Origin of the sequence: Vibrio sp. ABG19 (assembly GCF_029962385.1) — a bacterium.
Classification (GTDB): domain Bacteria; phylum Pseudomonadota; class Gammaproteobacteria; order Enterobacterales; family Vibrionaceae; genus Vibrio; species Vibrio ostreae.
This window is the reverse complement of sequence record NZ_CP071708.1, coordinates 173,014-403,699: the sequence shown is the minus strand read 5'-3', so window position 1 is coordinate 403,699 and position 230,686 is coordinate 173,014. Positions and strand designations below refer to the sequence as shown.

The 230,686-nt window shown below is 49.7% G+C and carries 211 protein-coding genes, 2 tRNA genes, 1 other RNA gene and 4 pseudogenes (1 of these 218 cut by a window edge); 154 read left to right on the top strand and 64 right to left on the bottom strand.

What is annotated here, in order from left to right:
• From J0X00_RS07940 to flhB, 18 genes are all read left to right on the top strand, one after another.
• Positions 1-94: the final stretch of a sigma-54 dependent transcriptional regulator gene (locus tag J0X00_RS07940; protein ID WP_282477869.1), read on the top strand. It extends 1,373 nt beyond the left edge of the window; the window shows 94 of its 1,467 coding nt (coding positions 1,374-1,467); its start codon lies off the left edge, out of view; it ends in the stop codon at positions 92-94.
• A 115-nt stretch (positions 95-209) separates the two neighbouring features.
• Positions 210-1,262: an ATP-binding protein gene (locus tag J0X00_RS07935; RefSeq protein ID WP_282477868.1), complete on the top strand. Its 1,053-nt coding sequence runs from the start codon at positions 210-212 to the stop codon at positions 1,260-1,262.
• Positions 1,263-1,264: 2 nt separating this feature from the next.
• On the top strand, positions 1,265-2,671 hold the full coding sequence (locus tag J0X00_RS07930) for a sigma-54 dependent transcriptional regulator (protein WP_282477867.1): 1,407 nt from the start codon (positions 1,265-1,267) through the stop codon (positions 2,669-2,671).
• Positions 2,672-2,766: 95 nt separating this feature from the next.
• On the top strand, positions 2,767-3,078 hold the full coding sequence (gene fliE / locus J0X00_RS07925; protein WP_136482472.1) for a flagellar hook-basal body complex protein FliE: 312 nt from the start codon (positions 2,767-2,769) through the stop codon (positions 3,076-3,078).
• 16 nt (positions 3,079-3,094) lie between these two features.
• Complete coding sequence (fliF, locus tag J0X00_RS07920; protein WP_136482474.1) at positions 3,095-4,840, top strand: flagellar basal-body MS-ring/collar protein FliF; 1,746 nt, start codon at positions 3,095-3,097, stop codon at positions 4,838-4,840.
• The gene (gene fliG, locus J0X00_RS07915; protein WP_136482476.1) at positions 4,833-5,888 is read left to right on the top strand and encodes a flagellar motor switch protein FliG; all 1,056 of its coding nucleotides are present in this window, start codon (positions 4,833-4,835) and stop codon (positions 5,886-5,888) included. The genes fliF and fliG overlap by 8 nt, the downstream gene beginning before the upstream one ends.
• A 96-nt stretch (positions 5,889-5,984) precedes the next feature.
• Entirely contained in the window at positions 5,985-6,794 is an 810-nt protein-coding gene (gene fliH, locus J0X00_RS07910; RefSeq protein ID WP_282477866.1) for a flagellar assembly protein FliH, read from the top strand.
• Entirely contained in the window at positions 6,794-8,116 is a 1,323-nt protein-coding gene (gene fliI, locus J0X00_RS07905; protein ID WP_218562819.1) for a flagellar protein export ATPase FliI, read from the top strand. The genes fliH and fliI overlap by 1 nt, the downstream gene beginning before the upstream one ends.
• Positions 8,117-8,120: 4 nt before the next feature.
• Positions 8,121-8,573 (top strand): flagellar export protein FliJ, encoded by a 453-nt coding sequence (gene fliJ, locus J0X00_RS07900; RefSeq protein ID WP_136482482.1) that lies wholly within the window; start codon positions 8,121-8,123, stop codon positions 8,571-8,573.
• Between the two features lie 196 nt (positions 8,574-8,769).
• Positions 8,770-10,788 (top strand): flagellar hook-length control protein FliK, encoded by a 2,019-nt coding sequence (locus tag J0X00_RS07895; protein WP_282477865.1) that lies wholly within the window; start codon positions 8,770-8,772, stop codon positions 10,786-10,788.
• Between the two features lie 32 nt (positions 10,789-10,820).
• The gene (gene fliL / locus J0X00_RS07890) at positions 10,821-11,318 is read left to right on the top strand and encodes a flagellar basal body-associated protein FliL (RefSeq protein ID WP_136482486.1); all 498 of its coding nucleotides are present in this window, start codon (positions 10,821-10,823) and stop codon (positions 11,316-11,318) included.
• 7 nt (positions 11,319-11,325) lie between these two features.
• Positions 11,326-12,393: a flagellar motor switch protein FliM gene (fliM, locus tag J0X00_RS07885; protein WP_136482487.1), complete on the top strand. Its 1,068-nt coding sequence runs from the start codon at positions 11,326-11,328 to the stop codon at positions 12,391-12,393.
• A gap of 5 nt (positions 12,394-12,398) precedes the next feature.
• Positions 12,399-12,809: a flagellar motor switch protein FliN gene (gene fliN / locus J0X00_RS07880; protein ID WP_136482489.1), complete on the top strand. Its 411-nt coding sequence runs from the start codon at positions 12,399-12,401 to the stop codon at positions 12,807-12,809.
• Positions 12,810-12,812: 3 nt separating this feature from the next.
• Positions 12,813-13,202 (top strand): flagellar biosynthetic protein FliO, encoded by a 390-nt coding sequence (fliO, locus tag J0X00_RS07875; RefSeq protein WP_136482491.1) that lies wholly within the window; start codon positions 12,813-12,815, stop codon positions 13,200-13,202.
• 37 nt (positions 13,203-13,239) lie between these two features.
• The gene (gene fliP / locus J0X00_RS07870; protein ID WP_136482493.1) at positions 13,240-14,079 is read left to right on the top strand and encodes a flagellar type III secretion system pore protein FliP; all 840 of its coding nucleotides are present in this window, start codon (positions 13,240-13,242) and stop codon (positions 14,077-14,079) included.
• Between the two features lie 12 nt (positions 14,080-14,091).
• The gene (gene fliQ / locus J0X00_RS07865) at positions 14,092-14,361 is read left to right on the top strand and encodes a flagellar biosynthesis protein FliQ (RefSeq protein WP_136482495.1); all 270 of its coding nucleotides are present in this window, start codon (positions 14,092-14,094) and stop codon (positions 14,359-14,361) included.
• A gap of 8 nt (positions 14,362-14,369) precedes the next feature.
• Positions 14,370-15,152, top strand: coding sequence for a flagellar biosynthetic protein FliR (gene fliR / locus J0X00_RS07860; RefSeq protein ID WP_136482497.1), 783 nt, complete (start codon positions 14,370-14,372; stop codon positions 15,150-15,152).
• A 24-nt stretch (positions 15,153-15,176) separates the two neighbouring features.
• Positions 15,177-16,307, top strand: a complete 1,131-nt coding sequence (flhB, locus tag J0X00_RS07855) for a flagellar biosynthesis protein FlhB (RefSeq protein WP_136482499.1) — start codon at positions 15,177-15,179, stop codon at positions 16,305-16,307.
• A gap of 67 nt (positions 16,308-16,374) precedes the next feature.
• Here the strand turns inward: flhB and smrB are convergent, their stop codons facing one another.
• A complete protein-coding gene (gene smrB / locus J0X00_RS07850) occupies positions 16,375-16,929 on the bottom strand; it encodes an endonuclease SmrB (RefSeq protein ID WP_136482502.1) in 555 nt (184 codons plus the stop codon).
• A gap of 64 nt (positions 16,930-16,993) precedes the next feature.
• On the opposite strand from smrB, the gene prmB reads away from it, so the two are divergent.
• From prmB to J0X00_RS07825, 5 genes are all read left to right on the top strand, one after another.
• On the top strand, positions 16,994-17,926 hold the full coding sequence (prmB, locus tag J0X00_RS07845) for a 50S ribosomal protein L3 N(5)-glutamine methyltransferase (RefSeq protein WP_218562823.1): 933 nt from the start codon (positions 16,994-16,996) through the stop codon (positions 17,924-17,926).
• 266 nt (positions 17,927-18,192) lie between these two features.
• Positions 18,193-19,278, top strand: a complete 1,086-nt coding sequence (aroC, locus tag J0X00_RS07840; protein WP_136482506.1) for a chorismate synthase — start codon at positions 18,193-18,195, stop codon at positions 19,276-19,278.
• 151 nt (positions 19,279-19,429) lie between these two features.
• Positions 19,430-19,960 (top strand): elongation factor P hydroxylase, encoded by a 531-nt coding sequence (locus tag J0X00_RS07835; protein WP_136482508.1) that lies wholly within the window; start codon positions 19,430-19,432, stop codon positions 19,958-19,960.
• Positions 19,961-19,970: 10 nt separating this feature from the next.
• The gene (locus J0X00_RS07830) at positions 19,971-20,234 is read left to right on the top strand and encodes a YfcL family protein (RefSeq protein ID WP_136482510.1); all 264 of its coding nucleotides are present in this window, start codon (positions 19,971-19,973) and stop codon (positions 20,232-20,234) included.
• A gap of 117 nt (positions 20,235-20,351) precedes the next feature.
• The gene (locus J0X00_RS07825; RefSeq protein ID WP_282477864.1) at positions 20,352-20,876 is read left to right on the top strand and encodes an NADPH-dependent FMN reductase; all 525 of its coding nucleotides are present in this window, start codon (positions 20,352-20,354) and stop codon (positions 20,874-20,876) included.
• A 193-nt stretch (positions 20,877-21,069) separates the two neighbouring features.
• Here the strand turns inward: J0X00_RS07825 and mnmC are convergent, their stop codons facing one another.
• Positions 21,070-23,103: a bifunctional tRNA (5-methylaminomethyl-2-thiouridine)(34)-methyltransferase MnmD/FAD-dependent 5-carboxymethylaminomethyl-2-thiouridine(34) oxidoreductase MnmC gene (gene mnmC, locus J0X00_RS07820; RefSeq protein ID WP_282477863.1), complete on the bottom strand. Its 2,034-nt coding sequence runs from the start codon at positions 23,101-23,103 to the stop codon at positions 21,070-21,072.
• Between the two features lie 128 nt (positions 23,104-23,231).
• Between mnmC and fabB the strand changes: the two genes are divergently transcribed.
• From fabB to J0X00_RS07805, 3 genes are all read left to right on the top strand, one after another.
• Positions 23,232-24,443 carry a beta-ketoacyl-ACP synthase I gene (gene fabB, locus J0X00_RS07815; protein ID WP_136482516.1) on the top strand — a complete coding sequence of 404 codons (1,212 nt, stop codon included), beginning with the start codon at positions 23,232-23,234 and terminating at the stop codon, positions 24,441-24,443.
• 250 nt (positions 24,444-24,693) lie between these two features.
• Positions 24,694-25,839, top strand: a complete 1,146-nt coding sequence (locus J0X00_RS07810) for a 4-phosphoerythronate dehydrogenase (RefSeq protein ID WP_136482519.1) — start codon at positions 24,694-24,696, stop codon at positions 25,837-25,839.
• Entirely contained in the window at positions 25,823-26,836 is a 1,014-nt protein-coding gene (locus J0X00_RS07805; protein WP_136482521.1) for an aspartate-semialdehyde dehydrogenase, read from the top strand. Before J0X00_RS07810 ends, J0X00_RS07805 begins: the two co-directional genes overlap by 17 nt.
• A gap of 51 nt (positions 26,837-26,887) precedes the next feature.
• On the opposite strand, the gene fcrX is transcribed toward J0X00_RS07805, so the two are convergent.
• The gene (gene fcrX / locus J0X00_RS07800; RefSeq protein WP_136482523.1) at positions 26,888-27,337 is read right to left on the bottom strand and encodes a ferric iron uptake transcriptional regulator FcrX; all 450 of its coding nucleotides are present in this window, start codon (positions 27,335-27,337) and stop codon (positions 26,888-26,890) included.
• A 262-nt stretch (positions 27,338-27,599) separates the two neighbouring features.
• Here fcrX and J0X00_RS07795 point away from each other — a divergent pair.
• Positions 27,600-28,076: pseudogene (locus tag J0X00_RS07795) on the top strand (DUF4442 domain-containing protein); the annotation flags it as partial.
• Between the two features lie 152 nt (positions 28,077-28,228).
• Here J0X00_RS07795 and J0X00_RS07790 read toward each other — a convergent pair.
• Positions 28,229-29,116 (bottom strand): LysR family transcriptional regulator, encoded by an 888-nt coding sequence (locus tag J0X00_RS07790; protein WP_282477862.1) that lies wholly within the window; start codon positions 29,114-29,116, stop codon positions 28,229-28,231.
• Positions 29,117-29,236: 120 nt separating this feature from the next.
• On the opposite strand from J0X00_RS07790, the gene J0X00_RS07785 reads away from it, so the two are divergent.
• Together J0X00_RS07785 and J0X00_RS07780 are read left to right on the top strand one after the other, a co-directional pair.
• The gene (locus tag J0X00_RS07785) at positions 29,237-29,644 is read left to right on the top strand and encodes a CidA/LrgA family protein (RefSeq protein WP_206208361.1); all 408 of its coding nucleotides are present in this window, start codon (positions 29,237-29,239) and stop codon (positions 29,642-29,644) included.
• A 2-nt stretch (positions 29,645-29,646) separates the two neighbouring features.
• On the top strand, positions 29,647-30,342 hold the full coding sequence (locus J0X00_RS07780; RefSeq protein WP_282478277.1) for an LrgB family protein: 696 nt from the start codon (positions 29,647-29,649) through the stop codon (positions 30,340-30,342).
• A 70-nt stretch (positions 30,343-30,412) separates the two neighbouring features.
• Here J0X00_RS07780 and fldA read toward each other — a convergent pair whose 3' ends face one another.
• From fldA to J0X00_RS07765, 3 genes are all read right to left on the bottom strand, one after another.
• Positions 30,413-30,940, bottom strand: a complete 528-nt coding sequence (gene fldA / locus J0X00_RS07775; RefSeq protein ID WP_136482527.1) for a flavodoxin FldA — start codon at positions 30,938-30,940, stop codon at positions 30,413-30,415.
• 53 nt (positions 30,941-30,993) lie between these two features.
• Complete coding sequence (locus J0X00_RS07770; RefSeq protein WP_136482529.1) at positions 30,994-31,215, bottom strand: DUF2788 domain-containing protein; 222 nt, start codon at positions 31,213-31,215, stop codon at positions 30,994-30,996.
• Between the two features lie 135 nt (positions 31,216-31,350).
• Positions 31,351-32,115 carry an alpha/beta fold hydrolase gene (locus J0X00_RS07765; RefSeq protein WP_282477861.1) on the bottom strand — a complete coding sequence of 255 codons (765 nt, stop codon included), beginning with the start codon at positions 32,113-32,115 and terminating at the stop codon, positions 31,351-31,353.
• A 92-nt stretch (positions 32,116-32,207) separates the two neighbouring features.
• Between J0X00_RS07765 and seqA the strand changes: the two genes are divergently transcribed.
• Together seqA and pgm are read left to right on the top strand one after the other, a co-directional pair.
• Positions 32,208-32,747 (top strand): replication initiation negative regulator SeqA, encoded by a 540-nt coding sequence (seqA, locus tag J0X00_RS07760; RefSeq protein WP_136482533.1) that lies wholly within the window; start codon positions 32,208-32,210, stop codon positions 32,745-32,747.
• A 107-nt stretch (positions 32,748-32,854) separates the two neighbouring features.
• Complete coding sequence (pgm, locus tag J0X00_RS07755; RefSeq protein ID WP_136482535.1) at positions 32,855-34,501, top strand: phosphoglucomutase (alpha-D-glucose-1,6-bisphosphate-dependent); 1,647 nt, start codon at positions 32,855-32,857, stop codon at positions 34,499-34,501.
• 119 nt (positions 34,502-34,620) lie between these two features.
• Here the strand turns inward: pgm and J0X00_RS07750 are convergent, their stop codons facing one another.
• Positions 34,621-35,379, bottom strand: a complete 759-nt coding sequence (locus J0X00_RS07750) for a DUF1853 family protein (RefSeq protein ID WP_282477860.1) — start codon at positions 35,377-35,379, stop codon at positions 34,621-34,623.
• Positions 35,380-35,507: 128 nt separating this feature from the next.
• On the opposite strand from J0X00_RS07750, the gene J0X00_RS07745 reads away from it, so the two are divergent.
• Positions 35,508-36,266, top strand: a complete 759-nt coding sequence (locus tag J0X00_RS07745) for a Nif3-like dinuclear metal center hexameric protein (protein WP_168796940.1) — start codon at positions 35,508-35,510, stop codon at positions 36,264-36,266.
• Positions 36,267-36,353: 87 nt separating this feature from the next.
• On the opposite strand, the gene J0X00_RS07740 is transcribed toward J0X00_RS07745, so the two are convergent.
• Positions 36,354-37,643: a citrate synthase gene (locus J0X00_RS07740; RefSeq protein ID WP_136482541.1), complete on the bottom strand. Its 1,290-nt coding sequence runs from the start codon at positions 37,641-37,643 to the stop codon at positions 36,354-36,356.
• 394 nt (positions 37,644-38,037) lie between these two features.
• Between J0X00_RS07740 and sdhC the strand changes: the two genes are divergently transcribed.
• The 8 genes from sdhC (at position 38,038) to sucD (ending at position 47,631) form a co-directional block, all read left to right on the top strand.
• A complete protein-coding gene (gene sdhC / locus J0X00_RS07735; protein WP_136482543.1) occupies positions 38,038-38,430 on the top strand; it encodes a succinate dehydrogenase cytochrome b556 subunit in 393 nt (130 codons plus the stop codon).
• Positions 38,424-38,768: a succinate dehydrogenase, hydrophobic membrane anchor protein gene (gene sdhD, locus J0X00_RS07730; protein ID WP_136482545.1), complete on the top strand. Its 345-nt coding sequence runs from the start codon at positions 38,424-38,426 to the stop codon at positions 38,766-38,768. The genes sdhC and sdhD overlap by 7 nt, the downstream gene beginning before the upstream one ends.
• On the top strand, positions 38,769-40,535 hold the full coding sequence (sdhA, locus tag J0X00_RS07725; protein ID WP_218562831.1) for a succinate dehydrogenase flavoprotein subunit: 1,767 nt from the start codon (positions 38,769-38,771) through the stop codon (positions 40,533-40,535).
• A gap of 15 nt (positions 40,536-40,550) precedes the next feature.
• The gene (locus J0X00_RS07720; RefSeq protein ID WP_136482550.1) at positions 40,551-41,261 is read left to right on the top strand and encodes a succinate dehydrogenase iron-sulfur subunit; all 711 of its coding nucleotides are present in this window, start codon (positions 40,551-40,553) and stop codon (positions 41,259-41,261) included.
• Between the two features lie 86 nt (positions 41,262-41,347).
• Positions 41,348-44,158, top strand: a complete 2,811-nt coding sequence (gene sucA / locus J0X00_RS07715) for a 2-oxoglutarate dehydrogenase E1 component (RefSeq protein WP_282477859.1) — start codon at positions 41,348-41,350, stop codon at positions 44,156-44,158.
• 30 nt (positions 44,159-44,188) lie between these two features.
• On the top strand, positions 44,189-45,397 hold the full coding sequence (gene odhB, locus J0X00_RS07710; RefSeq protein ID WP_136482555.1) for a 2-oxoglutarate dehydrogenase complex dihydrolipoyllysine-residue succinyltransferase: 1,209 nt from the start codon (positions 44,189-44,191) through the stop codon (positions 45,395-45,397).
• 195 nt (positions 45,398-45,592) lie between these two features.
• The gene (gene sucC, locus J0X00_RS07705; protein WP_136482557.1) at positions 45,593-46,759 is read left to right on the top strand and encodes an ADP-forming succinate--CoA ligase subunit beta; all 1,167 of its coding nucleotides are present in this window, start codon (positions 45,593-45,595) and stop codon (positions 46,757-46,759) included.
• On the top strand, positions 46,759-47,631 hold the full coding sequence (gene sucD / locus J0X00_RS07700) for a succinate--CoA ligase subunit alpha (RefSeq protein ID WP_136482559.1): 873 nt from the start codon (positions 46,759-46,761) through the stop codon (positions 47,629-47,631). The genes sucC and sucD overlap by 1 nt, the downstream gene beginning before the upstream one ends.
• 179 nt (positions 47,632-47,810) lie before the next feature.
• Here the strand turns inward: sucD and znuB are convergent, their stop codons facing one another.
• Both znuB and znuC read right to left on the bottom strand, forming a co-directional pair.
• The gene (znuB, locus tag J0X00_RS07695) at positions 47,811-48,593 is read right to left on the bottom strand and encodes a zinc ABC transporter permease subunit ZnuB (RefSeq protein WP_282477858.1); all 783 of its coding nucleotides are present in this window, start codon (positions 48,591-48,593) and stop codon (positions 47,811-47,813) included.
• The gene (gene znuC, locus J0X00_RS07690) at positions 48,586-49,374 is read right to left on the bottom strand and encodes a zinc ABC transporter ATP-binding protein ZnuC (protein ID WP_218562832.1); all 789 of its coding nucleotides are present in this window, start codon (positions 49,372-49,374) and stop codon (positions 48,586-48,588) included. The genes znuB and znuC overlap by 8 nt, the downstream gene beginning before the upstream one ends.
• Positions 49,375-49,459: 85 nt before the next feature.
• Here znuC and J0X00_RS07685 point away from each other — a divergent pair, with 85 nt between their 5' ends.
• The 5 genes from J0X00_RS07685 to J0X00_RS07665 all read left to right on the top strand — a co-directional run bounded on the left by J0X00_RS07685 (position 49,460) and on the right by J0X00_RS07665 (position 55,056).
• Positions 49,460-50,473, top strand: coding sequence for a zinc ABC transporter substrate-binding protein (locus tag J0X00_RS07685; RefSeq protein WP_136482566.1), 1,014 nt, complete (start codon positions 49,460-49,462; stop codon positions 50,471-50,473).
• A 194-nt stretch (positions 50,474-50,667) separates the two neighbouring features.
• Positions 50,668-51,807 carry a helix-turn-helix transcriptional regulator gene (locus J0X00_RS07680; RefSeq protein WP_282477857.1) on the top strand — a complete coding sequence of 380 codons (1,140 nt, stop codon included), beginning with the start codon at positions 50,668-50,670 and terminating at the stop codon, positions 51,805-51,807.
• A 524-nt stretch (positions 51,808-52,331) separates the two neighbouring features.
• Complete coding sequence (locus tag J0X00_RS07675) at positions 52,332-52,562, top strand: FeoA family protein (protein ID WP_136482570.1); 231 nt, start codon at positions 52,332-52,334, stop codon at positions 52,560-52,562.
• A complete protein-coding gene (gene feoB / locus J0X00_RS07670) occupies positions 52,559-54,829 on the top strand; it encodes a Fe(2+) transporter permease subunit FeoB (protein ID WP_282477856.1) in 2,271 nt (756 codons plus the stop codon). The genes J0X00_RS07675 and feoB overlap by 4 nt, the downstream gene beginning before the upstream one ends.
• The gene (locus J0X00_RS07665; RefSeq protein WP_282477855.1) at positions 54,826-55,056 is read left to right on the top strand and encodes a FeoC-like transcriptional regulator; all 231 of its coding nucleotides are present in this window, start codon (positions 54,826-54,828) and stop codon (positions 55,054-55,056) included. The genes feoB and J0X00_RS07665 overlap by 4 nt, the downstream gene beginning before the upstream one ends.
• Positions 55,057-55,226: 170 nt before the next feature.
• Here the strand turns inward: J0X00_RS07665 and J0X00_RS07660 are convergent, their stop codons facing one another.
• Both J0X00_RS07660 and argS read right to left on the bottom strand, forming a co-directional pair.
• Entirely contained in the window at positions 55,227-55,655 is a 429-nt protein-coding gene (locus J0X00_RS07660; RefSeq protein WP_136482576.1) for an HIT domain-containing protein, read from the bottom strand.
• 355 nt (positions 55,656-56,010) lie between these two features.
• Positions 56,011-57,744 (bottom strand): arginine--tRNA ligase, encoded by a 1,734-nt coding sequence (gene argS, locus J0X00_RS07655; protein ID WP_282477854.1) that lies wholly within the window; start codon positions 57,742-57,744, stop codon positions 56,011-56,013.
• Between the two features lie 205 nt (positions 57,745-57,949).
• On the opposite strand from argS, the gene J0X00_RS07650 reads away from it, so the two are divergent.
• Positions 57,950-58,567 (top strand): VOC family protein, encoded by a 618-nt coding sequence (locus tag J0X00_RS07650; RefSeq protein ID WP_282477853.1) that lies wholly within the window; start codon positions 57,950-57,952, stop codon positions 58,565-58,567.
• 1 nt (position 58,568) lies between these two features.
• Here the strand turns inward: J0X00_RS07650 and J0X00_RS07645 are convergent, their stop codons facing one another.
• Positions 58,569-61,346 (bottom strand): insulinase family protein, encoded by a 2,778-nt coding sequence (locus J0X00_RS07645; protein ID WP_282477852.1) that lies wholly within the window; start codon positions 61,344-61,346, stop codon positions 58,569-58,571.
• A 214-nt stretch (positions 61,347-61,560) separates the two neighbouring features.
• On the opposite strand from J0X00_RS07645, the gene sixA reads away from it, so the two are divergent.
• From sixA to J0X00_RS07530, 23 genes are all read left to right on the top strand, one after another.
• Positions 61,561-62,028 (top strand): phosphohistidine phosphatase SixA, encoded by a 468-nt coding sequence (sixA, locus tag J0X00_RS07640; protein ID WP_136482584.1) that lies wholly within the window; start codon positions 61,561-61,563, stop codon positions 62,026-62,028.
• 355 nt (positions 62,029-62,383) lie between these two features.
• A complete protein-coding gene (gene flhA / locus J0X00_RS07635; RefSeq protein WP_282477851.1) occupies positions 62,384-64,477 on the top strand; it encodes a flagellar biosynthesis protein FlhA in 2,094 nt (697 codons plus the stop codon).
• A gap of 78 nt (positions 64,478-64,555) precedes the next feature.
• On the top strand, positions 64,556-66,049 hold the full coding sequence (gene flhF, locus J0X00_RS07630; RefSeq protein ID WP_282477850.1) for a flagellar biosynthesis protein FlhF: 1,494 nt from the start codon (positions 64,556-64,558) through the stop codon (positions 66,047-66,049).
• Positions 66,050-66,062: 13 nt separating this feature from the next.
• Positions 66,063-66,950: a MinD/ParA family protein gene (locus J0X00_RS07625; protein WP_168796923.1), complete on the top strand. Its 888-nt coding sequence runs from the start codon at positions 66,063-66,065 to the stop codon at positions 66,948-66,950.
• Entirely contained in the window at positions 66,943-67,677 is a 735-nt protein-coding gene (locus J0X00_RS07620; RefSeq protein WP_136482593.1) for an RNA polymerase sigma factor FliA, read from the top strand. The genes J0X00_RS07625 and J0X00_RS07620 overlap by 8 nt, the downstream gene beginning before the upstream one ends.
• 45 nt (positions 67,678-67,722) lie before the next feature.
• On the top strand, positions 67,723-68,091 hold the full coding sequence (gene cheY, locus J0X00_RS07615) for a chemotaxis response regulator CheY (protein ID WP_168796924.1): 369 nt from the start codon (positions 67,723-67,725) through the stop codon (positions 68,089-68,091).
• A 57-nt stretch (positions 68,092-68,148) separates the two neighbouring features.
• Complete coding sequence (locus J0X00_RS07610) at positions 68,149-68,865, top strand: protein phosphatase CheZ (protein WP_136482597.1); 717 nt, start codon at positions 68,149-68,151, stop codon at positions 68,863-68,865.
• 9 nt (positions 68,866-68,874) lie between these two features.
• Positions 68,875-71,148 (top strand): chemotaxis protein CheA, encoded by a 2,274-nt coding sequence (locus tag J0X00_RS07605; protein ID WP_282477849.1) that lies wholly within the window; start codon positions 68,875-68,877, stop codon positions 71,146-71,148.
• Between the two features lie 25 nt (positions 71,149-71,173).
• Entirely contained in the window at positions 71,174-72,307 is a 1,134-nt protein-coding gene (locus tag J0X00_RS07600) for a chemotaxis response regulator protein-glutamate methylesterase (RefSeq protein WP_282477848.1), read from the top strand.
• A gap of 9 nt (positions 72,308-72,316) precedes the next feature.
• Positions 72,317-73,093: a ParA family protein gene (locus J0X00_RS07595; RefSeq protein ID WP_136482602.1), complete on the top strand. Its 777-nt coding sequence runs from the start codon at positions 72,317-72,319 to the stop codon at positions 73,091-73,093.
• Positions 73,086-74,105 carry a chemotaxis protein CheW gene (locus J0X00_RS07590; RefSeq protein WP_282477847.1) on the top strand — a complete coding sequence of 340 codons (1,020 nt, stop codon included), beginning with the start codon at positions 73,086-73,088 and terminating at the stop codon, positions 74,103-74,105. The genes J0X00_RS07595 and J0X00_RS07590 overlap by 8 nt, the downstream gene beginning before the upstream one ends.
• A gap of 37 nt (positions 74,106-74,142) precedes the next feature.
• Positions 74,143-74,637, top strand: a complete 495-nt coding sequence (locus J0X00_RS07585; RefSeq protein ID WP_218562837.1) for a chemotaxis protein CheW — start codon at positions 74,143-74,145, stop codon at positions 74,635-74,637.
• Entirely contained in the window at positions 74,637-75,149 is a 513-nt protein-coding gene (locus J0X00_RS07580; protein ID WP_282477846.1) for a DUF2802 domain-containing protein, read from the top strand. The genes J0X00_RS07585 and J0X00_RS07580 overlap by 1 nt, the downstream gene beginning before the upstream one ends.
• 258 nt (positions 75,150-75,407) lie before the next feature.
• Entirely contained in the window at positions 75,408-76,028 is a 621-nt protein-coding gene (gene ccmA / locus J0X00_RS07575) for a cytochrome c biogenesis heme-transporting ATPase CcmA (protein ID WP_282477845.1), read from the top strand.
• Positions 76,028-76,696 (top strand): heme exporter protein CcmB, encoded by a 669-nt coding sequence (gene ccmB / locus J0X00_RS07570; RefSeq protein WP_136482610.1) that lies wholly within the window; start codon positions 76,028-76,030, stop codon positions 76,694-76,696. Before ccmA ends, ccmB begins: the two co-directional genes overlap by 1 nt.
• Positions 76,697-76,779: 83 nt before the next feature.
• The gene (locus J0X00_RS07565) at positions 76,780-77,532 is read left to right on the top strand and encodes a heme ABC transporter permease (RefSeq protein WP_282477844.1); all 753 of its coding nucleotides are present in this window, start codon (positions 76,780-76,782) and stop codon (positions 77,530-77,532) included.
• 1 nt (position 77,533) lies between these two features.
• A complete protein-coding gene (ccmD, locus tag J0X00_RS07560; protein WP_136482613.1) occupies positions 77,534-77,740 on the top strand; it encodes a heme exporter protein CcmD in 207 nt (68 codons plus the stop codon).
• On the top strand, positions 77,737-78,219 hold the full coding sequence (ccmE, locus tag J0X00_RS07555; protein WP_136482615.1) for a cytochrome c maturation protein CcmE: 483 nt from the start codon (positions 77,737-77,739) through the stop codon (positions 78,217-78,219). Before ccmD ends, ccmE begins: the two co-directional genes overlap by 4 nt.
• Positions 78,216-80,171 carry a heme lyase CcmF/NrfE family subunit gene (locus tag J0X00_RS07550; RefSeq protein WP_282477843.1) on the top strand — a complete coding sequence of 652 codons (1,956 nt, stop codon included), beginning with the start codon at positions 78,216-78,218 and terminating at the stop codon, positions 80,169-80,171. The genes ccmE and J0X00_RS07550 overlap by 4 nt, the downstream gene beginning before the upstream one ends.
• A 3-nt stretch (positions 80,172-80,174) precedes the next feature.
• Positions 80,175-80,729: a DsbE family thiol:disulfide interchange protein gene (locus J0X00_RS07545; RefSeq protein ID WP_282477842.1), complete on the top strand. Its 555-nt coding sequence runs from the start codon at positions 80,175-80,177 to the stop codon at positions 80,727-80,729.
• The gene (locus J0X00_RS07540) at positions 80,726-81,205 is read left to right on the top strand and encodes a cytochrome c-type biogenesis protein (protein WP_136482622.1); all 480 of its coding nucleotides are present in this window, start codon (positions 80,726-80,728) and stop codon (positions 81,203-81,205) included. Before J0X00_RS07545 ends, J0X00_RS07540 begins: the two co-directional genes overlap by 4 nt.
• Entirely contained in the window at positions 81,202-82,428 is a 1,227-nt protein-coding gene (gene ccmI / locus J0X00_RS07535) for a c-type cytochrome biogenesis protein CcmI (RefSeq protein ID WP_136482625.1), read from the top strand. The genes J0X00_RS07540 and ccmI overlap by 4 nt, the downstream gene beginning before the upstream one ends.
• A gap of 102 nt (positions 82,429-82,530) precedes the next feature.
• Positions 82,531-83,286, top strand: a complete 756-nt coding sequence (locus tag J0X00_RS07530; RefSeq protein WP_282477841.1) for a VacJ family lipoprotein — start codon at positions 82,531-82,533, stop codon at positions 83,284-83,286.
• 89 nt (positions 83,287-83,375) lie between these two features.
• Here the strand turns inward: J0X00_RS07530 and J0X00_RS07525 are convergent, their stop codons facing one another.
• From J0X00_RS07525 to sodB, 3 genes are all read right to left on the bottom strand, one after another.
• Positions 83,376-84,044 (bottom strand): SDR family oxidoreductase, encoded by a 669-nt coding sequence (locus J0X00_RS07525; protein ID WP_136482629.1) that lies wholly within the window; start codon positions 84,042-84,044, stop codon positions 83,376-83,378.
• 262 nt (positions 84,045-84,306) lie between these two features.
• Positions 84,307-84,810, bottom strand: coding sequence for a VC2046/SO_2500 family protein (locus J0X00_RS07520; protein WP_136482631.1), 504 nt, complete (start codon positions 84,808-84,810; stop codon positions 84,307-84,309).
• 153 nt (positions 84,811-84,963) lie between these two features.
• Positions 84,964-85,548, bottom strand: coding sequence for a superoxide dismutase [Fe] (gene sodB, locus J0X00_RS07515; protein WP_136482633.1), 585 nt, complete (start codon positions 85,546-85,548; stop codon positions 84,964-84,966).
• A 377-nt stretch (positions 85,549-85,925) separates the two neighbouring features.
• Between sodB and J0X00_RS07510 the strand changes: the two genes are divergently transcribed.
• Positions 85,926-86,261: a Grx4 family monothiol glutaredoxin gene (locus tag J0X00_RS07510; RefSeq protein ID WP_136482635.1), complete on the top strand. Its 336-nt coding sequence runs from the start codon at positions 85,926-85,928 to the stop codon at positions 86,259-86,261.
• Between the two features lie 99 nt (positions 86,262-86,360).
• Positions 86,361-88,301 carry a DNA topoisomerase III gene (locus J0X00_RS07505; protein ID WP_282477840.1) on the top strand — a complete coding sequence of 647 codons (1,941 nt, stop codon included), beginning with the start codon at positions 86,361-86,363 and terminating at the stop codon, positions 88,299-88,301.
• Positions 88,302-88,424: 123 nt separating this feature from the next.
• Here J0X00_RS07505 and pobA read toward each other — a convergent pair whose 3' ends face one another.
• The 8 genes from pobA to J0X00_RS07465 all read right to left on the bottom strand — a co-directional run bounded on the left by pobA (position 88,425) and on the right by J0X00_RS07465 (position 96,706).
• Positions 88,425-89,675 (bottom strand): 4-hydroxybenzoate 3-monooxygenase, encoded by a 1,251-nt coding sequence (gene pobA, locus J0X00_RS07500; RefSeq protein WP_136482639.1) that lies wholly within the window; start codon positions 89,673-89,675, stop codon positions 88,425-88,427.
• Between the two features lie 17 nt (positions 89,676-89,692).
• Entirely contained in the window at positions 89,693-90,979 is a 1,287-nt protein-coding gene (locus J0X00_RS07495) for a TRAP transporter large permease (RefSeq protein WP_136482640.1), read from the bottom strand.
• Complete coding sequence (locus tag J0X00_RS07490; RefSeq protein ID WP_240798099.1) at positions 90,979-91,554, bottom strand: TRAP transporter small permease; 576 nt, start codon at positions 91,552-91,554, stop codon at positions 90,979-90,981. The genes J0X00_RS07495 and J0X00_RS07490 overlap by 1 nt, the downstream gene beginning before the upstream one ends.
• Before the next feature lie 24 nt (positions 91,555-91,578).
• On the bottom strand, positions 91,579-92,613 hold the full coding sequence (locus J0X00_RS07485) for a TRAP transporter substrate-binding protein (protein WP_282477839.1): 1,035 nt from the start codon (positions 92,611-92,613) through the stop codon (positions 91,579-91,581).
• A 125-nt stretch (positions 92,614-92,738) separates the two neighbouring features.
• Positions 92,739-93,740, bottom strand: coding sequence for an aldo/keto reductase (locus J0X00_RS07480; RefSeq protein ID WP_136482642.1), 1,002 nt, complete (start codon positions 93,738-93,740; stop codon positions 92,739-92,741).
• A gap of 4 nt (positions 93,741-93,744) precedes the next feature.
• Positions 93,745-94,698 (bottom strand): Gfo/Idh/MocA family oxidoreductase, encoded by a 954-nt coding sequence (locus J0X00_RS07475; RefSeq protein ID WP_282477838.1) that lies wholly within the window; start codon positions 94,696-94,698, stop codon positions 93,745-93,747.
• 132 nt (positions 94,699-94,830) lie between these two features.
• Positions 94,831-95,325, bottom strand: a complete 495-nt coding sequence (locus J0X00_RS07470; RefSeq protein ID WP_282477837.1) for an NAD(P)-binding domain-containing protein — start codon at positions 95,323-95,325, stop codon at positions 94,831-94,833.
• Positions 95,326-95,488: 163 nt separating this feature from the next.
• Positions 95,489-96,706, bottom strand: a complete 1,218-nt coding sequence (locus J0X00_RS07465) for a LysR family transcriptional regulator (protein ID WP_282477836.1) — start codon at positions 96,704-96,706, stop codon at positions 95,489-95,491.
• 156 nt (positions 96,707-96,862) lie between these two features.
• Between J0X00_RS07465 and J0X00_RS07460 the strand changes: the two genes are divergently transcribed.
• From J0X00_RS07460 to J0X00_RS07395, 14 genes are all read left to right on the top strand, one after another.
• Positions 96,863-97,888, top strand: coding sequence for an amidohydrolase family protein (locus J0X00_RS07460; RefSeq protein WP_218562841.1), 1,026 nt, complete (start codon positions 96,863-96,865; stop codon positions 97,886-97,888).
• Between the two features lie 14 nt (positions 97,889-97,902).
• Entirely contained in the window at positions 97,903-98,580 is a 678-nt protein-coding gene (locus J0X00_RS07455; RefSeq protein ID WP_218562842.1) for a 4-carboxy-4-hydroxy-2-oxoadipate aldolase/oxaloacetate decarboxylase, read from the top strand.
• A complete protein-coding gene (locus J0X00_RS07450; RefSeq protein WP_282477835.1) occupies positions 98,573-99,637 on the top strand; it encodes a 4-oxalomesaconate tautomerase in 1,065 nt (354 codons plus the stop codon). The genes J0X00_RS07455 and J0X00_RS07450 overlap by 8 nt, the downstream gene beginning before the upstream one ends.
• 53 nt (positions 99,638-99,690) lie before the next feature.
• Positions 99,691-100,560: an amidohydrolase family protein gene (locus J0X00_RS07445; protein ID WP_136482654.1), complete on the top strand. Its 870-nt coding sequence runs from the start codon at positions 99,691-99,693 to the stop codon at positions 100,558-100,560.
• A 13-nt stretch (positions 100,561-100,573) separates the two neighbouring features.
• Complete coding sequence (locus J0X00_RS07440) at positions 100,574-100,927, top strand: protocatechuate 4,5-dioxygenase subunit alpha (RefSeq protein WP_282477834.1); 354 nt, start codon at positions 100,574-100,576, stop codon at positions 100,925-100,927.
• Positions 100,928-100,931: 4 nt separating this feature from the next.
• On the top strand, positions 100,932-101,765 hold the full coding sequence (locus J0X00_RS07435) for a class III extradiol dioxygenase family protein (RefSeq protein WP_136482658.1): 834 nt from the start codon (positions 100,932-100,934) through the stop codon (positions 101,763-101,765).
• Between the two features lie 42 nt (positions 101,766-101,807).
• On the top strand, positions 101,808-102,815 hold the full coding sequence (locus J0X00_RS07430; RefSeq protein ID WP_282477833.1) for a tripartite tricarboxylate transporter substrate binding protein: 1,008 nt from the start codon (positions 101,808-101,810) through the stop codon (positions 102,813-102,815).
• Between the two features lie 77 nt (positions 102,816-102,892).
• Complete coding sequence (locus J0X00_RS07425) at positions 102,893-103,408, top strand: tripartite tricarboxylate transporter TctB family protein (RefSeq protein ID WP_136482662.1); 516 nt, start codon at positions 102,893-102,895, stop codon at positions 103,406-103,408.
• A gap of 1 nt (position 103,409) precedes the next feature.
• Entirely contained in the window at positions 103,410-104,930 is a 1,521-nt protein-coding gene (locus J0X00_RS07420; RefSeq protein ID WP_218562846.1) for a tripartite tricarboxylate transporter permease, read from the top strand.
• Positions 104,931-105,023: 93 nt separating this feature from the next.
• A complete protein-coding gene (locus tag J0X00_RS07415) occupies positions 105,024-105,848 on the top strand; it encodes a quinate dehydrogenase (RefSeq protein ID WP_136482666.1) in 825 nt (274 codons plus the stop codon).
• 46 nt (positions 105,849-105,894) lie between these two features.
• Positions 105,895-107,736 carry a sugar phosphate isomerase/epimerase and 4-hydroxyphenylpyruvate domain-containing protein gene (locus J0X00_RS07410; RefSeq protein ID WP_136482668.1) on the top strand — a complete coding sequence of 614 codons (1,842 nt, stop codon included), beginning with the start codon at positions 105,895-105,897 and terminating at the stop codon, positions 107,734-107,736.
• A 96-nt stretch (positions 107,737-107,832) separates the two neighbouring features.
• Entirely contained in the window at positions 107,833-108,777 is a 945-nt protein-coding gene (locus J0X00_RS07405; RefSeq protein ID WP_240798117.1) for an AEC family transporter, read from the top strand.
• Between the two features lie 78 nt (positions 108,778-108,855).
• The gene (locus J0X00_RS07400) at positions 108,856-109,770 is read left to right on the top strand and encodes a histone deacetylase (protein WP_136482672.1); all 915 of its coding nucleotides are present in this window, start codon (positions 108,856-108,858) and stop codon (positions 109,768-109,770) included.
• Between the two features lie 2 nt (positions 109,771-109,772).
• Positions 109,773-110,255, top strand: a complete 483-nt coding sequence (locus J0X00_RS07395) for an NUDIX domain-containing protein (RefSeq protein ID WP_136482674.1) — start codon at positions 109,773-109,775, stop codon at positions 110,253-110,255.
• 367 nt (positions 110,256-110,622) lie between these two features.
• Here the strand turns inward: J0X00_RS07395 and J0X00_RS07390 are convergent, their stop codons facing one another.
• From J0X00_RS07390 to J0X00_RS07380, 3 genes are all read right to left on the bottom strand, one after another.
• Positions 110,623-111,819 carry an amino acid aminotransferase gene (locus J0X00_RS07390; protein ID WP_136482676.1) on the bottom strand — a complete coding sequence of 399 codons (1,197 nt, stop codon included), beginning with the start codon at positions 111,817-111,819 and terminating at the stop codon, positions 110,623-110,625.
• 18 nt (positions 111,820-111,837) lie between these two features.
• Positions 111,838-112,449 carry a YitT family protein gene (locus J0X00_RS07385; protein WP_136482678.1) on the bottom strand — a complete coding sequence of 204 codons (612 nt, stop codon included), beginning with the start codon at positions 112,447-112,449 and terminating at the stop codon, positions 111,838-111,840.
• A 168-nt stretch (positions 112,450-112,617) separates the two neighbouring features.
• Complete coding sequence (locus J0X00_RS07380) at positions 112,618-113,082, bottom strand: Lrp/AsnC family transcriptional regulator (protein ID WP_136482680.1); 465 nt, start codon at positions 113,080-113,082, stop codon at positions 112,618-112,620.
• A gap of 434 nt (positions 113,083-113,516) precedes the next feature.
• Here J0X00_RS07380 and J0X00_RS07375 point away from each other — a divergent pair.
• From J0X00_RS07375 to J0X00_RS07365, 3 genes and pseudogenes are all read left to right on the top strand, one after another.
• Positions 113,517-114,026: pseudogene (locus J0X00_RS07375) on the top strand (FAD-binding domain-containing protein); the annotation flags it as partial.
• Positions 114,027-115,571 (top strand): cryptochrome/photolyase family protein, encoded by a 1,545-nt coding sequence (locus J0X00_RS07370; RefSeq protein ID WP_282477832.1) that lies wholly within the window; start codon positions 114,027-114,029, stop codon positions 115,569-115,571.
• Positions 115,571-116,278, top strand: a complete 708-nt coding sequence (locus tag J0X00_RS07365; protein ID WP_282477831.1) for an SDR family oxidoreductase — start codon at positions 115,571-115,573, stop codon at positions 116,276-116,278. The genes J0X00_RS07370 and J0X00_RS07365 overlap by 1 nt, the downstream gene beginning before the upstream one ends.
• Before the next feature lie 114 nt (positions 116,279-116,392).
• On the opposite strand, the gene J0X00_RS07360 is transcribed toward J0X00_RS07365, so the two are convergent.
• A tRNA-Ser gene (locus J0X00_RS07360) sits at positions 116,393-116,483 on the bottom strand.
• 598 nt (positions 116,484-117,081) lie between these two features.
• Here J0X00_RS07360 and J0X00_RS07355 point away from each other — a divergent pair.
• A complete protein-coding gene (locus tag J0X00_RS07355) occupies positions 117,082-117,648 on the top strand; it encodes a porin family protein (RefSeq protein ID WP_136482690.1) in 567 nt (188 codons plus the stop codon).
• Between the two features lie 132 nt (positions 117,649-117,780).
• On the opposite strand, the gene J0X00_RS07350 is transcribed toward J0X00_RS07355, so the two are convergent.
• The 4 genes from J0X00_RS07350 to J0X00_RS07335 form a co-directional block, all read right to left on the bottom strand.
• On the bottom strand, positions 117,781-118,755 hold the full coding sequence (locus J0X00_RS07350) for a transposase (protein WP_282477830.1): 975 nt from the start codon (positions 118,753-118,755) through the stop codon (positions 117,781-117,783).
• A gap of 552 nt (positions 118,756-119,307) precedes the next feature.
• Positions 119,308-119,384 (bottom strand) — tRNA-Pro (locus J0X00_RS07345).
• Between the two features lie 62 nt (positions 119,385-119,446).
• The gene (locus J0X00_RS07340) at positions 119,447-121,255 is read right to left on the bottom strand and encodes a DUF3413 domain-containing protein (RefSeq protein ID WP_282477829.1); all 1,809 of its coding nucleotides are present in this window, start codon (positions 121,253-121,255) and stop codon (positions 119,447-119,449) included.
• A 33-nt stretch (positions 121,256-121,288) separates the two neighbouring features.
• Positions 121,289-121,504 (bottom strand): YejL family protein, encoded by a 216-nt coding sequence (locus tag J0X00_RS07335; protein WP_136482696.1) that lies wholly within the window; start codon positions 121,502-121,504, stop codon positions 121,289-121,291.
• Positions 121,505-121,588: 84 nt separating this feature from the next.
• Here J0X00_RS07335 and yejK point away from each other — a divergent pair, with 84 nt between their 5' ends.
• From yejK to asd, 3 genes are all read left to right on the top strand, one after another.
• A complete protein-coding gene (gene yejK, locus J0X00_RS07330; protein ID WP_282477828.1) occupies positions 121,589-122,593 on the top strand; it encodes a nucleoid-associated protein YejK in 1,005 nt (334 codons plus the stop codon).
• Between the two features lie 199 nt (positions 122,594-122,792).
• Entirely contained in the window at positions 122,793-124,016 is a 1,224-nt protein-coding gene (locus J0X00_RS07325; RefSeq protein WP_282477827.1) for an Hpt domain-containing protein, read from the top strand.
• Positions 124,017-124,583: 567 nt separating this feature from the next.
• Positions 124,584-125,696 (top strand): aspartate-semialdehyde dehydrogenase, encoded by a 1,113-nt coding sequence (asd, locus tag J0X00_RS07320; RefSeq protein ID WP_136482701.1) that lies wholly within the window; start codon positions 124,584-124,586, stop codon positions 125,694-125,696.
• 178 nt (positions 125,697-125,874) lie between these two features.
• On the opposite strand, the gene J0X00_RS07315 is transcribed toward asd, so the two are convergent.
• Positions 125,875-126,771 (bottom strand): ion transporter, encoded by an 897-nt coding sequence (locus J0X00_RS07315; protein ID WP_282477826.1) that lies wholly within the window; start codon positions 126,769-126,771, stop codon positions 125,875-125,877.
• Positions 126,772-126,843: 72 nt separating this feature from the next.
• Positions 126,844-127,479, bottom strand: a complete 636-nt coding sequence (locus J0X00_RS07310; RefSeq protein WP_136482705.1) for a YchE family NAAT transporter — start codon at positions 127,477-127,479, stop codon at positions 126,844-126,846.
• A 631-nt stretch (positions 127,480-128,110) separates the two neighbouring features.
• Here J0X00_RS07310 and adhE point away from each other — a divergent pair.
• Positions 128,111-130,828, top strand: a complete 2,718-nt coding sequence (gene adhE / locus J0X00_RS07305; protein ID WP_136482707.1) for a bifunctional acetaldehyde-CoA/alcohol dehydrogenase — start codon at positions 128,111-128,113, stop codon at positions 130,826-130,828.
• Positions 130,829-131,079: 251 nt separating this feature from the next.
• Positions 131,080-131,958: a DMT family transporter gene (locus tag J0X00_RS07300; RefSeq protein WP_136482709.1), complete on the top strand. Its 879-nt coding sequence runs from the start codon at positions 131,080-131,082 to the stop codon at positions 131,956-131,958.
• Between the two features lie 103 nt (positions 131,959-132,061).
• Here the strand turns inward: J0X00_RS07300 and J0X00_RS07295 are convergent, their stop codons facing one another.
• On the bottom strand, positions 132,062-133,621 hold the full coding sequence (locus J0X00_RS07295) for a SulP family inorganic anion transporter (RefSeq protein WP_218562852.1): 1,560 nt from the start codon (positions 133,619-133,621) through the stop codon (positions 132,062-132,064).
• Positions 133,622-134,111: 490 nt separating this feature from the next.
• Here J0X00_RS07295 and J0X00_RS07290 point away from each other — a divergent pair, with 490 nt between their 5' ends.
• The gene (locus tag J0X00_RS07290) at positions 134,112-134,882 is read left to right on the top strand and encodes a DUF481 domain-containing protein (RefSeq protein WP_282477825.1); all 771 of its coding nucleotides are present in this window, start codon (positions 134,112-134,114) and stop codon (positions 134,880-134,882) included.
• 145 nt (positions 134,883-135,027) lie between these two features.
• On the opposite strand, the gene rne is transcribed toward J0X00_RS07290, so the two are convergent.
• Positions 135,028-138,204, bottom strand: a complete 3,177-nt coding sequence (rne, locus tag J0X00_RS07285) for a ribonuclease E (RefSeq protein WP_282477824.1) — start codon at positions 138,202-138,204, stop codon at positions 135,028-135,030.
• Positions 138,205-138,820: 616 nt separating this feature from the next.
• On the opposite strand from rne, the gene rluC reads away from it, so the two are divergent.
• Complete coding sequence (gene rluC / locus J0X00_RS07280; protein WP_282477823.1) at positions 138,821-139,771, top strand: 23S rRNA pseudouridine(955/2504/2580) synthase RluC; 951 nt, start codon at positions 138,821-138,823, stop codon at positions 139,769-139,771.
• Positions 139,772-139,891: 120 nt separating this feature from the next.
• Here rluC and J0X00_RS07275 read toward each other — a convergent pair whose 3' ends face one another.
• Positions 139,892-140,473 carry a nucleoside triphosphate pyrophosphatase gene (locus J0X00_RS07275; protein WP_136482720.1) on the bottom strand — a complete coding sequence of 194 codons (582 nt, stop codon included), beginning with the start codon at positions 140,471-140,473 and terminating at the stop codon, positions 139,892-139,894.
• Between the two features lie 160 nt (positions 140,474-140,633).
• Here J0X00_RS07275 and yceD point away from each other — a divergent pair, with 160 nt between their 5' ends.
• From yceD to J0X00_RS07190, 17 genes are all read left to right on the top strand, one after another.
• Complete coding sequence (yceD, locus tag J0X00_RS07270) at positions 140,634-141,158, top strand: 23S rRNA accumulation protein YceD (RefSeq protein WP_282477822.1); 525 nt, start codon at positions 140,634-140,636, stop codon at positions 141,156-141,158.
• Positions 141,159-141,189: 31 nt separating this feature from the next.
• Positions 141,190-141,360: a 50S ribosomal protein L32 gene (gene rpmF, locus J0X00_RS07265; RefSeq protein ID WP_039429829.1), complete on the top strand. Its 171-nt coding sequence runs from the start codon at positions 141,190-141,192 to the stop codon at positions 141,358-141,360.
• 9 nt (positions 141,361-141,369) lie between these two features.
• Positions 141,370-142,395, top strand: coding sequence for a phosphate acyltransferase PlsX (gene plsX, locus J0X00_RS07260; RefSeq protein ID WP_282477821.1), 1,026 nt, complete (start codon positions 141,370-141,372; stop codon positions 142,393-142,395).
• A gap of 5 nt (positions 142,396-142,400) precedes the next feature.
• Positions 142,401-143,351: a beta-ketoacyl-ACP synthase III gene (locus J0X00_RS07255; RefSeq protein WP_136482727.1), complete on the top strand. Its 951-nt coding sequence runs from the start codon at positions 142,401-142,403 to the stop codon at positions 143,349-143,351.
• Positions 143,352-143,454: 103 nt separating this feature from the next.
• Positions 143,455-144,378 carry an ACP S-malonyltransferase gene (gene fabD, locus J0X00_RS07250; RefSeq protein WP_282477820.1) on the top strand — a complete coding sequence of 308 codons (924 nt, stop codon included), beginning with the start codon at positions 143,455-143,457 and terminating at the stop codon, positions 144,376-144,378.
• Between the two features lie 27 nt (positions 144,379-144,405).
• Positions 144,406-145,140 (top strand): 3-oxoacyl-ACP reductase FabG, encoded by a 735-nt coding sequence (fabG, locus tag J0X00_RS07245; protein WP_136483179.1) that lies wholly within the window; start codon positions 144,406-144,408, stop codon positions 145,138-145,140.
• 234 nt (positions 145,141-145,374) lie between these two features.
• Positions 145,375-145,608, top strand: coding sequence for an acyl carrier protein (gene acpP / locus J0X00_RS07240; RefSeq protein WP_014204679.1), 234 nt, complete (start codon positions 145,375-145,377; stop codon positions 145,606-145,608).
• An 89-nt stretch (positions 145,609-145,697) separates the two neighbouring features.
• A complete protein-coding gene (fabF, locus tag J0X00_RS07235) occupies positions 145,698-146,942 on the top strand; it encodes a beta-ketoacyl-ACP synthase II (protein ID WP_136483180.1) in 1,245 nt (414 codons plus the stop codon).
• Positions 146,943-147,031: 89 nt separating this feature from the next.
• Positions 147,032-147,835: an aminodeoxychorismate lyase gene (gene pabC / locus J0X00_RS07230; protein ID WP_282477819.1), complete on the top strand. Its 804-nt coding sequence runs from the start codon at positions 147,032-147,034 to the stop codon at positions 147,833-147,835.
• Positions 147,832-148,845 (top strand): endolytic transglycosylase MltG, encoded by a 1,014-nt coding sequence (mltG, locus tag J0X00_RS07225; RefSeq protein ID WP_136482733.1) that lies wholly within the window; start codon positions 147,832-147,834, stop codon positions 148,843-148,845. Before pabC ends, mltG begins: the two co-directional genes overlap by 4 nt.
• A 27-nt stretch (positions 148,846-148,872) precedes the next feature.
• Positions 148,873-149,502 carry a dTMP kinase gene (tmk, locus tag J0X00_RS07220; RefSeq protein ID WP_136482735.1) on the top strand — a complete coding sequence of 210 codons (630 nt, stop codon included), beginning with the start codon at positions 148,873-148,875 and terminating at the stop codon, positions 149,500-149,502.
• A gap of 3 nt (positions 149,503-149,505) precedes the next feature.
• Positions 149,506-150,471 (top strand): DNA polymerase III subunit delta', encoded by a 966-nt coding sequence (gene holB / locus J0X00_RS07215; protein WP_282477818.1) that lies wholly within the window; start codon positions 149,506-149,508, stop codon positions 150,469-150,471.
• Positions 150,462-151,229, top strand: coding sequence for a YchF/TatD family DNA exonuclease (locus J0X00_RS07210; protein ID WP_282477817.1), 768 nt, complete (start codon positions 150,462-150,464; stop codon positions 151,227-151,229). Before holB ends, J0X00_RS07210 begins: the two co-directional genes overlap by 10 nt.
• 446 nt (positions 151,230-151,675) lie before the next feature.
• The gene (locus J0X00_RS07205) at positions 151,676-153,295 is read left to right on the top strand and encodes a PTS transporter subunit EIIC (protein WP_136482741.1); all 1,620 of its coding nucleotides are present in this window, start codon (positions 151,676-151,678) and stop codon (positions 153,293-153,295) included.
• Positions 153,296-153,357: 62 nt separating this feature from the next.
• Positions 153,358-153,750 carry a hypothetical protein gene (locus J0X00_RS07200; protein ID WP_282477816.1) on the top strand — a complete coding sequence of 131 codons (393 nt, stop codon included), beginning with the start codon at positions 153,358-153,360 and terminating at the stop codon, positions 153,748-153,750.
• 360 nt (positions 153,751-154,110) lie between these two features.
• A complete protein-coding gene (ptsG, locus tag J0X00_RS07195) occupies positions 154,111-155,541 on the top strand; it encodes a PTS glucose transporter subunit IIBC (protein WP_282477815.1) in 1,431 nt (476 codons plus the stop codon).
• A gap of 328 nt (positions 155,542-155,869) precedes the next feature.
• Complete coding sequence (locus J0X00_RS07190) at positions 155,870-156,274, top strand: hypothetical protein (protein WP_282477814.1); 405 nt, start codon at positions 155,870-155,872, stop codon at positions 156,272-156,274.
• A 141-nt stretch (positions 156,275-156,415) separates the two neighbouring features.
• On the opposite strand, the gene J0X00_RS07185 is transcribed toward J0X00_RS07190, so the two are convergent.
• The 3 genes from J0X00_RS07185 to J0X00_RS07175 all read right to left on the bottom strand — a co-directional run bounded on the left by J0X00_RS07185 (position 156,416) and on the right by J0X00_RS07175 (position 159,040).
• Positions 156,416-156,514 carry a MetS family NSS transporter small subunit gene (locus tag J0X00_RS07185; protein ID WP_136482749.1) on the bottom strand — a complete coding sequence of 33 codons (99 nt, stop codon included), beginning with the start codon at positions 156,512-156,514 and terminating at the stop codon, positions 156,416-156,418.
• A complete protein-coding gene (locus J0X00_RS07180; RefSeq protein ID WP_136482751.1) occupies positions 156,511-157,974 on the bottom strand; it encodes a sodium-dependent transporter in 1,464 nt (487 codons plus the stop codon). Before J0X00_RS07180 ends, J0X00_RS07185 begins: the two co-directional genes overlap by 4 nt.
• 481 nt (positions 157,975-158,455) lie before the next feature.
• Positions 158,456-159,040: a porin family protein gene (locus J0X00_RS07175; protein ID WP_282477813.1), complete on the bottom strand. Its 585-nt coding sequence runs from the start codon at positions 159,038-159,040 to the stop codon at positions 158,456-158,458.
• A gap of 220 nt (positions 159,041-159,260) precedes the next feature.
• Here J0X00_RS07175 and J0X00_RS07170 point away from each other — a divergent pair, with 220 nt between their 5' ends.
• Positions 159,261-159,350, top strand: coding sequence for a YnhF family membrane protein (locus J0X00_RS07170; RefSeq protein WP_136482755.1), 90 nt, complete (start codon positions 159,261-159,263; stop codon positions 159,348-159,350).
• 17 nt (positions 159,351-159,367) lie between these two features.
• Positions 159,368-160,555, top strand: coding sequence for a patatin-like phospholipase family protein (locus tag J0X00_RS07165; protein WP_282477812.1), 1,188 nt, complete (start codon positions 159,368-159,370; stop codon positions 160,553-160,555).
• 94 nt (positions 160,556-160,649) lie between these two features.
• Here J0X00_RS07165 and pyk read toward each other — a convergent pair whose 3' ends face one another.
• The gene (pyk, locus tag J0X00_RS07160) at positions 160,650-162,095 is read right to left on the bottom strand and encodes a pyruvate kinase (protein WP_282477811.1); all 1,446 of its coding nucleotides are present in this window, start codon (positions 162,093-162,095) and stop codon (positions 160,650-160,652) included.
• A gap of 397 nt (positions 162,096-162,492) precedes the next feature.
• Between pyk and J0X00_RS07155 the strand changes: the two genes are divergently transcribed.
• Positions 162,493-163,710, top strand: coding sequence for an ROK family protein (locus J0X00_RS07155; protein WP_136482761.1), 1,218 nt, complete (start codon positions 162,493-162,495; stop codon positions 163,708-163,710).
• 116 nt (positions 163,711-163,826) lie between these two features.
• Complete coding sequence (locus J0X00_RS07150; RefSeq protein WP_136482763.1) at positions 163,827-164,768, top strand: chemotaxis protein CheV; 942 nt, start codon at positions 163,827-163,829, stop codon at positions 164,766-164,768.
• A 64-nt stretch (positions 164,769-164,832) separates the two neighbouring features.
• Here the strand turns inward: J0X00_RS07150 and J0X00_RS07145 are convergent, their stop codons facing one another.
• The 4 genes from J0X00_RS07145 to J0X00_RS07130 all read right to left on the bottom strand — a co-directional run bounded on the left by J0X00_RS07145 (position 164,833) and on the right by J0X00_RS07130 (position 171,022).
• Positions 164,833-167,904, bottom strand: a complete 3,072-nt coding sequence (locus J0X00_RS07145; RefSeq protein ID WP_282477810.1) for an error-prone DNA polymerase — start codon at positions 167,902-167,904, stop codon at positions 164,833-164,835.
• A gap of 31 nt (positions 167,905-167,935) precedes the next feature.
• A complete protein-coding gene (locus tag J0X00_RS07140; protein ID WP_282477809.1) occupies positions 167,936-169,474 on the bottom strand; it encodes a DNA polymerase Y family protein in 1,539 nt (512 codons plus the stop codon).
• 2 nt (positions 169,475-169,476) lie between these two features.
• Positions 169,477-170,151 carry a translesion DNA synthesis-associated protein ImuA gene (imuA, locus tag J0X00_RS07135; protein ID WP_282477808.1) on the bottom strand — a complete coding sequence of 225 codons (675 nt, stop codon included), beginning with the start codon at positions 170,149-170,151 and terminating at the stop codon, positions 169,477-169,479.
• 127 nt (positions 170,152-170,278) lie between these two features.
• Positions 170,279-171,022: a YciK family oxidoreductase gene (locus J0X00_RS07130; RefSeq protein ID WP_136482771.1), complete on the bottom strand. Its 744-nt coding sequence runs from the start codon at positions 171,020-171,022 to the stop codon at positions 170,279-170,281.
• Positions 171,023-171,111: 89 nt separating this feature from the next.
• Between J0X00_RS07130 and sohB the strand changes: the two genes are divergently transcribed.
• Complete coding sequence (sohB, locus tag J0X00_RS07125; protein ID WP_136482773.1) at positions 171,112-172,173, top strand: protease SohB; 1,062 nt, start codon at positions 171,112-171,114, stop codon at positions 172,171-172,173.
• Positions 172,174-172,360: 187 nt separating this feature from the next.
• Here sohB and J0X00_RS07120 read toward each other — a convergent pair whose 3' ends face one another.
• Entirely contained in the window at positions 172,361-173,308 is a 948-nt protein-coding gene (locus J0X00_RS07120; protein WP_282477807.1) for a LysR family transcriptional regulator, read from the bottom strand.
• A gap of 125 nt (positions 173,309-173,433) precedes the next feature.
• Between J0X00_RS07120 and J0X00_RS07115 the strand changes: the two genes are divergently transcribed.
• Entirely contained in the window at positions 173,434-173,907 is a 474-nt protein-coding gene (locus J0X00_RS07115) for a GNAT family N-acetyltransferase (protein ID WP_282477806.1), read from the top strand.
• A gap of 119 nt (positions 173,908-174,026) precedes the next feature.
• On the opposite strand, the gene J0X00_RS07110 is transcribed toward J0X00_RS07115, so the two are convergent.
• A complete protein-coding gene (locus tag J0X00_RS07110; protein WP_282478276.1) occupies positions 174,027-174,419 on the bottom strand; it encodes an EamA family transporter in 393 nt (130 codons plus the stop codon).
• A gap of 31 nt (positions 174,420-174,450) precedes the next feature.
• Here J0X00_RS07110 and J0X00_RS07105 point away from each other — a divergent pair.
• A pseudogene (locus J0X00_RS07105) lies at positions 174,451-174,600 on the top strand (redox-sensitive transcriptional activator SoxR); the annotation flags it as partial.
• Positions 174,601-174,774: 174 nt separating this feature from the next.
• Here J0X00_RS07105 and J0X00_RS07100 read toward each other — a convergent pair.
• Positions 174,775-175,971, bottom strand: a complete 1,197-nt coding sequence (locus J0X00_RS07100) for an MFS transporter (protein WP_282477805.1) — start codon at positions 175,969-175,971, stop codon at positions 174,775-174,777.
• 192 nt (positions 175,972-176,163) lie between these two features.
• On the opposite strand from J0X00_RS07100, the gene J0X00_RS07095 reads away from it, so the two are divergent.
• Positions 176,164-177,057, top strand: a complete 894-nt coding sequence (locus J0X00_RS07095) for a LysR substrate-binding domain-containing protein (RefSeq protein ID WP_218562867.1) — start codon at positions 176,164-176,166, stop codon at positions 177,055-177,057.
• A gap of 34 nt (positions 177,058-177,091) precedes the next feature.
• Here the strand turns inward: J0X00_RS07095 and rrtA are convergent, their stop codons facing one another.
• Positions 177,092-177,643, bottom strand: a complete 552-nt coding sequence (gene rrtA, locus J0X00_RS07090) for a rhombosortase (protein WP_282477804.1) — start codon at positions 177,641-177,643, stop codon at positions 177,092-177,094.
• Positions 177,644-177,646: 3 nt separating this feature from the next.
• On the opposite strand from rrtA, the gene J0X00_RS07085 reads away from it, so the two are divergent.
• On the top strand, positions 177,647-178,258 hold the full coding sequence (locus J0X00_RS07085) for a DTW domain-containing protein (protein WP_136482791.1): 612 nt from the start codon (positions 177,647-177,649) through the stop codon (positions 178,256-178,258).
• 38 nt (positions 178,259-178,296) lie between these two features.
• On the opposite strand, the gene J0X00_RS07080 is transcribed toward J0X00_RS07085, so the two are convergent.
• The 3 genes from J0X00_RS07080 to J0X00_RS07070 all read right to left on the bottom strand — a co-directional run bounded on the left by J0X00_RS07080 (position 178,297) and on the right by J0X00_RS07070 (position 181,576).
• The gene (locus J0X00_RS07080) at positions 178,297-179,625 is read right to left on the bottom strand and encodes an anti-phage deoxyguanosine triphosphatase (protein ID WP_282477803.1); all 1,329 of its coding nucleotides are present in this window, start codon (positions 179,623-179,625) and stop codon (positions 178,297-178,299) included.
• A gap of 45 nt (positions 179,626-179,670) precedes the next feature.
• On the bottom strand, positions 179,671-180,255 hold the full coding sequence (yfbR, locus tag J0X00_RS07075; RefSeq protein WP_136482795.1) for a 5'-deoxynucleotidase: 585 nt from the start codon (positions 180,253-180,255) through the stop codon (positions 179,671-179,673).
• 106 nt (positions 180,256-180,361) lie between these two features.
• Positions 180,362-181,576, bottom strand: coding sequence for a pyridoxal phosphate-dependent aminotransferase (locus J0X00_RS07070; RefSeq protein WP_136482797.1), 1,215 nt, complete (start codon positions 181,574-181,576; stop codon positions 180,362-180,364).
• A 314-nt stretch (positions 181,577-181,890) separates the two neighbouring features.
• Between J0X00_RS07070 and J0X00_RS07065 the strand changes: the two genes are divergently transcribed.
• The 7 genes from J0X00_RS07065 (at position 181,891) to J0X00_RS07035 (ending at position 189,442) form a co-directional block, all read left to right on the top strand.
• On the top strand, positions 181,891-183,198 hold the full coding sequence (locus tag J0X00_RS07065; RefSeq protein WP_282477802.1) for an isochorismate synthase MenF: 1,308 nt from the start codon (positions 181,891-181,893) through the stop codon (positions 183,196-183,198).
• Positions 183,195-184,943, top strand: coding sequence for a 2-succinyl-5-enolpyruvyl-6-hydroxy-3-cyclohexene-1-carboxylic-acid synthase (gene menD, locus J0X00_RS07060; RefSeq protein ID WP_282477801.1), 1,749 nt, complete (start codon positions 183,195-183,197; stop codon positions 184,941-184,943). Before J0X00_RS07065 ends, menD begins: the two co-directional genes overlap by 4 nt.
• Positions 184,933-185,766 (top strand): 2-succinyl-6-hydroxy-2,4-cyclohexadiene-1-carboxylate synthase, encoded by an 834-nt coding sequence (gene menH / locus J0X00_RS07055; protein WP_282477800.1) that lies wholly within the window; start codon positions 184,933-184,935, stop codon positions 185,764-185,766. Before menD ends, menH begins: the two co-directional genes overlap by 11 nt.
• Complete coding sequence (gene menB, locus J0X00_RS07050; protein ID WP_218562873.1) at positions 185,759-186,625, top strand: 1,4-dihydroxy-2-naphthoyl-CoA synthase; 867 nt, start codon at positions 185,759-185,761, stop codon at positions 186,623-186,625. The genes menH and menB overlap by 8 nt, the downstream gene beginning before the upstream one ends.
• A 131-nt stretch (positions 186,626-186,756) precedes the next feature.
• The gene (gene menC, locus J0X00_RS07045) at positions 186,757-187,752 is read left to right on the top strand and encodes an o-succinylbenzoate synthase (protein WP_136482807.1); all 996 of its coding nucleotides are present in this window, start codon (positions 186,757-186,759) and stop codon (positions 187,750-187,752) included.
• Positions 187,749-189,173, top strand: coding sequence for an o-succinylbenzoate--CoA ligase (gene menE / locus J0X00_RS07040; RefSeq protein WP_282478275.1), 1,425 nt, complete (start codon positions 187,749-187,751; stop codon positions 189,171-189,173). Before menC ends, menE begins: the two co-directional genes overlap by 4 nt.
• A gap of 56 nt (positions 189,174-189,229) precedes the next feature.
• Positions 189,230-189,442: a hypothetical protein gene (locus J0X00_RS07035; RefSeq protein ID WP_240798104.1), complete on the top strand. Its 213-nt coding sequence runs from the start codon at positions 189,230-189,232 to the stop codon at positions 189,440-189,442.
• Here J0X00_RS07035 and J0X00_RS07030 read toward each other — a convergent pair.
• The 3 genes from J0X00_RS07030 to J0X00_RS07020 all read right to left on the bottom strand — a co-directional run bounded on the left by J0X00_RS07030 (position 189,393) and on the right by J0X00_RS07020 (position 192,961).
• A complete protein-coding gene (locus tag J0X00_RS07030; RefSeq protein WP_282477799.1) occupies positions 189,393-190,340 on the bottom strand; it encodes a putative sulfate exporter family transporter in 948 nt (315 codons plus the stop codon). The genes J0X00_RS07035 and J0X00_RS07030 overlap by 50 nt on opposite strands.
• Before the next feature lie 142 nt (positions 190,341-190,482).
• Entirely contained in the window at positions 190,483-192,354 is a 1,872-nt protein-coding gene (locus tag J0X00_RS07025; protein ID WP_282477798.1) for an MFS transporter, read from the bottom strand.
• A 16-nt stretch (positions 192,355-192,370) separates the two neighbouring features.
• Positions 192,371-192,961: a TetR-like C-terminal domain-containing protein gene (locus J0X00_RS07020; protein WP_136482812.1), complete on the bottom strand. Its 591-nt coding sequence runs from the start codon at positions 192,959-192,961 to the stop codon at positions 192,371-192,373.
• 406 nt (positions 192,962-193,367) lie between these two features.
• On the opposite strand from J0X00_RS07020, the gene J0X00_RS07015 reads away from it, so the two are divergent.
• Positions 193,368-194,243, top strand: a complete 876-nt coding sequence (locus J0X00_RS07015; protein WP_218562874.1) for a Tim44 domain-containing protein — start codon at positions 193,368-193,370, stop codon at positions 194,241-194,243.
• Between the two features lie 204 nt (positions 194,244-194,447).
• Positions 194,448-194,765: a DUF1244 domain-containing protein gene (locus J0X00_RS07010; RefSeq protein WP_168796926.1), complete on the top strand. Its 318-nt coding sequence runs from the start codon at positions 194,448-194,450 to the stop codon at positions 194,763-194,765.
• A 54-nt stretch (positions 194,766-194,819) separates the two neighbouring features.
• Here J0X00_RS07010 and J0X00_RS07005 read toward each other — a convergent pair whose 3' ends face one another.
• Positions 194,820-195,332: a copper resistance protein NlpE gene (locus J0X00_RS07005; protein ID WP_282477797.1), complete on the bottom strand. Its 513-nt coding sequence runs from the start codon at positions 195,330-195,332 to the stop codon at positions 194,820-194,822.
• Positions 195,333-195,532: 200 nt separating this feature from the next.
• Positions 195,533-196,600, bottom strand: a complete 1,068-nt coding sequence (locus J0X00_RS07000; RefSeq protein ID WP_282477796.1) for a PLP-dependent cysteine synthase family protein — start codon at positions 196,598-196,600, stop codon at positions 195,533-195,535.
• 120 nt (positions 196,601-196,720) lie between these two features.
• Between J0X00_RS07000 and J0X00_RS06995 the strand changes: the two genes are divergently transcribed.
• Positions 196,721-197,182: an Lrp/AsnC family transcriptional regulator gene (locus J0X00_RS06995; protein WP_136482896.1), complete on the top strand. Its 462-nt coding sequence runs from the start codon at positions 196,721-196,723 to the stop codon at positions 197,180-197,182.
• 221 nt (positions 197,183-197,403) lie between these two features.
• Here J0X00_RS06995 and tesB read toward each other — a convergent pair whose 3' ends face one another.
• Positions 197,404-198,267, bottom strand: coding sequence for an acyl-CoA thioesterase II (gene tesB, locus J0X00_RS06990; protein ID WP_136482898.1), 864 nt, complete (start codon positions 198,265-198,267; stop codon positions 197,404-197,406).
• Between the two features lie 133 nt (positions 198,268-198,400).
• Between tesB and J0X00_RS06985 the strand changes: the two genes are divergently transcribed.
• Positions 198,401-198,895: a YbaY family lipoprotein gene (locus J0X00_RS06985; RefSeq protein ID WP_282477795.1), complete on the top strand. Its 495-nt coding sequence runs from the start codon at positions 198,401-198,403 to the stop codon at positions 198,893-198,895.
• An 83-nt stretch (positions 198,896-198,978) separates the two neighbouring features.
• Here the strand turns inward: J0X00_RS06985 and J0X00_RS06980 are convergent, their stop codons facing one another.
• Positions 198,979-199,284: an MGMT family protein gene (locus J0X00_RS06980; protein ID WP_136482903.1), complete on the bottom strand. Its 306-nt coding sequence runs from the start codon at positions 199,282-199,284 to the stop codon at positions 198,979-198,981.
• Between the two features lie 61 nt (positions 199,285-199,345).
• Here J0X00_RS06980 and J0X00_RS06975 point away from each other — a divergent pair, with 61 nt between their 5' ends.
• The 6 genes from J0X00_RS06975 (at position 199,346) to J0X00_RS06950 (ending at position 206,147) form a co-directional block, all read left to right on the top strand.
• Positions 199,346-200,083: a hypothetical protein gene (locus J0X00_RS06975; RefSeq protein ID WP_168796929.1), complete on the top strand. Its 738-nt coding sequence runs from the start codon at positions 199,346-199,348 to the stop codon at positions 200,081-200,083.
• Positions 200,084-200,210: 127 nt separating this feature from the next.
• The gene (locus J0X00_RS06970) at positions 200,211-202,223 is read left to right on the top strand and encodes a GGDEF domain-containing protein (protein ID WP_282477794.1); all 2,013 of its coding nucleotides are present in this window, start codon (positions 200,211-200,213) and stop codon (positions 202,221-202,223) included.
• A 139-nt stretch (positions 202,224-202,362) separates the two neighbouring features.
• Positions 202,363-202,459, top strand: an RNA gene (gene ffs, locus J0X00_RS06965) — signal recognition particle sRNA small type.
• Between the two features lie 118 nt (positions 202,460-202,577).
• Complete coding sequence (locus J0X00_RS06960; RefSeq protein ID WP_282477793.1) at positions 202,578-203,072, top strand: TnsA endonuclease N-terminal domain-containing protein; 495 nt, start codon at positions 202,578-202,580, stop codon at positions 203,070-203,072.
• Between the two features lie 116 nt (positions 203,073-203,188).
• Entirely contained in the window at positions 203,189-205,087 is a 1,899-nt protein-coding gene (locus J0X00_RS06955; RefSeq protein ID WP_282477792.1) for a Mu transposase C-terminal domain-containing protein, read from the top strand.
• Positions 205,077-206,147, top strand: coding sequence for a TniB family NTP-binding protein (locus J0X00_RS06950; protein WP_282477791.1), 1,071 nt, complete (start codon positions 205,077-205,079; stop codon positions 206,145-206,147). The genes J0X00_RS06955 and J0X00_RS06950 overlap by 11 nt, the downstream gene beginning before the upstream one ends.
• Here the strand turns inward: J0X00_RS06950 and J0X00_RS06945 are convergent.
• On the bottom strand, positions 206,136-206,447 hold the full coding sequence (locus J0X00_RS06945) for a helix-turn-helix transcriptional regulator (RefSeq protein ID WP_282477790.1): 312 nt from the start codon (positions 206,445-206,447) through the stop codon (positions 206,136-206,138). The genes J0X00_RS06950 and J0X00_RS06945 overlap by 12 nt on opposite strands.
• A 102-nt stretch (positions 206,448-206,549) precedes the next feature.
• Here J0X00_RS06945 and J0X00_RS06940 point away from each other — a divergent pair, with 102 nt between their 5' ends.
• Together J0X00_RS06940 and J0X00_RS06935 are read left to right on the top strand one after the other, a co-directional pair.
• Positions 206,550-207,107, top strand: a complete 558-nt coding sequence (locus tag J0X00_RS06940; protein WP_282477789.1) for a hypothetical protein — start codon at positions 206,550-206,552, stop codon at positions 207,105-207,107.
• Complete coding sequence (locus J0X00_RS06935; RefSeq protein ID WP_282477788.1) at positions 207,101-208,477, top strand: DEAD/DEAH box helicase family protein; 1,377 nt, start codon at positions 207,101-207,103, stop codon at positions 208,475-208,477. Before J0X00_RS06940 ends, J0X00_RS06935 begins: the two co-directional genes overlap by 7 nt.
• 241 nt (positions 208,478-208,718) lie before the next feature.
• Here J0X00_RS06935 and J0X00_RS06930 read toward each other — a convergent pair whose 3' ends face one another.
• A complete protein-coding gene (locus J0X00_RS06930) occupies positions 208,719-210,566 on the bottom strand; it encodes an NACHT domain-containing protein (RefSeq protein ID WP_282477787.1) in 1,848 nt (615 codons plus the stop codon).
• A 334-nt stretch (positions 210,567-210,900) separates the two neighbouring features.
• Positions 210,901-211,383 (bottom strand): GNAT family N-acetyltransferase, encoded by a 483-nt coding sequence (locus tag J0X00_RS06925; RefSeq protein ID WP_282478274.1) that lies wholly within the window; start codon positions 211,381-211,383, stop codon positions 210,901-210,903.
• Positions 211,384-211,932: 549 nt separating this feature from the next.
• On the opposite strand from J0X00_RS06925, the gene J0X00_RS06920 reads away from it, so the two are divergent.
• The 4 genes from J0X00_RS06920 to cas6f are packed head-to-tail and all read left to right on the top strand — an operon-like array spanning position 211,933 to position 216,875.
• The gene (locus J0X00_RS06920) at positions 211,933-213,144 is read left to right on the top strand and encodes a TniQ family protein (protein WP_282477786.1); all 1,212 of its coding nucleotides are present in this window, start codon (positions 211,933-211,935) and stop codon (positions 213,142-213,144) included.
• A gap of 3 nt (positions 213,145-213,147) precedes the next feature.
• Entirely contained in the window at positions 213,148-215,232 is a 2,085-nt protein-coding gene (locus J0X00_RS06915) for a type I-F CRISPR-associated protein Csy2 (protein WP_282477785.1), read from the top strand.
• Between the two features lie 5 nt (positions 215,233-215,237).
• A complete protein-coding gene (csy3, locus tag J0X00_RS06910; protein WP_282477784.1) occupies positions 215,238-216,284 on the top strand; it encodes a type I-F CRISPR-associated protein Csy3 in 1,047 nt (348 codons plus the stop codon).
• Between the two features lie 3 nt (positions 216,285-216,287).
• On the top strand, positions 216,288-216,875 hold the full coding sequence (gene cas6f, locus J0X00_RS06905) for a type I-F CRISPR-associated endoribonuclease Cas6/Csy4 (protein WP_282477783.1): 588 nt from the start codon (positions 216,288-216,290) through the stop codon (positions 216,873-216,875).
• On the opposite strand, the gene J0X00_RS06900 is transcribed toward cas6f, so the two are convergent.
• Positions 216,778-217,980 (bottom strand): IS256 family transposase, encoded by a 1,203-nt coding sequence (locus J0X00_RS06900; protein ID WP_282476358.1) that lies wholly within the window; start codon positions 217,978-217,980, stop codon positions 216,778-216,780. The genes cas6f and J0X00_RS06900 overlap by 98 nt on opposite strands.
• Before the next feature lie 606 nt (positions 217,981-218,586).
• Between J0X00_RS06900 and J0X00_RS06895 the strand changes: the two genes are divergently transcribed.
• The 9 genes and pseudogenes from J0X00_RS06895 (at position 218,587) to J0X00_RS06855 (ending at position 230,076) form a co-directional block, all read left to right on the top strand.
• Complete coding sequence (locus tag J0X00_RS06895; protein WP_282477782.1) at positions 218,587-218,847, top strand: hypothetical protein; 261 nt, start codon at positions 218,587-218,589, stop codon at positions 218,845-218,847.
• A 104-nt stretch (positions 218,848-218,951) separates the two neighbouring features.
• Positions 218,952-219,203 (top strand): hypothetical protein, encoded by a 252-nt coding sequence (locus J0X00_RS06890; RefSeq protein ID WP_167411365.1) that lies wholly within the window; start codon positions 218,952-218,954, stop codon positions 219,201-219,203.
• 309 nt (positions 219,204-219,512) lie between these two features.
• Positions 219,513-219,684, top strand: a pseudogene (locus J0X00_RS06885) (hypothetical protein).
• A gap of 253 nt (positions 219,685-219,937) precedes the next feature.
• Positions 219,938-220,906 (top strand): hypothetical protein, encoded by a 969-nt coding sequence (locus tag J0X00_RS06880; RefSeq protein ID WP_282477781.1) that lies wholly within the window; start codon positions 219,938-219,940, stop codon positions 220,904-220,906.
• Between the two features lie 597 nt (positions 220,907-221,503).
• Entirely contained in the window at positions 221,504-222,136 is a 633-nt protein-coding gene (locus J0X00_RS06875) for a hypothetical protein (RefSeq protein ID WP_282477780.1), read from the top strand.
• Positions 222,137-222,222: 86 nt separating this feature from the next.
• Positions 222,223-224,778, top strand: a complete 2,556-nt coding sequence (locus J0X00_RS06870; protein ID WP_282477779.1) for a TIR domain-containing protein — start codon at positions 222,223-222,225, stop codon at positions 224,776-224,778.
• 666 nt (positions 224,779-225,444) lie between these two features.
• On the top strand, positions 225,445-227,286 hold the full coding sequence (locus J0X00_RS06865; protein ID WP_282477778.1) for an SIR2 family protein: 1,842 nt from the start codon (positions 225,445-225,447) through the stop codon (positions 227,284-227,286).
• A 2-nt stretch (positions 227,287-227,288) separates the two neighbouring features.
• Positions 227,289-227,912 (top strand): hypothetical protein, encoded by a 624-nt coding sequence (locus tag J0X00_RS06860; protein ID WP_282477777.1) that lies wholly within the window; start codon positions 227,289-227,291, stop codon positions 227,910-227,912.
• Complete coding sequence (locus J0X00_RS06855) at positions 227,905-230,076, top strand: AAA family ATPase (RefSeq protein WP_282477776.1); 2,172 nt, start codon at positions 227,905-227,907, stop codon at positions 230,074-230,076. Before J0X00_RS06860 ends, J0X00_RS06855 begins: the two co-directional genes overlap by 8 nt.
• The last annotated feature ends 610 nt before the right edge of the window (positions 230,077-230,686 follow it).

The window sequence follows — 230,686 nt, the reverse complement described above, 5'->3', positions numbered from 1 at the left end:
TCAGGGTGGCGTTGTGGCTCGTGCCGCTGATATGCTGGGTATGCGCCGCACGACTTTGGTTGAGAAAATGCGCAAATACAACATGCAGCGCTGATTTTCGCTGAGTCAATTTATTGTCATAGCATTAACCTGCTGAAAAGTAATGTAAATAGCCTGGCACGCATCTTGCGTTACAGGCTATTGTTGTATTTAGAGGCAGATTTCCGACGATGGACCACGCAGCGCAAGAACAGCATTCTCATTTAGACTCCCTTGAGCATCAGGTGGAGCGCTACAAACAAGTACTGGATGTTATGCCAGCTGGAGTGATTTTGCTCGATACCCAGGGCATAGTGCGTGAAGCCAACCCTGAAGCTCAGCGTCTGCTTGACGTGCCGCTGCTGGGTGAGCGCTGGTATACCATTATTCAGGCCGCTTTTGCACCGCGCGAAGATGACGGCCACGAGATCTCGCTGCGTAACGGACGTAAGGTTCGTTTGGCTATCTCGGCATCGGCGACCGGACAACTGATTCTTATCACGGATCTGACGGAAACCCGGCTGTTACAGTCGCGGGTCAGCGATCTGCAACGTTTGTCATCGCTGGGCCGCATGGTGGCGTCATTGGCGCATCAGGTCAGAACACCGTTGTCGAGCGCAATGCTGTATGCCTCCAACCTGTCAGCGCCTAATCTGCCTCAGCCCACTCGCGAACGTTTCCAAAGCAAACTGATGGATCGCTTGCATGACCTGGAAAAACAAGTTAACGACATGCTGCTGTTCGCCAAAGGTGGTGATAACAAAGTGATTCAGCCTTTTACGGTGGCCGATCTGGTGAATGAATTTTTGCCGATGATCGAAACCGCAGTAAAAAATAATCAGATTGATTACGGCCAGGAAGTGGAGCAGCAAGAGACCCAACTGATGGGTAACGTTAATGCGATCGCTTCTGCGTTAAGTAATCTGGTGATGAATGCGATTCAAATCGTCGGTAAAGGTGCTCAAATCGATGTCTTTTTCCGACCGGTGAATGGGGTATTAAAAATTTCTGTGCAGGACAATGGGCCAGGTGTGGCGAAAGAGCTACAACAAAAAATTATGGAGCCTTTCTTTACCACCCGTTCACAAGGCACCGGCCTTGGTCTTGCGGTTGTACAAATGGTGTGTCGTGCACACGACGGCCAACTTGAGTTGATTTCTGAACCGGGGGATGGTGCCTGTTTTACCATGTGTTTGCCTCTGGAGCGTCAACCACACACGTCTCACTCAGACTCGGGAGAATGATGATGGCTCAAAGTAAAGTCTTAATCGTTGAAGATGATGAAGGTCTACGCGAAGCACTGGTAGACACTCTGGCATTAGCGGGCTACGAATGGCTTGAAGCCGATTGTGCCGAGGATGCGTTGTTGAAACTGAAAACCTATCCGGTTGATATTGTGGTCTCTGACGTGCAAATGGCCGGAATGGGCGGCCTGGCCCTGCTGCGTAACATCAAACAGCATTGGCCGAATCTTCCGGTGCTGCTGATGACCGCGTATGCCAATATTGAAGATGCAGTGTCGGCGATGAAGGAAGGGGCGATTGATTATATGGCCAAACCTTTCGCACCTGAGGTGTTGCTTAACATGGTCAGCCGTTACGCTCCGGTGAAATCGGATGACAACGGTGATGCTGTGGTCGCGGACGAAAAAAGCCTTAAGTTGCTGAGCCTGGCAGAAAAAGTCGCGAAAACCGACGCGAATGTCATGGTTCTGGGGCCAAGTGGTTCCGGTAAAGAAGTGATGTCCCGTTATATCCATAATGCGTCACCGCGTAAAGCCGGCCCGTTTGTTGCCATCAACTGTGCTGCGATTCCGGATAACATGCTGGAAGCAACCCTGTTTGGTTACGAGAAAGGGGCATTTACCGGTGCGGTTCAGGCTTGTCCGGGCAAATTTGAGCAGGCTCAGGGCGGTACTATTTTGCTCGATGAGATCAGCGAAATGGATCTTAACCTGCAGGCCAAACTACTGCGTGTGCTGCAGGAGCGTGAAGTGGAACGGCTGGGCAGCCGCAAGAGCATTAAACTGGATGTGCGTGTACTGGCAACCAGTAACCGTGATCTTAAAGCTTACGTGCAAGAGAAAAAATTCCGCGAAGACCTTTATTATCGTCTCAATGTTTTCCCAATCGCCTGGCCGGCGCTGTGTGAGCGGAAAGGGGATATTGAACCACTGGCCAGCCATCTGGTTGAGCGTCACTGTAAAAAGCTTGGTCTGGCGGTTCCGGCAGTTTCTGAAAGTGCAATCAATAAGTTGCTGAGCTATAACTGGCCGGGTAACGTGCGCGAGCTGGATAACGTGATTCAGCGCGCTCTGATTCTGAGTGACCAGGACAGCATTGATCAGCAGCATATTTTGCTGGAAGGCCTCGACTGGCAGGATGCAAGCAGCTTGCAGAGTGCGGTGGAAAGCGGAGACGTGGCCGCGGTAGAGATTAAGCCGGTTGCCGAGGCCGACTTTGCCAAATCAATCAGCGCGAGCAGCGGTTTAGGCGGCGAACTACGCGATCAGGAGTACGCCATCATCATGGATACCCTGGTGGAATGTGAAGGACGACGTAAAGAGATGGCCGAGAAGCTTGGTATCAGCCCGCGCACTTTGCGCTACAAACTGGCCAAAATGCGTGATGCCGGAATCGATATTCCGGGCTGAGTGAGCGTTGCGGTGCATGGCACATAACTTGCTGGATCTGACTAAAAGGTGATTCACAACGGGCATGAGTCAAACAATTGGCATCTGAGGTAATAATGAGATTAGACGGCTTACAAAGCGAAATGCAGGCGATGATGATCGAAGCGGGTAACAGCCGCCCTGCAGCAACAGGACAAAAAGTTGGCGCTGATTTTGGCGATATGCTCGCTCAGGCCATCAATAATGTGAACGCTCTGCAAAAATCATCCGGTAATTTACAAACCCGTTTTGACCGTGGTGACGAGGGGGTTTCTCTGTCGGATGTGATGATCGCCCGCAACAAATCGAGTGTGGCTTTTGATGCCACGATCCAGGTACGCAATAAGTTGGTTGAAGCGTACAAAGAACTGATGAACATGCCAGTGTAATTGTAGGATTTGAACTGTGGCTGAAGATAAGCAAACAACTGATTTGGCACTGTCCGGCTCTGGCGGAGATCAGGCCCTGCTTGCCGGCGCGGATCTTGACGGCGTGGCGCAGAATCCCGATCTGGATGAGAAAAGCTCATCCAAGATGGATTTTGCTATGGGTGATCTGGATCTGCTGCGTCAGATCGTGCTGGTTCTGTCCATTTCGATTTGTGTTGCTTTGATCGTGATGCTGTTTTTCTGGGTCAAAGAGCCGGAAATGCGGCCGCTTGGCGCCTATGAAACGGAAGAGTTGATTCCGGTGCTGGATTACCTGGATCAGCAAAAACAAGATTACAAACTGGATGGCAACACCATTTTGGTGCCGAACAGTGACTACAACAGCCTCAAACTGAACATGGTGCGCGCCGGCCTGAATCAATCCCGGGAAGCCGGTGATGATATCCTGTTGCAGGATATGGGGTTTGGGGTTTCCCAGCGTCTCGAGCAGGAACGTTTAAAACTGAGCCGGGAACGCCAGCTGGCCAAAGCGATCGAAGAGATGCGTCAGGTGAATAAAGCGCGTGTTCTGCTGGCACTGCCGAAACAAAGCGTATTCGTGCGTCATAACCAGGAAGCGTCCGCCTCAGTATTTTTGACCCTGCGTACCGGCTCCGACCTGAAACAAGAAGAAGTGGATTCGATTGTCGATATGGTCGCCAGTGCGGTACCGGGGATGAAACCGACCCGGGTCACGGTCACGGATCAACACGGTCGTCTGCTCAGCTCCGGTTCACAGGATCCGGTCTCTGCGGCACGCCGCAAAGAGCAGGAGCAGGAGCGCAAGCAGGAAGACAACCTGCGTGAGAAAATTGACTCGGTGCTGATCCCGATCCTTGGCCTGGGTAACTACACCGCTCAGGTGGATGTGGAACTGGATTTCAGCGCGATTGAACAAACGCGCAAAAGCTTTGACCCGAACACGCCATCGACCCGCAGTGAATATACACTGGAAGATTACAACAACAGTAATACGGTCGCGGGGGTTCCCGGCGCTCTAAGTAACCAGCCGCCGGCGGATGCCTCGATTCCGCAGGATGTCGCGCAAATGAAAGACGGCTCGCTGATGGGACAGGGTTCGGTGCATAAAGAAGCCACCCGCAACTTTGAGCTCGATACGACCATCAGCCATGAGCGTAAGCAGACGGGCGTAATTAACCGCCAAACCGTGGCCGTTGCGGTGAAAAACCGTGCCAGTGTTAATCCGGAGACCGGCGAAGTGACCTACACTCCGCTGAGTGAAAGTGAGCTAAACTCTATCCGACAGATTCTGATTGGTGCGGTGGGCTTCAGTGAAAATCGCGGTGACCTGCTCAATGTATTGAGTATGCAGTTTGCCGAGCCTGAAATAGAGCCGCTGGCCGATGTGCCAATTTGGGAAAACCCGAATTTCAGTGACTGGATTCGCTGGCTGGCGAGTGCACTGGTTATCATCGTTGTGGTGCTGGTGCTGGTTCGCCCGGCGATGAAAAAACTGCTCAACCCTGTAGCAGAAGACGACGAACAACTGTATGGCCCGGATGGCCTGCCTATCGGAGCGGATGGTGAAACCAGCCTGATTGGCAGCGACATTGAAGGCGGAGAACTGTTTGAGTTTGGTTCGGGGATTGACTTGCCGAATCTGCATAAGGATGAGGACGTGCTGAAAGCCGTACGTGCTCTGGTGGCCAACGAGCCGGAACTGGCGGCTCAAGTAGTGAAGAACTGGATGCAAAATGCCTGACGAAATCGTACCACGTAATGCCGGCGGTGAAGTGGCTGAAACCAAAATTGATATTGCCTCAATACCGGGTGATGAACGTGCAGCAATCCTGTTGCTGAGCCTGAATGAAGAAGATGCGGCCGGGATTATCCGCCATCTGGAACCCAAGCAAGTTCAGCGGGTCGGTAGTGCGATGGCGCGGGCTAAAGATCTGAGCCAGGATAAAGTCAGTGCGGTGCACCGTGCATTTCTGGAAGACATCCAGAAATACACCAATATCGGTATGGGTAGCGAAGACTTTATGCGTAATGCTCTGGTGGCAGCACTGGGAGCGGACAAGGCCAACAATCTGGTTGACCAGATTCTGCTCGGTACTGGTTCGAAAGGTCTCGATTCACTCAAATGGATGGATCCGCGTCAGGTTGCCAGCATTATTGTTAACGAGCACCCGCAGATCCAGACCATTGTCTTGTCTTACCTTGAGCCGGATCAGTCGGCGGAGATACTGGCCCAGTTCTCCGAACGTGACCGTCTCGATTTGATGATGCGAATTGCCAACCTGGAAGAAGTTCAGCCATCCGCACTGGCGGAGCTGAACGAGATCATGGAGAAACAGTTTGCTGGTCAGGCTGGTGCGCAAGCGGCTAAGATTGGCGGCCTGAAAGCAGCGGCCGATATCATGAACTACCTCGACAATAACATCGAGGGAGCTCTGATGGATCAGATGCGCGACCAGGACGAAGATCTGGCTACTCAGATCCAGGATCTGATGTTTGTGTTCGAGAATCTGGTCGAAGTCGACGATCAGGGGATTCAGAAACTACTGCGCGATGTTCCGCAGGATGTGCTGCAACGTGCGCTTAAAGGTGCCGATGACGCGCTACGTGACAAGATCTTCAAGAACATGTCCAAGCGTGCTGCTGAACTGATGCGCGATGACCTGGAAGCGATGCCGCCGATTAAAGTGTCGGATGTCGAAGCGGCCCAGAAAGAGATTCTGGCCATCGCTCGTCGTATGGCGGATAACGGTGAACTGATGTTGTCCGGCGGCGCCGACGAGTTCCTGTAACACAATCTATTTTGTCAGGGGCTGTTGACCTGATGACAGCAGCAGACCCGGGCCGGCTGATTCAGCGGGCCCTTTTTTATCTTGGGTAGGGATGGTATGTCTGGAGAAAGAAAACGCGGTTTTATTCGTTTAGGCTCAGAATCAGAAGTGGCCGCCGAACCGCCAAAAAAATGGGGTCTGCCTGATTACAGTGCTGAACAGCATAAAACGGCTCGGGAAACGGCGATGAACTACGACCCGAGCTGGATGCCGAATTTTGATGAGCCGGAAGAAGAAGAACCGGTGCAACTGACCGAGCAGGATATCGAGCTGATTAAGCAGGCCGCTTACCAGGAAGGTCTGGAACAGGGTAAAGCGGAAGGCTATCAGCAAGGTTTCGAGCAGAGCAAAGAAGCGGGCTATAACGCCGGCCATGAAGAAGGCTTAGTTGCGGGGCAGGCCGAAGGCATAGAAGCCGGGCAGGCGGTGATAGAAGAACACGTGAATACCTTTATTGGTCTTGCCAATCAGTTTGCCCAGCCGCTGGAGTTGATGAACGCCCAGGTTGAAAAGCAGCTGGTGGATATGGTGCTCACTTTGGTCAAAGAGGTGGTGCACGTAGAAGCGCAGACCAACCCGCAAGTGATACTGGATACAGTCAAAGGTTCGGTGGAGGCGCTGCCGGTTTCCGGCCACGCCATTACGTTAAAACTCAACCCGCAAGACTGCGAGATTATCGAACAGGCTTATGGTGAACAACAGTTGCAATTACGTAACTGGACGCTGGTGAGTGAACCGGCTCTCAATCGCGGCGATGTGCAGATTGAAGCCGGCGAATCGAGCGTCAACTATCGGATGGAAGAGCGCATCCGATCTGTATTGCAGAGTTTTTGTGGTACCAACCGTCATCAGCAAGGTAATGAATAATGTTAGCGTTGGCAGAACGTCTTGCACAGTATAAAACCCAGGGGTTGACTAGTCGTCCGATTGCCTCTGGCAAACTGGTACGTGTGGTCGGACTCACCCTCGAAGCGACCGGCTGCCGCGCGCCAATTGGCAGCTTGTGCCGGGTCGAGACCATGTCCGGCGAGATGGAAGCCGAAGTGGTTGGTTTTTCCGGCGACAGTTTGTTTTTGATGCCAAGTGAACAAATAACCGGGGTTCTGCCCGGGGCAAAAGTGACCCCACTGACGGAAGAGACCGGACTGGCGGTCGGCATGGAACTGCTTGGCCGGGTGATTGATGGTGTGGGCAATCCGCTCGACGGACTTGGCCCGATTTATACCGACCAACGCGCCTCTTTCAACGCTCAGCCGATTAACCCGCTGGCACGCAAACCGATCAGTGAGCCGCTTGATGTGGGCATCAAGGCCATCAATGGCCTGCTCACGGTCGGTAAAGGACAGCGTATCGGTCTGTTTGCCGGTTCAGGTGTCGGTAAATCGGTCACGCTGGGCATGATGACCCGGGGCACGACAGCGCAGGTGGTCGTGGTCGGTCTGATTGGTGAACGGGGCCGCGAGGTTAAAGAATTTATTGAAGAGATCCTCGGGGTGGACGGACGCCAGCGTTCTGTGGTAGTCGCCGCGCCAGCGGACTCCTCTCCACTGATGCGGCTCAAGGGATGTCAGACGGCGCTCACGATTGCTGAATACTTTCGTGATCAGGGTCTGGATGTCCTGCTGCTGATGGACTCACTGACCCGTTTTGCTCAGGCGCAGCGGGAAATCGCGCTCTCGGTTGGTGAACCGCCAGCGACCAAGGGTTACCCGCCATCGGTGTTTGCCAAGCTGCCCGCGCTGGTGGAACGGGCCGGTAACGGCGGTCCGCAGCAAGGCTCGATTACCGCATTCTTTACTGTGCTGACCGAAGGCGATGATTTGCAGGACCCGATCGCCGATGCGTCCCGGGCAATTCTGGATGGCCATATCGTGCTGTCACGGGAAATGGCCGATGCCGGCCATTATCCGGCGATCGACGTTGAGAAATCCGTCAGCCGGGTCATGCCACAAATTACGACAGATGAGCACGTGCTGATGTCCAAGGCGGTACGTCAGGTATTGTCTATTTGCCGTAAAAATCAGGATCTGGTGTCGATTGGTGCCTATAAGCCGGGCACTGACAAAGCGATCGACAGTGCCTTTACTCTCAAGCCGCGCCTGGATCTCTATCTGCAGCAAGCGATGAAAGAATCCGTCCCTTACGAGATGTGTGTCAGCATGCTGAAAAATGTGCTGAGCATGGAGTAACATCATGGATAACGCATTACAGTTTTTGCTGGAGCAGGCCAAAGATAACGAAGATAAAGCTGTCCTGGCGCTCAACAAGGCGCGCACTGAGCTGGAAGGTTATTATCAGCAAATCCGTCAGATTGAGCAGTATCGTCTGGAATACTGCCAGCAACTGGTTGAGCGTGGTCAGTCCGGGCTGACGGCCAGTCAATATGGTCACCTCAACCGCTTTCTTACTCAGTTGGATGAAACTCTGGCCAAGCAGCGCGATGCAGAACACCACTTTAAAAATCAGGTCGTCAATTGTGAGCAGCATTGGATGGCGGTACATAAACAGCGCCGATCTTACCAATGGCTGATCGATAAGAAGCAGACCGAAAAACAGCGCGCAGAAAATAAGCGTGAGCAGAAGCTGATGGATGAGTTTTCGACCCTCAGCTTTAACCGACGTCGTTCCGGTTCCAGTTTGAGCTGAGTTTATTGGGCCATTGACGTGCTTGGCGTAGATTTTGCAGCAGATTTTGTAGAGTAGTAATGTGCAGAGTAGTAACAGATATCCGTGAGTCTCATCTCTGCAGATTAAGTACAAAGTGCTGTCCGACGCAGTTGTGCACGTGACAGTGGATTCGCTGCCGTTTAGGTGTGCAGCCTGAAATACGAGCTAAGTAATTATGAACGTCAACTCAACCTCATCTGCTGTTGATAATAGCAAAGCCACCAATGTGGCTAAGTCTGCAGGACAACAGGTCCAGCAGGATGAAAGCGGGGAAAATTCCGGCTTTTTGAGCAAATTATCGGCTCTGCTGTTTGGCGCCTCTGAACAGAGCGAATCCAGTGATGTCAAAAAAGCGGCCGGGCAGTCACAAGCTGCATTAGTTTCTGCGCAAGATAAGCTTTCTACGCAAGATAAGCTGTCTGCGCAAGACCAGCAGTCTGCAGCGGATGGCAAGCTTATTAGTGTTGATAGCGGACAAGATGCGGCTGAGGGACTGCTCGAACAAGGTGACGGTGATGAGCAGACTCCGTCAGCCAAAGGGCAGCCAGCGGAGACGCAGCCTGATATCCCTAAGAATTTACAACGCTTTATTGCTGACGAAAGTGACAGCAAGCAAGGCGTGAATGCCACAACCCAGCAAGTCATGAGTGACGGCGATGCGCTGATAGGCCGCTTAAAAGACGCCAATCAGGCACTGGCTGCCAGTAACGGCAACATTTTGCCTCCGCTCCCTGCTCAGCCTGCAAGCCGAGGTCAGAGTGCAGATGATCTGTCATTGCGCGCCGCGTCGGAATCCGTTCAGGTCGTTCGTCCGATGAGTGCAAAGGGGGGGCTTAGCAGTGCTATAACCGACAACGCTCAGCTAACCGCACCCGGTACTCCGCTCAGTGCTGCACAGGGGGCAGAGATCACCCAGTTGCTGGCCGAGCAGTTAACCAGGTTAGGATTGGATGATCAGATGAGCACCGAAGAACTGCAAGAGCTGACACCGCAGCAGGCAGCGGCTATCCTTGCTGCTTTGAAGGCCGAGTCGGCTCAGCCTGCGTCTGCGGATCCTGAACTCAGCTCTGCCAACAAGTCGGGAGAAGTTAAGATTCAATCTGCTGCTGCCGATAGCCAGAGCTTAGCGCAGCTTGCGCAAGGAGTTATGCATGATAAAGGTGACGCTACACCTGGCGTTGTCGCAGTGACGGCGGATTCAGCACGACTCGCGAACTCGCGGGCAGAGAGTCAGGTTTCTGCAGACAATGCGCCGCACTTAACCGCTGTGGCACAAGGTGTTGCAGCCGCAGCAGGTTCGGAGCTCGCCAGCGCTCAGACGACGTTGGGCTTTTCTGAGCAAGCAGACAAAATTAAGTCGGGAGTACACCATAATCCGGCTGGTGCAGCGCAGCAGCTTATCAACCAGTGGCAAACTGCTCAGCAACAATCTACTCAGCAAGCCGGCGCGTCAACCCATAACGTACCGGTCCAGGATGCCACTAATAGCGCGACTGTCACCACCAACGCCGCCAATCCGGCTGGCGTTAATCCGGCGCTTAATCCTGCAATGCTGGCCCATACTGAAAGTCTCAGCCCGGCAGCATTAAAAGCTGCACTCGCAGGTAGCGGGATAGGTAAGCTGACCAACAGTAAAACAGGCCAGCCTGGTCAGGACCCGGCTTTTGCTAGCCAGGTGGCAACGGCTGCTGGTCAGCAGGGTATGAATGCCACGTCGTCCAACCTGCGTGCAGAACCAACCCAGGCTCAGCCGCAGATGCCGCTGCATCTGAGTAAGGAAATGGATGTGGATGATATGGCACAACGGGTCCAGATGATGATGTCTAAAAACCTCAAGCAGATTGATATTCGTCTCGACCCGCCTGAGCTGGGCCGTCTCCATATCCGCATGAACATGCATGGCGACGGAGCCAGCGTACAGTTCACCGTGGCCAACAACCAGGCGCGTGATGCGCTGGAACACTCTATGCCCCGCCTGAGAGAAATGTTGTCTCAACAAGGCGTTCAGCTTGGAGATACTTCGGTACAACAACAGAATTCAGGCCAGCAACAGCGTTATGCGGCAGGGGGGGGCGGTCAATCCGGTCATTCCTCAGGCAGCGAGCGTTTTGCTGGTGAAGAAAATCTTGATACAGACGTCAAACTTGATTTGAATGTGGCTGCAAAGCGTGATGGAATCAGTTATTACGCTTAAACTAAATACAAAATAACGACATAGAGTAAGTTATGGCTGTTGAAGAATTACCTGATGGTGCCCCGAAAAGTAAAAAGAAACTGATGATCATCATCATTGCTGCTGTCGTATTGCTACTGGGCGGCGGCGGTGCGGCTTTCTTCCTGATGGGCTCAGATGGCAGCGAGCAGGCTCAGGAAGAAAGCGCTGAGAAAGTTGAAACTGTCGCTGAGCCGGTCTCTTACGTCAACATTGCCCAGCCGTTTGTGTTTAATGTCAGCGGTGATGCGCGTGAGCGTATGGTGCAAATTAAAGTGCAGCTTATGGTGCGTGGGACTGAAAACGAAGATCAGGCCCGTTACCATTCGCCGTTAGTTGAAAGCACGCTATTAAGTACCTTTGCTTCCGCTACGGTTGAGCAACTGCGCAGCGCCACTGGCCGTATTGACCTGCGCGACCAGGCGACAGACGATATCAAAGCAGCCATGACCAAAGTCGTCGGTAAGCCTGTGATTGAGCGGGTTCTGTTCACTGACTTTGTTATGCAGTAGGTGACGTGTGACTGATCTATTAAGCCAGGACGAAATCGATGCTCTGCTCCACGGTGTGGACAGTGTCGATGACGTTGAAGAAGAGTTAGATAGCTCCGATACCAGTGCGGTATCTTTCGATTTCTCCTCACAGGATCGGATTGTGCGCGGCCGAATGCCGACCCTGGAGCTGATCAACGAACGCTTTGCCCGTCACCTGCGTATCAGCCTGTTTAATATGCTACGCAAGACCGCAGAAGTGTCGATTAACGGCGTACAGATGATGAAGTTCGGAGAGTATCAGAACACCCTGTACGTACCGACCAGCCTGAATATGGTGCGTTTTCGCCCTTTGAAAGGCACAGCGCTGGTCACCATGGAGGCACGCCTGGTATTTATCCTGGTGGAAAACTTCTTTGGTGGCGATGGCCGCTACCACGCGCGGATTGAAGGTCGCGAGTTCACCCCGACCGAACGCCGTGTTATCCAGCTTCTGCTTAAAATTGTATTTGCTGATTACAAAGATGCCTGGGCGCCTGTGATGGGGGTGGAATTCGAGTATCTCGATTCGGAAGTGAACCCGAGCATGGCCAACATCGTCAGCCCGACCGAAGTGATTGTGGTCAGTTCGTTTCATATTGAAGTGGATGGCGGCGGCGGTGATTTTCACATAGTGATGCCGTACTCCATGGTGGAACCGATTCGGGAACTGCTGGATGCCGGTGTGCAGTCAGACAAGATGGAAACCGACGTACGCTGGAGCTCGGCACTGCGTGAAGAAATTATGGATGTCCCGGTCAATTTCCGCGTCAACCTGCTGGAGCAGGATCTGGCGCTGCGTGACCTGATGGAACTGCAGGTCGGCGATATTATCCCGATCAATATGCCCAAACATGCCACCATGTTTGTCGAAGAGTTGCCGACCTACCGGGTTAAGATGGGACGCTCGGGCGATAAACTGGCAGTGCAGGTATCGGAAAAAATTAAACGCCCGGATGTGGTAAAGACCGATCTCGCTTTCTTTGGTAAGGACATTATTGCCGAGCTGGAAGATGACGAGGAGGATGATGAAATGACGCTGGACAAGAATAGGTAACAAAGATGTCAAAATCAGAAGATCAAAAGCTTGCAGACGAGTGGGCTGCGGCACTGGGGGAAGACCCGAATGCGCCAGACGTTGATGTCGATGAGATTCTGGCGGCGCCACTGGATGAGTTGAAAGATAGTGCTCAGCCTATTTCAGATGATGAGCGGCGCAAACTGGATACCATTATGGATATCCCGGTCACCATTTCGATGGAAGTGGGGCGCTCTAAGATCAGTATCCGAAACCTGCTGCAACTTAACCAGGGCTCGGTCGTCGAGCTGGATCGCATCGCCGGTGAATCGCTGGATGTGATGGTAAACGGCACTCTGATAGCCCATGGCGAGGTGGTGGTCGTGAATGATAAGTTTGGTATCCGTCTGACCGATGTGATCAGCCAGACTGAACGCATTAAGAAACTGAGATAGCTTATGAAAAAGCTCATAAGCCTGGCGCTGTTTTCGACCCCGGCATTGGCGGTGGAGAATAATCAACTGGACCTGGCGACCACGCTGGGTTCTTTGATTTTTGTCATCGCGCTGATTCTGGCCATGGCCTGGATGCTCAAGCGTATGCGGGTCCCCGCGTTTGGTCAGCAGAAAGGACTGAGTGTGATCAGGCAACTGGCCGTCGGAACCAAAGAGCGGGTGATGATAGTACAGGCGGGGGAAGAGCAGTTCCTGATAGGGGTAACCGCGCAATCTGTTCAACTGATCTCAAAACTGGACAAGCCACTCCAGCCACAGGAGACGGAAGCGGCTTCTTTTACTAATCAACTGACCCAGCTACTGAAAAAACATGATAATAAACCCTCTGTTTAAGCGCTTGCCCGACCGGCTGTCCTGGATAGCTGTGCTTATGTGGTTGTCTGCACTGCTGTTTGCGCCGTTGGCCAGTGCACAGCAGGAACTGGAAACCCCCATCCCTGCCACCGCCGCCGGCGCTGAAAATGTGACGGTTTCGGCGATGGAACGCGAGCAGGGGGCGGCCCGGACGATGGCGCTGGGCTCAAGCAGTGGCGGCGGGGGCATTCCTGCCTTTACCATGACGACAACTGCCGATGGCGGCGAGGAATACTCGGTCAATCTGCAGATCCTGGCCCTGATGACCATGCTCGGCTTCTTGCCGGCCATGGTCATTCTGATGACCTCGTTTACCCGTATCGTCGTGGTAATGTCGATTCTGCGTCAGGCGATGGGGCTGCAGCAGACGCCGTCCAACCAGGTGATTATCGGCATTGCTGTGTTTCTGACCTTTTTTATCATGTCACCGGTTCTCAACCGCATTAATGACCAGGCCGTACAGCCTTACCTCAATGAACAGATCACCGCCCGGCAGGCTTTTGATTTGGCTCAGGAGCCGATGAAAGATTTTATGCTCAAGCAGACCCGGGTGAAAGATCTCGAGACCTTCGTCAATATTTCAGGATCTGAGGCGCAGAATCCTGAGGATGTCTCTATGGCCGTGCTGATCCCGGCTTTCATTACTTCTGAACTTAAAACGGCTTTCCAAATCGGCTTTATGCTGTTTTTGCCGTTCTTAATCATCGATTTGGTCGTTGCTTCGGTACTGATGGCGATGGGTATGATGATGTTGTCGCCGATGATTGTTTCGTTACCGTTTAAACTGATGCTGTTTGTGCTGGTGGATGGATGGAATCTGATTCTGTCAACCCTAGCGGGCAGTTTTGCCTTATAGCAGGAGCATTGAATGACACCAGAAGTCTTTGTCGAGCTGTTTCGTGATGCGCTGTGGATGGTCCTGATTATGGTCTGTGCCATCATAGTGCCGAGTCTGCTGATTGGTCTGGTGGTGGCGATATTTCAGGCCGCAACCTCCATTAACGAACAGACGCTGAGTTTTTTGCCGCGTCTTATCGTGACTTTGCTGGCGCTGATGGCGTTTGCGCACTGGATGACGCAAATGCTGATGGAATACTTTTATTCCATCGTTGAGCGCCTGCCTCAGGTGCTGTATTAGGCTGGCGTATGGAATATCCTGCCAGCGTCGTCCTCGATTTTATCGCCAACTATTTTTGGCCCTATACCCGCATTTCAGCCATGCTGATGGTGATGAGTGTCACCGGGGCGCGATTTGTTTCCACTCGTATCCGGCTTTATCTCGGTCTGGCGATTACCTTTGCCGTTATGCCCGCTATCCCAGCCGTTCCTGCTGATCTGCAACTGCTCTCTTTTCAGGGTTTTATGACCACGCTGGAGCAGTTGATCATCGGAGTGGCGATGGGTATGGTGACCCAGTTTATGGTACAGACCTTTGTGATGCTGGGCCAAATTCTCGGCATGCAGGCGAGTTTGGGTTTTGCTTCCATGGTCGATCCTGCCAACGGTCAGAATACGCCGCTGCTCGGTCAGCTGTTTATGTTTCTCGTCACCCTGTTTTTTCTTGCCACCGATGGGCATCTGAAAATGATCCAGCTGCTGGTGATGAGTTTTAAAAGTCTGCCGATTGGCTCTGGCTCGCTCACCGCGGTTGATTTTCGCGAGCTGGCGTTGTGGCTCGGGACCATGTTTAAAGTGGCCCTTAGTATGTCACTGTCAGGCATCATCGCTCTGCTGACGGTCAACTTATCCTTCGGGGTGATGACCCGCGCTGCGCCGCAGCTGAATATCTTTTCACTCGGTTTTGCCTTTGCGCTGATGGTCGGCTTGCTGCTGTGCTGGTATATCATCAGCGGGCTCTATACTCATTATGATCTGTACTGGAATCAGGGCGAACAGCAGGTGTGCAGCCTGATCCGGTTAACATGTTAATTCACGGCGTGTCAGGAGGCTGAATTGGCAGAATCAGACGGACAAGAAAGGACCGAAGACGCCACCCCCCGACGGTTGCAACAGGCGCGAGAAAAAGGCCAGGTTGCCCGGTCGAAGGAGCTGGCGTCTGTGTCGGTACTGGTGGTCGGCGCTTTATCTCTGATGTGGTTCGGAAAGTCGATGGCCAGCGGTTTGCTGACTGCGATGGGGCGGCTTTTTAACCTCAGCCGGGAAGAGATTTTTGACGTCAACAAACTGTTCGACATCATTTCCGGTGTGCTGGTGCAGCTGCTGATGCCGCTGCTGCTTATTCTGGTGACGTTATTTATTGCGGCGCTGATTGGTGCAGCCGGCGTCGGCGGGATCAGTTTCTCAGCCGAAGCTGCGATGCCAAAATTATCCAAGATGAATCCGCTCAGTGGTATCAAGCGCATGTTTGGCATGCAGAGCTGGGTTGAGCTGATTAAATCGATTCTCAAAGTACTGCTGGTGGCCGGGATGGCGTTTTATCTGATTGAAGCGTCGAAACAAGATCTGTTTCAGCTCAGTCTGGATGTCTTTCCGCAAAATATTTTTCATGCCCTGGATATTCTGCTTAATTTTGTCTTGCTGATCAGCTGTTCACTGCTGGTGGTGGTGGCGATCGATATTCCGTTTCAGATCTGGCAACACGCCAATCAGTTGAAAATGACCAAGCAGGAAGTCAAAGACGAATACAAAGACACCGAAGGTAAACCTGAGGTGAAAGGACGGATTCGGATGCTGCAACGCGAGGCTGCGCAGCGGCGTATGATGGCTGATGTACCGCAGGCGGATGTTATTATTACCAACCCGGATCACTTCTCGGTTGCGCTGCGTTATACACAAAACCGCGACCGGGCGCCGGTGGTGATAGCGAAAGGGGTTGATCACCTCGCCCTGAAAATTCGTGAAGTGGCACGGGAGCATGACATTATGATCGTGCCGGCTCCGCCCTTAGCGCGGGCTTTGTATCATACCACTGAACTGGAACAGGAAATTCCTGACGGATTGTTTGTTGCTGTGGCCCAGGTACTGGCTTATGTGTTCCAACTGAAACAATATCGGCGTAAAGGTGGCGAACGACCTAAACTGAAAGAAGAGAATATGCCGATACCGGATGAGATGAGGTACTAAAGGGCTATGACTCACAGGTTAAGCCATAGCTACTCATAGCTATTCAGAATTATTTTTTGCTGACTGACTATTTTTCTGGGACTGACAGCAGAACCAGTAGTGCACCGGCACCGCCAAATTCCAGCGGCGCCTGGTGGAAAGCCATCACATCCGGATGCTGGGCCAGCCACAATGGCACCTTCTGTTTGAGAATGTGTTTACCAATGCCGTGTTGGACGCAGGCACAGTGGGTACCTTCTTTGATGCAGTAGGCGATCATGGCGCCAAGCTCACGTTTGGCTTCCTGTTGCGTCATGCCATGCATGTCGAGGAAAACATCCGGCACATAGACTCCGCGTCGCAGACGTTTGACCTCGTATTTGGACACATCGCTGCGCGCGTAACGAGTCGGCCCCTCTTCACTGAGCAGGGGGACGAACTCATCGGAAAAGTAGAAATCGTTGTCGCGGGCTTCGCGCGCGGTACGACGGGTTTCTTTTTGTTTAGGATTTCTGTTTGGCTCCTGGATTATGGTATCCTGCGCCAACTTTTTAACGCCCTTTACTGCATCCTGAAATAAAGCGAAATCGTCATCGGTGTCGACTTCATAGTTGTCGTTGAATTCGGTCTCTTTTTTGCTCATTTGGGATTAGATAATCTGTTATAAATCGAAATTGGCAGTATTGTAGCGCTTTTCGGAGGCAAGTTTGGATAAGATTTTTGTAGAAGAGGCGGTTTCAGAGCTGCATACGCTTCAAGATATGATTCGTTGGACGGTGAGTCGCTTTAACGCTGCGAACTTATTTTATGGTCACGGTACCGACAATGCGTGGGATGAAGCGGTTCAACTGATCCTGCCAACCCTTTATTTACCGATTGATGTGCCTCCTCATGTGTTGAACTCACGTCTGACGACCAGCGAGCGTTTGCGTGTGGTTGAGCGTGTGGTGATGCGGATTAAAGATCGCACCCCGGTGGCTTACCTGACCAATAAAGCCTGGTTCTGCGGCCTGGAATTTTTTGTTGATGAGCGGGTGCTGGTGCCACGTTCACCGATTGGTGAGCTGATTCAGGCTCAGTTTGAACCTTGGCTGGTAGAAGAGCCGCAACGTATCATGGATATGTGTACCGGCAGTGGCTGTATCGCAATTGCCTGTGCACACGCATTCCCTGATGCAGAAGTGGATGCGATTGATATTTCGGCGGCAGCGCTGGAAGTGGCTGAGCAAAATATCCAGGACCACGGACTGGAACAGCAAGTGTACCCGATTCGTTCTGACCTGTTCCGCGATCTACCAAAAGAGCAGTACGATGTGATTGTCACCAACCCACCATATGTGGATGAAGAAGACATGAACAGTCTGCCGGATGAGTTCCGTCACGAGCCTGAACTGGGTCTGGCGGCCGGAACCGACGGCCTTAAGCTGGTGCGCCGTATTCTGGCGAATGCCCCGAATTACCTGACTGAGAAAGGTATTTTGATCTGTGAAGTGGGTAACTCGATGATTCACATGATGGAGCAGTACCCGGAGATCCCATTTACCTGGATCGAGTTTGAAAATGGTGGTCACGGCGTATTCATGCTGACCCGCGATCAGCTGCTGGCGTGTGCCGATGAGTTTGCACTCTATCTGGATTAACCAGCACTGAGCTGTATACATAGTTAAGACAGTTGTCTAGAACACCGGCTTTGCAGCCGGTGTTTTTTTATCTTTTTAATGGCTGATCGTATGTAAATCAGTGGATTGGAAAGGTGATGCCCATTTTAGGGAGAAAGATTGCACAAATTGTGCAAGCTTAGGCTTTACATCAAATCGTAATAAAGCGACTATGATTCCACGAAGAATAGTAATGAGTGCTGCGGGCGTCGCGTTCAACGTGCGCAGCAAGCTAATTTGAGGACATAATGGCAGGAAACAGTATCGGACAACATTTCCGGGTAACGACATTCGGAGAAAGTCACGGTATCGCACTGGGATGTATCGTAGACGGTTGCCCTCCGGGGTTAGAAATCAGTGAAGCAGATCTGCAGGTCGACTTAGATCGTCGTCGTCCGGGCACATCGCGTTATACTACGCAGCGCCGCGAAGCGGATGAAGTAAAGATTTTGTCGGGTGTGTTTGAAGGTAAAACGACCGGCACTTCGATTGGTCTGCTGATTGAAAATACCGATCAACGTTCCAAAGATTATTCCGACATTAAAGATAAGTTCCGTCCGGGACACGCTGACTATACCTACCATCAGAAATATGGGGTGCGTGATTATCGTGGCGGTGGCCGCTCATCGGCTCGCGAAACCGCGATGCGTGTTGCCGCCGGTGGTATTGCCAAGAAATACCTCAAACAGGAATTTGGCATCGAGATCCGAGCTTATCTGGCACAGATGGGCGATGTTGCGATCGATAAAGTGGACTGGAACGAAATCGATAACAATGCGTTCTTTTGTCCTGATGTTGATAAAGTGGAGGCTTTTGACCAACTGATTCGCGATCTGAAAAAAGAAGGCGATTCGATTGGTGCCAAAATTCAGGTCGTCGCTACCAATGTACCGGTTGGTCTTGGTGAGCCGGTATTTGACCGTCTGGATGCAGACATTGCGCATGCACTGATGAGCATCAATGCGGTCAAAGGGGTGGAAATCGGCGATGGTTTTGATGTAGTGCAGCAAAAGGGCAGTGAGCATCGTGATCCACTGACTCCGCAGGGGTTCAGCTCTAACCATGCCGGCGGTATTCTGGGCGGTATCTCAACCGGCCAGGACTTAGTGGCGAATATCGCGCTGAAACCGACCTCGAGCATTACGGTTCCGGGCGATACCATTACCCGTACCGGTGAGCCAACTCAGCTGATCACTAAAGGTCGTCACGATCCTTGTGTCGGTATCCGTGCGGTACCGATTGCCGAAGCGATGCTGGCGATTGTGGTTCTTGACCATCTGCTGCGTCATCGCGGGCAGAATTTTGGTGTCACCACTGACACACCGGTTATCTGATAATCCGAGCTCTTCACCCCAAAAACGCCCTCATGTGAGGGCGTTTTTGTTGGTGCAGAGCCCAGGTTGTCACACGCTGGCTGATTGCACTTTACCCGCCGCGAAAAAATCGCCAAAATGCGCGCTGTCGATGACTGTTAACCTTAATCTTATGTCCCACCAATATTCCGATTTGATCGCTATTTTCGATCAAACCTTTTTTGCTGATTTTAACACCCGTCTGGTGCGCGGTGATGACGAGCCGGTTTATCTGCCTGCTGATGACAGCACGCCTTACCACAGGATCATTTTTGCCCGCGGTTTTTATGCCTCGGCGTTACATGAAATATCTCACTGGTGTGTAGCGGGTCCTGAGCGCCGTTTGCTGGAGGATTTTGGCTACTGGTACGAACCAGACGGACGAACGGAAGCGGTTCAGGCCCGGTTTGAGCAGGTAGAGGTGCGCCCTCAGGCGTATGAGTGGATCTTCTCGTTGAGTGCAGGCTTTCCTTTTACGGTCAGTTGTGACAACCTTAACGGCGATTTTGAGCCGGACCGGCTGGCTTTTATGCACAAAGTGCAACAAGAAGTACGGTCGATTCTGGCCAGCGGATTACCAACCCGAGTGAACATGCTGTCGCAAGCGCTGCGCGCGTTTTACCACACGCCGCCGCTCAGTCCAGACCAATTTATTGTGAAGTAACGAGATAACTATGATTATTGAATTTGAAGAAAAACTCCTTGAGCTGATTGATACCCGTATCGCGACGGCGTCGGACGATGAGCTGTTTGCCGGTGGTTATCTGCGTGGTCATATTTCGTTATCCGCGGCAGCGTGTGAAGAAGAGGGCATTAATGATCTGAACGAGTTTAAAAGCCGTATCGAGAATAGCCTGGAACAGGCTCGTTCAGAGCTGACCCCGGCTGACCGCATCATTGTTGCCGATCTTTGGCAGGAATTGGCTGCTCAGGCCTGATGGCCGCATTATCGATCGTTCAAATTATTCGAATGAATCCATAAAAGTTTTATAGTTGTTGTTGAGCGGTCGAATGATTACTCTATCATCATCAACCGAACAGATAGGATTACCGACATGAAAGTTATCGCATTCGGAGCTAGTACTAGCTCAACATCAATTAACAAAGCATTAGCGACTTACACCGCTGGTCTTGTTGATGGCGCAGACGTTAAAGTTCTGAACATCAGCGACTACAGCGTGCCTATGTTCAGCGAAGATCTGGAAAAAGAGATCGGCCAGGCTGAAGGTGCACAAGCGTTCCTGCGTGATTTGGCTGATGCTGACGCCCTGGTGATTTCGTACGCAGAGCACAACGGCCATTACCCGGCTGCCTTTAAAAACCTGTTTGACTGGGCAACTCGTATCGATCGCGAAGTGTTTAAGAACAAACCAGCGGTTTACCTGTCTACATCACCTGGCCCTGGCGGCGCGCAATCTGTTCTGGCTGCTGCAGTCGGTTCTGCACCTTTCTTTGCTGGTAACGTGAAAGCATCACTGTCTGTACCAAACTTCTACGATGTGTTTGATCTGGAAGCGGGTCAGGTGAAAGACGACGCGGTCAACGCTCAACTGAAAGAAGCGGTTGCTAAACTGGCTTAATGAGCTGACAACAGGTCGATGCTGACTGTTGTCAGCCAATGAATCTAAAAACGCCTCGCAAAATTGCGAGGCGTTTTGTTTTTTGCCGTGGCGGACGGAACGGTTGTGCCATCTTGCCGACGAATTTGCCGAAGGTTAGTTCACGCAATGCGGTTATTATCTATTCGGCGCGATTATTATCTATTCGGCGTGATTATTGTTCACTGATGGCTTTACCTTTACGCAGGCGGCGCACCCACATCCGGCTCGGGTGCAGGCTTTCCATCACATCGACCGGCAGCGGCAGCGGATCACCACAGATGATGGATGCCAGAACTTCGGCCAGAAGAGGGGCCGAACTTAGGCCACGCGAACCGAGACCAAGCAAGCCATACAGTTGCGGGTACTGAGCCACACGTGGCGCTTCATCCTGTGCCATGTGCACCAACTGTTGGTACTGCTCGAGAATTTCCGCCATCTGACCGATACCGCCGACAAAAGGCAGGTGATCACGGCTGACGCAGCGGATGGCCTGACGTGAGTCGTTACCTGAGGTGTCGACCTGAGCCGGCCAGCTTTGTGTACTGACACATTTGGCCAGACGTGCGCCATTTTCGGTTTGTGCCTGCGCGTCAAATTCACGGTCGATGTGTTCGCGGTCATAACTCGCCCCGATGCAATGGGTGGCTGTGTCTGGGTTGGCCGGGGTCATGTAACCGTCGTAACACAAAACCGAACGCAGTAACCGCAGGGTGTCGTTGCTTGGTACATGACTGACCTGACCTTTGACTTTACCCAGCGGCTGTAGCTTGGTCTGCTCGATGGCGTCAAACTGATGACCATTGGCCATAATCACGCACTGATGATGTCTCGTCTGCTGCACGGGTGATGTGCCGGCAAAGGACAGTTGCCACTGCTGGCTGTCAGCCAGCCATTCCAGTTTGGTCAGCTCATGATCATAACGGGCAGTCAGTTTGCCTTGTCGGGTTAAATGGTTCAGCAGCCCTGTGGTGAACTGAGCCGGGCATAGCCAGCCGCCCAGCGGGTAGTGGACGCTTTCCACATCAACCGGTAAGCCGACCGCTTGCGCGCTCTGCTCGGGGCTGAGTTTGGTGACTAAATCGTGACTGAAATCACCGGCGATCATTTTATTGAGTTTTTTGGCGGACTTTTCATCCCACAGTAACTGAGTCACGCCACACCAGTCATGATCGAATTCGATGTTTTCTGCCATCTGCTCAAAGAACTGGCGGGCGTATAAAAAGGCCGGGGCAAACACGCGAGACACGCCGCTATGCTCACCATTGAGCAGCGGATAGACGGCGCCCTGGCGGTTGCCGGACGCGCCCTGAGCCGCTTCACTGTCCTGGCAATACAGCGTGATGGCCACGCCACGTTCGCTCAATGCTTTAGCCAGAGCGGCACTAGCGATACCGCCACCTATAATGGCCACATCCTTGACGTCGCTCAGGGCCTCGATGTGATACCAGGGTTTAATATTGCTGGCCGGCTGTTTGTCGCTCATGGCACCGGCGATCATTTCCCGTTTGGTGCCAAAGCCTTTGACTTTCTTCATGTCAAACCCGGCTTCTATCAGGCCGCGACGCACAAAACCGGCTGCGGTGAAAGTGGCGCAGGTACAGTCTTGTTTCGCCATCATTGCCATGCCGTTAAACAGGTTTTGATTCCACATTTCGGGATTTTTACTCGGAGCAAAGCCGTCCAGGAACCAGGCATCGACCAGACCTTTTTCAGGAACCGGAACGCCGGGCATGCAATCTTTAATGTCACCAAACCATAAATCCAGGGTGACCGCGCCATCGGCCAGTACAATACGGTGACATTCTGGCACAGCAGGCGGATAATGCTGATGTAATTGCCTGGCATAATCAGCCAGTTCCGGCCACGCCTGATGAGCCTGGACTAAATCTGCACGACTGAGCGGAAACTTTTCAAAACTAATGAAATGTAACTGCTGTAGTGTCGCTTGTGGGTTTTGCTGTCTAAACTTGTCAAACCATTGCCAGGCGGCAAGGAAGTTAAGTCCGGTACCGAATCCGGTTTCGGCAATGACGAAACGGCGCTGATCGTGTTCGTGCCAGCGCTGAGGAAGGTGATTTTGGGTCAGAAATACGTAACGGGTCTCTTCTAACCCATTAACGTTAGAGAAATAGACGTCGTCAAATTGGTCAGAAACCGGGGTTCCGGCCTCATTCCAGCCGAGTTGTGCATGAGTGATTGAAGTCATAATGGGCGAGTTCTATGATATTTGACGTAATTATGGGCCGGGATTGTACGGATTTATGGGAAAGCTGACCACTTTTGTTGGCCTTCTTCGTTATCATTTATCAGAATTTTGAATTATAGGAATGTCACATGAAACGAGTCGTAATCACCGGTATGGGTATTGTTTCAAGTATCGGTAACAACGTCGAAGAAGTTTTAGCGTCTCTTAAAGCAGGTAAGTCAGGCATCAATGCTTCTGAGCAATTCAAAGAGAAAGGTCTACGTTCTCAAGTTTGGGGCGACCTGAAAATCAACCCTGCTGAACATATTGACCGTAAACAAATGCGTTTTATGGGCGATGCAGCGGCATACGCTTACCTGTCGATGGAACAGGCGATTGCTGATGCAGGTCTGACTCCAGAGCAGGTTTCTAACGACCGTACAGGTATCATTGCCGGATCGGGCGGTGCGTCTTCCCTGAACCAGGTGAACGCGGTCGATATTCTGCGTGAGAAGGGTGTGAAGCGCGTTGGTCCATACATGGTACCGCGTACTATGTCTTCAACGGTTTCGGCTTGTCTGGCAACTCCATTTAAAATCCGTGGCGTTAACTACTCAATAAGCTCTGCTTGTGCGACATCTGCACACTGTATCGGCAACGCAATGGAACTGATTCAACTGGGTAAACAGGACATCGTATTCGCGGGCGGCGGTGAAGAACTGGACTGGTCACTGACCATGATGTTTGATGCGATGGGTGCACTGTCAACTAAGTACAACGACGATCCATCTAAAGCGTCTCGTACCTACGATGCAGACCGTGACGGTTTCGTTATCTCCGGCGGCGGCGGTATGGTCGTGATTGAAGAGCTGGAACACGCTCTGGCACGTGGCGCGAAAATCTACGGTGAAATCGTCGGCTACGGTGCGACTTCGGACGGTTACGACATGGTCGCTCCGTCTGGTGAAGGTGCAGTGCGTTGTATGCAGATGGCGATGCAAAACGTGGACGACGTGGACTACGTAAACACACACGGTACGTCAACACCGGTTGGTGATGTGAAAGAACTGGGTGCGATTCAACAGGTCTTCGGCGGTAAGAGCCCGGCGATTTCAGCAACCAAAGCGATGACAGGTCACGCTCTGGGTGCGGCGGGTGTGCACGAAGCGATCTACTCAACCCTGATGCTGCATCACGGTTTTGTTGCACCAAGCATCAACATTGAAAACCTGGATGAAGCGGCGCAAGGTCTGGATATCGTGACTGAAGCTCGTGAACAGGAACTGACCACTGTGATGTCAAACAGTTTTGGTTTTGGTGGCACTAACGCGACGCTGGTAATTAAGAAATACCAGGGCTAAGCGCCTCTGACCAATCCGTTTCCAGAACCGATCAGCCTGGCTGATCGAACAGACGCAGACTCTGTCCCATGGAGAGCGGGACAGGATCCTTTTGTTCTGGTTATTGCCCGGCGACCATTTTTGGTGCCGGGCATTTTTATGGCCGACGTGTTAATCCTCGACACTGGCAACGCTTTTCTGCACAATGCGTTGTTAACCTGCCAAGCACACTAGTAACGCAACCCCAGTCAAAAAATAATGTGAACTCTGTATGAAAATTGTGATCGACGAAAACATGCCTTATGCAGCTGAGCTGTTCAGCCAGTTGGGTGAGGTGATTTTAAAACCAGGCCGGACTCTGACCGCCGACGATCTGATTGATGTCGATGCGCTGATGATTCGTTCGGTGACCAAAGTCAACCAGGAACTGATCAGTAAGGCCAATAAGCTGAAGTTTGTCGGTACGGCGACTGCGGGAATGGACCATGTAGACCAGGCGTTGCTGCAAGATCGCGGAATCTTCTTTACTGCGGCACCAGGCTGTAACAAAGTCGGTGTGGCGGAATATGTGGTCAGTGTGTTGATGGTGCTGTCACAGCAACAGGGTTTTTCGGTCTTTGATAAGACGGTCGGTATCATTGGCGCGGGCCAGGTGGGCAGCTATCTGGCCGAGTGTCTGAGCGGTATGGGCATCAAAGTTCTGCTCAATGATCCACCGAAACAGGCGCAAGGTGACTCTCGTGTCTTCACTCCGCTTGAGGCTTTGCTTAGTGAAGCGGATGTGATTACTGTGCATACGCCGATCACCAAAGACGGTGAATGGCCGACCCATCACCTGATCAACGCCGACGTGCTGGCGAATCTGCGCAGTGACCAGATCCTGATTAACGCCGCTCGTGGTCCGATTGTCGATAACGAAGCGCTGAAAGCGCGTCTGCTGGAGCGTGACGGTTTCACCGCTGCGCTGGATGTGTTCGAGTATGAACCTCAGGTCGATATGACACTGCTGCCTCTGTTGGCGTTCGCGACGCCACATATCGCCGGTTATGGTCTGGAAGGTAAGGCGCGTGGTACGACGATGATTTTTAACAGCTACTGTGAGTTTCTGGGTGAAGCTCATTGTGCTAATCCATCCAGCTTACTGCCGGTAGCTCCGGTTCCCGAGGTGACGCTGGATCGGGCCTGGGATGAAGCGACACTGCTGTCCTTAACCCAACTGATTTATGATGTGCGTAGGGATGACGCACTGTTCCGTCGCGAAATACACAAACCTGGCGCGTTTGACCAAATGCGTAAACACTATTGGGACAGACGTGAGTATAGCGCGGTCACACTCGTTGGTGATGCCGGATGTAATCTGGAGCCGCTGGCGAAATTAGGTTTTAAAATTGAGGTAACGAATGAGCCAAGAATTTAACGTTGCAATATTTGGTGCAACAGGCGCCGTCGGTGAAACGATGCTGGAAGTACTGCAGGAGCGTAAGTTCCCGGTCGGCAATCTGTACCTGCTGGCCAGTGAGCGCAGTGAGGGCAAGACTTACCGTTTCAACGGTAAAACGGTCCGGGTCGAGAATGTCGAAAACTTTGACTGGACGCAAGTTCATATTGCGTTGTTCTCTGCAGGTGGTGAACTGTCAGCCCAGTACGCGCCGATCGCGGCAGATGCTGGTGTGGTGGTGATTGATAACACCTCACAGTTTCGTTATGACTACGACATTCCGTTGGTTGTGCCGGAAGTGAACCCACAAGCGGTGGCGGATTTCCGTAACCGTAACATCATCGCTAACCCGAATTGCTCGACCATCCAGATGCTGGTCGCACTGAAGCCGATTTATGATGCGGTGGGTATTGAGCGCATTAACGTCACGACTTACCAGTCGGTATCCGGAGCCGGTAAAGCTGGCATTGATGAGCTGGCAGGACAGACCGCCAAGCTGCTGAACGGTATTCCGGCTGAGAGTAAAGAGTTTCGTCAGCAAATCGCGTTTAACTGTATTCCGCAAATCGATCAGTTTATGGACAACGGCTACACCAAAGAAGAAATGAAAATGGTGTGGGAAACGCAGAAGATTTTTAATGATGCGGCGATTACGGTTAACCCGACCTGTGTGCGTGTGCCAGTTTTCTACGGTCATGCAGAAGCGCTGCACGTTGAAACCAGTGCTCCGATCGATGCTGAGCAGGTGATTGATTTGCTGGAACACACCGAAGGAGTGGAAGTGTTCAAGGGTGAAGATTTCCCGACCCAGGTGCGTGATGCCGGCGGTAAAGACCATGTGATGGTGGGACGTATCCGTAACGACATCAGCCATCACAGTGGTATTAACCTGTGGGTTGTGGCTGACAACGTGCGTAAAGGTGCGGCGACCAATGCAGTGCAGATTGCTGAGGTGCTGATTCGGGATTATTTCTGAGTTAAGTCAGTCGTCTGATGTAAAAAAACCACCGCAAAACGGTGGTTTTTTTTATTTCTTCGGCTTGTGAGCGTCAGGGTTGTCTTTGCAACTTCCGTCTGCGCATTTGCCGTAAAGATACAGGCTGTGGTTGGTCAGTTGGACATTGTACTGCGCGGCAATTTGTTTCTGACGATCTTCGATCATATCGTCCGAAAATTCAATTACTTCACCGCAGTCCAGGCAGACCAGGTGGTCGTGGTGGTGCTGCGTTGACAGTTCAAATACCGATTTACCGCCTTCAAAATGGTGACGGGTCACGATGCCTGCATCATCAAACTGGTTTAGTACCCGATAAACTGTGGCAAGGCCAATCTCTTCACCGAGATCAATCAGCTTCTTGTACAGCTCCTCAGCACTAATATGTTGGCACTCAGGCTGCTGTAATACTTCTAAAATCTTGAGCCGTGGAAGGGTTACTTTAAGACCAGCATCCTTTAGCGCTTGGTTATTGTCTGACATATACTTTCCCGTTGATGATCTGCAGTAATTAACAGAAGTCAATGTTGTCCAACATTATAGGTTAGTCGCCGCGAACAATAAACCACGAACTTCAAAGGGTTACTACTAATTATTATAAAGCGGGAGTACATCACTGATATAAGTAATCCGACCAGTTACACTTTGTTAACATTTGGCAGAGGTAAAATTTTGGGCGGTTGACGCTTAACTCCCTGATTTTACGCTGGCTGGGTATCTACATGGCGTCAGAGGTATTTACATAATGCATACAACCCTCGCAAAACTCTATCGTCCTGGTGTGGTGAAATGGGCATTGAACTGCTGGCCACCATTTTGGGGCTCAGGGATTAAAATAGTCACTATCAGTAATGATTTTCGTGAAGCGCGTCTGCAGTTAAAGCTGCGTTGGTGGAACAAAAATGCCAATCGCTCGCAATATGGCGGCAGTATCTTTTCTTTAACCGATCCGGTTTACGCTCTGATGTTGATGGGGATCCTCGGCGATCAGTACTATGTCTGGGACAAGCAGGCGAGTATCAATTTTATTAAACCCGGCCATACCGATTTGCATGCGGACTTTTTGATCTCGCAACAGCAACTGGATGACATTCTGGCTGCAACCGCATGTGGTGATAAGTGTTTTCCCGAATTCATCATCCATGTCAAAAACGCGCATGGTGAAGTGGTGTCGGAAGTGCATCGCCAGCTCTATGTGCGCAAGAAGCCCAAATACCGCGATGTGGAGCCCTCAGCGATGATGGAATCACAAACAACAGTGCGATCGGAAAATATTGCCTTGGTCGAGTCGTTAAGCCCGGCAGAGTCGATAACGTCGACCAGTCAGGTTGTGACGCAGGACGACCGTGCCGCGCGGCGTTACGGGCAGCAGCGCTAGCGTGTGCGGTTGCGATAGGCCCGGCATACATCAATCCACGCTTCCGCCGTACGCGGCACGTAGCGCTCGGCGTGCCAGATAGCGCCCAAGCGCCATTCAATTGAAGGTGACATGGCTTTTATCACCACACCTTCGCCCTGAATACGATGACACAAAGGCTCAGGTAAAAAAGCGACGCCCACGCCGCTTTTGACCAGTGCGACCAGAAAGTCCCACTGGCTGCTGCGTGCGGCGACAGAAGGTGTGATCGCCTGTTGCTGACACAGAGTTGCTATGTATTCGCTGAGGGTGAAATCATCGGTATACAGATAAAACGGCTCGTGCTGAATATCCTGCCAGTGCACACTGTCCATCTCGTTCCAGGGCGCGACATCCGGCAGCACGGCGCAAATCGGGTAACTGTCGAGATCGAGAATATTGAGCGTGTCGGCGGCGCTGGGCGAGAGCATGGTGACGGCGACGTCAAGCTCACCGTTATACACGGCTTGCTCAATTTTACGTCCGCCGCACTCAACGATGGTCAGTTCGACATTAGGAAAGGCTTGGCGATACTGGCGAATCAATCCGGCGTACATATGACCGACCATGGGCGGTATTCCGAGGCGCAGGTGGCCGCGTTGCAATTGGTTGAGGTCGAGCAGCTCAGCATTGAGCTGGTTGAACTGAGCCAGGATCTGCTGGGCACGCTGATAAACCACTTCACCGGCATCGGTGAGCCACAAACGGCGACCTTCCCGGTGCAGTAATGGCTGTTCGACTTCCTGCTCCAGGCTGCGAATCATCTTACTGATGGTCGGTTGGGTGACAAACAACTTTTCTGACGCCCGGGTAAAACTCTGCTCGTTGACCACTTCAATAAAATAACGCAGTGCTTTGATGTCCATGTCGTTCACTCCGGTTGCTAAATATTCCATTTTGGCATGAATTGAATAATAAAAATTCATTTTATGATGGTTTTACCTCTGCCTATACTGTGATTGACTTCTCAAAAAGGCAAATGGGCAATGATAAAACTAATGAACGCGCTGATGACTCTGGGTCAGGTCACAGCATTAACCCTGATCTGGTTCATCGCCGATGAGCTGGTGGCACACTTCCATCTGCCATTACCGGCTAATTTAACCGGCATGCTGATGCTGCTGGCCTTGGTGATGTGCCGAGTGGTCAAAGTGGACTGGTTCCGGCGTGGTGCCAGCTGGTTGCTGGCCGAGATGCTGCTGTTTTTTATTCCGGCTGTGGTGGCAGTGATCAATTATCAGGATATGCTCGCACAGCAAGGGTTGCGCATTCTGCTGGTGCTGGTATTGAGTACCATCATAGTGATTGCCTGTACGGCCTGGGTCGTTGACAAGCTGTATCGTTATGAGCTCAAAGTGGCGCGGCGGCGCAGTCAGTTAGGGCAGGAAGCATAATGATGGCTGCCGGAACTCCGCTGTTGGGGGCAGTTTGTCTGTTAATGACATTAGTGCTCTATTTTGCCAGTAAGGCGCTCTATCGTCGTAAGCAGACTATGTTGTTGATGCCGTTATTGCTGGTACCTGTGTTACTTATTCTGGTGGTGGTGGGTTTGCATATCTCTTATCAGGACTATATGGCCGAGTCACACTGGCTGGTATGGATGCTGGGCCCTGCCACGGTAGCGTTTGCGGTTCCTGTCTATGATAACCGACATTTGATCGCGCGCCACTGGCTCTCTTTATCAGCTGGCGTGGCGGTTTCTGTGGTGGTTGCGGTCAGCTCAACGGTATTCCTGGCCCATTGGCTTGAGTTGCCGGAATTGCTGCAACGCAGCCTGGCGATGCGTTCAATCACGACCCCTTTTGCTGTCGAGGCCACCAAGTCAGTCGGCGGACAAACCGATCTCACTGCGCTGTTTGTGGTGCTGACTGGAGTGATAGGTATGCTGGTCGGCGAGGTGATTTTTACCTTGTTGTCGATTCGCTCCCGTCTGGGACGTGGTGCCAGCTTAGGGGCCTCAGCCCATGGTGCTGGTACCGCTAAAGCCTATCAGCTTGGTCACTCCGAAGGGGTCGTCTCGAGCGTGGCGATGATGATAGCGGGAATTATCACCGTGCTGGTGGCACCGCTTATCGGTCAGGTGATGTGGTAAATCTGCGCTAAGCGTAAGCGGATATAAAAAAACCCTGCCAGGCAGGGTTTTTTCAATCAGTGCGACAAGCTTAGTCTTCCAGCTCAGCCAGGCACATCTCTTCGTAAACCTGGGTTACCCATTTGGTCACACGTTGCTCAGTCAGTTCTGGCTGACGGTCTTCATCAATACACAGGCCGATGAAGTGGTTTTCATCAACCAGCGCTTTCGACGCTTCGAACTCGTAACCTTCTGTTGGCCAGTGACCCACAATGGTTGCGCCTTTGGCTTCAACGATGTCACGCACGGTGCCCATCGCGTCACAGAAGTACTCAGCGTAGTCTTCCTGGTCACCACAACCAAATACAGCGACGAGCTTGGTTGAAAAATCAATGGCTTCTAATTCAGGGAAAAAATCATCCCAGTCACATTGAGCTTCACCGTAATACCAGGTAGGGATACCGAGCAGCAACAGATCGAAGTTATCAATGTCTTCTTTGCTGCTTTTAGCAATATCTTGAACGTGAACCAGTTTTTTACCCAGTTGTTTCTGAATCATCTTTGCAATAGCTTCGGTGTTACCTGTATCGCTACCAAAAAAGATACCTACACTTGCCATAGAGTCTTTACCTTTAAATTGTTATGGGTTGGCGCTGGTTGAACGCGCGGGCATTAGCCAAGTCCGGTTCCTTCCCAACTCAGTTGGATAATGCCTTTGGCGATAAAGCCGGCACAACCTAAAAATAGAACAAGCCACACGATACGACGGCCAAATGGCGGAACATTACCTTGTTTTAAAACGTCTTTTATTGCCATTCCGATCAGAAAAAATATAGACGCAAACAGCAGATCGAGTCCGACAGACTCAAGCATGTTCATGTAGTCGTACAGCATGGTAGTCCTTTATGCCAATTTGCTTGCGCGCACTATACCATTGTTGTCGGGCAAAGTTAATGCGCGGATGAGAATCGATTTCACACTTGGCGGATGAGAAAAACCGCGATCAGCCGACAACTGCAGTGCGTTATCTCATGTGATGAATTTGCGTATCGCACGCAGTACTTCGGTTGGCTTTTCTGCATGTAGCCAGTGGCCGGTGTTGGCGATGACGTGGGCTTTCGCCTCGCTGAACTGGGCCTGAACCTCGCTCTGATGCTCGGCGATCAGATAATCGGAGTCACCACCTTTAATGAACAGGGTCGGAATCGTGCAGCATGTGATCGGCTCCCAACCCATAATGTGAGCGTAGTTGGCTTTGAGCGCGGTGACGTTAAAGCGCCAGGCCATGATGCCATCGCAGTTATACAGGGATTTACCCAGGAACTGACGTACACCGTCAAGCTCGATGTGCTCGGCAAGAATCGCCATTGCTGCACTGCGCGAAGTCGGCTTTTGTTCTTCAACCGCGGTCAGACCGGCAAAAACCTGCTGGTGGCGATGTTCGCGGTAAGCATACGGGGCAATGTCCATTACCACCAGTTGACGCATACGATCGGCGGCGATATCGGCCAGTTTCATTGCCGTTTTTCCGCCCATGGAATGGCCGATCACGATGGCATCACGAATATCAAGATGTTCGAGTAACTGTTTGATATCCTGAGCGAGCAGAGCGTAATTGTGCTGCTCACTGTGCAGTGACAAGCCATGGTTACGCAGATCGACACTCAGGACCTGATGATCGGTTTTCAGGTCGCGGGCCAGCAGGCCCAGGTTGTCCAGATTACCGAACAGGCCATGGATCAAGACGACGGTGTGACCCTCACCTTCAAGTTTGTAATTCAGAAGTGCTGACATTTTATCTTATTAGTAATGGGTTTAACGTAGAGTCTCGGCAAAGATCTCGCTATAATCCCCCAGAGTTTAAACATTGAGATTGTGAAAAGCGAATGAAAACAATTGAGGTAGATGAGGATCTATACCGTTACATTGCAAGCCAGACCCAACACATCGGTGAGAGCGCGTCGGACATTCTGCGCCGCCTGTTGAAAGCGGATGGACAAAGCACTCCTGTTGCTCCTAAGTTGTCGGTGGAGCCGAAAGGTATAGTTGTGAGTAAAGATGCTGGGCAAGAAACGAAACTGGATGGCGTGAAAGAGATGCGCGCTCTGCTGATTTCAGACGAATTTGCTGGTCTGAAAAAAGCGGTTGATCGTTTTATGCTGGTGCTTTCCACTCTTCATCGCATCGATCCTGCCAGCTTTTCTGACGCCACGTTAGTGAAGGGCCGCAAACGTGTTTATTTTGCGGACAATGAGCAGACCCTGCTGGCCAACGGTCAAACGACGAAGCCCAAGGCGATTCCGAATACCCCGTTCTGGGTGATCACCAATAATAATACCAGCCGTAAACAGCAAATGATTGAGCAAGTCATGCTGCGTATGAACTTCCCGGCTGAGATTATTGAAAAGGTCACTCAATCTATTTGATTATATTGATCAAGCCCTAAAAGTCTGACTAAAACCTCATAATATGCAATCTAAACTGCGTATTATGAGGTTTTTTATTTGTCGTTATTTCTGAAAGGATGTCTCCTATGCCAATGCACCCACGTGCAGGACAAAAAGCCCAACAGCAGGACCTGCATAATATTCCCGCGCTTGTTGCTAACTACTATCTGTTGCAGCCTGATCCAAGCAATCCGCAACACAAAGTGGAATTTGGCACCTCAGGGCATCGCGGTACTGCGGATAAATCCACATTTAACGAGAACCATATTCTGGCGATCGCCCAGGCGATCGTTGAAGTCCGTACCGAGCAAAAGACTTCAGGTCCGCTGTTCGTTGGTAAAGATACCCATGCTTTGTCTGAACCTGCCTTCAGCAGCGTGATCGAAGTCCTGATTGCCAACGGCGTTGAAGTGATTGTTCAGCAGGACAACGGTTATACGCCGACGCCGGGTATTTCTCATGCCATTTTGACCTACAACCGTGACCACGCCGAAAAAGCGGATGGTATCGTCATTACCCCGTCGCACAACCCGCCCCAAGACGGCGGCATCAAATATAACCCGACTCATGGCGGCCCGGCGGAAGGTGAACTGACCCAGGCGATTGAAAACCGTGCTAATCAGCTGATTGCCGAGGGGATGAAGGGAGTAAAACGCCTGCCGATTGGCGAGGCGAAACAGTCTGCATTGTTTAAACAGGTGGATTTGGTTAAGCCTTATATTGACGACCTGGTGAATGTGGTTGATATGGCGGCGATTCAAAAAGCTAACCTGAAACTGGGTGTGGACCCACTCGGCGGCAGTGGTATTGATTATTGGCGCCAGATCGGGAAGGCCTACAATCTGAATCTGACCCTGGTCAGTGAAGCGATTGATCCCAGCTTCCAGTTCATGTCACTGGATAAAGACGGTGTCATTCGTATGGACTGTTCTTCGCCGTATGCGATGGCCGGTCTGCTGGCATTGAAAGATGAGTACGACCTGGCGTTTGGCAATGACCCGGATTATGACCGTCATGGCATCGTGACTCCGAAAGGTTTGATGAATCCGAACCACTTCCTTGCGGTGTGTATCGACTACCTGTACCGCCATCGTGACGGCTGGGGTAAAGATGTCGCTGTCGGTAAAACCCTGGTTTCTAGTGCCATGATCGACAAAGTGGTGGCGGATTTGGGCCGTGAACTGTGCGAAGTGCCGGTCGGCTTCAAATGGTTTGTAGATGGGCTGTACAACGGCAGCTTTGGTTTTGGTGGTGAAGAGAGCGCTGGCGCCTCTTTCCTGCGTAAAGATGGTACGCCGTGGTCAACCGACAAAGACGGCATCATTCTGTGTTTGCTGGCCGCGGAAATTACGGCTGTGACCGGTAAAACGCCGCAGCAGTACTATGACGAGCTGGCGGCTAAACATGGTGATTCACACTACAACCGGATTCAGGCGGTCGCGAACGGCCCGCAAAAAGAGGTATTGAAAAAGCTGTCACCTGAAATGGTGTCAGCCCAGACTCTGGCTGGTGATGCGATTACTGCCCGTCTTACCCATGCGCCGGGCAATGGAGCAGCGATTGGCGGCCTGAAAGTGACCAGTGATTTTGGCTGGTTTGCGGCGCGTCCTTCCGGCACCGAAGATATCTACAAGATTTACTGTGAGAGTTTCAAAGGTGAAGCGCATCTGCAGCAAATAGAGCAAGAAGCTCAGGATATCGTGAACCAGGTGTTTAAAGACGCCGGACTGTGATCGGCTGAGCGAGACGGTTGAAGACTATGACGTGAAGAGGCGCACTGAGCGCCTCTTTTTATCTCTGTAGTTTCCGGTTTGTCTGCCCGAGTACAGCGTGATTGTCAGAGGCGTTCGGATTACGCGCCGATATTGTGGGGCCAGTCGCGAGGAATCACAAACCAGAATTGGCCGGATTCACTCTGGCAGTGGACAAAACCGTCGGCGTCGCCGTGAAAACGCTCGGCATCCGCGCTGCGCCCGGTCAGCCATTGTGATTTGTCCAGCAGGTAAAGTGGTTCTTCTATCTGAGCGAACTGATGATCATAACACCAGTATCCGCTGACCTGCGACTGATTGAGGCGAAAGCCCAGACAGTCTTCGGGCACGGTTTCCGGCTCGAACGGATTGACGTACAGACGTCCCTGCATCAGCAAATTGGGTTGTGCATTGGCCCATAAAGGATAGGTTTTGATGAACGCATCGTTGGTTGACATCGGCAACTGGTGGTTGAGCATATGGGCCAGTTTGAGATCCAGACGGTCCTGGGCATTCGGGCCGTACCATAGCCCATTCTGGAGCAGATAAAACTTTACCGCGACTTCCCAGTGCTCATACTGCTCGGTTTTGCTGTTTTTAACGATAAAATCGATGGAGCCCAGTGTACGGCCATGTTGATTGAGCTGAATCTCGTCCGATACAGAGTGATAACGCGGCGTGGCAGAGAAGAGTTGCAAACATAAATGCTGATAAACAAAGCCCAGACGGCGGTTGCCCTGATATTCAGCCCATTTCTGCGAAGCGGGCTTACGAAATGGCGGTGTGCCGGCAATCGGCGGGGCAGATTCAAACAGTGATGGGGTAGTGGCTACCCAGTGGGTGAGTTGTTCCAGATCCATAATTGTCTCGTTCCGTCAGTGTTCTTTTCGACATTTTAGCGCGAAATTGGTAGCGTAAGCGGGAAATTGTCAGTTTTAAAATGAAAATGTTATAACCACGCCATGAATATCAGGCAATGGGATCAATGATGAATAATTTACAACTTGAAATGTTGCTCAATGACACGCTGTCGCCACAGCTGATTAAAGATTATTGCCCGAACGGTTTGCAGGTTGAGGGTAAATCGGAAGTCAAAAAAATTGTTACCGGTGTGACAGCATCTAAGGCTCTGATAGAAAAAGCGATAGAGCTTAATGCTGATGCGTTGCTGGTCCATCATGGCTATTTCTGGAAAGGTGAAAATGAGGCGATTCGCGGTATGAAAGGTACGCGCATCCGTCAGTTAATTAAGCATGATATCAACCTGCTGGCCTACCATTTACCACTTGATATCCATCCTGAGCTGGGTAATAACGCGCAACTGGCCAAGCGACTGGGTATTAAGGTTGAAGGTGGACTTGAAGGGCATCCGCAATCGGTGGCGATGTATGGTTCATTGGCTGAGGCGCTCAGCGGAGATCAATTGGCACAGCGTATCAGCCAGGTACTCAGCCGGGCACCGCTGCACATTGCCCCGGAGATGGCAGACAAACCGATTAAAAAAGTCGCCTGGTGTACCGGTGGTGGTCAGGATTATATTGAACTGGCGGCAGCGCAGGGTATGGATGCGTTTATCTCCGGTGAAATCTCAGAACGCACCACATACAGTGCTCGTGAGCTTAACATTCATTATTTCTCTGCGGGCCATCATGCTACGGAACGCTATGGGGTGAAGGCGCTGGGGGAGTGGCTGGCGGCCGAGCACGGATTTGAGGTTGAATTTGTCGATATTGATAATCCGGTGTAACGGACAATCTGAACCCAATGTGCGATACCAATGAAAAGAGCGAGGCCAGGCCTCGCTCTTTGTTATCACACAACAAACATCTGGCTATTATTCGCGTTCGTGCAGAGGCACGAAGTCACGCAGACCCTGACCAGTGTACAGCTGACGTGGACGACCGATACGGCTGCCCGGGTCGCTGTGCATTTCATTCCAGTGAGCAATCCAGCCGATAGTCCGCGACATCGCGAAGATTACAGTGAACATAGACACCGGGATACCGATCGCTTTCAGAATAATACCGGAATAGAAGTCTACGTTCGGGTAGAGTTTCTTCTCGATGAAGTATTCATCAGACAGAGCGATACGCTCAAGTTCCATCGCCACATCCAGCAGTGGATCCTTGATGCTGAGCTCTTTCAGCACTTCGTGACACGCTTCGCGCATTACGGTTGCACGCGGGTCATAGTTTTTGTACACGCGGTGACCGAAGCCCATCAGACGGAATGGGTCATCTTTGTCTTTCGCACGTTCAACATACTCAGGGATCTGATCAACTGACCCAATCTCTTCCAGCATACGCAGACACGCTTCGTTCGCGCCGCCGTGAGCCGGACCCCATAGCGATGCAATACCGGCAGCAATACATGCAAATGGGTTAGCACCAGAAGAACCAGCCAGACGAACTGTTGACGTCGAGGCGTTTTGTTCATGGTCTGCGTGCAGAGTAAAGATCTTGTCCATCGCACGAGCGACAACCGGGTTCACTTCGTACTCCTCACATGGTGTTGCGAACATCATGTGCAGGAAGTTTTCAGCGTAGCCCAGATCATTGCGCGGGTAGATAAACGGTTGACCTGTTGAGTATTTATAACACATTGCTGCCAGTGTAGGCATTTTAGACAGTAGACGGTACGCAGCGATTTCCCGGTGCGAGTCGTTATTGATGTCCAGTGAATCATGGTAGAAGGCTGCCAGGGCACCCACCACGCCACACATTACTGCCATTGGGTGAGCATCACGACGGAAGCCGTGGAAAAAGCTTGCGATTTGCTCATGGACCATAGTGTGACGAGTAACGGTACGTTTGAATTCTTCGTACTGATCGCGATTAGGGGCTTCACCGTAAAGCAGAATATAACACACTTCTAGGTAATCAGCGTTATTGGCTAACTGGTCGATAGGGAAACCGCGGTGTAGCAGAACACCTTTGTCGCCATCGATATAAGTGATTTGAGATTCACAAGATGCAGTGGCAAGAAAACCAGGGTCAAAAGTGAAGTAACCATTTGAACCTAATTTACGAACGTCGATTACCTGAGGGCCCAGTGAGCCATCCATAATCGGCAGTTCGATTGGCGCTTTGCCTTCGATATGAAGGGTCGCTTTCTTATCTGCCATAACAATCTCCTTTGTTTATTATTTAATCCGTCCAGGATGTTTGTGTGCCATTCTTGTACGTCTGATCTTGGTTAAAGTCAATTAATCTCACCCGATGTGTGCACTTACTTTGATTTTTTATACATATAAAGTTAAAAATCTGTTCTGTGTAGCAAAAATTGTTACATCAATTGTTGTAGAATGTTGCTAGCCGTATATTGGCGTGGCAAATTTTGGTGGAAACCTTATAAATTAAGGGTTAGCTATAACGGTGAGGTGATAGCTTCTCTCCTTTGTTAACAAATGTTTTACAATCTTATTCCGGTGTTGAAGCGGGTAAAGGTTAAATAAATGTTAACTTTTGTGGGTTTGCCACCAAATTTCATCCATAACTATAAATGCTCAATGGAGCTGAGTGAGCAAGCCCGTGAAAGAAAGAAAGTCTAGACCTGTTAATTTAGATCTGCAGACCATCAGCTTTCCGATCACAGCAATCGCTTCTATCCTTCACCGCGTGGCGGGGGTTATTACGTTTGTAGCAATCGGAATTCTGCTTTGGTTATTATCCATGTCATTATCCTCCCAAGAAGGGTTCATCGAAGCGAGCGATATCGTTGGCGGTTTCTTCGTGAAATTTATTCTGTGGGGTATTCTGACCGCATTGGCGTACCACATCGCTGGTGGTGTTCGTCATTTACTTATGGACCTTGGCTATTTTGAAGAGCTTGAGTCTGGTGCGCAGAGCGCGAAAGTGGCGTTCGGCGCTACTGTGGTTCTATCTCTGTTGGCGGGGGTTTTGGTATGGTAAAACACGTTTCCTCATTTGGTCGTAACGGGGTTCATGATTTTCTGTTGATTCGCGCCAGCGCAATCATCATGACTCTGTACACCATCTATATCGTTGCCTTTTGTGCATTTACAGATATCTCTTACGTTTCCTGGACCGAGTTCTTCGGCGGCACGTTTACCAAAGTGTTCACTATGCTGGCCTTGGTATGCATCCTTATCCACGGCTGGATCGGCTTGTGGCAGGTTCTGACCGACTACGTCAAGTGCGCTAAACTGCGTGGCGGTTTGCAGCTTGTCGTGATCGCCGTGTTGTTCGGATACTTTTTCTCTGGCCTATTTGTATTGTGGGGTGCGTAAGTGACTATTCCAGTTCGTGAGTTTGATGCCGTAGTAATCGGCGCAGGTGGTGCTGGCATGCGTGCAGCACTGCAAATTTCAGAGCAAGGTTTGACTTGTGCTCTGTTGTCAAAAGTGTTTCCAACTCGTTCTCACACGGTATCGGCGCAAGGCGGTATCACAGTGGCACTGGGCAACTCGCACAAAGATAATTGGCAATGGCACATGTATGACACCGTAAAAGGTTCTGATTACATCGGTGACCAGAACGCTATCGAATACATGTGTAAAAATGGCCCGGAATCGGTAATTGAGCTGGAGAAAATGGGTCTGCCATTCTCTCGTTTCGAAAATGGCTCGATTTATCAGCGTCCGTTTGGTGGCCAGTCTAAAGAGTTTGGTGGCGAGCAGGCTGCACGTACTGCAGCAGCGGCTGACCGTACTGGTCACGCACTGCTACATACTCTTTATCAACAAAACATTAAACATAAAACCACCATTTTCTCAGAATGGTACGCACTGGATCTGGTGAAAAACCAGGATGGTGCTGTGATGGGTTGTACCGCACTGTGCATGGAAACCGGCGAGATCTGTTACTTCAAAGCGAAGGCAACGGTTCTGGCAACGGGTGGGGCAGGCCGTATTTACGCATCGACCACTAACGCGCACATTAACACCGGTGATGGTGTTGGTATGGCTCTGCGCGCTGGCGTACCTATGCAGGATATGGAAATGTGGCAATTCCACCCAACCGGCATTGCCGGCGCCGGCGTGCTGGTGACCGAAGGCTGTCGTGGTGAAGGTGGTTACCTGCTTAATAAAGACGGCGAACGTTTCATGGAGCGTTACGCACCCAACGCCAAAGACCTGGCTGGTCGTGACGTGGTAGCGCGTTCAATGATGATCGAGATCCGTGAAGGCCGTGGTTGCGATGGTCCGTGGGGCCCGCACATCAAGCTGAAACTGGATCATTTGGGTAAAGACGTGCTTGAGTCTCGTCTGCCTGGTATCTGTGAATTGTCACGTACCTTTGCTCACGTTGATCCGGTGAAAGAACCGATTCCGGTTATCCCGACCTGTCACTATATGATGGGTGGTGTTCCAACGCAGGTTTCCGGTCAGGCTATCAAGCAAACGGCAGCAGGTCAGGACGTTGAAGTTCAGGGTCTGTTTGCCTGTGGTGAAATTGCTTCTGTATCGGTCCACGGTGCCAACCGTCTGGGTGGCAACTCGCTGCTTGACCTGGTGGTATTCGGCCGTGCAACCGGCCTGCACCTGGGTGAAACCCTGGCTGCACAGGCTGAGGCTCGTCCGGCAACTGAGTCAGACATTGAAGCTTCACTGGCGCGTACCATGCGTTGGGAAAACAGCAAGGGCGGCGAAGATCCGGTGCAAATCCGTAAAGACCTGCAACGTTGCATGCAAAACAGCTTCTCGGTATTCCGTGAAGGTGATGCAATGGCAAACGGCCTGGAAGAGCTGAAAGTGATTCGTGAACGTCTGAAAGATGCTCATCTGGCGGACAAGTCACAGGAATTCAACACCCAGCGCGTTGAGTGTCTGGAGCTGGATAACCTGATGGAAACCGCTTTCTCGACTGCGGTTGCAGCGAACTACCGTACCGAAAGCCGCGGTGCCCACGCTCGTTTCGACTTCCCTGATCGTGACGATGCAAACTGGCTGTGCCACTCGATTTACAACCCGGAAACTGAGCAGATGAACAAGCGTGATGTCAACATGACGCCGGTTCACCGCGAAGCGTTCCCGCCAAAAGTACGTACTTACTAAGAGGAGGACTGACTGATGAAAATGAACTTCTCTCTGTACCGCTACAATCCGGATGTCGATAAAAAGCCTTACATGAAAGACTACGTGCTTGAAGTGGAAGAAGGCTCTGACATGATGGTTCTGGATGCGCTGATTCTGCTCAAAGAGCAAGACCCGTCGATTGCGTTCCGCCGTTCATGCCGTGAAGGTGTGTGTGGCTCGGACGGTCTTAACATGAATGGTAAAAATGGTCTGGCGTGTATCACTCCATTGTCGGCGTTAAAAGGCGACAAAATTGTGATTCGTCCGCTGCCAGGTCTGCCGGTAATTCGTGACCTGATCGTTGATATGACTCAGTTCTACGATAACTACGCCAAAGTGAAACCATTCCTGATTGCTGACGATGCATTACCACCATCGCGTGAGAATCTGCAATCTCCGGAAGATCGCGCACATCTTGATGGCTTGTATGAATGTATCATGTGTGCATGTTGTACAACGTCCTGCCCATCATTCTGGTGGAATCCGGACAAATTTATCGGTCCTGCGGGCTTACTGGCCGCTTATCGTTGGTTGATCGACAGCCGCGACACCGCGACAGACGAACGCTTATCCAATCTTGATGACGCATTCAGCGTTTTCCGTTGCCACGGCATCATGAACTGTGTAAGTGTTTGTCCGAAAGGATTGAATCCGACGAAAGCAATCGGCCATATCAAGTCGATGCTGGTAAACCGTTCGGTTTAGATAAAAAATTGCAGGCCTGCGGGCCTGCGTTTATTAGCTCGGCGTAGACCGAAGCAAACGTGAAAACTACTGGTTAAGGGAAAATAATGCACAACGGCGTGATGAAGGCATGGCTCGAGTCTTCACACTTGGCTGGCGCCAATGCAACTTACGTAGAGGACCTCTACGAACTGTATCTAAGTGATCCCGATCTGGTCAGTGAGGAGTGGAAACGTGTTTTTGAAGGGCTGCCTGCGCAACCCGACAATGTGGCAGAACAGCCACATTCACGTGTCCGTGACTACTTCAGACGACTCGCTCAAGAAACAAAGCATTACAGTGTCCAAGTTAGTGATCCTGAAGTCGATGCAAAACAAGTAAAAGTCCTACAGCTGATTAACGCATACCGCTTTCGCGGACACGAAGCAGCCCAATTGGACCCTCTCGGATTGTGGAAACGCCCTCCTGTGGCGGAATTAGACCCCTCTTTCCACAGCCTGACTGCCGAAGATATGGAAGAAACTTTCAACGTAGGTTCATTTGCGGTTGGCAAAGAAACCATGCGTCTGAAAGACATCTATCAATCTCTCAACAACATCTATTGTGGCTCGGTTGGTGCAGAATACATGCACATGACAGACACAGAGCAAAAACGTTGGATTCAGCAACGTCTTGAGCCTGTGGTCGGACAGCCGTCGTTCACTCTGGATGAAAAGCAAACTTTCCTGGAAGAATTAACCGCAGCTGAAGGTCTGGAACGCTATCTGGGGGCAAAATTCCCGGGTGCAAAGCGTTTCTCACTGGAAGGTGGCGACGCGATGATTCCAATGACCAAAGAACTGATTCGTCATGCGGGTAAAACCGGTATGCGTGAAGTGGTCATCGGGATGGCGCACCGTGGCCGTCTGAATATGCTGGTCAACGTTCTGGGTAAGAAACCGCAGGATCTGTTCGATGAGTTTGCAGGTAAGCATGACGAAACCTGGGGTACCGGTGATGTGAAATATCACCAGGGTTTCTCGGCTGACTTTGCAACGCCTGGTGGTGATGTGCATTTAGCACTAGCATTCAACCCATCACACCTGGAAATCGTCAACCCTGTGGTTATGGGCTCGGTACGCGCTCGTCAGGATCGTCTCGGCGATGATGACGGTAGCAAAGTTCTGCCAATTACCATCCACGGTGACTCTGCTGTTGCCGGTCAGGGTGTCGTGGCTGAAACCTTCAACATGTCTCTGGCGCGCGGTTACTGCGTGGGCGGTACGGTTCGCATCGTGGTGAATAATCAGGTCGGCTTTACTACCTCCAACCCTCGTGATACTCGCTCGACCATGTACTGTACTGACATTGCGAAGATGGTTCAGGCGCCGATTTTCCACGTTAACTCGGATGATCCGGAAGCGGTTGCTTTCGTTACCCGTCTGGCGCTGGATTATCGTAATGAGTTCAAACGCGACGTAGTGATTGACCTGGTATGTTACCGCCGGCATGGTCACAATGAAGCGGATGAGCCAAATGCGACTCAGCCTCTGATGTATCAGAAAATCAAAAAGCATCCGACACCTCGTAAGCTGTACGCGGATGTGCTGATTGACCGTAAAGAAAGTGATATCGAAACCGCGACTCAGTTGGTAAATGAATATCGCGATGCTCTGGACCGCGGCGAAGTCGTAGTGAAAGAGTGGCGTCCGATGACGATGCACTCGGTTGACTGGTCACCATACCTGGGCCATGAGTGGAATGAAGAGTGGGCCAACAAATACCCGCTTGAGCGTCTGCAAGAACTGGGTCAGCGTGTTTGTCAGTATCCTGAAAGCCACAAGCTGCAAAGCCGGGTAGATAAAATCTACAACGACCGTCGCGCGATGCTTTCCGGCGAAAAAATGCTCGACTGGGGTATGGCGGAAACACTGGCTTACGCCACTTTGGTGGATGACAGCAAACGTATCCGTCTCTCAGGTCAGGATTCTGGTCGTGGAACCTTTTTCCACCGTCATTCAGTTCTGCACAACCAGGGCGATGCCAGCACTTACATTCCGCTGAGCAACATTCATGACAACCAGGGTCCATTCGAAGTGATTGACTCGGTTCTGTCAGAAGAGGCAGTACTGGCGTTCGAATATGGTTATGCCACAGCAGAACCCGGCGGCCTGACTATCTGGGAAGCGCAGTTTGGTGACTTTGCCAACGGAGCTCAGGTGGTGGTGGACCAGTTCATCTCTTCCGGTGAGCAGAAGTGGGGACGTTTGTGCGGCCTGACTATGCTACTGCCACACGGTTATGAAGGTCAGGGTCCAGAGCACTCCTCTGCTCGCCTTGAGCGTTACTTGCAGTTGTGTGCTGAGCAGAATATGCAGGTTGTTGTACCGTCGACTCCGGCTCAGGTTTACCACATGCTGCGTCGTCAGGTGGTGCGTAAGATGCGTCGTCCGCTGATCGTCATGTCACCGAAATCGCTGCTGCGTCATCCGCTGTGTGTTTCCAGCATGGAAGAGCTGGCTGACGGGGCATTCCAGGCCGCAATTCCGGAAATCGACACGCTGGACCCAGCCAAGGTGAAACGCGTGGTGTTCTGTTCAGGTAAAGTTTACTACGACCTGCTGGAACAGCGCCGCAGTAACGAGCAGGAAGACGTCGCGATTGTACGTATTGAACAGCTGTACCCATTCCCGATTGAAGAAGTACAGGCTGCTATCGCCCCGTACACCAATGTGGTGGACTATGTTTGGTGTCAGGAAGAGCCGCAAAACCAAGGCGCCTGGTACTCTAGCCAGCACAACTTCCGCGCAGCCATCCCAGCTGGTGCGGATCTGAAATATGCAGGCCGTCCTGCTTCTGCTTCACCAGCAGTAGGTTACATGTCGGTACACTTGAAACAACAAAAAGCGTTGGTTGAAGACGCTCTGACCCTAGCTTAAGAACTAGAACTAAAAAAGGAAGACATAGATATGACAGTTGAAATTCTGGTTCCAGATTTACCTGAATCAGTAGCAGACGCAACCGTTGCGACATGGCACAAACAACCAGGTGACGCCGTTGCACGCGATGAAGTGATTGTAGAAATTGAAACCGACAAAGTAGTACTGGAAGTTCCGGCTCCTGAAGATGGCGTGCTGGAAGCTATTCTGGAAGAGGAAGGCTCGACCGTACTGTCTAAGCAACTGCTGGCTCGCATCAAAAAAGGCGCGGTTGCCGGTGAGCCGACTAAGGACACCACCAGTGCAAGCGAATCTTCACCAGACAAACGCCATAAAGCGACACTGACGGAAGAGAGCAACGATGCACTGAGCCCGGCGGTTCGTCGTCTGCTGGCTGAACATAACCTGGAAGCCTCTCAGGTGAAAGGTACGGGTGTTGGCGGTCGCATCACTCGTGAAGACATCGAAGCCTTCCTGGCTGCTGATAAGAAAGCGCCTCAGGCTGCACAAGAAGCACCTGTTCAGGCTCCGGTTGCAGCACGCAGTGAAAAACGCGTTCCAATGACCCGCCTGCGTAAGCGTGTGGCTGAGCGTCTGCTGGAAGCGAAAAACAGCACTGCTATGCTGACCACGTTTAACGAAGTCAACATGAAACCTATCATGGATCTGCGTAAGCAGTACCAGGATGTGTTTGAGAAGAAACACGGCATCCGTCTGGGCTTCATGTCTTTCTACGTTAAAGCGGTGACCGAAGCGCTGAAACGTTTCCCTGAAGTGAATGCGTCAATCGACGGCGACGAGATTGTTTACCACAATTTCTTCGATATCAGCATCGCGGTTTCTACGCCACGTGGTCTGGTGACTCCGGTACTGAAAGACTCAGATACACTGGGCATGGCTCAGATCGAAAAAGGTATCAAAGAGCTGGCAGTGAAAGGTCGTGACGGCAAACTGACGGTTGACGAACTGACTGGCGGTAACTTCACTATCACTAACGGTGGTGTGTTTGGTTCCCTGATGTCAACGCCAATCATCAACCCGCCACAAGCGGCTATTCTGGGTATGCACAAAATCCAGGACCGTGCCATGGTTGTCGACGGCAAGATTGAAATCCTGCCAATGATGTATCTGGCGCTGTCTTACGACCACCGTTTAATCGACGGTCGTGAGTCAGTTGGCTTCCTGGTAACCATCAAAGAGTTGCTGGAAGACCCAACACGTCTGCTGTTAGACGTTTAATATCGCTGAAACGTCTAGTTATCGCCGATAGCTAGACGTTTGATTGCGGCTAAGGCTAGACTGCTCAACGTCCGGCCTTCATATGAACTGTCTTGCGCAGTTGATTTGAGAAGACCCTACAGACGCGCGACAGTAACTGTGAACGCGTCATGGAAATTATAAGTCCCTTAAGGGAAGAACAAACGGAATAGATCAATGAATTTGCATGAATACCAAGCCAAACAGCTGTTTGCAGAATTCGGATTGCCTGTGCCAGAAGGCTATGCATGTGATACGCCACAGGAAGCTTTTGAAGCGGCTGGCCGTATTTCGACGGCAAAAAAAGTAGTTAAATGTCAGGTTCACGCAGGTGGCCGCGGTAAAGCGGGCGGCGTAGAACTGCACGACACCAAAGAAGGTGTCAAAGAATTCGCACAGAAATGGCTGGGTAAAAACCTGGTCACTTACCAGACAGATGCGAATGGTCAGCCAGTGACTAAGATCCTGGTAGAAGAAGCGTCAAATATCGCTAATGAACTGTACCTGGGTGCCGTTGTTGACCGTTCGACCCGTCGTATCGTTTTCATGGCATCGACTGAAGGTGGCGTGGAAATCGAGAAAGTTGCGGAAGAGACTCCGGAACTGATTCACAAAGCAGCGATTGATCCATTGGTTGGCCCTCAGGCATACCAAGGCCGCGAACTGGCATTCAAACTGGGCCTGCAAGGCGATCAGATCAAACAGTTCGTTAAAATCTTCATGGGTCTGGGCCAGATGTTCGCTCAGTACGACTTGGCTCTGCTGGAGATCAACCCTCTGGTTCTGACCGGTGAAGGCAACCTGCTGTGTCTGGATGGTAAGATCAACATCGACTCTAACGCGCTGTACCGTCAGCCAAAACTGCGTGAAATGCACGATCCTTCACAAGAAGATGCCCGTGAAGCACACGCAGCGCAATGGGAACTGAACTATGTTGCTCTGGATGGTAACGTAGGTTGTATGGTAAACGGTGCTGGCCTGGCAATGGGTACCATGGACATCGTCAACCTGCACGGCGGCAAACCGGCTAACTTCCTGGATGTTGGCGGCGGCGCAACCAAAGAACGCGTTGCAGAAGCGTTCAAGATTATCCTGTCTGATGACAACGTAAAAGCCGTACTGGTTAACATCTTCGGCGGTATCGTGCGTTGTGACATGATCGCTGAAGGCATCATCGGTGCTGTGAAAGAAGTCGGCGTAACTGTGCCGGTTGTCGTTCGCCTTGAAGGCACTAACGCGGACCTGGGCCGCGAAGTACTGGCTAAGTCAGGTCTGGATATCATTGCAGCTGAGTCGCTTACTGACGCAGCGCAGAAAGTTGTTGCTGCAGCGGAGGGCAAATAATGTCTGTATTAATTAACAAAGACACCAAAGTAATCTGTCAGGGTTTTACCGGCGGACAGGGTACCTTCCACTCAGAGCAGGCGATTGCTTACGGTACACAAATGGTGGGTGGTGTTTCTCCGGGTAAAGGCGGTCAAACACATCTGGGTCTGCCAGTGTTTAACACCGTACGTGAAGCAGTAGAAGCCACAGGTGCAACGGCAACCGTTATCTACGTACCAGCGCCTTTCTGTAAAGATGCGATTCTGGAAGCGATTGATGCGGGTATCCAGCTTATCGTCACTATCACTGAAGGTATCCCGACAACGGATATGATTGACGTGAAAGTGAAACTGGAAGAAACCGGCGTACGTATGATCGGCCCTAACTGTCCGGGTGTTATCACTCCGGATGAGTGTAAGATTGGTATCATGCCTGGTCACATTCACCGTAAAGGTAAAGTCGGCATCGTATCTCGTTCAGGTACGCTGACTTATGAAGCAGTAAAACAGACGACTGATGAAGGCTTCGGTCAGTCTACCTGTGTTGGTATCGGTGGCGACCCAATTCCGGGGTCTAACTTCATCGATATTCTGAAACTGTTCCAGGAAGATCCGGAAACCGAGGCGATTGTTATGATCGGTGAAATCGGTGGTACTGCGGAAGAAGAAGCGGCAGCGTTCATCAAAGAGAACGTAACCAAACCGGTTGTTTCTTACATCGCGGGTGTTACGGCTCCTCCGGGCAAGCGCATGGGCCACGCTGGTGCAATCATCTCTGGTGGTAAAGGTACGGCAGACGAGAAGTTTGCGGCACTGGAATCAGCAGGCGTGAAAACAGTGAAAAGCCTGGCAGATATCGGTTCAGCACTGCGTGAAGTGACTGGCTGGTAATTCGCTTGGCGAATTGAGAAAAACCCGGGGTTTTCCCGGGTTTTTTTATGGCTGACAGTTTTTTTTATGGCTGACAGTTTTTTTTATTGCTTACAATGTTGATTGCGACTATCTGTTCTCTCAGTCTGTCCGCATTGCTGGTCGACCAACTCATCGCTTTTTGACATGCAAACCATTCATCAGGTGCGCTTGAAGAAATGGCTTAGAATGAACATGGTAGTGGCGCTGACCACGACAGACGGGCCTGCCGGCGTATCGAAATGCCATGACAGTGACAGGCCGGATAGCACGCAAATCATACCAATGGCTGACGCCATAGCGGCCATTTGTTCCGGCGTTTTGGCAATGCGGCGCGCCGTGGCGGCCGGAATAATCATTAACGATGTCATGATCAGGGCACCGACAAACTTCATACCGACCGCAATCACCAGACCAATCAGCAGCATCAGAATCAGTTGCATCAAGTCGGTATTAGTCCCTTCCACCGACGCCAGTTCTTCGTTGATACTGCTCGAAAGCAGAGGACGCCAGAATATACATACCGCAATGCCGACCGCAATCACGCCACTCCAGATGAAGATCAAATCAGACGGACTGACCGCGAGCAGGTCACCAAACAGGTAACTCATCAAATCGATGCGGACATTATCCAGGAAGCTGACGGCAATCAGACCGAGCGATAACGCACTGTGAGCGAGGATGCCGAGCAGGGTATCGGTGGCAATCAGCTTCTGCTTTTGCATCGCCACCAGAATCACAGCCAGACCAAGACAGCACACCAGCAGCGCGAGGTAAAGGTTGATGTCGAGCAGAAAGCCCAGCGCCAGTCCTAGCAGGGAAGAGTGGGCCAGCGTGTCGCCAAAATAAGCCATACGCCGCCAGACGATAAAAGAGCCAAGTGGGCCGGCGATCAGTGCAATACCAATCCCGGCGATAATCGAAGGTAACAGAAATTCAATCATGTTGGTGGTGACCATGTGAATGGTGGGAACAATCCTGGGCATCGCCTTTGACTGGCTGGCCCGCTAAATCATGGTGATGGTGTTCGTGATCGTGATGGTAAAACGCCAGCGCTTCACGGCTGGGTTGTCCGAAGAGGGCAATGTAATTCGGATGCTGGGTAATCGCGGCCGGTGTGCCTGAGCAACAGATGTGATGATGCAGACAGATAACGTTATCGGTTTTCGCCATCACCAGATGCAGATCATGGGAAACCATAAATACACTGCAGCCAAAACGCTGGCGAATGGTGTCAATCAGATCGTACAGATCTATCTGCCCCTGGACATCAACCCCTTGCGCCGGTTCATCCAGTACCAGCAGATCCGGACGACGCAGCAGGGCTCGTGCAATCAGAATACGCTGGCTTTCACCGCCGGACAGCTTGTGCATGTCATTGAGCAGCAAATGCTCGGCGCCAACCAGACGCAAAGCCTCGATCAGTTCTTGTTTACTGTATTTACCCGCCAGTTGCAGAAAACGTTTTACGGTTAACGGCAGGGTATCGTTGAGTTTCAGTTTTTGCGGCACGTAACCGATACGCAGGTTTTTGGCGCGCTTGAGCTGACCTGAATCCGGCGCATGCAGACCGAGCAGCACCCGCACCAGGGTTGACTTGCCTGCACCGTTGGGACCAATCAGAGTAGTGATCTTACCGCGGGTAAGGGTGAGGCTGACATTATCCAGGACCTGGCGTTGGTTAAAAGCAACGCGAATGTCTTGTAATTCAATAAGCGGTGACATGGAAGAGGAACTCATTTGCAAAGTGGTGATGTTATAATGTAACATCCATAAACTAATAACGCTATCGCTCGGAGACAACATCCTCATGTTACCCAGAATTGCCTTACTAACCGCACTTGCGGCTGCTTCAAATTCTGCCTTGGCGGCCAATATACTGACCAGTATTAAACCGATTCAGATGATTACCCATGAGCTGACAGCCGGTGTGGCTGAACCTGATGTGTTGTTACCAGCGAATGCTTCACCGCACGATTATGCGCTTCGTCCCTCAGATGTAAAGCGGATTCATAATGCCGATCTGATTATCTGGTTCGGAGAAGACCTGGAACCCTTCCTCGATCGTGCTCTGGCCAGTCACAGTAATGTGCTGACGCTGGAAAAATCACCGCAACTGGTCCTGCGATCTTACGGTGAAGCGGAAGAGCATGACGACCATGAAGAGCATGTCAGCCATGCGAACCATGCTGACCATCACCACGAAGAACACGCTGATCATGACCAGCACGATGAGCACGTTGCCCATAATGATGAGCACGACGACGGACATCATGAAGAACATGAAGGGCATCATCATGATCACGGCTCGCATGACCCGCATTTCTGGCTGAGTGTCGAGCAGGCTAAGCAAGCGGCCGGAATTATCGCTCTGCGCCTGGAGGAGACGGACCCGCAACATGCAGACCTGTACCGCAAAAACCTGGCGCGTTTTATTAAGCAGGCTGATGAGACGGACAGCGAAATCCGCTCTCAGCTCTACGCAGTGCAATCTGTACCTTATTATGTGTTCCATGAAGGTTATAGTTACTTCGAACAGCGCTATGGCCTGAATAACATGGGGCACTTTACGGTCAGTCCTGATCGTAAGCCTGGCGCAAAAACCCTGATCCGGATCCGCCAGTCTCTGGCTGATAATCAGGCCAAGTGTGTGTTTGCAGAACCGCAGTTTCAGCCGGCGGTGATTGATACGGTTGTCAGAGGCAGTAAAGCGAAAATTGGTGTTCTTGATCCTCTGGGTACGGAAGTGAAGATTGAGCAGGGCAGCTATTTCACCTTCCTGCATCAGCTCAGTGATAGCTTCTATCAATGTTTAGCGCAGTGATTCTTTAGCGCACTGATTCGAAAGCCAGCATCTGCTGGCTTTTTTTGTCTCTGAATTTTGCATGTCGTTATTTAGCGAACTTTGTACGCTATAAATCAAGTTAGCCCCAGAATTAGATGAAATACTCTAAAAATACATAAGCCTGTCAGACATTCAGTCCCAGCCCGGGGACTCAGCGGATGTAGGAGATAAGAATGAAGCTAACCATCATACTGGTGCTGTTGGGCGGGGTGATGATGATAGGGTGGGGATTCCACCGTCGGTGCAATGCTCACTTGCAGGAGATGGTCACTCAGGTTGCCCGACTGCGTCAGGATAACTGCAAGCTGCTCAACCATAACTGCCAATTGATGAAACAAATCGAAGTACGTGAGATCTGGCAGGAAAACCACATTGCCAATCTGATATCCACATTGAGTCGGTTGAGTGTTGGTCACGATACGCAGCAGGGCAAGCAGGCCCATTTAGCTATACGGTTCAGCCTTGGCCGGTTAAGCCGTTCGACTGTGGCGGATCTTCCCCGCGCCGCGCCGCCAAACATCAGCTATCGGCTCATCGATATAATGACCAGCGTCAGAGCCTGCTGGCAGGACGAGTTACAGCATGCCGGAATTAAGGTTGAACGTGATATCCGTATCTCAGATGAGATGATTGAGTTGCGCCAGTGGGGTGCGGATATCATTTTCAATGCTATTTTCTCGCATACCCTGCAGAGACTGACGCCTGGTCAGATCCTGTCAATTGAATGCCAGTCTGTTGCAGGGAAGGCGGTTATCCGTTTTTCAGACCACGGTTTATCTTGCGCTTACCTGGCGCAAGCAATGCTGTTTGATCGCGAAGGCCATTTGTTATCTCTGCCTACTCTGACCAGAGATACCGGTGGTGAGCTGATTATATGTAGTGGGGAGCAGGGCAATCTGGTTGAGCTGTCTTGGTCTTTAGCGTGCCAGGGCGCCGGTGAAATCCTTGATGATTGTGGTGGGGCGGCTACGACAGCACTCACGGCGCAAGGTGACTGGTTATCCAAACTTGAAAAACTGGTCTGTGTCCATTTTTCTGAACCGGATTTTTCTACCGCCCGGGCGGCCCGTTTATTATTATTGTCTGAACGCAGTTTACAGCGCCGTCTCAAGCAGCTTACCAACCGAACGTTCACTGAGTATCTGACCCATTACCGATTGGAACAAGCCTGTTTACAGTTGCGTAGTGGCGCCAGAGTATCCGATGTCGCATTCGAATGTGGCTTTAATGACCCGTCTTATTTCAGCCAACGTTTCAAACAGTATTATGGTCTGTCTCCTAGTCAATATATTGCCAACGGTTATCGGCTGTAAATCAACAATCATTATATGATTTTAAGATGTTTCATGTCGGGGGCAGGATGCCCGCGCGGTATAAATGGGGTTGAACGACTGAGAGAAGAAAAGCGTGACACACAAGGCTGGGCTTTGTGTGTCACGGCGCTAAGGGCGCAGCGTGTCTGATGACTGAGCAATGCCAACCTGCGATATTCTCTAGTTGCTCGGGAATGTCGACTCGGTTGATGTCACTGACTTTACCAGCAGGCATACTGCGGCCTGTAGCAGATTTGCGCCAACTGCTGTGAGGAAAACGCCAGTCATATGTTTTGATATAAATCGCGTTTTATTTTGGTGTTTTTAGGTTTTTTGTCCCCGTTTCTCCGCACACAGCAGTGGCCGGTCCGGCACTTGACCATCCGGCTGCATTGAATCTGGAATCTTTGATTTCGCGCAAGCCTTACCCCCTGGCATAGCGTTATTATTGTGCTCATCAGTAATGAAAATCCTTATCATTAGCAATAGTGCTTTATCGTTCAGGCGGAGTTACGGGCGTGGCAATGAAATTATCCGATTTACAACCAGGCCAATCCGGTCAGGTCGTCGCATTGAATGGACTGTCTGTGGAAGTCAGAAAAAAACTGATGGTCATGGGCGTGCTGCCTGCGACCAGAGTGACAGTGATTCGTCATGCTCCGATGGGCGATCCTTTGCAAATCGAGGTGCGAGGTGTTTCGATTGCGGTGCGTGAGAGCATTGCGGCGGCAATAGAGGTGGAGTGCGGGCGATGAAGTATCAGATTCTGACGGTCGGTAATCCAAACAGCGGTAAAACGACCTTATTTAATGGTTTGACCGGCGCCCGGCAGCAAGTTGGTAACTGGGCCGGGGTCACAGTTGAGAAGAAAACCGGCCGCTACCTGTATGCCGGCGATGAGTTGCTGCTAACCGACCTGCCGGGAATTTATGCTCTGGACAGCGGTAATGATGCCAACAGCCTTGATGAGTCGATAGCATCCAGAGCGGTACTGACTCACCCGGCAGACGTCATCATTAATGTGGTGGATGTGACTTGTCTGGAACGCAGCTTATATATGACTTTGCAGCTGCGTGAGCTGGGCCGCCCTATGGTGGTGGTACTCAATAAAATGGATGCTCTGAAGCGCGAACGTCAGACCATTGATGTCAAAAAGCTGCAACAGGCGCTGGCCTGTCCGGTGTTTACCTTGTCCGCCCACAACAAACAGCAGGTTGCTCGCTTCAAAGATAAGCTGCATAACGCTTTGGTGCAGGGGATGGCGCTTGAGCCGTTGCAACTCGATTATGGTCAGCGCTTTGAATCAGCGATTGCTGCCTTACAACCAGATTTTACTGAGCAGCAGGTCTCTGCCCGGGCCCTCGCGATTCGAGCGCTGGAAAATGATTTGCTGGTGGTTAACATGCTGCAGCAGGCGCAGCGAGAACAGTTGGTGTTTGAGCAGCAGCGCAGTGAAATGGATATTGATCTGCACGTTGCTGACTGTAAATACACCTATTTACACCAGTTGTGCCAGCAGGTACGCCGCAGTGAAGGTAAGCTCAGCCACAGTTTTACCGAAAAAGCCGACCGAGTGATTCTGAACAAATGGGTCGGGGTGCCGTTCTTCTTTGTGGTGATGTACCTGATGTTTATGTTTTCCATCAACATTGGGAGTGCTTTTATCGACTTCTTTGATATTGGTGTCGGAGCATTACTGGTGGATGGTGGCCACTATCTGCTGGATGACCATCTGCCGGTTTGGCTGGTGACCCTGCTGGCGGACGGAATTGGCGGTGGTGTGCAGACGGTCGCGACCTTTATCCCGGTCATTGCCTGTCTGTACTTGTTTCTGGCCCTGCTGGAAAGCTCAGGTTATATGTCACGTGCCGCCTTTGTGCTTGATAAGGTGATGCAGAAAATTGGTCTGCCGGGTAAAGCCTTTGTGCCTCTGGTTCTTGGGTTTGGTTGCAATGTGCCGGCAATCATGGCCACTCGAACCCTGGATCAGGAGCGGGAACGCAAACTGGCTGCATCGATGGCTCCTTTCATGTCCTGTGGCGCGCGTCTGCCGGTTTATGCGTTGTTTGCTGCGGCATTCTTTCCGGATCTCGGCCAAAACATCGTGTTTGGTTTGTACCTCCTGGGTATTGTGGCTGCGGTGTTCACGGGCTGGGTGCTGAAGAAAACCCTTTATCCGGGGACCAGTGACAGCTTTGTAATGGAAATGCCGGATTACGAGCTGCCGACGCTACGCAATGTGGCGATTAAAACCTGGCACAAGCTCAAACGTTTCGTGCTTGGTGCGGGGAAGACCATTGTCATGGTGGTGGCCATTCTTAGCTTCCTTAACTCGCTCGGCCCGGATGGCTCGTTCGGCAACCAGGACAGCGGTAATTCGCTCCTGTCCAGAGCAGCCCAGATAGTGACGCCGGTATTTGCGCCGATAGGGATTGAAGCGGACAACTGGCAGGCGACCGTGGGTATTATTACTGGCATCTTCGCCAAAGAGGCGGTGGTTGGGACCCTTAATAATCTCTATACCTCATCCCAATCGGATAATGCCGACTATGATTTGCTGGCCAGCTTGCAACAGGCGGTCGGGTCCATCGCCGATAACCTGACGGGGCTGAATTTTAGTGACCCGCTGGGGATCGAAGTGGGTGACTTAACCGATAGTGCTTCGGCAGCCGCTGATCAGCAGGTGGACGCTGCATTGTTCGGAAATCTGCACAGCCATTTCAGCTCTGGTTATGCGGCGTTTTCCTACCTGATATTTATTCTGCTCTATACACCTTGTGTGGCGGCGATGGGCGCTTATGTACGTGAGTTTGGTGGCCGTTTTGCGCGCTTTATTGCTGTGTGGACCATGGGGCTGGCCTACGCCGGGGCGACACTGTTCAATCAGGCTGCGCATCTGGCGGAGAGTCCGCTCAGCAGCAGTTTATGGATTGTCGCAGTGCTCGCTTCTGCGTTGCTGGTATTCTGGTTACTGAAACGCACGGGGCGGCGACAACAACATTTCGAGGTGACCATCGCATGATACTTAATCAGCTGAAACAGGCGATTGCCGAACACGGATCCATGTCACGGAAAGAGTTAGCCCGTCGTTTTGCTCTGAGTGAGGATGGTGTGGATGCCATGCTCAGTGTCTGGATACGCAAAGGGGAGATTTCGCGCTTTATTGATACTAATTCCGCCCAGCATGTGACCCGGGTGCGCTATGCGATTAATCAGGCGCAGGCGTTGTCTGTGACCGTGACGATGTAGAACCGGAACGTCAGTGCTGCGATAACCAAAAGCCGCTTGCTTAACAGGCGGCTTTTGCGTCTTTGCGGACCAAGGGTCAGCCCTGCAAGAGAACAAGTGTGATCAATAGCGGTTTCTTTTGCGATAGACTTTTTATACAGCGACAAACATTCTATACAGCAACGAACATTCTATACAGCAACGAACAGAGTGCTTAGTGACAATACGCTGCGCAGTTTGCGCAGCATCGTCTCTTGCTCAGCTTCGCTGCGCGTCTCACCCTGAGTATTTCCCCATACAGGCCCGGGCCAGGCAATGTCATCCTTAAAACGGGCAATGTGGTGAATGTGCAGCTGAGGTACCATGTTGCCCAGTGCGCCCAGATTAAGCTTATCCGGTTGAAATAAGGCTTCCAGAGCCTGATTGATCGCTTGAGATTCTAGCAGAAATTGCTGCTGTTCATGCATTGGCAGATGATGCAGCTCTTTCAGATGGGCTTTTTTTGGCACCAGAATAACCCAGGGCACGGCAGAATCTTTATGCAGCAGGGCAACACAAAGAGGAAAGTGGCCGATCACATCGGTATCTTTGGCCAGTTGAGGATGAAGTTCAAAGCTCATGATAGTTATCCGTACAAACGTGTTGGTGGTATAGGGCAGTCATCGAACCGGAAAACGGGGTCAGTAATGAAGCGATCACTGCCTGTGTGACTGACAGGCAACACACTGCAACCACAGTACCAGCATTATAACCCCAAGCCGCGTTCGGACGCAGCAGCTAAACATAGCAGCTAAACATCTTGGTTGGTGGCGGAGTTCACTGCTGTTTATCTATAAAAACACCAGTCTTATCGATAAGAATCAGTACGATGTAGATAAAAAACAGCGAACAAATAAAAAGGCTGACCTCAGGCCAGCCTTCGCAGCGGTTGTTAGTGCCACAAGCTTGTGACAACAAAGCCTGCCGGTTGCGCGTTTACATACGTTCCAGCGTATTGATGCCCAGCAGTGACAAACCTTGTTTGATGGTTTTTGCGGTCAGTGCAGCCAGCTTGAGACGGCTCTGCTTCACTGCTGCATCTTCTGCGATCAGGATTGGGCACGCTTCGTAGAAGCTCGAGAATTGACCCGCCAGTTCAAACAGGTAGCTACACAGAATGTGTGGCTGACCTTCACGTGATACCATTTGCACGGCTTCTTCAAATTGCAGCAGCTTAGCAATCAGAGCTTTCTCTTTTTCATCAGTGATTTGGATATCACCTTCGATGTTGTCCTGAGTGACGCCAGCTTTAGCAAAGATAGACGCCACACGGGTGTATGCGTATTGCATGTAAGGGGCTGTGTTACCTTCAAATGCCAGCATGTTGTCCCAGTCGAACACGTAATCTGTAGTGCGGTGCTTAGAAAGGTCAGCGTATTTCACCGCTGCCATCGCCACAGTGCTGGCAATTTCTGCTTTCTCTTCCGCGCTCAGTTCGGCGTTTTTAGACTCAATCAGTGCTTTAGCCCGCTCTTCTGCTTCATCCAGCAGATCAGCCAGACGTACTGTACCACCGGCACGGGTTTTGAACGGGCGACCGTCTTTACCCAGCATCATACCGAACGCATGGTGCTCCAGGCTTACTTCTTCCGGTACATAGCCCGCTTTACGTACGATGGTCCAGGCTTGCATCAGGTGCTGATGCTGACGTGAGTCGATGAAGTAGAGAACGCGGTTGGCACCCAGAGTCTCGTAACGGTATTTCGCACACGCGATGTCCGTTGTGGTGTATAGGTAGCCGCCGTCACGTTTCTGGATGATCACACCCATCGGCTCGCCTTCTTTGTTTTTGTATTCGTCCAGGTAAACGACTTGGGCACCGTCATCTTCCTGCGCCAGACCTTTCTGTTTCAGATCCGCCACGATAGTTGGCAGCATGTCGTTGTACATGCTTTCCCCCATGACATCATCACGGGTCAGGGAAACGTTAAGGCGGTCGTAGTTACGCTGGTTCTGAATCATGGTCACGTCAACCAGCTTTTTCCACATATCTAGACAGAACTGATCGCCACCTTGCAGTTTCACTACGTAGTTACGCGCACGCTCAGCAAATTCTGCATCTTCGTCGTACAGCTTTTTCGATTCACGGTAGAAGCTTTCCAGGTCTGCCAGTTCCATGGACACTTCACCAGACTCTTGTTGTACGCGCTCCAGGTTGGCAATCAGCATACCGAACTGAGTACCCCAGTCACCGATGTGGTTGGCACGAATCACTTTGTGGCCGAGGAATTCAAGCGTACGAACGACAGCGTCACCGATGATGGTTGAACGCAGGTGACCGACGTGCATTTCTTTCGCAACGTTTGGTGCTGAGTAGTCGGCAACAATGGTTTGTTGCTCTTCGATTGCGACACCCAGACGCTCATCTGCCAGAGCGACATCCGCTTGTTTAGCCAGGAACTCTTCGCTCAGGAAGATGTTGATAAAGCCAGGACCGGCAATTTCGGTTTTGCTGGCGATGCCATCCAGTTCCAGAACATCCAAGACTTTCTGCGCGAATTCGCGCGGATTTGTACCCAATTTCTTTGCCACGCCCATTACGCCGTTGGCCTGGTAATCACCAAACTGTGGTTTTGCGGATTGGCGAACGGCTGCAGGGCTGCCTGCAGGTGCGCCAGCGGCTTCAAGAGCCTGAGATACTTTGTCATTAATCAGTGCTTGGATATTCACTTGCGTGTCCTTCAATTCTGGGAATTGTTTCGGTATGCATCAGCTCACTCGGCAGAAGTGAATGCATATCTTGATCTTGTTCATAAATTGGCGCACATCATAGCAATTTTATTACCGGGCTTATAGGGACAAAATTACGAAAATTTCTACTTTTCAGCCAAATCTTGGTACCATCGCCGATAAAAGATGGTTTGGGAAAGTAAAAATGCTTCAAGCGCTAATGGAATCAGGCCTTCATCCTGTTCAAATGAAAGACAAACTTGACGACTTTATCCAGAAAATTCAGCAGTTATCTGCTCTTTTGCATATGGATTTATCTGGTCATACTCTGGACCATATTGCACTGCGTATTAATGACCCGAAGTTAGCGCAAGCTGCGCATCAAGAGTGGCTTAAAAGCGGCCGACAAATCTCCTCGGCCGAGATCAACGGTCGGGCGATTATTGTGCTGGAATTTGACCAGCCCCTGGCCGCTGGCCCCTGGCATATAGCGTGTCTGGAATTGCCGTATCCGGCGCCAGGCAAAATCTATCCCGAGCAAAGTTGGGAGCATGTGGAGTTTGTTGTGCCATCGCAGGCGGTCAGCGCAGAGGCGTTTGTGGCGGATATACAGCAACAGTTTCCGGCACTGGCCGCGGGTTGGGATGGATTAGCAGAGCAAGGCGTAACAATTAAACTCTCCAGCCCAAAAGGCCAAGGGGAGAGGCTCAATAATCCGACCGTGGCGTTTAAGTGGCAGGGAGTGTGTATCAAACTGCACCCCCACACCCTGAAAACGATTGTCGAATCGGAACAGACGCCGAATCCCGACTGCGCGTGCTGAGTTAGCCGAGGTCGTATGCTTTAGGTCGCAGCTGGAACTCTTCAATCGAGCCGATTTCTTTTCCCTGTTGCAGGGGCTTTGCGTCATGGTGAGCATTACCCTGAGTATGCATGATAAGCCGGTTAGCGGTACGCGGTTTGAGCTCATTGACCACAAAGCGGATCATATCTGAGCGCGTCAGCTTTTTGAGCTCTTCCAGTACCTGTTCACGCTGGTTGAAGGTCCAGTCTTTGTTGCCTATGGCTACCCACAAACGCTGCGCGCGGGTGCGCAGTGTTTGATCCGGAGTGGCGATTTGATTCCATAATCCGCGTTTACTGCTGTGCCACTGGTAATCGCTTAGCTCAAGCAGCACCAGGTAGAAGGCATTAAGAAACTCGTCCACCGAGCTGATTAAGTCGGCCGGAGCAGCATTCGGGGATTGAACGTAGAGTACCATCCCAGGGTGGCGGTTAAGCGGCATATTGCCGGTGCCGACCATGTAACCCAACTGCTGTTTGGTACGAATTTCGTGGAAGAAAGTCGCCGACATCAGATGATTGGCCAGTGAATAGAGAGCAATACTGCGCGGTTCGGTATCACGGGACTGATAATAAACCGCCACAGCGGAATCATCCTGATCGCAAATCACTTCTCGTTGGAAGGTACCGTTACGGCCAAGCATCACCAGAGGCCGGAGCGATTCCTCGTAGCTTTGATTCTGCATCCGCAGCGCATTTTTCAGCACTTCTGCCATGCTGTGGGCATCTTGTTCCTGCCAGTCGCCGTAAACAAACATTTCAATGTGCAGTTCGGCCAGGATGTTTTCGACAAACTTAGCCAGTTCACCCACTTCAATGGTTTCCAAGGCCTCGACCAACTGCTGGTAAGGCGGATTGTTGGGTTGCAGCAGACCGGTCATGGCATTGAACAGTTGCGACAGCGGACGGTCATGCGCGGCGTTACGCCAGTTGCGCAATAAATGTTGTTTGACGGTGGCAAAACGGGGCTGGCTGAATTCGCGCCGGGCAAATTTGTCGAGGATCATTTTCATCAGCTCAGGTTGCTTCTGGCTGAATCCGGATAAGGTCAGAGTCACACCGCCCTGATGGGCATACATGTTGTAGCCCATACCGGCGATTTCCGCCTGATAGGTCTCTTTGGCCAGCGTGTCTAGAAACATCTCCACGCACAGGCGTGTAATAACGATATTGCGCGTGGTCGCCACGGAGTGGGGGCTGTCGATGGCAATATAAATCACCCCTTTAGGGACGCGGAACTCAGCATCCTGCAAGTGCCAGAGACGAAAGCCGGGTAAGTCCTGCAGGATATGGGGCAGGTGGCGAGTGCCGAGCAGTGGTTTGGGATCCAGCTGCTCACATATGAACGGGTTTTTGCCTGGCAGGCGTAGTGCCAGTTCAGTGGCCGGGCTGGCAAAACGGCTCAGTTCATCATCACTGAACGGACGGACACTGTAAGGAGTAAAATACCATTCGGCCTGCTTATCGAACTCCCCATCCTGAGCAATCAGGGTGGCGCGTAAATTATCCGGCACCAGATACTGCAGCAACTCCTGCAACAGCACTTCATCGTAGGCCTGCATCATGTAGTCGCCGTAGATGGTGTCTTCTGCCCGGTAGTGCTGCATGTTGATGACCAGGTGGCTGGCAATATCGAGCGGACGCGAGTTTTCCTGAAAACGGAATGCCGATTCCAGTACGGCCCGCTTTTCCATATAACGCCATTCATCCAGCCCGTGGTCCCGGATCTCGGTTATCGTGGTAAACAGCGCCCGGATGATGTCGTCGACATGGTCAAGGCCAAGTGGCGTCAGGGTACAACTGACGGAAAATTCGCGATAATTACTGCCGCTGGCACCGCCGCCCGCGGAGAGGGAGGTGACCCAGCCTTTGTCTTTCAGAGCCAGCAATAAACTGCCTTCACCTTCATAGCCAATCAGATGGGCAAAGTAGGACAGCGGTTTGCGCTGATAATACGCATCGGTACTTGGCATTGGGAAACTGAGCAGTAACTTGCGGATTTCTTTCATCGGCTCGACCTGAATCAGCAGACCGGTTTGCGCGCGGGTAACGAAAGGTTCATCAACCTGCTTGTCAGCCAGATTGTTATTTACAATAGCGCTGAACTTGTCGCGGACCCACTCTTCCTGCTCATCAAGTGTATGCGGACCAATCACCACCAGAGTCATTAAATCGGCCGAATAATGTTGCTGATGAAAGGCAATGATCTCATCGCGGATCGAGCTGCCCGCGCGGTCACCGAGTGTATCCAGGTTACCCACGGAAAATTTGGCAAATGGATGAGCCTGATTGATCGTTTCCTTCTGCACCTGGTATAAGCGACGAGAATCATCGCTCAGTTTGAGCTTATATTCTGAGTCAACCGCGTGGCGCTCTTTGTCGAGTGCTTCCGCGTTAAACAGAGGGGCGGTGAAAAACTGACTGAAACGATCCAGCGCTTTTTCAAATACGTTTGGGGCAATATCAAAGAAGAAACACGTATGTTCTGTACCGGTCCAGGCGTTATTGCTGCCGCCGTGCTGGCTAATAACGCTTTGAAACTCGCCCACTTTAGGGTATTTTCGCGTGCCTAAAAACAGCATGTGCTCTAAATAATGAGCCAGACCCTGGCGATCAGCCGGGTCGTCAAAGTGGCCGACTTTAACGGCTAATGCGGCAGCGGACTTCTGGGCACTTTCATCGTGGATCAACAGCACACGCAACGCGTTGGAAAGAGTCAGGTGTCGGTAGCTATTTGAATCATTTGGGCTTATGTGCACAGATATTCTCCGCTGGGGCTTTGTGTAATTATGGCGTTGAAACACGGCGGCGCAAATGCAAGCCGGTGTTTTTTTGCAGAATGTCATTGTAGTCCCAATAGCGCGTTTTTAATAGACTGTTACCGCGGTCTAAGTCTTTACACCGCGTGCTGTTATAATCGGCGGCGAGCAGCAATGACTGCCGTGTGTCTTTGAGCAAAGTAGGTTATACACAATGAAGATTTTTATCATGCGTCACGGCGAAGCTCATCATTACGCAGCCAGTGATGCAGAGCGAGCCCTGACAGACCGAGGTCGCAGTGAGTCTGTCGCGGTTGCGCGGGTGTGTCTCGAGCAACAGCAAATGGGTCATCTGGATAAGGTGCTGGTCAGCCCTTATTTACGCGCTCAGCAGACCTGGCAGGAAGTGTCGCGTTACTTTGCTGCACGACAAATTGAGATTTGTGACGATATTACGCCCTATGGGCAGGCCAGCGATGTATTTGAGTATATTTCCGCTCTGGTTGATGTAGAGCCGATAGAGAGCCTGCTGTTGGTTTCCCACCTGCCTTTGGTCGGCTATCTGGCGGCAGAGTTTGTGGCTGATATGGTACCGCCGATGTTCCCGACTTCGGGCATGATGTGTATCGATTTTGATCCGCATACCCGTCAGGGTAAAGTGGCGTGGAACGTACACCCTTAATCCGGTTTCAAACGCCAAGACAGTATCAGCCGCTGAGACATTTTTAGCTGCTGAGAAAGCAACACCGACGGCGCTAGCGCTTGCTACACCAACTCAGAAAAAGCTGCAGATCGCGGCTTTTTTATCTCTTTTTGATGTTTGTTTTTTGCCAATGTTGCGCAAGCCGTGCTCATTATGTCACTGAGCTGACTGACAATATCCTGTCACCCAAACCGAATCTCACCATCCCCCGACTCGTTGCCAAGTTTTTGACAGTAATGGCTGGACTAAAACTTGCATCCTCAAGCCAATTCAGCACCATTGTGGCGACGCGCAGTCGCGCCGATTGACTCAATTACTTAATGCTTACAGGCCTATGAAGTTTACTCTGCCATTTGCGGACAAATTACCCAATATTCCCCAACGCAGCATGCCGGCGATTGGCGCGCCTGTCATGGTGCTGGCTACGCTGGCAATGGTGGTATTGCCGATACCGGCGTTTCTGCTCGACTTGTTTTTTACCTTCAACATCGCCTTGTCGATGGTGGTGCTGCTGGTCACGGTCTATACCCGCAGACCGCTCGATTTCGCCGCTTTTCCGACTGTGCTTCTGATCGCGACCCTGTTGCGTCTGGCTCTGAACGTGGCATCGACCCGGGTAGTGCTGCTGTATGGTCATGAAGGGGGCGATGCGGCCGGTAATGTGATCGAGGCGTTCGGTAACGTGGTGATTGGCGGTAACTATGCCGTGGGTCTGGTGGTGTTCCTGATTCTGATGATCATCAACTTTATGGTGGTGACCAAAGGTGCCGGCCGTATTTCGGAAGTAAGCGCTCGCTTTACGCTCGATGCTTTGCCTGGTAAGCAGATGGCGATTGATGCTGATCTGAACGCCGGCCTGATTGATCAGGAACAGGCTCGTGTGCGCCGTTTTGAAGTGACCAAAGAAGCCGATTTTTACGGCTCAATGGATGGTGCGTCCAAGTTCGTGAAAGGTGACGCCATCGCCGGTATCCTGATTCTGTTCATTAACATCATCGGTGGCCTGTCGATTGGTATGATTCAGTATGACCTCGGTTTTGGTGATGCGATTCAGATTTATACCCTGCTGACGATTGGTGACGGTCTGGTGGCACAGATCCCGTCGCTGCTGCTGTCGATCGGTGCCGCGATCATGGTAACGCGTCAAAATACCGATGAGGACATGGGACAACAGGTGGTGTTCCAGTTGTTCGATAACCCGAAAGCCCTGATGATCACCGCTGCGATACTGGGTGTGATGGGGGTTGTGCCCGGTATGCCTCATTTCGCTTTTCTGCTACTGGCAAGCCTGGCTGGCGGTGGTGCTTATCTTATTCAACGTAAGCAGAAACAAGCATCGGATGAAGCCAAGTTACCGGCCAAAATCGAAGGTGAAGCCGCACCACCCAAAGAGCTGTCCTGGGATGACGTACAGCCGGTTGATATTATCGGCCTTGAAGTGGGCTACCGTCTGATTCCTCTGGTTGACCGTGATCAGGGCGGAGAGCTGCTGGAGCGGGTGAAAGGGGTGCGCAAGAAACTGTCGCAGGACTTTGGCTTCCTGATTCCGCCGGTACATATCCGCGACAACCTGGAACTGACGCCGAACAGTTACCGCATTACTCTGATGGGTGTCGCGGTAGGTGAGGCGGAAATCCGTCCGGACCAGGAGCTGGCCATCAACCCAGGTCAGGTGTATGGCATGATCGACGGTGAGCAGACCTACGATCCGGCCTTTGGCCTGGAAGCCGTGTGGATTCGCGAAGATCAGCGCGAGCATGCGCAGGCTCTGGGCTACACCGTCGTTGATTCCTCAACGGTGCTGGCCACTCATCTCAGCCAGCTACTGACCAACAACGCCGCGCAGCTTATCGGGTATGAAGAAGTGCAGAACCTGCTGGAAATGCTGGGCCGCACCGCACCGCGTCTGGTGGAAGGTTTTGTCCCGGATCAAATCAGTCTCGGTGTTGTTGTCAAGGTGTTGCAGAATCTGCTGCATGAAGCGATTCCAATTCGTGATATCCGCACCATAGTCCAGACGCTGTCCGAATACTCCAGTAAGAGTCAAGAACCCGACATATTGACCGCCGCTGTCCGCATTGCTCTGAAACGACTAATCGTTCAGGAAATCAATGGCATAGAACCAGAGTTACCCGTTATCACCCTGATACCAGAGCTGGAACAAATATTGCATCAAACCATGCAGGCTTCAGGTGGTGAATCCGCCGGTATTGAACCGGGTCTGGCAGAACGCCTGCAGATGTCTCTGAGTCAGGCGACTCAGGAGCAAGAGCTTAAAGGTGAGCCGGCGGTACTGCTGACCTCAGGTGTGCTGCGTTCTACGCTGGCGAAGTTTGTGAAGAATACGATTCCGAACCTGAGAGTGCTGTCGTATCAGGAAATTCCTGACGAGAAACAAATTCGAATTGTGCAGGCGGTCGGTAACTAAGTTCAGACATTCCCTCCATCCGGAATGGATGTCTGTTTAAAGGTTGCAGACTCATCACATTGATAATGGATAGCCGCTTTGAAAATTAAACGATTTTTTGCCAAAGACATGAGGACCGCTCTGCTGCAAGTGAAAGAAGAACTTGGCGCAGACGCAGTGATCATGTCGAACAAAAAAGTCGCAGGAGGCGTCGAAATCGTCGCGGCTGTAGATGGGGAAACAGCGTCTGCTGCAGCCCCAGCAGCGGCCAAATCGTACGGCTCTCAGCCAAGACATATCGGCACTCAGGCATCGCCTAAGCTGCAACAGGCAGCAACACGCCGTGAGCTGGAAGAAGACCGGGTCAGTCTGAAAAAAGGTCCGGGCTCAGACAGCTCAATGACCAAGCGCTTTGCCAATATGCTCAGACAGTACAGCCAGGGCGGTGAGGTTCAGGATGAAGAACCTACGTATCGCGCTGAAAACGAAGATTCGCTGTCAGCATTACTTAAGCGTCAGTCTGGCTCACGTTCCTCCGAAGGCAGCGCTCAGATCAAAAGCGATTCACCGCTTGCCAGACTGCTGGGAGAAGAGCGTGCTGAACCGGCTTCCCGTCCGCGTCTCGATCCTTCCCGCTATGAACGGGAGCGCCAGAAAGAGAGCTCACTGAGCGCTGAAGAGCTGGAAGGTATGCGTGAAGAGATGAACTCGATCCGTCGCCTGCTCGAGCATCAGGTCTCTGGTCTGATGTGGCAGGAAGTGGAGCGACGTGAACCGCTGCGCGCCATGCTGATAAAGCGTCTGGAACGGATGGGCGTGTCACTGGATCTGGCGGATCAACTGGCGTGCTATATTCCGGAAGACACCCAGCCACAGAAAGCGTGGAAAGCGCTGCTGGGTTTGGTGTCGGATCAGGTTCCGGTGGTTAAGCAAGATATTCTCAAGCGTGGTGGTGTGGTGGCCCTGCTCGGACCGACCGGGGTCGGTAAAACCACGACTGTCGCTAAACTGGCGGCCCGGGCTGCGATGGAGTTCGGCTCCGACAATGTCGCCCTGGTCACCACTGACACTTACCGTATCGGTGCCCACGAACAATTGTCTATTTACGGACGAATTATGGGTTGTCCGGTAAGAGTCGCTAAAGATTCCAAAGAGTTAGCCGATGTAATATACCAACTGCGTAATCGTCGCCTGATTCTGGTTGATACCGCGGGTATGGGACAGCGTGATGTACGTTTGTCGGAGCAGCTCGACACCCTGATGCAGGAGAGTGGCGAAGTCATCCACAGTTACCTGGTATTACCCGCAACTGCACAACGCAAAGTGTTGCAGGAAACCATTGAGCACTTTAGAAGAATTCCTCTTTCGGGGTGCATTATGACTAAGCTTGATGAGTGTTTGAGCTTAGGTGAATTTGTCAGTGTTGTTGTTCAGAATTCGCTGCCAGTGGCTTATATCGCCAATGGTCAGCGTGTACCCGAAGACATAGTGATTGCCCAGCCCAAATACATGGTGGCGAAGGCGAATGAGTTACTAGAAAAGTCGACAGAGAATGAACCTCACTACTGGAACAGTGATGCAGAGAGATTCTAGGCGGCAGACAGATATGACAAACAAAATGATATATGACCAAGCAAGCGGCTTACGTCGTTTAACCCAACCTTCCGTAACCAAAGTCATCGCGGTGACTGGCGGCAAAGGTGGTGTGGGCAAATCAAACGTGACTCTGGGCATGGCCATTTGTATGGCGCGTCAGGGTAAAAAAGTCATGGTGCTGGATGCTGACCTGGGACTGGCGAATATCGATGTTATGCTGGGGATTCGTCCGAAACGAAACCTCGGTCATGTACTGGCGGGTGAATGTGAGCTTAAAGATGCGATCGTGGAAGGTCCGCATGGCATCAAGATCATTCCGGCTACATCGGGTACCCAGTCAATGACGGAGCTCTCGCATGCTCAGCACGTAGGCCTGATTCGTGCATTCGGCTCGCTGGAAGATGAAATGGACATCCTGCTGGTGGATACCGCAGCCGGTATTTCTGACATGGTGGTGAGCTTTTCTCGTGCGGCGCAAGATGTGGTTGTTGTGGTCTGCGACGAACCGACTTCTATCACCGATGCTTATGCACTGATCAAACTTTTGAGTCGTGAACACCAGGTTCAGCGATTTAAGATTGTCGCCAACATGGTTAGAAGCTATCGTGAAGGCAGGGAATTGTTCGCCAAGTTGACTTTGGTCACGGAGCGTTTCTTAAATGTCAGTATGGAACTCGTCGCCTGTATTCCTCTGGACGATAATGTTCGTCAGGCGGTGAAACGGCAGAGAATAGTGGTAGATGCGTTTCCGCGTTCCCCTGCCGCATTGGCGATTAGCTCTTTGGCCAATAAGGCGTTAACATGGCCGATTCCGAAAACGCCAAGCGGGCATCTGGAGTTCTTTGTGGAACGATTGCTCAACCGGACCGAAATTGTAGGGGAATCATTTGGTGAATAAAGCGCTTACTTATAATCAGTTCGGAACCGTGAACAGCCAGACTCTGTTTCTGGAAAAGTATTCCGTACTGGTTAAGCGTATAGCTCATCACTTAATCGGGCGCCTGCCTCCCAGTGTACTTATTGAAGATTTAATCCAGGCCGGCATGATCGGCTTGCTTGAAGCGCAAAAGAACTACGACGGAAGTAAGGGTGCAAGTTTTGAAACCTATGCCGGGATACGGATTCGGGGTGCGATGCTCGACGATATCCGGCGTGGGGACTGGGTGCCACGCTCAGTACATAAACACAATCGGGAAATCAGCCAGGCGATTGCGGTGTTGGAGGGGGAGCTCAATCGCGACCCAACCGATTCAGAAGTTGCTAAACACATGGGAATGTCATTAGATCAATACCATAGTGTACTAACCGATATAAACTGTTCCAGAATTGTCGGAATTGAAGACTTGGGTGTGACTGATGACGCCATCTCACCGGTCGATGATGCAGAAGATAACACTCCGTTCAAAGGAGTGGCTGATGATGCATTCCGGGAAGCTCTGGTCGCATCGATAAAATCGCTGCCCGAGCGTGAAGCTTTAGTACTTTCGCTCTATTATGATGAAGAGCTAAACTTGAAAGAAATTGGTGAGGTACTGGGGGTGAGTGAGTCCCGAGTGAGCCAGATACTAAGCCAATCAATGCAACGTCTGCGAACCAAATTGAGTTCATGGACACAGAACGACTAACTATCACTGATTTCGAACTCAGTGGAGGCAATTTTGAATAAAAACATGAAAATCCTTATTGTTGACGACTTTTCAACAATGCGCCGTATCGTAAAGAACCTGCTTCGTGACCTGGGTTTCAACAATACTCAGGAAGCGGATGACGGACTGACGGCATTGCCTATGCTTAAAAAAGGTGATTTTGATTTCGTGGTAACTGACTGGAACATGCCGGGTATGCAAGGTATCGACCTGCTCAGAAACATTCGTGCCGATGCCGAACTGAAGCATCTTCCTGTTCTGATGATCACTGCTGAAGCGAAACGTGAGCAGATCATCGAAGCGGCTCAGGCTGGCGTTAACGGCTACATCGTGAAGCCTTTCACCGCTGCAACGTTAAAAGAAAAATTAGAAAAAATCTTCGAGCGTCTATAAAAACTGTCGCATAGACAAAAGTTTGCTCTATTCAACGCGTGGAAGGCTAACGACACAATGATTTCATTAGAACAAGCCAGAGAACTCGTTCATTTACTTGAAGAAGGTCAGCAAGATCAGGCTAACCTTCTGCTTAAGCGTATTTATGAGTCAGAAAGCAACCCAATGTTCAAGGAGATTGGCGCCTTAACACGTGATCTTCACGATTCTCTCAAGCAGTTTCACGTCGATGAACGAATGAGTGAAATTGCCAATGATGAGATTCCTGATGCACGCGATCGCTTGCATTACGTGATCGAAAAAACCGAAGTGGCCGCCAACAAAACCATGGATGCCGTTGATCGCTGCATGCCGATTGCAGACAGTCTGCATGAAAGTCTGCTTCAGGTTCGTCCGCAATGGAACCAACTGATGCATGGTAAAATCGAGCTGAGTGAGTTCAAAGCGCTGTGTCATCGAATTGACGGTTTGCTGTCTCAGGTAGAAGGTGACAGCAGCGAGTTGCGCGGTCAACTTACCGAAATACTTATGGCTCAGGATTTCCAGGATCTGACCGGGCAGATCATTCGCCGCGTGATTACTCTCGTCAACGAGGTAGAGCAGCGTCTGGTCGAGATTCTGACTGTGTTCGGCAGTGAACAAATAGAACAACAAGAGAAAAGTAAGAAAGCATTAACTGAGCCTGAGGGACCGATTATGAACCCTCATGAACGCAGTGACGCGGTTTCATCTCAAGACGAAGTAGATGACCTGCTATCGAGTCTTGGATTTTAGGGGTAACGTATGAGCTACGATTTAGACGAAGATATTCTTCAGGACTTTCTGGTTGAGGCTGGCGAAATTCTCGATTTGCTGTCCGAACAGTTGGTTGAACTTGAGAATAATCCGGAAGACCGCGATCTTTTAAACGCAATTTTCCGCGGTTTTCATACCGTCAAAGGTGGTGCGGGTTTCTTAGCGCTGACGGAACTGGTTGAGACCTGCCATGGCGCAGAAAACGTGTTCGATATTTTGCGTAACGGACAGCGCTCTGTAACAGCCGGTCTGATGGATACAATGCTTCGTGCATTGGATACCGTCAATGAACAGTTTCGTGCGGTACAAGATCGTGAACCACTGGTAGCTGCTGACCCTGAGCTGCTGGAAGAGCTCCATCATTTATGCAAACCAGAGTCGCAGGACGAAGACATCTCAGCGCAAGCCGAGGTGGCTGAAGTCAGTGTTGAAGAAGAGCCGGTCGCGGAAGATGAGCCTGTGATGGACGATGCTGTGGACGAGCCTGCTACCCGTAGTGCGCTGGCTGCCGATTCGATCGATGACATTACTCAGGATGAATTTGAAAAGTTGCTGGATGAGCTGCATGGCAAAGGTGCTGCTCCCGGCGCTAAAGCGGCTGCACCTGCCGCCGTAAGTCCTGCCCCGACTGCAGCGTCGACCAACAGCCAAGCGGACGGTGATATCACAGATGACGAGTTCGAACGTCTTCTCGATGAGCTGCATGGTAAAGGTGGCGCACCTGGCAAAGAGAGTGAGTCTGCGGCTGCACCTACTGCGAAAGCGCCGGCCTCTTCGGCTTCGTCTTCTGACAGCGACCTGATGAGCGACGAAGAGTTTGAAAAGCTGCTTGATGAACTGCATGGTGCAGGCAAAGGCCCGTCTATCGAAGAGCTCGACATGGCGACGCGCCCAGCCAGTGAAAACCTGCAGCCTGCGGCGAAAGCGCCAACGGCCAAGCCTGCCGCTGCGCCAGCTGCAAAAGCTTCGCAAGCGCAAACACCGAAGGCGGCGCCGGCCGCTGCCGTGCCAGCGCCTAAAGTGATTGAAGAACCGGCAGAGAAACGTGAAGTTGCTGCGGGCGGCGCTGCTAAGAAAACGCAGGCAGAAGCCACCGTTCGTGTTGATACGTCGACACTGGATACCATTATGAACATGGTCGGTGAACTGGTTCTGGTTCGTAACCGTCTACTCAGCCTGGGTCTGAACAGTAATGACGAAGATTTGTCGAAAGCCGTCTCTAACCTGGATGTGGTGACCGCTGATCTGCAAGGCGCGGTGATGAAAACGCGCATGCAGCCGATCAAGAAAGTGTTCGGTCGTTTCCCGCGCGTGGTACGTGATTTGGCTCGCAGCCTGAAAAAAGACATCGTGCTGGAGATGCGCGGTGAAGAGACCGACCTGGATAAAAACCTGGTTGAGGCGCTGGCGGATCCGCTGATCCACTTGGTGCGTAACTCGGTTGACCACGGGATTGAAATGCCGGAAGACCGGGTAAAAGCGGGTAAGCCGCGCACCGGTAAAGTGATTCTGTCTGCATCGCAGGAAGGCGACCATATTGAACTGTCTATCGTCGACGACGGCGGCGGTATGGACCCGAATAAACTGCGTAGTATTGCCGTTAAACGCGGCATGATGGATGAGGATGCCGCTTCGCGTCTCACCAGCAAAGAGTGCTTTAATCTGATTTTCATGCCTGGTTTCTCCAGTAAAGAGAAGATCTCCGATATTTCGGGACGTGGCGTCGGTATGGACGTGGTGAAAACGGCGATTAATACCCTGAACGGTATGATTGATATCGATTCGGAAATGGGTAAAGGAACCAAGATCACCATTAAAGTGCCTCTGACGTTGGCGATTTTGCCAACCCTGATGGTGGGTGTGGCCGGTTATCCGTTTGCACTGCCGCTGGCAAGCGTCAGTGAAATCTTCCACCTCGATTTAAGTCGTACTAACGTGGTTGATGGTCAATTGACCATTATCGTCCGTGATAAGTCTATCCCGCTGTTTTATTTGCAAAACTGGTTGGCTCCGCAAGCCGGCAGAGTCGAAGCTCGTAAAGGCCATGGCCATGTGGTTATTGTCCAGTTGGGCAATCAGCGTGTCGGTTTTGTGGTTGATACTCTGATTGGCCAGGAAGAGGTGGTGATTAAACCGCTTGATAAACTGCTGCAGGGGACACCGGGCATGGCTGGCGCGACGATCACCAGTGATGGCCATATTGCACTGATTCTTGATGTGCCGGATTTGTTGAAGCAGTACGCGGCTGCATCACGAATCTGATTGACCTTAAACAATAAGGATAACTATGGCGATTAGAGTATTAGTTGTTGATGATTCGAGTTTTTTCAGACGTCGTGTTAGCGAAATCATCAACTCTGAGCCGCGCTTGGAAGTGATTGATGTAGCGACAAACGGGCGTGAAGCGGTGGAGAAAGTCCAGCGCCTTAAGCCGGACGTGATCACCATGGATGTCGAGATGCCGGTGATGGACGGCATTACGGCTGTGCGTGAGATCATGGCCAGTACACCGACCCCGATTTTGATGTTTTCATCGCTGACGCATGATGGCGCTAAGGCGACCCTGGATGCGCTGGATTCCGGCGCGCTGGATTTCTTACCGAAAAAGTTTGAAGACATAGCCCGTAACCGTGATGAAGCGGTGACATTGCTGCAGCAACGAGTACTGCAGATTGCGAGCAAAAAGGCGTTCATGCGTCGTCCGGTGGTTGCCCGGTCCGAGCCAGTGACGCCGGCGGCGACCAGTCCGACGGCATCGCCACTACAGCGCAGTAGCCTGTCGACGGGCAATCTGAGTCACAGTCGACCTGTTTCTGTATCGGCACGCTTTAAGGCAACGGGTAAAAAATATCAGTTGACCGCCATTGGTACCTCAACCGGTGGTCCGGTTGCACTGCAGAAGATTTTGACTAAATTGCCTGCCAATTATCCGCACCCGATAGTTTTGATTCAGCACATGCCGGCAACCTTCACCGCCGCTTTTGCCAGCCGCCTCAATTCTCTGTGTAAAATTCAGGTAAAAGAAGCGGAAGACGGTGATGTACTGCGTCCTGGTGTGGCTTATCTTGCGCCAGGCGGTAAACAGATGATGGTGGAAGGACGTCCCGGTGCAGCTAAGCTGCGGATTCTTGATGGCGGAGACCGGATGAATTACAAGCCTTGTGTTGATGTTACCTTTGGCTCGGCATCGAAAGTTTTCAGCGATAAAGTGCTGTCGATGGTGCTGACCGGTATGGGGGCCGATGGCCGTGAAGGCGCACGTATGCTTAAGAACGCAGGCGCGACCATCTGGGCACAGGACGAAGAGAGTTGTGTTGTCTACGGTATGCCGCAAGCGGTCGCCAAAGCCGGTATTTCATCCGAAGATTTACCGTTAGACCGTATCGCTGAGCGAATGCTGGTCGAAGTTGGTCTGGCCTGAGGATTGCGCATGATCGTTTGGAGTGTAGCAAACCAGAAAGGCGGAGTGGGGAAAACCACCACGACCATTACACTGGCAGGTTTGTTAAGTAAACAGGGCAAGCGCGTGTTATTGGTGGATACCGATCCGCACGCATCCCTGACCACGTATCTTGGTTATGATTCCGATGGTGTGCCCGCCAGCCTGTTTGATCTGTTTCAGTTGCGTGAGTATACCGAACAGAGCGTTGAACCGCTGATCCTGAAAACCGATGTGGAAGGGATAGATATTATTCCGGCTCATATGTCTTTGGCTACTTTGGACCGGGTAATGGGTAACCGCAGCGGCATGGGGCTGATTCTGAAACGGGCGTTGCTGGCCCTTCGTCAGCGCTACGATTATGTGCTGATTGACTGCCCTCCGATCCTGGGGGTCATGATGGTCAACGCTTTGGCTGCCAGCGATCGTATTTTGATCCCGGTGCAGACCGAGTTTCTGGCGATGAAAGGTCTGGAGCGCATGGTGCGCACACTGGCGATTATGCAAAAGTCGCGCAGTCGCTCGTTTAAAGTCACCATAGTGCCGACCATGTATGACAAGCGCACCCGGGCATCATTGCAGACGCTTAACCAGTTGAAAAAAGATTACCCGGATCAGGTCTGGACATCAGCGGTACCGATTGATACCAAGTTTCGTGATGCCAGCCTGAAACGTTTACCAGCTTCGCACTTTGCCGAAGGCAGCCGCGGAGTATTTGCCTATAAGCAGTTATTGTTGTTCTTAGAGAGGCTCGCCATCGATGAGTAATCCTTTGCTGTCGAGTGAACAGGCTTTAGACGATTATTTCAATGCTTTGCTTGATGAAGAGCTGGGCGATGACGAGCTGCTTCCAGAGCCAGAGCCAGAGCCAGAACGAGCACCAGAGTTAAAACCTGCGCCGCAGATAGCTGCTGCGGCGCAACAGAATTTCTTTGAGCAAGAGCTGGACGAAATCGAGTTACCCAACCTGAATGACGTCCAGCGTTTGCTCAGTCAACTGGAAAACAGTAATCCGGTCGCTGAACTTGATCTCGAACAGGTCATGGAACAGAACACGCTTGATATCGCAGTGCATGAGGTGGTGGCGACACCGGCTGACGTGGACGAAATTCAGGAATGGGATCTTGAACCGGAACTGCACAGCGAAGCAGAGCTGCCAGATAGCGTTGCTTTACAAGAGTTACAGGATTTGGCTGAGCCGGACATCAGCGTCACTGAGCCCATCGCAGAGGTGGCACAGCCACAGGCTGAAGTGACAGCAGACCCGACGCCAGAGCCCGCAACTCAAGCGGGTGGCGGATCTCTTGGTCACTGGGACAGCCCGGTACGCAATGAAAATTTTCAGGTGCTCTATTTTGATGTCAATGGTGTGACCTTTGCGGTTCCGCTCGATGAACTGGGCGGTATTCATCAGAAAGGCAGCCTGAACCACTTGATCGGACGACCGGTCTGGTACCTGGGGTTACAGACCAATCGTGATACTCAGCTGGATGTGGTTGATACCGCAAAGTGGGTCATGGCAGAAAAACTGCGAGATGACAGTCATAAAGAACATTATCAGTACATTGTGATGCTTGGTGAAAGCCACTGGGGATTAGCATGTACTAAACTCTTAGGCACGGAATTGCTTAACAGTGACAAAGTTCGCTGGCGGGAACAGGTGGGTAAACGCCCCTGGCTTGCCGGAATGGTGAAAGAAAAAATGTGCGCCTTGATCCATGTTGAGGCATTGATCGCTATGCTAAACGCTGGTCTTGATGTAAAAGCACTGGATAAATAATACATATTTGTCGGGAACGACTATAAGAGGAAAAGGTATGTCTCAAACTAACGAAGTTGAAGTGCGAAAAGAACACTCTAACGACGAAGTGCTGCAGTGGGTGACGTTCCAGCTAGAAGAAGAAACCTATGGCATCAATGTAATGCAGGTGCGTGAAGTTCTGCGTTATACCGAAATTGCTCCGGTTCCCGGTGCTCCGGATTACGTGCTGGGTATCATCAACCTGCGTGGTAATGTTGTCACCGTTATCGATACTCGCTCCCGATTTGGTTTGATGCAAGGTGAGACGACAGATAACACCCGTATCATTGTGATTGAATCAGAGCGCCAGGTGATTGGTATTCTGGTTGATAGCGTGGCGGAAGTGGTATACCTGCGTTCATCTGAAATTGACACCACACCAAGTGTCGGCACAGACGAAAGTTCTAAGTTCATTCAGGGTGTCAGCAACCGTGATGGTAAGCTGCTGATTCTGGTGGATCTGAACAAGCTGCTTAGCGATGAAGAATGGGATGAAATGGCTCATCTGTAATGAGTGATTGGGTCAGCTTAACGCCGTCCGTACTTGCTGTTGGCGGCGCTATTCTATTCGTTCTGCTCTTGCTCGCATTGCTGATGGTACGTCGCTCTCAACGGCGTCATTCCGATATGCTGCGCCAGCAGATCCGCCATCTTGATAAAGAACTGCAAAAAGCCAATAAACAAGCGTTGGAAGTGCGTTCGGTGATGGTAGGGCTGGGTCAGCAGGTTTCCGAGCAACAAGATATTATTTTACATCTGAGTGAACGGTTAAAAGAGCTCGAAAATGCCGATACCGACGGGCGGATGTACAGCCGCGCCTCGAAAATGGTCAAGTTGGGCGCAGATATTAACGAGCTGATCGAAGAGTGTGAACTGCCCAAGGCCGAAGCGGAGTTGATGCTGTCATTGCAGAAAAAAATGTCAGGTCGTGAGGCTATTCCGCCGTTAAGCAGTGATCCGGAACAGCGCTCGTCTGCCGGTAATCAGCAGCGTAGCGTGCGTAAACCGGTCCGGCGCAACTGATATCTGCTGCTGATTTGAGCATAATAATTCAGCTTATCAATAGGCTCGGGCGCAAACTTAATAAGGAAGCATAAGGCTTCCTTTTTTTATTGGGCTATGACAGGGTATGCGCTTAATACCTTAGGGTTAGTTGGTGTAAGAAGCTGTTAAAATTTAACAGTTTCTTACCTAGTTTCGTGATTCGAAATACCCTTGGTCTATTTAGTCTCTTTCTGGGTGTGGTAATATAGACGCCCCAAAATAGTGATACAGAAGCCCATGCTGGATGTAAAAAGCCTCACCGCAATTCGTGATGATAGAGCGCTGTTTGAAGGATTGTCTTTTACCATTCAATCCGGTGAACTGGTGCAGATCGAAGGACGTAACGGTACGGGTAAGACGACATTACTGCGCATCATCACCGGCCTTGGTGATCGTGATGAAGGTACTATCCATTGGAACCAAGTCAATATCGAAGCGGATCGTGACAGTTATCATCAGGACTTACTGTTTCTTGGTCATCAGACCGGGATTAAACGTGAGTTAACCGCATTGGAAAATTTGCGTTTTTATCAGTCAGTCCACGCCGGGTCGGCAGTAGGTGAAGATCTCTATCAGGCGCTGACTCAGGTAGGGCTGGCGGGACGAGAAGATGTGCCCGTGGCACATCTTTCTGCCGGACAGCAGCGGCGGGTTGCGTTGGCGAGACTGTGGCTCAGCCGGAAAAAACTGTGGATTCTGGATGAACCCCTGACTGCGATTGACAAGCAAGGTGTCAAAGTGTTGGAAGCGTTGTTTCTTAAACACGCTGAGCAAGGCGGTATCGTGGTTCTGACCACTCACCAGGATATGTTTGCCGATAATCCCAAGCTGCGTAAAATTAAACTGGGGGATGCCTGATGTTCTCGACTATGGGCACGGTGATCCGGCGTGAACTGCTGATTGCGTTTAGGCGTCAGGCGGATATTTTTAATCCGCTGTGGTTTTTTATCATAGTGATCACCCTGTTTCCGCTGAGCATAGGTCCTGAGCCCGGGCTGTTATCACGCATTGCACCGGGTATTGTCTGGGTGGCGGCGCTGCTGTCTGCTCTGCTCTCGCTCGAGCGTCTGTTTCGTGATGATTTTCAGGATGGTTCACTGGAGCAGATGATGCTGATGCCGGTTCCGTTACCTGTGGTCGTCATTTCTAAAGTATTGGCGCACTGGTTGTTAACCGGTGTCCCGCTTATTCTGATTAGTCCGCTGCTGGCGATTTTGCTGTCTCTGGATTTGGATACCTGGCTGGCCGTGGTATTGACGTTGCTGTTGGGGACTCCAACCCTCAGTTTTATTGGTGCTATAGGCGTGGCGCTGACCGTCGGGCTGCAAAAAGGCGGGGTGTTGCTGAGCCTGCTGGTGCTGCCGCTGTATATTCCAATTTTAATTTTTGCCACTTCAGCGATCGATGCTGCTTCGCTGGGGATGGCGTTTAACGGACAATTGGCCATTATGGCTGCCATGTTTATGGGGGCACTGACCCTGACCCCATTTGCGATCAGTGCAGCACTCAGAGTGAGCGTCAATTGACAGATTGCGGACTCCTGTATCCGTGACATACTGGCAAACCGGACAAGACAGATTCGGTGTCGGAAGCAAAGTGAGAAAGAACAATGTGGAAATGGCTCCATCCCTATGCCAAACCAGAAGCTGCTTACCGTTTATGCGCTAAATTGCAGCCGTGGTTTGTGATTTTAGCGCTGTTATGTCTGGCTGCCGGTACCGTTTGGGGACTGGCTTTTGCGCCGGCTGACTACCAGCAGGGCGATAGTTTTCGAATTATTTATATTCATGTTCCCGCGGCGATCTGGTCGATGGGGGTGTATATGTCGATGGCGATTGCGGCCTTTATCGGCCTGGTTTGGCAGGTGAAATTGTCCGACATGGCCGCTTCAGCGATGGCGCCCATTGGTGCGGTATATACCTTTATCGCGCTGATCACTGGTGCGGTGTGGGGCAAGCCGATGTGGGGCGCCTGGTGGGTATGGGATGCTCGTCTGACTTCTGAATTGATTCTACTGTTCCTCTATCTGGGTGTCATCGCCTTGTATCATGCGTTTGATGACCAGAAAACGGCCGCAAAAGCCGCCGGTATTCTGGCTATTGTCGGGGTCATCAACCTGCCCATTATTCACTTTTCTGTCGAGTGGTGGAATACCCTGCATCAGGGGGCCACGATCACCAAATTTGCCAAGCCATCCATTTCCAACGACATGTTGTGGCCGTTGCTGTTAAATATTTTTGGGTTTGCTTTCTTGTTCGCTGCTCTGGCGATGATTCGTACCCGGAATGAGATCATCAGTAAAGAGAGTCACCGTCCATGGGTGATTCAGCTGGCAACCAGCAAAATGCTCGGGGGGCAATGAGATGTATTTTGACTCAATCGGTGACTTTTTTGCCATGGGAGGCTACGCAGGTTATGTGTGGAGCGCCTTTGGTATCACTTTTGTTTCATTGTTAATTTTGTGGGTGGCGAGTGTTCGTCGCAGCCGGACGCTGCTTAAGCAGGTCGAGGCCAAAATCGCGCGTCAGGCTCGGATTGATGCGGCAAAAAATATGGAGAACACACTATGAACCCAAGACGAAAAAAGCGCCTCGGTATTGTGCTGGCCATTCTGATTGGTCTCGGTGCGACGATTGGTTTGATTTTGTACGCACTGAACCAGAATATGGACCTGTTTTATACTCCGACTGAGCTGGTAAACGGTAAAAGCGGGAAGAAACCGGAAGTCGGCCAGCGACTGCGTATTGGTGGTATGGTACAGAAAGGTTCGGTGAAACGCGATTCTGACTCGTTAAAAGTCAGCTTTTTGCTGCGTGATACCGGGCCGACCGTGACCATTCTTTACGACGGCATTCTGCCGGACCTGTTCCGTGAAGGGCAGGGTATTGTTGCTCAGGGGGTGCTGAAAGACGCCACTACCGTTGAAGCATTCGAAGTTCTGGCTAAGCACGATGAAGAGTATATGCCGCCGGAAATTGCTGAAGCGATGCAGAAAAACCATTCTCCGATGAATTATTCTGAGCAACAGATACAAGGGAGTGCGCAATGATTGCAGAGATAGGACATTTTGCCCTAATCCTGGCACTGGCGCTGGCGTTACTGCTCAGTATATTGCCTTTGATCGGCGCTGCCAAAAACAACGCGACTCTGATGAATGCGGCGCGCCCTCTGTCGCTGGGCATGTTCACTATGCTGGCGTTGTCGTTCGGCATCCTGATGTGGGCCTTCTATAGCAACGATTTTACCGTGCAGTATGTGGCCAGTAATTCCAACAGTCAGCTGCCTTGGTATTACCGTCTGACTGCTGTCTGGGGTGCCCACGAGGGCTCGTTGCTGCTGTGGGTGCTGATTCAGGCTGGCTGGACTCTGGCTGTGGCCACCCTTAGTCGCGGCATGCCGCAAGAGTCGGTTGCACGGGTACTGTCCGTGATGGGTATGATCAGCGTCGGTTTCCTGCTGTTTATCATCGTGACATCGAACCCGTTCACTCGCACTCTGCCATACTTCCCGATCGATGGCCGCGACCTCAATCCGCTGCTGCAGGACCCGGGGCTGATTATCCATCCGCCTATGTTGTATATGGGCTATGTCGGTTTCTCGGTGGCGTTTTCTTTTGCGATTGCATCATTGATGACCGGACGTCTGGACACGGCATGGGCGCGCTGGTCGCGTCCGTGGACGACGGCGGCTTGGCTGTTCCTGACTGTCGGCATTGTACTGGGTTCATGGTGGGCTTATTACGAACTGGGCTGGGGCGGCTGGTGGTTCTGGGACCCGGTCGAAAACGCATCCTTTATGCCTTGGCTGGCTGGTACCGCCTTAATTCACTCACTGGCGGTGACCGAAAAGCGCGGCACCTTTAAGGCCTGGACCGTGTTACTGGCGATTTCAGCGTTCTCACTGAGTCTGCTCGGTACGTTTCTGGTGCGCTCAGGAATTCTGGTTTCGGTACACGCATTTGCGTCCGACCCGGCGCGCGGCATCTTTATCCTGGCCTTTCTGGTGATTGTGATTGGCGGCTCGCTGCTGCTGTTTGCGCTCAAAGGCGCATCAGTACGGGTGCGAGGCAACTTTGAGCTGGTATCGCGAGAGAATGCCCTGCTGGCCAATAACGTATTACTGATCGCGGCCCTGGTGGTGGTTCTGGTTGGTACTCTGCTGCCGTTGGTGCATAAACAGCTTGGGCTGGGCTCGGTTTCTATCGGCGCGCCATTCTTTAACTCGCTGTTTGCCTGGTTGATGGTGCCGTTCGCGTTTCTGCTCGGTATTGGTCCGCTGATTCGCTGGAAGCGTGACAACCTGAGTAAACTTATCAAACCTATGGTGATTTCCGGCCTGATCTCCCTGCTGCTTGGGGCGTTAGTCGTTGACACGACCATGCTGCATTTCAGTGCCATGGCCTATATGGGCTGGGTAATGGCGTTATGGATTGTGTGCCTGCACGCGGTGGAGCTGTATGAACGTGCGACTCATCGTCACGGCTTCCTGACCGGTCTGGGTAAATTGCAACGCAGCCACTGGGCGATGATGTTGGCCCACCTGGGGCTGGCGGTGACGATTATCGGTATCGCGATGGTGCAGAACTACAGCATTGAACGTGATGTACGCCTGGCGCCTGGTGAACGTTTCCAGCTGCATGATTACGAGTTCTACTTTAAAGGGCTGCGTGATAAAGATGGCCCTAACTACGATGGTTATATTGCCGATTTTGAGGTCACTCAGCAAGGTAAGTACCTCAACACCATGCACGCAGAGAAGCGTTTCTATCGTACGGCGCGCTCTATGATGACCGAAGCGGCGATTGATCGCGGCCTGACGCGCGACCTGTATATCGCGATGGGCGAACGTCTGGATGACAATCATTCCTGGGCGGTACGCATTTACTACAAACCGTTTGTTCGCTGGATTTGGGCGGGTGGTCTTTTGATGGCGATTGGCGGATTGCTGGCCATTAGTGATAAGCGCTACCGTTTCAGAAAGACATCGGCACAGGAGGCATAAGGCATGAATAAGAAGATTCTGTTTATTCCGCTGCTGGCATTTCTGATTCTGGCAGCCGTGTTTGCCACTCAATTGTTCAGAAACTCGGAAGGGGATGATCCGACCAAGCTTGAGTCAGTGTTGGTAGGGAAGAAGGTGCCAACTTTCCGTCTCGAGGATCTGGCTGAGCCCGGCAAACTGTATGATCAGTCGATATTTAAAGGCGAGCCGCTGCTGCTCAATGTCTGGGCAACCTGGTGTCCGACGTGTTATGCCGAGCACCAGTACCTTAACCAGTTATCTGGTCAGGGGGTGAAAATTATCGGTATGAACTACAAAGATCAGCGCGATAAAGCGGTAAAATGGCTCAACGATCTGGGTAATCCATACCTGATCAGTCTGTTTGATGGTAATGGTATGTTGGGTTTGGATCTGGGTGTGTACGGCGCGCCGGAGACATTTCTGATTGATGCTAACGGGGTGATTCGTTACCGCCATGTCGGCGATGTCAATCCTCGCAACTGGCAGGATACCCTGGCGCCGCTTTATCAGAAACTGTTGCAGGAGGCGAAACAATGAAACGTTGGATCCTCGCGATACTGACAAGCCTGATTGTTTCTGCCTCAGCTTTGGCGGCAATCGAAGTGTATGATTTTGACAGCCCGGAGCAGGAGAGCCAGTTTCAGGAACTGAGTAATACACTACGTTGCCCGAAATGTCAGAACAATACCATTGCAGACTCGAATGCTGCTCTGGCTCAGGACCTGCGTCATAAAGTGTACGAAATGACTAAGCAAGGGCAGTCCAAGCAGGAAATTATCGACTACATGACCGCCCGTTATGGTGATTTTATCACTTATAACCCGCCATTTACCGCCAGTACCGCTATTTTGTGGCTCGGTCCTCTGGCCGTGCTGGCTATCGGTTTTAGCGTAATTGTCGTGCGCAGTCGCAGTAAAACGACCACTGGCCAAGGGCAGCAATGGGACAGTGCTAAAGAAGCGCGCCTTAAGGCGTTGCTGGAAGAAGCTGAAAACGGAGATAAGCACAAATGACTTTATTCTGGATTGCGACGCTTATCCTGGTAACGATTGCCTGTGTGTTTATCGCCATACCGCTTATCCAGCGCAAAGCGAATAATGACACTGTCCTGCGTGACGAGCTGAACAAAGCATTTTACAAGGACCGCCTCAGTGAACTGGAAGAAGAGACCCAGGAAGGTCTGGTTGGCGATCAGAGCGAACTTATTGCCGATTTGAAGCAGTCTCTGCTGGACGATATCCCCGAACAAGGCAAGGCCGTTGAAGCTCGTCAGATGTCGACACTGGCAGTGCTGATACCTTCCGTGCTGGTGGTGGTGGTGCTGAGTTATGGTCTGTATGCCAAGTTTGGTTATTACGATAAAGTCGAGCAGTGGCAAAATATCAGTGCTAATTTACCGGATCTGACCCGTAAGCTGATGGCTCCTGCCGGACAGGGCGTGCAACTGACTGACCAGGAGATGCAGGACCTGACCTTGTCGCTGCGCACTCGGCTATACTATCAACCAGAGGATTCGACCGGTTGGTTGCTACTCGGCCGGATAGGGCTGGCGAACCGGGATATGCAGACGGCGGTTGGTGCAATGAAACATGCTTATGCCCTTGAACCGACGGATGGCGATATCCAACTGGGGTATGCCCAGGCCCTGATGCTGTCTGATGATGAAATGGATCAGAACCAGGCGCGTACGATGTTAGAACGCCTTGCCAGCCGTGATTATGTGGATTTACGGGTCTATTCATTGCTGGCTTTTGATGCCTTTGAACGAGCGGAATATCAGGCGGCTATCGATTATTGGCGTCGTATGCAGCAGATGATAGGTCCGAATGACGCGCGTTACCAGATGCTGACACGCAGTATTGCCAGTGCAGAGCGCAGCCTGGGACAAGGTTCTGATGCAGCTGCGGATTCGGTGCAGGTGACGATATCGCTCGGCGGTAATGTCAGTTTGCCGGCTGACGCTGTGTTGATTGTATCGGTACACACCGCCGATGGCGCCCCGATGCCAGTCGCGGCTGCCCGTTATCCGCTGAGTCAGTTTCCGCGTACTGTGGTGCTTGATGACAGCAACAGCATGATTCAGGGGCGTAAGCTGTCTGATCTTGATTCGCTGATGGTGCGGGTCCGGGTTGACCGTGATGGTAACGTAGCAACAAAACAGGGCGACTGGTTTGGCGAGAGTGAGGCGGTTAATTTAGGCCAACCGGTTGAAGTTGTGATTGATAAGCAGTATTAATTACCCACCTGTATACCCATGTGCTACTTTTTGGGTATAGTTGCTTGATTTGATGTATTAAAGGCCGATGACATCATCGGCTTTTAGCTATGGACTATGATGATGCTGAGCCGTTTAACACGGATTTTTTCCCTATCCGTATTGATGATTCTGGTCGGGTGCAGTTCAGCGCCCGATGATGCCGCTAACGCGGACTCCGACGTAAATGATCCACTGGAAGGATTTAACCGTGCCATGTGGACGGTGAACTACGATTATCTTGACCCGTACGTGGTACGTCCGGTATCGCTGGCGTATGTTGATTATGTACCTTCACCGGTGCGCACTGGCCTGTCCAACTTTCTCTCCAACCTTGATGAGCCAGCCAGCATGATCAACAACCTGTTGATGGGTAATGGTAAAAAAGCGCTCGATCATTTTAACCGCTTCTGGCTCAACTCCACGTTTGGTCTGCTGGGCCTGATTGATATCGCGTCTGAGGCCGGGATCAGTAAGCATGAAGAGAAGGCGTTCAGTGATGCGGTCGGACATTACGGTGTCGGTAACGGCCCTTATGTGATGGCGCCGGGTTATGGTCCGTTGACCGTGCGGGAAACCACCGATCTGGTTGACAGCACTTATGCCCCGTTATCTTATCTCAATATCTGGGCCAGTATCGGTAAATGGGCGATTCAAGGCATGGAAAACCGTGCTGCGCTGGTGTCGCAGGAAGCGATGCTGGACAATTCTCCGGATCCTTATGCGCTGACACGCGAGGTTTATCTGCAGCGCCGTGACTTCAAAGCCGAAATCGAACAATCTGAATATAATCCGGAAGAAGAAGAGTATCTCGACGACTACCTCGACGAAGGTTTCTGATTTGCCCCTTTCCGTGTCGGCCTGCAGCACGATCTTGGCGGCTATTGCCTCGGATCAAGCCCCATGGTTTGCTGGCCTCGTACAAAGGCTCAGGCTGACATCACCCGGCCACTGAAATACTCATTGGCGACAATGTATTCCGTATTGCGAATCAGCTCATCATTGACCTCAGCCCAGTGGGCGGTTTCGTCGTTGGCTGAAATCATCGGCACCACGCCGCCTACCCGGATATTAAACGGAGTCAGATCTCTGGCCCAGCTCTGGGTAAAGCCGGATACCATCGAGGTCGCGTTTTCAATCCCCGGCATATCCTGGGGGGAGTTGTAGGACAGCACATTGACGATGACGCCTTTGGTGTTATGTTTGCGCATTCTTTCCGAACAGACCTGACCAAACGTGAACATCGACGCCGCCATCAAGGCCAGTTTCTCGATAAAACGCTCGGTTGGTTGGTGGTCGGTTAACGCAGGAAGCGCAGCGTTGGGCCAGTTGTTGATCAGTACATCCGGTACGGTTTGATAATGCCGTTCAATGTCATCCAGCATGGCCTGAATACTGGGTAAGCCATAATCGCTTAACGGATAGGCCCGAATATGTCCGCTGATGTCCTGACAACGCTTACGAGTCTCTTCCAGCCCGGCACTATCGGTATCACACAGCACTACGCTTGCGCCAAGTCGGGCAAAATGCAGCGCCAGTGTACCGCCAAGCAGTGAGCTTGCTGAAGTAATCAACACCAGTGAACTTCCAATATTCATCTTGAGCCTGCCTTTGAATGTTATTATCGATTTGGCGGTGGAACAGGTTGTTTCAGGATGGCCGAAGAGATGCAGCAGCGATGTGAATAAAGTCAAAGAACCCGGGGTGGCGGCTTAATCATGATCAAATGTTTGCACTTATTCACACTCCGTGTCGGTAGCGGCGTAACGAATTACATCCGGCGCCGGGACGGGATCGCAGCATGGTGCGTCAAAAGGGGATGAAATCTGCAATAAGGTGATCGCATCGGGCACAAGGTAATTAAACCTGGGCGTGAATCTGATCCTGACGCCAGGCGGTATTGAGTTGCGGGTAGAGATCCGCCGGGATAAGGCTTGGCGCCGTTTTCTGTGCCAGATGACGCCGTTCGTGACCAGATAGGTTGAGGTAAACGTCTTCAGGAAGATCCTGAGTATCTTCAGGCAGATAGGTCAGTACTTCCGGCTGCAGATAATGGGCAAGTTTGGCACTGGCCAGGCCGCCGTGATGGAACATGTCCGCCTGACGGGCTGAAATAGCGTATGAACTCTGATCATTACGCAGTGCCTGGGGGTTCTGCAGGGCAAAGCGTTTACGTAGAATATCATCGCTGGTCAGCGGTTGTTCAACCTGCTCGACTGGTGTGTTGTCACGCACATCAGCTGAAAACATCGCAAGCAGCAGAGAAAAGTCGGCGCGACGTCCTTGCTCGACGGCATGGCTGATGCCACGGCCGAACTGCAGTTCGTTAATAATACCGGCTTTGTCTAAGGTGTGTACTTGCATGCTGCTCTCCGCTTGATGCCCTATGTAGCGGCAGCGGTCAGCAAAGCTTTAGACAAATTTTTGCTTAAAAACCAATATATTTCGTGATTAAAGCCCACAAAAAAGCCCGCAAAAGCGGGCTTTAAGCAAGATTACTGGATCAGTAAGCTGCGATTACTTCGCTAGGTTCGCTGCTACGAATTCCCAGTTAACCAGAGCCCAGAAACCGTTCATGTAGTCTGGACGCACGTTGCGGTAATCGATGTAGTAAGCGTGTTCCCACAGGTCAACAGTCAGCAGCGGAGTCGTACCCGCTTCAGTGATTGGAGTGCCTGCGTTAGACGTGTTTTCGATAGCCAGAGAGCCGTCCGCTTTCTTAACCAGCCAAGTCCAAGAAGAACCGAAGTTGTTGATTGCTGCTTCAGTGAACTTCGCTTTGAACTCTTCGAAAGAACCAAATGCAGCGTTGATAGCATCAGCTACTGCGCCAGTTGGTTCGCCGCCGCCGTTTGGAGACAGGCAGTGCCAGTAGAAAGTGTGGTTCCAGATCTGAGCTGCGTTGTTGAACACGCCGCCAGTAGACGTTTTGATGATCTCTTCCAGAGTTTTACCTTCAAACTCAGTACCTGGGATCAGACCGTTCAGCTTAACCACGTAAGTGTTGTGGTGTTTACCGTGGTGGTAGTCCAGAGTTTCTGCAGAGATGTGTGGTTCCAGTGCATCTTTTGCGTAAGGAAGAGCTGGTAGTTCAAATGCCATTACTCGATTCTCCATATATTTGAAAGAGTTATCTCTTTCGGATTGCTTCCAGTGTTTTTATTTTCGTCGATACGACTGACTTGCGATCTATTTTAGCAAGTTTTTACTTTATTAAAAGCCCAATCTTGAGAAAAATCGTTAATCCAGCCACGCAGGTCAATTGATCAACTAGTCGATCATTCAACAGTGTAAATGGATCCAGAGCGTAAACCGACTCTTGGCAAAGTAGGCGCCTTCTGCGATAAAGGCAAGTCAGAAAGTTAATTTTGCCGTTTGTACAAAGCTGCGCCAGAAACCATAATGATAATGGGCTTTTTATTCTCTATTAATGATTTAGAATGTGGCTCATCAAAATTAAACTCCATTAAGAGGAAGCAATGGAAACCATCGATAAAATCAAACAGCAAATTTCAGAGAACGCGATCCTTCTGTACATGAAAGGTTCACCTAAGCTACCTAGCTGTGGTTTCTCTTCTCAGGCATCTCAGGCTCTGATGGCTTGTGGTGAAAAATTTGCTTACGTTGATATCCTGCAAAACCCTGACATCCGCGCTGAACTGCCAGTTTACGCTCAATGGCCAACTTTCCCGCAGCTGTGGGTTGAAGGCGAGCTGATTGGTGGTTGTGACATCATCATTGAGATGTTCCAGAAGGGCGAACTTCAGCCACTGATCAAAGAAGCTGCCGCACGCGCAGCGAGCAGCGAAGACTGATATTCGTCGAAAATACTGTATAAAATTACAGTTTTTCTTGATTTCCTAAGGCCACATTCGATAATGTGGCCTTAATTTTTTCTTGTCGTCCGTCAGGTTATGAGCCGTTTATTTATTGCAGAAAAACCCAGCTTAGGCAGAGCGATTGCCGACGCATTACCCAAACCGCATAAAAAGGATCAAGGTTTTATTCGCTGCGCCAACGGTGATGTGGTGACCTGGTGTATTGGCCATCTGCTCGAACAGGTCGAGCCTGATGCTTATGATGAACGCTACAAGAAGTGGAATCTGGCTGATCTGCCCATCGTGCCCGAGCAGTGGCAACTGAGAGCGAGAAAATCCGCCAGTAAGCAATTGAGTGTGGTGCGTAAACTGCTGAAAGACGCCAGTCAGATCGTTCATGCCGGCGACCCGGACCGTGAAGGACAGTTGCTGGTGGATGAGGTGATTGATTACTGCAAAGTCAGCAAAGGCAAAAAAGAGACGATGGAGCGTCTGCTGATCAGCGACTTGAACTTACCGGCAGTAAAAAGAGCGCTGTCATCGATGCGCAGTAACCGCGAGTTTATTCCGTTGTCGGTTTCGGCATTGGCCCGTTCTCGCGCCGACTGGTTGTACGGGATGAATATGTCCCGTGCCTATACCCTGCTCGGCCAGAAGGCGGGTTATCAGGGCGTGTTGTCGGTCGGTCGGGTGCAAACGCCGGTGTTGGGGCTGGTGGTGCGGCGTGATGAAGAAATTGAGCAGTTTGTGCCGAAAGATTACTTTACCCTGGATGCGTTGATCCCTTACCAAGACAGCAGCGGGGCGTTTGATATCCGTGCGCGCTGGCAGCCGAGTGAAGCGTGCAAACCCTGGCAGGATGAAGAAGGGCGGGTGCTCAACCGTAAGCTGGTGGAAAATGTGGCCGGGCGGATTGCCGGCCAGCCAGCCAAGGTGCTTGAATCCGAGCAGAATCAGACCAAACAGTCAGCGCCGTTGCCTTATTCCTTATCCGCGCTGCAGATTGATGCGGCGAAACGGTTTAATCTCAGTGCCCAGCAGGTGCTGGACATCTGTCAGGCACTGTACGAGAAACATAAGCTGATTACTTATCCGCGTTCCGATTGTCGTTACCTGCCCAAAGAGCATTTTGCCCAGGCGGGATTGGTGACGGCGGCAATTGCACACAATGCCAGTGAACTGACCAGTGCGGTGAGTGGTGCCGATTTAAGCCGTAAATCCAAAGCTTGGAATGATGCCAAGGTGGATGCCCACCACGCGATTATTCCCACGCCGAAGCAGGCATCCGTCAATGCGTTGTCGGCTCAGGAAATGAAAGTCTACCAACTGATTGCCCGTCAGTATCTGATTCAGTTCTATCCGCCTGCGCTTTACGCCGAAGCGAAACTGGTGTTCGATATTGCCGGTGGCACCTTTATTGCCAAAGGGCGCCAGTTGCTCTCCGCCGGTTGGAAAGCCCTGACCGGACACAAAGATGAGCAGGATGAAGGCGTCGATACCGTTCCGCCGTTGCCGGTTGGCACTGTGCTGACCTGTCGTGAAGGGGAAATTAAGGATCGTAAAACCGAGCCGCCGCGTTATTTTACCGAAGCGTCTCTGCTGCAGGCCATGACCGGGATCGCTCGCTTTGTGGCCGATAAAGATCTGAAGAAAATTCTGCGTGATACCGATGGGCTCGGGACAGAGGCGACCCGGGCCGGGATCCTTGATACCTTATTCAAGCGTCAGCTACTCAAACGCGAAGGTAAGTTGATTAAAAGCTCTGCGGCCGGACGCGGTCTGATTCATGCCTTACCGCAAGAATCAACCTATCCGGATATGACGGCCCACTGGGAGCACCAGTTGCAGGCTATGGCTGAACGCGGCCAGGCTTATCAGCCGTTTATGCAGGCATTGCAGCAACAAATTGAAACGCTGATGCAGCAGGTGAAAACCGGCCCGGTTCCGGACTCACTGCGCGCGTTACCTGCGGTTGAAAAGCCGACGTTTAAACGTAAACGACGCAGCTTTAAAACGAAGCCGAAAGGCCAGGCGTAACAAGGTAGCGGGCAAATAAGAAAGGCCCACCCGGAGGGAGATCCGGACAGGCCCTGAGTTATTGTGTGCCGTGCGGCTCACAGAGTCGGTTGCGGCTGTGCTGTTCGGCTTAGTCGTCGCTGTCTAGCTGTTGACCTGGACGGCGTGTGGCTTTACCTCGCTTTCAACCGATTTAATCTGCTCGTAAGGCAGGCCGACGTACTGCTCGGCAATCAGCTTCATGCCAGATTCACTGTGCAGATAGAATTCCAGTTCAGAATCGGCCATCTTTTCCACAAATGAACGTTTATCCTCATGTTCTTCACCAAAGTGATGCAGCATGCTGGTCATCCACCAGGAGAAGCGTTCCGCATTCCACACGCGACGCAGACAAACATCCGAATATTGTTCCACCACCTGACGTGGCTGGCCTGCATAGTAAGCACTCAGCACCTGATACAGGGCAGCCACATCTGAGGCGGCCAGATTCAGCCCTTTGGCGCCCGTTGGCGGCACGATGTGCGCCGCATCACCGACCAGGAACAGATTGTTGTGCTGCATCGGCTCACAAACGAACGAGCGCAGCGGGGCGATGCTTTTTTCAATACTGGGCCCGGTTTGCAGCTTGGCGGCTTCTTCGGCCGGCAAGCGCAGTTTCAGCTCCTGCCAGAAGCGTTCATCGCTCCACTCTTCGACCTTTTCACTGTTTGCTACCTGAAGATAATAACGGGAACGGGTTTCCGAGCGCTGGCTGGCCAGGGCAAAGCCGCGTGAGTGTTTGCAGTAAATCAGCTCATCACACACTGGGGGAGTGTCGGCAAGCAAACCCAGCCAGCCAAACGGATAAATCCGTTCATATTCAGTACGGATGTCTTGCGGAATACTCGGACGTGACACACCATGATAACCGTCGCAGCCAGCGATAAAATCACATTCTATCTGGTACGGTTCGCCGTCCATTTCAAAGCAGACACGGGCTTTGCTTTGAGGCGAATTGTGGATCTGGTTCACTGGCGCGCTATAAAAACTGGTTTGGGCCGACGCTTGCCGGGCCTGCATCAGATCGCGGGTCACTTCGGTCTGGCCGTAGCAGGTGACGACTTTGCCGTCCGTCAGTTTTGTTAGATTAACGTGAGTCTTCTTGCCTTCTACACTGATGTAAATACCGTGATGCACCAGGCCTTCTTGCTCGAGACGTTGCTCGCAGCCTGCTTGCTGCAGTAGCTCAACGAAGCCCTGCTCAAGAATGCCGGCACGGATCCGATCCTGCACATGTTGTGCAGAGCTGCGTTCGATAATGATGTTATCGATGCCTTGCTTGTGCAGCAGTTGGCCCAGTAACAGTCCGGAAGGTCCGGAGCCAATAATGGCCACCTTGGTTTGCAACGTTTTCATGGTGTGCTCCTTGCTCGTTATAGTAAGGCTAGCGCCAGTGACGGAAAGGCGATCAACAGGCCCAGCCGGACAACATCCGACAGGATGAAAGGTATGACGCCTTTGAAGATATCGGTGACATTGAGCTCTTTATCCAAGGACTTGATGACAAATACGTTCATGCCGACCGGCGGAGTAATCAGGCCGACTTCGACGGTAATCACCGCCACGATACCAAACCAGATAGGGTCGAAACCGGCCGCCTGAATCAACGGAAACACCACGGGAACCGTGAGCAGCAGCATAGCGATGCTGTCCATGACGCAGCCCATCAGAATAAACAACATCAGTACGGCAAATAGCACCATGTAAGGCGACATGTTGAGGCTTTGCACATAGTCGACCAGAGAATAAGAAATGCGCGACACAGACAGGAAGAAACCGAAGATTTCAGCGCCGATGATCATAAAGAAAATCATCGCAGAGATAGATAAGGTTTCGTTAATCGCTTCAACAAACATGGCCCAGGTCATACCGCGCATCAGCGCAATCGCCAGGGTGAGTGCGGCGCCGATGGCCGCGGCTTCAGTCGGGGTAAAGAACCCGGCGTAAATCCCGGCGATGATAAAGGCAAAGATGGCAGTGAACGGTAGCAGTCCTTTCAGACCGGCCAGTTTTTGCATCAGGGTGGTTTTTTCCCCTGGCGTGGCCAGATGAGGGAACAGCCATACGGTGACCGCAACGGCCAGGCAGTAAAACGCCAATCCAAGCAGGCCCGGAATGACTCCCGCGATAAACATATCACCGACCGACTGTTCGGTGATCAGGGCGTACAGCAGCAGGGCAATTGAGGGCGGGATCATAATGCCCAACGTACCGCCGGCTGCCAGAGTGCCTGTCGCCAGTGAGACCGAATAGCCATTGCGTTTCATTTCTGGCAGTGCCACACGCGACATACTGGCCGCGGTCGCCAGCGATGAACCGGAAATGGCCGAAAAGATGCCACAGGATGTCACCGCAGCCAGCGCCATTCCGCCACGCCAGGAGCCGAACAGCGTCTTAGCACCGTTGAACAGCTCTTGTGACATCCGTGCTTTGGAAGCGAATACGCCCATTAAAATGAACATCGGAATCGGACTGAAGCTGTAGTTGGATAGGGCATCAAACGGGGCACTGTCTAAAATGGCCACCGCGGGCTGAAACGCAACGATCGAGGCAAAGCCGACAAAACCGGTGACTGCCATTGATAACGCAATCGGGGCGCGAAACGCTATCATGATCAACATGATGGCGATGCAGATAAAACCAATCATAGGCGCGTCCATTACATCACCTCTTTATGCTGTTGATTCGAGTGGGGAAGCGACGTTGCATGCGCTTCAGTGGTTGTGTCCTGGTTGCGATGATGAGAGCGGATCAGTTCCCAGATCAGCAGCAGGCAGCGCAGGGTCAGCATGGCGGTCGCGAACACCACTATGCGATAAACCCATGGCATTGGGATCATGAGATCCTGGGTGGTTTCACCACTCAGGATGGCGCTCTCAATGGCATCGTAAAAACGGTAGGTCATACCGGCGCCAAGCAGAGCAAAACCAAGCAGGTAGAAGGATTCGAGATAGATTTTTGCCCGCTCGGACATGCGATCGGTAAACAGATCGACCACTACCTGAGCATCACCGACCGACTGAGGCAGGGTAAATAAAATGGTAAACAACAGGCCGTATTTGATCAGCTCAACACCGCCGATAAAGGTCAGCGCAATCGCACCGTCACTAAGGCCATACAGGGTACGGGTCAGGACATCAATCAATGTCACCAGCATCATGCTTATCAGCAGTACACCGCTCAGCACGTGCATGGCTTTTGCTATCTGATTGATAAAATTTCTGCATGCAGTCATAACATTACTCCCGATAAACATCGCTTAAACCGGATTCGCGCAGCTGCCGGCAGACAACGCCATGGCACGCTGATAAACCGCTTTGGCTGGTAAGCCTTTGGCTTCGAGATCATCCAGGTACTGCTGAGTAACACTATCCAGTACCGGTTTCCACTCGCTGTTGAAGTGATCAGGGCTGATGGTGGTGATCTGCTGGCCTTTTTGTTTGGCCTCGGCCATGCCCTGGCTATCGAGTGCATCGAACGTTTCACCCGCTTTTAATGACCACGACATGCCGGAGTTTTTATCAATCACGGCTTGCAGTTCCGGTGCCAGGCGGTTGTAGACGTTTTTATTCATGGTCACAACGAAAGCGAGCGAATACAGGCCACCAAGATCGGTGTGGTTATTCGCCTGTTCATTGATTTTAAATACTTTTGCCCCTTCCCAAGGCAGGGCGACCCCGTCAATCACGCCACGTTGCAGTGACTGGTAAGAGTCCGGTGCCGGCATGCCGACCGGTAGGGCATTGAGTTTTTCCAGTAAACCGGCGACGACTGAAGTCGGACGACGGATACGCAGGTTGGCCAGATCTTGTGGTGTTTCGACTTTTTTGTCTTTGGTATGCAGCAGGCCCGGACCATGGGTAAACATGAACAGCGGTCGGGTATCTTTGTATTCGGATGCGATCAGACCTTCGGTGTAAAGATGTTCAATCACACAAGATCCCTGCACGGCGCTTTTGACTACGCCGGGCAACTCGACGATCTGGGTAAGCGGAAAGCGGTTGGCGGTATAGCCTTGCACCGTAGCGGTCATATCAAGAATCTGGTGACTGACGGCGTCGTATTGTGCCGGAGCTTTGGCCAGAGTGGAACTGGCGTAGATATCGACGTTGATCCGGCCATTGGAGTCCTGTTCGACCTGGTCAGCCCAAGCCTGGAACAGATCAGTGTGTATTGCCGACACCGCTGGCCAGAAATGACCAAAGCGCAGGTTCACGTCCGCAGCCTGAGCTGGTGCAGCCGCGAGTAAAGTGCCGATTGTGCAGGCAGTCAGGGTGGTTATCTTTTTCATCATTCGCATCCATACTCATGTTTATTTTCACGTTATCGCCAGGCGGTCTGCTCGCCAGCTACAGGCTGAAAACAGGGGCCGGGAGGGCAGATATCCCGGCGCTGCGTCCATGCAGCTGTTGGCGGTTATTAAAATTCTTCGGTATCAATCTCCGTCTGGGTGGCGGCGTTATAGCGCGGTCCGGCCACCCGGTTGTGGTTGATGAGATCATCCAGCGCGGCAACCATGTCAGCACTGAGGATCACTTCACTGGCAGCGATGTTTTGCGCCAGATGGTCAAGGTTGGTGGTGCCCGGAATGGAAACCAGCTCGACCTGCTGACTGTTGAGCCAGGCCAGAGCTAACTGCGCCAGGTTGATATCCAGTTTTCCTTCTGCATGCCAGACATCGAGTTGTTGTTGCAGACCGTCAATCAGGCTCAGATTACGGGCGAAGTTACGCTCGGCGAAGCGCGGCATCGCACGGCGGATATCTTTGTCGGCCAGAGCCTGACGGTCGCGCAGGGTTCCGGTCAGCATGCCGCGTCCCAGCGGACTGAATGCCACCAGGGTGACATTTAGCTCGCGGCACGCGTCAAGCAGAGCGATTTCCGGATTACGGGTCCAGAGTGAATATTCACTCTGGACCGCGCCAATAGGATGCACCGCATGCGCTTTACGCAATGTGGTGGCAGAGACTTCGGACAAACCGATTTCACGAATTTTGCCTTCTTCGACCAGACGGCTCAGTTCACCGACCGTTTCTTCTATCGGGATGGTTTTATCCCAGCGATGCAGGTAGTAGAGATCAATCACATCGGTATTGAGGCGGCGCAGACTGTCTTCACACTGGCGGCGGATCAAAGCCGGGTCACCACTGATCTGTTTGGTTCCCTGTGGGTCGATATACATACCGCATTTACTGGCCAGCAAAAATTCATCCCGTCGGTGCATGACGGCCTGGCCCAGTAGAGTCTCGTTGGCACCTGCGCCGTATAAGGTTGCGGTGTCGAGATGGTCATAGCCCAAGTCCAGCGCCTGGTTAAGCAGGGCTGAAGCTTCTCGAGCTGGTGTCGCCGGTCCGTAAGCATGTGAGAGGTTCATGCAGCCTAACCCGACGGCACGACTGGTCAGTTGTCCGATCTTTTTCATATCGTTACCCGTTGTTTTCCAGTAACTGCTCCAGCTTGTGCAGCGTTTCCATCGCGCTCAGACATTGCAGTACTGATGAGTTAGGCTCACGTCCCTCGCGGATGGCAGCGATAAATTCACGATCAATCAGCTCAATGCCGTTGTTGGAAACGGTCACGCCGGACAGATCGATTGGGTTGTCGTAGCCGTCGCACAGGTCATCGTAGCGGGCGATGTAGGTGCCTTCTTCACAGATGTAGCGGAAGAAGGTGCCGAAAGGCCCATCGTTGTTGAATGAGAGTGACAGGGTACAGATAGCGCCGGATGGCACTTTCAGACCGATACTCATGTCCATCGCAATACCGAGTTGCGGGTGAACCGGTCCCTGCATCGCTTGTAGCTGGCTGGCAGTCTGACCAGTCTGGTATTGGAACAGATCCACGGTATGGCAGGCGTGGTGCCACAGAAGGTGGTCGGTCCAGCTGCGCGCTTCACCTTTGGCGTTGGTGTTGGTGCGACGGAAGAAGTATGTCTGCACGTCCATTTGCTGGATATGCAGATCACCGGCAGCAATTTTGTTGTGAATCCACTGATGGCTTGGGTTAAAGCGGCGGGTGTGACCGGCCACCGCGACCAGTCCGGTCTGTTTCTGAACTTCAACCAGACGGCGGGCATCTTCGATGTTGTCGGCCATCGGGATTTCAACCAGGACATGTTTACCCGCTTCCAGACACTCAATCGCCTGGCTGGCGTGCATGTGGGTCGGAGTCGCCAGAATGACGGCATCGACAGTATCCAGCGCCAGTACTTCACTCAGGCTGTCGCTGATGACGGCGCCCGGGTATTGCTCACCCAGCGCGGTCATTTTTTCGACTTCACTGCCAACCAGCGCGGAAACCTGGACGTCATCAATTTGACTTAAGGCTTCCAGGTGTTTAGTTCCAAAAGCGCCAGAGGCACCAACGACACAAATATTCATAACGTTTCCTTTCTGTTTCCGGAGTGGTTCGCCCACTGAGTGGTTATATTGTTAAGTGGTTATATTGTTATGTGGTTATATTGTTAAGTCGCGATTTTTTTGAGAGGTGCTCTTTTTGCAACAATACTTTCGCTAACTGGCGTGGTTGAGATCCAGGTGAGCCGTTCTGATATCTAAAGATTTAAATATCTCCAGTAGCCTGGTGTGCTGCGTGCTGCGAATCACAAGGTGGTCATGATGGATATCAATCTCACCGTCTATAAAGGCCGCTTGTCGGCTCTCGACCTCTTGTTGTAAACGGACCTTATCGACGCTGCCGCTGCGCAGATCGGCGACCATCTGCCCCGGTTTGAGCTGAGGTACAAGCTCTTCCAGCCAGGGGGTGAGGTCACGCTCAGCATCACTGAGCAGGATCAGATGCGCGCTGTTAATGGCATCCGCCACTGAAAAACAGCCTTGCACCCCGCTGCTGATAAAGCGCTCCAGCTGCGTTTTACAGCTGTCATCATGTAAGGTGTTCGGGTCAAAAGCAGTAATGACACGCTCGGCCTGGTTAACCCCGAGTCTGAGCATGTTCTGCGCGGTAAGTCCGAAACCAATCAGCGCCAGTCGCGAAATTTTTGCCATGCACATTCCTTAAACGTTCAGGTAGCAAATATGTTGATGGAGTGTATTGAAGTTGTTTTATTGATGGCTAACTTAGCAAACGGAATGGTATCGGGATAATTGAAATTTAGTATTGGCTATTCAAATTTTGAATAGCCAATTTTGGATGGCCTATATCATTTTCTTATAGGTTGATCAGTGAAAGACCAATGCGGCGTATAGTTTCAACAAAAGCTTCCTGCGTCGTGGTGCCGCGCCAACTTTTACGCACTGTGATGCCGATCGCACGCTTTTGTTGTTCGGTGTCGTAATCGATCATTTCAAATGCGCCTTCGCTCAACTCTCTGTGCACCTGGTGTTTGGGCAACATGGTCAGTTTGTCACTGCCCACCACGATTTCACGCACCAGCATCTGTGAGCTGGCTTCAACAATCTGTTGTGGCAGTGGGTGATCTTTACTGAGAAACAGCTGCTCGAACATGTGGCGTCCGGGAGTGTTCTTACGTGAAATAACCCAGCCATAGTGACATAAATCGTCCAGAGTCACTTTTGCCATTTTCCCCAGCGGATGACCTTGGCGGGCCAGGATGACGTTAGAGGTAAAAAACAGTGTTTCCTGATGCACATCGTAGGAAGGCACCGGAAAGCGCAGTGCGCCGACAATCACGTCCAGCTCGCCACGCCGTAAGTGTTCGAGTAAATCCTCATATAACCCATCGAGGACGCTGACATTAAAATCTGGACAGTTCTGAGTAAACTCATTGATTGCACTAGGTAAAATACAGGTTCTTGCCAGTGGAAGGCTACCAATGATGATACTGCCGGCGCTGACATTATTCTTGGCATCGATTTCGGCAATGCCCTGATTGATTTCATTGAAGGCCAGTTTTACCGCCCGGCTCAGGGCCTGGGCCGCTTTGGTCGGGCTGACTCCCAGGCTGGTTTTTTCAAACAAAACGGTGCCCAGATACTCTTCGAGATCTTTACACGCTCTATATAGAGAGGACTGGGATACACCAATATTACGTCCGGCCGCGGAGTAATTTTGCGCTTCGGATACGGCGACTAAAGCGCGCAGCTGTGTGGTGGTCAGAGCAAATAAACTTGGTGTGGCGGCAGCGCCGGCGGATTTATCCAGGCGGTAACTTTTCTTGATCGCCTGGGTCAGTATCTCCAGGGCCCGTTCGATCCGGAAGCTGAATAGTTCCCCTTCCGCAGTCAGGTTCATCCCGTCAGTCTTGCGTTCAAACAGCGAAGTTTTGAGCGACTTCTCAATTTTGGCGATAGCCTGAGTGATGGCTGGCTGGGATAAAAAAATGCTTTCCGATGCTTTGCTGATACTGCCGTTTTTGACCACGGCCACAAATGCGACCAAGTGGCGCAGGTTGGGTATCTTTTCCATTTTATGCGTAATCTTTCTATCTCGTTTTTTAACACTATATCAAAAACCAATACCGTTAGTGTAAATTGAAATAGCCAAAACGTAACGCAAATGTAAATACTGTGATCCACGCATTGAGTAAGTCCAATTGCTTAGTGACAAGGGAGCAGACTAAGTATGATTATTGATTGTCATGGCCATTACACGACAACGCCGCCACAAGTCGGTGATTATCGTGAATCACAAAAAGCCGCATTAAAACAAGACCCAGCCTATCGTGGCGAGAAAGGGACGATCCACATCAGCGATGATGAAATCCGCGAAAGCATTGATAATAACCAGTTGCGTCTGCAACAAGAGCGCGGAACCGACCTGACGATTTTTTCCCCGCGTGCCAGCTGGATGGGACACCATATTGGCAACGAGTACACCAGCCGTTACTGGACCGAGCATCAGAATGACCTGATTCGCCGCGTGTGTGACCTGTATCCGAATAACTTTGCGCCGGTAGCCCAGCTACCCCAATCACCGGGGATTACGCCGAGCAAATCCATTCCTGAACTGGTGCGTTGTGTCGAAGAGATGGGTTTTATCGGCTGTAACCTCAACCCGGATACCACAGGTGGCTTCTGGCAGGACGCTTCGCTGGGCGATCGCAGTTTTTACCCTCTTTACGAAAAACTGGTCGAGCTGGATGTTCCGGCGATGATCCATGTCAGTGCCGCATGTAACCACTGTTTCCATACCACCAGCTCTCACTATCTGGGGGCTGATACCACAGCGTTCAGTCAGTTGCTGATGTCTGATGTGTTTAAAGATTTTCCTGAGCTGAAGATCATCATTCCGCATGGCGGCGGTGCCGTGCCTTATCACTGGGGACGTTTCCGTGGTATCGCTCAGGATATGGGCTTGCCACCGCTGGAAGAGTCAGTCCTCAACAACATCTATTTCGATACCTGTGTTTACCACCAGAAAGGTATCGACCTGCTGCTTGATCTGCTGCCGGCCAAAAACATCTTGTTTGCATCGGAAATGATCGGCGCAGTAAGAGGAATCGACCCGGAAACCGGCCACTATTTCGATGACACCAAACGCTATATCGATGCCAACACCAAGCTGTCGGAGCAGGAAAAATCGATGATTTTTGAAGGCAATGCCCGTCGGGTATTCAGCCGCCTTGATGGCATTCTTAACCAGGCTTAATTCAGGAGAGCAAAATGAGTAACCACGTAGTAGTACAGAACATTGAACGCGTCGCTCCTGACATTGTGCAAGGTCTGGCGCAGTGTGGTGTGGCCACCGTCCATGAGGCGCAGGGCCGTAAAGGTTTGCTGGCGGATTATATGCGTCCTATTTACAGCGATGTGGCGGTAGCGGGCTCTGCCCTGACCATTTCGGGTGCGGCTGGTGACAACTGGATGATGCATGTCGCGATGGAACAGGCTCAGGCTGGCGATATTCTGGTGTTTGCGCCAACCTCGCCGTCAAATCACGGCTTTTTTGGTGACCTGCTTGCGACATCTGCCCAGTCACGCGGTGTGGTCGGACTAATTATTGATGGTGGCGTACGTGATGTGCGCACGCTGAAAGAGATGAATTTCCCGGTCTGGTCTAAGCATATTTTTGCTCAGGGCACCATCAAGTCCACCCTGGGTTCCGTCAATGTACCAGTGGTTTGTGCTGATGAAGTGGTCAACCCGGGCGATGTGATTGTTGCCGATGATGATGGCGTGTGTGTGGTGCGCCGCGAAGAGGCGGAGTGGGTGCTTAATGAAGCTCGTGCCCGTGAAGCGCGCGAAGAAGCTAAACGGGTGCGCCTCGCCAATGGTGAACTGGGCCTGGACATCTATGAGATGCGTGAGCGTCTGGAACAAGAAGGCCTGAAATATGTCTGAGCAGCCGTTCTCAGCACCATGCATGTGGATGCGTGGCGGCACATCGAAAGGGGGCTACTTCCTGGCATCGGATCTGCCGGCCGATCCAACCGAGCGTGATGCGTTTCTGCTGGAGGTGATGGGCTCTCCGGATGTGAAACAGGTTGATGGAATGGGCGGGGCCAGCCCGCTGACTTCGAAAGTGGCGGTAGTGAAACCGTCTGAGCGTCTCGGTGTGGATGTCGATTATCTGTTTTTGCAGGTGTTTGTTGATCAGCCTTTGGTCGCCGATAAACAGAACTGCGGCAACATTCTCGCCGGTGTCGGCCCCTTTGTGATTGAGCATGGGTTGGTTGAGGCCGATGAATTGGTGACCGAAGTCACTGTGTTTATGGAAAACACCGGTCAAATCGCAATTTGTCGTGTGCCGACACCACAAGGTCAGGTAACTTACCGTGGGGTATCCTGTATAGATGGTGTGCCGGGTACGGCCAGCGCGATTGAGATTGAGTTTCAGGACACGGCAGGTTCCAGCTGCGGGGCCTTGCTGCCAACCGGGAACGAGGTGGATGAAATCAACGGGCTTCATGTCACTTTGATTGATAACGGCATGCCGGTGGTGGTGATTGCAGCAGACGAACTTGGATTGTCAGGCTCAGAAAGCCCGCAAGATCTGGAAAACAATCAGGAACTGCGGCTGCAACTCGAGCAACTGCGTCTGAAAGCCGGACCGATGATGAATTTGGGAGATGTCACTGAACTCTCGGTGCCGAAATTGAGTATTGTCAGCGCACCACAACAGGGCACGATCAATACCCGCACTTTCATTCCTCATCGCTGCCATGATGCCATTGGTGTGCTGGGGGCGGTGAGTGTGGCGACAGCCTGTCTGTTGCCACACTCACCGGCTAGCCAGGTGGCCCGATTGGAGAAAGCGCAGCGTATGACCCTCAGCGTTGAGCACCCAACCGGTGAATTAAGTGTTGTGGTCAGTTTAGACCAACAGGATAACGTAAAAAGCGCTGCGATTTTGCGTACGGCACGCAAGCTGTTCGACGGCGTAGTATTTGGTCGCTAAGACGACCGAAACGTGAAACATAACTAGAAGATTACAATAACAAGGACGATAAGATGGATAAAGATTACTTACCTTTTCATCCCGACCCGAGCAAGCCTACTTACGTCGCACCCGCTGGTGCGGTGGATGCCCACTGCCACGTTTTTGGTCCGGCAGAGCAGTTTCCTTACTCGCCCAAGCGTAAATATACCCCGTGTGATGCGTCGAAACATCAGCTGTTCGCACTGCGTGACCACCTCGGCTTTGCCCGTAATGTGATAGTGCAGGCGTCGTGTCATGGCACGGATAACGCAGCGTTGCTGGATGCCCTGCAAACCGCGGGTGATTTAGCACGTGGCGTGGCGGTAGTCTCACCGGACATTAGCGAGCAAGAGCTGCAGCAGATGCACGATCTGGGTGTGCGAGGTGTGCGTTTTAACTTCGTAAAACGTCTGGTCGATGCGACACCAAAAGAAGTGTTCCTCAATATCGCGCACAAGATTCGTCCTTTGGGCTGGCATATTGTGGTCTATTTCGAAGCGCAGGATTTTGACGATATCGCCCCGTTCCTGCTCGAACTCGATACCCAGATCGTTATCGATCATATGGGCCGTCCCGACGTTGCTCTCGGCGTCGACCATCCTGACTTCCAAAAATTTGCCCAGTTACTGGCTGATAATCCACAAATCTGGACCAAGGTCAGCTGTCCGGAGCGCCTGACTCAGACTGCACCGGATTACAGCGACGTGGTGCCGTTTGCCAAACATCTGGTGGAACGTTTTCCTAATCAGGTGCTATGGGGCACTGACTGGCCGCATCCGAATATGAAATCGCATGTGCCTGATGACGGTCACCTGGTTGATGTGATTCCCCTTATCGCGCCGACAGCGGAGTTGCAACAGACACTGTTGGTCGATAATCCGATGAAACTGTACTGGCAATAAAGGAGAAGCAAGGATGGCTTACGCAAAAAATGAAGTGCCTATTTTGGGTACCACGTTTTTCGACGGCAACATGGCACGCAAAGGTTATGGCCTGAACAAAATGTGTTTCTCCCTCAACGATTCCTCAGCGCGCGAAGCGTTTTTTGCTGATGAGATGGCTTATTGCGATCGTTTTAACCTGAGCGAAGAGCAGAAGCAGGCGGTACGCGATCGCGATGTGCTGCGCATGATTGAGCTGGGCGGCAACATCTATTATCTGGCGAAATTTGCCGGCGCACTGGGGATGAACATGCAGGATATCGGTGCATTGCAAACCGGCATGTCACTGGAAGCGTTTAAACAGAAACTGGTCGATGCAGGGAGATAAGCAGATGGCACAAATTTTAGGCGGCATTACCACGTCACACATTCCGGCGATTGGTAAAGCGATTGATCAGGGTCTGGAGCAGACCCCGTACTGGAAACCATTCTTTGATGCTTACCCACCGGTGCGTGAATGGCTGAGCGAAAAGCAACCGGATGTGGCGATTATTTTCTACAACGACCATGGCCTGGAATTTTTTATTGACCGTAAACCGACGTTTGCGATTGGTGTGGCAGAAGAGTACCACAATGCCGATGAGGGCTGGGGTATAAAACCGATTCCGACCATTCAGGGCGAATCTGAGCTGGCGTGGCACATTTGTAATGAGCTGGTAGACAACGAATTTGACATCACGATTTGCCAGGAAATGAAAGTCGACCACGGCCTGACCATTCCAATGCAGCTGATGTGGCCGGGCTTTAAATACGATCATATCAAAGTGATCCCGGTGTGTATCAATATCGAACAGCATCCGATGCCATCACCAAAACGTTGTTATGACCTGGGTAAAGCGATCGGCGATGCAGTACGCAGTTTTGATCAGGATCTCAAGGTGGTTGTGCTGGGCACCGGTGGTCTGTCCCATCAACTGGATGGCGAACGCGCCGGATTCATCAATAAAGAGTTTGACCTCTACTGTATGGATAAAATTGTCAGCGAACCGCAAGCGTTAACCAAACTGTCTGTGCGCGATTTGGTTGAACAGGCTGGCTCTCAGGGACCGGAACTCAATATGTGGCTCGGCATGCGCGGTGTACTGAATCCGCAACTGACGGTGCTGCACAGTAATTACCACGTGCCGATCTCTAATACCGGTGCCGGATTACTCCTACTTGAATAATTTCTCCTACGACGTGAAATAACATAATAACAGGACCAGAACATGAAACAGACTTACCTCAAACGCCTGGCTGTGGGCATGATGATGATGAGTTCATCGCTGGCGATGGCGGCCGATTATCCGAGTAAAAATATCCAAGGCATTATTCAGTGGGGTGCGGGCGGTGCCACTGACAGCATCATGCGTTCCGTCACACCGGGGGCGGAAAAGCAACTGGGTACCGATATCATCCTCACCAACCGCGGTGGTGGTGCAGGTGCGATTGCGACTAAGTACGTTAATGCCCGCAGTGCTGACGGTTACACTCTGCTGATGGGGGCGGAGCCGACCCAGATGGCTAAGGTTATGGGGCTGGGCAAACTCGATTACAGCGACATGGTGCCAATTTCGGTGCTGGCGCAGGGGATTTCAATCATCGTGGCGCGCAATGACGCCCCATACGATAACCTGCATGAGTTAATCGAATACGCGAAAGCCCATCCGAAAGAGATCAAACTGGGTTCAACCGGACCGGGGGGGTTACCTTCAGTTTTGCTGGCGATTCTGAAAAGCGCTGAACCGTTTGAAGTGACTGAGATCCCGTATAACGGTGACGGTCCGGGTATGACCGCCATTCTGGGTAACGCGATTGATGTGATGCCGACCGCATACGGCCCGGCCAAAGAGTATCTTCGCGCCGGTCAGATGAAAGTGATTGGTCTGATGGACAAAGAGCCGAATGCACACTTCCCGGATGTTAAACCGGTAACGGATTACTATCCGCAACTGGCCTCACAGCTGCCGTATAACTCCTTCTTTGGTATTTTCGTCAAAAAAGGTACACCGGATGATGTGGTGAGCAAATTGTCCGCGGCATTTAACCATTCCGCCAGCAGCGATGAGTTCAAAAACCTGATGGAGCAGCGCGGTTTTAACTATCTTGGTCTGTCTGGCAAGGAAGCGGGTGACTATGTCGAGCGTTTTCGCTCGGTAGCATCCTGGATTGCTTACGATTCCGGCATTGCCAAATTCTCTCCGGAAAAATTTAACATCAAAAAAGTCAGTCAATAATGAGGTAGCGAATACAGGCATGCGCGGCGTGCCTGTATTCGTGCACCCATAATAATATGTGAGTGAGGAGATTGACCATGGAGGTTAAATCCAGAAAACCGGGAGAATTGGTATTCAGTGTACTCATGGTATTGCTGAGTGCCGGCTTGTTGTATCAGGCATTTTTCATTTCCGACTCCCATGCGTTGAGTTCACCTGGCGCGTTTCCGATGAGTGCAGCGGCGATCATGCTGGTGTTCTCATTGATTACCGTGAAGGACACACTGAAAAAAGCACCGGTGAAATCGGCGCTGCGCGCTTTTCTGCAGCAGATTGTGCCGACCAATGTAGTGATCATGCTGGTACTGATTGGCCTGTTTGCTTTTTGTCTGGAAAGCATCGGCTTTGTGATTACCACGTTTGTTTTTCTGACCGTTACCCTGCTGCTGTTGCATCAGCGTAACCTGGTTAAAGCGGTCACCATTGCGCTGCTGGCACTGGTGGTGATTTATATTATTTTCCGTCTGGTGTTTTTGGTTATCCTGCCAGAAGGGGTGATTCCAGAAGGTGATGTGCTGTCTTATCTCTCTTCATTATTTAGCGGAGGCGCCTGAGATGTTGGAATCTATCAACTATTTTCTGATGTCATGGACATCAATGAACCTGTTTTTACTGACCGCTCTGGGGACCTTTCTCGGGATCTACATCGGCGCGATTCCCGGTTTGTCAGTCACTATGGCTGTATCGATCCTGATTTCGTTTACTTTCCCCTGGGATCTGAATAACGCTTTGTGTCTGATGGTCGGTGTTTACATGGGCGGCGTATATGGCGGCTCACGAACCGCCATTCTGTTGAATATTCCGGGCTCGCCATCGGCGATTGCCACCGCAATCGATGGTTATCCGCTGGCTGAAAAAGGCGAAGCCGGGCGTGCAATCGGCCTGACCACGATCATGTCGGTTGTGGGTGGCTTTGTCGGGATTCTGGTCCTGTCGTTTGCCGCGCCGGTCGTGAGTACATTTGCGATTCAGTTCCAGCCACGTGACTATCTGATGATAGGTATGCTTGGCATCATGCTGATTAGCTCATTATCCGAAGGCAGTTTTGCCAAAGGGATGTTTACCGGCGCGATCGGTATCCTGATCGGTACGGTTGGCCTCGATCCGCTAACAGCGGAAGAGCGTTTTACTTTTGGGGTGGTCGAACTGTGGGATGGTATCAACCCGATTGCCGTTATGATCGGTATGTTTGGTCTGTCTGAAGTGCTCAGTCAGCTGCACAATATCGACAAAGCAGTCATTAAACAGAAGCTGACTAAAATCATTCCGGGTTGGATGGATGTACGCCGTTACCTGCCACTGAGTATTAAATCTTCCTTGATGGGCGTTGTGGTTGGCGCGCTGCCGGGCACCGGCGGTGATATCGCGTCTTTGATGGCTTACGACTATGCCAAACGCAGCACGAAAAATCCGGAAGTGCCGTTCGGCCAGGGCGCAAAAGAGGGCCTGGTGGCACCGGAAGCGGCCAATAATGCGGCGGTAGGCGGTGCCTACATTCCGATGCTGACGCTGGGTATTCCCGGCGATGCGGTTACCGCGGTGTTTATCGGTGCGCTGTTCATCCACGGCCTTAATCCGGGCCCGCTGCTGCTGGCCGAAAATCCGAGCATTTTCTGGTTTACCGTCGGCAGCCTGACGTTGGCTAACCTGTGCGTGCTGGTGTTTGGTCTGACCGGAATCAAGGTGTTCAGTAAAATGGTCAGCTGTCCGAAAGGGATCCTGATGCCACTTATTGTCGTGCTGTCAGTGGTGGGTGCTTACGCGATCAATAACTCGATCACCGATGTGTGGTGGATGATGGCGTTTGGTGTGCTGGGCTATTTTATGCGCCAATACAACTACCCGATAGCACCGGTTATTTTGGGTGTGATTCTGAGCGATCTGATGGATCAGAACTGGCGCCGGGCGATGTTGTCCGAGCAGGACAATATTTTGTCCTTTATCCAGGGCATTTTTACCAGTCCGATCTCAACCGTGCTGGCGGTAGTGATCGCCCTGATCTATCTGTCACAGACCCCGGTCTGGAAAAAGATTAAGCACAACTGCGCGCAGCGCAAAACGTTCGCGAAACAATAACAAGAGATAACAGAGACAGACTTCAGCACAGCCTTGTCGGGCTGTGCTGCGGTGTGCTGCTGCCTGTTGTCCGCAAAATGAGAGGAAATCCCGATGAAACTTGGACTTATTGGTCAACATATTCAAAAAAGTAAATCTCCTCAACTTCATGAATTGCTGGGTAAAAAGCTCGATATTGCTACCAGCTACGATCTGTTTGACTGCAAACTCGATAACGAGCAGGCCTTGTACGAATTACTCAAGGATCTCAAACAGCGTGGCTATCGCGGTGTTAACGTCACCCACCCTTATAAAGTGTGGGCCTGGAACATCGTGGCGAATACATTTAACACCAGTGCCGGGCTGGGTGCCCTTAATACGCTGATCATTGACGGCGAAGAACTGAGTGGCACCAATACCGATTGCAGCGGTTTTGTGCGTGCCTATCAAAAAGAGTGTTCAGACCTCAAACCGGGCAAAGTGCTGATGAAAGGCGCTGGTGGTGTCGGGCGCGCGATCGCCTTTGGCCTGGGTATGCTCGAGGTGGAACACCTGTACATCTTTGATGAAAACACAGTCAGCCTGCAGGCGCTGGTCAGCGATTTGCAGCAGGCCGGTGTCGCGTGCAGCGCGCTTACCGCTGATGCAGTGACGGCATGTGCACTCAATTGTGATGGTCTGGTCAATGCTACACCGGTTGGTCACTACACCACGCCGGGCGCCTCGTTCAGTGCTGAGCAGGTGCAGGGCCAGCGCTGGGTTTTTGACGCAGTGTATACACCGGTCGCAACCGAATTTATTTGTCTGGCCCGCGCGGCAAATATGAGCGTCATCAGCGGCTTTGAGCTGTTTATCCACCAGGGAGTCGATGCCTACCAGTGGTTTTCCCAGCGCGCGGTCGACAGTCAGCTGCTCAGCGGCGAAATCAGTGTGGAGTAACTTTGCCGCGGTTAACGCGTGGTAAAGCACAAACAAGGACAAGAGTATGAAAACAGGTATTGCAACCGTCAGTATCTCCGGATCGCTGGTCGACAAACTGCATGCGGCGGCCAACGCCGGCTTTGACGGTGTGGAAATTTTTGAAAACGATTTAACCCAGTCCGATCTGTCACCGCGTCAGGTACGCCAGTTGGCAGAAAGTCTTGGTTTGGAAATTATTGCCTTACAGCCGTTTCGTAATTTTGAAGCGATGCCGGAGGCGATACGCAAACAGAACTTTTATCAAGCCCGCAAGAAGTTTGAACTGATGCATGAATTGGGTACGTCACGTCTGATGGTGTGCTCGAACGTGTCTCCGCATGTGATTGATGACCCGGCGCGCGCAGCGGCCGATTTGCATCAACTGGCAGAGCTGGCTGCGCAGGAAAACTTCCAGATCGGCTACGAAGCGCTGGCCTGGGGACGTTACGTGCATGACTACGATCAGGCGTGGGATATCGTTAAGCAGGCAGACCACGGCAATCTCGGTATCGTGCTTGATACCTTTCATATGTATGCGCGGAATAATACCCTCGACACCATGCGTAATGAGATCACGGCCGATAAAATCGCTCTGGTTCAACTAGCGGATGCCCCAAGCCTGCAGATGGATGTGCTTAACTTCAGCCGCCATTTCCGCTGCTTTCCAGGGCAGGGCGATATGCCAATCATCGAATTTATGCAGTGCCTGAAAGAGAAGGGTTATCGTGACTATATCTCCCATGAGATCTTTAACGATGAATTTCGTGCTTCGCTGGCGAGCGAAAAAGCGACCGACGGTATGCGTTCGCTGATTTGGCTTGGTGAACAGCTCAAAGAGCCGGAAGTGCCGGAGCCGACCATAGATTCACTGGCCTTTATCGAATTTGCCATTGAGGGTGAAGATGGCCAGAAGCTAGTCAATCTGTTGCAGCAGCTTGGTTTTGCCATCACCCATCGCCACCGTTCTAAAAAAGTGGATCTGATGCGTCAGGGTAAGATTAATCTGGTGCTGAATTATGAGCCACAAAGTCAGGCGCACCATTATTTTCTTTCCCACGGTGTGTCGGTATGCGCACTCGGTTTTGGCACCAGCAGCGTGGCACAAATGATTAAGCGCACTAAGCATTATGATTGTGCCCGCTTTAATAATCAGGCCGGCCCGGGTGAGTTGAACATTCCGGCGATTAAGGGCGTCGGTGATCAACTGATCTACTTTGTCGACAGCCAGTCGGTACCGGAATTCTATGATATCGACTTTGTTCCGGTCAGCGATCCCAACCATGCCCATGCGGGGGCCGGGCTGCGAGAGTTTGATCACGTCGGACAAACGGTACTCGACACCGACATGTTGTCGGCCACCTTCTTCTTTAAAGCCCTGTTCGGCTTTGACATCGAGCCAAGTCAGGATATGACGGATATTAATGGACTTGTGACCAGTCGTGTGGCCAAGAGTCCGGCCGGCAATATCCGTATGCCATTTAATACCTCGTCGGCGCGTAACTCTTCCGCGCAGCGTTTTGTCAATCAGGCACAGGGTGCGGGTGTGCAACAAATTGCCTTTAATTGTGACGATATTTTTGCGACAGTACAGCAAGTATCCCGTGATTGTATCCTGCCTATCCCGGCTAACTACTATCGTGATCTGGAAGCGCGCTTCCAGCTTGATACCGAGTTGCTGGCCCTGATGCAGGAGTACCACATTCTGTATGACCAGAATGAGGAAGGGCACTTCTTCCATTTCTATACCACAGAGCACTTTGGTGTGTTCTTTGAAGTAGTGCAGCGGGTCAATTATCAGGGGTACGGTGAACCGAACGCTCATATCCGCCTCGCTGCACAGGCTCGGCAGCAGCGCATTGGCAACTAAGCCGTGACATCCGCCAGCCGCCGATGAAGGAGAAAGGGTGATGCCGCTGGGTATCACCCTTTTTGTTGTTGAATTATAAGGAAGTCTATCTTGAACGTGTTATCCGTCGTGTTTCCCATCTTTCTGATTATTTTTCTTGGCTACCTGTGTGTGCGGCGCGGATTAATCTCCGCCGGCGCGGTGGCGGAAATGGGGCGTTATGTTATGTATCTGGCATTACCGGCGGTGATCATCAAAACCCTGATGGAGCTGCCGCTGAGCGAACTGTTTAATCCCCGTTATCTGCTAGCTTACCTGCTGACGTCGTTATCGGTGATGGTGGCTGGTTTCTATCTGTTGCGACGTGGCATGCAACAGGGCGGACTCGATAGCGCGCTGATGATGGCCGGTATGGTGGTACCCAATAGTGCATTTATCGGCTATCCGGTAATGTTGCAGCTGATGGACTCGCCGCCGGTGAGTGGTTTTGCCATGGCATTGATCATCGAAAATCTGTGTGTGTTGCCTATCTGTTTTATTTTAATGGACTTTCATGCAACCAGTAGTCAAAGCGGTTTACGCTCACGGATAATGGGTGTTTTAAAGCGTACCAGTAAGAATCCGCTGCTGATTTCGATTGTGCTGGGTGTAGTGGGTAATATCCTGGCCGTACCGCTTCCGGATGTTATCAATCAGACGCTGACCTTGCTGGCACCGTCTGCGGTATCAGTGGCGCTGTTTGTGATTGGTGGTTCACTGGCAACGATCGCGATTAAAGAGACCCGCTGGTGGCCGCTGCTGACCACGGTATCGGTCAAGCTGGTGGTGCATCCTCTGGTGGCACTGCTGCTGATGTCCTGGCTGTTGCCGGGACAAACCGCACTGACCATGACTCTGGTGGTTATCACGGCAGTGCCAATGTTCAGCATTTATGCGGTGGTCGGCGAAGTGTATTCGCGGCGTGCTTTTTGCGCCACCGCGCAGCTGGTGGCGACCGCTGCATCTCTGGTGTCGATTCCGATGATGCTGAGCATTGCCAGTTGGTGGCTGGCGCGCGGATAAGGTGCCTTGGCAGAGGTATTGTGAAGCAAGGCGGCAAACTGTTACCATCCGGCTATTGATTATTTGTCGGGCGTGGACATGATTCCGCTGATTTATCACCCCATCTATTCGCAACTGCCGCTGCCCGAAGGGCATCGTTATCCGATCAATAAGTACCGTTTGTTGTATGAGGCGCTGCAGCAACAAGCACCTGACTGGTTAGCCGCGTTTGAGTTCTTTGCTCCTCAGGCGCTGACTCTGAAGGATATCTGTCAGGTTCATAACGCAGAGTATGTCCGGGCGCTGGCTGACGGCCTGCTGCCGGCGGCAAAAATGCGTCGTATCGGTTTTCCCTGGAGCCCGGCTCTGATTGAGCGCACCCTGACTTCGGCAGGCGGAACCACGCTGACCGCGCAACTGGCGCTGCAGCATGGTCTGGCGATTCATCTTAGTGGTGGCTATCACCATGCGCACCATGATTTTGGCAGTGGATTCTGCCTGTATAACGATCTGGTGCTGGCGGCGCATCGCGCCTTGCAGCACGAGGGGGTCGACAAAGTTCTGATTGTTGACAGTGATGTGCATCATGGCGACGGCACCGCGACCTTGTGCGCCGGACGTGACGACATCATTACCTTATCTTTCCATTGTGATAAAAATTTCCCGGCCCGCAAGCCGGAGTCCGATCTGGATGTCGCCTTAAGCCGTGAAGCTGATGATGATGAATTCCTCAGCCACTTTATCTCTGTCGTCACCATGGCGGTCAATCTGCATCAGCCGGATCTGATTATTTACGATGCCGGCATCGATATTCACCAGGACGATGAGCTGGGCTACCTCAATGTCTCGACGGCGGCGATATATCAGCGTGACTGCTTTATGATGGATCTGGCGCGCGAGCGGCGCCTGCCGATGGCGTGTGTGGTCGGCGGTGGCTACCGCAGTGATCATCAGACCCTGGTGCCGATTCATCTGCAACTGTTTAAAGCCGCATTTGACCGCTACAAGGAGTAACTATGCAACATCGTATTCGTGGTGCCGGTATTTTGATTGACAATGATGCGGTACTGCTGGTGAAAATTCGCGACTTTACCGGTGAGTACTGGATCCCGCCCGGTGGCGGGTTTGAAGAGGGAGATCGCAGTACCAAAGCCTGTGTGCAGCGTGAATTTCGGGAGGAAGCGGGGATTGAAGTTGAAGTCGGTGAACTGATCTGTGTGCGTGAGTTCCTTGAGCATGACCCTAAACGCTACCATGCCGAGTTCTTCTATGCGATTGACCGTTATCGGGGTACGCCCAATACGGACAACCTGAAAGGACTCAATGATGAAGCGGTGATTCAGTCGGTGGAGTGGGTGCCTGTCGAAACACTGCCAACGTTGCGGGTCTATCCGGCGGAGCTGCATGGCCCCTTGATTGAATGGACCCGCCAGCGCCGTTTCAGCAGGCATTTGGGCAGTTATATTCAGGGTAATGCCGAGCACATTAATCATTTGTGACTCGTTGTTGACTGTGTGCAGAGAAGCCCGCCCCGGATTGCCGCATACTGTTGGGGGGCCTTGTTGGTAAACCCCTGGTCCAAACACGACCAGAAACACCACGTCGCCACAGCGAACTGAATCTGTGCTTCGGCAATCGCTCATCAGCGACTTTTGAATGGATTACGTTGCCAGTGTCTGTTCATCTCTGCTGAATGTCACTATTTTTAGCGATAAAGCTCGTTGGGATCAAAGATCAATAACACAAGGACGTGAATTGGTCTGAGTTGGATTTGCGCAGTATAGCGATGCTGAAGAATGAGGCTGACTGCGCCGCCAGGCAGCGCAGTCAGATGACCGTTCGGCGTACCGGTTGGGTCATCCCCCGTTATCTGAGAGCTGAAAACGCCGCGGCCACTTTAGCCACATTGCTTTCGTTAAGGCCAGCCAGACACATGCGGCCGCTGCTGATCAGGTAGATGCCGTGTTCTTCACGCAGGGTATCCACTTGCTCGGCGCTGAAACCTGTGTAGCTAAACATGCCTTTCTGTTTCACCAGGAAGCTGAAATCTTTGTGCGGACAAAGTTGCTGCAAAGTGTTGTGCAGGGTTTCACGCATGGTGAGAATACGGCTGCGCATCTCTTCAACTTCGCTTAGCCAAAGATCGTTCAGCTGCTGCGTGTTCAGCACATTTGACACCACTTTCGCGCCGTATTTAGCCGGGCTCGAGTAGTTACGACGTACGGTTGCCTTCAACTGGCCCAGAACACGTGACGCTTCTTCGCTGTCGTTACACACCACTGACAAACCGCCGACCCGCTCGCCATACAGAGAGAAAATCTTCGAGAATGAGTTGGAAACAAAGCTGACCACATTGGGCTCAAGCGCAATTTTACGGATCACATAAGCGTCATCAGCCATGGTGTCACCGTAGCCCTGATACGCCATATCAAAGAATGGGATTAGCTGATTGCGTTTAATAATTTCAATCACCTGATCCCACTGTTCATTGGTCAGGTCGACACCCGTCGGGTTATGGCAGCAAGGGTGCAGCAGGACAATATCCTGAGCAGGCAGCTGACTTAAGGCCGAGAGCATGCCATCGAAATCCAGCATCTTGGTCTGCGGATCGAAGTAAGGGTAAAAATCAACCTGGAAACCGGCGCCGGCAAAAATTGCATTGTGGTTTTCCCACGTCGGGTTACTGACCCAGACGGTGGATTTTGGGAAGTAGTAATGCAGGAAATCCGCACCGATCATCAGTGCACCTGAACCACCGAGCGACTGGATTGTCGCTACGCGCTGATCTGTCAGCGCCGGATGGTTAGCGCCGAACACCAGGTTCTGTACACCCGCACGGTATGGTGCCAGGCCTTCCATTGGCAGGTAAACACATGGCTCGGCATCGGCTTGTTGCAGCTGCACCTGAGAAGCGGCCACCGATTTCAGGGTCGGGATTTTGCCATTCTGGTCGTAGTACAAACCAATACTCAGATTGACTTTGTCAGACCGGTCATCCGCCATAAATTTTTCCATCAGAGACAGGATAGGGTCTCCGGCGTATGCTGTGACATGGTTAAGCACAGTGTTTCTCCTTAATTTTTATACTTGGTAACGATCTGAGCGATGGTTAAGCGCGATGATTAGGTTGAGCACCAGGCCGCAAACAACCGACAGCGCTAACTCATACAGTCCGACCACGGACAATGACACCAACATGATGATCAGGTCAATCCCCATCAGCAGCCACCCGGCTCGCAGACCAAATCTGTCTTGCACATATAAGGCGAGAATATTGAATCCGCCCAGGCTGGCTTTGTGGCGAAATAAGATAATAAATCCGGTACCAAATAAAAAGCCACCAAAAATCGCCGCATAAATCGGATTGAGGTTACTGATCTGAATAAATTGGCTTTGAGTATTGGTGATAAAGGAAACTAACCCAACCGCAGTAAAGGTTTTCAGGCAGAACAGCCAGCCCATGCGGCGCAGAGCTAAATAGTAAAACGGCAGGTTAACCAGGAAAAAGATGGTGCCGAATTCCAGATGATAATGGTAACTCAAAAACAGCGACAGGCCGGCGGTGCCACCGGTGACCATACCGACTTGCTTTAAAAATAGTACCCCAAAGGCGACCAGGCTGGTGCCCATCACCAGCGCCATGGCATCTTCAAACCACTTATGATGTGTGTTTGCGACAGCGACTCCCGACATCGTAATCATCCCTAATGTTAATGTTGAGCTAAATGCGTGAATTGTGCGTTATTAATATCACAATGAAATATTCATGCAATAACTAATCAATTTTAGCTCAATGTGTGCATTTAAAGCCGGTTTGTTGCGCCAAATGCGCGCCAGGATACCTATTTTGGTGCAGAGTTTTTATTGGGAAATGACGTTACCGTGTTCTTTGACCCGTTCCAGCACCACCGAGGTTTTGATATGGGAAATGAGTTTGGTGGTGAAAATACGGTTGATCAGGGCATTCAGAGTATCCAGGTCGGAGACCAGGCTCTTGACCAGATAATCGGCATCACCTGTGGTTTTAAATGCATCGATAATCGATGGCTCATTATTTATAAAGTTCAGAAAGTTAAGTGTTTTTTCCTGTTCATGATTAAGCAGTTTAATCTCAATCATGGCGATCATGTCCTGTTTCAAGGCTTGTGGTGAGATACGGGCGTGATAGCCGAGGATCAGTTGCTGGTTTTCCAGGCTGATCCGGCGCCGTGAGCATTGCGAGGCTGACAGGCCGATAATGTCGCTAAGTTCTTGATTAGTAAGACGTCCGTTCTCCTGCAGTAGTTGCAGTATTTTGACATCATAGTCGTCCAGTGTGCTGACCATAGTGTGTCCCTGTTAGCGGTTGCTGTTATCGGTGAATGAGCTCGATTGTACCAACTCACCGTCTGGGCGACTACTTGAGAATCGCGTCTACTGAGACAGGATTTGCGTCCACCGTCAAAATGTAACAGGTATTTTCTAACGCAAGAAAGTGGAGAGAGTGAATATACCCGGGTCGCAACCAGTTTGTTGACCCCTGAACGGGTGCAGCGACTGGCCGATGCTATCTCACTGTGTTTTGAAATCTAGCCCGGGTAAGGAAAAATCGCCAAGCTTATGTGATCTCAATAAGTTAACGGTCGTAAAACAGGGCATTGCTGGCGGATGTAAGGGATAAGGAGCGCACAGTGAAACGCACTCTGGGGCTGTACTGGTTTACTAATGATCTAAGATTGCTGGATAACGGGCTGCTGCATAAAGCCGCTGCGCAAGTGGACGAGCTGCTGTGGCGAGATTATTTCTATTTTTACGCTCTGCGTTATGCCGAGCGCCTGTTTAAGTTTGGCGGAATTGAGGATAAAGCCCCGCTCACCAGCTACTATGCGCAGCGTTTTCAGGCCTGGAAGCAGGGCACGACGCCGTTTGCTATCGTCAATGCCTGTATGCGTCAGTTGCGTGAAACTGGCTATATGTCTAACCGTGGTCGGCAGCTGGTGGCCAGTTGCCTGATCCATGAGCTTCAGATCGACTGGCGTTACGGCGCTGCCTATTTTGAAACCCAGTTGCTGGACTATGATGTCGCCTCGAACTGGGGCAACTGGCAGTATCTGGCAGGTGTCGGCGCTGACCCGCGCGGCTCACGCCAGTTTAATCTGGATAAACAAACCGAGATGTACGATCCGCAGGGGCATTTTATCCGCCGCTGGCATGGCGATTCCACACAGGCGGAGCTGGACTCCGTCGATATGGTGGACTGGCCGGTTGGGCCACTAAAGAGAGACACCTAAATGCAGTTTGATACGTTACGTCTGATTCTGGGCGACCAACTCAACAGCGAGCATTCCTGGTTTGAACAGGTCGATGAGCGGGTGATCTATCTGATTGCCGAGATCAGACAAGAGAATACCTACGTTAAACATCATATTCAGAAGAGCTGCGCGTTTTTTGCGGCTATGAGCCAGTTTGCCCGTCAAAAGCAGAGCGAAGGTCATCAGGTATTGCACCTGACCCTGGATGACAGCACGCAGTTTGCCGATTTAGCTGCGTTGATTCAGCACTATGTACGAGAAGTGGGGGCGACAAAATTTGAATACCAGCGCCCGGATGAGTACCGCTTGTTAGCGCAATTGGCCAATCTCAAGCTTGACGGAGCCGTGATAGGCTGTGTCGATACCGAGCATTTCCTGCTGCCGTTTGATGAAATAGAGCAACAGTTTCCGCCCGGTAAACACATTCTGATGGAGCATTTTTACCGCCGGATGCGTAAACGGTTCAATATCCTGATGCAGGAAGGGAAACCAGAAGGCGGCAAATGGAATTATGACGCCAGCAATCGTAACAAACTGAAAGCGAAGGACATCCAACAACTGCCACAACCTTTATTGTTCGAGCTGGATGTCAGTGATATTCGCGAACGACTTAAACGTCACAATATTCCGACGATAGGACGTCTGGATGGCAAACTTATCTGGCCGGTCAACCGGGCGCAGAGTTTGTCGTTGCTGGCGCATTTCTGCCAGGTGTGCCTGCCGCGTTTTGGTCAGTTTCAGGATGCGATGACGGCGCAGCATGAGTCCAAATGGAGTTTGTACCACAGCCGCTTATCGTTCGCGCTGAACACCAAGCTGCTGCATCCGCGCGAGGTGATCGACGCGGCGCTGGTGATGTTTCGCGCCAGTCGTGGCGTCGATATTGCCCAGGTCGAAGGCTTTATCCGTCAGATCCTCGGCTGGCGCGAATACATCCGCGGCGTCTACTGGGCCAATATGCCGGCCTATCCGGATAAAAATGAACTGGGGGCCAAGCGGCGGCTGCCGCACTATTTCTGGAGTGGTGACACCAAAATGGTCTGCATGCAGCAGGCGATAGGACAGTCACTCGATTATGCTTACGCTCATCATATTCAGCGTTTAATGGTGACCGGCAATTTCTGTCTGCTGACCGGAATCGACCCGAATCAGGTCGACGAATGGTACTTAGGCATTTATGTCGATGCGATTGAGTGGGTGGAGATGCCGAACACGCGTGGGATGGCGCTGTTTGCCGATGGCGGGATTGTCGGAACTAAGCCCTATGCGGCCAGCGGATCTTATATCAATAAAATGAGCGACTACTGTAAAAGCTGTCATTATGATCATAAAGCGCGCAGCGGAGCGTGCTCTTGCCCGTTCAACAGTTTGTACTGGCGCTTTATGGATAAGCACGCTAAGCGCCTCGCCACGAACCCGAGAACCGGGATGATTTTCCGCTCCTGGGACAACATGGATCCGCAGCAGCGCACCACGATTCTTGACACGGCTGAGTCTCATCTGGCCAACCTGGAGCAGTTGTAATGCATATTGTGATTATCGGCGGTAACGGCGGGATTGGTTTTGCCATGCTGCAGCATACACTTGAGCGTTTTCCTGAGGCGAAAATTACCGCTACCTTTCGTCGCCGCCGGCCACAATGGCCACATCCGCGTGTCAATTGGCAGTCGCTCGATGCCAGTAACGAAGATGAGGTACGCAGATTAAGTGATACCACGGACTCAGTCGACTGGCTGATTAACTGCATCGGCCTATTGCACAGTGCTCAGCAGGGGCCGGAGAAGAATATCAACGCGCTGAACGCTGAGTTTTTTCAGCACAATATGATGGTGAATACGTTACCCATGCTGCTGCTGGCCAAGTATTTTACTCCGCTGCTAAAACGCAGTACGGCGCCCAAATTTGCCGCGCTGTCGGCCAGGGTCGGCAGTATCAGCGATAATCGCCTCGGCGGTTGGTACAGCTATCGCGCCTCAAAAGCGGCGCTGAATATGGTAGTGAAAACCTTGTCGATAGAATGGCAGCGTACCCTAAAACATGGCACGCTGCTGGCGCTGCATCCCGGCACCACCGACACTGCGCTCTCTGCGCCGTTTCAGGCTAACGTACCGCCCGGCAAACTGTTTACTCCGGCGTATGTCGCACAGCAACTGACTGATATCATTACGAACGCCACGCCTGAGCAAAGCGGTTCGTTCCTGGCTTATGACGGCCAGACCATCCCCTGGTGAGAATTTATAACGGGACACACACCGTAACTATGAATGAAATATAACAAGGGCACACATGGTCAGTGATAGGCAGAAACGAAAAAAGCCGCTGATAAATCAGCGGCTTTTCGAATGTGGCGGAGAGATAGGGATTTGAACCCTAGGTACGCTATTAACGTACGCCGGTTTTCAAGACCGGTGCTTTCAACCACTCAGCCATCTCTCCGTTGTTGAGGCGCATATTAGCGACCCGATAAAATCTTGTAAAGTACCAATTGAATCGTTTGCTGAAATTATGCGCACTTGAGCCGAAAAACTTGTTCTACCTGGCGTTTTTCTCATTCTCTGGCACGAAAAAGAAGCGCGTTTACAGGGACACCCATCATTACATTGACGATTTTTGTTCCTTTGTCAGGACACCCAGGTTATTGTATTTTTCTCAACAGCCCGTTTTGTTCACAGGGCACTCACCGTAGTAAAATAATTATTAAGATGCTGCTCTCATATATCCATTGTGTTACTTATAATATTAACTTTTATTGTTCGTTATCCTGTGTAAAGCTTTATTTATCTTCTATGTTATTCCTATCTAACTAATACCTTTTGGCATTCTTATTTAAATTTATTGACTTTTTTCGAATTAAGTCCTGACTTAAAAGTAACCTGGTAATAACAATTTCCAGTCTGATTCAGCTAACTTATTAAAGCGTTATCTTGATTGAATAAACTTTTTAATCATTAATCAGAACCATACTGGTGTGAACAACGAAATTTAGTCACAGACCACGCCAATAATATTTTGACAAAATCACTAGGAGTAAAAGATGAATAAATACCTTCCAATTCTAGCGAGTGCCATGGCATTAACTGCATTCAGCGCGGCGTCACAAGCTGCGGTAATGGATGATGAAAGTGGCTTTTATGTAGGTGGTAACTACGGTTATGTAAAAGTAGACGGGCAAGATGATTTTGATGATGACAATGATGTCATGCAGGCGTTGGCAGGTTATAAACTTAACCGTTATGTAGCGGTTGAGGGAAGCTACATCGATTTTGGCAAATATGGTGGTGGTATTGCCAAAGCTGAAACAGATGGTTACACAGCAGCTCTAAAACTCACTGCGCCAATTGCAGAACGTGTGGAGTTGTATGCGAAAGGCGGTCAGTTGTGGTACACCACGGATTACGATATTGCCGGAGTGCATGGTGATGAAGATGATGAAGCGTTATTCGCTGGTGCAGGTGTCGGTTTTAAAGTGACCAATAATTTCCTCGTCAATGCTGAATATACCTGGTATGACGTTGATCTTGACGCGAATGATGCTCTAAATGGTGCTGATACCAACACTGACTTTAATCAGGTTTCTGTTGGTGCAGAATATCGTTTCTAAGTCCGGTAAATAATTTTCAGGGCGCTGGCGTTATTTTTAAATTTAATATCGGCGCCCTCTAGCTGTTCAATATTAGATGGTTCGGAGCCATAAGCCAATGACTGCTTCATGTTCTGGATTATTCTTTCTGAGTTAAGAGATAACAATCCCTGTTATACGCTGGCGATTTAACTGTACTTTCGCTGTATTTAGATTATCTCTGGTGCCAATCCAAAGTCTCGAACGAATTTCCAGCACTGTGCAGAGCGCAATACATTCCTTCGGTGGTAAAGAGAGCCGGGTCAGTATCGGTGGTGTATTGTGCGCTATATGACCTGATTTCCCCTCTCGTATTTGCCTCCCCAGCCAGTCCAGTAACTTCAGGTAGTCAGTCAGGCGAAATGGAATGACTGCTCTGCCACTATTACTACTGTTGCTATTGTTGTCATCGATGAAATCGAGCAGGGGCTGATGAGATAACAAGTCTTGTTTTAAGTTTTCCAGCCGGATTTTGATGGATGTATAGTCTGATTGTTCCGGTGTTGGTGCCGCATTTGCCCGTACAGGGTTCAGATCGACATAAGCCATTGCGGCTAACAGGGCTTTTTCGTCCAGCAGCGCCTGAGATTTAAATCTTCCCTCCCAAAACCGTCCGGTACAGTGGTCTTCTCTATTGGCATGAGTTGCTATGTGCTGATTGAGTTCACGCATAAACCAGCTGAGTGAATAGAGACGGGTACGCCAGATTTCAATGATCTCATAACAAGTTTCTATTTCCGCTTTTGTCGTCACTTGACCGTGCTGAAAACGTTGAATAATCGCCGGAAGATGATGAGCGATGGACCAACGCTCAATCACTTGCTGCTCAGACAAAGCGAGAGCGCTTTGTTTGTCGATGTAAACGACGAGATGGTAATGATTGCTCATAACGGCGTAAGCACATATCTGAATGCAGTAGATGGTTGCCAGGCTCAATAGACGCTGCTCTACCCATTCGCGACGATGTGAATAGGATACGCCGGTAAGCGGGTCTTCACCACACAGAAATGAGCGCCGCACACAGCGCGAAACGCAGTGGTAGTAAGGTGTTATGTCAGGGCATATCAACTGAGAGCGTGCTGTCGTCATAAATATTACTCATGGTGAAACATGAGATGATTGTGGCTGACATCGTGGCGATAACAACTATGAACAGCAGATTCACGGGGCGGATCTCGGCAGGCTGTAACATCAGATGTTGCGTAAGCATGATGGAATACCCCCTAGTACGTATTCAAATCATTGCTAAATAGTGTGAGTGTTGTCCTTTGCTGGGATTTGGTCGCGCGGATTAAACCACGGCGTATATGGCGTAGGATGGGTGTCCTACTTAGAGTGGGTGTCCTGCTTAGAGGGTGAAGGAAGGTGTCCTATTATTGGATTTTAGCGCGAGTGTCCGACTAGAGATTTGGGATTTGGTCGCGCGGATTAAATCACGGCGTATATGGCGTAGGATGGGTGTCCTGCTTAGAGGATGAAGGAAGGTGTCCTATTATTGGATTTTAGCGCGAGTGTCCGACTAGAGATTGCTGATTAGAGAAGAAGACGAGAAAGGATTTAGGGTGTGTGTCCTGCTAGGAAAGGGGAGTTGGCGGCGCTATAAAACGAAAAAGAGAGCCGAAGCTCTCTTTTTCAGGTGTATGGTCGGACTGAGAGGATTTGAACCTCCGACCCCCGACACCCCATGACGGTGCGCTACCAAGCTGCGCTACAGTCCGATGACATTAATTTAATCAGTTTTTACCTTAACGTCAACTGACTATCGTCATAAGATTCTGATTTAATTGTCCTTTGAGTAGAAACGCTGCAATTCAGTCAGACCTTGCATCAGAATAGGCAGAGTTGGGTTTTCTTCGCTCAGACGTTGATAGTTATCATCGAATAACTTGAAGTTACCGAATTTGTCGATAACTGTGGTTTCTTTATCGGTAATCAGCGCTAATTCGCGTGAATCGCCGGCCAGAATCCATTTTCGGTTGCTTTCGTTGAACAGGTTACGACCACTGCTGAAATCATTCGGATTTGAGGAAACGCCCAGTAAATCCTGTAACAGAGTCACACTGACATCCAAGTGGCTGGATCTATGGGTGAAGTTGGCGGCGATCTTGCCAGGCCAGTGGATCACCATAGGTACCTGCAGTTGGTAACGACTGTAGTTGCTGTTAGCGCCCCAGCTGTTGGTTTTGGTTTCGTTGAACTCAGTACCATGATTGGAGGTAATGACGACGACGGTGTCATCCAGCAACTGCAGGTTTTGCAATTGGCTGAACAGCTGGGCCAACTCCTGGTCGGCTACATTGACCGAGTGATGGTAATTGTTACGCAGCTTGTCCGTCGCAGACGCTTTGCTGTCTTGGTTCGGCGCGTAGTTACTGAAATTGTCGACTGTCGTCAGTTCCAGATAGCTGAACCATGGCGCGCGGTTCTGTTCGCTGATCCACTGTGCCCAGCGTTGAATAGTTTGCTCATCTGCCGACTGGTTAGGATCGAACGGAGCCTGCGACAGAGGCAGTCCACGGAAAATGGTTTCCTGGTACAGGTCATCACTGAAGTTATCGCCACTGAACAAGCCAAACTGGTAATCCTGAGATTCCAGCACGTCAATCAGTACCGGAGAGGTACCCTGCACCTTGATACTGCTGGCATAACTGCTTGGCAGGCCGTAAAACAGACCAAAGATGCCGAAGGCGTCATTACTGGAGCTGTAATGATTACTGAAGTTGAGGTTGTTCTGAGCGAACTGATACATGTTTGGCATCAGGTCTTTGGTCAGGGCATCAGCGCGCAGATTGTCGACGCTGACCACTAAAATGTTGAGATTATTCGCCCGGCGGCCAAAGCGGATTTTTTCCAGCGGGTAACTGACTAAATCGACATTGGTACGATTTTTCTCTTCCAGGCGCTTGAGGTACTCTTCCCGATCCAGCAGGCCGTGTTTTTCCATAAAGGATTTCGCCGTCATCGGGTAAGAAAGCGGGAAGTTAGATTTCTGGCTGGTAACCGGTGTGTACAGGTACGCATCCGACCACACGTAAATCAGATGGCTGGCGATGAAACTGACGAAGAACACTGCAGCGAGAGGCCGACCGATACGCTTATGCGACAGTTTACGCTGTTTGCGCCACACCCATTCGGAGAGTCCGAGCTGCAGCAGGAAGATCAGTGGCAAAACCACGAACAGATGCTGCAGATCTGCACTGACACTGCTGTCGTCAGCGAACAGCAGTTCCCACACCACAGGGGTAAGGTGCAAATTGATGGTCTGATAGGTCTGGGTATCGATCAGCAGGACCGTCAGTCCAAAGGTGGCAAAGCAGACGGCGACAAACCGGAACAAGGTCCGCGACGGAATCAAAAACGTCAGCGGAAACAGGATCAACAGGTAGAGGGCGAAAACCAGAAAGCCAAAGTGACCGACCCAGGAAAAAGTCAGATAAAACTGACCCAGGAAGGTGTCTGGCCAAGGAGACTGGGCAATGTAGCGTGTCCCAATCAGCATCGCTGCGATGATATTGAAGAACGCAAACCAGTGTCCCCAACCAACCAGACGTGATACTCGTTCGCCGTATGTGTTTCCGCTATCTACCATGAATTTTTCTATTTATCCGGTGTAAGTATGAAATTAATCTTTCAGCGAAGACATTAAAGCTTGCGCAAACTTTTCTGCAATCGCTTTTCTCTGTGCCTTAGCTACGTTCTGATTGATGACATTGGTGGCCACGTTTCCTGCAATCATCAGGGTAAGCTCTGGTGATGCATCATGTTTATCAAGAACGGCAGCGATTTCAGTCAGGATAGTTTCAACTTTTTCGTCACTGTATTTAGATGTAATAGGCATAAAGACTCTAATGATGATAGTAAAAGCGGCTTATGATAACCTACTATGCCTTACAACTGAAACCAGTACGACGATTATTTCACTATGAGTTTGCACCTTTCTAATGTCATTTTGCATCAGTTGCGCAAAAATGATGATGACGAGCTGATGGTTAACTACCGCGCTCAATCTCTTGATAATGATACCTCAACCGAAAACTTAGTCGCTGAGTTACATCGTGTTTTCAATTCGAAAGCGGGCAAAGGCTTCGGTTCGTTTAAATCGGACAGCGAATTTCAGCACTGGTTGCAGGAGTTACGTAAGGGAGAGCGTAATTTTTACGACTTTTCCCAGGTCAGTGCCCAGCGTCTCAAAGATGAGCTGAGCAAATACCCGTTTGCGGATGAAGGTATTCTGGTCATGGCTGAGTATCAGTCACTGGCGACGGACTATCTGTTTATCGCTCTTTTGCCGTCTAACCAGAGCCTGAAAGTGACCGAAGGACTCGATATCAGTGCGACCGATTATCTCGATATCAATAAGATGGATATCGCGGCACGTATTGACCTGTCGAGTTATGAAACGGATAAAGACTCCAACCGCTACCTGTCTTACATTAAAGGTCGCGTCGGTCGTAAAGTTGCCGACTTCTTTCTTGATTTTCTGCAGGCCGACATCGGCCTTGATCCTAAGCAGCAGAACCAGGTTCTGATGCAGGCAGTCGAGGACTTCGTGACCGATGCCAAGCTGGAAAAAGACGATGCTATCAGCTACAAAAAGCAGGTCTACGATTACTGCAATGACCAGATTAAATCCGGTGAAGAAGTGCAGATTCAGGAGCTGTCCGGTGAACTGCCAGCCAGCGAGACCGGCACCAGTTTCCTGGATTTTACCCGTGAGCACGGTTATGAGCTGGAAGAGAGCTTTCCAGGTGATCGCAGTACCGTGCGTAAGCTGACCAAATATGTTGGTGCCGGTGGTGGTCTCAACATCAGTTTTGACAGTCTGCTGATGGGCGAGCGGGTGTTCTACGATCCGGAGACGGATACCCTGACCATCAAAGGAACACCGCCAAATTTGCGTGACCAACTGACACGCAAAAATGGCTGATTGAGTCAGATGAACTACATCACGAATTGACAGAAAGAGCGCTGCGGCGCTCTTTTTTTATGCACCTTTGCGCCCTGCAGCACGACAGTCAATCCATTTCGATATATGCTTGTATTTAATAATAAATCGTTCAGCAGGCTCGCAGATGGTCAGGCAAAGGCGCGGTGGTTTTTTTAAAAGTAAGTGGTATTTTGCCATCATGGCACTTTGGGCCGTGGTGATGCTGTTTGTGGTGCTGCAATACCGGGCACTGGAGAACAGTAACCGCAGTGTGACCGCACTGCAGGACAGTGTTATTCACCTACGCAACACACTCTATTTCCGAGAGCCTTACCGGACCAATCGTTCCAGCGATTTGGCATTGAATATTCAACAGGTTTACTCATTACGTCGTCAACTTGAGCTCGACTGGCAAGCGCGCTGGTTGCAACCGGACATGTCTCAGTTGCTGTATGTGACAGACCGATTCATTGAATTAACCCAGAGCTTTGTCGCGATTGAACTGTCACTCAGTGACTTTGTGGAGCGATTAAATCAGTCGCGGGACAGTTACGTTTCTCAGCCGGATATTCAACTGCGCTACTGGCAGATTGGCTCTTATGTGCTGCAGGCTTTGTATACCGAAGGGCAGCAAAGTCCGCAACTGTATCGCACTTTCGACCACATTTTGCAGTATTCCTACCAATTGCCGGAGCAGGAGAGAAACGAACTGCAGCGCACTCTGACATCCGTTTCTTCATTGTTAAGTAAATATGCAGAATCAGACAATCAGGTCACCAAACTGCTGGAGCATCAGGTGCATGATGAAGTCACGCTGGTAGCAATAAAACTCCAACAGGATTTCAAGTGGTTAACCATACTGGCGATGGCAAGCAGTGTCACCGCTTTAGTCCTCGTCGTGTGGCTGCTGCTGCGACGCGAGCAACAACTTCTGGCGGAAAGTGATGCTTTGTCAGCCAAGCATGAACAAGGCCACAACCCAGTGCCGCAAACGAAGGTTATGGCGGCTGAAAACTCAGCGCCGGTTTTTTCTGCAGTAGCCGGTGACAATGCCGGGTTGATCGAGCCGCAAGTCTTGTCCTCGGAAGTGGATATGCCGGCGATGCTGAATGCTCTGGATAACGATCAGGCATCGGTTTATCTGTTGTTGGAGGTGTTCGTCGAGGATCACCAGCATGATGCTCAGCAGATCAGCCAATTGTTGGTTTCAGATCGTGAAGCTGCTGAGCGGAAAGTACATAGTCTGAAAGGTGTCGCCAGTAGCCTGGGCGCCAAGGGTTTGAAAGAAATTGCCACCGACATAGAACTCAAGCTTAAACAGGGCGGTACACCGTCGGGCGGGGAATTGCAGAGTTTAGCTAAACAGTTGCAGCAGACTCTGGCCAGTGCCAGACATTGGCTGAGTCTGCAGGCGGATGGCTAAAACACTCAAAATTGGCTTTATTTTACGTTTTTTTGCTTTAAATGCTGATTTTTCCGATTCTTTGTTGTGATTAAATTCATTTTCCTAGCGCCTTAAATAAATTTTGCACAAAAAATGCCCGCTATTTTTCTATCTAACATCCTCAATTTTATGGTGAAAGGATGTTCGCTCGTCGCGTGGCTTTCTCACTGTGAACGGAATTTGCGCTGTCGCGCACTAAAACGGTGACTTCTGGGCTTTATCCGTAAAAAAATCCTGTCGATAAGCGCCTGACCGACGTTCCACAACGGTGCGCGGCCTATGATAACAACCAGGACAAACAGCCTTGCTTAACAAGGTTGCCAAAGTGATAAGGGGGATTCAAGCTCCGGCATGCGGATCAACCGGCGGTGCAAACTGTGGCAAAAAATTGCTGATTTCTGTGGATTGAATGTGAAATGGGCGCAAATAGCGAGGCTGAAAAAGAAAAAGTTACAACTTTTGCCAAGAAAGGGTTGAGATTTTTTTCTGAACCACTTATAGATGGTAGACTGAATTTTTAATTGAAATACACGGAGAGTTAGTGCGATGAGAGTAGGTTTAGTGGGTTGGCGTGGTATGGTTGGTTCTGTACTTATGCAACGTATGGTTGAAGAAGGCGATTTCAACCTGATTGAGCCGGTATTCTACAGTACGTCTCAAATCGGTATCCCTGCTCCTAACTTTGGTAAAGAAGCGGGTTTACTACAAGATGCATTTGATATTGATAGTCTGAAGCAACTGGATGCAGTGATCACCTGTCAGGGTGGCAGCTACACAGAGAAAGTGTATCCTGCTCTGCGTCAGGCTGGCTGGAAAGGCTACTGGATCGATGCAGCTTCTACCCTGCGTATGGCTGAAGATTCCATCATTACTCTGGATCCGGTTAACCTGAATCAAATCCAGCAAGGTATTCATGGCGGCACTAACACTTTTGTCGGCGGTAACTGTACTGTCAGCCTGATGCTGATGGGGCTGGGTGGTCTGTTCGAGCGTGGCCTGGTTGAGTGGATGAGTGCCATGACTTACCAGGCGGCGTCTGGTGCTGGTGCACAGAATATGCGTGAGCTGATCTCCCAGATGGGCGTGATCAATGACTCCGTCAGCTCTGAGTTGGCTAACCCGTCAAGCTCTATTCTGGATATTGACCAGAAAGTAGCGGAAACCATGCGTTCTGCAAGCTTCCCGACAGATCAGTTTGGTGTACCTCTGGCTGGCTCTCTGATCCCTTGGATCGACGTTAAACGGGACAATGGCCAGAGCAAAGAAGAGTGGAAAGCTGGCGTTGAAGCAAACAAGATCCTGGGCTCATCGCATTCTCCGGTGCCAATCGATGGCACTTGTGTCCGTATCGGTGCAATGCGTTGCCACTCTCAGGCACTGACTATCAAGCTGAAACAGAATGTGCCACTGGACGAGATCGAAGAGATGATCGCGACTCACAACGACTGGGTTAAGGTTATCCCGAACGAACGTGATATCACGGCACGCGAACTTAGCCCGGCCAAAGTTACCGGTACACTGTCTGTGCCAGTTGGCCGTCTGCGTAAAATGTCGATGGGTGACGATTTCCTTAACGCGTTCACCGTTGGTGACCAGCTGTTATGGGGTGCGGCAGAACCGCTGCGTCGTACACTGCGTATCATTCTGGCTGAGAAGTAAAAACACCTCTTCCCAGGCTAGAAAACAAGCATACTTTGGAAAAAGCGCCTGCGGGCGCTTTTTTTATTGTTACCTTTTCTCAACGCTCTTTTCTTACGGCCTGCAATACCTAGCGTTAAACTAATTACGGCTTTCAATATCCTCGGCAGGGCGAAGTGGTCATCGCAGCTTACCTCAGTTAGTCATCGGGTGGCTGCACGTTTGTTGGCACTGAGCCTGCGTTGACTTTCGGCGTTAGCTCAGTTGGTACCACACGTTTATCCGGGTCAGCCAGTTCACTGCCACAATGTTTGCAGTACATGGCATCCGGATCATGGCCTGCATGGGAGCAGTTGGGACACTTGACCAGTTCACGGTGTGAGTTCATCTCCTGGTTCAGCTCTGCGGTAATAATGCCGGTTGGCACTGCGAGGATCGAATAACCGAGCAGCATGGTCAGAGCGGCGACTGCTTTTCCGAGCGGAGTTTGTGGTGCGACATCGCCATAGCCGACGGTGGTAATGGTGACTATCGCCCAGTAGATACTTTGCGGAATACTGGTAAAGCCGTTTTCCGGTCCTTCGATAACATACACCAGTGAGCCAAAAATGGTCACCAGTATCGCCACCGTACTGAAAAAGATCAGCACTTTGCGTCTTGCTCCCAACATGGATCGCATCAGAATGTTGGAGTCCTGCAGATAACGCACCAGTTTCAGAATCCGGAAAATACGCATCACACGCAATAAGCGGATTGCCCCCATAAAGGTGGCGGAGGGAAACAGCAGGCTGAAATAAGTCGGCAGGATAGACAGCAGGTCGATGACGCCGTAAAAACTTTTCGCGTAGGCTTTGGGCTGAGGGGAACAATAGAGTCTGAGCAGATATTCGATGGTGAATAATGCTGTGAAGACGTATTCGATGATTCGGATTTCCTGCTTCCAGACGGCGGCTACCTCGGGGATGGAGTCGAGTATCAGCGCCAGAATGGATGTCAGGATCGCAATAATCAATGCGATGTCAAAAATACGCCCGCCGCGGGTGTGAGTTCCGAAGATAACGACGTAAAGCTGATGTTTAAAAGTATTGTCCGTCATGATATTGCAACCTGTGTCACTCGTTGCAATATCATAACGTTATGTCGGGCGTTAGGCTAATCCGGTAACAGCTTACGCCAGTCCCGGAAACAGGCTGCGTAATCCGTTCGCGATAAATTCAATCCCCAATGCGCCCAGAATCAGGCCCATGATACGGGTGATGACGTTGATCCCGGTCTGACCCAGTAAGCGCACGATATAAGGTGCGGAGCGGAACAGAACCCATGATGCCACGCAGAACAAAATAATCGTAACGACGATGCCTAAGGTATCCATCATCGCCGGATAGCGCGAACCATACACAATCGTCGAACTGATGGCGCCCGGGCCTGCCATCAGCGGCATCGCCAGAGGAACCACACCTATCTGCTCACGGCTGATGTATTCGGTCTTTTCCTGCTTATTCTGCTTATCTTCACCCAGTTTACCGCTCATCATCGAAAACGCGATGCTGAGCAGCAGTAAGCCGCCTGCCACGCGGAAAGAGTCGAGGGAAATGCTGAACATATCCAGCAACATCTGACCACCGAGTAATGCAATGATCAAAATGACCGCAACGGCTGTGTTAGCGGTGGCTGCGGTTTTGTTCTTCTCTTCCGGTGTCATGTGGCCGGTCAGCGAGACAAACACAGGCATGATACCGACCGGGTTAACGGCGGCCACAAGGCCAAGGAAAAACTGCAGAAAAATAGCGAACTCAAATTGCATTAAGGATTCTCTTGAAATCACAGGGTTGACATAAAAAGCAGGCTTAATGTAGTGCAAAGCCTGTTAAAGCACGAATGAAAAAAAGTATCGCTGCAGGCCTCTGATGATTAAGAAAAACTAATCATTGGATTTGAGTGTGAACCAAACGTGCCGTTATTGTTGGTTTTGTGTGCAACTTAGGGTGAGGATGTTAACCAGAGCACGGTTTGGCGAAAATTTACGCAGTGGTGTGGAGGCGTATCGCTGAAAAGATATACTGCTTAGTGGCACATTAATCCACGGGTACATGTAATGTGGTTGTACAAAAATGAAACTTTTTTACAGGGTTATGTGGCGCTTTGAGTTTGTTTTGTCGGGATACTGAATATTTTTCTGAGTGGTGTTTGTTTTATTTGTATTTATAAATTAATAGCTTAGGTTGTTTTTCTTAGGGTGAATACCTCTAGAGTGGTAATTACTTTTTCATAACTGATCTGAGTCAATATTTGTCCCACAGTGAAAGATTATACTCAGCCATGAAAGCAATTTACTAAGCCTGTCGTTAGATAAATGATTGACGAAATGGCCAAAACTTAAAGACACATGCTTAATAAAGAGTTTTTAACATTTTTATATTTTTAGGAGATTCATTATGCCTGTAACTAACTTGGCTGAACTTGATGCTCTTGTAGCACGTGTGAAAGCGGCACAAGCCGAATTTGCTACTTACACTCAGGAACAAGTAGACAAAATCTTCCGTGCAGCATCGCTGGCAGCTAACCAAGCTCGTATTCCTCTGGCGCAACAAGCGGTAGCGGAATCTGGCATGGGTATCGTTGAGGATAAAGTAATCAAGAACCACTTTGCGTCTGAGTTTATCTACAACAAGTACAAAGACGAAAAGACTTGTGGTGTGCTGGAAGAAGATGACAACCTGGGCACGATGACTATCGCTGAACCGGTCGGCATTATCTGCGGTATCGTTCCAACCACTAATCCGACTTCCACTGCGATCTTTAAGTCTCTGATTTCTCTGAAGACTCGTAACGGCATCATCTTCTCGCCACACCCACGTGCCAAGAACTCTACCAACGATGCAGCGAAACTGGTTCTGGATGCAGCCGTAGCGGCTGGTGCGCCAAAAGATATCATCGGCTGGATTGATGAGCCGTCTGTCGAACTGTCTAACGCGCTGATGAAACACGAAGGTATCGCTCTGATCCTTGCGACCGGTGGTCCGGGCATGGTGAAAGCGGCGTACTCTTCAGGTAAACCAGCGATCGGTGTGGGTGCGGGTAACGTACCGGTTGTTATTGATGAAACAGCTGACATCAAACGTGCAGTAGCATCAATCCTGATGTCTAAAACATTCGACAACGGTGTCGTGTGTGCTTCTGAGCAGGCCGCTATCGTGGTTGATTCAGTGTACGATGAAGTGAAAGCACGTTTTGCTTCTCACAAAGCGTATGTACTGAGCAAAGCTGAAGCGGAAAAAGTGCGTAAAGTACTGCTGATTGACGGTGCGCTGAACGCGAAAATCGTAGGTCAGCCTGCAGCGAAAATCGCGCAAATGGCGGGTGTGACTGTCCCTGCAGACACCAAAGTACTGGTCGGTGAAGGCCTGGGTAAAGTCTCTCACGATGACGAGTTTGCGCATGAGAAATTGTCTCCGACTCTGGGTCTGTTCCGTGCCGATGACTTTGAAGATGCGGTTGCACAAGCAGTAACCATGGTTGAAATCGGTGGTATCGGCCATACTTCAGGTCTTTACACTAACCAAGACGTGAACGCAGACCGTATCCGTTACTTCGGTGACAAGCTGAAAACTGCACGTATCCTGATCAACATCCCAACCACTCACGGTGGTATCGGTGACCTGTACAACTTCAACGTTGCGCCTTCTCTGACCCTGGGTTGCGGTTCTTGGGGGGGGAACTCTATCTCTGAGAACGTAGGTCCTAAGCACCTGATCAACAAGAAAACTGTAGCGAAGCGAGCTGAAAACATGTTGTGGCATAAACTACCTAAGTCAATCTACTTCCGTCGCGGTAGTCTTCCAATCGCATTGAGCGACCTGGAAGGTAAAAAACGTGCGTTCCTGGTAACTGACCGCTTCCTGTTCAACAACGGTTATGCTGATGATGTGGTACAACTGCTGAAAGCGCAGGGTATGGAAGTACAGACTTTCTTTGATGTAGAAGCCGATCCAACTCTGTCTGTGGTTAAGAAAGGTGCTGAAGCGATGAGCAGCTTCCAGCCAGACGTTATCCTGGCGCTCGGCGGTGGCTCTCCAATGGACGCAGCGAAAATCATGTGGGTAATGTACGAGCACCCAGAGACCCACTTCGAAGAACTGGCAATGCGTTTTATGGATATCCGTAAACGTATTTACAAGTTCCCTAAAATGGGCCAGAAAGCTGAGCTGGTATGTATCACTACCACTTCAGGTACCGGTTCAGAAGTGACTCCGTTTGCCGTAGTTACTGACGACAAAACTGGTGCGAAATACCCACTGGCGGACTACGAACTGACGCCAAACATGGCAATCGTGGATGCTAACCTGGTGATGAACATGCCTAAGTCTCTGACTGCCTTCGGTGGTTACGACGCGGTGACTCACGCTCTGGAAGCCTATGTTTCTGTACTGGCGAACGAATACTCTGACGGTCAGGCTCTGCAAGCGCTGAAAATGCTGAAAGAATACCTGCCATCAAGCTACGCAAACGGTTCTAAAGACCCGATTGCCCGTGAAAAAGTACACAACGCAGCGACTATCGCAGGTGTCGCGTTTGCTAACGCATTCCTGGGTGTATGTCACTCAATGGCACACAAAATCGGCGCTGAGTTCCACCTGCCACACGGGCTGGCGAACGCACTGCTGATTTCTAACGTGGTACGTTACAACGCGAACGATAATCCGACTAAACAGACTGCATTCTCTCAATACGACCGTCCACAAGCACGCCGTCGGTACGCTGAAGTGGCAGACCACCTGGGTCTGAGCCAGGCTGGCGACCGCACTGCGCAGAAGATTGAACGTCTGCTGGCATGGTTGGATGAGCTGAAAGTGAATCTGGATATCCCAATGTCGATTCAGGCTGCAGGTGTCAATGAAGCTGACTTCCTGGCGAAACTGGATGAGCTTGCGGTTGAAGCTTTCGATGACCAATGTACTGGTGCGAACCCACGTTATCCTCTGATTTCAGAGCTGAAAGAAGTGCTGTCAGCTTCTTACTACGGTAAAGCGTTCGTTGAAGGTGAAACTTTCGAAGGTACAACCGTTATCAAGAAAAAAGCGGATCAGGAAGCTGCCAAAGTCGCCGCTCCAGCCGCAGCGCCTAAAGCGAAAAAAGACAAAGCTGAAGCGTAATGAGATAAGTTTTCGCTAGCACGAAAACCTAGCCATGAAACGAAAACCCGCCATCCGGCGGGTTTTTTTATGGTCAGCCCCAAACCACCGCCCTGGCAGCCGGTAAGGCCTTGCCTGTGCCTTGGGACAGACTGATTAAGGGCATGAGTTGTGGCTGGCCGCTGTTATTACTGTATCTGGCTGGATTTAGGTTGCCGATAAACCACAGTTTGCATAGCATAGCGCTTTCGCTCTTTATCGGATCATCGCCCATGACATGGATTTTCTTTACTTTTCTCGCTGCTTTCATGCAATCCTGGCGTAATGCCTTTCAAAGCCATCTTTCCGGCGATGTGAAAACGGCCGGTGTGACCCTGGCCCGTTTTCTGTGGGCAAGCCCGATCGCTGCGCTCTATCTGCTCGGACTGTATCAATACCAACCCGAGGCAGCACTGCCAATTTTTAATCTCAGCTTTACCAGTTTTGTGGTCGGAGCCTCCGTGATGCAAATCATTGCTACGGCTTTGATGGTGAAATTGTTCAAATTCAATAATTATGCTGTGGGTGCCGGACTCGCCAAAAGTGAAGCCTTGGTCGCCGCTATTCTAGGGATGATTTTCTTTGGCACTCACCTGAGTCTGCTCGGATGGAGCGGGGTAGTGATAGGTGGTGTCGGAGTGTTCATGATGAGCACTCAGGGCGGCTGGCGTCAGTTGTCGGTACCGACGGTTTTACTTGGTCTCGGCAGCGGCAGTGCTTTTGCGTTAACATCATTATGGATTCGTGAAGCCAGTCTTGCGCTCGGGTTGCCTTTTCCATATAGCGCCGCTTGGGTGTTGCTGTCGGTCATCTCGCTCCAGACTCTGATGCTGGTGGCGTATCTGCTGGTGAGCGATCCGGCCACGCTCAAAGCACTATGGCTGCGCCCCAAGATTGTGGTGGCGACCAGTGTGTGCAGCTGTATCGGTTCGCTCGGATGGTTCAGTGCGATGTCGCTGGAGGCGGTACCGTATGTGAAAACGCTGGGTCAGGTGGAGATCTTTTTCACCATGCTGATCTCTGTATTCTGGTTGCGACAGAAAGTGCGAATTAAAGACGGGCTGGGACTGATTTTAGTTGCCCTGGCGGCAGTATTAGTGATGTGGACCTGACCCGGTTGTATTAATCAGGCAGCCCGATCGGATACCCGATTGCGGATCATAAAAAAGCCTCTCAATCGAGAGGCTTTTTGCTGTTTCAATCATAAGCCGTTGATTAACCGGCCAGTGAGTCAGTGGCCACTTTATAGATTGGGTCTTCTTTGACGTTAATCTCGACCAGGCTGCCAGCTTTGTGCAGCAGGGCACGACAATCTTCACTCAGGTGACGCAGATGCAGGGTTTTACCGACCGAGGCGTAACGCTCGGCGATAGTCTCAATCGCTTCAATCGCTGAATGGTCGGCAACGCGTGACTGGGCGAAATCAACAATCACATCTTGCGGGTCGTTCTGCGCATCAAACAGCTCGAGGAAATTAGCCGCAGAGCCAAAGAACACCGGGCCGTTGATCAGGTAAATTTTTGAACCTTCATCATTGATTTGGGTGCTGGCATAGATGTGTTTTGCGTGTTCCCAGGCAAACATCAGAGCTGAGACAACTACACCCACTAATACTGCAATGGCCAGGTCAGTAAATACCGTTACCACGGTCACCAGGACGATAACAAAAAAGTCTTGTTTTGGTACGCGGCGTGCCAGTTTGAAGGTGGCCCATTCGAAAGTGCCAATCACGACCATAAACATCACACCAACCAGCGCAGCCAGCGGGATCATTTCAATCAGTGATGAAGCAAACAGAATAAAGAACAGCAGCATGACCGCAGCAACGATACCTGACAGTCGGCCACGGCCGCCTGAGTTAACGTTGATCATCGACTGGCCAATCATGGCACAACCACCCATAGCGCCGAACACGGAACAGGTCATGTTCGCCAGGCCCTGACCCATACATTCGCGGTTTGACTGACCGCGTGTGTTGGTCATTTCATCCAGAACCGTCAGTGTCAGCAGAGATTCGATCAGACCGACAGCGGCCAGAATCACTGCATAAGGCAGGATGATTTGCAGCGTTTCCAGTGTCATAGGAACTGTTGGCAGAGCGAAGGTCGGCAGATTGCCAGCCAGGGTCGCTGCATCATTACCCGACATTGAGCGCAAGAAGTCGACCACAGTACGTGTTTCCAGCCCCAGGCCTTGTACCAGCAAAGTAATGGTGACTATCGCAACCAGTGACGAGGGTACTGCCGTGGTCAGCTTAGGCAAAAAGTGAATGATTGCCATCGTCAGGGCGACCAGACCCAGCATCAGCATCATCTGATCTTGCGGTAGCCAGGTCAGGATGCCATTCAGATCCGGTGCTTTAAACTGGCCAAGCTGAGCCAGGAAAATCACGATAGCCAGGCCGTTGACGAAACCAATCATGACCGGATGTGGCACCATACGAATAAACTTGCCCAGTTTGAACAGGCCTGCGCAAATCTGTAATACACCGGCCAGCATAATTGCTGCGAACAGGTACTCAATACCATGGGTCGCAACCAGGCTGACCATAACCACTGCCATCGCACCCGTTGCACCGGAGATCATGCCAGGGCGACCACCAAAAATAGAGGTGACCAGACCAACGATGAAGGCGGCATACAGACCAACCATAGGATCTACGCCTGCCACAAAGGCAAACGCGACGGCTTCGGGAACTAATGCCAGTGCTACCGTCAGACCGGATAGCACGTCATTTTTTACCGAATGCTTGGAAAATTGGGGGAATTCAAACATGAGTACTCAGTTTTTTCGCTGTCGTTAAATGAACGGCGACACTTGTGCGTGCTGTGTTTAGCAGTGCCTGGTGACGACTGACATCATCCGGGACTAACCGAAACTGGGGAAGCAAAGAGTAGCAGCGTTTAGGTGTCGCTAGTTAAGCGCAGAATGGTACTGAATAGTGTGATTAAGTTCAACAATTAACCGGCCGAATGTCTGAGCAGGGATGAAATTATTACTGTGATGAATGATCGAGTATCAGCAGCTGTTATCAGGACACACATCCTTGCGAAGGCAGGGCAGTTATCAGGACACACACGTTTGCGAGGATAAGGGAGGGGGAAACCGTGTTGCATGTCAGTTCAGCGTGTGCCGATAGCGATGTTTGTCAGACTTTTTGCTTGTTTTCTAAGCAGTTAAGTCTAGTTTTGACTGAAAATTAACGGAGTAGTGTGATTGGTGTCATATACTGGCGGCTTTGCCATTTTTCAGTTGGAGGTTATCCATGCCATTGTCAGCAAGAAACACGGCACTGACGGCGTTAATCAGTGCATTGTCTTGTTCTGCCTATGCGACTCAGGAGCAAGGTGCACAAGAGACACAAGGGGGACAATTCAGCGGGGATGCCAAACTAGGCTTTATCTATTCCAAAACGGATAGTACTTCGATGTCGATCAACTCAGGTGCCACAATTAATTATGATGAAGAGATGCGTAAGCAAAAGCTCTCTCTGGCGACCTACTATTCACATAAGTCCGATAGTGACGATGATGACGACGGTACCAACAAATATCGTGTGATCTACGATATCAAACACACCTTATCGCAAAGCTCTTTTGTGTTTGGTAACGCCAAGTACGAGCATGACCAATATGCGACTTATCGTCACCAGGCGCTGTTAGTAGGTGGTTTTGGTTATACCTTACTTGATACCGAAACATCGAAACTGGAAGTTGGTGCTGGTCCGGGTTTCCGTTATTCGAAACGTCAGTCTTTTGATGAAGACCATCCTAACCGTTCAGAGGATGAAATCATTGCCAACGGCTTTATTAATGGCAGCTTGAAAGTCAGTGATGCACTTGATATTGGTGGTGGTGTACGGATGGACTACGGTGATTCAAACACAACCACAACAGCCAACGCGTACCTGAAAAACAAACTGGCCGAGAAACTGGCGCTGGTGCTGGATACGGAATATATCTACAACACAGAAGTGGCGTCTGGCAGAGATCATGATGAAATCTACAGTACCATCAGCCTGAACTACGCGTTCTAATCGGTCCGTCGCCCGTCATGGGTGAGGCCGTTCGTTGAAAGGGACATCGCCAGTTCTGAGCGACAAATTGTAATAAAAAAGCCCACCTTCTCAGGTGGGCTTTTACTTTTCAGCGTATTAGTACGTTAACAGCGACGTTAGTCAGTTACTGTGGCTTAGTCATTGCTGCACCGGCCTGGTTGCGAGCAACCTGACTGCCGGCACCGCGAGGCTGGTAACGTTCAGCGCGGAGTGGTGCTGCCACTACGGCAATCTCTTTCAGCTCACTGCTGCCTGGTGCTTTGGCCATTGGTGCTGATGCACGGCCGGACGTCACGGCGATTGCTTTCGGCGCTGTGATAATCACAGGTGCTTCTTCAATCACTGGCTCCATCACTTCTGCAACCGGCGCTGGTTCAACACTTGGTTCAGTTGTCACCACTTCAGCAGCCGCTTGTGCAACCTCAACGTCTTCTGTTGCTGGTGGCTCTACTGCCTCAGGTGCGACTTCTGCCGCAGCGACTTGTTCTGCCGCTACCGTAGGCGCTGCTTCTGGAGCTGGTGTGCTGACTTTAACGGCAGGTGCTTCAATCACAGGGCTTTCAGCGACTGGAGCTGTAACGACTGGAGTCTCAACAACCGGAGTCACAACAGCTGCCGTTTCAACCACGGCTGCTTCAACCGCTGCATTGTCTGTTACCAGCTCTGCCACCGGCGCTTCACGACGGATGATCACTTTACCCATCGCCATCTCCGGACAAGCAAAACCGCCCAGAGTGACATTAGTTTGCGCCTGTTGTTCTGCTTTTGCTTTCTTCGGCTTCGGCAGATCATAACGCGGCATCACTTTACCCATCGCCATTTCCGGTGATGCGACACCACCTTTACGCAGACGGAATGGGTTCGGACGGCGGTCGCGACCGCGACGACGACGCTGACCACTGGCACGTAGATGACGTGGTGAGCGGCGGTTACGGCGTTGTTTCTGCTCGTCTTTTTCAGTATTTTCCCCGTCAGTGTCAGTAACCTTGGTATTGTTATCTTTCACTGATTTCGCTTCTGCTGTCTGCTCTGGTTGAGCGGCTGCAGTGATGGCTGCTTCAGTCTGATCCTTAATACGGATCTGCTTGGTCAGTTTACGGCGCTGACGACGCTCTTTGACAACGGCCGCTTTTTCCTCTTGCGCTTCCTGACGAGGCGCTTCGGTTACGTCTTGTTGCTGAGCGTCGGTCGCCAGTTTGCGACCCTGTTCCATCACCTTGCTGGATTTCGCTTCATCGCGTTTGCTGTCGTCACGTTTGTTGCGACGCTGATCATTAGCATTGCGGTCGTTACGTTCGCTACGCTCGTTACGATCTGTGCGTTCCTGTTTTGGTTTACGCTCTTGCTTACGATTGCTTTGCGCGTCTTTATCCGCAGGCTTATTGCTCTCTTGTGGTTTCGCATCTTTCACGTCATCCGCTTTGCGTCGGTTCTTATCACGCGGATTGCGGCGGCGATCGTTACGTTCACGGCGAGGTTGGGAGGACTTGTTGCGGTCACCTTGCGGTTTCTGCTGTGGTTTTTCCTCAGTTTCCTGAGCTTGTTTTGGCTCTTCTGCCTGAGGTGCGGCAAACAGGTTTGACAGAGCGTTCAGGAAGCGGGAAATCAGGCCCGGTTTTTCTTGTTGCACTGGAGCTGGCGCAGCTTGCGGTGCTTCGACCGGCTGTGGTTTAGGAACCGGAGCCGATTGAGTCGGAGCCGCAAAACCTTTCAGCACTGGTTCTTCCAGACGCTTAGGTTTGATATCGGCATCACCCAGGTCTTTGCCTTCTGCTTCTTTCATTGATTCCAGTTTACGTGGAATCAGGTAAGACAGCATTTCCTGCTCTTCACCTTCGCGGATACGGATAACTTCGAAGTGCGGAGTTTCCATATCAGAGTTCGGTACCACAGTGATTTTCACATCTTGGTGACGCTCAATGTGGTTAACGGAACGACGTTTTTCGTTCAGCAGGTAAGAAGCGATCGAGACTGGCACAACCGCCAGTACCTGAGAGGTGTTGTCTTTCAGTGCTTCTTCTTCAATCAAACGCAGTACAGACAGCGCCAGAGATTCGTTGTCACGCACAACACCGGTACCGGTACAACGCGGACAGATGTGATGGCTGGCTTCTGCCAGCGACGGGCTCAGACGCTGACGCGACATTTCCAGCAGGCCAAAGCGCGAGATACGGCCGATCTGCACGCGAGCACGATCCAGGCGCACAGCTTCACGCAGACGGTTTTCTACTTCACGCTGATGGCGAACAGGTGTCATGTCGATAAAGTCGATAACAACCAGACCGCCTAGGTCACGCAGACGCAACTGACGAGCAATCTCATCGGCCGCTTCCAGGTTCGTGTTCAGAGCCGTCTCTTCAATATCGCCGCCTTTGGTTGCGCGTGCTGAGTTGATATCGATAGAGGTCAGAGCTTCAGTTGGGTCAATAACGATTGAACCGCCGGAAGGAAGACGAACTTCACGTTGGAAAGCAGATTCGATCTGGCTCTCGATTTGGAAGTGGCTGAACAGTGGCACTTCACCATCGTATTTCTTGACTCGGTTAATGAAGTCAGGTCGCACCAAACGGATGTGTTCCAGAGCGCGTTCATAGATGGTGTTGCTGTCGATAAGAATTTCGCCGATATCGCGACGCAGATAGTCACGAATGGCACGTACGATGACGTTACTTTCCTGGTGAATCAGGAATGGGGCCGGGTTAGAGTCAGATGCCTGTTTGATTGCGCTCCAGTGGTTGATAAGCACATTCAGGTCCCACTCCAGCTCTTCCGCACTTTTCCCAACACCTGCGGTACGAACAATTAGACCCATACCTTGCGGTAGTTCCAGCGTGCTTAGTGCTGCCTTAAGTTCAGTGCGTTCATCACCTTCGATACGACGTGAAATACCGCCGGCACGAGGGTTATTTGGCATCAGAACCAGGTAGCTGCCAGCCAGTGAGATAAAGGTAGTCAGAGCCGCGCCTTTACTGCCACGTTCTTCTTTCTCTACCTGTACGATCACTTCCTGACCTTCCGTCAGCACTTCTTTAATGCTTGGGCGGCCTTGGTAACTGTAACCTTCTGGGAAGTATTCGCGGGCAATTTCTTTAAGAGGAAGGAAACCGTGTCTTTCAGCGCCGTAGTCGACGAATGCGGCTTCCAGACTTGGTTCAATGCGGGTAATACGTCCTTTGTAGATATTCGCTTTTTTCGATTCATGTCCAGGACTTTCGATATCCAAATCGAACAGTCGCTGGCCATCGACCAACGCGACACGCAACTCTTCTTTTTGAGTTGCGTTAATTAACATTCTTTTCATTTAAAAATCTCGTTATCTTTTCTTCATTTTGATTGTTGTTCTTATTGCTTTTGTTTCGTTTTCACGGTGCCTGATCCCATGGCTTGGTTATTACAGCCTCCCGGCTGGAGGGGGATGCTCTGAGGGCACTTCAGTATCACAAGCGTTTCACTCGCCTGTGATCCGCGTAGTGGCGGAGGATACTCAACATGAAATGACGATGAGTAGAGCAACAAGAACGCCTTAATCAACTGTGTCTTACGCCGTGTGCAGCACATCGGTTTTTGGCTTAGCTACTCATAAACTTGCGTTAATCAAACGGCTACAGATAATATGCCACCTGTTCGATTATTGCAGCTGTGAACTATAGCAGTGACTGGTAAACTCAGCAATCTGCTTTATTAGAAAGCGCTTAAAATTTTGCGGTTCTGTATAAAAAATGTCAGTGAACACGCAAAATTCTTAGTGAAAACCAGTGACAAATTTGAGTTTTGCGCGTATTCCAGGCTTTAACTGTCGGAGCAGTGCGCCGCATTGATGTGAGTTTCAACAATTTAGCTTAAGTTTTAAGCTGAAAGCGTTTTTTTTGTTACCAAGAAAATGTGAATTTCATCCTATTACGGTTAGAATAGCCGCCATGAGCGAAATAAGAACCCAAGTCCAGTTCGTTGATATCGACGAAGACATGGCTGGTCAGCGCATTGATAATTTCTTGCGCAACCAATTAAAAAACATCCCTAAAAGCGTGGTTTACCGAATCCTGCGTAAGGGCGAGGTGCGCGTCAATAAAAAACGCGTCAAAGCCGAATACAAGCTGGCGGCCGGCGATATGGTGCGGATTCCGCCGGTGACCATGGAAGTGAAAGAAGAAGAGATCGCGGCACCGAGCACTAAGCTCAATAAGGTCGCAGAACTGGAGCATTGCGTACTGTATGAAGATGAGCATCTTTTGGTGCTCAATAAACCATCCGGTACAGCGGTGCATGGCGGCAGCGGCTTAAAGTTTGGCGCGATTGAAGCGCTGCGTGCGCTGCGTCCGCAGGCTCGCTTCCTTGAGTTGGTGCACCGGATTGACCGCGATACGTCAGGCATTTTGTTGGTGGCTAAGAAGCGCTCGGCGCTGCGTCACCTGCAGAGCCAGTTTCGCGAAAAAACCGTGCAGAAGTACTATTTTGCGCTGGTGATGGGGGAGTGGAAAGCCAACTGCAAAGCGGTCAATGCGCCACTGCTGAAAAACGAAGTGAACAGTATCGTGCGGGTCAACTCGAACGGTAAGCCGTCAGAGACCCGTTTTAGAATTCTTGAGAAGTTTTCACAAGCTACGCTTGTTCAGGCAAGTCCGATTACCGGCCGCACCCACCAGATCCGTGTGCACACTCAGTACATGGGTCATCCGATCGCCTGGGATGATCGTTATGGTGATCGCCGTTTTGACGCCTATACCGCTAAGTTTGGCATTGACCGTCTGTTTTTACACGCCGCCAACATTCAGTTTGTTCATCCGGGCAGCGGCGCAAAAATGGAAATCAATGCGCCTCTCGACGATAAACTGGAGCAGGCTCTGGCCAAAATGCGTCAGGCAGGCTGATTCTTTCAGTCAGAGCGACTGGTGTTTTAGCAATGCGAAGGCTTGTCGGATGACAAGCCTTCGTTATTTGTGGCTGAATTAAGTTATGCGGCGGAATGAAGTTTCAGCTCAGCTTAATGCTTACAGTACCGCAAACTGCTCGTTTTCCAGCAGGCGAATAAGGCGAATCAGCGGCAGTCCGACCAGACTGTTCGGATCGTCGCCTTCCAGCCGCTCAAACAGGGCGATGCCGAGTCCTTCACTTTTAAAGCTGCCTGCGCAGTGCAGTGGCTGCTCCTGGTCAACATAACGGCTGACCATCTGTGGAGTGAGCTTGCGAAAGTGAACGGTAAAGGTATCTAAAACCACCTGAGCCTTGTCGGTGCTGCGGTTATACAGTGCCAGGCCAGTGTAGAAGGTGATCGCCTGACCGCTCTGACTGAGCAGCTGTTCGATGGCTTTATCACGGGTGTGGGGCTTGCCGACAATCCGGCCGTCAATGACACACACCTGATCCGAGCCAATCACCAGGCTGTTGCCGGTAACCTGGCAGGAGCGTGCTTTCGCCTCAGCAAGGCGCAATACCAACTGCTCCGGACTCTCACCGACCAGTGGGGTTTCATCACAATCCGGGGTGGCGGTGGTAAACGGGATCTGCAGTTTGGCGAGCAACTGTTGACGGAAAGGGGAAGTTGACGCTAAAACAAGTTGGTAATTTTGCATCTTTTTATACGCTTCTTACTGTACAATTATCATGGGTTTTACGGCAGCTTATATCAACAAACAGGCTGCTCATAATTCTCTATACGGAAAGGGAAAAAAAAGTAACTTTTTTGCCTTTTTCTTTGACTAAATCTATTTTGGAAGATAATATTCGCGCCCTATGCAAAAGGTAAAAATACCGCGAACGATTGATCCGGGTAAAGCCGCTCAGAAACGACTTGATTACGATGGCGTCATCCAAATGAGTCTTTTCAAGCGCTTAGAGGAGTCAGTCGAAGGCGTTAAACGCGACGCTCAAGTCTCATTGTCATTTGGGCTTGATGAACAGCGACTTGTTGTTATCTCTGGTAAAGCTAACATCGAAGTCGATTTAGAGTGTCAACGCTGTAATGAGGTTTTCACACATCAGTGTGAAGTTGAATTCACTTACACCCCTTATAAAGGGCAGCAAAGTGAAGAAGACGCCCCCGACGAGTACGATTTGGTAGATCTGAACGAGTACGGTGAGGTTGACCTGATTCAGTTAGTTGAAGACGAGTTCATCATAAACTTGCCCCAGGTTGCGATGCACGACGAAGCAGATTGTAGCGTTACTTCAGACAATATGGTGTTTGGTGAACTTCCAGACGAAGTGTTGGAAGAGAAGCCGAATCCGTTCGATGTTTTAAAAAGTTTAAAGAAGTAAATCTTTAAGCAATAACATAGGAGTAGGGTCGATGGCCGTACAACAAAACCGTAAAACACGTTCACGCCGTGGTATGCGTCGTTCACACGATGCGCTAACTACAGCTGCACTATCTGTAGACGCAACTTCAGGTGAAACTCACCTGCGTCACAACGTGACTGCTGAAGGTTACTACCGTGGCAAAAAGGTTATCAACAAGTAAGGTTGACCTTTGCAAAATTTAACCGTTGCACTTGATGCAATGGGCGGGGATTTCGGTCCTCGCGTTACAGTGCCTGCCGCCGTGCAGGCACTGTCGCATTTCCCAGAGCTAAAAGTGACTCTCATCGGTGATCAGACTGAGATCGCCCAGCAACTTTCTCTTCTAGGTTACGAATCAGATGCCCGTTTGTGCATTCTGCACAGTGACCGAGTTATCTCTAACTCCGAAAAACCATCATTAGCACTGCGTCATTGTCAGGGCAGTTCAATGGCGATGGCGATTGATCAGGTCGCTGAAGGCCAGGCCAATGCCTGCGTCAGTGCAGGTAATACCGGAGCTTTGATGGCGTTATCCCGTTTTCGACTCAAATTGTTACCAGGTATTGACCGTCCTGCTTTAGTATCGGCGTTACCCACCGCGTCCGGCGGTAAAGTGTGGATGTTGGATTTAGGCGCCAATGTGTCGAGTGATGCCGATTCTCTGTTCCAGTTTGCCGTTATGGGGGCTGCATTGGCGGAGCAACATTTGTCCCGCATTCCCAGGGTCGCTATTTTGAATGTCGGCGCTGAGGAAATAAAAGGTAATGATCTTGTCAAACGTTGTTCAGGAATGTTGCAACAGACTAACGCAGTGAACTTTATCGGTTATATTGAAGGTAACCAACTGCTGACTGATGCAGCGGATGTGATAGTCTGTGACGGTTTCGTCGGCAATATCTGTTTGAAAACCTGTGAAGGAACTGCGCAACTCTTTATCGATAAGTTAAAAAGTAAGTTTTTAGCCTCATCCATAAAGGGTTGGATTGCCAGAAAGCTGTTTTCTGAACTATTTACTGAACTAAAAACACTGAACCCCGACCAGTATAACGGTGCAAGTTTGCTAGGATTGCGCGGCATTGTCATTAAAAGTCATGGAAGTGCTGATGTATCCGCTGTCGTGAATGCCATTTCCGAAGCGGTACATGAAGTGAAACGACAAGTCCCCAGCCGTATAAGCGATCGTTTGGAAGCGGTTTTACTCGAGAGGCATTATTAGTCTTCATGTATAGCAAAATTTTAGGTACAGGCAGCTACCTGCCATCTCAAGTGCGTACCAACGCCGATCTGGAGAAAATGGTAGATACAAGTGATGAGTGGATTGTCACTCGCACTGGTATTCGTGAGCGTCGGATTGCTGCCGAAAATGAAACGGTTGCCGATATGGCGTTTTATGCGGCTCAGAATGCAATTGAGATGGCTGGCATTGATAAAGAAGCCATCGATCTGATCATTGTCGCCACCACGAGCGGCAGTCATACTTTCCCGTCTTCAGCTTGTCAGGTACAAGCGAAACTGGAGATTCAGGGCTGTCCGGCGTTTGACCTGGCTGCAGCCTGTTCGGGTTTTATGTACGGTTTGTCGGTGGCAGATCAACACATTAAATCGGGTATGTGTAAAAATGTTCTGGTGATTGGCGCGGATGCGCTGTCAAAAACCTGTGATCCGACCGATCGTTCAACCATCATTCTGTTTGGTGACGGTGCCGGTGCTGTGGTTGTGGGTGCCAGCGAAGAGCCGGGTATTCTGTCGACCCACATCTACGCGGACGGCCGTTTTGGCGATCTGCTGAGCCTGGAAGTCCCGGAGCGCGGCGGTGATGTCGACAAATGGCTGCATATGGCCGGTAACGAAGTGTTTAAAGTCGCCGTGACACAATTGTCAAAGCTGGTGAAAGATACACTGGCTGCCAACAATATGCACAAGTCTGAACTAGACTGGTTAGTGCCTCATCAGGCGAACTATCGAATTATTTCAGCGACGGCGAAAAAACTGTCGATGTCGCTGGATCAAGTCGTGGTCACTCTGGACCGTCATGGCAATACCTCTGCCGCTACCGTGCCAACTGCACTGGACGAAGCGGTTCGTGACGGACGCATTCAACGTGGCCAGACTCTGTTGCTGGAAGCCTTTGGTGGTGGTTTCACCTGGGGTTCTGCATTGGTCAAGTTCTGATTGATTCACAACGGACGGTTGAACTTAGCAGCAACGCGCGATAAATATTCAGACTTAAGGAGTCGCAAGACTCCTTATTCATTATTAAGTTAAGGAAAAAAACATGAGCAAGTTTGCTATCGTATTTCCGGGTCAGGGCTCTCAGGCAGTGGGTATGCTTGCTGAGCTTGGCGAACAGTATGATGTAGTTAAACAAACTTTTGCAGAAGCGTCTGACGCTCTGGGTTACGATCTTTGGGCTCTGGTTCAAAATGGCCCTGCAGAAGATCTCAACCAGACTTTCCGCACTCAACCTGCACTGCTGGCGTCATCCGTTGCTATCTGGCGCGTATGGCAGGAGCTGGGCCTGGAGCAGCCACAAGTGCTGGCCGGCCATAGCCTGGGTGAATACTCTGCACTGGTTTGTGCCGGTGTGATTGACTTTAAAGCGGCCATCAAACTGGTTGAACTGCGTGGTCAGTTGATGCAGGAAGCCGTTCCTGCGGGTACCGGCGCTATGTTTGCTATCATCGGCCTGGACGATGAAGCGATTGCGAAAGCGTGTGAGGAAGCCGCGCAAGGTGACGTTGTGTCCCCGGTGAACTTCAACTCGCCAGGCCAGGTGGTTATCGCCGGTCAGAAAGACGCAGTTGAACGTGCCGGTGCACTGTGTAAAGAAGCGGGTGCCAAACGTGCATTGCCGCTACCGGTTTCAGTACCGTCACACTGCGCTCTGATGCAACCGGCAGCCGATAAACTGGCTGTGGCACTGGAAGCACTTGAGTTCAACGCGCCACAAATTCCGGTGATCAACAACGTAGATGTTGCGGCTGAAACTGATCCGGCAAAAATTAAAGATGCACTGGTTCGCCAACTGCACAGCCCGGTTCGCTGGACTGAAGGCGTGCAGAAGATGAGTGAGCAAGGCATTGAGACTCTGATTGAAGTTGGCCCGGGTAAAGTATTGACTGGTCTGACTAAACGTATTGTGAAAACGCTGAACGCGCAAGCAGTGAACGATATCGCTTCACTGGACGCAGTTAAGTAAAAGTAGGAAATAGACATGAGTGATTTCATGAACCTGGAAGGCAAAGTTGCCCTGGTTACTGGCGCAAGTCGCGGTATCGGTAAAGCGATCGCGGAACTATTGGTAGCACGTGGTGCGAAAGTGATTGGTACTGCAACCAGCGAAAGCGGCGCAGAAGCGATCAGCGCTTATCTGGGCGACAATGGTAAGGGTCTGGCACTGAACGTGACCGATGTTGAATCTATCGAAGCAGTACTGAAAAACATCAATGACGAATTCGGTGGCGTAGACATCCTGGTTAACAACGCGGGTATCACCCGTGATAACCTGCTGATGCGCATGAAAGATGATGAATGGACAGATATCATGGATACTAACCTGACATCTATCTTCCGCCTGTCTAAAGCGGTTCTGCGTGGTATGATGAAAAAACGTCATGGTCGTATCATCAATGTGGGTTCTGTTGTTGGTACGATGGGTAACGCAGGTCAGACTAACTACGCAGCAGCGAAAGCGGGTGTAATCGGCTTTACTAAGTCAATGGCACGCGAAGTTGCTTCACGTGGTGTGACTGTGAACACAGTTGCACCAGGTTTTATCGAAACTGATATGACAAAAGCGCTGAATGACGAGCAACGTGCTGCTACACTAGCACAAGTGCCGGCTGGTCGTCTGGGTGACCCACGTGAAATTGCTTCTGCTGTGGCTTTCCTGGCATCTCCGGAAGCTGCGTACATTACCGGCGAAACTCTGCACGTTAACGGCGGAATGTACATGGTTTAACGCTAAGTTTGCGGCGAAGTGAGCTCAAACTGTGAAGTAAATGGTTGACTTCGCCTGAAACTTAACGTTTAAATGCGCAAGATTTGTGCATGATATAAGTCAAAAATGGTGTGAATTTCGGTTAAAATCGCCAAATTTGTGGTTTGACCAGCAAGGTGCCCCTTGCAACTTTCACTAGTTCGAATAAACTACGGCATCATCGCATTAGGCGAAATCTGTAAAGGAAAAGTAAAAATGAGCAACATCGAAGAACGCGTAAAGAAAATCATCGTTGAACAGCTGGGTGTAGACGAAGCAGAAGTTAAAAACGAAGCTTCTTTCGTTGAAGACCTAGGTGCTGATTCTCTTGACACTGTTGAGCTGGTTATGGCTCTTGAAGAGGAATTCGACACTGAGATTCCTGATGAAGAAGCAGAGAAAATCACTACTGTTCAAGCTGCGATCGACTACGTAAACAGCGCTCAGTAATGCTCTCCCCAGGCGGCCCTCTGGCCGCCTGAGTTTTTCTCACTCATCTATTATCTCTCATAGAATTTTCATTTCCGGAGAATATGATCGTGTCCAAGCGTCGTGTCGTTGTCACTGGCATGGGTATGTTGTCACCGGTAGGCAACACAGTAGAATCTTCTTGGAAAGCCCTGCTAGCTGGTCAAAGTGGTATCGTGAATATCGAGCACTTTGATACAACAAATTTTTCTACTCGTTTCGCAGGTCTGGTAAAAGATTTTAACTGCGAAGAGTACATGTCTAAAAAAGATGCCCGTAAAATGGATTTGTTTATCCAGTACGGTATTGCCGCGGGTATCCAAGCGCTAGACGATTCAGGTCTGGTCATCACTGCAGAAAACGCGCCTCGCGTTGGTGTTGCCATCGGTTCTGGTATCGGCGGTCTTGATTTGATCGAAACAGGTCATCAGGCGCTTATGGAGAAAGGTCCACGTAAAGTGAGCCCGTTCTTTGTTCCTTCTACCATCGTTAACATGGTAGCGGGTAACCTGTCTATCATGCGTGGTCTGCGCGGTCCTAACATCGCGATCTCAACTGCATGTACTACAGGTCTGCACAACATCGGCCATGCTGCTCGTATGATTGCATACGGTGATGCAGACGCCATGGTAGCCGGCGGCAGCGAAAAAGCGTCAACCCCTCTGGGTATGGCGGGTTTCGGTGCAGCAAAAGCGCTGTCTACTCGTAACGATGAACCACAGAAAGCGTCTCGTCCTTGGGATAAAGACCGTGATGGTTTTGTACTGGGTGACGGTGCAGGCGTGATGGTGATCGAAGAGTACGAACACGCGAAAGCTCGTGGCGCGAAGATCTACGCAGAAATCGTTGGTTTCGGTATGTCGGGCGATGCTTACCATATGACTTCACCAAGTGAAGATGGTTCAGGCGGTGCGCTGGCCATGGAGGCGGCGATGCGTGATGCTGACCTAACTGGTACGCAAATCGGTTACGTCAATGCACACGGCACGTCTACACCAGCTGGTGACGTGGCGGAAGTGAAAGGCATCAAGCGTGCACTGGGCGAAGCAGGCTCTGAGCAAGTACTGGTTTCTTCGACTAAGTCGATGACCGGTCACCTGTTGGGTGCTGCGGGTTCAGTAGAGGCAATCATTACAGTGATGTCTTTGGTAGACCAGATTGTTCCACCGACCATTAACCTGGACAATCCAGAAGAAGGTCTGGGTGTGGATCTGGTTCCAAATACTGCGCGTAAGGTTGAAGGTATGGAATACGCTATGTGTAACTCGTTTGGCTTTGGTGGCACAAACGGTTCACTGATTTTCAAACGCGTATAAAATCCTGACCGCAACAGTTAGCGAAAATATTTGAGTTGAAACGGCTTGATGCTTAGCATTAAGCCGTTTCTTTTTTCAGGGAGTAGAATATGTTCTGGCACAATGGCGAACTGACGGATGTGGTCGCGGTTTCGGATCGCTCGTTTCAATATGGTGATGGCTGCTTCACCACTATGCTGACCAAGCAGGGCCGGATTGAGCACTGGTGCTATCATGTTGAGCGAATGGAAGCGTGCCTGAATGTGCTGGGTATTCCCCTGCCTGACTGGGACACGATCAGCCTGTGGTTGCAGCAGGCGATGCTGGCGGATGACAAAGCAGGCCTTAAGCTGCATATCAGCCGCGGTCAAGGCGGACGTGGTTATAGCCCGGCCAATTTACTTCATCCTGACGTGACTATCAGTCATTTTTCATATCCTGCTCACTATGCCGCCTGGCAGCAGGAGGGGATTCGTCTCGGCGTTTGTCACCATCGTATGGGGCTCAACCCGATGCTGGCGGGTCACAAACACAATAACCGCCTGGAGCAGGTGCTGCTCAAAGCAGAAATGGATCAGGCCGGCTATGCCGACGGCGTGTGCCTTGACCTGAATCAGCATGTGGTCGAAACCACCATGGCGAATTTATTCTGGCGGAAAGGCGATACTTTGTACACACCGGACCTGAGCAACTCAGGGGTAGCTGGTGTGGCGCGGCGGCTGATTGTTGAGCAAGCGCCCGATTTGGGATTGAACCTCGAGAGCGGGACGTTTAAGCTCGACCATCTTGCGGATGCCGATGAGGTGTTTATCTCCAATGCTATTATGGAAACCGCTCCGGTGATTGAAATTGGCGGACGGGCATACCCAATCGGTCACTACACACGACGCTTTCAGGAGAGCTTTCATTCGTGATTAAAAAACTCGTTTCACTGCTGTTTACTCTGCTGGCACTGGCCGCAGTCGGCTATTTCTATGTCACTAAGCAAGTTGAAGATTATCTCACTCAGCCGCTGGGTATCGAAACTAAACAACTGTTCACGGTCAACGCAGGAACCAGTCTGAATAGTGCGCTGACTCAGATGACCCGCCAGGAGTGGATTACGCATAGTTTTGCCGCCAAATTGGTGCGTCGTTTCCATCCGGAACTGGTTCAGATAAAGAAAGGTACCTATCAGGTAGAGCCGCAAAGCACGCTGCGTGATGCGTTGAATTTGCTGGTATCCGGGAAAGAGCACCAGTTTGCGATCACCTTTGTGGAAGGCAGCCGTTTTAATGAGTGGTTGGCTATGCTGGCACATGATGAGCAGTTGGAACATACTCTGGCCGGCAAATCAGAAGCCGAGATTGCGCAGTTACTGGGTGTGGAGCAGAAAAAACTGGAGGGTTTGTTTCTGGCCGAGACCTACCACTTTACCAAGGGCACCAGCGATCTGGACATTCTGAAACGGGCACACGCCAAACTGGAAGCCATTCTGGACAGCGCCTGGCAGCAGCGTCAACCGGATTTACCACTAAAATCGCCTTATGAGGCCCTGATACTGGCGTCCATTATTGAGAAAGAGACGGCGGTGGAAGAAGAGCGTACCCGGGTTGCTTCGGTGTTTGTCAACCGTCTTAATAAGCGGATGCGTTTGCAGACGGATCCGACGGTAATTTACGGAATGGGCGAGAGTTATGATGGTAATATCCGTCGTAAAGATTTGCGCACAGCCACCCCGTATAATACGTATGTGATTAACGGCTTACCACCAACACCGATAGCAATGCCGGGTGAGGCATCTATCGCGGCAGCTCTTAATCCGGAGCAAAGCGCGTATCTGTATTTTGTCGCCAGCGGTAACGGTGGCCACGTATTTTCTAAAAGTCTGACCGAGCATAATCGTGCGGTGCGTGCGTACCTGAAACAGCTCAGACAGCAGTAAACATAGCGATTAGCAAAGATAAAACCCATGAATGCAAAATTTATCGTAGTAGAGGGCCTGGAAGGGGCCGGTAAAAGCACGGCTATCCAGGCTGTGGTTGAAGCGCTGCACGCGCAGGGTATCGACCATATCACCCGCACTCGTGAACCGGGCGGGACTGTGCTGGCGGAAAAAATGCGCTCGCTGGTTAAGGAAGAGCATGACGGTGAAGTGCTGCAGGATATTACAGAGCTGCTGCTGATGTACGCAGCACGCGTGCAGTTAGTTGAGAACGTGATTAAGCCGGCGTTAAACCGAGGCGATTGGGTTGTGGGTGATCGTCATGATATGTCCTCACAAGCGTACCAGGGCGGAGGTCGGCAAATTGCAGCCGAGACCCTGCATAATCTGAAACAGACCACGCTTGGTGATTTTAAGCCGGATTTGACGCTGTATCTGGATATTGACCCTAAGCTTGGCCTGGAACGCGCCCGCGGCCGTGGCGAACTGGATCGGATAGAAAAAATGGACATCAGCTTTTTTGAACGTACCCGCGAGCGTTATCTGGAGATCGCCCGCGCTGATGAGTCGGTAGTGATCATCGATGCCGCCCAGAGTATGGCAGAAGTGGCGAACAGTATTCGTCAGGCGCTGGACTCCTGGTTCAAGGTGGTTTAGGCGATGCAACCGATTTATCCCTGGCTGAATGATGCCTGGTTGTCCTGGCAGGCACGGCTTAAAAACCAGACCTTTTCTGCTGCGACCCTGATTGCAGCGCCGGCTGGTGTGGGCGCCTTTCAGCTGGTTGAACCATTTGCCGCGGCACTGATGTGTTCAGCGCAGGACGGTGAAGCGTGCGGGTTTTGCCACAGCTGCGATTTGATGCAGTCGGGGAATCATCCTGACTATCATGTGGTTCGGCCAGAAAAAGAGGGCCGTTCCATCAGTGTTGAGCAAATTCGTCACTGTAATCGTCTGGCGCAGGAATCGTCGCAACTGTCCGGCTACCGGCTGATAGTGATTGAACCTGCCGAAGCGATGAATGAATCGGCAGCCAATGCGCTGCTCAAAACGCTGGAAGAACCGGCAGGTAAGTGCGTGTTTGTGTTAGTGACGACGCGCATTAGTCATATTCTGCCGACCATAGTGAGCCGCTGTCAGCAAATCAACGTCGCAGAACCAGCGACACAGATGGTGTCTTGCTGGCTGAGTGAGACTCTGGATAAAAGCGTGCCGCCTTATGCCGCGCACATTCATGCCAATGCGCCATTGACCACGCAGGTATTCATTGCCGAAGGGGGAGTGGCGGATTACAGCGCGCTGGAAAGTCAGTTTATTGCTGCGCTGCAAGGTGATGTCAGTGCATTGATCAATTGCGCCAAAGCGGCGGCAGCGCAGCCGGTACAACGTTTAAGCTGGTTATGGTATTTGCTGACAGATGCGCAGAAAGTGCAGTTTGGCATTCGGCAGGCGTATTTTACGCCGGGTTGTGAACAGGTTGCCGGGCTGATGAACTTTGCTCAGTTACAGCAACAGACTGACCGTCTGGCTAAACTGATAGAACAACTGAGAACGTTCACCGGTTTGAACGGTGAGCTGCTGATCACTGATTGGTTACTGAAATTAAATGAGGAAGCATGTTTGTAGATTCGCACTGTCATCTCGATAAACTCGATTATGATGAATTACATAACGGCATCGAAGATGTGATAGAAAAGGCCAGGCAGGCTAATGTAAAACAGCTGCTTTCGGTCGGGGTAACTCTGGATTCATTTGCCGGCATGCTGGAAATGATCACGCCTTGCGATAATGTTTACGCTTCCTGTGGCGTACACCCGCTCGATGTTGCGAGTGATTTTGAACTCGCCCGTTTTCAGGAATATGCATCACATCCCAAAGTGGTTGCGATTGGTGAAACCGGTCTGGATTACCATTATGAGCCGGAAACGGCGCCGCTCCAGCAAGAGCGATTTAAGCAGCATATCGAAACAGCAGTAGCGCTCAACAAGCCGCTGATTATTCATACCCGAAATGCCCGTCAGGATACACTGGATATTCTGCGTGCGGGCGGAGCGGAGCGCTGTGGTGGTGTCATTCACTGTTTTACCGAGGATCTGGCGTTTGCGGAGGCGGCGATGGAGCTGGGTTTTTACATTTCTATCTCCGGTATCGTCACCTTTCGCCAGGCGCAAGAACTGAAAGATGTGGTGAAGCAGTTACCACTAGAGCGCCTGCTCATTGAGACCGATTCGCCTTATCTGGCGCCGGTTCCGCACCGCGGTAAGCAAAACCAACCGGCATATGTGGTTGAAGTCGCGGCTTATATTGCGCAGCTCAAAGGTGTCTCTCTTAAGGAAGTCGCTGAAAAAACCACCCAAAATTTCCAGCAACTTTTTTTACGATAAAAAATAAATCATTGTGAAAAACGGCTCGGTATGGGTTGTTTTTTATACATAATGGCGCTTTAGTGCATTGGCGTGCCTGTTGTTCACCAAATGTGTTGGAAATCTGGCTTTAAAATGCGGAAATGAAATTTTGTTACGTAAAATAACAATTGGCTCTATTTTATTTACTGCATGAAATTAATGATTAGTTATTTTTTTATCATTAAAAACAGCTAGATAGATGAAATGTAAAGGATTTCACTCTGTGGTGGGTATTGTGATCTGTCTAATAATTTGAAACTAAATTTCATTAGTCGCTAGAAAGCTTGAGGGGCATCAAGATATATTTAGAGCCGGAAAATATAATGACATTCGCGTTACATTTTCCTTGAGGGCCAACACTGAGGCTACGGGGGTGTGCCGTTGGAACTCAAGAATACTAATAACTTAATCAGGAGCATAAACGTATGAAAGGTTTCTTTAGTAAACTTTCACAGTCCATTATGTTACCCATCGCGCTGTTACCAGCGGCGGGTATCATGCTGGGTATCGGGGGTAGTTTTACTAACCCAACAATGATCGAAGCGTACAACATCAGTGTGCTTCAGGACGGAACTATTCTGAATAGCTTCCTGCAAGTAATGACTGCCGCTGGCGGCATCGTATTTGCTAACCTGCCAGTTATGTTTGCGCTGGCAATCGCCGTGGGTTTTGCGCGTGCTGAAAAAGGTGCTGCTGCACTGGCTGCGTTGATCTCATACCTGGTAATGAACGTTGCAATCGCGAAAACGCTGACTGTAGCGAACATGATCAACCTGGACTCTAACACAGTCGTACTGATGGGCAGCGAATACCCGGGCGTACTGGCTGATGTGCTGGGTATCAGCAACACACTGAGTATGGGTGTGTTCGGTGGTCTGATCGCAGGTGCTATCACGGTTGTTCTGCATAACAAATACCACGACGCGAAACTACCTGATTACCTGGGTTTCTTCGGTGGCGCACGTTTTGTTCCAATTATTAGTGCATTTGCTGCGCTGTTCTACGGCATCGTTCTGACCTTTATCTGGCCATTCTTTGGTGCTGCGTTCGGTGCAATCGGTGCGGCTCTGGGTGAGATGACTGCAAGTGGCCACGGTTACGTTGCGTCTCTGATCTTCGGTATCATCGAGCGTTCTCTGATCCCTGTTGGTCTGCACCACGTGTTCTACCTGCCACTATGGCAAACTGAAATCGGCGGTACTGCGACTATCGCTGGTGAAGTGATCAAGGGTACACAGAACATGTTCTTCGCTTCTCTGGCAAGCGGTGACTTCTCTCAATTTACTTCAACCAACTTCATGACTGGTAAGTTCCCGTTCATGATGTTCGGTCTGCCAGCAGCAGCGTACGCTATGTACACTCTGGCGGATGACGAGAACAAAAAAGCAGCCGGTGGTCTTCTGTTCTCAGTTGCTCTGACTGCATTCCTGACTGGTATCACTGAACCAATCGAATTTACCTTCCTGTTCCTGGCTCCAGCTCTGTACTATGCAGTGCACGTGCCGCTGGCAGGTCTGTCATTCCTGCTGATGGATATGCTCAATGTTAAAGTTGGTATGACATTCAGTGGCGGTTTCATTGACTTCGCTCTGTTTGGTGTACTGCCAGGTGTGACTGGTGTTGAGAACAACTGGTACTTCATCCCGCTAGTTGGTATCGCTTACGCGTTCGTTTACTTCTTCGTGTTCCGTTGGTTCATCGTGAAGTTCGACGTCAAGACTCCAGGCCGTAAAGGCAGCGCAGTTGCCGTGGTTTCTAAGAAAGACTACCACGCAGCAAAAGGCGGTGCAGCTGGTGACAACCAGAAAGCGAAAGACATGATTGAAGCTCTGGGTGGTGCAGAAAACATCGTTGATGTGGATGCATGTATCACTCGTCTGCGTATCACTGTTAAAGATGGCGCACAGGTGAAAGGCAACGAACACTGGACTCAAGAGCTGGGTGCTCGTGGTCTGGTTAAAGTTGGCGAAACTGGTATCCAGGCAATCTACGGCGCAGAAGCTGCAGGTTACAAAGCACAAATCAACTCTCTGCTTGGTAAGTAATGAATAGCGGAGACAAATTCAGAAGAACCGGCGCTTTTATCATCGATTTGATGGTGGCCAAGATGTTCACGCAAGCGGTGATGTCGGTTCTGATGGTGGTGGTAACAGGTGTCTTCGCTGAGAAGAGCGGAGGCATGTCACTGAATGACAATCTGGCTCTGCCAGTTCTGTTACTGATTGTACTGGCGATGCTGTTAATCTTTATCGGGATATATCTTGGATTCAGTACTCTCTGTTTTAAGCTGATAGGGAAGTCTCTGGGAAAATACCTGCTGCGGGTCGACAGTGGTCAGTGGATCAAAGCTAAAGATTTGTCGACGTACTTATCGCGCGAAAAAGAGAAAATTGTCTTTTTTTGTGCCACGCTGGGATTGTATGCCGCCTATTCGGCGATTCAGCTCTACATGTACAATGTTGAGCCGCTGCATGAAACCCGGGCACGGAGTAAGGCCTGACTCAGTAGTAACAAAGTAACTAGCCCGCTTAATTGCGGGCTTTTTTGTCTTATCTATTCTTGTCGCTCCAGCAGCCTATTGCTGTCCCGCTGAGTGTTGCCCTGCTGACATCCTGACCAGTACTTCGGTTTGTGAACCTGCCCACGTCAGGCACATAAAATCCCCGAAATTGTGATGCAGACAAAAAAGTGGTCATAAATAGCCGTCATCCTGAGCAAAGGTTGAGAATTGTCATTAATTGGCTGGTGGCGGAAAATATAATACACAGGTGGTGACATTTTTATCGGGTGCTAACATTTAGGCTGTGGGGCAAGCCGTTTAGAACCCAACAATGCTAATAATTCGTTCAGGAGCATAAACATGTTTAAGAACTCGTTTGCTAACCTGCAAAGAGTCGGTAAGGCGCTGATGCTTCCAGTATCAGTGCTGCCAGTTGCGGGTATTCTGCTTGGGGTAGGGGCGGCTAATTTTAGCTGGCTACCCGAAATTGTTTCCCATCTGATGGAGCAGGCCGGTGGTTCAGTATTCGGCCAGATGGCATTATTGTTTGCGGTGGGGGTATCTCTGGGCTTTACCAACAACGATGGTGTGTCAGGTTTATCGGCTATCGTCGGATACGGTATTATGGTCGCTACCCTTAAAGCAATGGCTGCTGCCATGGGTGTCGACAGCATAGATACCGGTGTGTTAGGTGGTATTCTGGCTGGTGGTGTCGCTGCGTGGGCTTTTAACCGCTTTTATAAAATTCAGTTGCCTGATTACCTGGGCTTTTTCGCCGGCAAACGCGCCGTGCCGATTATCACCGGTTTCTTATCTATCATTCTGGGTGTCATCCTCTCTTTTATCTGGCCGCCAATCGGTGCTGTGATCGCTTCGTTCTCAGACTGGGCTGCCCATCAAAACCCTGTTCTGGCATTCGGTATTTACGGTGTGGTTGAGCGCTCTCTGATCCCATTTGGCCTGCACCATATCTGGAACGTTCCTTTTTTCTACGAAGCCGGGACTTGTGTTAACGGTGCTGGTGAAACGGTACACGGTATCATGACTTGTTTCCTGACCGCCGACGATGCGTCTCGTGCGGCCGGGAATGGTTTTGGTCAGCTGGCGGGGGGTTACCTGTTTAAAATGTTTGGTCTGCCTGCCGCTGCATTTGCGATAGCACATTGTGCCAAGCCTGAGAACCGGGCTAAAGTCATGGGTATCATGGCTTCAGCAGCACTGACGTCGTTTTTGACCGGTATTACAGAGCCGATCGAATTCTCGTTCCTGTTTATTGCACCGGTGCTATACGGCATTCATGCGCTGCTGGCGGGTTTAGCATTCGTGCTGACTAACTCTCTGGGCGTGGTGCATGGTCATACCTTCTCAAACGGTTTTATTGACTTTGTCGTGCAGTCCTCCCGAGCCGATAACATGTTACTGCTGGTCGGTCTGGGTGTGGCTTATGCGGTGCTGTATTACGTGGTGTTCACTTTTGTTATCCGCGCACTGGATTTGAAAACGCCGGGGCGTGAAGATGAAAGCGCGGATACCACCACAGCGTCAGGCACAGAAATGGCTGGTGAGTTGGTGGCTGCTTTCGGGGGCAAAGCCAATATTACTAATCTGGATGCGTGTATCACTCGTCTGCGGGTCTCTGTGGCAGATACTGACGCAGTGGATCAAGATAAGCTGAAGAAACTCGGCGCAGCAGGCGTGGTTGTGGTATCTGGCGGAGTGCAGGCAATTTTTGGTACCAAGTCAGATAATCTGAAAACCGATATGGATGAGTGGATTCGTAACCACAGTTGATCCGTGTGCGCCACCGGGCTGAAGGTGCCTGGTGGTGAACCGCATGCTTCAATATGCACTGATGATGAAAAGGAGGCTTGGCCTCCTTTTTCTGTTCCAGTGACCTATGTCTTAGCGATGGCTGTCTCGCTATTCTTTAATACCTGAATCACCCCGCAACAACCCTGTCCATGCTGCAATAAACCTGTCCATGCTGTAAAAAAACTGATTGTACTCTGATGGTTTCTCTACAGGAGCCTTGAATTCCCTTTACCCTTGGTTGACATATCCCTGCCGGACCTGAACTAAAGTTTGTAGTGTTAAAACAATTAATAAAGGGTATCAATAAATGAAAAAACTAGGGATGACAGTGGCACTGCTGAGTTTGTCGGCCGGAGCATATGCTCAGCAGGATCCTAACCTGAAAGTCGGCCTGGCGGTCGATCAGCAGCTGAGCGCTGTGCTGGAAGTCAACAACCAATATCGTTTTACTCTGGGTAACCAAGGTGCGGCGTTCGATTACATTGCAAAACGTGGCAGCTTTAATAACCCGGATGTCCCTTTTGACTGGTATGTTGGTGTCGGTGGCTGGGCTGAGTGGGATGATGACTTTGGCGCACGTGTGCCGCTGGGGCTGGATTGGCAAATTAACCAGAATCTGAATGTTTATGGTCAGGTTCACCCTGAACTGCAGCTGCATAATGATACCGAGCTTCAACTTGGCGCAGCTCTGGGTGTGACATACCGTTTCTAAGCGGTTTTTGTCTGACTGCATGGCAAGTCATGTCACGACAAGTCAGAGAGCAGGTTCATTCAAGAGTGGATGAATAAAAAAGCCGGCAACTGAGTTGCCGGCTTTTTACGTTCAACTGAACTTGGTGTTCAATAAACGTGATTACTGTGATTTATTCATCGCTTTACGGATACAGATGGCTGCGCCACCCCAGGTAATCCCTAAACCCAGAATCATCATGATGATTGCACCAGTGGTCATGCGTTATTCTCCTTACGGCTCATCGCGTTCACCGCGACACCAATGATAAACAGTACGCCAATCAGCGCCCAGCCCAGTGTGAGATCGTAACCGCCGTAGCCTTCGGTCATCAGAGTTTTCACCTTAGTCACCACAATGATGGCCAGAATAACTGGTGAGATAAAGCGCAGACAGATATCGAACCAAATGCCAACCGCGAAATCGGATACTGAGTTAACGTATTTACGCGCATCAGACACTTTAACCAGCCAGGTCATCAGCACCAGTTCAACCAGACAGCTCGACATGATGCCGATGTTGTTAGCGAAGTGGTCTACCAGATCCAGCAGCAGCAGGCCGCCGTTGGTTGCAAAAGCCATGGATACGATGAAGCTGACACCGATAACGATGTTGGCCGCTTTCTTACGGCTCCAGCCCATTTTATCGATCACGGCTGAAGTTACGGCTTCCAGAATCGAAATGTGTGAGCTCAGACCGGCGACGATCAGTGCCAGGAACAGCAGTGGGCCAAATACGTAAGGCAGTGGCAGCAGGTTAATCGCCGCTGGCAGAGTAACGAACGCCAGGCCTACACCGGCAGAGACAACTTCCGTCAGCGGTTTACCTTGCTCCTGCGCCATGTAACCCAGTACCGAAAAGATCATGATACCGGCCAGAATCGAGAAACCACAGTTGAGCAACACCGTCATAAATGCGTTGTTGGTGATGTCTGATTTTTGCGGCAGGTAGCTGGAGTAAGCCAGCATGATGGCAAAGCCGATACTCAGGGTGAAGAAGATCTGGCCATAAGCGGCTGCCCACACTTTCACATCCCAGATTTTGCTGAAATCTGGCTGGAACATGTAGTTCACACCATCCAGTGCACCTGGCAGGAACAGCATACGACCGATAAGCAGCAGTACCATGACAAACAGTACAGGCATCATCACTTTAGAAGCACGTTCGATACCGGATTTAACCCCGCCAACGATCGCAGCGTAAGTGACGGCCCAGGCAATCACCATTGCCAGCACGATCTTCCACTGAATGCCGCCCAGGTTGGTCGGAGAGTTGTCACCAAGGCCCAGATATTCACTAAAGAAGAAGGCGTTAGTATCTGTCCCCCAGCTTTGGTCAAACGACATACCAAAGTAGGAGATCGCCCAGCCGATAACAGCGACGTAGTAAACCCCAATCACAGCGGCAACGCCTACCTGGAACCAGCCCAGCCATTCAAATTTTGCGTTAATACGTGACAGCGTCGCCGGAGCTGAACCGCGGTTACGCTGACCCATAGAGAATTCCAGGATCATAAACGGAATACCGGCGGTGATCATGGCAAACAGGTAAGGAATGAAGAAGGCGCCACCGCCGTTTTCATACGCCATGTACGGGAAACGCCAGATGTTTCCCAGTCCCACTGCTGAGCCCACAGCAGCCAGAATAAAACCGGCTCGGGAACCCCATTGTTCTCGCTTCATAAGTTACTCCTTAATAATCCCTGAGGTATGAAGCATCTCTTTCACTACAGCTAATAAGGAACAGGATAGGAGATAACCAATCAGAATATGGCTAACTTGTTAAAAAAATGGCCTATCATCCAGTAATTAGCAAAATGTTAGTTATAAGTTTTGTAAGCTAGTCGAGATCTCAGAATATTGTTCTTAGTTTTACGATGTGTGTTTGCGGAATCTGAAATAATCAGCTACGCATTGCTATCGAGACTACAGATATCTGCCGCTCATGGCAATAGATTGTAAACATGATGTTGTGCTGGTTTAGTGGTTTGTTTGTTGTTTTTTTGTTCTTTGGTTAGTGAAAAATTTTATATAATTTAAAATATCCAGACTGTAAAACTGGACTGAAGAGCTATAGCAATTGATAAAACTGTATTTATCGCTAGAGTGTCTGACTGAAATATATACACACACTAGTGAATCTCTCCAATGCGGTGCTATTAACTCAGAAGCGTATGGTCAGACCCAGATTGGCCGAGAACTGGTTCATCCAGTCTGACTGAAAGCGCACAATACAGCGTCCCGGTTCCGGCAGGCTGCACAACGCACTGGTTTCATTATCGACCACGGTTCCGAGCCAGCGAATCTGACTGCTGAGTGCAACGGATGAAGTTATATGATAGTCGAGCCCAGTGAAAATGCTGGCTGCGAATCCGGATTTGTTACCGACCCAGCTGGCATCAAAGTAGGAAGCGCCGAGGCCTGCGCCCAGGTAACTGCTCCAGTTGGACTCAAGCTGATAATTAATCCGGCTCTGAAACAACAGGTAGTGCAGCGTCGCTTGATCCTCGACTATGTCGACATCGGTAGACTGCCGGGCGTAGAACAGACCTACCCGGCCGGTTTGAAATGGCACTTCCAGTGTGATTGCCAGCGTGGAAGAGGCGTTGAGGTCATAAGACTGGCCGGTATTGTCTTCCACTTTTCCACCCAGTGCGTAACCGGTGGAGGGTGTCAGGTAAACGTCAGCCGTGGCCGTGGCAGAGAGCCAACAACCAAACACAAAAACGATAAATTGAAGCGAGCGCATCACAAACCTCAAAATTATTTTCGGGTGGTTGAGTAATTGTGATAGTAACTTCATAATCGTGCACGAAAAACCAGCAATTCTTGAACATGCGTCGCACCACTGGTTATGCTTTAACAGACGCTATCGTGTGCCTGTATCCAACCCGGCTCTACTTTCCTTTTTAGCTATCAAAATGTTAGTGGGAAGGATGGCGTTGTCTGATTAACACGAGGAGGTGTGTATGGAACGCGATCTCAAATTTGCACTGTGTGTGGTGGTGGCCGTGTTTGTAGTATTGATTGGCTTTGGAACAATAGCCATTTCAAATTAAGTAAAAGGGTTCTGCTGATGAAAAATAGTGGAACAGTCTCTGAATTAGATACTCTGGTTGATATCAGCCGGTTGTCTAAATTTATTGGCGGAAAAAAAGCGTTGGTTGCGCAGGGCGGTGGACAACGCGGTATCTTCACAGCCGGGGTATTGGATGCCTTTATGCTGTCAAATTTTGACCCGTTTGATGAGTTTTACGGAACCTCGGCGGGGGCATTAAATCTCAGCTCGTTTTTGTGTCGCCAGCCGGAGCTGGGTAAATCTTTTATCGTTGATCTGACGACTGACCCTCGTTTTTTCCATCTGTTCAGTTATATCCGTCGTAAGCAATATATGGACCTCGACTGGGCGCTGGATAGAATCTGTGACTTCCCTTATCGGCTGGATATGGACATGGGACGTCAGGTACTGGGGCAACGTAAGGCATTTGCCGCGGTGACGTCGACCCGGACGCTGAGCGATTTTTATTTTCCGATTCTCGGCCCTGAATGGCGTGAAGTGCTGATTGCAACGTGCGCGATTCCCGGTCTGTATCCGCGTGAAGTGGAACTTGCCAATCAAAATTATATTGATGGTGGGGTCTCTGCATCCATTCCGGTTCAGGAAGCCTGGCGGCGTGAAGCGCGTTTTATTGGCGTCATTCGCACGGAAAGCTTTTCCGAAGAACCTGATATGCCGCTGGAATCGGTGCAGCCGACAGAGCCGGTGAAATGGTTTCGTGATTCGGTCAACACCATTCAGACTCAGTGGCAGAGTAAACTGCTGCAATGGAAACAAGACTGGAACGGATTTTTTAACCAGCAGATCGAAAAGGCGAAACAACAGAAAATTGAGCAGAAGCATCTCAGTACCCTGAATGGCGGGCGCTGGTTGTTTGGTGCGGATGACATCTATCGTCTCAGCCATTTGATTGGTGATAAATTTGATTCCGGCCTGGCGGATATGCTGATGGTACACTATCAAACCTATTCGCTGACCTGTGACTTTTTGCGCAATCCGCCCGACGACAGTTTTATTGTTCAGGTTGCTCCGAGCGAACCATTGCGTTCCAGTTCACTGCTCAGTAATAAGGATGATCTGCTGCACGATTATGAACTCGGGCTTGAAGCTGGGTATCGTTTTGTCCGCATGTATCAGATAGCGGAAGATGTGCAAGCTGAACGAATCAAGCAGCACAAGTCGGTGCAGCCCGATTTGGATGAATAGCCCGATAGATACCAATAGGTCAGCATCTCGCAGCTGTTGATTTCACTATTATAAAAGCAGGGGCTTTGAGCCCCTGTTTCAGCTATTACGAATTTTACAGTACCGGTAAAATACGCATACAGTTGGTTGAGCCTTCCACATCCATGATATCGCCCTGGGTGATGATCACCAGGTCACCAAACGCCAGCAGTTTTTTCTCTTTCAGCGCTTCCAGCGCAGCCTGAGCCACTTCAAAGCCTTCACCTTGTTTACTGTCGAAATAAAATGGCATGACGCCGCGGTACAGAGCACAGCGGTTGAGTGTGCTGTCATTGCGTGACATGGCAAAGATAGGCAAGATGGAATTAAGACGTGAAGTCATCAGTGAGGTCCGGCCTGATTCAGTCAGATTGACCATGGCTTTAACCCCTTCCAAATGGTTCGCAGCGTATATTGTCGACATCGCCACTGTCTCTTCGGCGGTCGAAAATGAGCGGTCAATCCGGTAGTTCTGCTGATTGGCTTCAAACATTTTCTCTGCCCCGATACACACTTCGGCCATGGCTTTGACGGTTTCTACCGGATATTTGCCGGCCGCCGTTTCTCCTGACAGCATCACGGCATCGGTGCCGTCCAGCACCGCATTGGCCACGTCCATCACTTCTGCGCGGGTTGGCATCGGATTAGTGATCATCGATTCCATCATCTGAGTCGCCGTAATGACGACGCGGTTGAGCGATTTAGCTCGGGTAATCAGTTTTTTCTGCACGCCAATCAGCTCCGGATCACCAATCTCAACCCCCAAATCGCCGCGAGCGACCATAATGACATCGGATGCCCGGACAATGTCATCAATGTTTTCATCGCTGGCGACCGTTTCGGCCCGTTCGACTTTCGCGACCATACGCGCTTCAAGGCCGGCATCGCGTGCCAGACGGCGGGCATAATCCATATCGGTGCCGTTTCGCGGGAAAGAGACCGCCAGATAGTCCACTTTGATTTCAGCCGCCAGCAGGATGTCGCGTTTGTCTTTTTCCGTTAACGCATGGGCAGACAGTCCGCCGCCTTTCTTATTAATACCTTTATTATTTGATAATGTTCCACCGACCAGAACGCTGGTATGGATCTTATTGTCCTCAACGCTAATCACCTGCAATTGTACCCGGCCGTCATCGAGCAGCAGGATATCTTCCCGTTGTACGTCATTGGGCAGTGCTTTGTAGTCTATGCCTACCGCATCTTTATCACCTTCGCCGGGCGCGAGTTCGGCATCCAGAATGAATCGTTCACCTTCGACCAGTTCGATTTTTCCTTCCTTGAAGGTCGATACCCGGATTTTTGGCCCTTGTAAGTCACCCAGAATGGCGACGTGTTTACCCAGTCGGGCGGAAATTTCACGCACTTTCTGCGCGCGCAGTTTGTGATCATCGGCACTGCCGTGGGAAAAATTCATGCGTACCACATTCGCGCCGGCACGAATGATGGCTTCCAGTATTTCCCCTTTATCGGTTGAAGGCCCTAAAGTGGTGACAATTTTCGTTCTGCGTAGAGCTGAGGTCATAGTGATCTCCTGAAATGTTCGGGCGTGATAAAAGTTCAACTGTGTTTAAGTATATGCAAGATATTGGAATTGTTTGTCTTTTAGGGCGGATATTTGCACTGTGTCATACTGGGTCGAGTTGATAGCACTTCAACCGCAGAACCCTCATTTAAGTCTGCTGAGGGGCTTGAATCCGGCCGTTAAGCGCGCGGCTTTGACCCAGCTAGCGCATTGTCCTGTTGCTGCTATTTCATCCAACGCCAGGTCAGCCTGAGCACGGCTAAGGAAGCGACATTTTGACTGAAAACACAAACTTCTATGTATATGCGTGATGCTTGTCACGGCTATTCACCAAAGCGCTTCACAATTAGTTCGCAAAGTAAAAAAATTGGCATGTTGTTGAATTCTGGAGCGCCCTATGTATATGGCTCAACCAGGCCATATTGATCACATCAAACAGGTCAATGCTGGCCGTGTATATAAACTTATCGATCAAAAAGGTCCCATTTCTCGTATCGACTTATCGAAAGAGAGTGAACTCGCCCCCGCCAGCATTACTAAAATTACCCGCGAATTAATTGATGCCCATCTGATTCATGAAACGACAGTCCAGGAAGCGATCAGCCGTGGTCGTCCGGCGATCGGATTGCAGGTCAACAACCAGGGCTGGCAGTTTTTATCCATGCGTCTTGGACGCGGTTATCTGACCATAGCGCTGCATGAGTTGGGCGGCGAGGTGTTGATCGATACTAAAATAGACATCCATGAAATTGACCAGGATGATGTCCTGCAGCGTCTGCTGTTTGAAATCGATGAGTTTTTCCAGACTTATGCCGAGCAGCTCGGGCGGGTGACCAGTATCGCGATTACTTTGCCGGGGCTGGTCAATTCAGAGCAGGGTGTGGTGCTGCAAATGCCGCATTACAACGTGGAAAATCTGGCTCTCGGTGAAGCGATTTTTCAGGCAACCGGTTTACCGGTCTTTGTCGCGAATGATACCCGAGCCTGGGCGTTGGCAGAAAAATTGTTTGGCCATTCCCAGGATGTCGACAACTCCGTCCTGATCTCAATCCACCACGGCTTAGGCGCTGGTATTATTCTTGACGGCCGGGTACTGCAGGGCAGGCACGGCAACATCGGTGAACTGGGGCATATTCAGATTGATCCGCACGGCAAGCGTTGTCATTGCGGCAATATCGGTTGTCTGGAAACGGTCGCCAGTTCTCAGGCGATTCGTCAGCAAGTTACCGAGCGTATTGCGGCCGGAGAAGCCTCGTGCCTGAGTGATCAGGAAGAGATCAGTATCGAAGACATCTGTCTGGCAGCGGCCGAAGGCGATCCGCTCTCGGTCGATGTGATTGAAAAGCTGGGACGTTATCTGGGTTCGGCGATTGCCATCGTCATCAACCTGTTCAACCCGGAAAAAATCTTGATTGGTGGTGTGATTAACCAGGCGAAGAGTGTTTTGTATCCGGCCATCCAGCGTTGTATCGAAGAACAGAGTCTGCCGGTTTACCACCAGGATTTACAGTTGGTGGAATCTCGCTTTTACAAACAGGCGACCATGCCGGGCGCGGCACTGATCAAGCAGGCGTTATACGACGGTTTGTTGCTGATGAAAGTGGTCGAAGGGTAAGTTTTTCTTCGTTTTTTCATCTCTCCGGTTTACATTTGCCACTCGGATTATATTTACCTGCGTGAATATGGCTATACTGTGTAGCGTTGTCATGTGTCTATTTATTGGGATTTTGTATGTCGGGTATTTTGAATACGGTCGATCAGCGTACCAATCTGGTAGGTGAGAACCGCCTGGAATTGTTATTGTTCAGTCTGAATAGCCGCCAGGTGTTTGCTATCAATGTGTTTAAAGTTCGGGAAGTGATTAAAGTTCCGAAAACCACTAAGATGCCAGGCTCTCATCCTAACATTATCGGTGTCGCCTCTTTACGGGGTGTCTCAGTCCCGATTATTGACCTGAGGCAGGCGATTGGCTTCCCGCCTTCGCGCGAGGAAAATCCGGAGCAGAATCTTATTATCACCGAATACAACCGGACCGTGCAGGGTTTTCTGGTCGGGCAGGTGCGTAATATTGTCAATACCGCGTGGACTGAAATTCAGCCACCGCCAAAATCGGTCGGGCGTTCGAACTATCTGACCGCGATTACTCAAATCAAAGAACAGGATCAGACCAAGATCGTTGAGATCATTGATGTGGAAAAAGTGCTGGCTGAAATTATTGAGTATGATGTGTCGATCTCCGAAGAGATCCTGGATCCGACTCTGGTCAATGACATGGTCGGTCGCAATGTTCTGATCGTGGACGACTCCTCGACAGCGCGTAACCAGATCAAGGGGACCTTGTCTCAGCTCGGTCTCAACATCATTGAATGCAGTGACGGCCTGGAAGCGCTTAATTTCCTCAAGGGTTTGTGCGATAAAGGCAAGAACATCAACCAGGAACTGCTGATGTTGATCACCGATGCCGAGATGCCGGAGATGGATGGCTATAAGCTGACCTATGAAGTACGTAATGATCCGCGTATGGCCGATCTGTTTATTACTCTGAATACCTCGTTAAGTGGCAGCTTTAATGAAGCCATGGTGCAGAAAGTCGGGTGTAACCGATTTATCTCCAAGTTCCAGCCGGATTTGTTGGTGGAAGCGGTGCAGGATCGCCTGCGCGAACTTATTTAAGTGGTATTTGCATAAGCTATTTTTTTAAAGCGCTGATAGTCAGCGCTTTTTTATTGCCAGCTTGTCAGTGGAAATCGCGGGAACGGGTCTGTAACTGTTGCAGCTTAGGGGTGAGATCGATAAGACGTCCGGCAATGACGTGAATGACACTGCCTTCCCGCTCCAATATGCCTTTTACCATCAGCAGCTTAGCACCGATATAGGCACTTTTTTGGGCTCGTGCGGTGGCCTGCCATACCACCACATTAATATTGCCGGTGTCGTCTTCCAGAGTAAAAAAGGTCACACCAGCGGCGGTGCCCGGTGACTGACGTCCCGTGACCACACCGACCACGGTCACCAGTGACTGATGAGCCAGATCCGTCAGATCGCGCTGGCGGGTAAAGCGTCCCAGTTCTCCGGCCTGGTCAAGCAGGGTGACCGGATGCTGAGTCAGCGACAGTCCTAAAGCAGCATAATCTTCCAGCAGAGTGTCGAAATCACTCGGTTGGTGAGCCAGCGGCGGCGCTTCTTCTTCCAGGGTGGCAAACAGCGGCAGATCGCTGAGTGAGTCCATCATTGCCCAGCGTGTGGCATAGCGGTTATCGACGATAGCGTGCAGCGCATTGGCAGAAGCCAGCGCTTCAAGATCGCGCTGGCTAAGTGCACAACGTTTCAACTGCCCCGGATGATGAAAGCCCTGAGGCGGGCGCTGCTCAATCAGTGCCTGAGCGCCGGCCGCGCTGAGCCCTTTGATCTGGCGCAGACCAAGCCGTATGGCCAGTTGCTGCTGATGTTGCACGACCTGATGATCAATGGCGGAGTGGTTGACACACACCGGCAGGACACTGATGCCATGGCGGCGGGCATCCTGAATCAGCTGTGAAGCGCTGTAAAATCCCATCGGCAAACTATTGAGCAGCGCAGTGTAGAACGCTTGCGGGTAATGATATTTCAGCCAGGCGGAACAATAGGCCAGCACAGCAAAAGACGCGGAATGACTTTCCGGAAAGCCGTATTCACCAAAACCACAAATCTGCTGATAAATCCGTTCGGCAAAGGCTTGCTGATAGCCACGTTGTCGCATGCCATCGACCAGCTTGTGTTTGAACTTGGCCAGCTCACCATTCTTCTTCCAGGACGACATAGCACGGCGCAGTTGATCGGCTTCACCGCCGCTGAACCCGGCGGCGACCATGGCCAGTTTGATCACCTGCTCCTGAAAAATCGGTACACCCATGGTGCGTGCCAGTACCGCTTCAACCTCCCGGGAGGGGTAAGTGATGGGCTCAAGGCCATCGCGCCGTTTGAGAAACGGATGCACCATATCACCCTGAATCGGCCCGGGGCGAACAATCGCTATCTGGATGACCAGATCATAGTAACAGCTGGGCTTCAGGCGCGGCAGCATACTCATCTGCGCCCGAGATTCTATTTGAAATACCCCGACTGTATCAGCACGCTGAATCATGCCATAGACATTGCTGTCATCCTGCAAACGGGTGATAGCGGCAATGTTCAGACTGCGCTGGTGGTGCTCTTCTACCAGGGCAAAACATTTTCGAATCGCAGTCAGCATACCCAGCGCCAGCACGTCGACTTTAAACAGCCCGAGACTTTCCAAATCGTCCTTATCCCACTGGATAATGGTGCGCTCCGGCATGGCGGCATTCTCGACCGGAACCAGCTCATGCAGTGGTCCGGAAGAGATAACAAAACCGCCGACATGCTGAGATAAGTGACGCGGAAAACCGATCAGCTCACTGACCAGTTCAATAAACTGCTGGCCTTTAAGTGATTGCGGCTCCAGCCCCAGCTCGGTCAGTTGTGCCTGCCAGCCAAGAGCTTTATCCCGGCGGTTAACGTTCTGGATAAAAAAATCGAGCTGCGCCTGGTTGATGCCGAGTGCTTTGCCGACATCGCGTACTGCACTTTTAAAGCGATAGGAAATGACGGTGGCCGCCAGTGCGGCCCGCTCACGGCCATATTTTTGATACAGGTACTGAATGACTTCTTCACGACGTTCATGTTCAAAATCGACATCAATATCCGGCGGCTCGTCGCGCTCTTTACTGATAAAGCGTTCAAATAACACGCTGATCTGGCGCGGGTCAACCGAGGTGATTTCCAGGCAGTAGCACACCACGGAATTGGCTGCCGAGCCACGTCCCTGATAGAGAATGCCACTGCGTTTGGCAAACATCACAATGTCATGGATGGTGAGAAAATAGTAGGGCAGGTCAAGTTCGCCAATCAGTGCCAGCTCTTTTTCAATCAGTATCTGAATGTCTTGCGGTACCCCGTCAGGAAAACGCAGTGCTTTACCGCGTTCCACCAACTGGCGTAAATAGGCCATCGGTGTGGTGCCCTGCGGTACCAGTTCGCTGGGATAGTGATAGTGCAACTCGCTGAGCTGAAACTGGCAGCGCTTGGCAATCCGCACACTCTCTGCCAGCCATTCGGCGGGAAACAGCTTGCTGAGTTTATTCTGACTGCGCAGTGCACGTTCGGTATTGCTTAGTAGATGGGCCTGAACCTTGTCCAGTGGCTGGCTATGGGCAACAGCGGTCAGTACATGCTGCAGGGGCAAGCGGGTCGCGTTGTGCATCAGTACGCCGCCGCAGGCGGTCAACGGTAGTGCCAGTTGCTGGGCTAGCTGACAACAATGAGCGAGATACTCTTGATCCTGCGGCCCCAGATGGCGCTGTACTCCTATCCATAGACGGCCGCTGTGATGGTGTGTCAGCCATTGCCCCCAGTGCGTGTCACGCTCATGGTAGCCCGGCAACCATACCAGCAGGCAGTGGCGCGCGGACATTACATCCCATTCCGACAGTTGATAGTGGCCTTTTTCACTGCGGCGACGGGCGTTGGTTATGATGCGGCACAATTCAGTGTATGCCTCGCGATCCGGGCACAGCAATACGAAGCGGCATTCATCATTCAGGGTAAATACGCTGCCGACAATTTGCCGGATGCCAAGCTGATGTTGCTTAATCGCAGTGTGAGCACGTACTACGCCGGCCAGTGAGCATTCATCAGTGATGGCAATCGCGTCATAGCGCAGAAAATCAGCTTGCATCACCAGCTCTTCCGGATGGGACGCGCCAGCCAGAAAGGAGAAATTACTCTGACAAAACAGTTCTGCGTAAGCCATAAAACCTCTTCAATTCAAACGGGTTGTGAAATTAACTGAACTGCCCGTGCACAAACCACTGCTGCTCGGGGGTACGAAATACCCATAGCCAGCGTCCCTGAGGAGTGCGGGCAATGAAATAGTCACGAATAATGTTGTGGCCGTCCCACCATCCGGTCGCAATCCGCTCCGGACCGTGGATAAGCGAGATCGGTTCCTGTAACGGCTGCGGCTGCGGTAAACGAAGGCTCGGTCTTAAGCGGCCAGAAGTGCGATGACAGGCAGAGTTAAGGCTTTGGGGCGGGGTACTCATTGCGCTGACCGGTTGATCGGCAGGCAAGTAACGGCTGCGCAGCTCGGGACGGGGATCGTCACTTAACAGCAGTTTACACACTTGCTCTGTGCCCAGTTTGGCCTGCAGAAGGGTGATCAGTTCTGCGGAGCTCTGCTGACCCTGGCGGACGCGAAAAAAGTCACCAGGAGTTTGTTCGGCAAGGCCGGAGCGAATGACTCGCAGGCTGAGGCTAAGTACTGGCCGGGTCAGTTGCACAGATTCCATGTTCAGCCAGCACAGCCGAGACCATTTGAGCGCCTGATATTCCCCTTGCGCTGAAGTAAAGCGCACCACATCGCATGCGTCATCGCGCTGTTGCAGCATCAGTTCCAGCTCAAACGCGACCTGATTACGCAGGGTGAGAAAGGCTTCCAGTCGTTTGAGCAGGCGGCGGAGGGGCTTTTCCAGCCACTGTACATTATCTATCTCATACAACAGATCAAGATGGGCGTGGAAGGCCTGCGGTGGATGATAAAAGCTGAGCGGGTGTTTAAAGTGGCCAAGCAGGCGCCCGACATAGTTGACCAGGTCGATATCAAAGCGGCGTGCTATCTCTTGCATGGGCAGCGCCAGCAGAGCCTGAATATTCCGAATCCCCACCCGGGCGAGTTTGTCGATCTGCTTAGCATCCAGCTCGGTGGCACTGAGGGGATAATGCTCCAGTCGCTGACGCAGCGCTTGCTCGTCGCCGCAGATCCAGTCGGCTGCACTTTTGGCGAGCAACGTCGCAGCAAGAGGAGAGAAACCGCTGGCGTAGTGATAACGCACCTGACGCTGGTCCAGATGCTGACTCAGCGCCTGCCAGTAATTATTCAGTCCGGCGTACAGCGACAGCATATTGGTCACCCGCAGCAGCAGCCCCTGCGGCGGACAGAGCACGATATCGCACGTCAGCAGATACAGCCATTGAGCCAATTCCTCAATCGCTTGCCGCTCTCTGTCCGCTTCATACGGATAGACCTGAAGCTCGCTGCATAAAGCCGCCGCGCTGCCAAGCCCCATGCCCGGTTTGATGCCCTGTTTAAGCGCGGACTGACTGGCCTGCACCACCTGATGAGCAGGTCCGTTGACGATCACCACCGGTGCGGCAGCACGCTCTGCTGCGGTTTCAGACGCAGCCGGTGCCGTATCCACCGTATCCGCGGACATGTTCTCAGCAGTCATACTTACTGCCGTCATATTCTCTGCGCATGGGGCCTCTGCAAACATCGTATCGAGCTGCAGGTTAGGAAAATGCAGATAGATCCATAGAGTCATGGTCAGCCCTGTTTACGCAGCGGAAATGGCACCACCACTGAAGAAGGCAGCGGCAGTACGAGACGTGACCAACGCTCTGCCATCGACAGGGTAAACGCACCGAGCGGCCAGCCGCCTCTGCGCTTCGGCACTCGTATTTCGAGTCCCTGCGGATGGGCACTGAGGGATAGCGTCAAAGTAACCGGCAGTGAAAATAGGTTATCTTGTACCGAACGGAAGAGAAAATTCAGACAATTTCCTGTTTCGCAGGCAACCTGCAGGCGCCGGGCGTGATGCACTTCCAGTTTATCCTGCCACAGCAGAACCTGGCTGCAGGCGCCGCTTCTGGCACACTGTTCGGCTGACCATAATCCCTCTCTTTCTGATTTTGGCGTCACAATGAGTACGTTTTCGATGTTAATTCCGTCATTTCTCAGACTTTCAGCATCGACAATACCTGGCGGGTTGATCAGCACGGTCAGGCGCTCACCATGTTGCTTAAGGTAAGGATACACCAGGCGCAGTTCACCAATCCCGCTCTCGGAGTGGATATCGACAACACCATGCGCCGGGAAGCCGCCGCACAGCTTGTGGTCCAGCTCGTTGAAGCCGGTTGAATGAGTATCCGGCTCAGTCTGGGTTTGCGAACCCTGCCAGAGCCAGTGTTTATTTTTGAGGTGTTCGATCAGTTCATACATAACAATTTACCTGTATATATGTACAGTATATTTTGTTGTGTTGAACATTCAAGGAAAATGTCGGCTCTGAAAAACACAAAGCCCTGCTCACAGAGCAAGGCTTTGAATTAATGAGATCTTTTGTGACTTATTTTTTCGGTTGCGCGTCAATGCACTCGCCGTGTACGGCTTTGCCTTCCGGTGCCATCAGGTACAGATAGAGCGGCATAATATCGAGCGGTGTCTTCAACTGATTGGCATCTTCCGCTGGGAACGCTTTGGCACGCATACCGGTACGGGTGCCGCCCGGGTTGATGGCATTGACACGAATCCGGGTATCGCTCAGCTCATCGGCCAGTACCTGCATCATACCTTCAGTGGCAAATTTAGATATAGAATAGGTGCCCCAGTATGCACGGCCAACGTGGCCCACGGTTGAACTGGTGAATACCAGGCGGGCATCGTCTGATTTGTGCAGTAGTGGCAACAGCGCCTGGGTCATCAAAAACTGGGCTCTGACGTTGACCTGCATCACTTCATCAAAAGTCTCTTCACCAATTTGATCGAACGGGCTCAGCACCCCCAGCAGGCTGGCATTGTGCAGCACACCATCCAGACGACCAAACTGGCCTTCAATCGTATCGGCCATATCGAGATAATTCTGTTTGCTCGCGCCTTTCATATCGAGCGGAATGATGGCCGGTTGCGGGTAGCCTGCGGCTTCGATTTCATCGTAAGTCTGTTCCAGCTTTTTCACTGTGCGGCCGAGCAGGATCACGGTCGCGCCATGTGCGGCATAAGAGAGTGCCGCTTGTTTTCCGATGCCGTCACCTGCGCCGGTGACCAGAATGACTTTATCTTTGAGGGCATCTGCAGAAACTGAATAATCCACGTTACGTTTCCTTATTCTTATGATTTGCTTTAAGTCTTCGTGACAAGGTGGTTACAATACACCAATTCGCATTGAAGAGGATGAACACATTGGAATTTTTATTAGACTACGGCCTGTTTTTGGCCAAGATTGCGACTGTCGTCGTCGCTATCGTAGCAGTGTTAGTCATTGTTAAATCCAGCGGCGGAAGACAAAGCTCAGCCAAAGGTGAACTGGAAGTGACGAACCTGACCGAGCAACATAAACAAACCGTGGAGCAGCTGGAGTCACATCTTCATGACGACGCCTTTCTGAAAGCCCGTCATAAAGCGGATAAGAAAAGCGAAAAGGAAAAAGCCAAAGCGCGGGGAAAAGAGATCAAAAAAGCAGCGAAAAGCGGCGAGCTTGAGGCGAAACATGAGCCTCATCTGTTCGTGCTCGATTTCCATGGCAGTATTGATGCTAAAGAAGTCGCGGCGCTGCGGGAAGAAGTCACCGCGATTCTGGCGGTGGCGAAACCTGGCGATGAAGTGCTGCTGCGTTTAGAAACCGGTGGCGGTATGGTGCATGGTTACGGCCTGGCGTCATCTCAGCTGGATCGCCTTAAAGCAGCCGGTCTGCCGCTGACGATCTCGGTCGATAAAGTTGCTGCCAGCGGTGGTTACATGATGGCGTGTATTGCCGATAAAATCGTCTCTGCACCGTTTGCGATTGTCGGCTCCATCGGGGTCGTGGCTCAACTGCCAAACTTTAACAAATTGCTGAAAAAGCATGATATTGAGTTTGAACAGCTGACCGCCGGTGAGTACAAACGTACTCTGACCATGTTTGGTGAAAACACCGATAAAGCGCGTGACAAATTTAAGCAGGAGCTGGAAGAGACTCATGTACTGTTTAAAGATTTCATTCGCGAACATCGCCCGGCACTGGAACTGGATAAAGTCGCTACCGGTGAACACTGGTTTGGTACTCAGGCCAAAGAACTCGGTCTGGTCGATGAGATCACAACCTCAGACGATCTGATCGTTGAAGCGTGCAAAGACAAAACCGTACTGGCTATCCATTACGTGCAGAAGAAAAAGCTGACCGCTAAACTGGCTGGCGCAGCAGCTGAAACTGCGGACAGTGTGCTGCTGAAACTGGCAAGCCGTGGCCAGCGTCCTATCGTGTAATCAAAGTCTAATACTTATATGAAAGCGCTTCCTTGAGGCGCTTTTTTTATCGCCGCAGAACCAAAAAAAATAAACGGGACACACACCGTTATTACAGCGTTACAAAGTTGATTGCAGGATGCCGGTTTAGCTGAGTATTACTTCTCATAACGGATGTGTGTCCCTTAAATGGATATCAGAGTTGCCTTTATCTGCTGGTATTAGTGAGTGTCGTGCCGTTCTGGCCTGATAGTCGGCAGAGTAATTGAATCAACCAACTGACTTTGGCCTCTTTTTCGCGCACTTTATGCCAATATAATTTTATCTGGAAGTCGGGGATAGTGATGGGCGGTGCACGGTAAATCAGACCGAGCGAATTACTCACAGTTTGAATATACACTTCCGGGATAGCGAGAAAATACGGGGTGTTTTTCAGCAAGTAAGGCGCACTGAGCACGCTGGGCAGTGTCATTACGACCTGGCGTTTTTTGTTTATTTTTGCCAGCGCGCTATCCACAATCCCTCGTGACTCATTCCAGGGAGTGACCAGAATTTGCGGATAGTCCAGAAAGTCTTCAATCCGCATAACTTTCTTTGTATCGGCCATTTCATGCTGGCTGTCCATCGCAATACAGTAACGACCTGTGGTCCAGACCGCGTTGCCGATGTGGGCTGATTGCTCGGCTTCGTGGTCAAATCCTAACGCCAGATCGACGTCACCGGATTCAAGTTTTTCTGCTGGTATCTGTTCATTACTTTGCACTATCCGAACACTGATATTCGGGTAGTGTCTGGCAAGATAAGCATTCAATTCAGGCAGTACACACCAGATACTGAAATCGTAGCCGGAGATAATGAACTGATGTTGCCCGTTGGCTGGTTCAAAGGGGACGGCATTATTCAGACCGGATTGCAGCAGGCTGACAGCCGGTAATACCGATTCTGCCAGCAACAGAGCGCGCTCTGTTGCCACCATCTTGCCGTTAATACGAATAAACAGCTCATCATCCAGTCGCTCACGCAGACGAGCCAGGCTATGGCTGCAGGCTGACTGGCTTAGATGAAGTTTTTCAGCCGCCAGGTGAACAGACTGAGTCTGATAAATGTAATAGAAGACCTTGATCAGATTGAGGTCCAGATTTTCCAGCGTCGCCATAAGCTTCCTTTATCACCTTACCGCATATGTGAATATGATACAGATTAACTATGAATACAATGCACTTAAATCATAATGTCCGGGTCGATATACTGTTCATACACCACAAAGAAAGGAAAGTAGTGATGAATATTCGACCGGCAACCCTAGGTGATGTCAGAGTGATTTTGGTTTTTATTAAAGAGCTGGCGCAATATGAAGAGGCACTGCACTGCGTACAGGCCAATGAAGCGGATATTGTGGCCAGTCTGTTCAGTTCAACTGCAACCGCAAAGGCACTGATTTGCGAGGCTGAGGGACGCCCGGTGGGGTATGCGGTCTACTTCTTCAATTATTCCACCTGGCTGGGTAAAAATGGTCTCTACCTGGAAGATCTCTACGTGACGCCTGCGTACCGGTCCTGCGGAGCAGGAAAGCGACTGATGAAAACGCTGGCCGAGATCGCGCTAGAGAATAATTGTGGACGGTTTGAGTGGTCAGTACTGCACTGGAATCAACCGGCGATCGATTTCTACCAGCATATTGGTGCCGAAGAGCAATCCGAATGGCGAATCTATCGTTTGACCGGCGAGGCTCTGCAGCAGTTTGCCGAGGCGTAATTAACGTTCAGATGTAACGTGTGGAACGGATAATATTTAAGGGGACACACCCCTTGTTGAGTGATATTTTCGTGTGTGTCCTGGATAGAAAACCAGAGTGTTTGCTCGTTGTCCTTTTGTTATGACTGCTTCGTGCGGCTTGGCATCTGATTAAGCAGCAAAGCCAGCAGTATCACAGCCAGTGCCAACCAGGTTGTGAGAGGCAGCATTTCATCACTGAAGATCAGGCCGAAAACAACACCAAATGACGGAACCAGATAATTCGTCATTGATGTGAACACCGCACCGGCATTTTTCACGCTGAGCATGTACAGATAATACACAACACCTGCGCACATGACTCCGAGGTAGATAACGGAAAAGACGTTAAAGACGGAGAGTTGATTGAAGTGCAAAGAAGCCAACTCAGTGGGGGCTTCAAGCAGGGTCAGAGCAGTAAGCTGCAGGCTGGCCATTATCAGAACATTCCTGGCGACCATCAGCGGGTGTTCATCGCGAACGCGGTTAAGCAGAAGCAGGGCGATGGCAAAGCAGGCAGCAGCGAGTAAAATGGCTCAAATACAATCTTTAAGAGCGAATCTGACCGGCTGCATCGGTTGCGGGTGCCTGAGTATGAAAAAATGTCATCTGTTGAATCCGGAAGATAAACTCAGCCAGCAAGGAAAGGGTGCCCAACGAATCGGAATGGAGTAACGAGAACAGGTGAATTTTTAGCTCACTCGGGCTAAATCGACAGGACGCCCGCGAGTGTCCTGTCGCATCATATTGCTGTTGCCAAGAGACGGTTTAGTTTGCTGCCTGTAACTCGGATGAGTTTTGATAAGGCGGGTAGTCAACATCGCCCTTTGTATCATCGGCGGTGAGCGGTTAAATCGCTCTGGCAATCGGGCGTTTGACCTGGCGCTCGGTAGCATAGATATAAGTGGCCAGCGCAAACAACGTTATGCTCAGGGCAGCGATCAGCCAGAAGACATCCAGCAGACTGCCGGTGTTTTCATTGACGATACCGGCCAGCAGATTACCCAGCGCGCCACCCATGCCGAACGTGACCATACCGATGCCGTTGATCTGCATGGTTGACTTGGAGCTGTAGCGGCGGCTTATCCAGCCGGAAACGACGCCCCAGACCGGGAAATACATCAGGCCGTAGCCAAAGCCTGCCACCATAACGAATTTGGCGGGGTTGTAGGTGAAGGCGATAAGTCCCAGGGCAAAAGCGCCGAAAATCAGTAATAGCGCGAGGCTGTGACCACGTTTATCAGCCAGTTTACCGATAAAGAAGCCTGCCACCATGCCAGTAAATCCGATCACACTCCAGGTATAGCCTCCCAATGTCGAAGGTAGATTAAGCTGGGCCAGGAACGTATTCAGCCAGGTTGAAAAGGTCATGGTTGAGCAACCGACCAAAAACAGCATCAGACAGGAGAGGAAAGCAGTGCGTTCACGCAGTACGATGGAAAACAGCTCGCGGGTGCTGAGTGCTTTGGTCACTTTGATATTGTCCAGGTGCGGTTGACTGCGGAGATGTTTGAGCAGGTACATAGTGGCTATCAGCGTTACCAGCCCCATCACAGAGGCGACAATCCAGCCACTGCGCCAGCCCAGAACCGGTACAACCAGTAAAATGATGAGGCCGTTCAGGCTGCAGCCCCAAGCTGTGCCGCTGGCGGACACGGAAAGGTTGGTTGCGGTGCGTTTTTCTTCACCATAGCTGGTGGTTAGCTCAACAATGCCTCCCCAGCTCATAGCGGCGCTGGCGGCTAACACGGTCAGTACGCCAATCATAACCAGCGGATCGTTGAGCCAGGCCATAGTAAACAGCAAGACAGTGGTCAGTGAACCGGTAGCTAACAGTAAACGGCCGGAATCGATGCGATGCCCGATCACACCGAGAGCCATGGCGCCGGACAAATAAGAGATTTGGGTCAGAGCCCCTGCCGCGGCAAGGTACCAGCTGCTGATCTCAATTGAGGATTGCATCATCGGCATCATGGTCGCAAACAGAAACAATCCAAAGCCGTGACTGATAACCTGGTTAAAACCAAATGTCATTGCCATGCGCATCGTAATCCTCCTTGTCCAAGGTACTTTGGCCTCAACTGATTACCATCTAACCAGGAAAAGTCACTGAACCCAAAATGTTAAAAATTAACAATCCAGCTACAAAATAGCGATGGCGCTATACTATGGGCTTGCGTTTATTCGGTAAATCGATAAATATTCAATTCTACGTTCGGATTTGTTGAAAACTCAGCCATGCATGACTTACCTATTAATCTGCTGCGTACTTTTATGATGGTGGCAGACACTCTGAATCTTACCGAGGCGGCCAGGTTATTACACAAGGCTCCGTCTACGGTGAGTATGCAACTCAACCGCCTGGAAGACCTGGTGGCGAATCCGCTGATGGAGCGCGGCCAGCACGGCGTGCGCCTGACGGCGGCAGGAATGCAGCTCAAAACCCATGCCCAGCAATTGCTTAACCTGCACGATCAAATTGTCGGCTCTTTCCTTAACATGGATATTGACGGGGTAGTGCGACTGGGAACGCATGATCAGTATGCCAGCCAGACACTGGCCCCGATTCTGCAGGATTTTATCCTCAGTTATCCGGAAGCGGAGCTGGAAGCGTTTTGCGACTATCGTCCCGATCATCTGGTTGACTTACTGGATAAAGGCAAGCTCGATATCGCGTTAGTCGAAATGCTGGCCGGAACCCAAGGCGGAACCCGGCTGCGGCGCGATGAATTAGTCTGGATTGGTTCGAAAGATCACTTCGTCCATACCCATGCAGTGCTGCCGCTGGTGGTGTTTTATGAGGGGTGTCAGCATCGTCAATATGCCTGCTCTGCGCTGGAAAAAGCCAGGATGCCTTATCGCATTGCGTTTACCAGTCAAAGCCGATCCGGAGTTCTGGCGGCGGTACGTGCCGGAGTAGGCATTGCCGTGATGCCTTATCATACTCTGGAGGACGATCTGGTTATTTTAAGCGACCTGCCGGAGCTGCCGGATATGGAAGTAACCCTGTTCACATCTCCCAAAGTCAATGAAGCCACCCGGCGCCTGGAACAGATCATTATTAACAGCCCGGTGTTTAACCCGGTAGTAGTGGAAGTCGGGCCATCCATCGAAATCCAGACTAAGGGATAGCAGGAAAATAGCCACCGGCTTTGCATTCAAATAGTTATTCCGTTATCGAGGGACATTGTCGCTGATTAACCATTGCCAGCAGCAAACCACCCAGTACACCAGCCAGGTGCGCCTCGGTTGCCACCCGGGCCTGGATCAGCGCTTCAGTGCCGAGTGAGCTGCCGTAGCACTGCTCCCAGATCACTTTGGCTAGCACGCCGGCAACCAGCAGCCAACTGCTGCGCCGCCCCTGCCTGGCTTCTTGCAGGGCAAAACAGGCAAACAATCCGTGCAGGGTGCCGGACAGACCGACGTATGAACTCATGTCGGTCATCAATAGCGCAATACCGACCCAGAGACTGATAAGCACAAGAGCGGACAGTAACAGCCGAACGGTGGGCTTGAAGATATAGCTGATGAGCCATAACCCGGCCAGATTCATCGCCAGATGAGCAAAGTTGGTATGGGTGAAGTTTCCTGTTAGGATGCGCCACCATTGGCCGTGTTGAATGGCACTTAACTGCCAGGCTGCGGCAGAAGAAAGCGGTTCTAACTGCAGTCCGGCACAGACCATACTGATTATTACTAGCCACAGGTATAAATTCACACTATGTCCCGTTATTGTTCCCGGTGCGGTAAAGCACATAAAGCCTGTATCTGCGCTGCGATAGTGCCGATCGATTCTCAGGTGGAGCTTATCATTCTTCAGCACCCGACAGAAGAACATCGCGCCATGGGGACTGCACGTATCCTCAGTCTGTCGCTGGCGAACTGCCGCTTGTTGGTCGGCGAAGATTTCCGTCAACATGAGGAACTGAATCGCCTGCTGGCAGAGAGCAGCGTGCAGCATTTTGTGTTGTATCCGAGCGAGCAGTCACAATCGAGTGCGCAGCTTAAGTTACAAGCTGAGCGGCCGATCCGGGTGATTGTATTGGATGGTACCTGGAAAAAAGCCTTTAAGATGTGGCAGGTGAATACCCAGCTTCATCACTTACCCGCCTTGCATCTGCCCAAAGATCTCAAGGGCAACTACCGGATTCGCAAAGCGCCGAGTGAGAATGCACTGTCAACGGTGGAAGCTGGCTATCACTTACTGCAGACTCTTCAGCCTGAACAGGACTTTTCGCCGCTGATGGCTGCATTTGACACCATGATCAATTATCAGATTCAGCAAATGCCACCCGGTGTGTTTGAGCGTAATTACCTCAATAAGGAAGAATAAGGGGCAAGATGCCCCTTGTCTTCGTTAAGTAGTCAGATTCAGTAATTAACGTGGGCCGAAAACAGCTGCTGATGCAGCCGCTGGGCATAACCATCGGTCATAGCGGCAATATAATCGCAGATGACCCGCATTCCATCTTCCGAGGCATGCTCCGCGGTACGCCATTTCTCCTGGGTTGCATCCGGCAACAAGCGTTCCGGATCGGCGGCCAGTGCTTCAAACAAGTCCATTATGATCTGTTGGCCTTTATATTCAAAACGCTGCACTTGCGGCACTTGGATCACGTACTGACTGACAAAGCTTTTCAGTACTTCCAGCGCGTTATGCATGTTCGGCTCCAGATAGGCGTTAAAGGCCAGCAGATCGCTGTTGAACGCCGTATCAACCGGCTGGACGCTGACACTGGTTAGCAGGGCATTAACGATGCCGCCAATGGCATCTTTACGCACATGATGCTGGCCGGAAAACAGCATGCGGCTCAATGCTTCAATATGCTCAGCAAACCACTCATCACCGCACACGGCTAACTGGCTGGCCGCGGCCTGTTGCCACTGGGTCTGCGTGACCATACCGAGCACAATCGCATCTTCCAGATCGTGCACCCCGTAAGCGATGTCATCGGCCAGCTCCATAATTGAGCAATCGAGGGATTTAAAACGTGTCTTCTGGTGCTGATAAGGCGAGCGGGTTTCTGCCCGCATCTCGCCCAGCAGCTGACGATCATGGGTGCTAAGCGGCGCCAGTACCCAAGCCAGTACTGCACTGTCACAGTTGTAGACACCTTTGGCCGGTGCCCAGTCTTTGGCTTTCAGCTGACGCTGGTGCGGGACTGATTCGGGCAGTTTTTCCGCCCGGGTGCGGCTGAGCAGCGCCGGGTATTTAAGCAGGCCGAGCAGGGTACGGCGTGACAGGTTCATGCCGTGATGCTCGGTATAGGGTTCGAGACAGGTGACGATACGAAACGTCTGCGCATTGCCCTCAAAACCGCCGTGCTCACGCATCATGTAGTTGAGTGCGATTTCACCGCCATGGCCGTAGGGCGGATGGCCGATATCATGCGCCAGGCACAGCGAGTCAATCAGGCTGTCTGACGGTAGCAAATGACGGAACTGGGGCTGCTTGAGTTTTATCTGCGCGACAATACCGGTTCCGATTTGCGCGGCCTCTAACGAATGGGTCAGCCGGGTGCGGTGGAAGTCGTTCAAACTGGTGCCGTGCACCTGGGTTTTGGCCTGTAAGCGGCGAAACGCGGCCGAGTGAAGAATTCGGGCCCGGTCACGCTGATATGGACTCCGGTGATCATTGCGACGAATCTTATGCTCGTCGTTGTTACGTTCTTGCCAGTCTGAACTGATGGTTACCTGCATGGATGGCTCCCGATATGACACGGTTTTTATAAAACCTACAGCGAGTTAGCTGATCTCGTCCAGTGTTAATTCAAAGCTGGGCGCAAAGGTTTGCAGAAAATAATCCATTTCTTCGGTGTAGCGCTCACGCAGCGTCACATCGAGGCGCTTTTTCGCCAGAGCAAATTCATGGTTACCGGCGCTGAGTTCTTCCAGACATTTCAGATAAGCACACAGGCAGTCGGCTTGTTTGACGATCGCGGAATCCTCGGCATGTGCTGCATCGGAGACCAGAAACGGCGCAAAATCGTCGTGGAATTCTTCCGGTAGCATCGACAGCAGGCGGCGTTCTGCGGCTGCTTCGATTTTTTTGTACTCTTTGGCGATGTCCGGGTTGAAGTATTTGATGGGCGTTGGCAGATCGCCGGTCAGCACTTCACTCGAGTCATGATACATGGCCAGAATCGCAATCCGCTCGGGATTGAGCTGTCCGCCGAACTTTTTGTTCTTAATCACGGCCAGTGCATGGGCAACAAACGCTACCTGCAGGCTGTGCTCTGAGATGTTCTCTTTGGAGACGGAACGCATCAGCGGCCAGCGCTGAATGAGTTTCATACGGGCGAGGTGGGCAAAAAAATGGCTTTCTTTCATAACGCTCGACATCCTGGTTGATCGCTGAATAAAACAAAAGGCGCTCTTTTAGTTTAGAAAAGAGCGCCTTTTTAGCCTAACTGATCAGGAAAGGGAGAGGAAAGCGTTATTGGCTGTAAGTGCTCAGGAAACGCTCAAAACGGCCGATCGCCACTTCCAGATCTTCAACATGGGGCAGGGTCACGATGCGTACGTGGTCCGGTTTCGGCCAGTTGAAGCCGGAGCCCTGTACCAGCAGGACTTTTTCCTGTTTCAGGAAGTCGAGTACCATTCGCTGATCGTCTTTAATACTGTACTTCTTGGTATCAATTTTCGGGAACAGATACATCGCGCCTTTCGGCTTCACACACGATACCCCGGGGATCTGGTTAATCAGTTCCCAGGCACGGTCACGCTGCTCCAGCAGGCGCCCGCCTGGCAGGATCAGTTCATTGATACTCTGATAGCCGCCCAGTGCAGTCTGGATCGCGTGCTGCATCGGTACGTTGGCACACAAACGCATTGAAGCCAGCATATCCAAGCCGGAGATATAGCCGCTGGCCTGATGTTTTGGCCCGGTCAGGAACATCCAGCCGCCACGGAAACCACACACACGATACGCTTTAGACAGGCCATTAAACGTCACGACCAGCACATCTTCAGTCAGCGTCGCTACAGAAGTGTGAGTCGCGCCGTCGTACAGAACTTTGTCATAGATCTCGTCTGCAAAGATAATCAGTTTATGTTTGCGGGCAATTTCAATTACTTCCAGCAGGAAGTCACGGCTGTAGACCGCGCCGGTCGGGTTGTTCGGGTTGATCAGGACGATGCCGCGCGTGTTCGGCGTGATCTTTTTCTTGATGTCGTCCAGTGAAGGATACCAGTCGGCCTGCTCATCACACAGATAGTGCACCGCTTTACCGCCGGACAGGGCAACGGCTGCCGTCCACAGCGGGTAATCCGGGGCCGGAACCAGCATTTCATCACCGTTATTCAGCAGCGCCTGCATCGCCATTACGATCAGTTCGGAGGCGCCATTACCAATGTAGACATCTTCGACATCCAGAGAACGGATGCCTTTTTTCTGATAGTGCTGTACGACAGCTTTGCGTGCCGAGTAGATACCTTTGGAATCACAGTAACCTTGTGAGGTTGGCAGGTTACGAATCACGTCGACCAGGATTTCATCCGGGGCGTCGAAACCAAACGGGGCCGGGTTGCCGATATTAAGCTTTAGTATTTTATGCCCTTCTTCTTCCATGCGTTTAGCATGTTTGAGCACTGGACCTCGAATGTCATAGCAGACATTATCGAGTTTTGACGACATCCCGATATTTTGCATTGTCTTGTTCCTGAAAATGATGAAATTTGTTTATTAAACCTCTACAGATTGCCTTTTTTTAGGATATAAATCTAGGCCATATTGTCCTTTCGAGGTTAAATTTTGTCAGTACCCCAATTGGCTCAATTCATGGGGTAGATAAGCTGTCCGAAAGTTTTTATGACCTTATATTCGTTAAGGTAATGAATTTATATACAGAATGTGGCTGTGGCACGCAGAACTGGTGGGAAAAGATACGATATACCCTTGATTTTAGTGGGTTCTCTCAATAGAGTAACCGGGTTAGATCGAGTCTCAGCTAAGTCGAGGTCGTTTTGTTGAACTTTTATCAAGCCATTGCTCGCTTAACAGAGCAAATTCACGACGCGCAGGAAAACGACGTCCGTTTCATCCAGGAGTTGGCAGGCAAGCCGCCATTCGCGCTGATCGATTGGCTTGAAGCCCAACCGGTTTACCCTAAGTTTTACTGGCAGTCACGGGACAGTCGCGAAGAAGTGATTGCGCTCGGGCAGTTATATACTTTCACTGATCCAGCCCCGGCGTATGCCATGGTCGGTGAGAATCAGCGTGTCTGGGGGGGACGCTCGTTTGACGGTCATACCGATAAAAACCAGCGCTGCATGTCGTCTTTCTTCTTTTTGCCCCAGGTCGAGCTGATACGGTTAGATAACACCTGGCACCTGGCGGCCAACGTCAATCAGGAATCGGCCCGGACACTCGCCACGCTCAACAAGCTGGTGGCGGACGTTAAACCGTTGCCTGCGATCCACCGTGAAGTCAGACAAGTCAGGCATGCTCCGAGTGAGTCCGGCTGGGCGCAGCTGGTACAGGACGTGTTGGACGGTATTGAAAAGCAGGATTTTAAAAAAGTCGTCCTCGCCCGTCAGACCCGTTTGACTCTCGATGGCCCGCTCAGTGCTGCTCAGTTGCTGAAAGCCAGTGCGCGGCAAAACCATCACAGTTTTCACTTTATGCTGGCGCTGGACAGTAAACACTGTTTTATGGGCTCGACGCCCGAGCGGCTCTATTTACGCCAGAGTCAGGAGCTGTATACCGAAGCGCTGGCCGGCACTATCGGGCGCGGCGCCAATGCGGCGCAGGATCTGCAACTGGCGAACTGGCTGACCCAAGACCGTAAGAATCTGCATGAGAATCAGGTGGTAGTGGATGACATTATCGAACGTCTTACGCCTTATGCTGAGTCAATCAATGTCGATCCTGAGCCGCACCTGGTGCGGCTGAGCAAAGTGCAGCACTTGAAGCGGGCGATTCACGCCAATCTGCAACCCGGGGTTAATGGCGTACAGCTGCTGAGAGCATTACAGCCGACCGCTGCTGTAGCAGGGCTGCCGCGTAAACCGGCTCTGGATTTTATTACCCGACATGAACCTTTTGCCCGCGGCTGGTATGCCGGTTCGATGGGCTATTTTAGCCATCATCAGGCAGAGTTTTGTGTTGCAATCCGCAGTGCTCTGGTACTGGAAAATGAAATCCAGCTTTACGCCGGGGCCGGGATTGTACCGGGCTCAGAAGCGCAGTATGAGTGGCAGGAGTTGGACAAGAAGATGTCCACTCTGCTCAGTTTAATCAGTGACGACCTGCCGCTGGGAGTTGCCTCATGAGCCACGACCAGGCACAGCTCAACCGTATCTGGAGCCGAACTTTGCTTGAAGAGCTGACCCGCTTTGGGGTCAGTGAGGTGTGTATCGCGCCCGGCTCTCGTTCGACACCGCTGACACTGGAAGCCGCCGCGCATCCCAATCTGACTCTGCATACCCACTTTGATGAGCGCGGGTTAGGCTTTTTAGCCCTGGGTCTGGCCAAAGCCAGTACCCGGCCGGTGGCGGTGATCGTCACGTCCGGTACCGCGGTCGCCAATTTGCTGCCGGCGATTGCCGAATCCGGTCTGACCGGAGAAAAGCTGGTGGTGTTAACCGCCGACCGGCCAGTTGAGTTGGTCGGTTGTGGGGCTAACCAGGCGATCGATCAGGTCGGTATTTACTCTTCCCATGTCACTGCGGCGATGAATTTACCCAGTCCGGGAGTGCATTTATCTTTAAGCTGGCTGCTCAGTGCCCTTGATGATGCGCTGTTCAAACAGGCGCAGCAGGGCGGCGCAGTACATATTAACTGCCCGTTTCCCGAGCCGCTTTATTCGACCTCATGTACGGATTTATACCGCGATTATCGCGCGCGGGTAGCCGACTGGCACAATGCAGATGTGCCTTATACTCGGCGTCTGATGCCACAGACTAGCGTCATGCCACTCGAGGCGGCATCTTTTCATCGCAAAGGTCTGGTCATTATCGGTTCTTTGCCGTTGTGTCAGGCTCAGGCGGTGCATGATTTTGCCCGTCAGCTCGGCTGGCCGGTGCTGGGTGATATCCAGTCCGGTGTCAGCAGTGAGTGGGCACATTATGATTTGTGGCTGCAAAATGCCACAGCCAGTGCCCGCTTGAGTGAGTGCGAATTGGTGCTTCAGTTTGGTGCCAGAGTGGTATCAAAACGGCTTAATCAGTGGCTGCAACGCCAGATCAGCGCCGCCGATTGTGACTATTGGTATGTGTCGCCGGATGCCAGTCGTAACAACCAGTCTCATCTGCCGCAACAGCACTGGGTGGCCGATATCCGTGACTGGGTTGCGATTCAGTCCGCCGTCGTGGAGTCCTCCGTTAAGCCGCCACTCAACAGTGCCAGCCGTGGCTGGGCAGATGAACTGCGTCATATTGCCGGTGCAAGCGCGCAACTGGCAGTATCAACGTTGTCTGACGAGGGATTGAACGGCTCTGCCGGTACACTGACCGAAGTCGCTGTTGCGCTCGATCTCAGTCAGCGCGTGCCGTGGGTGCCGCTGTTTATCGGTAACAGCCTGATAGTGCGTCTGACGGATATGCTGAGTGAACTGGATGATCGGGCAGTTTATTCCAATCGCGGAGCTTCCGGGATTGATGGCCTGGTGGCCAGTGCTTCCGGTGTGCAGCGCGCGCTTAACCAGCCGTTAATGATTCTGCTCGGTGACACCTCACTGCTGTACGATCTCAATTCACTCACTTTGCTGCGTCAAACTTCGCAGCCGGTTGTGATGGTGGTGACTAACAACGACGGCGGTGCCATCTTTGATCTTCTGCCCGTACCGGAGCAGGAGCGTCAGGCTTTATATCAGATGCCACACGGCATGCAGTTTGAATTCGCAGCCAGGCAGTTTGGTCTGGCTTATGCCCGCCCGCAAACCCTGGCCCAGTATCAAACCGTAATCGATGTCCATTTTGACTCGGGGCAGGGCACGTTGCTGGTGGAGGTTGTTACGCAGCCGCAGCAGGCCGCACGACACATCCAACAGCTTAGTGCGCAGATCCATGCTTTATAGTCGCTCGTCCGGTCATGTCTCCGTTAACACGCTATCGGTGGCAGAACGGCCGCTACTGGTGTTTCTGCATGGTTTGCTTGGTAGCACGGACGACTGGCAGCCGGTGTTGGATTGTTTACCGGATGCAGACTGGCTGGTTATCGATTTACCCGGACATGGTCATAGCCAAACGATTTGCTGTGACGATTTGCAGCAGTGCTGCGAGAGGGTTGCACAAACTATTGCCAGCCGGGCCGGAGCGAAACGCCCGGTATGGCTGGTCGGCTATTCACTTGGCGGACGCATTGCCATGACCGGGGCTGCGTGTGGCTGGTTCAGTGGCTTTAACCTCTCAGGTCTGCTGATTGAGGGGGGCCATTTTGGTTTGCCAACCAATCAAGAACGAGAGCAGCGCTGGATTCATGATAGTCGCTGGGCGATGCGCTTTGCGCACGAACCGATTGAACAGGTATTGAGCGATTGGTATCAACAAGCGGTATTTAGTTCACTAAACCATGCGCAAAGACAAACCTTAATCACTAAACGCAGTGCTAATCTTGGTCAGGCAGTGGCAAGTATGCTGTTATCAACCTCGCTGGCAACCCAGCCTTATTTGCTACCTGCACTGCAACAAGCCCGTTTAACCACGCATTACGTCTGTGGCGAACGGGATAAGAAATTTTCGCAGCTCGCGACACAAAGCGGGCTGAGCTTTAGTCAGGTCGGGCAGGCCGGGCACAATGTTCACCATGAGCAGCCTGATGCGTTCGCCCTGATCATTCAGCGTTTAATTGGCTCGTTGTCATCAACAACGAGTAACAACAATGGGAATCAGCATGGCTAAAACAGTAGGCATTTCAGAACAAGAACTTTATGCTCCGGTCGAATGGCATGATTGTGGCTCAGTTTATGAAGATATCGATTATCACAAGTCGCCGGATGGTATGGCCAAAATTACCATTGCCCGCCCGCAGGTGCGCAATGCGTTTCGTCCGCAGACTGTCAAAGAGATGATCAATGCACTGGCCGATGCACGCTACGATGAAAATGTTGGTGTCATCATTTTAACCGGTCTGGGTGAAGAGGCATTTTGCTCGGGCGGCGACCAGAAAATTCGTGGCGATTACGGCGGTTATAAAGATGAATCGGGTACCCACCATCTCAATGTGCTCGACTTTCAGCGCCAGATCCGGACCTGTCCGAAACCTGTGATCGCCTCTGTGGCCGGTTGGGCTGTTGGTGGTGGTCACGTACTGCATATGATGTGTGACCTGACCATTGCGGCAGAAAACGCCCAGTTTGGCCAAACCGGGCCAAAAGTCGGCTCTTTTGATGGTGGCTGGGGCGCATCTTACATGGCGCGGATTGTTGGTCAGAAGAAAGCGCGCGAGATCTGGTTCCTGTGTCGGTTCTATGACGCCAAAGAAGCGCTGGATATGGGGCTGGTGAATACCGTGGTACCACTGCAGGATTTGGAAAAAGAAACCGTACGCTGGTGCCGTGAAGTTCTGCAACACAGCCCGATGGCGCTGCGCTGTCTCAAAGCAGCACTGAACGCTGACTGTGATGGGCAGGCTGGCCTGCAGGAACTGGCTGGTAACGCCACTATGCTGTTTTATATGACAGATGAAGGCCAGGAAGGCCGTAATGCGTTTAACGAAAAACGTCGCCCGGATTTCAATAAATTCCCGCGTAATCCGTAAAATCGTTGCGGCCCGTGCAAAAGTGGGCCGCTTTTTGCTTACGACGTATAACCCTTTGTGATGTCATTGTCTTGGCGCATTCCGTGCCGACAGTGTGAACATCCAGGAATAACAACAGAGTTAGGTTGGATATGCGCAGCGCAAAACTGTATCGCTATCGTCTGCCGATGGATAGCGGTGTCATTCTTCGTGAAGAGAAGTTAACCGAACGTGAAGGATTCATTGTCGAACTTCAGGAAAATGGCCGAATAGGGCGTGGTGAAGTCGCGCCGTTAAAAGGATTTAGCGTCGAAACCATTGATGAGGCGGGAGCCCTGGCTAAAGAACAGCTGGAACTGTGGGTGAAGGGGCAACCTCTCGGACTGGACGAATTATTTCCTTCTGTCGCCTTTGGTGTGTCTATGGCGGAGCTGGAACTGGCCGGTGAGTTGCCCCAAGATGGGCAATATCAGGCTGCACCGCTGTGCACCGGTGATCCGGATGACCTGATCCCGCAACTCGAAGCCATGCCAGGTAACAAGGTCGCCAAAATTAAGGTGGGCCTGTACGAGCCGGTACGTGATGGCATGCTGGTTAACCTGTTTCTCGAATCCATGCCGGATCTGACGTTGCGTCTCGATGCCAATCGGGCCTGGAACAAAGAAAAGGCGGCTAAATTCGCTCAGTATGTCGCTCCGTCACGTCGTGGCCGGATTACTTATATCGAAGAGCCGTGCCATACACCGAGTGAGAGTCTGTCGTTTGCCATCGATACCGGGATCGCAATTGCCTGGGATGAGACGCTGCAGCAGGCGGTACGCATGGATGACTTTCGTCTCGAAGAGCTGACCGGCGCCAAAACCATCATTATCAAACCGACCGTGATAGGGTCCGTACCTTTCTGTATTCGTCTGGTTGAGAAAGCGAGAGCACTCAATCTTCAGGTGGTGATCAGTTCCAGTCTGGAATCGAGTCTGGGTTTGACCCAGTTAGCCCGCCTGTCAAAATGGTTATTACCGGATGAAATTCCGGGCCTTGATACCATAGGCCTTTATCAGGCGCAGCTTGAAACCGCCTGGCCGGGTTGTGAACTGCCAGTGCAGACACTGCAGGAGCAGGAGCTGGTGTGGCAGTCGCACCACGCATGACCCCCTGGCAACAATGGCAGCAGCGTACGCCGGATAAGGTGGCGCTGCGTCTTGAGCAAGAATCTCTGACCTGGCAGCAGCTGGCTGAGCGTATTGAGCAGTATGCTCAGGCACTTCATCAGCAAGGTGTACAGGGCGGAGACGTACTGACACTGGTCGGTAAAAATCATCCGCATACGTTGCTGTGGTTACTGGCCGCGGCGTCGCGCGGTGTCATTTGTGCCCTGACGATGCCTCAGCCTGGCGAGGCTTTACACCTCAAACTGGACGCCCTTTATGGCGCGCATCAAACGCCCCATCTCTGGCTGGCTCCCGGGGCCGACGTTTCCCGGCACTCTATTTCCCGGCACTCTGATAGAGCCGTCAATGTCATTCAGATACCCAAGGCATTACACGTTACTGAACCGGTTGGGTGGCATGGCGATCTCTATCAGGCTGACAATCTGGCCACTTTGATTTTTACCTCCGGTTCAACCGGCGTTCCGAAAGCGGTGGCGCATACTCATGCCCAGCATTTGGCTTCTGCGCAGGGCTTATTGCAGGAGTTTGTGTTCAGCGCTGAAGATACCTGGCTGCTCAGCTTACCGCTCTATCATGTGTCCGGTCTGGCGATTGTTTACCGCTGGCTGCTGGCCGGCGGCTGCCTGAAAATTGGCCGTGGTGATCTGGCTTATGACATGGCTCAGGTCACACACGCGTCTTTGGTGCCGACTCAACTCAAACGGCTGCTGGAGGCCGGAATCGAGCTCAATCTGACCCATGTGTTACTTGGTGGCAGCCATATTCCGGTCCGGTTGGCGCAGCAGGCCGCGGCAATCGGCATTGAAACCTGGCTTGGCTACGGTATGACAGAAGCGGCCTCAACCGTGACGGCGAAACAGGTCGACGGGCACAGCGGAGCCGGGCATGTATTGGCCGGACGCCTGGTACAACTGCGCGGACAGCGGATTTATATTGGTGGCGAGACCCTGGCCAGCGGTTATTACCGCCGCGGGCTGCTGCATCCTATCCTGGAATCAGACGGCTGGTTTGACAGTCAAGATCTCGGCGAATGGCAGGATGAGCAACTGGTGATTATCGGACGCGCCGACAATCAGTTTATCTCTGGCGGCGAAAACATTCACTGTGAAGAAATTGAGTCCGTACTCAACCGTCATCCGGCGGTGCAACTGGCGATGGTGGTGGCGGTTGAAGATGACGAATTTGGCGCCAGGCCGGTTGCGATAGTGCATAGCGCAGAAGCGGTATTTTCATTGGCGCAAGGTTCAGCCTGGTGCGAAGGGAAGCTTGAGAAATTCAAATGGCCGGTGGCTTATTTCACTATGCCCGAGCAACTGATGAACAGCGGCATTAAAGTATCGCGCCAGGCCCTCAAGCAATGGCTGGCGCATCATCAGACTCAATATCAGGTTATGAGTTAGACCAAAACAGAATTTTGCTTCTTATAACGATTGGGCATAATGAATCCGGATTAATAATGATTCGGGATTATCTGACCATGAAGAAAGGCTTACTTGTTGGCGTCATCGCCCTGCAACTGCTGATTGCACTGACCCAGGATGGCTGGCCGCGTTCGGTGGCTGAATTAAGTGCTTTCCTGTTGGTGCTGCTCGTCGCCTGGGAAGTGCAGCGCTCGCCTGTTATCCGTTCGTCTGGCTCAGCAGCCAAGCCAGAGACGAAGTCGATATAACTATCCAGAGTACAATACCGAACATCAGCGGCTTGGCACCGGCAGTGCGTAAACGGCGCACCGACAAGCTGCAGCCAATCAAAAACAGACACACCACCAGGGCTTGCTTGGCCAGGCCGAAAATCTGCTGATATACCACCTCAAACTGCGGCAACTGATCGCTAAATCCTATCGCCGCGCAGTAAAAGAGAATGAAATACGGGATTGTCACTTTTTTCGATTTACTGCGAAACATCCAGGCACTGAGCAGGGCAACGGGCACAATCCACAATGCGCGCGCCAGTTTGAGGGTGGTGGCCGTTTTTAGCGCCTCTTCACCGTACGCCGAAGCGGCGCCGACCACAGATGACGTATCATGAATGGCGATGGCGGCCCAGGTGCCAAAGGTATGCTGATCAAGATTGAGGGCATGGCCGATAAGCGGAAACAAAAACAGCGCCAGTGAATTGAGCAGAAATACCGTACCCAGGGCCACTGCGGTTTGATCGTCATCGGCATTGACTGCCGGAGCCACGGCCGCAATCGCACTGCCGCCGCAGATGGCTGTCCCCGACGCAATCAGGTGACCTGCAGTCGCATTAAGGCCGATAAACCGCGCCAGCACTGTGCCGAGAATCAGAGTGCCTGCAATACTGACCACAATCAGGCCGATGCCGTCGCTGGTCACGCTGAGTGCTTGCTGTAGTGGAATACCAAAGCCGAGGCCGACAATCGAGTAAGCCAGCAATCTTTTGGTGAGCTTCGCAAGTGGCAGTCCGCCGGGAACCCAGCCCAATGTTGCCAGCAAAAAGCCCAGCACCAGCGCAGTGGGCGAGGTGAGATAAGGGGTAAGACAGGCCAGCAGAATCAGCACAAAAGGCAGATATCTCAGCTTAACAGGCAGTGAGTTGCATGACATAGGATTGACCTTCAGCGAAGTGGAAACTGATTGTAACCCATTGCTAATGGTCAGAAAGTCTTAATGTTTTGAACAAGCGTTCAGTTAAACTGAACGCTTGTTCTTAGTGAACGCAAAGCAGCGAGCTGAAAGTCGTACAAAGCTACTTCCAGTCACCACGCAGCGCTGCGACTTCGGCGTGCATCAACTGGGTGTTAGCGTCGCAGGCGGCAACGGCGCGACCGGCTTCTATTTCAATCCGTGAGCGGAAACGACAGGGCAGGCTGCTGCAGGCACGACCTTTATATCGGCTGAAGAAACTGCCCCACAGTCCTTTAATCGCCATCGGAATCACAGGTACCGGGCTGCGCCTCAGTATCAGGTCGATACCGCGCATAAACGGGTTCATCTCGCCATCTTCGGTCAGGCGACCTTCCGGGAAGATACACACTAGATGGCCTTGTTCCAAAGCTTGTTCTACCTCGGTAAATGCGCGGCGGATAGAGGCGCGGTCATCGGAGTCTATCGGGATAACGCCCGCCCGCTTGAGGAAACGGCGCGCAATGCGGATATTGGCGTACTCTTCGTGCATCACAAAGCGAATCAGGCGCGGGCAAACCGCACTCAGCAGCAGGGCATCCATATAGCTGACATGGTTACATACGATCAGAGCGCCGCCTTGCTGCGGCAAATGATGCAGATTTTTATGCCGGACGCGGTAAATGGTATGAGTCAGCGCCCAGACCAGAAAACGTACCACAAAAATAGGCACTTGCAGGAACAGGTATACGGCCATCAGCACATTCATGACCGACAGCAGGATAAACAGCTGCACTATGCTCAGGTTGAGCAGTGATAAACAGACAATGCCGAGCAGCGCGCTGCCGACCATAAACAGGGAGTTGTAAATATTGAGTGCGGCGATGACCTGAGCCCGCTCGTTTGCTTTGGCGCGTTGCTGCATCATGGCATACAGCGGCACGATAAAGATCCCGCCGGACACGCCCAGTAACAGCAGATAAATATACAGTGGCCACAACGGGGTGTAGCTGACGAATTCGCTAAATTGCTGGAAGAGCGGTAAATCATCGGGAATGCTGCTGGCCATCAGGTAGCCGAAAATACTTATCCCCAGACTGCCGAGCGGCACGATACCCACATCAATCCGGTGGCCGGACATTTTGTCACAAGCCAGTGAACCGGCAGCAATACCGATAGAAAACAGCGCCAGTAAGAAAGAGACTGAGCTTTCGGTACCATTAAGAAACAGTTTGGTGAAGTTGGGGAACTGGGTTAGGTAGGCCGCGCCAAGGAACCAGAACCAACTGATGGCCATCATCGACTGAAAAATGGTGCGGTCGCTGCGTGCGATAGCCAGAGTCTGGCGGGTCAGTTGAATAGGCCGCCAACGAAATTTGAGATCCGGCGCGCTGGCTGGCGCTTCAGGGATGGCCCGGCTGGCGAGGTAACCGAACAGGGCAAACAGCAGTACGGCTCCGGCAGCGATGTAGCGCGCATGTTCTGCAGAAGCGATGATGCCAGCTCCCAGCGTACCGAGCAAAATCGCTAAAAAAGTGCCGGTTTCGACCAGGGCGTTGCCCGGAACCAATTCGCTCGATTTCAGTTGCTGGGGTAGCAGCGCATATTTGACCGGACCAAAAAAAGCAGATTGGGTACCCATCAGAAACAGCATCAGCAGTAACAGGCCGTAGCTCTCAGTAATGAAGCCCAGAGCGCCGACACACATGATGGCTATTTCTGCCAATTTCACTTTACGGATAAAAGCAGACTTTTCATATTTGTCGGCCAGTACGCCGGCAGAGGCGGAAAACAGAAAAAAAGGCAGGATAAATAAGCCGGCAGCCAGGTTAATGAACAGGTCACTGGATACCGGCAGAGCGCTAGAGCCTGCAAAGGCAACCAGCAGCAACAATACGTTTTTAAAAATATTGTCGTTGAATGCGCCAAAGAATTGGGTAATAAAATAGGGCAGAAAACGCCGCTGGGTTAACAGTGACGTTTGAGAATGTGGCATTACGTTTCCTTGATGCTTACCAGTTGGCCAGATAGTTAGAGAGTAGATCTTCAATCAATGCCTTGCCATCGACAGGCTCAGCAGCAAAGAATTTGTCGTCTACACTCAGCAGGGTGATGCCATGCACTCCTGACCACAAAACTCGGCTGGTGCGCAGAATTTCACTGTCGGTACGCTGAGGGGCCATGACGTGCAGCAGGCCTTCCAGCATGCTGGTCATGTGTTCAATCCGCTGTGACTGCCACTCAGGCAACTGTTCGCCATTCATGTTATGGGCAAAGATTAACTGCCAGCGATAGGGGTTTTGCTTGGCAAAGTCGTGATAGCAGTAAGCGAGCTGATAAAGTGCCTGAGCCGGATCTTTACTCTGGCTAACCACGGCTTTGGCTTCGGTGGCCAGTTCGTCCAGCGTTTGTGCCACCACATGCAGCAGCAGCAGGTTGTAATTACCAAACACGTTCACTAATGTACTCGGTACATAGCCGATCATCGTCGCGATTTTACGCAGGCTCAGCTCGTGGTGAGAGTGAGTATGGAGAAATTCTTTTACCGTATTGAGCGTCAGCGCAATAAGCTCGTCTCGTGTATGGTCGTTTCGTCTTGCCATGTGGGATAATACTTAATGAACAATGTTCAATTATTCTAATAACCTCCCGATGGAGCGTCAACTAATCTCTCAATAAGCGTGTGCTTTTGAAAGCGTGCACAACGGACTTTGGCTGCGAAGTCGGCCTTTATTGCTGCCGTTTGTAACATCGCTTGTCGGTTGAGTTCCGTTCGGGATCCATGAAAATCTACAGCAACGCTTTGAAAATCAAAGGCTGTTGATGGGGTTTAGACAACCTAACACCGCAAATGGTTCATTATGTCCGAACGAAGTTTGCAATATCCTGATACAAGTCAGCAAAAGCAAAATGTTTGATTGTGATATTGAAGCCGCTATGATGACCCGGTATCAAAATAGGTTTAGGGTCCTTTTGAGGGCCATTACCAGTAACGAGCTAAGGATAAGTATGAAACGTCTGTTTTCTCTGGTCGCATTAGTGATGGTTTCTGTTGCGTTTACTCCAGTGGCGGATGCTGCCAAAAAATTTGGTGGCGGTAAGTCATTTGGTAAAAGCTACAACACATCGCCTGCACCGACGCAAAGTAGCCAACCGACCAATTCGCTAAAACAACAAAACGGCACACAAACAGCACAGAATTCCTCTAAAAAAGGATTAATGGGTGGTCTGCTGGGCGGCCTTCTGGCTGGTGGTTTGCTGGCTGCCTTCTTCGGTGGCGCTTTTGAAGGTATCCAGTTTATGGATATCCTGATCATGGGTCTGATTGCCTTCGTGATCTTTAAACTGATGCGCGGAGTGTTGGGGGCCAAGCAGGGCAGTATGAACCAGCAGCAACCGGCGTTTGGCGGAATGAACCGCAACCAGTTTGAACAGCCGAATGTGCACAACTTTGAGCAGCCGCAGGCATCGGCAGGTGGTTTTGGCAGCACGATGCAAAGCGATGTACCGCACAATTTACCGGCCGGTTTTGATCGCGTGGCGTTCATCAACGGTGCACGTGAGCATTACCGTATTCTGCAAGGTGCCTGGAACCACAACCAGTTGCACACCATTGAGGAATATGTGTCACCAAGCCTGTTTGAAGATCTGAAACAAGAGCGTGCCAAGATTGACTCGGCTCCACAGACAGACGTGATGTATGTGGATGCAGAAATCGTACGTGCCGATTATGACGCGAGCAAAGCACAGCTGAGCCTGCAGTTCAGCGGCCGTTACCGTGATGCGGGTGAAGGTATCGAAGAGGATATCGAGGATATCTGGCACCTGGAACGTGACCTGACAACGCCGAATGCACCATGGCTGATTGTTGGTATTCAAGGGTAATTTCCCTCAGTCACCAGTGCGGAATCTCAGCGCCCGGGCTCGTCCCGGGCGTTTTTGTTTGCTTGTTTTATAATGACTTGATGAGTTTTAAAATAGCGGTGTGAGTTTTATAAATAACTGGCAGCGTGTTATAAATAACAGATACATCTCTGTGACTGGTCTGCTTTGGCCGGTGGCAGGCAGACAACAAGAAAGGAAAGTCCCGTGGCCGAATTTAAACATAAAGATCTGACCCAAGAACAACAGGATAAAATGGATGCAGCGGTGTTCCGTCGCCTGCTGGCGCATCTGGATAATAATAAAGATGTGCAGAATATCGACCTCATGATTCTGGCAGGGTTCTGCCGTAACTGTTTCAGCAAATGGTACCTGGCCGAAGCGCAACAGCTGGGATTAGATCTGGATATTGATGATGCTCGTGAGCGTGTGTACGGCATGACCTACGATGAGTGGAAAGCCAATCATCAGCCAGCGGCAACGCCAGAGCAGATGGCCGCGTTTGAAGCGCGTCAGAAAAAATAATGGTCTAAAGCCGCCTCTCCTGGCGGCTTTTTTAGTTTTTACTTTAAGATTTATTTATTGTTTTTCTAGGTTGTACAACGTAGCCATATCCCCGGTTACTTTTTCACCATTGATATCCAGCTTCATCAGCATATTATCACCAACAAAGTACTGGTTTGGTGTCTCTGAACCATCTTCCAGCGTAATCACGCTACCGGTGTCGTTCCAGTGGAACTTACCTTCAGAAGTGGTTGGCTTCGCGCCTTCTTTACCCTGATAAGACTGAACCAGGCTGTAACTTTGGTCTTCGTTTAGAGTCAGGGTGTAGTCGATCCCTGCGCAGTCAGCACAAGGAAGAGTGCCTTGATAGGTGCCTTGCCAGTTGGCAGCGTCGCCATCTTCAATCGACTCAGTCACGGCACTAGCGGCTGAAGAGACGCTGTCGGTTACGGTCGCAATCGAATCGCTGACTTTGCTCGGCAGTGTATCGGCGGCCGGTTCTGCTTGTTGCGTTGCCGCGTTTTCCGCAGTGTCACAGCCAGCCAAAATAAACGTCAGTGCACTCAGGGCGAACATCGCTTTTCTCATCTTTTATCCTTATCTATTTGTTGTGTTGACAGGGTTGAAAAGATTATTCACCAAACTCATGTCAGAACCGTCAGTGCGTCGTCATGCTTTCTATAGGTGGGGTCAGAAAGTTGTTAGATTTCGGTTAATTAGATTGGTTCTAAGTAAAAAACCTCACTCAGCTTAAATAGTGCGCAGGCAAGATGTTGTAGCGATAATTATCAGGCCAGCTTGCCGCTGGCCTGAAATCTTTCCAGCTGCCTCAGGTACGGCGTCAGATCGCCGATACGGGAAGCCAGCCAGGCCGGATTATAATACGTATCAAGGTAGCGCTCGCCGCTGTCACACAGCAGGGTCACAATCGAGCCCTGTTCACCTCTCTGCTGCATCTCACTGGCCAGTTGTAACGCTCCATACAAGTTGGTACCGGTCGAGGCTCCTGCTTTACGACCAATCACGCGCTCAAGCCAGTGGATGGTCGCGATGCTGGCGGCATCATCAATAACCCGCATTTCATCAACCACATCGGCGATAAAACTCGGCTCCACACGCGGGCGGCCAATACCTTCTATTCGGCTGCCACAATCGCGGGTCAGATGACCATCGCGGGTACGGTAATAGTCGGCAAAGACCGAGTGCTCTGGGTCAACCACACACAGTTTGGTGGTGTGCTGCTGGTAGCGGATAAAACGCCCTATGGTTGCGGACGTACCGCCGGTACCGGCGCTCATTACGATCCAGCTTGGCACCGGATGCGGCTCAAGCTGCATCTGGCGGAAAATACTGTCAGCGATGTTGTTATTGCCGCGCCAGTCCGTCGCGCGTTCCGCGTAGGTAAACTGATCCATATAATGGCCGCCCAGTTCCGTTGCCAGCCGGCGCGATTCGGCATAAATCTGATCCGAACGGGCGACAAGATGCGCTTTACCACCATAAAATTCAATCTGTTCAATCTTTTTACGCGCGGTGCATTCCGGCATGACCGCGATAAACGGCAGTCCGAGCAGACGGGCAAAATAGGCTTCAGACACCGCAGTACTACCGGAAGACGATTCAATAATCGGCGTATAACGGCCAATCCAGCCATTACAAATCGCATACAGAAACAGGGAACGCGCCAGGCGGTGCTTGAGTGAACCGGTCGGGTGGGTGCTCTCGTCCTTGAGGTAAATATCGATACCGTCCAAACAGGGCAGGTCAAGCTTGATCAAGTGAGTATCTGCTGTACGTTGTACATCAGCTTCGAGGATGCGGATGGCATCGGTTGTCCATTGGGTATCGCGCTGCATGACTGTGCTCCTTAACAGGTAATGGAAATAATTTACCCATCTTCGGTGAGAAAAGCTTGGCTAAATTCGGCCTGGGTTGCTAGGTTTGGAGAATAATTTTCTCCCAATGATGAAGTTGTAATGGAACTGGATAAAGTGGACCGCCAAATTCTGGCCATGTTGCAACAGGATGCGACCCTGTCACTCAATGAGCTGGCAGAGGCCGTCAACCTGACCACCACGCCGTGCTGGAAACGGCTGAAAAAGCTGGAAGAGAGTGGTGTACTGACCAAGCGGGTGGCATTGCTTGATGCCGATAAACTCGGCTTAGCTTTTATCGCGTTTGTGATGGTGAAAACCAGCGATCACTCCCATGAATGGTATCAGCGTTTTGTCAGTAGCGTTGAGTCTTATCCGGAAGTGATGGAGTTTTACCGCATGGCGGGAGAGTATGATTACATGATGAAAGTACTGGTCAAAGACATGAAACACTTTGACCAGTTTTATAAGAAGTTAGTCAACGGCGTCGACGGGCTCAATAACGTGACCTCCACCTTTGCGATGGAATCATTAAAATACACCACCGAGCTGCCACTGTCTTAACGTGTTCCGGGCGCACACCCGATTGTCAGCCAAATAGCCAGGCGAGCAGCAGAACGAAAATCAGCAGACCGGCAAATGCTTTCAGCAGCGGTTTGATATCCGAACTGCCGCCGTTTGGTGGTTGATTACAGCATCCCATAAGATGACCTCCAGTAGGTGAATTCCGCCAACAGTGTAACGCTTACCCTAAGGGCAAGGTAAAGCATGAAAAGGCTGGCTGCCTAGCGATCTTTAAATCGCATCACCCCTTCCTGTACAGCACTGGCGACCAGGTCACCCTGCTGATTGTATATTTCGCCCCGTACCAGACCGCGCGTATTGCTGGCCGTCGGGCTCTCAATGGCATACAGCAACCATTCATCCATTTTAAACGGACGGTGGAACCAGATAGAGTGGTCAATGGTGGCAACCTGAAACTTAGGCGTCATCAGCGTGACTTCATGCGGATGCAGGGCGGTCACCAGGAAGCCCCAGTCGGAAGCGTAGGCCAGCAGATACTGGTGAATCAGCTGATTGTCGGGCATAGCGCCGTTGGCACGAATCCAGAGGTACTGTTTGGGTTCTGCCTTTTCTGGTTTGAGAGGGTTAATCACGGTGACCGGGCGCATTTCAATTGGCTTTTCACCGCACAAGATTTTTTTCACTTGTGGCGGCAGCAGGTGAGCAATCTGCTCCGCAAGTTCCGATTCGGAAGCAAAGTTTTCCGGCCCGGGTACATCCGGCATGGTTTTCTGATGTTCAAAGCCCGGCGCTTCACCGTGATATGAGGCGGTGAGGTAGAAGATCGGGCGGCCGTTTTGAATCGCTTTGACCCGGCGGGTAGAAAAACTACGTCCGTCACGCAGGTTCTCGACATCATAGATGATTGGTTTTTCCGGATCGCCCGGATAAAGGAAGTAGCTATGGAAAGAATGTACGGTGCGCCCTGCATCCACGGTATAGCGCGCAGCAGAGAGTGCCTGACCAATCACTTGCCCGCCGTATACCTGTGGCAGGCCAAGGTTTTCACTTTCGCCGCGGTACAGTCCTTCTTCCAGTTTTTCCAGCTGGAGTAAACTCAACAGCTCTTGCAATGGTTTGCTCATAGCGCCTCTCTTATTGTGTTTTTACTCTACTATTTTGTGAGCCAGGTCAAATGCTTGTCAAGAGCTGCGTATAAGGATGACACGCCAATCTTCGTTATCTACAATGAATATAGGTTCACTAAATAAAAACACGATGAAAAATATTCTGATTTTGACCTCAACGTTAATTATTGGCTCGGCTTTATTCGGTTGCCAGATGACCGATAATGGCATGCTTCAAACCACACCTGCTCTGGAAAAAGCTGAAATTATGCCCGACAAGGTGCTGGATACCGTGAGCGGCACAGTTGCTTATCGCGAGCGTATTGCGCTGCCGGATAATGCGATTGTACGGGTTTCCCTGTTTGATGTTTCAAAAGCGGATGCGCCGGCTACACTGCTCGGAACCCAGGAGTTTACCACCTGGGGGCAGCAGGTGCCGTTTGAGTTTTCTATTCCTTATGATTGCGCCGACATTGATCCGAAACACCGCTATTCAATCAGCGCCCGCATCGAAGTGGATGGTCGTCTGATGTTCATCAGTGACAGTCATTATGGCGTGATTACCGACGACAAGCGCACGCACCAGGTCGAGATGAACCTGATCCGTGTTCATGAGGCACAGGGCAACAATGACAGCGCTGAGTAACTGAAATCGGTTGAGAACTGAGACCGGTGAATGACTTAAACCAGTGAATGGCTAAACCAGTGAATGGCTAAACCAGCGTATAGCTAAACCGGCTGCCAGCGGAACAGACGCAGTGCAATCTTACCGGCGCTGCTTACCGCGATACCTTCCGCAACCAGTTTCTCCCTTTGTCGCTCCCAATCAGGGCCGGTGAGGGAAATCTCACCTTTACTGTTAATAACCCGAAACCACGGCAGGGTGCTGTCCGGAGGCAGATTTCCGAGCGCCTTACCGACGTGGCGGGCATAACCCGGATAACCGGCCATACGTGCAATATCACCGTAAGTGGAGACTTTTCCACAGGGAATTTGGTGAATAACGGCAAAGATCTGCATTAAAAATTGGTCCATAATGACAAAGTCCTATTTTATTCTAGGGTAAGGATTCCAGGGACAGGATAAGGAGCGGGCGTTGCTATTGTCTACTTTTCAGTTCATCACCACAATACTGCTGGCGATGGTCTGTGCGCGAGCACTTGGCCTGAGTGGTGGTGACATGCCATTTATTGCGTTTGTCATTCCGGCTTTGTGGCTGCTAAGCCGCAGCGGCTTCAGCGGTGTTATTCTGCTGCTGGGTGTATTAAGTTATGCGTTAACCATTCCTTATCAGCCTGCCTCGCTTTCGGTCAGCATGTGGGTCATTTTCCCTCTGTTGATGGTGGTATTTTCCCACCCGCGTAATATGCCGGTGATCGCAGTGGGTATTTTGATTGTGGTGACCCTGGAAGTCGGCATCATGGTCACTCAGTCGGCCGGGAAGCTGTCAGGGACACCGGCCATGACCATGGTGCAGATCATCGCGATAGGCATGATTTGGTGGGCGGCGGCAAGCTGGAAACCGACCCAGCAACACAGCTGGTGGCCGTTGGCTCTTGTGGTTCCGCTTTGGGTTGCCGGGCTGCAGATGGCAGCGGTGCTTGCTTTGTGCCTGACCGGATTAGTGGCAGTGATCGAAAACCTGAGCCAACAAAAAAAATTCCAGTGGGGTAAATTGCTATGCTGGACACTCCCTTCAGTCGGATTTATGGCCGTGATTCTGTCACCGGAAATTGACGTCCCTAATCCGGTGTTTGTCGTGTGGTTATGTCTGCTGGCAACGGCCTGGATGACCGACTACATCCTCAAGAGTAATGAGCAACAACCGCTGTAAAATATGCATGAAAAATCTAAGTCAGTGCAAAGTTATGAGCTGGGCTCAATGAAGTCTTTATGCATATGCCTAAAAAATGGTTATCATCAGTCACTACTAAAATAAAAATGTATTTATACCAACGTCAATGCTTAAAACTCTAGTCACTCGTGCTTGTTTGGGGCTGGTGCTGTACGTCTGTTCAGTATCGGTCCATGCAGAGCAAACTGCTGACGCGCCCTATTTAGTCGCTACCGAAGCCGACGATGTGGTCACGCGCGTGCTGTTTGATGCCATCGCGTATCAATTCAATGTCGACATTCAATATGTTAACTACCCCAGCTTTGATGCGATTCTTAAATCCGTTGAGTCTGGCGAAACAGACTTTGCCGCCAATGTTACTTATACCAGTGAGCGCGCTCAGCGGTTTGATTACTCTGCGCCGACCAATATCGAATACACCTATTTATACAGCCATAATAATGCGACGCTAACCGGGATTAAGCGTATTGGCATCCCGAAAGGGACGATTTATGGTGAGCTGGTGGCGAAAAACTACCCCGATATTGAGCAGGTTGAGTTCGACGGGGCCAAAGATGCGCAGGCGATGCTCAAAAGTGGCGAAGTGGATGGCGTGATCGATGCCATCAATCAGCTCAAACCTATGCTGAGTGCGGGTATGGATGCTCAGCTATTGAATGATCATATCTCTATTCAGCCGGTGTCGATTGTGGTGCCGAAAGGTCAGCACGGGGCGTTGCTGAATCAGTTTGAGGCCTATATTCATTCGGCGAAAGTGCAGAAATTGCTGCGCGAATCGATACAAAAATATCAGTTCGATATCCGCAAGCAGGCTCTGCGCCAGGCGGTACTCGACAGTGATATCAATTTACAGCGTCCGCTGCGGGTTAAGCTGGAAAATCTACCCCAGTTTGCTCACTACGCCAGTGATGGTTCGGTGCGTGGTATCAGCGCGGATATCCTGTTTCAGGCCTGTGATCTCTTAGTACTAAAATGCGATTTGGTCAGCAAAGCCGACGAAACCTGGGAAAGCATGTATAACGACATCCAGCAGGCCCGCATCGATATGATCGCGCCAATCACTATCTCACCGCCGCGCAAAGAGAAAGTCTATTTCAGCGAAAGTTATTACAGCCCTCAGGCCATAATGGTTAAACGTGAAGGCTATAAGGATAACGTCTACAGCAATGTGTCGGAGTTGGTCGTTGAACGTATTGGTGTGGTGAAAAACGACTTTTTCGAAGAGCTGATGATGCGCATGCTGCCCAACAAAACCTTGCAGACCTTCGATTCACAAAATGAACTGATTCAGGCACTGGTCGATAAGCAGGTTGATTACATTGTTCTCAGCCTGGGTAACTTTAACGATGTATTACGTCACTCCCATTCTCTCTTACCTATTGTTGAAGATGAGCTGATCGGCAGTTTTTATACTTATCATGTCGGCATTGCGTTTCCGAAAAATGCCTTTGGTGCCGCACTCGCTCCGCTTATCAGCCGTGCGATCAAAATTATCGACTCACAGAAAATCGTTAAACATTATGACTATCAGCCGGATTGGCGTGCGACACTTTTGACTGAACAACGTGTTGCCCGGCATAGGCAATGGTTGTTTGCATCTCTGATCGCGTTTTTATTGCTTATCGCGGGTTATCTGCACTTTTTGTCAGACACCGATAATCTGACCAAACTACGTAACCGCCGAGCCTTGTATCGTCGCTACCGAGGCGGAATTTCGCCGAGTAACACACTGATATATTTGGATGTGAATGACTTTAAATCGATTAATGGCAACTATGGTCCTGAAATCGGTGACAAGGTACTAAAGCAACTGGCCAGCCGCATCAATCATGTCTGGCGTGGTAAAGCTTATCGAATCGGTGGTGATGAGTTTGTGCTGATTGGCGATGTAAAAGGTGAAGAGCTGAGGTCGGTAGTGAATAAACTGCACAGCTTCCTGTTTATTTGCACCGAGCGTGACATCAGTTTTGAGGTAACGGCGGCCGTTGGGGTGTCAAGCGGGCGCAGCAAGCAATTGTCGCTGCACGATGTTATCCAGCAAACCGATGGCGCCATGAATGATGAAAATCGCAGCGGGGCAGGTCAGGATACACGCGACGCGCTTTATCATGGCTTGTGATTCGAACACCGAATCGCTCAATTGCTGGACAGTTGAAAGAAAATCAATGCTTTTGGTCTGATTTGGGGTTGCAATGAGGATAGGGATGCTTGATAATCCTTCCCACTCTTCGGCCGCAAGCTGAAGTGAACTATGGGGGCCTTGGTCCTCCCGCAACACTAGTTCGTGAACCTGGTCAGGTCCGGAAGGAAGCAGCCACAGCGGATGATGTGTGTGCCGGGATGTGGCTGGGGCCTCCACCCAATTGATACGTGCAATCTAAGTCAGCATAAATTGCAGAAAGACTCAGCAAGTTGCACTATTAGTCAGCATAGACTAATTTTTGTTGTAGGTTTACGACAAAGTGACTTAGCTATGTATGATCAAACCCAAAAATCCTCTCATGTACATAACATCCGCAAGTTTATGAGCTTGAAGAACGATGCTGTTGTACGAACCATGTCTGTTCTCGAATTCGATTTTTGTTTCCATCTTGAATATAACCCAGACATTAAAAGCTTTTCTTCACAACCATTTAATTTATCTTATTGCTTTAATGGAAGAAATTGTCGTTACACACCAGATTTCTTGGTTACAGGCAATGATGGTAAGGTTCTTATAGTTGAAGTAAAGCATTCTAGCCAAATTTCAAAACCAGACTTCAAAGCTCGGTTCGCGGAGAAAAAGAGATATGCGCTGGAAAAACATAGTTACTACTTACAGCTAATCACCGAAAAGCAAATTCGGATTAACCCGATACTCAATAATCTCAAGTTATTGCATCGTTACTCAGGTTTACACACGGTTACTGAAGCTGAAAAGTTCGTGCTTAATTACATTAAGCGCAAAAAAAAAAGTACAACTTTATGATATTTCAGAAGCCCTCGGTTTAAGCGAACATGAAACTATGATTACTACTCTATGTTGGTTATCTTCAGGAAAAATAAAAACTGATTTAACTAAAGAGAGCTTTGGGTTAACTAATTATGTCTGGTGCTAATGAATCTTCTAATAGTGAGCTTAGCATAACTGGGTTTATTGATGAATTTACAGAAGAAAGTGCGGAGTTTCTTTCTCGAGATGATACTACTTCCTTTTTTGAACCTCTAGATAAACTCTTCGAACCCTCTTTTGACACCTTACCGTTAGAACTTCAACATCAAGCCCTAGAACGCCTGGATATATTAAATTACGTAGAAAGACGCTTAATTGGGGGGTGGACGGCTCGTAACTTAGAGCCATTATTGAATTTATATAACGCTGAAACTAGCAAACCAGTTCCTTCTTGGCGGGTATTTGTGGATTGGAAATCCACTTATTTTGCTTCAGACAGAAATATTCTTTCTTTAGTGCCCAAGCATAAACAAAAAGGCAACAGGACTAAAAAGTTAAGTTCTCAGAAACTAGTACTTGAGGCAATCAATAAAAAATATCTCACAAAAGAAAGGTGGTCAGTTGCAGAAGTCTTTCAGTATTACAAGTCTCGGGTGATTGAAGAAAATCGAAATAACCCTGATGGAAAGATAAGGCCTTTAAGTAAACGTACATTTTATAATAGAATCAAAGAACTAAGGCCTTACGATGTCGCTGTGGGTCGTTATGGGAAACGCTATGCAGATCGTGTTTTCAAGATGGTGGATCACATTCTTCCAGCAACATTTCCAATGGAATATGTTGAAATTGATCATACTCCTGCTCCAGTTATGCTGTTAGATGATGATTTAGAGCTTCCCTTGGGACGACCATATTTGACTATTCTTTATGACCGGTACTCTGGCTGTATCGTGGGATTATATGCTGGTTTTAGGGACCCCAGTTTTGAATCTGTTCGATCAGCCTTTCTTAATGCGACACTACCCAAAGATTGGTTAAAAGATAAATATCCATCTATTGATAATGATTGGCCTTGTCACGGAAAAATAACTCACCTAGTCGTTGATAATGGAGCTGAGTTTTGGTCGGATGACCTTGATGCAGCGTTACGCCCTTTGGTGACGCAGATTCACTATACAAAAGCAGCTAAACCATGGGAAAAGCCACATGTAGAAAAGGCATTTGATTCTTTCTATAAGCTGCTGTTCAGTCGTCTTCCCGGAAAAACATTCAACAATATAAGCGAATTGGAGGAGTACGACCCCAAAAAACATGCGGCTGTACGAGTGTCTGTTTTTTTGGAGCTTCTATATAAATGGGTTGTAGATTACTTTCACATGAAGTCAGATTCAAAAGAACGGCAGATACCGTACCACAAATGGAATGAATCTAAGTGGCGCCCGAATTTTTATGCAGGAGCTGAAGCCGAACAGCTCAAAATTGAATTAGGTCGGTTAAATACCAGAACGCTAGGTAAAGACGGTATTCGGCTACATAACTTAAGATATTACAGTGAAGAATTAGTGGCTTATAAGAAGCGTTCAGCAGCAGCAAACCGAAAAGGTGCTACCTTGAAAGTGAAAACTGATCCTGATGATATCAGCTATATCTACGTCTATTTGGAAGAAGATAAATGTTATCTAAAGGTTCCGGTGATCAAAGACTATGGTCATATTGAAGGTGTTTCGCTGTATCAGCACGAACGAATATGTGCAGTAAGACGTTTGAATACCAGGCTGAAAAAAGATGATGAAGCACTGGCTGATACGTATTTGTACATAGATCGAAGGATCGACAGTGAAGTGGAAAGAATAAGAAATAGAAATTATAAGAAATCTACATTGCCTAAAACGTCGAATTTATCAAAAATTGCTAAATATCATCAAGTTGGCAGTGAAGGGCCCACATCTATTGCGACTAAAAAAAATAATAATAAACAACCCTTGGCTGATGATATAGATAAAAAAGATGATGTTGGTGGACTTGATTTGAGTGATATTGATGGGTACTAAAATGTTACAGCTGACAAATCAGCAATTACATCAGATATCGAATTTTCGTGAATGTTATGTTGAACACCCTCAGGTAACTGAAATATACACCATTTTTGATAGGTTAATATTCAATAGCACTGTTGGTGGTGAGCAAGAATCGTTACTTCTTACAGGAGATACTGGCTCTGGTAAAACCGCACTGATAAACAACTATATACAAAAATTTTCTGTTAAGAAGGGTAGATGGCATGAAATGCCAGTATTGAATACTAGGATCCCAAGTAGGATTAAAGAACAGAATACCTTAGAACGGTTTTTGCTTGATCTAGATGATGTGTATTCAAGTCGTGTTAGACGAACACATCGTGAGGGATCTTTAACTGCAGGTGTCATACGAACATTAAAAGAAAAAAAAGTTAAACTAATTATAATTAATGAAATACAAGAGCTTATTGAGTTTAAAGATGCAGAAGAAAGGCAAACAATCGCTAATACGTTAAAAATGATAAGTGAGGAAGCGAAGGTTTCATTTGTATTAGTCGGAATGCCATATTCATCTATGCTAGCTGAAGAACCCCAATGGAGCTCAAGGCTTAGTTGGCGTAGGCATCTTAACTACTTTCATTTATTTAAAAATTCGGAACAAAATAAGACATTGATACCCGATCAAACTGGAAAGATTCATTTTGCCAAGTTTGTCGCTGGACTAGCAGGAAGAATGGGTTTTGATGAGAGGCCTAACCTGACTTGTGATGAAATTCTATTACCTTTATTTTCTGTATGCCGCGGTGAGTGTCGGCCGCTAAAACACTTCCTATCTGACTCTCTCATAAATGCACTTTCTGAGTCTAAAAACACTCTCGATAAAAAGATCTTAGAAGCTACATTTAGTTCAAGATATCCCAATGAAGATAATCCATTCACATGCCCCTTGGAGCAGTTAAACATACAAGAATTAAGTGTTGGGACTCGTTATAACAAAGATGCCCAGTCCAAAGAAGATAAGTTAGTTGATAGAACGTTTACCGATCTATTGCCTATTCATATGCTGCTTAGTAAACGACCACTAAAGAGCTGACATCTTATTTGCTAATAAACCGAGTAGTTTTTCTTTTTCTTCAATACTCAACTTATCAATCAAACAAGCTAGCTCGGCAGACATCTCGTCCTTACAGAAAAAGTAGTTTAGTGGCACATCAAGTTCCTCTGCCATACGCGATAGCGTACCAATGTCTGGGACATGGCGACCTTTTTCATAATGGTTCATTCGACCACTTGCTGAGCTTTCTTCCATACCAATTTTTACACCCAAATCTTTTTGGGTGATTTTGGCTTTTTTACGCGCTGCTTTGAGCCTCGCGGGGATTGGGTTTTCCACTTAGACATTCTTTTTTGTACCTATAGATAACTTAGATTGTCTAAGTTTTACTTATTTTTGTATACTTAGCAATCCTAAGTTTTAAGCAGTTATGTAGTCGTTATGAAACAGCAAGCTAGGCTAAGTAAGCCGATGTATAACCTTCTGATATCCAAGAACCTAGATCAGTTCTCTATCACACAGGCTCGTGATGAATTGTTAAAAACATCTGATCGTTTTGATGATGTGAATGAAGCTCGAAAATACGTGTATCGGCAAGTGAGTCGATTGACCGATAACGGTTATCTGGCGGTGCAAGGGCAAGGAAGAAGTAAAATATATACAAAAACGGATTTATTCCACCGGATACAGTTTTCCGAACGGCGAGATAGAGCGGAGTCTATGCTCGATCACACCTCTCAGGAACGGGTAGCTAAAAGCGTCTCCTTTGACTTTTCGATACTGGAAAAGGAACGTAACCAATACCAGGGAGAGTTATCAATTTCTCTGGCAGAAGTCGACGAGTACAAACATTTACTTGCCCGCATTCCCAGTAAACAACGCTCGCTGCAAACCTTACTGACGGGTGCAAAAGAACGCTCTGCCGCGCTGTTGGGCAAGATTAATGCGATTACTGCTTTGTTGAGTACTTTAGCTGATAAGGACGCAGAGGGATGCTAAGGTCGTGGCAGGCTAAATGTGCGCAACAAGCTGTTGCAAGCTATGGTAATGCGCAAAAGCATTTTTTATGTCAAGCGACCCCCGGAGCTGGAAAGACGGTGATGGCTGCTGAAGTTGCTAAACAGCTTTTCGCTAACAAAGAAATTGACTTGGTACTATGCTTTTCTCCCTCTATTACCGTCGCTGACAATATGATGGCCACTTTCTCAAAAAAACTCGATTGTACTTTTGATGGGGGATTAGGTGCAATCGGCGGTTCATACACATATCAAAGCCTAAAATATCTTACGTCGGCCTTTTGGAAGACAATCAGCAAGTATCGAGTATTTGCTGTGTTTGATGAGATACATCACTGCTCAGCGGACGGTTATGGCCGTTCAAATAGCTGGGGAGAACAGGTTGTCACTAAAATCCAAAAGCATGTGAAATTTACGTTGGCACTGACTGGAACCCCTTGGAGATCGGATTCGGTACCCATTGCTTTAGCTAACTATACCAATCCTGAGGGGCAGATAATTTGTGATTTTCAATATAGTTTACAGCAAGCGATTGATGACCGAGTGTGCCGGGCACCAAAAATAGTACTGGTTGACAATGGAAACCTTAGAGTATCGGAGAGGGGCGAACAGAAGTCGTTTTCTTCGATTAGCGAGTTGATTAAAGGCTCCAACACGTCATACCAAGATATCATTCATAATCAAAGGGCGCTTCATCATCTGCTGTTACTTGGCTGCGAGAAACTAACTGCACTGAGAAAAGTAAATGGCAATGCGGGTGGGTTAGTTGTTGCTGCATCAGTGAAGCATGCGATTCAGATCCAGGAACTGTTGGTAAAGAGGTTAAATCAAAGCGCAGAACTTGTTACTTACCAGCATCAGAGCCCACTTGAATCGATAGAGCGGTTTCGTCACAGTGATTGCCAATGGATTGTTAGTGTTGGAATGATTAGTGAAGGTACAGATATCCCAAGGCTGCAGGTTTGCTGTCATGTCAGTTCTGTAAAAACCGAGCTCTATTTTAGACAGGTCCTGGGCAGGATTCTGAGGGTGAGTAAAGCCGATAATCAGGAAGCTTGGTTATATACATTTGCTGAAGAAAATTTGGTTGGATTTGCTGAGGGGATTGAGCAGGATATTCCAGAAACCTGCCAATATGCCGACCTTGGGACAAGCCTCAACGTAGCTTCTAGCGCTGATCAACAGGATATCCTACCAACCGGTTCAATTATTGACTCGAATACGGCACGGCAATTCTATTTGGAATGGGAGTCCGTATCTGTGCAAGGTAGAGACACTCTGTTCAATGATTTGCGTCCAGAAACGTTAATATTGGGGGATTTTAAGCAGAGAGTTGTCAACGCTTTCTTGTAGAAAGTCTAGGCCTGTATGCACAGCGCATGGGGCCTAGAGAAAACTTTTGGACAAAAACGTGTCAGTTACTTTGCTAAATTAGCAATTAATGAATTATTTTAGGTATGACAAACTCGCTTGATGAAGTGTTCAGCCTAAGTGGTGCAGACCAGTTAAATCTTGTTGGCTCAAAAAATATTCATAAAAATAAGAGATATCATATTTAAACGATTGAGATTATCTCTTATCTATCGACTATTTATTAAAAATCAAAATAACTACTCGTTTCCATGAGGTTTTTACGATTTTTAATGTTTTCAACTGCCTTATTAAAGTCCTCTCGGTAAAGTACATTTACGGCTAATTCTAATGATTCATAAACCGATGAAATAGGCATGCGTTTGAAGTTAATTAGTTGTCTCATCGTTAGCACATACACACCACTCTCACGTTTAACTCCTTCATCATCAACTAACTTCTTAAAATCTGTATCAGAATAGTTTAGACTTATTAAGCTATTAGCCGTATTGAACACTTCCGAATAACAAGCTGGATAATTTATCGCACTTTCAAAAATTAGATTCCCTTTTTCCACAGATAGTGACTCATTTTTTCCTCTTCGGTAAGCACTTATAGAAACAGAGATAGTGGTTTCATCTAAATATAAGTCAACGAGAGATTTAGGTAGTTTGATAGTTTTTATTTCAGTATGCTGAGATATTGATAGGAAATCTGAAATACTAGGAATTAAACCATATTCATGGTAATCATAATAATCTAACTCCTTCAAAAAAAAGAGTGTGTTTTTGAACAATGTATTGAATTCACTATTCGTAAAGCACTTTAAATAAAATCCTTTTTTCTTATCATGCTCCATTGCAACAATAAATGAAGCCGCAAAAAACTCCTGTATAGACTTATGTATAAATCTATACTCGTTAAACCCATCTTCAATTATAAGATTTGTTATTGAAACCAACTCTTCAGAAACACGATTAGAAAAAGATTCTTCTTCATTAGAATGTTTCAAAGAAACACTAACCAAATCAATTAACTTTTTCCCACTAAAACTAACTAGACCTTCCCTCATAGAGATAAAGCATAAACAGTCGAAAATATTTCTATATATTTTCCTATTATCATTCCAAGTCCGTTCTCTTCGTACCTTACCTTTTATATTGTCATGTTTAAAAAAAACCGTATCAAATATGTTGGAATAAAACTGAGATAAAGTGTTAGGTATCTCTTCTCCTAAATTGTAACTAATGCAGTATAATACAACTAAGATAGGTGACTTTAATATAGAGTCGGCTTTTTTATACAATGGGCTATCGACTAGCGCTGTTCGCAGAGATTCAGCCTTCTCAGCGTCAGTTGCTGATACGTCGATGATTCCAAAAACCTGCCTCTCTGTTAGCTCACAAACGGTGTAAGTCAGAAAATCAGACAGAGTTTCTATTTCTGTATCAGGTCTAGTAGTACAAATAACGTGGCATTTTGAACCATTAATCAACCTTCTTATGTCATCAATTAATTGATCTCTAAACTCAGGTTTAACTTCATCAAAAGCATCCAAAAAGACTTTAACATTACTATCCTGAAATAGTTTTTTTAGACTCAAAGGTGAAATTAAAATTCCATAGCTGGATAAATTATCAGATATACACTCCTCAATGGTTCCCCCTTGGTAATTTTTTAGTTCAAAAAATATTGGTAACCGATGGAAATAGCTTGCATTATTTGATAATAACTTGCGTAAAAGTGTGGACTTACCTTGTCCTGCAAGACCTTTAATTAATATTGCTCTTTCATGATCTAAGGCGGTTCTATTATTAACTTCAAACTTTGTATCAGATCCTGTTAAAAGCAAATCTACGGGAACAAAGATTTCATCTATTCGAAAAACCTTGTCTTGAGACATTAAGGTTTTTATCTCTAACACTCTTTCACAATAAGATATATAATTATTCTTAAATTTTGATATTTCTTTTAACTTATGTTTTTCTACCAGTAGATCATAAACAGAGCCAACTGTTCTTTTAACTATTTCATTTGTAGCTGGTTTAAGCAGTGCTCCAGCAACAACTCCTACACCAATATCAACAGCCAAATTACTTCCCTCTGAAAGCCCAAATCATATTCTCTATTCTACTGAATTATTAGAATTATTTGCATGATTTTTTCTGAGTCAACTCACTTTCCATAAGAAAGTCGAGGCGAGTAGAACACTAGTGACAACAATATAGACATACGGTAACACCCAAACTAGTCGAACATGTCATGGCTTAATGAATTTGGCCACTTAGTTGGAGTTTTAAGTATTAGAAAAAGTAAGTCAAAAAATCTGACTTAAAGTGAAGCTGACTCCTGCTCTGGTTCATTTTGGGGCAGATCCTTCTTAGCCCAATATTACTTAATACCATCAGTTCATATAAGAAAAGCACCTAGCCCCCTTTAGCATACATTTCCCAACGGAAATACGGACGCTGACCATCCATGCGTTCGACTTCTGCGCCTAACTTCTTATAGAACTTGTGTGCTTTGGTATTGTATGGGCTAGCTGTCCATGAAATGTGAGAAGTTAACGACTTTTCAGCCTCAATTTTCAAAGCATGCATAAGTCCAGCACCATACCCCTTTGATCGATGTTCACCAACTACTAGCAAGTCATCTAGCCAAATGGACGGTTCACCACGAAAGGAAGAATAACGATAATGAAATAAGGCGAACCCTAGTACTTCACAATCGACTTCCAACAGTAAAACATGAGCAAACGGATAGTCACCAAATAAGGTTCGTTCAATCTTCTCTTTAGTCGTTGATATCTCACCGTTAAATCCTTTCATACTTCGGTCAAACTCGGCTTTGTGTCCAATAAGTTCTAGCAACTTACCGGAGTCTTGCTTGATCGCTTTCCTTACGTTCACTTTGTTCTCCATGACTGAAATTTCTTGTTGTCGGCTAACACTTTTCATACGGCTTTTAGCCGCTTTTCACGCTCCTATCATGCAGCCTTTTCAATCACAGTTCAATTGATAATCAATAGGTTATGAACATTAAATTACATGATACCTTATGATTTTTGACAAGCTAATTTCCAAACTCCTTCGGATAACTTTTGATATGGGAAAGTACTGTGAACTAAGTGAGCGAGAACTTTTGATCTGAATTGTTTCGGGGCAGAATCTTCTTAGAGCAACCTCCATGGGATCGGGTCTGGTCAGGACTTACTTTTGGTCTTTGTTTGTGATACTTGGTATCGAAAATGAATGCTAACCAGTTAAAATTGCACAAAGCAGCCTTTTTCATGAATCATGAAAATTGAGTAACTGTGAAATTGATTCTTAGCTCGGTTTAATTCTGGCTTTTTGTGTCACTTCGAAAGCAGGATGAGAACTAGTTCACACTATCAAATGGAAAATTAACCCATTCGAGGCTAAACCTAAAACTTAGATAAACTAAGTTTTAGGTTTCAAATGAAATCCGAAATAGAACTATACGCTGATGAAGCGTTGGAGAGCTTTTTACTTAGGCTAAGCGCAGGACAAGGTTATGAGCGGTTTGCTCATTTTGCAGAAGATATATGGCATGCAACCTTGGGGCAGCATCAGGCTATACCAGGGGCATTTCCTTTTGAGCTTCGACGGGTCAACCTATACAAAGCCAAGGTGACCAGTCAAATGCGGGTTCGTGTTTTCATTGACTTAGAAAACCAACTCCGTCTCACCAACTTTGGTGTACTTCGGTTGGCTTTGTCTCACTCGAAGTCGGTATTTTCACCAGATTACAAAGCTGTAAATCGTGATGGTATCGACTATCCGCATATTTTTGTTCGTAAGCGGTTCACACCAGTCTGTCCACAATGCTTAGCTTTAGCTCCTTATATTCGCCAACAGTGGCAGTTTGTTCCATACAAGGCCTGTTCTATCCACCAAAGTCAGTTACTAGAACGATGCCCGAGTTGCAATAGCTTGTTGGATTATCAATCCTCCGAACTTATAGAGCATTGTGAGTGTGGTTTTGATTTAACTCAGGCACAGCCCGGTGTTGCTAGTGAAGCGGAAAAGCAGGTATCACGTTGGCTTTCTGGTGAGGCTGAATTTGAGCAGGGTATCGGGCGCCATGCTCTTAACGTATCCACCCGGTTTGGGTTTCTTCTCTGGTATGTGAATCGCTCCGGTTCTGCCGAAAAAATCAACTTTGACGACTTTGCTGATTATTGCAATACATGGCCGAAACGACTGGTTTTAGATTTGGATTCGATAAGCAAGAAAAGCGAACTGATCCGAATCAGGCCTTGGAACAAAATTTTCTTCACTGAGGCTTTTGGGCCGTTACTCAAAGATTGTCGTCAGCTTCCGAGTCGTAATCCGGCTCAAAACCCGGTATTAGGTGAAGTCATTAGCTATTTAATCAGGTTAGTTGCGTTGCACCCAAAACAGCGACAACCGAACATCGCGGATGTGCTACTGAGCATATTGGAAGTATCGACGTTACTTTCCTGCTCAACAGATGAAGTTCATCGTTTGTATCAATTTGGTGAACTGAAAGCCGAGAGAATTCCCAAACAGCGCCAAAGGCTTGCTATTCATGACTCGGTGTTTACGTTGCGTAGTGTGATCGAAATAAAGTTAGCACGAATGATGAGTGAATCTGACGGGCTTTATCGTTATTTACCAGAGTGGTAGCACATGCAAAATTTGAATGAGTTACTTAGTATTACTGATGAGAAGGTAAGGTTTATAGCCCTCAAGAAGGCGTTTATGCCATACACGTCATCTATCGAAATTGATGGTGTTGAGCGACAAGCATTGGCCATTTTACTTAACTTATCGCTTGGTAAACCCGAGCCAAAAGATTGGTTAGATATAAGCAGAGCCAGACAGTATTTCGGTAATGCTGAGAACTTGACGGCTGTTATTGAGGAAACTCGCTGGATACACACCCATAACCTCAAATATCCGGACTGTCGTGTGGCCAAACAGTCGATAATAGGTAGTCCACTGCGCACAAATAGCCCTACATTAACCAGTTTATCGTTACATTCATCTTATGGCTGGGCGCACAATGCTTCAGCTTACCGACATACGATTTGGTTGTTAAATCCATTTCTGTGGCGGGGTAATGACGAATGTTTACTTTCACTTATCCTGAAACACGATGATTTTTGGCAGTCTTTACTGGTCGAGTTTGGGGTTGGGTTAGCAGAGCAAGGCGTATTATTTCAAGTTATCGATGACCACCTCAATGTTCAGCGTTTCCCCGATTGTGTCGATGCACGTAGTAAGCAGGTTTTGCTTCCCTGGCAGGGAGACTACTTGTCGGTAACACCTGTGGTGAGTCATGCGTTACAACAAGAGGTGGAGCGTCTTTCAAGAGATAGAGAATCTGATTTGAGGTTCAGGACAATCACGCTACCTAACTCCGCGAGTATCGGCAATCTATGTGGTTCTCTTGGCGGCGCAATGAAAGTACTTAGCTACCCAATTGGTGTGTCAGTGGACCATAGTAAAACGCTAATAGCTAGGAAGGGAGCGACACAAAAGTATTTTGATGACTATCAATTATGCTCGAAAAAAACATGTTCTGTCTTAGCTCACCTCGCTGGATTCGATGCCCCTAAAACGGCAAAGGGACGAGATCAAACCCGGAGATATCAACTTAAAATAATTCGAAAGCAAATTGCTCGTTGGTTACTTCCACTGATTGAGTTGAGAGACATTATCGAGTCAGAACCACATAAAATGACAGCATCGTATAGTGATGGACTTGTTTCTGACTTTCTATCTTTAGAAGAGAGAGAGCTGCCAAGTTTGTTGAAGCAACTCAATCAGCGATTGCACCTGACTTTACAGAATTACCAGTCATCTAATCGTTTTGCTTATCATCCTAAGCTACTACAGCCATTGAAGAGTGAGTTAATCTGGATTTTGAATAAGTTGGCACAACCAGAAGATGAGGAAAACGCTTTTCAAAATCATCAGTACATCTATTTGTCAGCACTGAGATCTTATGGGACAGCGGCTCAAAGTAGCCCTTATCTATGTGGATGCCCTTCTTTGACCGCCGTATGGGGATTTGTTCATCGTTATCAGCTGAACCTGGCGCGTCTGTCAGGCACCGAGTCTTTAGATTTGGAGTTCACTGAGTTCGCATTGTTTGTTCGCGATGAATCATTGCATTCCAATACGAAACTAACAGAACCGAGTTTGCTTGCATCCGTTCGCGATGTATCTCCGGTAAAGCGACCAACTATTTTGCCTGAGGTAGGCTCGGATATTGTGTTTGATTTAGTGATTAAGGTTCGCGGTGACCAACGGTTATCTGAACACGTTGGGCATTTAAAGTCTGCGTTACCTCTTAACTTTGCCGGTGGTGCTCTGTTTCAACCAGAAATATCTAAAGGGGTCAATTGGTTAAGGGCATTGGCAAATGACACCGATCTGTTCCAAGCCGTGAAAGGACTACCAAGTTATGGTCGCTGGCTAATTCATAGCCCCGTTCAACCAAGGAATGTTAGCGAACTAGAAACTTATATCACTCTCGATAAATCGTTATTACCAATATCGAATGGGTTTCATTTGTTAGAGAAGCCGGTCAGCAGAGGCAATGCTCGAACTCGACTGCATGCTTATGCTGAAAATAACTTGGCACTGGCGAAGCGATTAAATCCAATAGATGTTCGGTTAGGTGACAAACGGAGCTTTATTGAGCAGGCGTTTTGGTCGATAGAAGAGACGACAGAGACTATCCTTATCAAAAACAGAGGAAACTAGTCGTCATGGAACTGTGCAGTCAGTTAAATTACGTGCGTTCGTTGTCTCCGGGGAAAGCGTATTTCTATTATTTGGATATCAATGGTCAAATGTCCCCGTTGCGTATCGACAGAACTCATGTCATCACACCGAAAAGCGGTTATACAGAAGCTTACACCGGGCAAGAATTTAAGCAAAAGAACGTTGCACCGCAAGACCTCGCTTTTCCTAATCCTCAGTTCATTGAAGAGTGTTATGTTCCGCCTGGTGTCGATGAAATTTACTGTGCATTTTCGCTTCGGATACAAGCTAATTCGTTGGCTCCAGATGTATGCTCTGATGTGTCGGTAAGGATGACCCTTACTAAATTGGCAGAGGCTTACCGTCATCTTGATGGCTATAGAGAGCTTGCCAGGCGCTATGCCAAAAACATATTGATCGGGAGTTGGGTTTGGCGTAATCGAGTGTGTCGGCAGTTATCAGTTCATATCCAATCGGAAAATCAACAATGGAGTATTGACGATGTCCGTGAGCTGGACTGGTTTAGTCGGTGGGAAGAACGTTTTTCAATTGAACTAGAGGGATTGACTAACTATTTAACACAAGCGTTATCAGATCCTAAGCGGTACGGTTACTTGGATATTAAGGCAAAACTGAAGGTAGGCTGGGGAGATGAGGTATTTCCGAGCCAAGAGTTCTTAGACCGGAAGCAAGAAGGCTCACCAACGCGTCAGTTTGCCACGGTACTAATTGAGGGGCAGGATGATGAGTCAGCAGCATTTCACGCACAAAAAATTGGAGCGGCTATCCAACTTATTGATGATTGGTGGAGCGAAGATGCAGACAAAGTACTTAGAGTAAATGAGTACGGAGCGGACAAAAAGTTCGTTATTGCTCGCAGGCATCCCATATATGCCAACGACTTTTACACGTTGATACGAAAAGCTGAAGAATACACGGAAGATATGAATAGGACAAATTCGATACCCGATGAAGTACATTTTGTAATGGCGATTTTGGTTAAGGGCGGTTTGTTTAATCACTCAAGTAGCAAAAACAATAAAAAAGGCTGAGGTATGAATATGGAACATCAGTACTATTTTTCTACTCAATTTGAGCCTGAAAGCGCCGATAACGAACTGCTTGCTGGGCGCTGTATTGCTGCGATGCATGGTTTTATGTCTAACGCTCGTAACCAGCACTTCAGGCATACTGTTGGTATCGCCTTTCCGAAATGGGATAGAAATACGATCGGTAACGTTGTTTGTTTTTTCTCTCAGCATAGAGATATTCTGACAGGACTTTCATTCCAGCCCTATTTTTCGACCATGGTTAATGAAGAGATATTTGTCTTAACAGACATTCAAGAAGTACCAGCTACGTCAGACCGTGTTCGCTTTGTTCGAAATCGTACAATAGGCAAGAGCTTTATTGGTTCCAAAAAACGGAGAGTTGAAAGAGTATTGAGAAGAGCTGGCGAGAGAAATGAAATCCATTTACCGGTTTTGCTGGAGCAACGCGAGTTTGATTTGAGGGCGTTCAGAATTCTGTGTCAGCTAATTTTGGCTAAATATCTAAGACGTCATCCAAGCGACCTTCAAAATGAATCGCCAGTTGAGACAATGTCATATTCCAATTCTGTATTGGCATTGTCCATTTGTTAGAAGCATTCAATATCCCAGCATACAGTAGCTTGAGCAAGCTATTTTCATTTGGGAACCCTCCCTTAGTTTTGGTCAGTTTGCGGAATTGGCGATGTACGGCTTCAATAGCATTTGTCGTGTAAATAGCCTTTCGGACGTATTCTGGATATTTGAAGTAAACCGATAAATTTGCCCATTTGTTCCGCCAGGAACGAATCACTATTGGGTATTGCTGTCCCCATTTGGCTTCCAAACGATCCAACTCCATCTCGGCCGCTTCTTTACTCACAGCCCGATAGACTGGCTTCAAGTCGGCCATAAACGCCTTCTGATGCTTAGAGGCAACATATTTCATAGAGTTACGGATTTGGTGAATGATGCATTGCTGAACTTCTGTATCAGGATAGATGGTTGCTATCGCTTCTGGGAAGCCTGTTAGCCCATCTACGCAGGCGATCAAGATATCTTCAACGCCACGGTTATACAAATCTGTCAGCACTGATAGCCAATAGTTTGCCCCTTCTGACTCTGATAGGTACAGCCCAAGAAGTTCCTTTTTACCTTCAATGTTTAACCCTAGGATTGTGTATATCGCTTTACTGACATAGCGTCCGTCTTCTTTAATTTTGTAGTGGATTGCATCGAGCCAGACAAACGGATAGAGCGCATCGAGCGGACGTTGCTGCCACTCCTTCAGTTCAGGTATCAAACGGTCGGTAACACCTGTGATGGTGGCCTCAGAGACCTCAATGCCATACATATCTTCGACGTGACCACGGATATCACGGTAGCTCATACCGAGCGAGAACATGGATAGGATCTTACGGTCGATCTCATCGGTCAATTTAGTCTGGTTCTTCTTAACTAACTGGGGTTCAAATGTTCCAGAGCGGTCGCGTGGGGTATCCAGTTCAAACGTGCCGACAGAAGACTTAATCGTTTTCTTGCTTGAGCCGTTCTTACGGTTAGGTTGCTCATCACCTTCAAGGTGCTGTTCGAGTTCTGCTTTCAAAGCAGCTTCTGTGATTTGTTTAATGAGCGGAGTTAAGAAGCCATCTTTACCTGTCAGGTCTTGGCCTGACTGAAGGGCTTTAATAGCTTGTTCTAGATCGAAGTCTTTGTTCATGTGTCATTCCTGTTTTGTATATCATACTGAAATGACACAGATTTCTAAACACTACCTTTGATTTCTTTCACAGCATCCCGATCATGAGTCATTCATCCGGGCAGGAGTTTGTTTTGCATATTCAACGAGAGATACTGGAGGATGACACCTTTCAGCAAGGGTTCGACAGTTATGGTTTCGCATCAAATAGTAAGTGGCGTGGTTCGTTACCTCATGTCTAATTTTCACCTTATTTAACCAGTCTCATTTGAAATTATTTAAAATCAATGAATTATGATCGTCCACGCTTATCAAGATATTTTTGCAATTTGGCTTTTACACTTTGATTGTAAGAAAGTTATTGTCTATAACTATCAGTGAACCGCCGTGTAGGCGGCTAAAAATATCCTGAAAATCAAGCGAAGTACACTGAATGTGTGAACCGCCGTGTAGGCGGTTAAGAATAGGTCAGGAAGAAAGCAACCTAAATCTGCTGGGCTAGCAGTAAACAAGCCACAAAAGCCCTAGGTTCTTAGGGCTTTTCCTTTTTGTTGTATTCCATATCATGGTTATTATTAAACTATGACGGCTCTAGAGCATTATGGTTAACTTAAAGGTCAGTAAGTTATGAAAGTAAAAATTCAAATAAATGAAAATGGTGAACACTACCTTGTGATTCCCAATGAGCTCCAGATTAAGCAACCTTTGACTGAGGGAGATTTTGTTGAATGGGCCTATAATTGCGATGGCAGTTGGATCCTGAGGAAACTGAGCAAGCTTGAAGCCCTGAAATTGAAGGCATTTGAAGACCCTGAAGTCAAAGCGGAGTATGAAACATTGGATGAAACTTCTACTGATGAACAGCGAGAGTTTGGTAGTAGCGACTAAGTAGGTTTTGCCCCATTGCGTGTTTCAGGACAAACCTTACGCTGTAGCTAATAACTCAGTATGCTATAAATTATCTAATCTCATTTTGAATGGAAAGACGAGTTGTGAGCAAAAAACGGTTATCTGAAAAAGAACTGGTCGAGGGGATGACACCCCATACTGCGCATAGTGATGAACTAGCTGAGGTAACATTGGATGAGTTGGGCCTTGAAATTTCTGAAAGTGATTACAAGGCCGCGTTGAAGCGAATTGAATCACTGTTTGATGCAGCCGAACCCGGCACTCCTGAAGGTGACGAGCTTGAAAGGCTCGCTGCATTGGTTGAAGAATATGAGGAAAAACACTTCCCCATTTAATAACTGCAACGCATTTTTGTCTAAAGGTGTGCTGACGGGGCATGTAACACGAAATTGCCCATTCCGTCTTTACGGCAAAGAGCACTACTGTCAACTGTACTATGCGTAGCCCTAATAAAACTTATCTCTGATGAACGGTGGAACCGTGTCAGGGCGAGATGTTGCCTTTAAGAAATTTATCAGTTGTTCTTTGTTGTGTCTGGATTCATAAATTGAAGCAATAACCAAAAGACAGCATCATTGAGAGCTGATCGTTACAATTGTCATATTCAGGGCTAAATCGGTCATAAATAATATGAGGAAATTGAGTTGGTAGAAGCAAAAACTATCGGATTGTTTTTTATTACAGCAGTAGCAGAGATATTGGGGTGTTATCTTGTGGATAGTTGATGGTATTCGACCAACTTTATGGGACATTGTCGGTGTAACGGTAGCGTTGATCGGCATGGGTATCATCATGTTCGCACCACGGCACGTATAACAACGTTGATTTCTTCAACCATTGAAACTCTTCAATGTCGGGGGGATGAGCAAGCGCTGCCTCAGTTTTGCTCAAAAACGTGTTTAAGGGTGGCAGTTACTTAAAATACTGAGGTTCCGTTTGCCCTTTTATTCGTATGTTGTGGGTGTCTAGAGAGTCGGAGTCTTACCAACTGTGATGTGGTGCAGTAGAGAGTATATTTAGTAAATATATGACACAAAAACTTGTACGTCAGTACATGGTAGGGAGCACCATGGAACTATTTAGGAACACTCAAAAGCTAACATCAGCTAAAGAGGATCATCTGACAGAGTTTTTTTCCGCTAGCCTTAAAGCTTCGCAGGCTATGCGTGACAAATTTATGCAGGTGGTTTTTGGCGCAGATGACGCGAGGTCAATAGCCCTTGTTGAAACACAATCGATCTATCCCAACTGTAGACCAGATATGCGTATCGAGCTTGATGACGGTTTTGTATTGTTGTGTGAAAACAAGCTGGATGCTGTGGAAACCATTGGTAATGAGCAGACAGAGTTCACTCCCCAGCTCACAAGGTATTTAGCTCTACCTGTTGATGGCGTGATGTATATCAGAACCAGCCTAAAAGCGCCTGCAACCAATGTGCTAGCGCACTCAAGGTATATACGCCCTGCGGATAAGCAGCACTTCCTGTGGCGTGACTTCTATTCAACATTGTTAGACGACGACAACGCATTGGTTTGCGAGTTGAAGGCTGGCTTTGAATATCTGGGGTTTGTACCACCGAATCCAATTATTGGGGACTTAACTCGAGACGCGCCAAGGGCACAGAGAGAGAACTTTGGCAAATTCTGGCTCTCAACCACATCTGCTGCTGTAGAACTTGGCTGGAAAGTCTCTGTGGGTGATATCGTCGAGCGCTACTTCTATCATCCAGAAGCTCGGCTTGCTGACTGGGTTTATGTTAATCCCATCAATCCTGAGCGCTTCTTGGTGCGACTATCCGCATTACCTGGTAATGATGACGAACTACTTGCTCTTTTACAGCAATCAACACAGCATACTAATCAGTCAATAACAAAGCGCAAAGTGACGAGAGCGAATGGGATAGTTACGGTGGTAGACGTTGAGGCTCCAATCAGTACTGTGCTACCAGACAGCTTGACTACCGCGCATGACATTGAAACCACACTTTATAATTATGTACTACCGTTCCTTGAGATTGTATTTGGTCAGGATGACTGAGTTGAATTAGTCTGATTGGAATCTGTCAGTCTCGTTCCCTCTATGTGACTAGATCTGACTGGCTGCACTAAACCGGTTTTGCCCCATTGTGTGTTTCGACCAATTGAATACACATTCCACTAACGCGCTATTTGATTTACTTTTTCCAGAGCAACTAACCTAGGCATCATCCAAATAGAGCGTCCGTCAGTAAGGAGTAAAGAGTGATGATGGCATCTACCTATAACAATGAGATCTAGATCTGATTTTGATTATCTATGGTAAGTATAATACTCTGTTAATATCAGAGTAACAAAACGATAAAAACAATATTGACAAGGAACTCAATATTGAAAAAGAGAGAGTTGTTTTGAGGTTTGACTACGAAAAAGACAAGCACTAAAAGTTATTATTGGATGAATGGGGTGCTCATTCTGACTTTTGTTTTACATTTAGTAAAGATGAGAATAAAGGACACCAGGATAGTTTGGTTGTAGAATAAAAAATGGCTTGATATTTTAAATAGCTAGAAGAAAGTATAATAGAAAAAACATTGTTGATATGAAAATTAAAAATATAATGAGATTTACTCAATGTAATATAAATAAAGAGGTGTGAGTGGAAAAAGAAAAATTTAACAATTTATGCTCGCACTACAAAGATAGTTTTGATAATCACAAAATATCAATAAAGCAAAGGGATATGCTTTTCTATTTTCTTTTGGTTATATTATCTGTTTTTACTCTACAGTTATCATCTACCGAAACAGTAGCAACTGTCGTAACTGAGTACGTTAAAAAATCTACAGGAGTTGGTCTTTCTGGGAGTATAGGTTTTATATCTACCTTACTTTGGTTTTTACTTATGGGTTTTAGCATTAGATACTTTCAAGTCGTTATAGAAATTGAAAGGCAATATGACTACTTACATGCACTAGAAACTGAAATAAATGGATTTTATAAGCAAGATTCTATTGCTTTCACTCGCGAAGGAAAGTTATATCTTAGCAAATATCCACTTTTTTCCAATTGGGTTTGGCTATTGTATACTTTATTCTTCCCCATTTTAATCCTTTCATGTGCAATTTTAAAAATAAAAAACCAAACGATAATTCTAAGCGATTTAACAGCGAATCAAATAATTGATATGACCTGCTTTGTTTTAATGAGTATCAGTATCCTTTTATATACTTATAGGTTACATGAAAGTAAAGTTAATGAAGCATTTTCTAGAGTTGCTAGGTTATTTTAAATGATGGGATGTTTTGAAGTGAAGATACCCCAGATTTTAAAATGTAATAATATGAATTTAATGTTTTGTATAAATTAGGTTAATTAATGAAAAAGAAAGTATTCATCAGTTACTCACATAAGGACGAGTCACATAGAGAAGATTTTGGTGAGCATCTATCAATGATGCAGAGAAATAACATTATTGATTATTGGCATGACCGAAAGATTACTCCTGGTGATGACTGGAAAAACAAAATTGATGAAAACTTAGAAAGTGCCGATATTATTATCTTTTTAGTTAGTTCCAGTTTTTTGGCTTCAGATTATTGCTACGATGTAGAAGTGAAAAGGGCTATAGAAAGGCATAGGGAAGGTTCTGCTAAGATTATTTCAATCATTGTTCGAGCTTGTGATTGGGAGGAATGTGAGTTCTCACAATTTCAAGCTGTACCCAAGGATGCATTACCGATCACGAAGTGGGAAGATAAGGACACTGCATGGCTTGATGCTGTAAAAGGTATAAAAACACACATTCAAGAGTTTTATCCAGCAGTAGTTCAAGCACCTGAAGATTCAAATGATGAACCAGTTTTAACTAACAATATTATGGAATGGTTAGATGATACCGAAATTGTTTTAACACATAGAAAGGTAAATAGATTAAAGCTTAATGACATATATGTTATTCCTGATATTGAACTAGAAAGTAGCAGTAATCTAGTAACTATAAAAAGTTCATCGTTTATACTTAAAAAAATGAGCCGATTTATAGTCTCAGGTGAAGAGCAGCAAGGTAAAAGTTCATTCTTAAAGTATATTTATAAAGAGCTTCTTAAATTAAATTTTTTTCCTGTTTATATTGATGCATCAAAAGTTAAAAAATCAGATGCAGACTTTGTCATTTCAAAACAATTGAAGGAGCAATATCTAAATTTGGATATTGATTTTTTCAAAAATAGTAATAAAGGTGTTGTTCTCTTAGATAATATAGATGATATCGGCCTAAACACTAAGTTCACTAGGGTTTTCTTAGATAAAATTAATTTAATATGTAGTGTTTCATATATTACTTGTCATAGCTCATACCGTTATGTTTATGGAGATATACCAGCACTTGATGAGTATGAACGAGTTGAGATGTTAGGTTTAGGTAACAAAAAGAGAGAGGAACTGGTTCAGAAATGGATATCATTGGGAGTCGAAGAAAGTATTGATGACTATGATTTATATTCTGAATGTGATGAACTAAAGTCAAGGCTTAATGCTGTTATCAAAAAAAATATAGTTCCACCTAAACCTATTTATATTTTGATGCTGCTACAAATGTTTGAAGCACACGTACAGTTGAAAATGGACATGACTTCGTATGGACATTGTTATCAACAATTGATTTATCAGTCGTTTGATAATGCATTGATACCTAAAAATGAGTTTGATAGGTATTTGAATGTATTGACTGAGTTTTCTTGGTTAATTTTCAATAAGAAAAAAGAACCAAATCAAAATGAAGTTGAGGAGTTTTTTGATAGTTACAATAAAAAGTATCTCCCTGTTGATGAGCAAATGGTTTTAAACAAGTTAACTAAACATTCAATTCTGAATTTCAATGGGGTGTCTTATTCTTTTAAGTATCCTTACATATACTACTTCTTTGTCGGGAAAAAAGTAGCAGACTCATATAGAGACAGTGAAGAAACAAAAGGAATGGTTTCTCATTTATTATCCGAACTACACAGAGAAGATTATGCCAACATTCTTATTTTTATAACGCATCACACCAAGGATTCCTGGGTTTTAGATGAAATAAAAAAGGTTCTTTCATCACTATTTGACGAATACTCTGAAGCAACACTTAATAAAAACCAATTAGCATTCATGGACGATTTCATGAAAGAAATACCAGATCTAATACTTGAGCAGAGAGAAATTCAAAAAGAACGAGATAGACAAAATGAGCGCCTTGATCACATCGAACGTAGAAATGAAGTCGATGATTTCAAAGATAAAAATACTGATGAACATTCAGCGCCCTTGGATATACTAGCCAATATCAATAAGACTTTTAAAGGTATGGAAATTTCAGGGCAAATTATACGAAATCGTCATGCAAGTCTTACTAGGGACTCTATGGAAGAACTTGCTAGAACTGGCGCTTGCTCAGGTCTTAGATTCTTAGAATATTTTATTAAGATTTCTGATGTTGCTAAAAAAGAAATAATAAAATTAATTTCGAATCATCTAGCAGAATACCCCGACATTTCTGACAAAGAAATTGAAAAGCAAGCAGAAGATACATATCTACATCTTACATATGGTGTAATCAGTGGTCTTACTCGGAAAATTGCTTCTTCTATAGGCTCAAAAGAAGCTCTAGAAGTCTACATTGAGATGGAGAGTAACATCGGTACACCAGCAGTAAATCTAATTAGACAAGCAATCGAACTTCATTTTAACAAATCTCTTGATATTGATCAGATCTCAGGCTGTGTTAAGCAATTGAGAGATAACCCTGTTTGCCTTCGTATTCTAAAGGAAATGGTAATTCAGCATATTTATATGTTTCCAGTCCCTTTTCGCCAAAAGCAACAGCTTTCAACCTTATTAAATCTGCCAGTGCAGGGACAACGCTTGATGGATATGAACAAAATAGGTAAGGGCTAAAACTTAGCTAACCTACTGTTCTGTTGGTTACGTTGGCTCCACACTACAGCAGTTCTCCTGTCTCGTAGTGTGGAGGACATTCCCATTCTTACATAGTCCAAACGTCAAATCTTAACCACCACAATTATTGTCATACACGAGGTAATCCATCATTAGCTAAACTAGCATGGCCGCTGACTCATTTTTGTCCAGAGGTGTGCTAAAGCTAATCGTGGCAAACACACCTTTGCCCCATTCGAAGTTAGTAACGTGACGAAGGGGTAACTTCTTTCCAAAACCATTGACCCAATTTTAGTAATGCGACAAAGTTACTTCATAACCAGTAGATAAGCATTTATTAAGTATGATGCTTTCAAACAAACTTGAAAGTTAGCGTTGTAGGTGAAGCGAGCTAATACGCAGCCACAGCTAAATAGCTTCAACTGATGAGCAAACATTCTCAATATGATCGGAATACTGAGAGTTCAGATACAAGGAAGTCAAATAGCCCATAATCATGCGCCCCTTCTACGTAATTTGTTACTCACAAAACAAGCCACGGCAATGGACACGGCAAACCGCGCCGTTGCGTTATGATTGTTATACGGCGCACCAAGTCCGCCTACGACCAAAAGTGGACAACAAGAATGTTTACTCTGCCCACCCAAATTCGGAGCCCTGTAAGAGATGATTGCAAGGAATGCGTTTAATTACACTGTCGATAGAATATTGAGACGACGCTGTGTGCCTGTTGCTGGTGCTGGTATATCTATGTCAAGTTCTTCGCCAAGCACTGAGAAGGTTCATAATGTCAAATGGATGGTGAATACCCTAAAAAAAGAGTTATTTAAGCTTCGATCGGCTCGATATAAAGCTGAAGATCATGGGACTATATGCAAGTGCTGGTGCTCGCATGAACTCGAAGCTCTTGGTCATAAAATCACTGGTGAAACCTGTAAAGGAGTGTGTTTTTTCTGTGATATTACCAAGGCCGCGAGCGCTAATCAGCTGGGCTGCCTGTCTGAGCTGTATCTGTGGGAGTTTGCTAGCCTCGATGTTGGTTATAAGAGCTTGGTAGAGGTTCTGAAAATTGATCAATATCGAGATCTATGCCCAACGCCTGCTCATTACTACATAGCCAAGTTGTCACGAGAGGGGCTGATTAATGAAGTAATAACCACCAACTACGACTGCAACTTTGAAAAGGCCTATGTTGAATTGAGCGGTGCAAGTAATTCAGATGTAATTTCCTGTCTTGACGATTACCGTAAAAAAGGCGCTGAGATTGGAGATGTCAATGTCAATCGTCTAAAGGTCTTTAAGGTAAATGGTTGTGCTGAGAGACTTGTTGATACTGATTTTAAAAAGAGATACGAATCGATACTTCTCACTGAGCGACAGCTCCAAAAATGGCGGAACAGACAATGGGCTGCTGATGTTTTTAGAGATCGACTTAGAAGTAAATCACTGATTTTTGTGGGTTTTGGTAGCGACGAGCCACAAGTGCATCACACTCTTCAGACGGTTTTGGACGAGTATACAGATGAACTTGAAGATAATGACAAAGAGGTTTTGGAAACACATTCTGCACCAATAGTTGCAGTTTTTGACGCTTACCCAACTTTTCACCAGCAGCAAATCGTCAATACCTACGCCTTGCACCACAAGAAACATCCGCAGGGCGGCGATAAGTTAATTATTCGACATCCTGATAGAGAACAGAACTTAACAGCAGATGAACTCTGGAAAAGTATTTATGAGCGAGTAGCAAGAACTTTAATTGTTGAAGCCTTAAAAACCAGTATTCAGTCAATGAATGCAAGCTTTACTTCTGTCTTACCATTTTCCGAAGTCATTCTTCATCAAGTTATATCAACACTCGAAGGTACATTCTTAGACGATTCCGACTACTGCACTGCGACACCTACGTGGCTAGACTCTATTTCTGGTGTTATCAGTGCCGGCAGCGCCGATCAGGAAGCATATTCTGCATTAGCTGCTAGTTTATCTAAGCTCAATGGTAGACAAGCGAAAGAGTATGATCCTATAAATGAAAACAAAGCTCTTATGTCTGAGCTTGTAACATTGCTGTTTTTATTTGAAGGTCTCATTTCTCCAATTTCGGAACAAGATCTGGAAGGTGGCATTGCGTTATCATTCAAACATTCTGAGGCGAGAGTCACTGGCGATAAGCTTCTTTATCTTAATGCAGATCCCTCATTTGTCTCTTCCGGGGATGAAGTAAATGTTCCGATAGGTAATAACCATCTGGCTCTCGCTCTAGGGCAGGCCGGTGCTCATATTCGTCCAAGCCTGCGTAGGGTTATTAATAAAGATACGGCGGCAGGTTCTATCACTCCAAAGATAATAGTGACTTTGGGGTGGCAACATATTTTTCACCAAAAGCCTTATGATGGGAATAAAGACACTGTCGCAGAAACGCTCTTAGATGCAGTTGACTCTCCCACAAACTACTTTTATGCCAACCAGCCGAGTATCAAGCGGCGAACCTACTTACGAGAAGCTTAAGAATGGAATCATTATTGGAGATTAGTTTTGCAGACTGTGAGCCAGCAAGAAGAGATATCTATCCTGTGTCTGTCCATTGCCACTCCGCTTGTAATCTGGTGGTTTGGCGCTCTGATTCGGAACCAAGTGAAGAGGAAATGAGTGAGCTAAAGAAATATGTTGCCCGCCTGATGGATCGCCTCACAGACCTGATGCATGACTACCAGAAGTTTGCGCCTTTAGTTGCTCTTATTGATATGCATAAGAAATCCGATTCTTGGTTACAGCTTATGGGTGATCAAGATTGGCACCGGGGACGTTTTGTTCTTCAAGCCGTAAGATCATTTGAAGGAAAATCAGTAGAAGATGCAAAGAAGCGTTGGTTAGGGGAGCTGGCCTCAAGTGAATATACTCCTAGGAGAATAACAGCCCAAGATTTTTCTTCTGTACTTTCTGAAGCTGTTAAAAACGCTAAACCTCCCAGAGGCGTTGAGCCGCAGCTATTTACTCGATTTACGGATATTTTAAAGGTTTCTGTGGATACTGGTGAAAATGATAGCGTTGCTCAAAGCTGGCAGGATGAACTTGTTAAGGACATCAATGACCTATTAGGTAAACCAGTTTTGGAGGTAACTTCTCTTGGGTAACAATATCGATACTATTCAGTCTATAAGACTGGAAAATTTCAAAGGCTACCGAGCTTCAGAAGATGGGGGCCCCAAAGAGCTTGATTTTACGATAGCAGGTCAGCCTGCCGACCTTATTTTGGTGACGGGTAAAAACGGGGTAGGTAAAACTTCTTTGTTAGAAGCAATGGACTGGGTACTTAATCAGTCTAACGTTGGTGCAGGTGGTTTTATAACCACTAAGGAGAGCAAGGGTGCGGTATCTATAAATGGCAAGAGGTTTGAGCTTAACGGTAAGGCTAAAACTGACCATAAGAAACTCAGTACAGTAGCCTCATTTTTTTATCAAGAAAATATTGCTGGGCTTGCATGTGACGAAATCATTCAACTATTAGAGCCTGAAAACAAGCCGGGCGAAGAGATTAAGCGGAGCTTGAAGGCGTTACAAGCAAAGTTAGAAGACTGGCAGCGCCAGCTACATACGCTGAAGTATAGAAAAAACTATGACGAAGAAAGAAAAACTCTCGCTGGAAAAGTTAATGAGCTTGTCGATAAGCTCCCTCACGATCTGCCGTTTCGTCAGTTGTTAGTCGATAGTACGTTGACCTTAAAGAATGGCAACCTACAAAATAAATGGGATTCTCAAATCCGCAACCTTTCTAGCTCCATCGGAAACTTCAGTAACTTGGCTGAACCGATAGGATCACAACTTCCTGACCAGTTGAGCCATATTGGGCATAGTTTGTTGGAGTATCGAGGCCGTCAGGTCGATTTTTCTGAGAAAGGAAATGAACCACCTGCCTTTACCAAAGAATTCTTATCTACTATTCAGTCTTTACCAGCAAACTTGTTCATAAAAAAGTGGTCAGAAGATACTATCTTGGCCCCCTCTGAACTCGAGAATACTTTATTCGTAGGCTCAGATACTGACATTTACGCTGATACAGTAGATGAACTGGAGAAACAACGAATTGAGTTAACCTACGAATACCAAAGGCTTAATAAGTTACAAGCGCAGCTGCAAGGAGACGGCAGCTCGCTCCTAACTTGGATTGATGGCTTTACTGACAATGTTAGTAGCTGGTTAGAGGCTTGGGACGAGCATCCTGATATTTCAGATGTTATTGATTTGAAACAGGGGTTACAGGTTCAATTGGAAAAATTGTCGACATTGACGACTGCACGTTCTGTTGAAATCAGAGGGAAGATAGAGACGGTTACCTTAAGAGGGCAAGCTGTTACCGCTAGTCTCAATCAGATAAAGCGCTCTCAGGTGGTTGTGAGAGATATAAATGCTCATTCAAATCAGCTTTCACAACTTCTAAATGAACCTAACCTTACTGTTGAGGGGTTAACTGACTATGTTAGTAATTATCTTGAAACGATAAAAACTCCAGTTGCAGAGGGTGCTTCAGTCGTTTCTGAAACCGATATTATTCATAAGCTTGGCAGGGTGTTTACTAACTGGTCAGCTTTAGAGATCCAGAAGGTAGAAGACGAAGCCAACGCCATTGATTGGGATGGTTTAGAGCACGCAGAGAAAATGATCACCGATGCTCTGGCTATAAGTAAACAGGAATCGAGTGCAAGAAGTCAGTTGCTATCAGCTGTTGAGGTAATACCGCAAGCTGAACTTGATCAATTGTTAAAAAACATGAATCAGCTTCTTGCAAGCTTCCATTTTCCCGATGATTTTCTGCCTATCGAGCTTAAAAACGATGGCACTCCGAAAATACCAAAGTGGGGTTTTAAGACGAAGTCTGATGTACCGTTCGACGACCTATCAACAGGTCAAAAATCCCAGCTAGCAATTTGTTGGACAATAAACTTAAACTTGGCCTTATCAGAACAATTAGGCCATAGGGTTATCGGATTTGATGACTTTACTACTTCTCTTGATATGAACCAGCTAATTCCTGCTGCCGTGCTGCTTCGTAAGCTGGCGTACGCCGATGCTAACGATAGTTGGAAAAGACAGGTCATTGTTACCAGTCACCATGAAGATTTGACGAACCGGATGCTTGACTTTTTGCTCCCACCTCAAGGCAAGTCAATGAAAGTAATCCAGTTCGAAGACTGGCTACCTAGATCAGGGCCGGAATTTAAGTGCTATAACGTTGATATGGGTAAGGTGAAAGAAGACGGTCTACAAGATGCGGTTAAGCGTGTTGTTCAAACCACTTAATGTGTTGAAATCACTGTCCTGAATATCCAGTAAACTAGCATATTTAAGGTCTTAGGTTTGGAGAACGAGTAAACACTTTAAACGTCCGCTAATAGCCGGATTTGGACATAGAGATGATGCTCAGTTCACGTATAAAAGTTCCTGCACGCGGATAAATTACTCGCTGCGCTCGCAGTTTGCGGTGAGCGCGGCGTTAAGCCATAGAAAATTTAATCCGAAACTGATGAGTTAGAGTTAAAGCTTTAACTCAGAAATGTCCAGAGGTGTGCTGACGGGCATGTAACACAGATGATGGTTTGTGGTGCTAAAGCTAAAAGCGCCTGTGTAAGCCGCCGATGGACCTATGATCTATTTCGGGCTTAACATGTAGGAAAGTTTCTTACGCTTCATTTGGGTTAAAGTAAAAATTTGCTGACTTATGCTGCAATCTTATGCTGTTATATATTGCAATCTTGACTGTAACCAATTGATCATTGATGTACGATTATGCTGATTTATGTTGCACGTATCACCAATTCAGAAAAGCCGCTCAATGAGCGGCTTTTCGCATTTCTGTGGTTTTAAAACTTTTGTGCTTATTATTGTTAACGCATAATAGCGATGAAATGTA

What these genes read in the sequence shown, in the direction of transcription:
- J0X00_RS07520 (WP_136482631.1), bottom strand. Translation starts at nt 84,810, where the DNA reads ATGCAAGTACACACCTTAGACAAAGCCGGTATTATTAACGAACTGCAG.
- fliJ (WP_136482482.1), top strand. Translation starts at nt 8,121, where the DNA reads ATGGATAACGCATTACAGTTTTTGCTGGAGCAGGCCAAAGATAACGAA.
- J0X00_RS06960 (WP_282477793.1), top strand. Translation starts at nt 202,578, where the DNA reads ATGTATGATCAAACCCAAAAATCCTCTCATGTACATAACATCCGCAAG.
- J0X00_RS07175 (WP_282477813.1), bottom strand. Translation starts at nt 159,040, where the DNA reads ATGCGCTCGCTTCAATTTATCGTTTTTGTGTTTGGTTGTTGGCTCTCT.
- J0X00_RS07610 (WP_136482597.1), top strand. Translation starts at nt 68,149, where the DNA reads ATGATTTCATTAGAACAAGCCAGAGAACTCGTTCATTTACTTGAAGAA.
- J0X00_RS07385 (WP_136482678.1), bottom strand. Translation starts at nt 112,449, where the DNA reads ATGTCGGGAGTCGCTGTCGCAAACACACATCATAAGTGGTTTGAAGAT.
- fabD (WP_282477820.1), top strand. Translation starts at nt 143,455, where the DNA reads ATGAGCAAGTTTGCTATCGTATTTCCGGGTCAGGGCTCTCAGGCAGTG.
- sucD (WP_136482559.1), top strand. Translation starts at nt 46,759, where the DNA reads ATGTCTGTATTAATTAACAAAGACACCAAAGTAATCTGTCAGGGTTTT.
- J0X00_RS07325 (WP_282477827.1), top strand. Translation starts at nt 122,793, where the DNA reads ATGGCACTTTGGGCCGTGGTGATGCTGTTTGTGGTGCTGCAATACCGG.
- J0X00_RS07675 (WP_136482570.1), top strand. Translation starts at nt 52,332, where the DNA reads ATGAAATTATCCGATTTACAACCAGGCCAATCCGGTCAGGTCGTCGCA.
- J0X00_RS07895 (WP_282477865.1), top strand. Translation starts at nt 8,770, where the DNA reads ATGAACGTCAACTCAACCTCATCTGCTGTTGATAATAGCAAAGCCACC.
- menD (WP_282477801.1), top strand. Translation starts at nt 183,195, where the DNA reads ATGAGCCACGACCAGGCACAGCTCAACCGTATCTGGAGCCGAACTTTG.
- fliI (WP_218562819.1), top strand. Translation starts at nt 6,794, where the DNA reads ATGTTAGCGTTGGCAGAACGTCTTGCACAGTATAAAACCCAGGGGTTG.
- J0X00_RS06915 (WP_282477785.1), top strand. Translation starts at nt 213,148, where the DNA reads ATGCAAAATTTGAATGAGTTACTTAGTATTACTGATGAGAAGGTAAGG.
- seqA (WP_136482533.1), top strand. Translation starts at nt 32,208, where the DNA reads ATGAAAACAATTGAGGTAGATGAGGATCTATACCGTTACATTGCAAGC.
- imuA (WP_282477808.1), bottom strand. Translation starts at nt 170,151, where the DNA reads ATGTATGAACTGATCGAACACCTCAAAAATAAACACTGGCTCTGGCAG.
- J0X00_RS07080 (WP_282477803.1), bottom strand. Translation starts at nt 179,625, where the DNA reads ATGCAGGTAACCATCAGTTCAGACTGGCAAGAACGTAACAACGACGAG.
- J0X00_RS07810 (WP_136482519.1), top strand. Translation starts at nt 24,694, where the DNA reads ATGAAAATTGTGATCGACGAAAACATGCCTTATGCAGCTGAGCTGTTC.
- fliH (WP_282477866.1), top strand. Translation starts at nt 5,985, where the DNA reads ATGTCTGGAGAAAGAAAACGCGGTTTTATTCGTTTAGGCTCAGAATCA.
- J0X00_RS07120 (WP_282477807.1), bottom strand. Translation starts at nt 173,308, where the DNA reads ATGGCGACGCTGGAAAATCTGGACCTCAATCTGATCAAGGTCTTCTAT.
- J0X00_RS07380 (WP_136482680.1), bottom strand. Translation starts at nt 113,082, where the DNA reads ATGGTCAGCACACTGGACGACTATGATGTCAAAATACTGCAACTACTG.
- rluC (WP_282477823.1), top strand. Translation starts at nt 138,821, where the DNA reads ATGAGCGAAATAAGAACCCAAGTCCAGTTCGTTGATATCGACGAAGAC.
- cas6f (WP_282477783.1), top strand. Translation starts at nt 216,288, where the DNA reads ATGAATATGGAACATCAGTACTATTTTTCTACTCAATTTGAGCCTGAA.
- pgm (WP_136482535.1), top strand. Translation starts at nt 32,855, where the DNA reads ATGCCAATGCACCCACGTGCAGGACAAAAAGCCCAACAGCAGGACCTG.
- J0X00_RS07595 (WP_136482602.1), top strand. Translation starts at nt 72,317, where the DNA reads ATGATCGTTTGGAGTGTAGCAAACCAGAAAGGCGGAGTGGGGAAAACC.
- J0X00_RS07275 (WP_136482720.1), bottom strand. Translation starts at nt 140,473, where the DNA reads ATGCAAAATTACCAACTTGTTTTAGCGTCAACTTCCCCTTTCCGTCAA.
- J0X00_RS07180 (WP_136482751.1), bottom strand. Translation starts at nt 157,974, where the DNA reads ATGAAGCGAGAACAATGGGGTTCCCGAGCCGGTTTTATTCTGGCTGCT.
- J0X00_RS07935 (WP_282477868.1), top strand. Translation starts at nt 210, where the DNA reads ATGGACCACGCAGCGCAAGAACAGCATTCTCATTTAGACTCCCTTGAG.
- fliN (WP_136482489.1), top strand. Translation starts at nt 12,399, where the DNA reads ATGTCAAAATCAGAAGATCAAAAGCTTGCAGACGAGTGGGCTGCGGCA.
- J0X00_RS07540 (WP_136482622.1), top strand. Translation starts at nt 80,726, where the DNA reads ATGAAACGTTGGATCCTCGCGATACTGACAAGCCTGATTGTTTCTGCC.
- J0X00_RS07365 (WP_282477831.1), top strand. Translation starts at nt 115,571, where the DNA reads ATGCATATTGTGATTATCGGCGGTAACGGCGGGATTGGTTTTGCCATG.
- J0X00_RS07095 (WP_218562867.1), top strand. Translation starts at nt 176,164, where the DNA reads ATGCATGACTTACCTATTAATCTGCTGCGTACTTTTATGATGGTGGCA.
- tesB (WP_136482898.1), bottom strand. Translation starts at nt 198,267, where the DNA reads ATGAGCAAACCATTGCAAGAGCTGTTGAGTTTACTCCAGCTGGAAAAA.
- J0X00_RS07660 (WP_136482576.1), bottom strand. Translation starts at nt 55,655, where the DNA reads ATGAGCTTTGAACTTCATCCTCAACTGGCCAAAGATACCGATGTGATC.
- J0X00_RS07350 (WP_282477830.1), bottom strand. Translation starts at nt 118,755, where the DNA reads ATGACGACAGCACGCTCTCAGTTGATATGCCCTGACATAACACCTTAC.
- J0X00_RS07000 (WP_282477796.1), bottom strand. Translation starts at nt 196,600, where the DNA reads ATGCAGCGCGATACCCAATGGACAACCGATGCCATCCGCATCCTCGAA.
- J0X00_RS07190 (WP_282477814.1), top strand. Translation starts at nt 155,870, where the DNA reads ATGAAAAAACTAGGGATGACAGTGGCACTGCTGAGTTTGTCGGCCGGA.
- J0X00_RS07485 (WP_282477839.1), bottom strand. Translation starts at nt 92,613, where the DNA reads ATGATGAAAAAGATAACCACCCTGACTGCCTGCACAATCGGCACTTTA.
- fabB (WP_136482516.1), top strand. Translation starts at nt 23,232, where the DNA reads ATGAAACGAGTCGTAATCACCGGTATGGGTATTGTTTCAAGTATCGGT.
- menC (WP_136482807.1), top strand. Translation starts at nt 186,757, where the DNA reads ATGCGCAGCGCAAAACTGTATCGCTATCGTCTGCCGATGGATAGCGGT.
- J0X00_RS07750 (WP_282477860.1), bottom strand. Translation starts at nt 35,379, where the DNA reads ATGGATCTGGAACAACTCACCCACTGGGTAGCCACTACCCCATCACTG.
- J0X00_RS07085 (WP_136482791.1), top strand. Translation starts at nt 177,647, where the DNA reads ATGTCCCGTTATTGTTCCCGGTGCGGTAAAGCACATAAAGCCTGTATC.
- J0X00_RS06865 (WP_282477778.1), top strand. Translation starts at nt 225,445, where the DNA reads ATGATTGCAAGGAATGCGTTTAATTACACTGTCGATAGAATATTGAGA.
- asd (WP_136482701.1), top strand. Translation starts at nt 124,584, where the DNA reads ATGAGAGTAGGTTTAGTGGGTTGGCGTGGTATGGTTGGTTCTGTACTT.
- aroC (WP_136482506.1), top strand. Translation starts at nt 18,193, where the DNA reads ATGGCAGGAAACAGTATCGGACAACATTTCCGGGTAACGACATTCGGA.
- flhA (WP_282477851.1), top strand. Translation starts at nt 62,384, where the DNA reads ATGAAGTTTACTCTGCCATTTGCGGACAAATTACCCAATATTCCCCAA.
- sodB (WP_136482633.1), bottom strand. Translation starts at nt 85,548, where the DNA reads ATGGCATTTGAACTACCAGCTCTTCCTTACGCAAAAGATGCACTGGAA.
- J0X00_RS07550 (WP_282477843.1), top strand. Translation starts at nt 78,216, where the DNA reads ATGATTGCAGAGATAGGACATTTTGCCCTAATCCTGGCACTGGCGCTG.
- ccmE (WP_136482615.1), top strand. Translation starts at nt 77,737, where the DNA reads ATGAACCCAAGACGAAAAAAGCGCCTCGGTATTGTGCTGGCCATTCTG.
- cheY (WP_168796924.1), top strand. Translation starts at nt 67,723, where the DNA reads ATGAAAATCCTTATTGTTGACGACTTTTCAACAATGCGCCGTATCGTA.
- fabG (WP_136483179.1), top strand. Translation starts at nt 144,406, where the DNA reads ATGAACCTGGAAGGCAAAGTTGCCCTGGTTACTGGCGCAAGTCGCGGT.
- J0X00_RS07210 (WP_282477817.1), top strand. Translation starts at nt 150,462, where the DNA reads ATGTTTGTAGATTCGCACTGTCATCTCGATAAACTCGATTATGATGAA.
- pabC (WP_282477819.1), top strand. Translation starts at nt 147,032, where the DNA reads ATGTTCTGGCACAATGGCGAACTGACGGATGTGGTCGCGGTTTCGGAT.
- J0X00_RS07745 (WP_168796940.1), top strand. Translation starts at nt 35,508, where the DNA reads ATGAATAATTTACAACTTGAAATGTTGCTCAATGACACGCTGTCGCCA.
- J0X00_RS07185 (WP_136482749.1), bottom strand. Translation starts at nt 156,514, where the DNA reads ATGACCACTGGTGCAATCATCATGATGATTCTGGGTTTAGGGATTACC.
- J0X00_RS06985 (WP_282477795.1), top strand. Translation starts at nt 198,401, where the DNA reads ATGAAAAATATTCTGATTTTGACCTCAACGTTAATTATTGGCTCGGCT.
- J0X00_RS07395 (WP_136482674.1), top strand. Translation starts at nt 109,773, where the DNA reads ATGCAACATCGTATTCGTGGTGCCGGTATTTTGATTGACAATGATGCG.
- J0X00_RS07445 (WP_136482654.1), top strand. Translation starts at nt 99,691, where the DNA reads ATGGATAAAGATTACTTACCTTTTCATCCCGACCCGAGCAAGCCTACT.
- J0X00_RS06970 (WP_282477794.1), top strand. Translation starts at nt 200,211, where the DNA reads ATGCTTAAAACTCTAGTCACTCGTGCTTGTTTGGGGCTGGTGCTGTAC.
- J0X00_RS07580 (WP_282477846.1), top strand. Translation starts at nt 74,637, where the DNA reads ATGAGTGATTGGGTCAGCTTAACGCCGTCCGTACTTGCTGTTGGCGGC.
- J0X00_RS06880 (WP_282477781.1), top strand. Translation starts at nt 219,938, where the DNA reads ATGGAACTATTTAGGAACACTCAAAAGCTAACATCAGCTAAAGAGGAT.
- J0X00_RS07415 (WP_136482666.1), top strand. Translation starts at nt 105,024, where the DNA reads ATGAAACTTGGACTTATTGGTCAACATATTCAAAAAAGTAAATCTCCT.
- J0X00_RS07785 (WP_206208361.1), top strand. Translation starts at nt 29,237, where the DNA reads ATGATAAAACTAATGAACGCGCTGATGACTCTGGGTCAGGTCACAGCA.
- znuC (WP_218562832.1), bottom strand. Translation starts at nt 49,374, where the DNA reads ATGTCACCGCTTATTGAATTACAAGACATTCGCGTTGCTTTTAACCAA.
- znuB (WP_282477858.1), bottom strand. Translation starts at nt 48,593, where the DNA reads ATGATTGAATTTCTGTTACCTTCGATTATCGCCGGGATTGGTATTGCA.
- J0X00_RS06950 (WP_282477791.1), top strand. Translation starts at nt 205,077, where the DNA reads ATGGGTACTAAAATGTTACAGCTGACAAATCAGCAATTACATCAGATA.
- J0X00_RS07430 (WP_282477833.1), top strand. Translation starts at nt 101,808, where the DNA reads ATGAAACAGACTTACCTCAAACGCCTGGCTGTGGGCATGATGATGATG.
- J0X00_RS07255 (WP_136482727.1), top strand. Translation starts at nt 142,401, where the DNA reads ATGTATAGCAAAATTTTAGGTACAGGCAGCTACCTGCCATCTCAAGTG.
- fliO (WP_136482491.1), top strand. Translation starts at nt 12,813, where the DNA reads ATGAAAAAGCTCATAAGCCTGGCGCTGTTTTCGACCCCGGCATTGGCG.
- J0X00_RS07315 (WP_282477826.1), bottom strand. Translation starts at nt 126,771, where the DNA reads ATGACGGACAATACTTTTAAACATCAGCTTTACGTCGTTATCTTCGGA.
- menB (WP_218562873.1), top strand. Translation starts at nt 185,759, where the DNA reads ATGGCTAAAACAGTAGGCATTTCAGAACAAGAACTTTATGCTCCGGTC.
- mnmC (WP_282477863.1), bottom strand. Translation starts at nt 23,103, where the DNA reads ATGACTTCAATCACTCATGCACAACTCGGCTGGAATGAGGCCGGAACC.
- fldA (WP_136482527.1), bottom strand. Translation starts at nt 30,940, where the DNA reads ATGGCAAGTGTAGGTATCTTTTTTGGTAGCGATACAGGTAACACCGAA.
- J0X00_RS07005 (WP_282477797.1), bottom strand. Translation starts at nt 195,332, where the DNA reads ATGAGAAAAGCGATGTTCGCCCTGAGTGCACTGACGTTTATTTTGGCT.
- J0X00_RS07070 (WP_136482797.1), bottom strand. Translation starts at nt 181,576, where the DNA reads ATGCAAAATATCGGGATGTCGTCAAAACTCGATAATGTCTGCTATGAC.
- J0X00_RS07585 (WP_218562837.1), top strand. Translation starts at nt 74,143, where the DNA reads ATGTCTCAAACTAACGAAGTTGAAGTGCGAAAAGAACACTCTAACGAC.
- J0X00_RS07295 (WP_218562852.1), bottom strand. Translation starts at nt 133,621, where the DNA reads ATGTTTGAATTCCCCCAATTTTCCAAGCATTCGGTAAAAAATGACGTG.
- J0X00_RS07765 (WP_282477861.1), bottom strand. Translation starts at nt 32,115, where the DNA reads ATGTCAGCACTTCTGAATTACAAACTTGAAGGTGAGGGTCACACCGTC.
- fliG (WP_136482476.1), top strand. Translation starts at nt 4,833, where the DNA reads ATGCCTGACGAAATCGTACCACGTAATGCCGGCGGTGAAGTGGCTGAA.
- J0X00_RS07425 (WP_136482662.1), top strand. Translation starts at nt 102,893, where the DNA reads ATGGAGGTTAAATCCAGAAAACCGGGAGAATTGGTATTCAGTGTACTC.
- acpP (WP_014204679.1), top strand. Translation starts at nt 145,375, where the DNA reads ATGAGCAACATCGAAGAACGCGTAAAGAAAATCATCGTTGAACAGCTG.
- holB (WP_282477818.1), top strand. Translation starts at nt 149,506, where the DNA reads ATGCAACCGATTTATCCCTGGCTGAATGATGCCTGGTTGTCCTGGCAG.
- fliQ (WP_136482495.1), top strand. Translation starts at nt 14,092, where the DNA reads ATGACACCAGAAGTCTTTGTCGAGCTGTTTCGTGATGCGCTGTGGATG.
- J0X00_RS07475 (WP_282477838.1), bottom strand. Translation starts at nt 94,698, where the DNA reads ATGAATATTTGTGTCGTTGGTGCCTCTGGCGCTTTTGGAACTAAACAC.
- sucA (WP_282477859.1), top strand. Translation starts at nt 41,348, where the DNA reads ATGCACAACGGCGTGATGAAGGCATGGCTCGAGTCTTCACACTTGGCT.
- J0X00_RS07495 (WP_136482640.1), bottom strand. Translation starts at nt 90,979, where the DNA reads ATGGACGCGCCTATGATTGGTTTTATCTGCATCGCCATCATGTTGATC.
- J0X00_RS07490 (WP_240798099.1), bottom strand. Translation starts at nt 91,554, where the DNA reads ATGACTGCATGCAGAAATTTTATCAATCAGATAGCAAAAGCCATGCAC.
- J0X00_RS06860 (WP_282477777.1), top strand. Translation starts at nt 227,289, where the DNA reads ATGGAATCATTATTGGAGATTAGTTTTGCAGACTGTGAGCCAGCAAGA.
- J0X00_RS07155 (WP_136482761.1), top strand. Translation starts at nt 162,493, where the DNA reads ATGTATATGGCTCAACCAGGCCATATTGATCACATCAAACAGGTCAAT.
- J0X00_RS07300 (WP_136482709.1), top strand. Translation starts at nt 131,080, where the DNA reads ATGACATGGATTTTCTTTACTTTTCTCGCTGCTTTCATGCAATCCTGG.
- J0X00_RS07650 (WP_282477853.1), top strand. Translation starts at nt 57,950, where the DNA reads ATGCTTCAAGCGCTAATGGAATCAGGCCTTCATCCTGTTCAAATGAAA.
- fcrX (WP_136482523.1), bottom strand. Translation starts at nt 27,337, where the DNA reads ATGTCAGACAATAACCAAGCGCTAAAGGATGCTGGTCTTAAAGTAACC.
- J0X00_RS07830 (WP_136482510.1), top strand. Translation starts at nt 19,971, where the DNA reads ATGATTATTGAATTTGAAGAAAAACTCCTTGAGCTGATTGATACCCGT.
- fliR (WP_136482497.1), top strand. Translation starts at nt 14,370, where the DNA reads ATGGAATATCCTGCCAGCGTCGTCCTCGATTTTATCGCCAACTATTTT.
- odhB (WP_136482555.1), top strand. Translation starts at nt 44,189, where the DNA reads ATGACAGTTGAAATTCTGGTTCCAGATTTACCTGAATCAGTAGCAGAC.
- J0X00_RS07165 (WP_282477812.1), top strand. Translation starts at nt 159,368, where the DNA reads ATGAAAAATAGTGGAACAGTCTCTGAATTAGATACTCTGGTTGATATC.
- J0X00_RS07205 (WP_136482741.1), top strand. Translation starts at nt 151,676, where the DNA reads ATGAAAGGTTTCTTTAGTAAACTTTCACAGTCCATTATGTTACCCATC.
- J0X00_RS07825 (WP_282477864.1), top strand. Translation starts at nt 20,352, where the DNA reads ATGAAAGTTATCGCATTCGGAGCTAGTACTAGCTCAACATCAATTAAC.
- J0X00_RS07510 (WP_136482635.1), top strand. Translation starts at nt 85,926, where the DNA reads ATGGAAACCATCGATAAAATCAAACAGCAAATTTCAGAGAACGCGATC.
- menH (WP_282477800.1), top strand. Translation starts at nt 184,933, where the DNA reads ATGCTTTATAGTCGCTCGTCCGGTCATGTCTCCGTTAACACGCTATCG.
- J0X00_RS07600 (WP_282477848.1), top strand. Translation starts at nt 71,174, where the DNA reads ATGGCGATTAGAGTATTAGTTGTTGATGATTCGAGTTTTTTCAGACGT.
- J0X00_RS07450 (WP_282477835.1), top strand. Translation starts at nt 98,573, where the DNA reads ATGTCTGAGCAGCCGTTCTCAGCACCATGCATGTGGATGCGTGGCGGC.
- fliP (WP_136482493.1), top strand. Translation starts at nt 13,240, where the DNA reads ATGTGGTTGTCTGCACTGCTGTTTGCGCCGTTGGCCAGTGCACAGCAG.
- pyk (WP_282477811.1), bottom strand. Translation starts at nt 162,095, where the DNA reads ATGACCTCAGCTCTACGCAGAACGAAAATTGTCACCACTTTAGGGCCT.
- J0X00_RS07200 (WP_282477816.1), top strand. Translation starts at nt 153,358, where the DNA reads ATGTTCACGCAAGCGGTGATGTCGGTTCTGATGGTGGTGGTAACAGGT.
- ccmD (WP_136482613.1), top strand. Translation starts at nt 77,534, where the DNA reads ATGTATTTTGACTCAATCGGTGACTTTTTTGCCATGGGAGGCTACGCA.
- smrB (WP_136482502.1), bottom strand. Translation starts at nt 16,929, where the DNA reads ATGAGCAAAAAAGAGACCGAATTCAACGACAACTATGAAGTCGACACC.
- ccmA (WP_282477845.1), top strand. Translation starts at nt 75,408, where the DNA reads ATGCTGGATGTAAAAAGCCTCACCGCAATTCGTGATGATAGAGCGCTG.
- J0X00_RS07435 (WP_136482658.1), top strand. Translation starts at nt 100,932, where the DNA reads ATGGCACAAATTTTAGGCGGCATTACCACGTCACACATTCCGGCGATT.
- fliE (WP_136482472.1), top strand. Translation starts at nt 2,767, where the DNA reads ATGAGATTAGACGGCTTACAAAGCGAAATGCAGGCGATGATGATCGAA.
- J0X00_RS07790 (WP_282477862.1), bottom strand. Translation starts at nt 29,116, where the DNA reads ATGGACATCAAAGCACTGCGTTATTTTATTGAAGTGGTCAACGAGCAG.
- J0X00_RS07780 (WP_282478277.1), top strand. Translation starts at nt 29,647, where the DNA reads ATGGCTGCCGGAACTCCGCTGTTGGGGGCAGTTTGTCTGTTAATGACA.
- J0X00_RS07930 (WP_282477867.1), top strand. Translation starts at nt 1,265, where the DNA reads ATGGCTCAAAGTAAAGTCTTAATCGTTGAAGATGATGAAGGTCTACGC.
- rpmF (WP_039429829.1), top strand. Translation starts at nt 141,190, where the DNA reads ATGGCCGTACAACAAAACCGTAAAACACGTTCACGCCGTGGTATGCGT.
- J0X00_RS07290 (WP_282477825.1), top strand. Translation starts at nt 134,112, where the DNA reads ATGCCATTGTCAGCAAGAAACACGGCACTGACGGCGTTAATCAGTGCA.
- J0X00_RS07020 (WP_136482812.1), bottom strand. Translation starts at nt 192,961, where the DNA reads ATGGCAAGACGAAACGACCATACACGAGACGAGCTTATTGCGCTGACG.
- J0X00_RS07605 (WP_282477849.1), top strand. Translation starts at nt 68,875, where the DNA reads ATGAGCTACGATTTAGACGAAGATATTCTTCAGGACTTTCTGGTTGAG.
- J0X00_RS07015 (WP_218562874.1), top strand. Translation starts at nt 193,368, where the DNA reads ATGAAACGTCTGTTTTCTCTGGTCGCATTAGTGATGGTTTCTGTTGCG.
- sucC (WP_136482557.1), top strand. Translation starts at nt 45,593, where the DNA reads ATGAATTTGCATGAATACCAAGCCAAACAGCTGTTTGCAGAATTCGGA.
- J0X00_RS07440 (WP_282477834.1), top strand. Translation starts at nt 100,574, where the DNA reads ATGGCTTACGCAAAAAATGAAGTGCCTATTTTGGGTACCACGTTTTTC.
- tmk (WP_136482735.1), top strand. Translation starts at nt 148,873, where the DNA reads ATGAATGCAAAATTTATCGTAGTAGAGGGCCTGGAAGGGGCCGGTAAA.
- pobA (WP_136482639.1), bottom strand. Translation starts at nt 89,675, where the DNA reads ATGAAAACGTTGCAAACCAAGGTGGCCATTATTGGCTCCGGACCTTCC.
- J0X00_RS07835 (WP_136482508.1), top strand. Translation starts at nt 19,430, where the DNA reads ATGTCCCACCAATATTCCGATTTGATCGCTATTTTCGATCAAACCTTT.
- J0X00_RS07665 (WP_282477855.1), top strand. Translation starts at nt 54,826, where the DNA reads ATGATACTTAATCAGCTGAAACAGGCGATTGCCGAACACGGATCCATG.
- J0X00_RS07685 (WP_136482566.1), top strand. Translation starts at nt 49,460, where the DNA reads ATGTTACCCAGAATTGCCTTACTAACCGCACTTGCGGCTGCTTCAAAT.
- J0X00_RS07460 (WP_218562841.1), top strand. Translation starts at nt 96,863, where the DNA reads ATGATTATTGATTGTCATGGCCATTACACGACAACGCCGCCACAAGTC.
- J0X00_RS07140 (WP_282477809.1), bottom strand. Translation starts at nt 169,474, where the DNA reads ATGACTCTATGGATCTATCTGCATTTTCCTAACCTGCAGCTCGATACG.
- J0X00_RS06940 (WP_282477789.1), top strand. Translation starts at nt 206,550, where the DNA reads ATGAAACAGCAAGCTAGGCTAAGTAAGCCGATGTATAACCTTCTGATA.
- J0X00_RS07340 (WP_282477829.1), bottom strand. Translation starts at nt 121,255, where the DNA reads ATGGTAGATAGCGGAAACACATACGGCGAACGAGTATCACGTCTGGTT.
- J0X00_RS07400 (WP_136482672.1), top strand. Translation starts at nt 108,856, where the DNA reads ATGATTCCGCTGATTTATCACCCCATCTATTCGCAACTGCCGCTGCCC.
- J0X00_RS07525 (WP_136482629.1), bottom strand. Translation starts at nt 84,044, where the DNA reads ATGAATATTGGAAGTTCACTGGTGTTGATTACTTCAGCAAGCTCACTG.
- J0X00_RS07370 (WP_282477832.1), top strand. Translation starts at nt 114,027, where the DNA reads ATGCAGTTTGATACGTTACGTCTGATTCTGGGCGACCAACTCAACAGC.
- csy3 (WP_282477784.1), top strand. Translation starts at nt 215,238, where the DNA reads ATGGAACTGTGCAGTCAGTTAAATTACGTGCGTTCGTTGTCTCCGGGG.
- J0X00_RS07455 (WP_218562842.1), top strand. Translation starts at nt 97,903, where the DNA reads ATGAGTAACCACGTAGTAGTACAGAACATTGAACGCGTCGCTCCTGAC.
- J0X00_RS07530 (WP_282477841.1), top strand. Translation starts at nt 82,531, where the DNA reads ATGCTGAGCCGTTTAACACGGATTTTTTCCCTATCCGTATTGATGATT.
- J0X00_RS07025 (WP_282477798.1), bottom strand. Translation starts at nt 192,354, where the DNA reads ATGCCACATTCTCAAACGTCACTGTTAACCCAGCGGCGTTTTCTGCCC.
- fliL (WP_136482486.1), top strand. Translation starts at nt 10,821, where the DNA reads ATGGCTGTTGAAGAATTACCTGATGGTGCCCCGAAAAGTAAAAAGAAA.
- J0X00_RS07480 (WP_136482642.1), bottom strand. Translation starts at nt 93,740, where the DNA reads ATGAAAAAGATCGGACAACTGACCAGTCGTGCCGTCGGGTTAGGCTGC.
- J0X00_RS07590 (WP_282477847.1), top strand. Translation starts at nt 73,086, where the DNA reads ATGAGTAATCCTTTGCTGTCGAGTGAACAGGCTTTAGACGATTATTTC.
- J0X00_RS06980 (WP_136482903.1), bottom strand. Translation starts at nt 199,284, where the DNA reads ATGGACCAATTTTTAATGCAGATCTTTGCCGTTATTCACCAAATTCCC.
- J0X00_RS07145 (WP_282477810.1), bottom strand. Translation starts at nt 167,904, where the DNA reads ATGGCTTACGCAGAACTGTTTTGTCAGAGTAATTTCTCCTTTCTGGCT.
- J0X00_RS07470 (WP_282477837.1), bottom strand. Translation starts at nt 95,325, where the DNA reads ATGGCAAAAATTTCGCGACTGGCGCTGATTGGTTTCGGACTTACCGCG.
- J0X00_RS07565 (WP_282477844.1), top strand. Translation starts at nt 76,780, where the DNA reads ATGTGGAAATGGCTCCATCCCTATGCCAAACCAGAAGCTGCTTACCGT.
- J0X00_RS06920 (WP_282477786.1), top strand. Translation starts at nt 211,933, where the DNA reads ATGAAATCCGAAATAGAACTATACGCTGATGAAGCGTTGGAGAGCTTT.
- feoB (WP_282477856.1), top strand. Translation starts at nt 52,559, where the DNA reads ATGAAGTATCAGATTCTGACGGTCGGTAATCCAAACAGCGGTAAAACG.
- J0X00_RS07100 (WP_282477805.1), bottom strand. Translation starts at nt 175,971, where the DNA reads ATGCGCATGGCAATGACATTTGGTTTTAACCAGGTTATCAGTCACGGC.
- yceD (WP_282477822.1), top strand. Translation starts at nt 140,634, where the DNA reads ATGCAAAAGGTAAAAATACCGCGAACGATTGATCCGGGTAAAGCCGCT.
- J0X00_RS06900 (WP_282476358.1), bottom strand. Translation starts at nt 217,980, where the DNA reads ATGAACAAAGACTTCGATCTAGAACAAGCTATTAAAGCCCTTCAGTCA.
- J0X00_RS07355 (WP_136482690.1), top strand. Translation starts at nt 117,082, where the DNA reads ATGAATAAATACCTTCCAATTCTAGCGAGTGCCATGGCATTAACTGCA.
- rne (WP_282477824.1), bottom strand. Translation starts at nt 138,204, where the DNA reads ATGAAAAGAATGTTAATTAACGCAACTCAAAAAGAAGAGTTGCGTGTC.
- menE (WP_282478275.1), top strand. Translation starts at nt 187,749, where the DNA reads ATGACCCCCTGGCAACAATGGCAGCAGCGTACGCCGGATAAGGTGGCG.
- J0X00_RS07680 (WP_282477857.1), top strand. Translation starts at nt 50,668, where the DNA reads ATGAAGCTAACCATCATACTGGTGCTGTTGGGCGGGGTGATGATGATA.
- J0X00_RS07420 (WP_218562846.1), top strand. Translation starts at nt 103,410, where the DNA reads ATGTTGGAATCTATCAACTATTTTCTGATGTCATGGACATCAATGAAC.
- sdhD (WP_136482545.1), top strand. Translation starts at nt 38,424, where the DNA reads ATGGTAAAACACGTTTCCTCATTTGGTCGTAACGGGGTTCATGATTTT.
- yfbR (WP_136482795.1), bottom strand. Translation starts at nt 180,255, where the DNA reads ATGAAAGAAAGCCATTTTTTTGCCCACCTCGCCCGTATGAAACTCATT.
- J0X00_RS07770 (WP_136482529.1), bottom strand. Translation starts at nt 31,215, where the DNA reads ATGCTGTACGACTACATGAACATGCTTGAGTCTGTCGGACTCGATCTG.
- J0X00_RS07625 (WP_168796923.1), top strand. Translation starts at nt 66,063, where the DNA reads ATGACAAACAAAATGATATATGACCAAGCAAGCGGCTTACGTCGTTTA.
- J0X00_RS07115 (WP_282477806.1), top strand. Translation starts at nt 173,434, where the DNA reads ATGAATATTCGACCGGCAACCCTAGGTGATGTCAGAGTGATTTTGGTT.
- J0X00_RS07150 (WP_136482763.1), top strand. Translation starts at nt 163,827, where the DNA reads ATGTCGGGTATTTTGAATACGGTCGATCAGCGTACCAATCTGGTAGGT.
- J0X00_RS07410 (WP_136482668.1), top strand. Translation starts at nt 105,895, where the DNA reads ATGAAAACAGGTATTGCAACCGTCAGTATCTCCGGATCGCTGGTCGAC.
- ptsG (WP_282477815.1), top strand. Translation starts at nt 154,111, where the DNA reads ATGTTTAAGAACTCGTTTGCTAACCTGCAAAGAGTCGGTAAGGCGCTG.
- J0X00_RS07465 (WP_282477836.1), bottom strand. Translation starts at nt 96,706, where the DNA reads ATGGAAAAGATACCCAACCTGCGCCACTTGGTCGCATTTGTGGCCGTG.
- yejK (WP_282477828.1), top strand. Translation starts at nt 121,589, where the DNA reads ATGAGTTTGCACCTTTCTAATGTCATTTTGCATCAGTTGCGCAAAAAT.
- J0X00_RS06870 (WP_282477779.1), top strand. Translation starts at nt 222,223, where the DNA reads ATGAAAAAGAAAGTATTCATCAGTTACTCACATAAGGACGAGTCACAT.
- J0X00_RS06935 (WP_282477788.1), top strand. Translation starts at nt 207,101, where the DNA reads ATGCTAAGGTCGTGGCAGGCTAAATGTGCGCAACAAGCTGTTGCAAGC.
- ccmB (WP_136482610.1), top strand. Translation starts at nt 76,028, where the DNA reads ATGTTCTCGACTATGGGCACGGTGATCCGGCGTGAACTGCTGATTGCG.
- J0X00_RS07170 (WP_136482755.1), top strand. Translation starts at nt 159,261, where the DNA reads ATGGAACGCGATCTCAAATTTGCACTGTGTGTGGTGGTGGCCGTGTTT.
- adhE (WP_136482707.1), top strand. Translation starts at nt 128,111, where the DNA reads ATGCCTGTAACTAACTTGGCTGAACTTGATGCTCTTGTAGCACGTGTG.
- sixA (WP_136482584.1), top strand. Translation starts at nt 61,561, where the DNA reads ATGAAGATTTTTATCATGCGTCACGGCGAAGCTCATCATTACGCAGCC.
- J0X00_RS07310 (WP_136482705.1), bottom strand. Translation starts at nt 127,479, where the DNA reads ATGCAATTTGAGTTCGCTATTTTTCTGCAGTTTTTCCTTGGCCTTGTG.
- ccmI (WP_136482625.1), top strand. Translation starts at nt 81,202, where the DNA reads ATGACTTTATTCTGGATTGCGACGCTTATCCTGGTAACGATTGCCTGT.
- J0X00_RS07740 (WP_136482541.1), bottom strand. Translation starts at nt 37,643, where the DNA reads ATGGCAGATAAGAAAGCGACCCTTCATATCGAAGGCAAAGCGCCAATC.
- J0X00_RS07505 (WP_282477840.1), top strand. Translation starts at nt 86,361, where the DNA reads ATGAGCCGTTTATTTATTGCAGAAAAACCCAGCTTAGGCAGAGCGATT.
- J0X00_RS07035 (WP_240798104.1), top strand. Translation starts at nt 189,230, where the DNA reads ATGATTCGGGATTATCTGACCATGAAGAAAGGCTTACTTGTTGGCGTC.
- J0X00_RS07030 (WP_282477799.1), bottom strand. Translation starts at nt 190,340, where the DNA reads ATGTCATGCAACTCACTGCCTGTTAAGCTGAGATATCTGCCTTTTGTG.
- J0X00_RS07335 (WP_136482696.1), bottom strand. Translation starts at nt 121,504, where the DNA reads ATGCCTATTACATCTAAATACAGTGACGAAAAAGTTGAAACTATCCTG.
- J0X00_RS07805 (WP_136482521.1), top strand. Translation starts at nt 25,823, where the DNA reads ATGAGCCAAGAATTTAACGTTGCAATATTTGGTGCAACAGGCGCCGTC.
- J0X00_RS07545 (WP_282477842.1), top strand. Translation starts at nt 80,175, where the DNA reads ATGAATAAGAAGATTCTGTTTATTCCGCTGCTGGCATTTCTGATTCTG.
- J0X00_RS06995 (WP_136482896.1), top strand. Translation starts at nt 196,721, where the DNA reads ATGGAACTGGATAAAGTGGACCGCCAAATTCTGGCCATGTTGCAACAG.
- J0X00_RS06895 (WP_282477782.1), top strand. Translation starts at nt 218,587, where the DNA reads ATGAAAGTAAAAATTCAAATAAATGAAAATGGTGAACACTACCTTGTG.
- J0X00_RS06955 (WP_282477792.1), top strand. Translation starts at nt 203,189, where the DNA reads ATGTCTGGTGCTAATGAATCTTCTAATAGTGAGCTTAGCATAACTGGG.
- J0X00_RS07720 (WP_136482550.1), top strand. Translation starts at nt 40,551, where the DNA reads ATGAAAATGAACTTCTCTCTGTACCGCTACAATCCGGATGTCGATAAA.